The sequence below is a fragment of the Acetobacter oryzifermentans genome, assembly GCF_001628715.1.
Classification (GTDB): domain Bacteria; phylum Pseudomonadota; class Alphaproteobacteria; order Acetobacterales; family Acetobacteraceae; genus Acetobacter; species Acetobacter oryzifermentans.
Genome location: NZ_CP011120.1, coordinates 2,252,501 through 2,483,186 on the forward strand (window position 1 = coordinate 2,252,501; position 230,686 = coordinate 2,483,186).

Genomic DNA, 230,686 nt, shown 5'->3' on the forward strand with positions numbered 1-230,686 from the left:
GATGCGTAGTCGGCAATTTATAGATGCTGCGTTTCGTGATGCGGGCATAAGACCCCATATCATGCTAGAAACAAATGCTATGGAACTCCTGCATACAGAAGTACTTGCCAGCCGCCTTGCAACAATCTTGCCGGTGGCGGCTCTTCCTGAACGGAGCGGCATATTACAAACACGCTTGTTAGAAAATCTGCCCACCCCTGATGTCGGCATTGTGCGCTTGCAACAAACTATTATGCCCACCCTATCCATGCGCGCCTGGGAAATTTTACAGAAGTTGGATTTTCACCACTCTTACTCTATCTAAAATGTTCACTGAATTTGTTGTGTTTTCATCATAAATATTACTTATGATATAATTACAACAAACACTTGGACGGCTGTTTTTGTATCCGGCAGCGTGCGTTTTCCGACCTGCAGGAAACGTTATGCGCACACTTACCGCCGCAATAGGGCAACCTTTTAACAAATCAGCTTTAGCGTGGCTGCTGGCACCTAGCGTGCCAGATGTTCTGTTCGCACTCCGTACCGCGAGTGCGGCCTGCCTCTCGTTGCTAATTGCCATGTGGATGGAGCTAGACAGCCCCCAATGGGCACCACTGACTGTATGGGTGGTGGCTCTTTCCTCCCGCGGGGAAAGTCTTTCAAAAGCACGGTGGCGTATTGTTGGCACGCTTATTGGCTGCTGCGCCGCTTTTGTATTGATTGCAGCATTTCCCCAAGAACCCGGCCTATTTTTTTGCAGCCTTGCTCTGTGGATTGGCGTGTGCTGCGGATTGGCAACTTTTGGCACCGGTTACCGTGCCTATGGCTTGCTGGTTACCAGTTTCACTTCAGCCATTGTGGCATCTGGCGCCATTATGCAGCCAGACAATATCTTTGATATCGCTATGGCCCGTAGTTCCTACATTATCTTGGGAATTGTGTGTGAGGCCACTTTGGCCGTGGTGTTTATGCCGGGCTTGCAGGAACAAGCACAAAAACGCCTTTTAGAGCGCCTGAGCACAACCCTGCTCAGCACAAACCAAAGTATTGCTTCACTTATCCATCGCCCTCGCGCCATCACACTGGAGCCAGCATTATCTGCACTTCTCAATGCCAATGCGCGCGCAGAATATGATGCGCTGGAAATGGGCCCACATTCTCATGCCGCGGATCACGCACGCGCTGCTTTTGCAGGCATGATTACCATGCTGGCCCGCGGATATGGCCTTGCCCTCACGCATCAACTCACACCAACAAACCACACCATGCTGGCTGATGAAGCTATAATTCGCCAGCACATTCAGGCTTGTATGCACCCAAAATCCGGAGATCATTTCCGCTTCAGGTTGCAATCTCGCAGGCATGCCGTAGAGGCAATGGATAACGGTATCCGGGCCTGCTTGGGTATTCTGGGGGCCTGGCTTGTATGGGAAGTGACAGCATGGCCCGCAGGCCCAACGTTTTTTTCTTTTGTTTCTCTCGTATATGGCTTGCTGGCTACGCGTGAAAATCCGCTTTTAGCGGCAGCTCCTTTTTTTAAGGGTGCTTTATGGTGCGGGTTAATTGCTGCTTTGTACGCGTTACTTGTTATTCCCGCCATAACGGCACCAGAACTTCTGGTTCTGCTACTGTTTATTCCAATGATTATTGGTGGATTGGCCGCGCGCCACACACAAACAGCAGGATATGCTTTTTCATTCAACATGTTCCTGCCAGTGCTGCTAGGCCCTGCCAATCAGGGACGATGTGATGAACAATCTTTTTTCAATACTACCCTAGCGTTTCTGGGCGCTGTGTTGTTCACCCGGTGGACTTTTCTGATTATCTTTCCATTCCGGCTTGATTCCCACATGCGCCGCACACGCCGATGGATTGAAAAAAGTCTGAACCATCTGGCACGCACGGGTGATAAAACCCAACCCCATATCTGGCTTTCCAGAAATGCCGAAAGCCTTGTGAGAATTATCAATACCTCTAAAGCTCTCCCTCAGGAAAAGACGGAGCAGTATATTCAGGAACAAATCTTATACATGGTGAAAGGCCTGTATCTGATTTTTCTACGGGATACTGTGAAAGACAAAACGTTTCCCGATGCCTTAAAAACCGAACTCAAAAAAATCCTTCGCATCTGGGCATCTGGCAGCTCCATGCGCATGCAACAAACTCAGGATCTTCTAAATAGACTGAAACAGAAAGATGTCATCCCGTCTGCTCCAGACCAAGCGCTCATACAAAAAATATGTACATATCTGCATGTTCTGGCTGCCCCCATGAAATAATGGTTTTTCAGCCCTGTTCACGGTCTTACATATTTGGTGCTGAGACACTTACTGCCCGAGAGAATGCGCCGTATGCCCAAACCTAAAAACGACACACCAAACACAGATCGGGCAACCCAACGGGCATCTTCCTCTCAAACAGGAGCCAACTTGGGAAGTGGCGCGGGTATTACCGTATTTTTGGGTTTTATCGGGTTTATTGCTTCCCCACGCGCATGCCTGCGTAGCTTGTTAGAAGATGCAAAAGACCATTACCGACGCAAAAAATAAGACAAACTGTCTAACCGAAACCACAAAAGTGTCTAACCTTTGCAGAATACTGCAAAAAATAGCCAATCATTTCAAAGGATGGTGGACCCGGCGCGATTCGAACGCGCGACCTTTGCCTTCGGAGGGCAACGCTCTATCCAGCTGAGCTACGGGTCCGTGCGCCTTCCCTAACGCAATTCAGGGGTATTTGCCAAGCCTCTATCTGCATTATCCTGATAACTTCCCGTAGATAGATTTTTTTCTTATTCTGACTCTGTCATTCTGTCTGGATGAATTTAACGCGCCAAACCATCCAACCATGAGGCAGGAAACCACTTTCCCTCTGTCTTTGCCGGGTTTTGTGCCTGCCATGCACTGGCGGCTACATCTCCGCCTGATGGTAAAAAGCTGTCTGGCTGCGTTATCCAGGTCAGCATGTCCTGCATCACCTGTTTTCCGTTCTTGTCACGCAGCAACAAATGATGCCCGCCAGAAATCAGGTCCAACCGTGTGCCTTTGGGTAGAATTTCCCATACCTTAGCCATTGCCTTGGAAGGCACGAGTTGATCTTTATCGCCATACACACAAAGCAACTGCCCTTTCATTTGCGGTGCTGCTGTGGCTGCCTGTTTCATCAAGCTTACCAACCCACGTAAAGCCTCAAGCTGGGTGGCTCGCAGAGTAAGCGGGTCAAAATACAGGCGCAAAAGAGCTGCCGGATTATCACTTGCCACCACATGCACGGGCAGTTCTTGCCCCGTTACCCAATGGTGCGGAAAAAGCGTTGCCAGAACATCCAGTGGAATATCGGCCCCAAGGCCCAGATTCCACACAGCGGGTGCCAACAGTAATGTGCCTGCAACAGATGGTGCATCCGTACCAGACATCAAAAGCATGAGAATAGCACCACCCATGCTTTCGCCCGTAAGATAGAGCGGTATTTGCGGGTTTTCTTGCTGAAGAATGGCAATTTCCTCCCGCACATCCTGCACCATGCGGTCTGAACCTGCCCATTCTCCACGGTTTGGGGCTTCTCCAAACCCGCGTTGGTCTGGGGCCACCACAGTTATGCCCTGCCCGGCAAAAAATGGTGCAGGTTGCTCCCATGCATCACGGCTATCATTAAACCCATGCAGCGCAAGCAATATGCCACGAGGTTGTCCTTGTGCCTGCCATACGCGCGCAGGAAGAGCTGCACCATCCGACAGTGTAAACATACGGTCAGGCGGAACCAACCGGGCGGCTGCCGCAAAGCGTGGGGGAGGCTTGGGGGGATCAGGAAGTTTCATGCTGCATCCTGTCATACTCAAAAACACAACCAGTAATGCGCAGCAATAGCGACCATGCTTGCTCACGCGCATGGGAAGATAAGAAAGGTGCAAAACCACAGCCCACCCAGCTATCATGCACACAGCCTGCACATGTCTTTCATTTAGGCATCATAGCAAAAAGGGGATACCACACCTATGTTGATACAGCCTGCCAACCCTGTGCCACACCCCAAACTGGGGCATGTTGAAACCATTATGGTGGACAAACGCAAAATTGCCTGTGATGGCGGCTTAAGCGAACTTGGACACCCCCGCGTATGGCTGAAAATTGGCGGACATCAAACTGTATGCCCCTATTGTTCACGCCTGTTTGTGCTGCAACCAGATGCCGAAGGACAGGCAGAACACTAACTGCTTTTTCTGCATCCTTTGCTTTCACCAACAGCAGGTTACAATTACAGGCAAGTTTGGCCTATGCTGCGCGCTCCTTATCGCAGAATGCACCATGAGTTTGCCTGTTATGTCCTTCCTACGTCTTACTGCTTCTGGCCTATCTCATTCTCTTACCTGGATGCAGGCAAGGCGAAACAGGCATGGCTTTACAGGCTGGCGGTCTGGGTTTGTGGCCATTTTGATGATGGCATGTGTTTTTTCCAGTGCTTCAGCAATCGCAGCGGAAAGCCCACAGGTTAAAACCGGCCATAGCATCGCAAGCCTGATAACAGCATCTGATACCGCTGATGCCAGTGCTCCCTTACACATTGCCTTGCGGCTTCAGCTTCAAAACGGCTGGCATACTTACTGGCAAAATCCGGGAGATGCGGGAGATCCGCCAACTATCACCATAAATGCTGATGGCGCACTGCAAGGCAGCACGCAAATCATCCATTGGCCGGTACCTCAGCGCATTCCCGATTCTTCGTTAATGTCTTACGCCTATACAGGCGATGTTATTTTGCCTTTGGATCTTCCCCTTCAGACCGCAGACCAGAAATCAGACAAAATAAACATTAAGGCACATGCAAACTGGCTGGTGTGCGAGCACGTCTGCGTGCCAGAGGAAGCTGATCTTGCGCTTACGCTGAATAAAGGCTCTCCAACGCCCTCCGCTCAAGCGCCTTTATTTGAGCAAACCTCACAGCACATGGCTGTGCCCTCACCTTACACGGCAACCTTTTCCTCCAACGGTATTTTACAGCTGACTGGCAAGGATCTGAACCCCACATCCGTATCCGATGCGTGGTTCATGCCAGAACAACAGGGAAAAATTGCCGAAGCTGCCGAACAAAAATCCACTATCCACAATGGCTCTGTCACACTGCACCTTAAACCGACTGCGGATTTTTCTGCCCTACGGTTCTTAGCTGGCATTGTGGTTTTGAAGGACAAAGCGGGCACAGAACGCGCACTGCAAATAAATGCCACCCATAGCGCATTAACTGATACACCAGAAAATACGCTCGCTGCTTCCCCCAGCTTTATACAGCAAATGCTGTTTGCCTTTATAGGCGGCATTATCCTCAACCTGATGCCATGCGTCTTTCCCATTCTGGCCATGAAGGCTTTGGCGATCACCCGGCTTGGCCATGCCGCAAAGCGGGAACAGATCCTGAGTGCATCCTGTTACGCAGTTGGGGTTATTGGCAGTTTTACCCTTCTGGGCGCAATCATGATGGCAGCACGTCTTACAGGTGCTGCAACGGGCTGGGGCTTTCAGTTTCAATCCCCTCTTTTTGTGGGGATGGTCTGTTGGCTCCTTTTTGCCATGGCCCTGAATCTTCTGGGCGTATTTTCTTTTTCTGCCGTTTCTATCAGCAGCGCACCACATACGCGCCACAGCTTGTGGAATGATGTTTTAACAGGCGTACTTGCTGTTGTTGTGGCCTCACCTTGCACCGCCCCTTTTATGGGCGTGGCTATTGCAGGAGCACTTTCTGGCCCCCCAATTGCTGGGCTTACCGTATTTGCCGCACTCGGTCTGGGGTTGGCGCTGCCTTATCTGTTGATTGCAGCTTGCCCTTCCGGCGCCAGAATGTTGCCCCGCCCCGGCGCATGGATGGTTTATTTGCGCCAGTTTCTGGCATTCCCCCTGTTGGCATCCTGCGTGTGGTTGTTATGGGTTGCCACGCTGGAAGGTGGTGCTTCCATAGTTGTGCTGCTTGGGTCTGGTATGGTGCTTTTAGGTCTGGCTGCATGGGTTTATGGTTTGGCCCAAACGCACCAGAACACATTATCTGATCGCAAACGCTTTGCCCTACACGGCTTTGCCTTACACGGCTTGGCTTTATTGGCATTGCTTGGCGCATTATCCATGCTGCCCATATTACGGCAACAAACTGCGGCTCCTTCTTCCGCACAAGGCATGTCTTTGCCTGAAGGCGTAGAAGCTTTTTCCGCCACTAAACTGCAAACCCTACATGCCAGCAAAAAAAATGTGTTTGTAGATATGACGGCTGCCTGGTGCATTACCTGTTTGGTAAACGAGCGCGTGGCGTTAGATGTGCCGGAAGTGCGCGAAGCCTTCAAAACCCAGAATGTCACCCTGTTGCGCGGAGACTGGACGACACATGATGCCGCTATTACGGCTTTCCTACGCCAACATGGGCGCGATGGCGTGCCTTTTTATCTGTTCATTCCAGCTAACGGAACGCCCGTAACACTGCCACAGGTGCTCACACCGGGGTTAGTTATGAAAACCATCAGTTCCGCACATTAATGTTGTATGGAACCTGAAAACACATTGATCACCAACACCCCGGCCATAATCAGGCCAATGCCAATAAGGGCCGGTGTATCCAGCATCTGTTTGAAAAACAAAGCGCCAATAGCAGAAACAAGCACAATGCCAACCCCGCTCCAAATGGCATAAACAATGCCTGTTGGAATAGTTTTGAGCGGAATGGACAGAAAATAAAAGGCACACCCATACGCTGCCAAGCTGGCAATAGCGTATCCCCAGCGCGCAAACCCATGCGAGGCTGTGAGCAAGGATGTGCCGATCACTTCAGATACAATGGCGATTGCCAAGTATAAGGTGGGTTTGGAAACCATTGTATCTAAGCCTTGCCCTTAGCTGATTTTTTCAATGCCTCCCATATATGGGCGCAAAACATCCGGTACGGTCACAGAGCCATCTTCGTTCTGATAGTTTTCCATTACCGCAATAAGGGTGCGGCCTACAGCAAGGCCAGAACCATTCAGCGTATGCACAAAAGCAGGTGCGGCCCCTGCCTGTGGGCGATAACGGGCGTTCATGCGCCGGGCTTGAAAATCCCGCGTATTGGAGCATGAAGAAATTTCCCGCCAAGCATCTTGCCCCGGCAACCATGCTTCCAGATCAAAGGTTTTTGCTGCACCAAACCCGGTATCTCCAGCGCATAGCAGCATACGACGATATGGGATATTCAGCTTTTCCAGAACTTTTTCTGCACAGCGCGTCATACGCTCATGCTCAGCATCACTTTCTTCTGGCGTGGTGACGGAAACCATTTCCACTTTTTCAAACTGATGCTGACGGAGCATTCCGCGCACATCGCGCCCGGCGGCCCCTGCCTCGCTCCGAAAGCATTGGCTTAGCGCTGTCATACGCAGCGGCAGTGCTGCACCTTCCAAAATATCCCCAGAAACAGAAGCCGTAAGCGGCACCTCTGCTGTAGGAATAAGCCAGCGGCCATCTTCCGTGCGAAAGGATTGATCTGCAAATTTTGGCAGTTTGTCTGTTCCGTACATGGCATCATCATTCACCATGACGGGCACCTGCGTTTCCGTATATCCATGCTCTGTCACATGCAGATCCAGCATAAACTGGCCCAAAGCACGTGCCAGACGGGCAATACCGCCACGCAGCACAACAAAACGTGAGCCAGAAAGCTTGGCGGCTGTTGCAAAGTCCATCTGCTTCAACGTTTCGCCCAGCTCAAAATGTTGCTTGGGTGTAAACGTAAAGGCAGGCTTTGTGCCCCATTCATGCTGCACCACGTTTGCGCTTTCATCCGGGCCTTCTGGCACGGTGGCATCCAAACGGTTTGGCAGGTTGGCGAGAAGGGCTGTGCTTTCACGACCCAGTGTATTAACCTGTTCTTCCAGCGCTTCCATTTCTGCGCGCAAGGCCAAACCTTCGGCCTCCAGATCACTGCTATCGCCACCACTCCGCTTTAGTGTGCCAATTTCACGCGCTAGCGCTTTCCGGCGGCCCTGCTTTTCCTGCAACACAGTTTGTGCTTGGCGGCGTTCCTCATCCCATGCCAGCAGCCGAGCCGAAACTGGCTCAATCCCGCGGCGGGCAAGATCAGCATCAAAAGCAGCGGGATCAGCCCGCAGGGCGCGAATATCATGCATGGGTTAGGGAACCTCCTGCTGGGTGTTGGATGTATCTTCCGCTTGGCTCGCCTTAAACTTAGGTTCAACCAAGCACGCGCAGATAATGGAAATTTCGTAAAGTAAGACCAAAGGCACGGCCAGACCGATCTGGGTAATGACATCTGGCGGCATCAGAATAGCAGCAATAACAAAGGCGCCTACAATGGCATAGCGGCGGAAACGGCGCAGCATATCCGCCGTAACAATGCCCACACGCGCCAGAAGCGTAAGCACCACCGGCAATTCAAACGCCACACCAAAAGCCATGATCAGTTTCATAACCAGAGAAAGGTATTCGGAAACCTTGGCTTGCAGTTCAATCTGCACCCCATCATGCCCAGCGCCTGCTGTTTGGAACGACAGGAAGAAACGCCACGCGATGGGAAAAATAAAGTAATAGGCCAAAGAGGCCCCAACCAGAAACAGAATGGGCGTTGCAATTAAAAAAGGTGCAAAAGCGCGTTTTTCCGATCGGTAAAGGCCGGGAGCTATAAAAATCCATGCCTGCATGGCCACAACGGGAAAAGAGAGGAACGCCGCCCCAAAAAACGCCACACGGATATAGGTAAAAAATGCCTCATACAGTGCCGTATAAATAAGATGTGGCTGTTCACCCTGCTGGCGCATAATTTCGCCCAACGGGCGCGCCAGAAACAGATAAATATCACCCGCATAGTGGTAACACAGCGCAAAACACAGAATAAAAGCCGCTCCCGCCCACAATAAACGGCGGCGCAATTCCAGCAAATGTTCGATCAACGGCATTGGCTGATCGTGAATAGGATCTTCCCCCACGGTTTCATTCTCGTTCATGGTTGATAATCCACCACCTGCTGTTCTGGCTCAGCCCCTTTCGGCTGCTCTGGCTGCATATCCATATCCTGCTGCCATGCCGGTCTACTTGGGCCAGATACGCGCCCCAATCTTTCACCCGGCGCCACACTGCGCCCACCGTGCATGACGCGCACTGGTGGCAAAAATACTGGTGGATGCAAGCGTTCCTGCTCCTTTAAAATGCGGCGCACAATATTGGGCGGCAATTCTGGCGGGGCGCTGGCAATATCTTCATCTGTTATGGCTGGTTCATATGTACTGGGCACATAAGCAGAAACATTGGTTGTGCTTTGTGTGCTGGAAGTTGGCATATCCAATGCACGAGGGCCCGCAGGAATATGCTGTTCAGCAATTTGTGGCGGAGGTGCGAAAGAACTGCTTAACGTACCATCCGAATCAATGGCCTTCATGATCCGATTACGTACGTTGAGGTTTTTGAGGTCTCGGACTTGATCGCGCACTTCTGTCAGATCAGCTTCACGCACCATCTCATCAACGTGAGATTGAAACTCCCCAGCCAGTTTACGTGCCTTTTTTACAGCTCCAGCCAGCCCACGAATGGCCACGGGCAAATCCTTCGGGCCGATCACGACCAGAGCCACGGCGCCAATTAGCGCAATTTCAGACCAGGCAAAATCAAACATGGGCAGTTCCGTTGCTGCACGCACCGCACGGGAAAAACAAAAACGCCCGCACAACCAGATGCAGAGTATCTATCACGAGCCTTCTGGCGCGGGAACACGCGGTTTTACGCTTTCTTCCGCAACCTCTGGCGTTTTCTCTGCCTGCGCATCTGTATTTTCAGCACCTTCAACTGGATCAGCCTCAGCCTGTAGCTCACTATCCAGCACGGCATCAGCATCTGACGTATCGAGGGTATGCTCTGTTTGGTCTGCGGCCTCTTCCTCGCCCTTTGCAAACGTAATTTCGGTTTGAGGGCGCCCCATTGCTCCCGCATTTTCGGGCACTTCCACCAACAGTTCCTCCCTACGCGGCAGATCCGCCAAGGAGCGTAAGCTAAAGTGACGTAAAAAATCCTGCGTGGTGCCCCACAGCACCGGCCGCCCCGGCACTTCCTTGCGCCCTTTAGGCATAATAAGTGCAGATTCTATCAACGTATCCAGCACATTCTGCCCAAGGCTGACACCGCGTATTTCTTCTATCTGTACGCGTGTACAGGGCTGGTGGTAAGCAATAATGGCCAGTGTTTCCATAACTGCACGTGAAAAACGGCGAGGCCGCTCCAATACACGCGTAAGGGCTGGCGCCAAATCTGGCGCTGTCCGAAACTGCCATCCTCCGGCTATTTCAACAGGCATCACACCGCGGCCTTCATAACGTTGCACAAGGGATTGCAAAACAGCCGTTACAAACGTTGCCAGATTATCCACCCCATCTGGTACAAGCTGACGCAATTCCAGCAACTCCGCCAACCGACGCGCACTTACGGGTTCGGTAGAAGCAAAAATAAGCGCTTCAGCCAGACGCAAAGCCTCTTCTGAAACCATAGTGTTTTCAGACTGAACCACTTTAATGGCTCCTTCACTTTCAGAAGCAAGTTTATCCGCCATGTCAGTGATCATGAAGTTTGCGCTTCTTCTGCTGGAAGTATGTTTTCAGCACTATCATGCTCGGTTTCATGTATTTCTTCATGCGGGCGTAGCATGATCTGTCCAAAAACCTCTTCCTGCCGCAATTCTAGCCTTCCACTTTTTGCCAATTCCAGCCCCGCAATAAGTGTACCCGCCACAGCAGCACGCCGTTGGCGCACCGCATCTGCTCCTTCTGCCTGTTCAGGTAAAACATCTGGCAAAAAAGCATCCAGACTGCTCCAGCCCGGTGGTGTTTCACCTAGCAGACGTGTCAATCTGCTTAAGGCATCCTGCACAGTCCAGAACCGTAAAGTGCGTGGGGCATAAATACGCTTGCGTGCATTACGCCGCATAGCCGCCATATAGGCCCGCATAAGCTGCGGCATATCTAGCACCAGACCAGAACGGTCTATTTCCACCAGATCTTCTGCCACGCCACGGGCAAATACATCCCGCCCCAATCTGGGCCTGTCATCCAACCAACGGGCCAGCTCACCCATACAGGCAAGTTCTATCAGCCGCTCCTGCAACAGTTCTGCGGCTTCTTCACCCTCTACAGCAAGTTCATCATCCGGAGGCAGCAGCAGGCGGGATTTAAGCCACGCCAACCATGCCGCCATAACCAGCCAGTCTGCGGCCAATTCCAGCCGAACCCGGCGGGCATTTTCTACAACAGCAAGATATTGTTCTACCAATTGCAGAATGGAAATACGGGCCAGATCAACCTTTTGCGCCCGAGCCAGATCAAGCAGAAGATCCATAGGACCTTCAAACCCCTCTAACCGCAACAGCGGCACACGTGGCACCTGCTCTACCTGGGTATCAACATGAACAGGCAACCCGCCAGAAGCCTCTGCCGGGCTTAGCGCACTTTCAACATCTGCCTGCGTGTGTCCTGCTTCCATTCTGCCAGACCAGTTGCAGCTTACTGCCGCACTACCATGCAGGCCATGCCGCGTTCGCGCACCGCAGAACAGAATTCACGCGCAGTTGCCACAGAAGCAAAGCCTTTTACGCGCAAACGATAGAACGTAGCGTTATTCTGCTCCGTCCGCACAAAGGAGGGAGTGCTCTCTCCAAACAAGGTGGGGTAACGCGATTTCAGACGTGACCATTCCTTACGTGCTTCATCTTCATTCTGCACCGCAGCCAACTGCACCTGATACTTTCCACCCTCTACACCGCCATGTGGCACAGTTGATGTTTTTGTATCAGCCGGTGCTGCTTTACTTGCTACAGCAGTATCCTTATCCTTGGCCGGAACAGCCGCGTCTGGCTTGGGTTTCGGGTTATTGGCAACCGATTGCGCAGCCGCTGTATCCCCCTCCTCCCCGCTGGTAGAAGCTTCGGTTTCTTCCTGCGCAGAGGCGCTTGGTGCGCCTGCCGGAGGTGCCGCAGCCGCCTGCTGATCTGCTGCATGCCCAGCACCTGTCCCTTCTGCTCCTGTAGCCGGAACGAGCACCCCCTCCGGCTTCGCAGAATCACTTTCACCCTGTGCGCCATATTGGGCAGCCAAGGCTTCTGGATTAGGTTTTTCTGGGGCCGGAACAGGGTGTGCTTTTGGATCACCCTCCTCATCGGGCATGGCAACAGAATCAAGCTGCATCCCACCCGGATCAACCGGCTTTGTGCGCATAGAAACCGGTGGCGGCCCCATAATGGCGATACCATGCTGATGGTGCCCTATTAGCGCCCAGCCACCAATCCCCAACACCAGCAAACCACCCAGACCAGCCGCTCCGTAAACCAGCCGCCGCGTACCCGTATCACTGCTTAAAAAGCGGGTCAGCACGTTTTCGGTTGGGCGGCCACCTACAGCCGTTGGCCGTGTTGGTGCCGGGTCTTCATAATCCATACTCATACGCTCACGCGCACGACTGATCCTGTCATCCGCTGAAAATTTGGGCCGGTCTTCATCACTCATCAGCGCATTTCCTCCACGGGTTCCACACCCATGATTGCAAGACCAGAGCGGATAACCACCGCCGTAGCTGCAACAAGGGCAAGACGCGCACGGGTTGCCTCTACAGCATCTGGCTGAAGGAAGCGCAAAGAAGCATCATCCCGGCCACGATTCCATAAGGCATGAAAATCACCCGCCACATCTGCAAGGTAGAAGGCCACACGATGGGGTTCGCGCGCAAGCGCGGCGGCTTCCACCATACGCGGCCATTCTGCCAAACGGCGGATAAGCGCCATTTCAGCATCCGATGTCAGAGATTCGAGTGATGCTGAAGCAAGAGCTGCATCATCCGTATCACCATATGCAGCGGCTTCTGCGGCGGCGCGCAACACGGAGCGACAACGAGCGTGGGCATACTGCACATAAAACACCGGGTTATCACGCTGCTGCGCCACCACCAGATCAAGATCGAACTCCATCTGGGCATCACTCTTGCGGGTAAGCATGGTAAAGCGCACCGCATCACGCCCGACTTCATCAATCAGATCACGCAGAGTAACAAACGTGCCTGCCCGTTTGGACATTTTAACGGGCTGTCCATCACGCAGAATATGCACAATCTGGCACAGCACCACTTCAAGCGGTACCGTATCACCCGTAATCGCCTTAACGGCGGCCTTCATGCGTTTGACGTAACCACCGTGATCGGCCCCCCATACGTCAATCATCATCTGCGCACCACGGGCTACCTTATCTGCATGGTAGCCAATATCGTTCGCAAAATAGGTATTGGTGCCGTCAGATTTGCGCAGTGGACGATCTACATCATCCCCAAACTGAGTGGAACGGAACAAAAGCTGCTCACGCTCTTCCCAATCTTCCGGCAACTTGCCTTTGGGGGGCTCCAGCACACCTTCATATAGCAGGCCCTGCTGTTCCAGCTTGCTGATGGCTGCATCTGTTACGCCACGGTGCAGCACTTCGGCTTCTGATGTAAACACATCGTGGTGCACACCAAGGGCTGCCAGATCCTCCTTGATAGCCGTGAGCATATGCGCCACGGCAAAACCACGCACTGTTTCCAGCCATGTGGCTTCCGGCGCTGGCAGGGGCGCACCATCTGCATCGGTTTCTGTCAGCTTGTTCCCGTATTCTGCCGCCAGCTCCATACCTACTGGAATAAGATATTCACCTTGATATTGCAGGCCACCGGGAGCCAACGCAGAAAAATCATCCTGCGTCATTTTGGTGCCAAGAGCTTGCAGGTAGCGCCAGTAAGCCGCCCATGCCAGCGCTTTTACCTGTGCACCGGCATCATTAATGTAAAATTCCTTGGTAACGGCAAAGCCTGCCTTGGCCATAAGGTTGGCAAGGGCATCCCCCACCACAGCCCCACGGCAATGGCCTACATGCATAGGCCCTGTTGGGTTGGCGGAAACATACTCCACATTCACCCGTAAGCCTTTGCCAGCCTGAGATGCCCCATAGGCTTCACCCGCACGCAACACTGCGGGCAGAACACGACGCATGACATCGGGCTTAAGTGTAATGTTTACAAAACCCGGCCCGGCTGCGGCTACAGAGGCAACACCATCCACCTTTTGCAGGGCGGCGACCAGATCGGCCGCAATATCTGATGGTTTGCGGCGTGCCACCTTAGCCAGCAGGAGAGCAGCATTGGTTGCCATATCTCCGTGCGCGGGGTCTCGCGTTGGGGTCAGTTCCACGCGAGCCAGCGTTTCTTCCGGCACATTAGGCAGCAGTTCCTGCACAATGGCCAGAACATGTTGGCGATAACGCTGAAACACACAGTCAGACATAAAACACTTAACCCCGTAATAGTAAGAAAGCGCTGAAAGCGCGTTTATCAGCCTGCAACAGACAGGTCCGTCAACCGTCTATGTTCTTCCATAGCGTAGCGATCTGTCATGGAAGCCACATAATCCGCCACCACACGCCGTAACCCTGTGGCATCTTTTCCCTCTGCCTCACGCTGCCATTCAGCTGGCAGCAGGGATGGCGACTCCGTAAGCGTATCAAAAAGTTCTGCCGTAACGTGCCGGGCCTTGTGCGTCATCCTATTCACGCGCCAATGACGATACAGGTGGGCAAACAGAAACTTACGAATACCTTTATTGGCTTGGGCCATCTGCTCCTGAAAGGCCACAACAGGGCCGGATGCCGCGCGTATATCCTCCACATGCCGAGGGGCCAGATCCTGCAAGCGTTCGCGCGTGCAGATCAACACATCCGTCACCAGTTTATGAATAACACGACGCACCATTTCATGACGGATACGCTGCAAAGTGCGTGTATCGTGAGAAGGCAGATCAGCCGCAGCCTTCCGCACTTCAAACAGTTCTTCCCCCACTACGGGCACATCTACCAGATCATCCAGCGAGAGCAGGCCTGATTTTACGCCATCGTCCAGATCATGCCCATGATAGGCAATATCATCCGCCAGTGCCGCCACCTGCGCCTCGGCAGAGGCGTATGTAGAAAGTTCCAGCGGAAACAGCGCATCTAATTCCAGCAATCGTGCAGACGGGCGTTTAACTGGCCCATTATGCTTGGCCAACCCTTCCAGTGTTTCCCATGTCAGGTTCAACCCATCAAATGCCAGATACCGGCGTTCCTTCAGCATCACCTGCCGGAGGGCCTGTGTGTTATGATCGAACCCACCCCATTCCTGCATATGGGCAGCCAGCGCATCTTCTCCCGCATGCCCAAAAGGCGTGTGCCCCAGATCATGCGCCAGTGCGACGGCTTCTGTTAGATCTTCATCCAGCTTCAGAAACCGCGCCATGGAGCGGGCCACCTGCGCCACTTCCAAGGAATGTGTCAAACGCGTGCGAAAGAAGTCTCCCTCATGGTTCACAAACACCTGCGTTTTATATTGCAGGCGACGAAAGCCCGAAGAATGGATTACTCTATCCCGATCACGCTGCCACGGTGAACGTGTGAGAGATTCTGGCTCATCATAAAGGCGGCGCGCCCGGCCTACTCCTGGCTGAACGGCATAGGGCATCAGATCCCTGCATTCTGTCGTGTCTGGCACTCCTGCGGTTTCCTTTGCAGCACGGTCCACCAGCCTGTTGCCGGTATCCAATCCGGATGAAACTTATAGGAGTTTAGAATATTCCGCCAAAGTTGACTATTCTTGGCATCTTGCCCCTTCAAACCAGAGGGCGCGCAAGCTATTTAAGAAAGATGACCCAGCCAACACCCTTCTCCGTTTCGGAATCTGCGGCAAATCGCATTGCCAGTGTAATTGCCAAAAAGCAGGCAACTGCCACCCCAGAAACGCCAGCACCGGTTGCCATGCGTGTCTCTGTAGAAGCCGGAGGATGTAACGGCTTTCAATATCTTTTCACGCTTATTCCCGCGGCTGATATTGCGGCCGATGATACGCGCATAGAAAAAAACGGGGCGTTGGTTGTGGTTGACCCGGCCAGTATGGATTTGCTGTCTGGCGCAGAGCTTGATTTTGCAGACAAGCTGATGGGCGCGCATTTTGCGGTGAACAACCCTAATGCGGCGTCTTCCTGCGGCTGTGGCACAAGCTTTTCCGTGGCATGAAACTTGCAACTTGGAATGTAAACTCCGTCCGTCAACGCATGGATCTGGTATTGGATTGGCTGAAGCGTGAACAGCCAGACGTGTTGATGATGCAGGAAATCAAGTGCGAGACGGATCTATTCCCCAAAGCTGCCTTTGAGGATGCTGGGTATGGCTGCGCCGTAATAGGGCAGAAATCCTACAACGGGGTTGCTACTCTTGTGCGTGGAGATTTTAGCGTCACGACAGATCACCTCCCCGGCTTTTCAGACCCGGCAGCACGATATGTGGAAGTGCGCACCCAACATATTGTGCTGGGCAATTTGTATCTGCCCAATGGCAATTCAGGTGGAGAACAGGGCTATGCCACCAAGCTTGAGTTCCTAAATGCCTTAACAGCGCGTGCGCGCCTTTTGCTAGCTGAAGAAACAGATTTTGTGTTGGCGGGTGACTACAATATCTGTCCTGCCCCTATAGATTGCGCCCCCGGAGCCCTTGGCCCAGAAGATGCTCTTGTGCGCCCACAAAGCCGGGCTGCGTATCGTCGCTTACTCTGGCTGGGGCTGACAGATGCTTTGCGGGCAGTGCATCCAACAGGCGCAGCTTATACATTTTGGGATTATCAGGCCCGCGCATGGGAGCGGGATTGCGGGCTGCGGATTGACCACATGCTGCTTTCCCCTCGCCTTGCAGAACGTCTGCAAACGGCTGAACCTGATAAAAATGAACGCGAAATGCCGCGCCCATCTGACCATGTGCCCTTTATTGTCACGTTGAAAGACCCAGTAAAACCGGGCGCTTAAGACGCAAAAACCCCGGTGCCATTCTACTATTGCGCTGGGGTTAAACAGACGTGATTAAAGTATCAGGCTTTGCTTAGCCTTACAGAAAGAAAATTCTTTAAAACCGCGTTAAGCAGCTTAGCAAACATTTCCTTCAAACCGCCGGAGGGAGTGTTTGAAAATCTGCAGCCTTACCGGCTTTTATAGCCTGCGCAATCAGCTTCCACCTTCTACACACCAAGTGAGGATGCCGGAAATGATAGTAAATACTCTGCCTATTTTTAAAAATAATCTTTGATATAAAATACAAAATGATATTTACATCATAAATATACTTATTTTTTACAAAGTTTCTTTCAATATAAACACGGTTTCGAATAGAGAAATAAGTGCGGGAAAAGTTTTCTTCTTCACGCAGCCAGTGTTGCAATACGGAATCATTGACCTGCCATGATAATTCCAGATCTTTTAGAACACTGTTCTGGCACGCCCAAATTTGCCCTCCGTTTTCTGTAATCCGTAGGGTAAAATCGTAATCATCAAAATAAAGAAAAAGCCGTGCATCCGGCAGACCAACTTTTTGAATCCAGCTTTTATGAAACCAGAAACCACCATAAGCTGACATCTGCATTTGCAGGCATTTCAGCCCATCTTTCTGCCAAACCTTTGCTTTTTGTTTCCGCAACAAAGTCTGCATGGAAAAACCGAAAAATGAGTTTTTTGTAATTCCGTGCAGCTTACAGGTTTTAAAAAGTTTCTTATATGTTGTTTTATCTTCCCTAAAACTACTGAGACATACTTGCTTACTTGCCCCCATACTTATCCATGCTTTGGAAAGAGCTTTCAGGGAGTTTGGCTCAGGCCTGTTATCATCATCCAGCACCCATATATGCTGTGTGCTTTCACGCAAAGCCGCTGCCTGAATAGCCGCATGAAAACCACCGGCTGAACCCGTATTGGTTTGCAGGCGAATAATGGTAAGCCGATCCGCCCCGAATATTTCTGGCAATCTAGCAATTTCTGCCGCCACACTTTCTGCCGTGCCATTATCTACAACAACGGCATGCCCGGCACCGGCGCTAAAAACACCTTCCAAAACCTGCTTTAGAAAATGGACACGGTCACCATACGTCACAATGGCTGCGCATGTTCCTTGCAGAACTGCCTGCTCATTCCGTTCAAGATTATCGTGCATGCACATGTCTGCCCGTTGTGAAATGCCGTTATAAGTCGTCAGCCGAAACAGACTTCCCAATGGCAGAAACCATAAATGTGGCAAACATTGCCACGCTCCCCAGCATATCTAATGCCGTGGCTTATCTGGCAATAAACAAAGGCAGTTTCATGATACTCTCATAACATTTTTGCATATCATCATCCCGCCGCAATGCATCTGGCTGCCATATCAATGCCTGAGAAGAAACCTGTGGTGACACCAAATGGATATAATTCTGCTCGGCCAGAGTGGTATGCCACTTCTCAAAGCATGTCCCACTTCCCAACCAACCAGAACGCACGAGCCTGTTGCGGATAGTGTGTAACCCCAGCCAATCTACGCTGGCTTGCAACCATTCCATGAAGCTCTGCTTAGTCCGTAATGGAAACAGCCATACAGGCGCCCCCGTACGGCACGCATCTGCCAACATGGATGCACTATCTCCAGTTACAACAAACCTGTTGGCCTCCTGCAAAAACCTCTGGAAAGGGTTAACGCCTTTTCGGAACGTGTAAATCTGCATTGGAATGGTTTTACTTATATCCTCCAGCCAACCTTCAGCCTCTACAGGAGTTCTTGGGCTGGTAAGCACATGCAATGGTTCATGGTGTGCCTGTGCCAGTTTATGGCTGAAACTTAGGAGTTTATATGTATCCTGCTTATCCAGAAAAAACTGCTTTGAGGGCGCACCATACAAAACAACCGTGCCGCCATGCCGCGTAACTGGATTTGCTTGCGGTATAAATCTCTGGCCTTTATCCGCGCCATTTAAGGGAAATCTTAAACGCAATACGTTGGAAGCTGCTGGATAATCATCCTGCGGCAGAATAATTATCAGATCCAAATCTGCTGCGGGCACATGGCTTGGCCGCCCTAATTGCACAACGGCTGGCGTGTTTTTACAACGCGTTCGCAACGCCAAGGCCGCCTGCACTGCATTACCAAAAGACAGAATCAACCGGAGGTTTCGGGTATCCGGAATCTGCTCTGGCAAGCTAAAATCTGCCTGAAGTGGAATAATCTGGCACGGCAATCCAAGCATATCCGCCAAAGCCCTGCACTGCGCCATTTCACCGGCACGATGTGTATCCAGTATCCATACCTCACATGTATCAGAAACTGGCGCTGCCTTAGCCATTGCCTCTTCCAAAATCCTGCTTTCGGCTCATCAACAGATAAGGCACAAGCCGGGTTAGGAAGATTACCAACTCGCCTATTAATGTTGCCAGACCGGCTCCGGTCATTCCTAACCCAGAAGTTAGGAAATACAGCAAGGGCAGTGTTACGCACATTGTAAACAACCGTCCCAGCAAAATCTGATGGGCACGATTAAGAGAAACCAACAAAGGTTCTAGCGGCACATCCCACAAGTCCAGAATGGCAGTTAATGTCATCAGCAGCAGAAGTGTGCGGGTGCCAGACCACGGCACAGTCAGCAGCACATGCAACAACCAAGGCCCCAACACAAACACAATGGCCAGCACCGCTGCCGAGAACACACCAAGCACTTGCAAGATACGATGCGTTACCTGCCGGATAGATGCCCAGTCTCGCTTATCTTTCAAGGCCACCAGTTCTGGATACAAAGCTGGTGTCATCATCTGGGCCGGGCGCGCCAGACCATCAGAAATCTGCCACGTTACGTTATAAATGGCAGCACTCTGCGGGCCAAGAACGGCACCTACAATCATCACCGTTAAGCGCGAAGAAAGCCGTGCAAGCGCCTGATTGATGCTGACAGAAAAAATAAAGCGCCAGATACCCTTGATAGGGCTTACCCAAGGCACGCCGAATATACGGAAATTCTGCAACCCATCCGAGCGCAAAAGCAGATACGCGCCCATGCCGTAATTGATAAAAAATGATGCAACAGTTGAGAAATACCAGATCACCAAAAAACTGGTAAAAGACCAATGCCAGAACAGCCCCGCAAGGCTACCCACCAAACGGATCAACCCGCTTCCGCTATCTGCCAGTACAGAGAGTTCGTACCGATCCAGCAACCGCATCACGCCCATAGCGCCACCTGTGTTCATGAACAGAATAACTGTCATGTACCAAAACGGTGTAGCGGAAGACGCATCTCCCCAGCCTAAAAGATTTCCGAACCATTCACACAGCAGCAAGGCAACGCCCATACCTGCCACAGCGCCTACGCCATCCAGCAGCATGCAATGGCGTAAGAGCATCTGAAACGGGTGCCTGTCTCCCTTACGGTACAAGCTACTGCCGTATTGCAGCAAAGGTTGCCAAGATTGAAACCGCAACCCTGCTGAACAGGAGAGAACAAAAGAATTGATAAGCAGCAGAACACCATAATCCTGCAAGCCCAATGCACGTGCGCAAACTGCTGTGGTTATAAGTGATAGAGCCGCGCAAAACCCACGTCCCCCCAGAATATACCCGGTATTGCGAAAGACACGGACAAACAGAGCCTTAACCTGACTATTCATCATGCGTGCGTCTTACCCCAACCCGTATCTGGTCACTCATCTGTTTCCTCCCCGGCATAGTGACCCCGCTGGGCTGAGGCCTTGCCTGTTTGGGCTGCTTTAGAAGACTCCGCCAGCCAAGACAAATCTTGCACGCATTTTGTGCTGTTGTGCTGTACAGCCCTTCTTTTATTCACAGTTGCGTGAAAATAGCCCCTCTACGCGCCTCTTTTGGGGGTAGAACCCTTGCGTGATAGCCATTTTTCATCACACTGCAAGGCGCAAAAGCGGCTTTTTCCTGCGGATCTTTATCTGGAGAGCCTGTAGGAATCTGCTCTGTTTCAACTCAATCAAGGAGACAGGCTTATGGCTTGGACTGCACCAAAAGTTACCGAAATTCCGTTGGGCGCTGAAATCAACAGCTACGTTTGCGGCCAGAAGAAATAAGTCGGGGTTATGCCCAGCTTAGCCGCCAGCCATTACCGGTTTTAACGCCGGTTTTGCACTGGCGGCTTTTTTATTTAGATGTGTTGTTATGCTTGAAATTGTTGTTCTTGGTGCAGGTGCGGGTGGTGGCTTTCCGCAATGGAACTCTAACGCCCCGGCTTGCCGCCGCGCCCGTGCGGGAGACCCCGCAGCCCCTTCCCGCACGCAGGCATCTCTTGCCGTAAGCGGAGATGGCCAGCACTGGTATGTACTCAATGCCTCGCCCGATCTGCGCACCCAGATCAACCAGACACCGGATATGTTCCCGCGTGAAGGGCTACGCTCCACCCCCATTTCTGGCGTTGTGCTTACAAGTGGGGAAATAGACGCCATTACGGGCCTGCTCACCCTGCGCGAGCGGCAGCACTTTAATCTATATGCCACACAACCTGTGCTGGATCAGATCAACGCAAATCCTATTTTTAATGCACTAGATCGCACGCTTGTGCCACGCAGCGCCATGCAACCGGAGCACCCCATTTCCTTGGTTCCGGCTGAGTTTAGCATCATGCCCTTTATTGTACCGGGCAAAGTCCCCCTTTACGCAGAAAAGGCCGAAAACCCTGCTGAAATCATGAGCAATGGGGAAAACATTGGGCTGGAAATAACGGATGGCCGCGCCCGAGTCCTGTTTATTCCCGGCTGCGCGATGATGACAGATGCCCTACGCAACCGCATAAATGGCGCAGATGTTGTGTTTTTTGATGGCACGTTGTGGACAGATGATGAAATGATCCGCGCCGGACTGGGCAGCAAAACCGGGCACCGCATGGGCCACATGTCCATTGCAGATGAGCCCGGTGGCACCATTGCCGCCTTCCGCCCTTTACATGTGAAACGTAAAATTCTCATCCACATCAATAATTCCAACCCTATTCTCTTGGCCGATTCACCAGAGCGCCATGCCGTAGAGCAAGCAGGATGGGATGTTGCATTTGATGGAATGAAAGTCTCGCTATGACCACCCAACTGCTCACCCCGAATGAACTGGAACAAGCCCTGCGTGCCATAGGCGCAGAACGCTACCACAATCTGCACCCTTTCCATCGCGCATTGCACGATGGTAAACTGAACAAAGGACAGGTTCAGGCATGGGCGTTGAACAGATATTACTATCAGGCCAGCATTCCCGCTAAAGATGCCTCTCTTCTCGCACGCCTTCCCACTGCCGAATTGCGGCGTGAATGGCGGAGACGGTTAGAAGACCATGATGGCACAGAACCGGGCTCCGGCGGCGTAGCGCGCTGGCTGAAGCTTACGGATGGCCTGGGGCTGGATCGTGCCTATGTCGAATCACTCGAAGGTCTGCTGCCTGGCACAAAGTTTGCTGTAGAGGCGTATGTGCATTTTGTGCGCGAACGTTCTGTGCTGGAGGCTATTGCTTCCTCCCTGACAGAACTGTTCTCCCCCACCATTATCAGCGAGCGTGTTTCGGGCATGTTGCAGAACTATGCCTTTATTACCGAAGAAACACTGGCTTACTTTAAGCCGCGCCTGACACAGGCACCACAGGATTCTGCTTTTGCGCTTGCTTATGTAAAGGAGCACGCTCGCACAGTGGAGCAACAGCAGAGTGTGCTCAACGCACTTAAATTTAAATGCGGCGTGCTATGGTCCATGCTGGATGCGCTGGATTATGCTTACGTCACGCCCGCTCGTATTCCACCTGGTTCTTTCCGCCCAGAAACTGCAGCATGAGCCAAACACCTGATACTTCCATGATTTCTGAAAGCAGTATCCTCCGATTTGCGCGAGGCACACGCCTGCAATATGACCGCGTGCGGGAAGTATGGTTCATTCAAGCGCCTGAACGCGCCTTTCATGCAGACCCTATCGCGGTTGAAGTGCTGCGACTGATAAATGGTACTCGCAATGTGGGAGATATATTAGAGCTGCTCTGCCAAAAATTTTCCGCCCCGCGGGATATTATTGCACGGGATGTGCTAGCCCTTTTGCAGGATCTGACCACCAAGCAGGTGTTGCTGGCAGTATGAGCATGCCTCCCCCTCCCATGAGCCTGCTTGCAGAACTCACGCACCGTTGCCCTTTACAGTGCCCTTACTGTTCCAACCCTTTACAACTGGAACCACGCACACAGGAACTCAGCACACAAGACTGGAAACATGTGCTGAGCGAAGCATCTGAAATGGGCGTATTGCAAGTTCACTTTTCTGGTGGTGAGCCTATGGCAAGGCCAGATCTACCCGAACTTATCGCCCATGCCGCCAAAGCAGGATTATATAGCAACCTGATTACCTCTGGCGTGCTGCTCAATGCCAAAAACCTGCAAGAACTGGCTGATGCTGGGTTGGACCATATCCAGCTTTCCTTTCAGGATGCCGAAGCTGAAAGCGCAGACCATATTGCCCATATGAAAGGCGCCCACGCCAAAAAGCTGGAAGCGGCACAACTTATTAAGGCCGAAGGGCTGCCCCTTACACTGAATTTTGTAATCCATCGGCAAAACTGTGAACGTGTGCCAGCTATGCTGGCCTTAGCTGAACAGCTTGGGGCCAGACGCATAGAAATTGCGCATACGCAATATTATGGCTGGGGGCTACTCAACCGTAATGCGTTACTGCCCAGCCGTGCTCAGGTTGAAGAAACAGAAAAAATTGTTGCTGAAGCACGCACCCGTCTCGCTGGCCGCATGAGCATAGATTTTGTAACGCCAGATTATTATGCAGACCGGCCCAAACCCTGCATGGGTGGGTGGGGCCAACGCTTTCTAAACGTTTCTCCTGTAGGCAAAGTGCTGCCATGCCATGCTGCAGAGAGCATTCCGGGCATTCAGATGCCTTCTGTTACAGAAGGTTCTCTGGCCGATATCTGGGAAAATGCACCCCTGTTTCGCCTGTTCCGTGGCACAGATTGGATGCCCGAACCATGCCAGTCCTGCGCGTTCAAGGAAGATGATTGGGGCGGATGCCGCTGCCAAGCCTTGGCTCTAGCGGGAGATGCTACGGCGACTGACCCTGTGTGCCACCGTGCACCGGATCATGATCTTATTGCCCAAGCTATAACAGAGCGCCCAAAAACGCCCCCACCTTTCCATTATAGGCGCTATGGCAACGCCAAAACCTCAAGCAGATAAAAAATTACCCAACCAACCCAAATAAGATAATCGGGCTGGTTGGGATAAACCTTAAAACAGATTAAGCTGCTGTTTTACGATTTGCCTTGAAAACACCGCTAGCAAATTCCCAGCACCGCCCAACATCACGAATAACGCGTGCAATGGCAGGCGTGGTTGTTGGGCGCAGCAGGCGTGGATCATAGCCGGAAAAACGCCGGTCATCCTCATCCAGACAAAGCTGCATGAAATCAGGCAGATTGATCTGAATGTTGGTAACTTCCTTGGTGCCTGTTACCGTAAAATTGTTGTCCTGCGTATGTACCTGGCCGTTATCATCCACCGTGCGCACAAGAGACAAGCGCTCGTAGCCAAGGAATGCCCAAACAGCCAGAACCTTCAGCTCAAAGTAAGGCCGACGCCACCAGGGCATAACAGCCCGGTTCCATGCCAACCAGTTGGCAAACAGAAGAATATGGCGGCATTCCTCCTGCATGATAGGTTCAAACGTGTCTGTCAGTTCAGGCGGAAAATAGCCAGAACGCTTGGCCAGTTCGAACATGCCAAAGGCAAAAAAACTGTCCGCACATTCAGAAAAACCTGTCACCAGATACGCCCACTCAACATCCTTGGGCTCAACGTAAGGAGGTTCCGGCGCCATAGGGATATCATAGGCTGCCACCATTTTGGACAGCACTTCCTTATGCCGGTTTTCCTCCCACGCATTGCGGGAGATGGCATCCTTCATATCTGGGTCTGTAACCAGATTAGCATAAGCAGCCATGCGCAAGCGGGCTTTGCCTTCCGTCTGCACGGCGATATCCCAGATAGGCAGGGACGTTATGCGCTTGAGCGTTTCTGGGTCCAATTTAGGCCAATTGATAACGGATGGCCTGTAAGGATTAAACGTCTCGCGGAACATTTCCGCCAAGGCATGTTTATGCGCCTCAGACCCCGGCGTAAGCGGCCCTTTTACGGGGCTTACCCAATGGCGGGCACGATAATCAGCCTCTTCCACTGCAGCCTCATTGGGCGGCGGAGGCAAATCATCCATGCTTTCAGGCAGATGAGAATAGATATCGCTCAGAGAACCCATGTGAGGAACCTGTTTTCTAGGGATCTTGCCTCATACGACACCCAACCTTTTGGGCAGACATTCTGGCAGATCCAGTAACGCAAACGCGCCTGCCTCGCCCAATCCAAAGTTGGAAATGCGAAGCAGGCGCGATGTGTATTAGTGCAGATCAGATAGCTTTGAAATGATCTTGGTCACTAAGCCGTAATCAATCGCTTCCTTGGCAGACATCCAATAGTTGCGATCCGTATCTTTTGCGACTTTTTCATAGCTATGGCCGGTTTCTTGAGCGAAAATCCGGTTTAGCCGTTCACGCATCTTGATAATTTCACGCGCTTCAATGTCGATATCCGTTGCCGGACCACGCACGCCACCCATCGGCTGATGCAGCAAAAAGCGTGTATTGGGTAAGCAGAATCGGCGCTCTTTATGCCCGGCGGCAAAAATCAGCGCACCAGCAGATGCCACCCAGCCTGTGCCAATCATGTTGATCGGGGCAATCGAATCGACAAAGCGGATCATGTCATGGATTGTGTCACCACTTTCCACATGCCCACCGGGAGAATTGACATAGACATCAATCGGCTGGTCAGATTCACCAGCCAGCGCCAAAAGGCGGCCCGTTACATCTCGGGCGATTTTATCATCAATTCCGCCAAAAATCAGCACTTTCCGCTGCTTGAACAACTTGTGTTCCAGTTCGCCATGCGGGGCGCCGGCTGTTTTTTCTTCTGCCTTCTCCGGGGCTGCCGGAGTTTCCGGTTCGTCATCCATCTTGATGGCGTTACGGGGGAAAATGCCCGTCATTGCTTTCTCCGCATGTTCTGTATCTGTGTACATTCCCTTATCCTGCGCTGCCTAAGGCTGCCTGCCAAGGGGCAATCATGTGCTGTCTCGCCAGCCGGGACGGAAAAGGGTAAGGTGCGCTCTGTCTTACTGTCTGGTTTCCATTAGTCGGAGTATCCGCGCTGCCATGCCGCAACCCAGCTTAGAACACAAGCGGACACCCCGCAGCGCCATAGGTCTAAATGCTGTACGGCTTGGAGTGCTCATGGCTTCTGGTGCGCTTCTTCTTGGCGGATGCAGCCCCCATAAGGATGCCGTTGATGGCACGCTTTCTTGGGTGCAGCATATGCGCGGTGGGGTTATTGCTTCTCAACGCCCCCCGCCGCCCGGTATTTACGATCCCTACCCGCATGTTGGCCTTACCCCCACACAAGCGCCGGAAATGCCCTCCCCCCAAGATCGCGCGCTGGTAACTCAAGGGCTGATTCGTGAGCGCAATCTGGCTTACCGGACAGTCGCTGCCAATGGCAGCATTATCCCCAATATTCCGCCTCCGCCTTCTGCTACAGCACAGCCTCCGGCAAAAGCGGCCCCTTCTGCTGCGTCCTCTCCCCAGCAAAATGGCGCGGCACAAGATGGCTCTCAACAGGCCAGCCTGCCAGAAGGCGTAAGTGGTGCCATTATGGATGCTGCGAATTCCTCACCAAACCAAAATACGCAAAACGCTGCGTCCCCAACCGGCAAGGCATCTTCCAAGGATAGCCACGCTAACAAGGCGCAGGATAAAACAGCAGAAGCCGAACCAGAAGTTGGCATGCCAGCAGTGCGCCCAAAAGCCGCACAAACAGAAATACCGGCCTCTGATATTCCGCAGATTCCAGATGGCCCTCCCACAGCCCCATCTTTTCCGGGCTTTGATGTGCCTTCCGATGCGCATGTGCCAGATACCATCAAGCCAAACTATGATCTGGTTGATGTAAAAGGCACTTCTTTCCATTTTGTGCCACAGTCAGATGTGCTGTCCAGCGGGCAGGAAAATACGCTCAGCAAACTCAAAGCGGATCACCCTAATGGGCCATTCTTTATCCGTGGGTTTGGTAATGCTCTTTCATTAAGCGCGCAGGATCAGTCTGATGCTGTAAAACTTGGGATTTTGCGGGCTCAACGTTTGGCAACAGCACTGGTAAATCTTGGCGTGCCTTCCTCCAGCATTCATGTACGGGGGGATGCCTTTGGCACAGGTGCCAAAGTGGCGACCAGCCCCTGAAACTCACTTACAAAAGTGTCATTCCAGCATTTTGGGCAGAGTGAGGAGTTGCCTGTTCTGCTCTGACGATTACTATGCTTCTTCCCACAAACCTGCGGGGGGTTCCTTACCCCCTGTTTCTTTAGAGCATTAAAAACCCATGACTGAAGAATTCCATCGCATCCGCCGTCTGCCGCCTTATGTATTTGCCTCGGTAAACCAGGCCAAGGCAGCAGCCCGCGCGCGGGGCGAGGATATTATTGACCTCGGCATGGGCAATCCAGATACCCCCACCCCGCAGCACATTGTTAATAAACTGCTGGAAACGGTGCAGGATCCTCGTACCCACCGTTATTCTGTTAGTCGCGGTATTCCGGGGCTACGCAAGGCTGTTGCTGGGTATTATGAACGTCGCTTTCACGTTGGGCTGGACCCGGACAAGGAAGTGATTGTCACACTGGGCTCCAAGGAAGGGTTAGCCAATCTGGCTTCCGCTATTACCAGCCCGGGGGACACCATTTTGGTGCCTAACCCCTCCTACCCCATTCATCAGTTTGGCTTTATTATTGCCGGGGCTTCCATCCGCTCCATTCCGGCAACGCCGGATGAAAACATGCTGCGCGCGCTAGAGCGGGCTGTACGCCATTCCGTGCCCAAGCCCACCGCGTTGATTGTAAACTTTCCGTCCAACCCAACGGCCTATCTGGCTGATTTGGATTTTTATAAGGAATTAGTTGCTTTCTGCCGCAAGGAAGAAATATGGATTCTGTCTGATCTGGCATATGCTGAAATCTATTTTGGTGATCTTGTGCCTCCTTCCATTTTGGCCGTGCCGGGCGCGAAAGATATTGCTGTAGAATTCACATCTCTTTCCAAAACCTATTCCATGGCTGGGTGGCGCGTAGGCTTTGCTGCGGGTAATGAGCGCCTAATTGCAGCACTTACCCGCATTAAATCTTATCTGGATTATGGTGCCTTCACGCCTATTCAGGTAGCTGCTGTAACCGCCCTTAACGGCCCGCAGGACTGTGTGGCTGACTTGCGTGCTCTTTATAAAGACCGGCGCGATGTGCTGATTCGCGGCCTACACGGAGCTGGATGGGATGTTCCTTCTCCAGAAGGTTCCATGTTTGCTTGGGCCCCTATTCCTGAGCCGTTCCGTGAAATGGGCAGTGTTGCCTTTTCCAAACTCCTTCTGGAAGAAGCTGGCGTGGCTGTGGCTCCTGGCCTTGGCTTTGGTGAATATGGTGATGACCATGTTCGTATCGGGTTGGTTGAAAACACCCAGCGCCTGCGTCAGGCCCTGCGTTCCATTCGTGGGTTCCTGTCTGCGCATGGTATCTCGCCATCTTCTTCTTCCTCTACCAAAAAGCCGGAGCCTGTTGCACCGTGACATCCTGTTCCAATTCTTCTCCTCTTCGTCTTGGTATTGCCGGTCTGGGCACGGTTGGCGCTGGCGTTATTCGCCTGCTGCGTATGAATGCAGATCTGCTGAGCGCCCGCGCAGGCCGCAAACTGGAAGTGGTGGCCGTAAGCGCTCGAGACCGCACGCGCGACCGCGGCATAGATGTTTCCACGTTACATTGGCATGATAACCCGCTGGATCTGGTTTCAGCCCCAGATGTCGATGTTGTTGTAGAGTTGATTGGTGGAAGCGAAGGCCCGGCCCGTGCGCTGGTAGAAAAAGCGCTGGCTGCTGGCAAACCAGTTGTAACCGCCAATAAAGCTCTTCTTGCTGTTCACGGCTCCGCCCTTGCCAAGCTTAGTGCAGACAACAACGCTCCCCTGTTGTTTGAAGCCGCCGTAGCAGGCGGCATCCCTGCCATTAAAACAGTGCGAGAAGGCTTGGCCGCAGACAAATTCCTGCATGTTGGCGGCATCCTGAACGGCACGTGCAACTATATTCTTACCGTAATGCGTGAAACGGGTAAGGATTTCGATCTGGTGCTGAAAGATGCACAGGATCTGGGATATGCAGAAGCCGACCCTTCCACCGATATTGATGGCATAGATGCAGCCCACAAACTGACAATTCTGGCAGGCTTGGCTTTTGGTCGCCCAGTAGCATTTGATTCCGTGCAGGTAGAAGGCATCCGCCAAATTGGCGCCATTGACTTTGCTTTTGCTCGCACCCTTGGCTACCGCATCAAACTTCTGGGCCTTGCCCGGCTGACAGATGCAGGCCTGCAAGCGCGTGTTGCACCTTGCCTGCTGCCACACAACGCACCTATTGCGCAGGTGGATGGCGTGTTTAACGCCGTTGTGGCTGAAGGTGAATTTGTTGGCCGTATCATGCTGGAAGGCCGCGGTGCCGGTGCTGGCCCAACAGCCTGTGCCGTAACCGCGGATCTGATTGATATTGCCCGTGGCCACACCATTCCGGTATGGGGCGTGCAGGCCAGTGCAGAACCTGCATTGCGTGCTTGCCCTGCTGGCACCGGAGCAGGCGCTTTCTATCTCCGCCTCATGGTAGAAGACCGCTCCGGCGTTATTGCAGACATTACAGCTGTCTTGCGTGATTGCGGTGTTTCCTTGCGCAGCATGCTTCAGCATCCTGCGGAAAATGAGACAACACCGTATGTTCCGCTTGTTCTGGTTACGCATCAGACATCAGAAGCCGCCATGCAGGATGCCATCACCAAAATAGATGCATTGAGCGTGGTGACGGACAGCCCTGTGATGATTCGGATCGAAACAGCCTGATTCTAGCCACCTTTTCCGGTATCATAGACTTTTAAGCAAGGATCCTGTTTCTGATGTCTGATTCCATAGGCCCCTCTCCTTTTGTTGTTTCTGATCGCAATCTGGCGCTTGAGCTGGTGCGTGTCACGGAAGCCGCTGCTCTGGCTTCCGCCCGGTGGACAGGACGTGGCCGCAAAAACGATGCGGATGGCGCTGCCGTAGAAGCCATGCGCACAGCATTTGATACCGTAGCCATTGATGGCATGGTGGTGATTGGTGAGGGGGAAATGGATGAAGCCCCCATGCTTTATATTGGTGAAAAAGTAGGCTCTGGCGGCCCCGGCATGGATATTGCCGTGGACCCGCTAGAAGGCACCAATCTTTGCGCCAAAGATATGCCAAATGCCATTACCGTAGTGGCACTGGCAGAACGTGGTAACTTCCTGCATGCGCCAGATATTTATATGGACAAGATTGTGGTTGGCCCCAATCTGCCCGAAGGTGTTGTTGATCTGGATAATTCCATTGAAAACAACCTGAAAAATCTGGCCAAAGCCAAAGGCAAAAGTGTTCAGGATCTTCTGCTCTGCACACTTGACCGGGAACGGCATGAAGAAATGATTGCCCGCGCCCGTGCTGCCGGTGCGCGTGTGCGCCTGCTGACAGATGGCGATGTGGCTGGCGGAATTGCCGCCTGCCTTGATACCAGTCAGGTTGATATTTATGTAGGCTCTGGCGGTGCACCTGAAGGTGTGCTGACTGCGGCTGCCATTCGCTGCGTAGAAGGGCAAATGCAAGGACGGCTGCTGTTTGAAGATGAAGGACAGCGTGAACGCGCCCGCAAAATGAACCCTGGCAAAGACCCCGATCGCAAGCTGGGCCTGCATGATCTGGCTGCCGGCTCTGTGTTGTTTTCTGCCACGGGTGTAACCACTGGCACGTTGCTGCGTGGTGTTCGGCAGTTGCCGCATCAGGCCATTACGCATTCTCTGGTTATGCGTTCCAAATCTGGAACGGTGCGCTTTATTGAAGGCCACCATAATTTCAAAACTAAAACATGGGCTCCGCAATAAACAGCTCTGAATTGTGATGCAAAGCAGCACCTTGCAACTTACCGAACAACCTGAAGAAACTTCCACGCCTGCTGTATTAGGGGTGGAAGCCAGCTTTGTTGGGCGGCGTTGGATTTGGCGTGCCGGGGCAGAAGATCCTGCTCTGATGCGTCTGGGGGCTGCTTTGGCTCAACAACTGGGTATTCCAGAAATTATTGGCCGTTTGCTGGCCATACGCCAGATTACACCGGATCAAGCCCCTCATTTTCTGGAACCCAAGTTGCGGGCACTTATGCCCGATCCTTCCACTCTCACGGATATGGATAAGGCTGCTGCCCGCATGGCAAAAGCTGTCCAGAATCGTGAAGTAATTGGGATTTTTGGTGATTATGACGTGGATGGTGCCTGCGCCTCCGCCATTCTTGCCTCTTTTTTTGAAGAACTCGGCTGCACTGTTCATACCCATATTCCGGACAGAATGACCGAAGGATATGGCCCTAACGTAGCCGCACTGGATAATTTGGTGGCGCAGGGCGCTTCCATATTGATTTGTGTGGATTGCGGCACCGCTTCGGCAGATATTTTGTGTCAGATGACAGACAAAGCCGATGTGATTGTGCTGGATCATCACAAATCGGAAGATGCCCTTCCCCCTATTCTGGCAACGGTCAACCCTAACCGGCCAGACTGCCCCTCTGGCCTGCATCATATTTGCGCAGCAGCCCTTGCCTTTCTTGCCGCAGTTGCCACTACGAGAGATCTGAGGCGTGCAGACTGGTTTACAGCAAACCAGCCTCCGCCCGATCTTATGCGCCAGCTTGATCTGGTGGCTTTGGCAACGGTTTGTGATGTTATGCCACTGCATGGGCTTAACCGTGCGTTTGTAACGCAAGGGCTTAAAATTATGGCCCGCCGCCAACGTACTGGCCTGAATGCACTTATGGAAATTGCTGGCGTTACCAAAGCGCCAGATGCTTTTTCCTGCGGCTTTGCGTTAGGGCCTCGTATTAATGCGGGCGGCCGTATTGCAGAAGCAGCCTTAGGCCTCCGCCTGCTGCGTTGCCCAGATAACTTTGAAGCACGCCAGATGGCCGAACGTCTGGATGCCGTAAACCGCCGTCGGCAAGGTGTTGAGGCCGATATTCTGGATCTTGCCATGCAACAGGCAGAAGCTCAGAAAAAAGCCGGACACGCTGTTATTATGCTAGCGGGGAAAGATTGGCATCCCGGTGTTGTCGGTATTGTAGCGGGGCGTATTAAGGAACGGTTCAATCGCCCTGCTCTTGTAGGCGCAGAACAAGAAGATGGCACGATTAAAGGTTCTGGCCGCTCTGTTCCCGGCTTAGATCTTGGCACCGTGATTATTGCAGCCCGTCAGGCAGGTATGTTGAAAACCGGTGGGGGCCATGCCATGGCTGCTGGTTTTTCCCTTACAGCAGATAAGCTGGAAGAATTTCATACCTTTCTAGATACTCGGTTGGCACAGGCTGCCACGCTTCCAGAAAAAGTGCCGCTTACAGTAGATGCGGTGGTGGCTATTTCTGGCGCCACGGCTGAATTAGCGCAAGACATGGGTGCCCTTGCACCGTTTGGTGCTGGAAACCCAGAACCTCTGCTGGCCATACCACGCGTAACAGTTATACGTGCAGATCGCATTGGCCGCGATGGCAATACGCTGCGTCTGCTTTTAAAGGGTGAAAATAACGGCCGGTTGAAAGCGCTTCTGTTCCGCGCGCATGAAAACCCACTCGCGGCCAAACTGGAAGATACAACACGCCCGGCCCTGCATCTTGCAGGGTATTTGCGGGCAGAAAGCTGGAACGGCAGAACAGACGCCACATTTTTCATTCAAGACGCTGCGGCTGCCTGATCGTAAGCATTCCTTTATACGCTCAAACAAATATAAGCATCTTGGCGTTTCCTGCCTGCATGGCCTGCAATTAGGAAACGCCAAAGCTTATTACGTATTCTAGGAGGTTTCTTCGCGCCGGGCCTGAACTTCCTTCTTCATGGCCGCCTGCACTTTTTCAAACGCACGCACCTCAATCTGGCGCACCCGCTCGCGCGAGATACCATATTCGTGCGCCAGTTCTTCTAACGTTGAGGGATCATCCTTTAACCGGCGTTCCGTAAAAATCCGGCGTTCACGTTCGTTCAGATTTTCCATCGCGGAAGAAAGCAGCGCTTTACGGCCAGAAAGTTCCTCATTCTCAGCGTAAACGTCTTCCTGATTGGTGTGATCATCAACCAACCGGTCTTGCCATTCACTATCCTGATCGGCCCGCATGGGTGCATTCAGGCTATGGTCTGGGGCTGCCATGCGGCGGTTCATATCCACCACATCCTGTTCAGAAACACCCAGTGTTGTGGCAATCTTGTTCACCTGCTCTGGCTTCAGATCACCATCATCAATGGCCTGCATCTGTCCTTTCAGGCGGCGCAGATTGAAGAACAGCTTTTTCTGAGCCGCAGTGGTGCCCATTTTCACCAAAGACCAACTATGCAGGATGTATTCCTGAATGGCTGCACGAATCCACCACATGGCATATGTGGCCAAGCGGAACCCTTTTTCTGGATCAAACCGCTTTACGGCCTGCATCATGCCAATATTGCCTTCGCTAATCAGTTCATTGATTGGCAGGCCATAACCACGGTAACCCATGGCAATTTTTGCAACCAAACGCAGATGAGAAGTTACAAGCTGATGCGCGGCTTTAACGTCTCCTTTATCGCGCCACAGACGTGAAAGGCTGAGTTCCTCTTCTGGTGTGAGGAGAGGATATTTGCGGATTTCCTGAAGGTACCTTGAAAGATTGTTTTCAGGCCCAACATTGATAACGGAAGATACCATGTGCTGACTACTCCCCTGAACTGGAAACTCCCTTGAATGCTTTGGGTTCCCGTAATGCCCGCAATGCATTCATAAAAAGAGGCAAGATCCAGTCATGCGATGGACAGATGTCTTAACCCTCAATTCCTCTGCCCTCCGTATGAGCGGCAAACTGAAAAGAGGCTCTCCCACCAGTTCGGCTACGGTTTCCAAGGCCTAGTGGGTGCAATAGGGTGCGCTGGAAAAAGCACATGTGTCAAGAATTCTAAGATGCATGGCAGAAGACAGCCATATTTCTGGACCTGTGCAGTCCTGTTTCTCGTTTCCGAATCGAAAAACCTATTCCTGATCAGCCTTCAAGCTGCGTTCCAATGCCTGCATATCTTCCGGCATAGGGGTTTCAAACAACAATTTTTCACCCGTTCTGGGATGTATAAACCCCAACCGCGCTGCATGAAGAGCTTGGCGCGGAAAATCCAGAGCAGCAGCACGGGCTGCAGAAGGCAGTACACGAGAGGCTGCGGGAATCCGACGCAGATACAGCGGGTCACCTATCAAAGGGTGTCCGTTCGCAGAAAAATGCACACGGATCTGGTGTGTGCGCCCTGTGGCCAACTTGCAGGCCACAAGGGCAGCCCCCGTGCCAAAAGCCTGCAACGTGCGGTAATGTGTGAGCGCCCATTTTCCGCCTTTGGGGGTGAGCGCCATGCGCTTGCGGTCTCGCTTATCGCGCCCGATTGCCCCTTCAAAATCTCCCTCCGCCGGATTGGGTAGCCCCCAGCAAAAGGCCAAGTAGGTACGGTCTATCCGACGAGCGGCAAAATCTTCTGACAAGGCTTGATGCGCCATCTCTGTTTTAGCTGCCACCATAACGCCAGAGGTATCTTTATCCAGCCGATGCACAATACCCGGGCGGCGTTCTCCCCCAATACCTTTCAGGCTTTCACCACAATGGGCAATCAGGCCATTAACCAGCGTACCTGTCTCATTCCCCGGTGCGGGATGCACAACAAGGCCCGCAGGCTTATCCAGCACAATCAGATCATCATCTTCATACAAAACGATGAAAGAAATATCCTCTCCTTGCGGCACTGCGGGGGCTGCGGGTGGAATGGTCAATTCCACTTTCATGCCGGCACGAGCTATGGCTGCTGGTTCTCTTATGCACACGCCATCACACTTAAGGTGCCCTTCTTCAATCAGGCTTTTAATGCGTGAGCGTGAAAGCGTTTCCATTATAGCTACCAGAAAACGGTCAATCCGTTCTCCTGCCTGCTCTGGCGTTACTGTAAAGGAGAAGGATGTTTCCTTTACGGGCAAAGATGGATCATAACCATTTTGCATTATAACCATCTGTGCCAACACCTATCCGTTTTTCGAGTTTCATGCAGAAGGAAAAGATGAAAACGCACAAAGCCTTTTCCACTGCACACCGTCAAGCACAGGATACTATGCCGGGTCTCAAGAACACGCTGCCAGACCTTACTGCTGTGCAAGTTACATATCGTGCCAGCATCTATAAACGGCTGTTTATCCTTGGTTGTCTGGCTATAGGGGTTGTACTTTCACTTGGTGCCAATTTTCTGGTTGGGCCTGCTCATCTCTCTCCAACCCTCTTTTTGCATACACTGTTCAATTCAGCATCTGTACCGCAGCAAACTGCCATTATTGTATGGCAAATTCGGATGCCTTATGCCCTCATGGCTGCCTGCATAGGTGGCGCTCTGGGCTTGGCAGGTGCAGAAATGCAGACAGTTCTGGCCAATCCATTAGCCAGCCCATTTACATTAGGTGTTTCCGCTGCCGGAGCGTTTGGAGCTTCTTTAGCTATTGTTTTACAATGGCACATTACAGGCGTGCCCGATAACTGGCTGGTAGCAGGGTGTGCCTTTGTGTTCTCGGTCTTCTCCGTTTTTGCATTGGATATGCTAACACGCTTCCGACAAGCCGATACCAGCACGGTTATTCTTTGTGGGGTTGCGCTTGTTTTTTCGTTTCAGGCGCTTGTTGCTCTTATGCAATTTGTTGCCAGTGAAGATACGCTGCAAGATCTGGTTTTCTGGACACTCGGCAGCCTCAGCCGTGCTACATGGGCCTCTTTAGCTTTGTTGGCTGGCAGCCTGGTTCTTATTTTTCCACTCTCTTTGCGCTCTGCTGGAAGGCTAACTCTTTTAAGAATGGGAGAAGAGCGCGCCGCCAGTCTTGGGGTGGATGTCCCGCGGCTGCGCCGAGCAACGCTTTTACGTATCAGTTTTTTATGCGCTCTTTCCGTTGCTTTTGTGGGCGTGATCGGGTTTGTGGGATTAGTAGCCCCACATATTGCACGCAGACTGGTGGGAGAAGATCATTATTTCAGCCTATCCGGCAGCTTACTCACCGGCGCACTTATTTTGTCTGTTTCTTCTTTGGTTGCGCGTATTTTGGTGCCGGGCATTGTGGTGCCTCTTGGTATTATTACTTCACTGGTGGGCATTCCATTCTTTCTGGCCATTATCCTTAAACAGCGGCCAATGGTATGACAGCAGGCAAATATTCCTCTGGCCTGATAGCACAAAATCTCACCGTCCATTATGGACGCAATACGGTGCTGGATGATCTAACAACACCTCGCTTTCCACATGGGCGTATCTGTGCCCTGCTGGGGCCAAATGGCAGCGGCAAATCCACCTTGTTACGCGCCATGAGTGGCCTATTACCTGCTCAAGGCACTATTGCGCTGGATGGTCTTCAGCTTACCAGCATGCGTTTGCCTGAACGTTCCCAACACTGCCTGTATCTTCCGCAAGCCCTGCCCGCACCTGTTAATATCACTGCGCTAGAAGCTATGCTGGCTGCAAAACGTGTTATGCCCAACAAGCAAGGGCAACGTTTTGCTGATGCCCCAAATGAAGAAGATATTGAGGTTTCACTAAGCCTTTTGGAACAATTTAATATTGCTCATCTGGCATTGCGAAAATTGAATGAGCTTTCCGGCGGTCAACGTCAGCTCATTGGTCTGGCTCAGGCTCTTGGCCGCCAACCGCAGGCCTTGTTGCTGGATGAACCACTTAGTGCGCTGGATCTGCATTATCAGTATGCTGTTACAAAACTACTCACGCAGATCACGCGTGCAAACAACCTTGTTACAGTGATGGTGCTACATGATCTGAACATCGCGTTAAACTTGTGCGACCTGGTTTGTGTGCTGCACGAAGGCCGTATTATTGCCTCCGGCCCTCCGGCGGAGGTTTTAACTCCAGCATTGTTACGCACTGTGTACCGCGTAGCGGCACGCATTGAAACCACAGCCGATAACCACCGCTTTATCGTCATTACCGGTTGCGTATAAGCGGCGATTACGTGCCACAGAATGTATATCTTACGCGCTCTTCAGGCTGGGGTGGCTGCGCATACCGCGCCATATCTGCCTGCTCTGTATAAGGTGATGCGGTAAGGCGCAGCATTTCCTCAAACAGCGTATAATCATCATTATTCACAGCAGTGCCGATCATGGACTCTATCAGATGGTTGCGCGGAATATAACACGGGTTTACGCAGCGCATATTCTCTGCCCGTATCGCTGGCACCTCTTCCGCTTCCTGCGTTAAGCGCTGCCGCCATTGATGCAGCCAGGGCTGCATACCCTCTAACGTATCGGGCACATACTCACCCGCTATCACACGCTCATCACTCAAACTGCGGAAGGTATTGGTGAAATCAGCCTGATGCTCCTGCATCTGAGCAAACAAAGCATGGAAGAATGTTTCATCCTTGGCTTGCTGTGTTTTTAAACCAAGTTTTGCACGCAATCCCGCAAAATATGCGCCATGGAACAGTCCACCAAATTGCTCAAGCGCCTGCCCGGCCAAGGCCACGCCTTCATCTTCATCCTCAGAAAGAAGTGGCAACAAGGCTTCCGCCAAGCGCGTAAGATTCCACAAGGCGATTGTTGGCTGATTGGTAAAGGCGTAACGCCCGCGCTCATCAATAAAACTGAACACGGTATTGGGGTCATACTGATCCATAAAAGCGCAGGGACCATAATCTATGGTTTCCCCTGATACGGCCATATTATCCGTATTCATTACACCATGAATAAACCCAACCAGCATCCACTGCGCGATAAGCTTGGCTTGAGCCGCAATAACCTGCTGAAGAAACTCCAGATACGGCGCTGGGCCTTGTGCTACCTGCGGGTAATGCCGGGCAATGGCAAAATCCGCCAAAATCCGCAGCCCTGCCAAATCCTGCCGCGATGCAAAATACTGAAACGTGCCAACCCGGATATGGCTGGAAGCCACACGTGCCAGAACAGCCCCAGGCAACATGGTTTCACGTAAAACAGCCATGCCTGTTTTTACGGCAGCCAACGCACGAGTTGTGGGAATACCTAAGGCGTGCATGGCCTCACTGACCACATATTCACGCAACACAGGCCCCAGCACAGCGCGGCCATCCCCCCTACGTGAAAACGGTGTAGGGCCAGAACCTTTAAGCTGCACTTCCCACACATGGCCCTGAGCATCCTGCACATCCCCCAGCAACAAGGCGCGCCCATCGCCCAAATGCGGATTAAAGCTGCCAAACTGATGCCCCGCATACGCCGTGGAAAGTGGATCCACACCTTCTGGCATTGCACTGCCAGATAACATAGCCACGCCCTGCGGGCTGGCCAGCCATTGTGCATCCAGCCCAAGTTGTTCTGCCAAGGCGTAATTCAACCGGATCAGCTTGGGATCTGGCGCAGGAGAAAGAGGCGCGCTGGCATAAAACCGCTCTGGCAATGCTGCATAGCTTTGTTGGAAAGGAAGTGGTGCCATAACGCATTTCTCCGAAAAAAGACGGAAGTGCCCAGGTGGCCCGATAACAGCCTGCCTTGCCGAAAACAGCCACCTATTCCGCCAGATGCAAAACCGCCCTACGGGGCATGCCTGTCTGGCTCTCTGGCACATAAAGCATGAACATGATAGGAAAAGCCCCATCAAGCCTGCCAACTCAGACCTAAGATATAAGAACGTCTGATAGCAAAAAAAGAACCGAGGCAACGGAGCCGCCAGACTATCTGGCTCAGACCCCAGCGCCGTGGAGACAGCAGAACCCATGACCACCGAATCTGACACCGCCTTCAAGATTACCCGCAAAACAGACATTACCCCCGCAGCAGAGCGGGAAGCCATGCTGGCCAATCCGGGTTTTGGCCGCGTTTTTACCGACCACATGGCTGTTGTCACCTATACGGAAGGTAAGGGTTGGCATTCTGCTGAAATCCTGCCCCGCCAGCCATTGATGCTGGACCCTGCGGCATCCGTATTGCACTACGCGCAGGAAATTTTTGAAGGCATGAAGGCCTATCGCACTCCAGATGGCAGCGTGCAGCTTTTTCGCCCAGATGCAAATGCCCGCCGCTTCCGCCATTCTGCCGAACGTATGGCTATGGCGCAGGTGCCTGAAGAACTTTTTCTGGAAGCAGTCACCCAGCTTGTAAAACTGGATAAGGACTGGGTGCCCAAGCCAGAAGTCGGCACACTGTATATCCGCCCCTTCATGATTGCCACAGAAGCCGCGTTGGGCGTGAAACCGGCATCTGAATTCAAGTTTATTGTGATTGCCTGTGCCGCGGGTGAATATTTCTCCAAGGATGCCGGCCCGGTTTCTGTATGGGTGGAAGAACGCACTGTTCGTGCCTCCCGCGGGGGAACAGGTACGGCCAAGTGTGGTGGCAACTATGCCGCCAGCCTAACGGCCCAGATGGAAGGCAAGGAACATGGCTGCCATCAGGTTCTGTTCCTTGATGCGCAGGAACGCCGCTGGCTGGAAGAAATGGGTGGCATGAACGTAATGATGGTGTTTGAAGATGGCACCCTGCAAACACCTCCGCTGGATAGCGGCACCATTCTGCACGGCATTACGCGCGATTCCCTTCTCACCTTGGCGCGTGATCGTGGTCTTAAAGTAAAAGAAGAACGCTACGCTATTGATCAGCTTTATGGTGATGCCGATTCCGGCAAGCTGAAAGAAGTGTTTGCCTGTGGCACAGCCGCTGTTGTGACACCCATTGGCACCTTTAAAAGCACAGAAGGCGGCTGCACCATTGGTAACGGCCAGACAGGTGAGGTCACCAGCAGCCTACGTAAAGCTTTGTGCGATATCCAGTTTGGCCGCGCAGCAGACCCGCATGGCTGGGTTAAAAAAATTGGCTAACTTGCAGGTGCCTTTCCTGTAAACATACTCCCTATACCCCGGCCTTCGCCGGGGTATTTGTCTGTTACGGGCCTTAACACCCTCCAGAAAGCCAGGTGCCCAGTGCTGGACATCAAAACCCAAGGGGCATATCCAAACCCTATGGCTTTCTTTCTGCCTTCCCTTCCGCTTACACGGTTTGCATCAGTATGACAGAAACACCCCATCTGGTTCTGGTAGATGGCAGCGGCTTTATTTTCCGCGCCTTTCATGCCCTCCCGCCCATGACCAGCCCAGAAGGTGTGCCCGTAAATGCCGTTTACGGCTTTACCACCATGCTGGCTCGTTTGCTTAAAGACCATGTAGGCACCCATCTGGCTGTGTTATTTGATGCCAGCCGCCAGACATTCCGTTCAGAAATTTATCCGCAGTATAAAGCACACCGGCCCGAACCGCCTGAAGACCTGCGCCCCCAGTTCAGCCTGATCAGGGAGGCCACACAGGCCTTCAATGTGCCGGGCATCGAACTGCCCGGATGGGAAGCAGACGATCTTATTGCATCCTACGCAACAGCCATTCGGGCACAGGGCGGTACCTGCACCATTGTTTCTTCAGACAAAGATCTCATGCAGTTGGTGGGGGATGGCGTTTGCATGCTGGACCCAATCAAGCAAACACCTGTTGGTCCTGCAGAAGTGGAAACCAAATTTGGGGTGCCGCCTACAAAAGTAGTGGATGTGCAGGCCCTGATGGGAGACCCCACAGATAACGTTCCCGGTGTGCCCGGTATTGGCCCCAAAACAGCAGCCGCCCTTGTGCAGGAATATGGCACACTGGAAGCTGTTTTGAATGCCGCGCCGGAAATGAAAAAATCCAAGCGGCGTGACATGCTGATTGAACACGCCGAAGCCGCTCGCGTTTCTCTGCAATTGGTAACACTTGCTACAGATGTTCCCCTCCCCGTGCCGGTGGATGAGCTCAACACGCGTGAGCCAGACATGCTAATGCTGGCAGACTGGCTAGACCGCATGGGCTTTCGTTCCATCCTCAGCCGTATGGGGCTTGGGCATCCCTCTGGCGCCCACGCACATCGTGCAGCAAAAAAAGTGGCTGCAGCATCTATTGCCGGAGCCACCACGCCTGCTGCTGATGCCGCGCCAACCACCGATGCTTCTGTGCTTTCTGCGACATATCATGACTATGAAACCGTACGCACAGCAGAAGCTTTGCAAAAATGGATCAGCACAGCGCAGGAAGCCGGTATCTGTGCCGTTGATACAGAAACAGATGGGTTAGACCCGCTGGCGGCTAATATTGTTGGGTTTTCTATTGCAACGGCTCCGGGCAAAGCCTGCTATGTGCCATTAAAACATGAAGGCACTCTGGAAGCTCCCACGGGTGAACAACTTGCAGTTGATGCGGCCCTTAAACTTCTGGCACCACTTTTGCAGGATGATGCCGTTTTAAAGATCTTCCATAACGCCAAGTTTGATCTGCTCATTCTGGATCATGCGGGCATTCCGCTTTCCAGCATCACCGCTGTTGATGACACTATGCTAATCTCTTACAGCCAGTCTGCCGGGTTGCATGGGCAAGGGATGGATGAGCTTTCTAACCTGCATTTAAACCATACGCCCATTACGTATGACAGTGTGACCGGCACAGGCCGTAACCGCGTGCCTTTTGCGCAAGTTCCTGTTGAAACAGCTACCAAATATGCGGCTGAAGATGCCGATGTAACCTTGCGCCTCTGGTATGTGCTGCACCCCACGCTGCGCACCAACAAGGCACTGGCACTTTATGAACAGATTGAACGCCCGCTTTCAGTTATTCTGGCCGATATGGAAAAAGCTGGCATTGCTATAGATCGTACAGAGCTTGACCGGCTTTCCAAAGATTTTGAAGTCCGTATGCAGGGCATGGAAAACGATATTTACGAAGCCGCCGGGCGACAGTTCAATATCGGCTCCCCCAAACAATTGGGGGAAATCCTGTTTGACGAAATGGGCCTGAAGGGTGGCAAACGCGGCAAGGCCGGAGCGTGGAGCACAGATTCCTCTGTATTGCAGAATCTAGCCGACCAAGGGCATGATCTGCCTGCGCGTATTTTAGCATGGAGACAACTTGCCAAGCTGAAATCCACTTATACGGATGCGCTCTTGCGCCAAGCCGGGCGGGATGACCGCGTGCATACATCTTTCCAAATGGCTATCACCTCCACCGGGCGCTTATCTTCGACTGATCCCAACCTGCAAAATATTCCAGTGCGAACGGAAGAAGGCACACGCATCCGGCAGGCCTTTATTGCGCCATCTGGCAAGAAGCTAATTTCTGCTGACTATTCGCAAATCGAACTGCGGCTACTGGCCGATGTTGCCAATATTCCTGCATTGCGTGAAGCTTTTCAGCTCGGGCAGGATATTCACGCCCGCACGGCATCGGAAGTGTTCAATATCCCACTTGAGGGTATGGATGCCCTTACGCGACGGCGCGCGAAAGCCATTAATTTTGGCATTATTTACGGCATTTCAGCCTTTGGGCTAGGCAAACAGCTTGGCATTCCTGCTGGTGAAGCGCGCACTTATATAGATGCCTATTTTGCCCGTTACCCCGGCATTCGTGATTACATGGAACGTATGCGGGAAGAAGCACGTACCCATGGCTATGTTCTCACACCTTTTGGCCGCCGCTGCTATGTGCCGGGCATTCATGAAAAAAGTGCTGCCAGACGCCAATATGCCGAGCGACAAGCTATCAATGCTCCCTTACAAGGTGGTGCTGCAGATATTATAAAACGCGCCATGGTTCATTTGCCACTGGCTCTACAAAAAGCAGGCTTTGGCGCAACACGCATGCTCCTGCAGGTGCATGATGAACTGTTATTTGAAACAGATGAATCAGACGCTGAAGCTGTGGCAGAAATTATTAAAAACGTTATGGAAGCAGCAGCAGATCTTGCTGTTCCGCTGGTTGTAGAAACCGGAATAGGCCAAAATTGGGCGGAGGCACATTAAGACCATGACACCGGCTGGAAAACGTATAGCCCTCATGACCTTTGGCGTGCTGGCTCTGGCAGCCGCCGGAGGCTACACGGCCACTCACCTGGCCTTAAAACACGGCGTGCAACTAAACACTTATGGTAACGAGGTGGGAGGTTCCTTCCGCCTGATGGATTCCACAACTGGCACCATGACGGATCAGACCTTCCGTAACCGTTGGATGCTTGTTCTGTTTGGCGCCACACACTGCGCAGAAGACGCCTGCGCCCCAGCCCTGCGCAATATGTCTGCCGCATTGGATCAGGTAGAAGGTGGCAGGCACAATGCTGTTATCATTTTTGTAAGCCTTGACCCAGACAGAGATGATGCAGAGCGCCTGCGCCAATATGGTGAAAGTATTGGCCCGCGCATTGTAAGCGGCACAGCAGCGCCCTTTGCTTTGGCTGATCTGGCAAAGGAATATCATGCCCCTATCGAAAAGGTGCCTGATCCTGAATGGACATATACCATGCGGATGTCTCCACAGTTTGTGGTGATGGGGCCGGAGGTGCGTTATAAGGGAATGGTTGATGCCCGTGCAGATAGCGCCCATATGGCAGCGGATCTACGCCGTATTATGCAATCTCAGAACGGTGAATAATCTACTCTAAATATACATGACGCCATGCCCTCTATAGCGTGGCGTCATGTATATGTTCTGCATGTCTTTTCTTCTTGCCAGAGCTGTACTGTATTCTCATGTCATTGTTTTCAAAACTTGGTACCAGCTTACGGTTTTATGCATCACTTGCCGTTATTGGTATTATTTTTCTGGCGCTGGATGCAGGATCTTTCCTTCTTCGGCACGCTTTGCCAGAAGGGCCAAAACGCCGCAAAATAGGCCAAGCATGGCTATGTTTCATGGCACGGCTTGCCGTGCGTTATCTTGAAGCTGCCGATATTTTGAAATGTGATCTAACAGAACTCAATACACTTAAAAACGTTCCCAACATCATACTGGTTGCCAACCATCCTTCACGGTTGGATAGCCTTATTCTGGCCTCTGCCTTGCCGCATCTGGTTTGCGTTACCAAAGCCTCCATCTGGGAACGCCCAACTTTGGGCAGTACATTACGCACTGCGGGCTATATCCGGCATGATAGTCTTTTGCGGCTCATTGGCCCTGCCTCTGAACGTCTGCAAGAAGGCAATCAATTACTATTGTTTCCTGAGGGCACGCGCTCCCGCGCAGGAACAGAACCCAGCCCCATGCAGCCAGGCTTTGCTGCTATTGCCCAACGCACACGCCTGCCAGTGCAGACCATTTTGATCAAAACAGATTCACCCTATCTTTCGCAGGGTTGGTCTTTTCTAAAACAGCCGCCCCTCCCCATGCGTTACCAGATACAAACTGGCCCGTGCTTTCCCGCTCCTACCAGAGATGAAGCCAGTGGGCGCGCATTACTTGAGACTGTTGAAAACTGGCTGAAAGACCATCTAACTTAAATGCAAAACAGGCCCAGCATGAGAGTTTCATGCTGGGCCTGCATCCTACGAAGTGTTCCTACTTTACCTTATTCCTGAGGAATAGACGGTAACGTAGAATCCACTGTGATAGGGTGATCCCCCTGAAGGATCTTTTTAACTTCAGCCTCGCTTCCCACTGCGGGTGGTGATCCACGCAAAGGCATACAGGCGGTTTCCTTTACTGTCAGCATTGTCACAATACCAATACCCCCTGCAAACATGAGATAATATGCAGGCATTAGCAAATTACCCGTATGCCCAACCAGCCATGCTGTTACCAGCGGTGTTGTGCCGCCAAACATTGAAACAGATACGTTAAACGCCATAGAAAGCGCCGTATATCTGATCGGGGTATAAAAAAGTGCTGGCAGAGTAGAAGGCATACTGCTGGTAAAACAAACAAGTGCTAGGCCAAGAAGCATCAAACCCAAAAAGATCAACCAATCATTTCCGCTCTGCAACAGCAGAACAGAAGGAATAGAGAGAACCAAAAGGGCAACACAGGCCCCAATAATCATTGGTCGGCGGCCTAGTTTATCGCTTAAATACCCACCCATAACATTCAGTGGCATCATCATCAGCATGACAATGATAATCAGCAAAAGCCCTTTGCTTTCGGCGTATCCCAAAGCAACCGTCAAATAGCTGGGAATGTACGTCAGCAACATGTAATCGGTTACGTTAAATACCAGAACAAGACCCATACACTTTAGCAACTGCCGCCAATGCACACGCAGCAGTTCACCCCAACCGGGCTTTTCATCATCCCGCTGCGCGGCCTGTTCGGCGTATGCCTGAAAAGCTGGCGTTTCTTCTAGCCGGGAGCGCATATACACACCCAAAAGCCCTAGTGGGCCTGCAATTAAAAAAGGAATACGCCATCCCCATTGCAGCATGGCCGTATGGCTAAGGCCAATCTGCAAAGCTGTTACAATACCAGCACCTGCCACATAACCAGCCAGAGTACCAAACTCCAGCCAACTCCCCATAAGCCCCCGATTTTTATCGGTCGAATATTCCGCAATAAAGGTGGCTGCCCCGGCATATTCACCGCCAGTTGAGAACCCCTGCACCAAACGGGCCAGCAACAATAGCAAAGGCGCCCATAAACCAATTTGAGCATAAGACGGGATAAGGCCAATGGAGAAAGTGCCGATTGCCATTGCAATCATTGTAAAAGCCAGAACTTTCTGGCGGCCGTACTTATCTCCCAGCGGTCCAAAAACCATACCGCCAAGAGGCCGCACCAAAAATGCTACGGTAAACGTAGCAAAAGTTGCAATCAGACGGGAGGCAGCATCATCCGATGGAAAAAAGACCTGCCCCAGTGTGACAGCAATATAGCCATAGACACCAAAGTCGAACCACTCCATGGCATTACCCAAAGCAGCCGCGCCTACTGCCTTGTTTAACATCTGGGCATCAACAACAGTAATGTCCTGCGGCTTCATCTGTTTACGGCGCTTAAACCAACCAAAATGCGCGTGCGCCGTTCCAGAATCTTTCATAAAATATTTCCTCACCTCTTATTTCATACGTAATGTGCATCTAAAATATTATCATTATGCAGAAATTTATTCAATATTTTTCTAAGTTATACTATTTTATGATATTCCATACGATATATTCATTTATATATTTAAAATCAATACTTTAAATTACCCAAATAAATCCAGATTATATAAAACAAACCGATAGATCAGAGACGAAATACCAATACGAAGGTTGCATTTTTGAATGAAAAAATTTTGCGCTCCCAGAGGAACATCTCATAGTCATGAGTGGTTATAAGAAGGCTTCTGTTTTGATAGGCCCATCATCTCTCACCTGCCTATACTCAGCAAAGAGAAAGCCCTCATGTCACGCATAAACCAAATCATATATACTGGAATGGCTTTGGGATGCCTGATACTGCCAGCTTTGGCGCATAGCGCTCCTAAACTGCAGAAGCCTACCCCCATGCCGCAATCTTCCATTTATTCTGATGGAACGGGTAATAATATGGTCGACAAGCTTAATAACGCTCAGCTCGATCAAAATTACCGGGGGCCTTACTACTTTCCTGGGCAAAAAATCCCGCCTTTTAAAAGCACACCACGCAATCAATTAGAAAATGCTGAAGATTTTTCTAAAACAGACAAAAATAATCCTGTAAAACAACAAAGAGAAAATACTGCTATCTCAAAATAAAATACACTCGTTAAGATATTCCCCTATTTGTAATTTAAAATAGGGGAAATTAAAGCCTAATTTATTTCGGTATTATCAAGTGTAACAAAGAAGCCCCAGCAACAAATACTATGGTGCTCAGTGTCCAGATCGCTACAAACCATCCAATCCGTGCCCCAATATTTTTTGGGGCACCATCTCCATTTCCCTGAACAATTTTAGTGATAGCCATCTGTTTCCGTTACCTTTCCGCGAAACACACGATAGGAATAAATTGTGTAGGTTAGGATAATTGGCAGCAGAATAACTGTGCCAACAAGCTGGAACAATTGGCTACTTGGGGGAGCGGACACATCCCAAAGCGTCAGACCCGGCGGAACAATATAAGGCCAAACCGTAATCCCCAAACCAGAAAGGCATAAAAAGAACCAGCCCAGAGCACATAAAAATGGACCCTTGGAATGCTCATGCCGCAAACCACGTACAAACAGCCCCCCCAACACAGCTACAAGAATTGGCACAGGAAGAACGAGAACGACATTTGGCCAATCTGTCCAACGGCGTAAATAAGGTGCATGCAAAAGTGGTGTCCAAAGACTTACTGCAATAATCCCCAGAAACAGCCCTATGGCCAATTTACTGGCCCAACGGCGGCAAGAAGCTTCCAGCACTCCGGTAGTGCGCCAGATCAGCCAAGTTGCCCCCAACAGGGCATAACCACACATCACGGCTATACCGCATAGAATACTAAACGGCGTCAGCCAATCAAACGCGCTTCCGGCAAAAGCTCCATCAACAACTTTTACGCCCTGAACAACACCTCCAAGAATGGCACCCTGACAGAACGCCGCAATACCAGACCCAAGCATGAAACCAACATTCCACAATGTCTCACGGCCTGTGCCATGCGTCATGACCCGGAATTCAAATGCCACACCACGAAAAATCAGCGCCAACAACATAAGAATGATCGGGAGGTAAAATGCTGGCAGAAGCGTGCCATACGCCCCGGGAAATACGCCGTAAAGCACAGCCCCACCAAGTACCATCCATGTTTCATTACCATCCCATACCGGCGCAATGGTGCTGACCATTACATTCCGGCGGCCTGGGTCCCGCTCCAATGCAAACAGCATACCAATACCAAGATCAAAACCATCCAGAATGACGTAGATCGAAATAGCCGCCACCAAGATAACGGCCCATATAACCGGGAGCCAATATGTAAGATCCATTGTGCTCAAGCTCCTTTACCAGAAGAAGATTCAATAACTTCCGGATGCATGCGTTCTGCCAAAATATCGGATGCATTTGCGGAACTTGCTTCTGGCTCTCCCTCTTGCGGCTCATGCCCTAATTGGCGCACCAAAATGCCAATGCCAGACCCAAACACAATGACATACACCACAACAAAAGCTGTCATTGTTACAGCCATACTTGGCAGCATAATTGGTGAAACGCTCTGTGATGTTCTTAAAAGACCATAAACAGTCCAAGGCTGCCGCCCCACTTCCGTGGTAACCCAACCGCAGAGCAGGGCCAGAAAACCAGCCGGAGCCATACACACCGCAACACGATGAAACACAGCATTTGTAAACAAGGTGCGTGTGCGCCGCAGCCACAGAGACCAAAAGCCAACCAGCATCATGAGCACACCAAGCGCAACCATGATACGAAAGGAAAAGAAAATAACCTGTGAAGGTGGACGTTGATCGCGCGGGAAGTCTTTTAGCCCCGGCACTTTACCTTCCAGACTATGTGTTAAAATCAGGGAACCCAGCAGCGGAACTCTTACTGCATAATCCGTGTGCTCGGTTTTCATGTTGGGGATGCCAAACAAAAGCTCTGGCGCGCGGGACGTGGAATCCCAATCCCCTTCCATAGCTGCAATTTTTGCTGGCTGATATTTCAGGGTATTCAGGCCATGCGCGTCACCCGCCATAATCTGTAGCGGGGCCACAATAGCTGCCATCCACATGGCCATGGAAAACATGGTGCGCACTGGAGCCGTGGCCGCTTTTCCTTCACGCCGTGCCTTAAGCATGTGCCACGCACCTGTTGCGCCAACAATAAAGGCAACAGACAAAAAGGCTGCCAACCCCATATGTACCAGCCGGAAAGGGAAGGACGGATTAAAAATAATAGCCAGCCAATCTGCTGGCAAAAAACGCCCAGTTGCGGGGTCTATCATATAGCCACGTGGCGTTTGCATCCATGAGTTGGAAGAAAGAATCCACGTCATGGAAATTAAAGTGCCTATAGATACGCAGCATGTGGCGGCAAAGTGCAGTTTACGCCCCACCTTGTTCATGCCGAACAGCATGATGCCTAGAAATCCGGCTTCAAGAAAAAATGCTGTCATCACTTCATAAGACAAAAGGACCCCGGTAATGGGGCCTGCCTTTTGAGAAAAAACCGACCAGTTCGTGCCGAATTCATACGACATCACCAGACCGGACACGACACCCATACCAAAAACGATCGAAAATACCTTAATCCAGTATCGATACAGATCAAGAAAAACAGAACGTCCGGTTTTCAACCAGCATCCTTCCAATACAGCCAAGTAAGCTGCCAGCCCGATTGAAAAGGCCGGAAAGATGATATGAACACCTACAGTAAAGGCAAACTGGAAGCGCGCCAAAAGAAGCGCAATATCATGCGCAGGTTGCATAGGTTCTTTCCAAACTTATAATTAGTGGTATTTTGACCGAAAATTGACATTGGATAGCAACAAAAATTCTATCTATACGCCATAAATGCTATAATTACGCATTATGCACCGGAAACAACACCTCCATGATTTGGTATTTAAAATAAATCAACAGAAAATGTTCGTCCAAGACCTTTTGTTTATCTTATGATAAAAGATACTTATCATGAAAATTTATTATCCGATGGATGCGTTTATTTGATACCACCTTCCATCTTGCCTCAAATACTCATCTGCCTATGCTAGGGCCTGTTAGAGCTTGATCCAGTCTGCTGCGGCAGCGATGTGGATGACCGCGAGGAACGACGTTGCTGTTTTTTCATATCTGGTTGCGACAGCGCGCCACTCCTTGAGGCGAGCCCAGAGGTTCTCAACGAGATGCCGACACCGATAGGCCCATTTGGGGCAGGCGACCGGGCCATCGCGTCGTTTCGCAGGAATGGCTGGCCGTGCTCCCATGTCCCATATCCGTTCACGCATGGCGTTCGACGCGTAGCCCTTGTCCGCTACTACCCACAGGGGAGTGGCGGGAAGGCTGTCGAGCATGGCTGGTGCCAGAGGCAGTTCATGAGCCTGTCCAGGGGCCAGCGCAAAACCGAAGGCTTTTCCATGTCCATCAGCGATCACGCAGACTTTTGTGCCATAGCCACCGCGAGAGCGGCCAAGTGCTTCACGATGGTCTCGCTCTTCGAAAGAGGCCCCTTTTTTTGGGCTCCCGCCGCTTTGTGGTGAGCCCTGATGTTTGTGCCATCCAGAAAAGTCATTCCGAATGCCACTCCCTGTTGTTCCTGAACCAGTGCGAGCAGCCGCTCCCATACGCCGAGCTTCGCCCAGCGGATGAAAAGCTGCGCAGCCCGCCACCACGGACCCAGTTCAGCGGGGATACTCCGCCATTTCGCGCCATTCTCATGACGCCAGAAAATCGCTGCTATCGTCCGCCGCAGATCATGTGGCGGCGTCTTGCCCCTCGGGCGAACCTCCTCAATCAGAGGTTCCCAGATCGCCCATGTCTCGTCCGTAAAGGTGCCTGTTCTGTCTCCTTCTTCCATCCCTACAATATGGGAAGAAATTCAAGATCTAACAGGCCCTAGGCATCAGTCGTGATTATATAACGCGTTATGCATTCAGGAGTTCCCTCACAGTGGTTACACCGCAGCCAGTTGATACGAAATTAACACAATCAGCCCTTTTCCTTGTGATGACCCTGAATGATGCCCCTACAGTTCGCACTCAGGTTTTAGATCTCCTTGGCGATATTTCGTCACTTGTGCGAGGTGTCGGGTTTCGTATTCCAGATGGCAAATTAAGTTGTATTACCGGTATTGGATCAAACGCATGGGATCTGCTTTTTGGGGCTCCTCGCCCAAAGGAACTCCACCCCTTTCAGGAAATTAACGGCGTGCACCATGCCCCCTCAACACCGGGAGATCTTCTGTTCCATATCCGTGCCACGCGTATGGATTTATGCTTTGAGATGGCAACAGCCCTAACTTCCCGCTTGGAAGGTGCTGCAACAGTTGTAGATGAAGTGCACGGTTTTAAATATTTTGATGCACGAGATCTGCTCGGTTTTGTTGATGGCACCGAAAATCCAACAGGACAAGCGGCGTTTGCGGCAACAGTTATTGGAGATGAAGATCCATCTTTTACGGGTGGTAGTTACGTTATTGTGCAGAAATACCTGCATGATCTTAAAAAATGGAATGCCATCCCAACTGAAGTTCAGGAACACATCATTGGCCGCAAAAAAGTATCCGACATAGAGTTGCCCGAAGCAGCCAAGCCCAGCTACGCGCACAATGTTCTTACAAACATTGAAGAAAACGGACAGCAACTTCAGATTGTACGTGACAACATGCCTTTTGGAGAAGTGGGTAAAGGAGAGTTTGGCACATACTTTATTGGCTATGCACGTTCTCCTGCACGCACAGAGCAGATGTTACAAAATATGTTTATCGGCAAGCCTCCTGGCAATTACGATAGAATTCTGGATGTAAGCACAGCGGTAACCGGGTCACTTTTCTTCATTCCCACGAGTGACTTCCTTGACGATGCTCCCAACATGAGCACAGAAAATATTCAGGCATCTCCAGAACCTGCATCTGCTTCTCAAAACACAAAACCTCTTCACGGTTCCCTTGGAATTGGATCATTAAACAATAAGGACGCCTGAAATGAACAACCTGCATAAACATCTTGCACCCATTTCCCACGCTGCCTGGGCCGAAATTGAACAGGAAGCTTCTCGCACAATCTGCCGCAATCTGGCCGGACGGCGCGTGGTTGACACACCAGAACCAAAAGGCACAGCATTTTCCAGCGTTGGTACTGGCCGCAATAAACAAATCAGCTCCCTAAGCGATGGCATACAGGCCGTACAGCGCGAAGTGCTTCCCCTTGTGGAACTGCGGGTTCCCTTTACCTTATCGCGCGAAGAAATTGATGCTGTAGAACGTGGCTCTCTGGATTCTGATTGGCAGCCCGTTAAGGATGCTGCCCAGAAAATTGCTTTCGCAGAGGATCGTGCCATTTTTGATGGCTATGCTGCTGCCGGAATTACAGGCATTCGGCAGGGATCATCTAACCCACATACAAAGCTGCCAGCTTCTGCAAAAGATTATCCGCATGCCATTACTGCTGCATTGGATACCTTGCGTCTTGCTGGCGTGAATGGCCCCTATTCTCTTGTTCTCGGCACCAAAGCCTATCAGGCTGTAAGCGGTGGAGATGATGTTGGCTACCCTGTTCTCAAACATATTGAGAGCCTGATTGAAGGTGAACCCATCTGGGCTCCGGCTATTGAAGGTGCTTTTGTTATCTCCAAGCGCGGTGGAGATTTGCAGCTTGATATCGGGCAGGACTTTTCCATCGGTTATCTAAGCCATACGGCAGAAACCGTTGAGCTGTATCTTCAGGAAAGCTTTACTTTCCGCGTGCTTACAAGCGAAGCAACTGTCTGCATCGAGTAACTTTTTGATGAGGTGTCGTGCCATTTACAATAGAATGGTAACGACACCTCACTTAAACGCCTAATAAATATCAGTATTTATCGGCTTTTATAAATTAACTATTTATTCGTATTCAGAAAAAACAAATCTTGATTAAGATATTATAATATATTCTCAACTTTACTATATAATATATAAAAAAATTTTTACTTTGTGGTTTGCATTTTAATTTAAGTAAATTCGATAATACTCACCTATAAAGTCAATTTATATTTAAATAATACATATAAAGTTTATTTTTGTGAAACATTTTATACATTAACTCTATGGTATTTCGATTCTGCAATGACTTCCCTGATCCTGCGATTACTGTTATTGCATTATCGAAACAAGGTGCGTTCCATAAAATATATTGCAGATTTCGCACTGTCTGTTGTCATGGAGATAGAAATTTTGGACACAAAAACTTCTTCATCCCACCCTCTTCAACAGACTTCAGAAGGATACAAACAAGCTTTAGGCAAACGTCAGATCCAAATGATCTCTATCGGAGGCGCTATTGGAACTGGTCTTTTTCTGGGTGCGGGAAGCAGGCTTCAAGCTGTAGGGCCTTCTCTTGCAATAGTTTACCTAGTTTGCGGTATTTTTTCCTTCCTCATGCTCAGAGCACTAGGGGAATTGGTTATGTACCGGCCTACCAGCGGTAGTTTTGTTTCCTATGCGCTGGAATTTCTAGGGCCTCGTGCTTCTTATGTCGCAGGTGCGCTTTCATTCTTTAGTTGGGCCATGACAGGTATTGTCGATATTACTGCCATAGCCCTTTACATGCATTTCTGGGGTGTATTTGCTGCTGTTCCGCAATGGGTTATGGCGTTTATGGCCCTTATGGTTATTACATCAATGAATCTGATTGGTGTAAAATGGTTTGGCGAGATGGAATTCTGGTTCTCGCTTATTAAAGTTGCAGCACTTTTAATTTTTCTTGTTGTTGGAAGTGCTATTTTAGGCCTGCGCGTTCCGATTGATGGACATACGACTGGCCTACAGTTGATTACTGAGCATGGAGGCCTGTTCCCTCATGGGGCACTTCCTGCACTCGCCCTGATGCAAGGCGTTGTATTTGCCTATTTCGGCATTGAGATGATTGGCACTGCCGCTGGTGAATGCCAGAATGTACGCGAAATCCTGCCATCTGCCATTAACAATGTTATCTGGCGGATCATTATTTTTTACGTTGGCACTGTTACTCTCCTTGTGCTGCTTCTGCCATGGTCCTCTTATCAGGCAGGCATTAGCCCATTTGTTACATTTTTTTCCAAACTCGGTATTCCGGGGATGGATTCCGTTATGAACATTGTGGTGCTCACCGCAGCACTCTCCAGTCTAAACTCAGGCCTCTATTCCACAGGCAGAGTACTTCGGGCTCTGGCACTTAACGGTTCCGCACCACGTTACCTATCATATATGAACAAACAATCTGTTCCAGCAGCAGCCATTCTCACAACTGTTGCCATTTATCTGGTTGGTGTTGGATTAAATTACCTGTTGCCATCACAAATTTTCGAAATCGTAATCAACATGGCATCTCTGGGGATTATCAGCACATGGTGCTTTATTCTCTTATGCCAGATCAAATTACGTCAGGCCATTAAGGCAGGTCGTATTGCCCCTACGGGTTTTGCAATGCCCGGTGCCCCTTTTACATCTTGGTTAAGTATTGTGTTTTTCCTTTGCATTTTACTGCTGATGGCACTGGATTACCCAACCGGCACCATGTCTATCGCTGCCATTCCATTATTGGCTCTTGTGCTGATTATTGGGTGGAAGACCTCCGACCAGAAACCACAGAATATTGTTCCACAAACACTCTCCTCTGTGGAACTTACCGATGATGCAGGCTTTCCATGTGCGGAAAACAATCAAGTTTCCAAGGAGCACATTTGATGAGCACTATTTTCAGATATTTTTCTGATAAATCTCTGCGTTTTCTTCTGCCCCTTGCCCTATCTGCCATCACTGTAAGCACATATTCCCAAAGCGCATGCGCAGCCGATCAATGGTACACTGGCTCTCTGGTTTCTCCTTCAGGCCCCCTCTCTAAACAGGGCATGTTTCTTTTAGAACCCTATATGTACTACTCTGTACCTTCAGGTATGATCGGTCCGCACAATAACAATGTGCCCATGTCCTCCCCGCGTCAGCAATCGGTTACCAGCTTTACCATTTATCGGTACGCCTTAACGGATTACCTGAGCATTCAGACCACGCCAGCTATCAGCTACCGGTGGAAGCATGGAGATACAACCAGTAGCGGCCTGAAAATTGGAGATGTGCCAGTTGATCTCATGTGGCGCTATCTTACGGCAGATCCCAAACGGTTTATTCCCACACTCAACCTTATTACCGGCGTTTCCTTTCCTACAGGTGATTACTCTCACCTCGGACGCTCACAGGATGGCGTTGGCAGCGGCGTTTACACATATCGCGCAACATTAACTGAACAATCCACATACACCATGCCCAATAACCATGAGTTGCGGTTACGGCTATGGGCAACCTTCCGGCGCGCTCTTAATTCTGCTCATCTAAGAGATGTTACCAGTTATGGTACCACACGCGGTTTTCGCGGCCATGGACAGCCCGGCATGTATGGTGAAGCAGGATTTTCCTTGGAATATGGCATTACACAGCGATGGGTTTTTGCAATTGACGTGGCACGAGATTGGGCTAATGGCACCCGCCTAAAAGGCCATTATGCTTCTGGTTTGAAAGTAGATGAACTGAGTTCCGGTTCGGGAGATTGGCAGGTTGCCCCAGCACTAGAATACAACTGGACACCTAATTATGGCGTTATTGCTGGTGTTTCCGTGTATTATGCGGGACATAACACATCCCGCATTGTATCACCACAATTTGCCTTTAACGCATTATACTAATTAGATTTACAGAACTCAGGTCATTTCCCTTATTCATTATTTTCCTACCCCCCCACTCATGAGTGGGGGGTTTTTCTTCAGCGCCTCAGCCAGTAGCTGTTCCAGTATAAAAATCATCACTTGTAATTGTGCCCATAAAAGGCATTTCCATATGAGTATGCGGGTCTATACCTCCCAGCATTACCAATAACCCCGCAGCATCCACAACATCACAACCCGATGGTGTTTCTATCGTGTTTGCTACATGAGCAATTTTTCCATCTGGGCCACACAGAATGTCTGCTCGCATACTGCCTTCTGCTATAATAAGCGCTCCGCCTTTAACATGAAGCAGGAGAAGACTGCCTTTCTGTTTTCCAATCGTTAAAGGATAAATGATATTTTGTATCGAAATCGTATTTTTATTCTGACTAATTGGTCAATAATATATTTCGTATTCGAATCGTAATGTAGGAAAGCATTATGGATGGAACACATCATAATCGTTTAATAAATGAAGACTTAGCACCATCTGCTACACGCACATGGCAATGGAAAGATTATCTGTTTTTATGGATGTCGGACATTCACAGTGTAGCAGGATACATCATTTTTGGAAGTCTATTCACTTTAGGTCTTCCACTATACGATGTATTTGCAGCCCTACTTTTCGCTATCCTACTCGTACAATTAGCCTGCAACCTTATAGCCGTACCAAGCTTTAGGGCATCGGAAAATATTGTATGTATCTTGTGATACGGAACAACATCACAAAACGCTGTAGCTCTACAGCTCAATTGAACTGACTATTTTTAAGGGGAAATTACGTTATGGCGGAGAGAGAGGGATTCGAACCCTCGGTACGCTATTAACGTACACACGCTTTCCAAGCGTGCGCCTTAAGCCACTCGGCCATCTCTCCGACGCGAGAGAGGTAATAGCAAAATTTTCGGAACAAACAAGACCTAAAGCGGAAAAAATAAAGTTTTTATCTCAACCAACGGCTGAAGTGCGCGCATTATGGATAAAACGCGCAATTGCATCCGGATTCTTAATGCCAGGCGCAGTTTCAACGCCGGATGAAACATCCACCGCTGCTGCTCCGGTTGTTGCAACGGCTTGTCCTACATTTTCGGGATTTAGCCCCCCCGCCAACATCCACAAATAAGCAGGTTTCCAACCATGCAGCATATCCCAGTTCAAGCGCTGCGCATTACCACCCGGGCGTGTTGCATTAACTGGGGGCTTAGGCTCAATCACAAGCCGTTCCACTATGCTTTGTTGTGGCAAGTCAGCCTGTGAGGCAACTGGAATGGATAACCAAACAGGCAGCCCAAACTTGTCTTGTATCTGCACGGCGCGTTCAGGCGTTGTATAAAGCTGCAATATATCTAGATCGACCTGACCCAACACGCGTTCCAAATCAGCATCGTCAGGGCGTACAAAGAGCCCGACTTTCTTGATGCCGTCTGTAACCTGGGCAGCTAAAACCTTTGCCCGCAATGCATTTATATAGCGAGGAGAGCGTTCAAAAAAAACAAAGCCGACCCAATCTGCGCCATATTTCATGCAGGCTTCCAGCCCGGCTTCTTCTGTAATGCCGCAGATTTTTACGCCTGTCCGAACGCTGCTCATAACCTACTCCAGCTATATGCAGCAGATTTATGCTGCCAGTTCCGCAGCAATTGCTGCTGCTGCTGCTGCTGGATCTGCAGCCTGAGTTATGGGTCTTCCCACCACAATCCAGTCTGCTCCGGCAGCGCGTGCTTCCGCAGGCGTCATAACGCGTTTCTGATCACCCTTAGCTGCTCCTGCGGGCCGAATACCTGGCGTTACCAACACAGGCTTGTCACCCAGAGCTTCTCGCAGTGCCTTGAGTTCATGCGCGGAGCAGATCAATCCATCCATCCCGGACTTCATTGCCAGATGCGCCAAGCGCAAAACCTGCGTGCGCGTATCATCCGGCACACCTACTTCTGCCAAGGCCTGATCATCCATACTGGTCAACACAGTTACAGCCAGCAGTAATGGGCGCTCTCCTTCCGGGAAAGCCTCATCACATGCTTTGCGTGCAGCTTTCATCATTTCTGCACCACCAACAGCATGCAGTGTCAGCATACGAGGGCGCAAATGAGAAAGCGCTTTTACAGCGGCTCCCACAGTATTGGGAATGTCGTGCAGCTTAAGATCCAGAAATAAAGGCCTCTGCCCAGCTAGATCTGCCACAGCCTGAAAGCCTGCTGCATAAGCAAATTCCATACCAAGCTTGATAACACCCGCAACACCTTGCACCGCATGCGCCCATGCCTTGGCCTGCGCCGGGTCTTGCGTATCCAACGCCACAATCAAACCTGTTTGCCTTGCTGTATCAGACATGTGGTTCTGCTCCATTTGCAGGCGAAACAGGCGGAGTCGCTATGGCTACGGGCGCTGGGGCCACTGGCATGCTAGATACGGCCTGCACTTGGGCAAGCTGCGCTTCCAGTTCTTTTACATGTTGCTCTGCCTTGCGCGCACGCCGGCGTTGCCTGAATTCTGCCGTCCACAAACAGAAAGCTCCCAGCAAAAAGGCAACAGCAGCTACCAACAGCGCCAACACACCAGCTGAAGACTTCCAGCTATATGTCAGCAACCACATATCGAGCGGATCCTGATTACTGGCACTGAACACCACAAGCGCCAGCAGGAATGGGACAACAATTATCAGCCTGATCATGGCATCAAGTCGTAGCCGTATCACACGCAAAGAACAAGCGACTGGATACCATCAACTGCAAGCTTAATGATAAAATATTTCACACATTTTTAGACCGTTGCCAGAGCTACAACAGAAAAGAAGTTTATTGTGTTTCCTCTCGCCGCAACTGTCTGAATCTGGTAGGGCTGGTGCGGATTATATTGTTTTGCTCATTTTTCCTGAATAATGAGCTATTTTTGTTTGCGACATTACTCCTGAGGATCAGACATCCATCATGAATACCGAAACTGCAGATTCACTTGGCGGCGCATCTCACACATCTCCTGCGCCGTCTGTTATGATGGGAATCCAATATGTTAAATCTGTTGAATTTCAGGTTCTTGGGGCACCAGCTATTTACTCACGCGTAACAGAACGCCCTCACCTTGGTGTTTCTGTAGATGTACGTGCCCATCAAATGGGTGAAAACCAGCCCAACTTTGAAGTTGAACTGATCTTGCGCTGTCAGGGGCACCTTCCTGCACAACGAGAAGGGGAAGAAGTTGTCCCCTTATTTGATGTGAATCTGACTTATGCAGGTATCTTTACGCTGCAACATGCAACAGCAGAAACCTTTGAAACCTTGCTTCTTATAGAAGCACCTCGGCTTCTTTACCCTGCTGCCCGCAACATGCTGGCCACTCTATGCCGGGAAGCAGGCTTCCTACCCGTTATCATGCAGCAGATTGACTTTGCGGCATTGTGGCGCAACCGCCGTGCTGTAGGCTGAAAACAGCATTCAGGCCCTTTGATTTCCATACCTGAAAACGAAAGATGACAGACTATGCCAAGTAAAGCATCCGAAGCTTTATGGTACCCCTTTGACGCAAATTGGTACCGCGCAGAATACGGCGCAATTATGGATGCTCTGTTGTCTTTTTCTGACCATGAGCTTGAACAATGGTACAAGGTCGAAGGGGCATCCTCTGGCCATTCACCCAACAGATATTTCAACGAAGAATGGTACCGGGTAAATTGCTCCGAGGCAGCAGAAGCCATTACAAACGGCACCTGCGTTTCTGGCTTTGAGCATTACTGCAATGGGGGATACAAAAGCTTTTCTCCACATTACCTATTTTCCGAACGGTATTATCTTCAGCGCTACCCCGATATTTCGGAGCAAAATTTGCAAGCTGGCGGTTTTGTAAATGGGTATGACCACTTCCTCCGATCCGGCGATAAGGAAAAGCGTTCGGGCCATCTGTTTTTTGATCCAAACGTCTACATGCAAAACAGACCGACTGACCCAAACCTGAACAGCCTTACGCCATTTATGAACCTGCTGCATTCAGCACACACACTACCCAATTCCATTACGCTGTCTGATCACTTTAATCCTGCATGGTATCGTGCTCTCAGCCCGGATGCAGTTATGGCTGTGGAATATGGTTTTGCACCTAATGTGCTTTATCATTTCCTCAGCACCTTTACGCCTGATCGTTTCTAAGTTTTCCTTTGTGCTTTACAGACCCGTATTTTCCTGCGCTGAAGGAAGAAGCCCATGCTTGCTCTAACACAAGGTGACCCGGCAGGTATTGCGCCTGAAATTACTGTAAAAGCATGGCGCATATTGCGCGAAAGCAAGCTCCCCTTTGTTTTTGTGGGAGACCCTACCCTTCTGGAGCAACATGCCCCATTACAGGCCGTGCGCTATCTGGAACAGGGATCGGATATCTTCTCCCACGCTATTCCCGTGCTCCCCCTCCGACTGGCAACACCTGCCTCTCCCGGAGAGCCAGACCGTCAGAATGCATCCAGTGTTATTGAAAGCATCCGTCTGGCCGTAGAATTAGCCCAGAATGGTGAAGCCTCAGCTATTATCACCAACCCTATCAGCAAAGAGGTTATTCAAAGCGCGGGCTTCAAACATCCGGGGCACACCAGCTATCTGGCAGAACTATGCCATGTGCCTGGACAGGAAGTGATGATGCTGGCTGGGCCCTCTCTCAAGGTTGTGCCTGTTACCGTACATGTCTCCCTCCGGCACGCACTGGAGCAGTTAAATACAGAGTTGATTATTAAAACAGCCCGCACAGTTGCCACTGGGCTAAAACGCGATTTTGGCCTGAAAGCCCCGCGCATTGCCGTGGCCGGATTAAACCCTCATGCGGGAGAAAACGGCTTGATGGGGCATGAGGAACAACAGATTATCATCCCAGCCATTAAAGCCTTACAGAAGGAAGGGCTTAATATTACAGGCCCCATGCCACCAGATACCATGTTCACACCCGCAGCACGCAGCCATTATGATGTGGCTTTGTGCATGTATCATGATCAAGGGCTGATCCCTCTTAAAACACTGGATATGGCAGAAGGTGTGAACGTAACGCTAGGGCTGCCCATTATCCGCACATCGCCCGACCACGGAACAGCCTTTGACATTGCGGGCCAGAACAAGGCAGACCCAAGCAGCCTTGTTGCTGCCATTCGGTTGGCCGCACAGCTTGCGCAAAACAGAAGGAACGCAGCATGACTTCAGCTATCCGGCTTGGCGTCAACATTGATCATGTGGCCACCATTCGCAATGCACGTGGGGGCACATATCCAGACCCCGTTGCTGCGGCCCTGTTAGCTATTCAGGCTGGTGCAGATGGTATTACCGCCCATCTGCGTGAAGATAGGCGCCATATCCGTGATAAAGATTTAGAACGCCTGCGTGCAGAAATTGCGGCTCCCCTTAATATGGAAATGGCTGCAACAGAAGAAATGGTTGGCATAGCCCTTGGCTTGCGCCCCCATGCCTGCTGCCTTGTGCCCGAACGGCGTGAAGAACTAACTACAGAAGGCGGTCTGAACATAGCGGGGCAACTAGAAACACTTACACCAAAGGTGCAAAAACTCGCACAGGCAGGCATCCGTGTTTCACTGTTTATAGATCCCTCCCCCGCACAAATAGAAGCTGCCGCCAAAACAGGCGCACAAGTTGTCGAACTCCACACTGGCGCTTATGCAGAAGGGAAAGCGGGAGAACTGGAACGCCTGCGTGCCGCAGCCATGCAAGCAGCCTCTCTTGGGTTGGAAGTGCATGCTGGCCACGGGCTGACATTTGAAAATGTTGGCCCCATCGCCAGCCTGCCAGAACTGCGAGAACTCAATATTGGGCACTTTCTGATTGGACAGGCTATTTTTGATGGTCTGGCAGCCGTTGTGCAAAGCATGAAACGCCATATTGCAGAAGGCACGGCCCTTTAAGATGGAAGAACCACAGGAATACAAAACACCCAAAGCCTTACTTGTAGCCGTTATTGGCATGGGTGTGCTGATTGTGGTGGGTGTTGTGGTATTGGCAGGCGTACTTATTCATCGCATGAGTAGTAAACCCACTCCGCCCAACCTTCCGCCGGTTGCGCTATCGGATGCGGCTCCATCTGCCAATCTTTCCACGGCACATGCTACATTACCTGCGGGTGAACACCTGTTAAGCGTAACACGCGTGCGGGATAACGTATTGGCCCTGCATGTTACAGAACAGGGGCAAGACCGGATTCTGTTATGGGATGTGCCAACCGGCCAGTTGCGTACCGGGCTGGATATAAACGCGGCACATTAACACTATGTCTTTGCTTTCTCCCCTTACCGCCATTGGGCTTATGAGTGGCACATCACTTGATGGCGTAGATGCAGCTCTCATACAAACTGATGGCACACGTATATTCCGGCACGGCCCAGCGCTGACCGTGCCTTATACGGCGGAATTACGGGCACGCCTGCGCCGCATACTGGATGAAGCTCCTCAGCTTGCGTCTTCTGATCCTGCATTACTGTCTGCAGAACATGATCTGACAAAGGTGCATGCCATAGCTGTTGAAAAACTGCGCCAAATGGCACCTGATATGCCAGCCGATCTTATTGGCTTTCATGGTCAGACCATTCTGCACCAGCCTGGGCGCACATGGCAGATTGGCAATGCCATTGCGCTTTCTTCTGCTACAGATTTGCCTGTTATCCATGACTTTCGCAGCGCTGATGTACACGCAGGCGGAGAAGGTGCTCCGCTGGCCCCCTTATATCATGCAGCCCTTTTGCACGATCAGCCACGCCCTGTTGCAATCCTGAATATTGGAGGCGTTGCTAATCTTACTCTGCTGACCTCAACAGGTGAGATTCTGGCCTGTGATACAGGCCCCGGCAATGCTCTGCTGGATGACTGGACTTTCCGCCATACTGGCATCCCCTACGATAAAGATGGGCGCTTGGCACGCAGCGGTAAAGTGTCTGCATCTATTCTGAAGCAGCTCGTAGCACATCCATTTTTTAGCAAACCAGCCCCTAAATCTCTCGACAGGCTAAGCTTTCATACAGCCTTGCAAAATATTGCTGCGCTCTCCCCGGCAGATGGAGCTGCCACACTGGTTGCCTTTACTGCGGAAACCATTGCCCGCACGCCTTTACCAGAGCAGCCTCAAGCATGGTTTGTGTGTGGCGGCGGCCGACATAACTCTGCTATTATGGAAGCACTTACTCAACGGTTACCCGGCCAAGTCTCTCCGGCAGAAATTCTTGGATGGAATGGGGATGCGCTGGAAGCCGAGTGCTTTGGATTTTTGGCTGTAAGAAGCCTGTATGGGTTCCCTTTATCACTTCCATCCACCACAGGTGTACCTGCCCCTCAACAAGGTGGCCGGTTAAGTTGCGGCGGCATTACACCATGGAAGGCGAAAGCTGTTTTAAACACGAAATTGCAGTATAATATTGCCTAATACATTTCATTGAACAGGAAAGACTCAAAACCATGAAACGCTTTCTGGCATTTGGCCTGTTGCTTGCTGCCCTTGGCGCGCCGGTACTAGCCTGTTCTGCAAGTGCGCAAACCGTTATTGACGGCAGCGATAAAAAGGCATCCCCTTTTGTAAAAAATACACTCAAGACGCTTACAAAACGCTTTCCGGATACCCACCCTTTTTTCCGCGCAATAACTACGCACCCCAATGCAGAAAAGAAGCAGGTTGTGTGTGGGGAAATCAGCCTGAGTTCCAGTAAAACACCAGAACCCGATAGCTTTATGCTGTTTGGTGCTACGGAAGGTGAAAACGCACCTATTGTTTATGAACCTCGTGAAATCCCACCATCTATTGATTCACGTGAAGTAAATCTGTGGATCAATCACGGAGCGGATCTGGCAGATTTGGAAGAAATGGGTTGCGTGCCAGAGGGTAGCTATCGGCAATATGGCGATAAGCTAAACCAAGTTTTACAGAATAAAAAGCACAGCGCCACACGCTAAAACATCAAGCTGTTTTTTCTGCCCCACTACAAACAGCACCCCTGTTTGTAGTGGAAAAGACACAACTTGGTTGCTCGAACCAAAAAGACATACAGAATAATTGACAGGCGGTAACTTTCATCGCCATCCTTCTCCCGGTCGCGAACAAAAAAAACAAAATGACCGGGTTTTCTGTAATGAAATATCTGAACCTCCTACTCGCCCTGCCCTTTTTAGGGTTACTTTGGACGCCCCTGTATAATAGGCACGATCCTGTTTTGTGGGGTTTTCCATTTTTCTACTGGTACCAATTCGCATGGGTACCAGTAACGTCTGCTCTTATCTGGATTGTCTGGAAAAAGGGGCAAAACACATGAGCACCATAAACCCTTGGGCGCTTGGCGTTTTTGTTTTCTTTTTTGCCGCGACCATTGTTGTTGGCAGTTCCATACAATGGATACGCGGCCTGTTTCATGCCAAACGTGATACCGACAGCCATGAGGAATGGTCACTCGGTGGGCGAGAATTTGGGCCGTGGGTAACATGGTTTTTGGTGGGAGGAGACTTTTACACCGCTTATACGGTTATTGCAGTACCTGCGCTGGTATATGCGGCGGGAGCATATGGCTTTTTTGCGCTGCCTTATACCATTATTGTTTATCCCTTCATTTTTCTTGTTATGCCAAAGCTTTGGAAGATTGCGCGCGCAGGCGGGCACGCAACAGCGGCAGATATTGTAAAGGCACGCTTTAACAGCCGGGCACTGGAAGTGATTATTGCCTTAACCGGGCTGGTAGCGGTTATGCCTTATATTGCGCTCCAGCTTATTGGTATCCGTACTGTGGTGCAGGCTTTAGGATTACCGGGCGATCTACCACTCATTATCGCCTTTATTTCCCTAGCCGCTTACACATGGTTGGGAGGGCTACATGCTCCGGCACTTACGGCCTTTATCAAGGATATTATGATCTATATTGCCGTGCTGGTAGCGGTAACTGTTATACCCCTACACACCGGCGGTTACAGTGCCCTGTTTGCCTCTGCGGCACATACAGATACGGTGCTTAAAACCGGGCAAAGCTTACCTTATGCTACCCTTGCGCTTTCTTCCGCTTTAGCTGCATTTTTATATCCTCATACACTTACGGGTATTCTGGCGTCTCGTTCAGCAGATACCATCAAACAGAATGCTGTTTTCTTACCCGCATACACCATTGTATTGGGGCTTATAGCCATGCTGGGCTTTATGGCGCATGCGGCTGGCATTAACACCACCAATACCTCCATGGTTGTGCCAATGCTGTTCCAAAGTGTATTTCCTGCATGGTTTGCCGGTTTTTGCCTTGCTGCCATTGCCGTAGGGGCATTGGTGCCTGCGGCCGTTATGGCAATTGGCGCGGCCAATCTGGTCACCAACAATTTGCTTCCCCCACAGGCAAATCCAGTACGCACCAGCCGCATTGTAGCTTTTATAGTAAAAATTGGCGCACTGATTTGCGTATTGTTCCTGAACGCGCAGTTTGCCATTGATTTCCAGCTTTTGGGAGGCGTGTTTATTCTACAAACATTCCCTGCGCTTATTCTGGGCCTGTTTCGTGTGCGCTTTTCTGCCGTCGCTATGCTGACTGGGTGGGCTGTAGGCACAGTTTTTGGTGTTAGTATTTGCTGGATGGACGGCCTAAAACCTATTCACCCCGTTAATCTGGGGCTATTTTCTGGCAATATTTCTACTGGCCTTCTTTCTCTGGTTATCAATATTGCCATAGTTGCACTTGTATCCGTGATGGCCCCCGCCAAACAGAATATCCCAGCTAATACAACTGTCTGATGCACAACAGGTGTTAAAAAAGGAAGGCTTATCCCAAGCCTTCCTTTTTTCTTAGAAAATCTGCCGTTCCCATTAAAAATTCAGAAAAACGGTTGAAGCTTTTTTTCGATTTCCCGTTTTCTGAAATTCCAGTGTCTGGTCACGCACAAGCTGATAGAGATCTATCCCTTTCTGGCGTGCGGGCTCTTCCAGTTCTGCGTAGATATCTTCAAGCAGATAACCTTTTTGTCCTACTTGTCGTGCAAGTAAAGGAGAACGATTCTGCTGGCGACATGTTTCCAAAAACACACTTAAAGCCGCCTCACCTTGGGGCTGTAAGTCCATGGGAGAACGCGCCAGAAAATCCACCTCTGCGTTCAGGCCTATAAAAACCCCACGAAACATACGGCTACCGGCATTAAAGCTGATAACAGCCGGAATGCCGCCGATAAACATCATATCCCGACCAGAAACCGACATTGCTGGGGATCTGCTCCTTCTGTTTCAAACGTAGGTGCTGCTATACTCTTTCCATGCTGTGCCAGAGAGCGCACATCACCGCAAACACTTTCCACACAGAGCTTTCACCATGAAAGACAATCGTTCCGTGCAAATGGATTTTCTTTTGCCAGATATCCGGCCAAACTCCGTGCAGTTGAATGCCGGAGCCGTATTATTGCCCGGTTTCGCTTTGCATGATGCTGAAGCCTGTATGCTGGCTGTTCACCGCATTACGCAGCAAGCGCCATTTAGAAAAATGTACACCCCGGGCGGAGGCCAGATGTCTGTTGCCATGACGTGCTGCGGCCCATTTGGATGGGTTAGCACATCACAAGGCTACAGCTATACCAGAGTAAACCCTTTTACTGACCAACCTTGGCCAAATATGCCTACCATTTTTCAAACTTTGGCGCACAAGGCTGCCCAAAAAGCTGGTTTCGCACAATTCCAGCCCAATGCCTGCCTTATCAATTCTTACAGTCCTAGTGCACGCATGGGCCTTCATCAAGACCGCGATGAAGGATGTACGGAACAGCCTGTGGTTTCTCTCTCATTTGGCTTGGAAGCGGTTTTTCTGTGGGGAGGGCTCAAAAGATCAGATCCTACTCGACAAATTTTGCTCAGGGATGGAGATGTTCTGGTGTGGGGTGGGCCTGATCGCTTACGCTTTCATGGCATAAAACCCATTCGGGCTGGCACACATGCCAGAACAGGAGAAACCCGCCTGAATATTACCTTTAGATTTGTGGCGACTTGAACCAATTGAATTTTCTCATGGTGTTTTCTTATAAGGCAGAAATATATGCCCTCTTCTTTTAGCCGTCGTATTTTGCTTACGGGAGCAGTAAGCCTATTCTATTCCTCAACAAAGAAAAGCATGGCATCCGATACCCAAAACAACTTTACACAAGTGGAACGCATTTTTCAGGATGCCATCAAAAACGGTAAAACACCGGGAGCCGTTGCCGCCATTGCCCATAAAGGCCAAGTGGTTTGGAAAGGTGTGTTTGGGCAACGCGCACTTGTACCTCATCCAGAAGCCATGACATGGGATACGCTGTTTGATATGGCGTCTCTTACCAAAGTGCTCATTACTGCTCCGGCCATCATGCAGTTGTATGAACGTGGATTAGTCCAACTAGATATGCCGGTTTGCCATTATCTTCCTGAATTTTCCGGACAAGGCAAACAGGAAATTACTGTTCGCCAGTTGCTCACGCACTATTCCGGTTTACCGCCAGATCTGGATCTTTCAACACCGTGGATAGGCCGTAATACAGCTATACAGATGGCATTTTCCTGCACGCCCATTCATCCTGCGGGAGAGCAGTTTGTTTACAGTGATATCAACTTTATCCTGCTTGGGCTGATTGTAGAAAAGCTCTCTGACCTGACCCTACAAGACTACGCAACACAAAATATTTTCAAACCACTGGGCCTAAAAAGAACCTTTTTTACTCCAGCCCCCACACTTTCCAGCACAATTGCCCCTACTCAGTATGATGAAAAGGGAAACCTTCTCCGTGGTATCGTACATGATCCCACAACACGCCGGATGGGAGGTATCGCAGGTCATGCAGGATTATTTTCCTGCGCGGATGATATGACACGCTACGCCATTGCGCTGCTCAACAAACGCGCCGGGTGTTCTTCTCCTTTTCCACTTAAGGCAGAAACACTGGTCATGATGTCATCCCCGCAGCAACCTGCGGGCAAAACCGATCAACGAGGTTTAGGGTGGGATATTGCCACTCATTATTCTACCCCGCGAGGTGATTACTTTCCCATAGGATCGTTTGGCCATACCGGTTTTACGGGTACATCTCTGTGGTTAGTGCCGCAAACAGATAGCTTTGTTCTGATTTTAACAAACAGGGTTCACCCATACGGAAAGGGCAATGTTATTGTCTTACGGCATGATGTTGCTTCTGCGGCAGCTTTGGCTTTAGAGCACCTTTGAACAGCAACTTTATACAGGCAACTTCTTTTCAGTGTTCATAAAGGTGCTCACCTATGAACACCGAAAAGAAGTTGCCTAACATATAAAAATTTACCCGATAAATTTAGTCTTCCTGTCGGGCCATCCGGGCCTGCCGTTCTAACCATTTTTGAGCAGATACTTTGCGAGATGGATCAAGCATACGGTAAAGCCGGATCACATCATGCTCATCGGGTGTAATCACCAACTCAATATCTTCCTGCACGTAGCCGGTCAGAAAAATTTCTGGGTCAACATTAAAAAGTGCCGCCAGTTTGGGAATATGCTTTCTGGCGCTTCCTTCCCGTCCGGTTTCCCAAAAAGCGATAGCTGGCCTTGAAACCCCCAGCGCGTCTGCAACCTGCTGCTGCGTAAGTCCAGCGGATTTACGCAGGATCTTGATCCTTTGCCCAAGATCTATCCCGGGTGAAATAACGTCGTCCTGGTCAGCCATTGCTCTTTATATCCATTGCTCCAGAGTTACCGTGGTTCTTGTAGCATGCCCAATATTTTATGGTTGCCATATTTCATGCTCTGCAAAGTATGGCAGATCATTGCAAACTTAATAACCTGATAACATATTTTGTTATATGCAATAAGTAGTCTTAGATTTACAGAAATGCAAAATCAAAAATGTCTTTTTCCACAAATCGTTTAATATTAGCCATTATCTAACATAACATCCCAAATATAGTGCATCCATACACTTAAATATTGCATGCATCACAATGCAGCCATCTCCGCACAAAAGATGTGCATTATTGACATCTTTTTATGTGCCTATAAGATGTAACTGAAATACATTTTATACGGAATCCTCTCCATGCCTTCACCACTTGATGCAAAAACAATCTCAATCATAAAAGCCTGTGTCCCTGCGCTTGAAGCACACGGGCTGGATATTACGCAGGAAATGTATAAACGCCTGCTCTCCAACCCCGATATTCGGGATCTTTTCAATATGTCTCACCAAAAAGATGGTGAACAACCCAAAGCCCTTGCCTTGGCTGTGCTGGCTTATGCCCGCAATATAGAGAACCTAGGCGCACTAGGCGGCATGGTTGAACGTATTGCTGAAAAACATGTTGGACTGAACATTCTTCCAGAGCACTATCCCTACGTAGCTGATGCGCTTTTGGGAGCGATTGCTCAGGTATTAGGTGATGCCGCCACCCCCGAAATTCTGGAAGCATGGGGGAAAGCTTACTGGTTCCTGGCAGAAATTCTAATTGGCCGTGAAGAACAGATTTACGAAGCCCATGCCGCAGCACCAGGTGGATGGGTAGGCTGGCGGCCCTTTACGGTACGACGCAAAGTGCGGGAAAGTGATACCATTACATCCTTCGAGTTGGTGCCTGTTGATAACAAACCCATTATGAAGCACGAAGCCGGGCAATATCTCAGCTTTAAGCTGGATGTTCCTGAGCATGGCTCACAACGACGCAACTACAGTATTTCCTCCGAACCCGGCGCAGATCATTACCGCATTAGTGTTCGTCGGGCAGATGGGGGTGTGGTTTCTCAATGGCTGCATGATACTGTGCAAGAAGGACAGGTTCTGGACGTTTCTGCACCAGCAGGAGATTTTACCCCCGGAACAGAAAAAAACAGCAAAATCGTTCTGCTGTGTGCAGGTGTTGGGCAAACACCTTTTATTTCTACCCTTGGTGCATTTTTGAAAGATGGCACCAAGCGCAACATCCACTACATCCACGGTGTTCACACTGCACAGGATGAAGCATTTACGGATTATATCTCTGCCTTGGCTGAAAAAGATGCTCTTGAAGCTGATATTTTCTATAGCCACTCCCCTGTACCCACAAACCGTTCAAGCAAGAACGTGACGCTGCATGAAGGCAGAATCAGCGCAGAATGGATTAAACCTCGTGTAGATATAACCGCAGATTACAATATCTGTGGCCCCGATAGCTTTATGCGAGATATGATTAAAGTTCTCACAGAAGCTGGCGTACCGGAAAACCAGATCCATTATGAGCTCTTTGGGTCTGCGGCTGATGCAGAACTTGTAGGCGCTTAATTTTACAATGTTGGCCTCTCTATTTGATGAAGAATAGAGAGGCCATTTTTAAACTTTAGTCGGCTATTCTGATGCGCTCAGAATGGCGTAAGATGCGGGAAAGCCAGTTGCCCAAAGCCTGCATCCCCGTCACCAACACAATCAATACGGCGACCACTCCTAACATCACGGTAGTGTTAAAGCGCTGATAGCCATAACGAATAGCTAGATCCCCCAAACCGCCAGCCCCAATAGTGCCAGCCATAGCTGATGCACCCACCAAGGTCACCAGTGTAACCGTTATGCCAGATACAAGCGCTGGCATGCTTTCTGGTAGCAAAACATAACGGATAACCATCCACCGTGTTCCGCCCATGGCACGTACGGCATCCACCAATCCATGATCAACTTCCCGCAACGAAACCTCAGCAATGCGTGCAAAATACGGAATAGCAGCAATGGAAAGCGGGACAATGGCAGCCGTTGTGCCCAACGCACTTCCAACAACTATCCGCGTAAATGGAATAAGCAGCACCAGAAGAATAATAAATGGCACAGCCCGGATGGCATCAATCACCACACCAAGTAAACGTGGCAGCACAGGCAATGGGTAAAGGCCACCACGCCCTGCAACAACCATAAAAACAGCTAATGGCAGCCCAAAAATTACTGCAATAACCCCAGATACCAGCACCATTATCAGCGTTTCGACTGTAGCGTGCCATAGCAGATCAAGAATGAGCCGGGACATATCCTACCACTTCTGCTGCATGACAATTTTGCTGAAGAAAGTTCATGGTCGCAACGGAAACATCTCCAATCTGCAACAAAACATCCAACACCTGATATTCCGCATCCTCGGCAGGAATAACGCGCAACAAAGAGGCCTGTGTCTGGCACATCTGCTGCACATTTTGCAGTAACGGCGCCATAATTAGGTTCTGGTCCACCGTTAACCTGACCACTGCATGACTCCCTTCTTGTGGGCTGCGTTCCATATTCGGGGGTAAGGCAGCTTGCAGGCTGGTTTCTTCCAAAATATCCGCCGGAAGGCCTCGTGCCACAACCCGGCCATGATCCAACACAAGAACATGCCTGGCTAATGCACGCACAACGTCCATTTCATGTGTAATAAAAACAATAGTCAGCCCCAATTCACGATTGATGCTGTTTAACAAAGCCAATATCGACTCTGTCGTTTCAGGGTCCAACGCAGAAGTGGCCTCATCACACAACAGCAAGGCAGGTTGTGCTGCAAGGGCACGGGCGATACCAACACGTTGCTTTTGCCCGCCAGAGAGCATAGCCGGATATTTATGAGCATGATCGGCCAAACCCACCAGATCAAGCAGTTCCGCTACACGCTTCACGCGCTGATCCCGTGGTATGCCTGCAATTTCTAATGGCAAAGCCACATTGGCCGCCACAGTGCGGGATGTCAGCAAATTGAAATGCTGGAACACAAGCCCAATACGCCGGCGTAAAGGAATAATCTGAGATTCTGGAAGAACCGCCAGATCCTGCCCTTCTAACAAAATACGCCCCGATTGAGGACGATCCAGCCCGCACAGACACCGTAATAGGGTGGACTTGCCCGCCCCAGAGCGCCCGATGATGCCGAGACTATCGCCTTTTTCAACCGTAAACGAAATATCCTTAAGGGCAGGTTGGCCGCCAAATGAGCGGGTAAGATGTTCAACCTGTAAAAGACTCATGACCAACCCGGCACAACTGCACCATGAAAAGCCTGTGCCAACGCCTGTTTGACATTATCTTGCTGAAAAGCTGAAACCAGCTTGCTCACCCATGGTGCACCCTTATCTGCTTCGTTCACCGCAATAAAGCAGACATATGGGTTATTTTGTGGGGCTTCCTGCGCAATCCGTTCTTTCTGTAAATCAATACCTGCTTTGTTGGCCCAATCTGTATTTACCACAGCAGCATCCATATCTGGCAGTGCGCGCCCCACCATTCCGGCATCCATTTCTTTTACAGAAATCTGGCGTGGGTTTTCGGTAATATCCAATGCAGTCGGCACTAAACCAGCATCTTCTGCCACTTTAATCAGCCCCAGTTTTTGCAGCAGCAAAAGGGCACGCCCTTCATTTGTTGGGTCATTAGGCACACCAATAACTGCTTTGTTGGGCAGTTCTGCAACAGACTTCCAGCGTCGAGAATACAAACCTATAGGAGACAGATACGTGTTGCCGACAGACACAATATGGAAATTCTTGGCCTTGTTCTGTGCTTCCAGAAATGGCCCATGCTGGAACGCATTTGCATCCAGTTCGTGCTCAGCCAATGCCTCATTCGGCGCATTGTAATCTGAAAACGGAATAATCTTGAGTGTCAGCCCTTCCTTGGCGGCATTTTCTGCCACCACACGCCAAACATCTTCATCTTCACCGGCAATAATGCCGATCCGCAAAACCTGACCATCTGCACGCGCAACACCGTAGGGGGCCATCATGGCCACGCCCATTCCGGCAAGCATTACCCTACGGGATAAAAAGGACGAAGACATGATTTATAGTCCATTCCAGATAAATACGATTTTGTGTGTATAAACAGAAAATAACACGTAAATGTCAAGTTTATACGGGCGAGCCACCCGTACGCTCCTTACCCTTTGAACACAGGCCCTTCTGGCAACAGCTTGCCGGGATTTAGAATGTTCAACGGATCCAGCGTTGCTTTCAACGCACGCATGACAGACAGAGCCCCTGCCCCGTGCTCGGTTTCAAGAAATTCCAGCTTGCCCAAACCCACACCATGTTCACCACTGCATGAGCCCCCCATCGCCAAGGCTCGTGCAACAATCTTGCGATCAAGATCAAGCGCGCGGGCATGCCCGGTATCACTATCTTCTGTCATGATCAGGGTATGGAAATTGCCATCACCAACATGACCTAAAATAGCAGCCTGCAAGCCAGAGGCCGCAATATCCTGCCGAACGCCATCTATCAGATCTGCCAAGCGAGAAATGGGCACAATGCAATCCGTGCTGATAACACGCGCTGCAGGATCAATCGCTTTGGCAGCCCAAAACGCATTGTGCCGCGCCTTCCAAAGGCGTGCACGCTCATCCGCCGTATCGGCCCACATAAAGCGCAACCCATTGTTTTCGCGCGCAATGTCTTCCGTAACACTCACCTGTTCACGCACGGATTCTGGCGCACCAGCAAATTCAAAAAACAGGGTTGTAAGAGGCTGTAGATCTGTCAGGCCAGAATAACTGATACTGGCAGCCATCTGCACATCGTCCATCAGTTCCACCCGGGCGATAGGCACCCCCATCTGGATGATTTCAATAGCTGTGCTGACGGCATCATGCAGATTTTCAAACTGGCAAATGGCAGCCGAGAGCTGTTCGGGAATACCATGGAGGCGCAACTGCACTTCTGTAATAATCCCTAGCGTGCCCTCAGACCCTACGAACAAAGAAGTAAGATCATACCCGGTGGAAGACTTGCGCACCCGCCCACCAGTACGAATAACCTCTCCATTTGCCAGCACAACAGTTAACCCAAGCACATTTTCTTTCATGGTGCCGTAACGCACAGCGGCTGTGCCAGAAGCACGCGTGGCGCACATGCCGCCCAATGTTGCTTCCCCACCCGGATCAACCGGAAAAAACAAGCCCGTATCCCGCAACTGAACATTCAGCACTTGCCGGGTCAGACCCGCCTGCACACGGCAATCCAGATCAGCCGGATTAACTTCCAGCACTTCTGTCATACGGGAAAGATCAAGGCTAATGGCATGCTCTGGGGGCGTAACATGCCCTTCCACCGATGTGCCTGCCCCAAATGCAACCACTGGAACCTGATAATGATGGCAAAGCTTGAGCACTTCAGACACATCCGCCGTGCTTTCAGCAAACACCACGGCAGTGGGCATGCGGGCCACCTGCAAAGCCTCTCCATGACTATGGGCTTCACAAACAGACTCATTGCACGAAACACGTTCATTAAACTGTGCTTTTAGTTCCGCCAGCACAGCCTCAGCCCGCTTGGCAGCGTCTGCATGGGGTAATGAAGTGTTTATCATATTCTGTCCTGTCTTTCCGATAAGCGGCGACTTTTTTAAATCGGCTGGCAAAGGTGCCGCAAATATCAACGGCTTGATCTTGTATCTTAAATTAATAACGCGGTGAGATCACACGATGGCGTACAACCTCTCCAACAATCACCAGTGCCGGACTTTGTATCTGCTGTTCGGCCACCAGTGCTGGTAGGGTCGCTAATGTGCCCTCGCATACTCTCTGCTCTGGCAAAGTACCTTTTTCCACAACAGCGACAGGCCAGTTTTCAGGCAATCCGTGCTTAACAAGCTGGGCACAAAGCTGAGAAAGCATTGTCAGCCCCATATAAATCACCACTGTCTGATTTTTAAGAGCAATGGTTTCCCATTCCAGATTCAGCACGCCGTCTGCACGTGCATGTCCCGTAATAAACAGGCATGCCTGCGCGCAATCACGATGTGTAAGTGGAATACCAGCATATGCCGCACATCCATTGGCAGCAGAAATACCCGGAATAATCCGGAACGGTACACCGGCCTCTACCAATGTTTCCAGTTCTTCGCCGCCTCGGCCAAATATAAAAGGATCTCCGCCTTTCAGACGCAAAACCCGCTGGCCAGCCTGTGCACGCCGCACCAATTCATGATTAATGTCTTCCTGCGGCAATGTATGACGATTGCGCTTTTTTCCTACAAAAACACGTTCGGCATCTCGCCGCACATAATTCAAAATTTCTGGGCCAACCAGATTGTCATACAGAATAACGTCCGCATCCTGCATAAACCGTAAAGCTGCCAGAGTTAGCAAATCAGGATTACCCGGCCCTGCCCCAACCAACCAGACCTCACCGCGGGCAGCGTTCCCCTCTTCCAGTTCCTGCAGGCTGCGTGTGGCTTCAACCGTATTGCCTGCCAAAGCAACGCATGCACCTTCTCCATCCAGAAAACGTTCCCACAACTGCCGGCGTGCCGAAGTATCAGGGATACGCTGGCGCAATTCATCCCGCATAGTGGACATAAAATCTGCCAGACGGTGCAGACCTTCTGGCAGAACACGCTCCACCATTGTTCTTAACCTACGGGCAAGAACGGGAGCGGCTCCTCCAGTAGAAATAGCAACCTGCACTTTCCCTCGTGTGACCAATGCAGGCGTAATAAATGTGGAAATAGCCGGATCATCCACGGCGCAAACTGGCACATTCTCCGCTTTGCATAGAGTGGCAAGTGCTTGGTTCAGATCTCGATCATTGGTTGCCAGATAAACCAGACGACAGCCAGCAAGGCGCGGCTGCAAATCCTGTGCAGATGTATCCTGTGGAAAATGGTGTATGGTGCCTTTATCCACCATCCGTTCAAGTTCGGAACACAAGGAAGCCGAAAGCACCTCAACCCGCGCACCTGTGGATACAAGAAGCTGCACCTTGCTAGCGGCAACATTTCCGCCACCCACAACAAGAACCCGCTCGCCTTCCATGCGAAACACGACGGGAAACCAACCTGTATTTTCTGACAAACCTTGCATAGCGCCTCTGCAAGCAGGCTTCTGCTCTAGATGCAAGAGCCCAAACACCTCAAACGCGAAAAAGATTTCCAGACCCTACCTTTATGGGCAAAAAGCCGCCTGTTTAATGTATGAAAATTACTGACATAAATTGGAACGCACCTATTCAATATTTGGAAAAGTTATATTCTCTGAAGCTCGGTGTTGACCCAGCTTACCAACTTCACCCTTGCTACATGACCTTTATGAACCTTCCCTATTATTATCATATGCTTTTGGATGTTTGCGTTAGTTCTCACCTGTAATTGGCCGTATTCTGCCAAAAATCAAACGTTTGCCTGCGTTTTTCCACCAAATACGTATACACTCCAAAAGAATCTGCTTGTGCTGAAGATATTTTTCTCGTAGGAAGCCGCATCAGCCTCTTGTCCCGTTCGTCTAGAGGCCTAGGACACCGCCCTTTCACGGCGGCAACACGGGTTCGAATCCCGTACGGGACGCCATTGTTTTCATTGGCTTTTTTGGCGAAACTCTTCCAAAAAATATTAGTTTTTGCACCATTTTTGCACCATCGCGAGGAACGTCGTAGTATCTTCTCATGGTGGAAGATATCAACACGCCGGCAGGTGATGTCATGAGCGGGCGTACAGATCCCGCCACAGGCAAGGCTTTACCGCGCGGCGTAAGCTATCGTGGCCCCAGGCAATACATGACCCGTAAGGTGGTCGATGGCCGCCGGGTGCAGCAGACTTTCTCCACTGCGGCACAGGCCCGACGCTGGCTCAATGAAACAGCCGCCAAAGCAGAGCTTGGCCAGTTCACAGATACACGCCCTCTCGACAAGATGACGATTGGCACACTTGTTGAACGGTATCGCGATGAGTGCATGGCCGATCGGAAAGCCGACCGGATCGGGCATATCCCAGCCATCCTGCGCGACACCGCACTGTCTTCGGTACGGTTATCGAAATTCTCAGCCGCAGACGTCCGTGGCTTCCGTGAACGCATGACCGCAACCGGATATGCAGCTGCAACTGTGGTGAAACGCCTTAATCTTTTGGCCTCTATTCTTCAGCATGCCATCTCGGAATGGGATATCGCCATCGTCAATCATGCGTCTGGCCGCGTTGTAAAACGACCAGAGGGGGCTGACAAAAAACGTAACCGCCGTCTCAAGGAAAATCGGGACTCTTCCCTCCCTGGAGAATTTGAACGCCTGATTGAAGCCGTCAGCGCCTCCCCTCACCCGGATGATGTCTGGCTTGTGCGATGGTCGATCGAGCAGGGCACACGCCGGGGCGAAGCCCTCCAGCTTCGCTGGGGCGATATTGACCTTCAGCGTCGCACCCTGAAGCTGGGCGGCGAAAGCGGAAAGACCAAGACGCATCGCCATCAGGAAGAGCACGGGCCAGAGATACGCCCCCTCACGCCTGGCGCACGTCGCCTCCTGATCGAGAAGCTTGCAACGCTTCCGCATCAGCCCAAACCAACACAGCGCCTCTTTGATGTCGGGACTGAAGCAGCGTTCAGTGTTCGATATGGCCGTATGGTACGAGATGCCGGACTGAAAGATCTGACCTTTCACGACCTGAGACATGAAGCAACCAGCCGGTTAGCAAAATTGCTACCCAATCCGCTCGACCTCAAACGCGTGACCGGTCATCGCGATCTGAAATCACTGGATCGCTATTACCAGCCCGTTCCTGAAGACATCAGTCGTCAGATTGAGGAGGCTGAACGTGTGTTAGGTATGCTGTCAGAAGAGAAACCGCTGAAGGACTGAGGTCTCTTCATCTCCTGTCAGATCCCCATCACTTCATCAGAAAATGAAATGAAAGATCAGAGAAAGAATTTTCTTTCTCTGATCTCTCGTCCTGTGCTATCAGGTTTTCACGGATTAACGCCGTTCTTCTCCCCCAAAAAAACAATCTGAAATCTTGTATCTTTTGGGGAGTCCTGCATCCTTGGCCCAATCACCCGTCACGCCTAAAGTTTTGCGCTATCGCGATGCCGCAACCTATCTGGGCATTAGCCATGGTCGATTACGGAATCTGGTGAGCGAGGGACGTGGTCCAGCTTCCGTAACCTATGGCAAACGGGACAGGGCTTTTCCAATTGCCGCTCTGGATGCGTTTATCGACCAGCGGACAACTGGCTATCAACCCGCTACGCCAGAACCCGTCACGGTCAAACGTCGACCAGGCCGACCCCGCAAGACCGAACAACGCAGTCAGAAACAGATGGCGCATTGGACCGCAGTCATGATGGCACTGTTCATGACCTATCTTCTCTGGGCCTATGGTTTTCTTGGTCTTGCAACAGGTTTCATGACAAACTGAGAACCATTAAAGAAACAGCACTCCTCGCTTTTGCCCGCGAGAAAACAAGCCTGTCATATCCGGAAGGTTCTGTTCGCTCTCTGGGTACAATACAGATGCATCAGATATTCTGACGATCACCAAAATGTACACTGAAGATAACTTCCGCTTACGTCTCTACGGAATTCAGAAACACCGGCCTCTCTTTCTTCATTGAAGTGCCTATCTCCAATTTCGGGGTACGGGAGCCAATTTTGACCTGACCTTTTCCCAACATAAACGGCACCTGAACAAGCCAACGCAGGTCACCCTTCATTCCTTTCGCCATCTGGTTTCAACAACGCTCAGAAATCAGGAAAGTCACATTCGAGAGCTTTGGCTTCATGACCTGTTAGGCCGTGAAGCCACCCATAACAGCCAGGACACAACCCAAAGAAAGATTCACCTTCGCTCAACCGAACACCTCTTTCCAATCAATGTATGACAGGAAATCGGTCACTTAATTCAAGGCCCAACAGCGTGACGTCGGCACATTCTGATCTGTCTGGGGATTAGGTGCAGTTAACACACACAACACCGTCTGCTTACGCCCTTCTATTGTTAAAAGAACCCCTTGCCCCGAATAGTCCGTCGTGCTGATGACCTTGAAGCCCTTGTTCAATAACTCGGTCAAAGACATCGGGAGCGGTTTCAACATCGTGGGAACCGCTAAAGGACTATAGGGAGATTTCACACCTGATTGTGGCAACCAGTCCCCCGATGACTGGGCAAAACAACCAACAGGCCCTAAAAGACCAAGAGCTGTCGCGAGGATAAAACTGGCTTTTCGCATGAGACTTTTCCCTTCTAATGCTACCATAGCCTGTAACGGACTGTCTCCTGTCTATCATACCAGACTGTAAGGGAGAACTTCTGTGAAACACGCGCCTTTGGAAGCCCAAGCACGCACCTTGGAAGCCACGGGCGCTTACCGGGTCTTACGTCGTATCGCGCCCCTTCCGCTTGAGACGCAGGGGCCACGTGATCACACCCGTATAGGCCTTTTTCTGGATCTGGAAACGACCGGCCTCGACCCGGCCTGTCATGAAATCATCGAATTCGGGATGGTGCCGTTTGTCTATACGCTGGATGGCCGCATTCTCGGCACCTTACCAGCCTTCAATCGTCTGAGAGAGCCTTCCCACCCTATCCCTCCCGAAATAACCGCCCTCACCGGCATCACACAGGAGATGGTTGCAGGTAAAACCATAGCCCCTGAAGAGGTCGCCCAGTTCGCGACGCAGGCAGCCCTCATCGTTGCCCATAATGCCAGATTTGACAGGCTGTTTGCCGAACGCTTCTGGGAGGGGTTTTCCACAGTGCCCTGGGCCTGCTCCATGGAAGATGTGCCCTGGCAGGCAGAAGGCTTTGAAGGGCGCAGCCTTGGCTATCTCGTCATGCAGGCCGGATGGTTTTTTGATGGACACCGGGCCGCCGATGATTGTCTGGCTGGTGTTACCCTGCTCACCACACGTCTGCCTAAAACACAGACCCCAGCCCTCTCCGCCCTGCTTCAGGAAGCGCGGCAACCCCGCTGGCAGATCTGGGCAGAAAATGCGCCTTTTGATCTCAAAGAGAAACTCAAGGCCCGTGGCTACCGCTGGAATGACGGCACCGATGGTCGCCCCAAAGCGTGGTTTACGGAAGTGCCACAAGCCCAAAAAGAAGACGAACTGCATTTCCTGAAAACGGAAATCTATCTTCGTGAGGTCGCTCTACTCACCCGTGAAATTACCGCATGGGATCGTTTCTCACACCGCGCCTGAAACACACCTTTCCATTCTCATCCTCCCTTACTCTTCGGCATGACAACAGCAGACTGACGGCAATCGCCCTCAAAGCAGAAAAATTCAGCAGAGCTTGCCTGAATTTGTTTTTTTTGGTGACCGCTCAAAGTACAGTCACGTCGAAGGTTGTCGAGGTTCGCGGCTATTTTCTGGGTGGTTGATGAAGCGCGTCGTGAGCAGCAGAACGCCATGAAATAACGCGAGCACTCCAAATGCTTCCGCAAAAGCCTCTGATGGGATATGAGACGGACCGGTTGTCGCGAGCCGCCATCCAAGGAATGTGGCGCACACCGTGGTCAACGTCGGCCCCCCGATCCTTTGCATGATGTTCAGCGCGGTCGTTGCCATGGGAATATCGTCCCGAGCGATCGACGCATACCCCGCGCTCATCGCCGGAATGCCCACGGCTCCTCCGCCACCACCGCGCAGAAGCAGGGCGACGCTCAGCAGGGCAACGTTCAGACCGCTATAGGCAAGCACCACCAAAATCACTGTTCCGACCAACGAGATAAGAGCCCCGCAACCGGTCAGATCGCGCGCGTCAAACCGGTCACTCAGACGCCCAATGAGCGGATAGACGCACATCATCCCCAGACCCAGGGGTGCCATGAACAGGCCCGTCCGCTCGGGCGAGACACCGCAGGCGTGGATCAGCCATATGGGTAGAAGCATCTGACCAGCGAACGATACCCCGTTCGTCAGAAACATGATGATCGCCGACACCGAAAAGGCAGGCGCACGCAGCAGGCGCAGGTCGATCAGCGCGTCATCACCCTTGCGTCGCGCGGATCGGACATACAGGACGAACAGCACGAGGGACGCGCCTAAGGTCGCCTGTCCATAAGGCCGGGCGACATGATCCATGCCGTAAAGAAACGAGACGAGAGCGGGCGCGAGAAATCCTAGCCCTGTCAGGTCAAGTGGACGGAAACGCTCGTCATGTCGATCGTCAGGGAGAAACAGAACGGCAAGGGCAAAAGCCGCAAGCCCGACCGGCACATTGAGAAGAAAGATCCATCGCCAGGACGCGACGGAGAGAATGGCACCGGCGACGACGGGTCCAAGAAGCGGCGCGAGCAGAACAGGTGCCGTCATCGCGCTCGCGACCCTCGGCATCTGTCGGCCCGCCACACGAGCTACCGTCATCTGCGCCATAGGGGCGAGCAGTCCGCCCGCCATGCCTTGCAGCAGCCGGAATACGATCAGGGACGGCGCAGACCACGCTAGTGCGCACAGGCCTGATGTCAGCGTGAAGGCACCGAAGCACCATAAATAGACCGCTCGCCCCCCGAGGCGGCTTACGAGCCATCCATTCAGTGGCAACGTCAGGGCGAGCGCCAGCAGATAGCCGCTGACCACCCATTGAATGTGTGAAAACGGAGCGTGCAGGGTCGCGACGAGATCTGGTAGCGACACATTGACGATCGTGGCGTCCAGTTGCGCCATGAAAGATCCGACCGCCGCGACGCTCACGATTTTCCAGGTGCCCGGAGGCAGTTGATCCGGGTCTAAGGCTGGCAACGACGTTCTGGCGTTCATGAATGATCTCGCGGGAAACCGTGAGACGCGCAGACATGAGCCATGCGTTTACGCATCCAGCGCGATCGCGTCGCTCGTCGTCACCCGGCCAAGACGGGGAAAAATCTCTTCGCAGGCAAAGCGCTGCATCTCTTCGGTGAATGTGGACATGACATCCTCGACGAGCACGACGTTATATCCGTGCTCATGCGCCGCTCTGGCGGTAGATTCCACACCCAGATTGGTGGCGATTCCACCGACCACGATGGTCGTGATCCCGCGTCGCCGCAGTTGGAGGTCAAGATCCGTGCCGTAGAAGGCACCCCATTGCCGTTTCGTGATACGCAGATCATTCGGTCCGGCGAGCCCGTCAACCAGTTCGGTCCAGTCGGGAGCAAAGCCTCCGGGCGGCGAAAAGGAGCGATCGACGACCGCATGCACCGCGTCCGCGAAATCGGGCGCGAACGCGACATTCACCAGAATGACGGGAGCACCGGCGGCCCGGAAACGCGCCGCGAGTTCTTTCGATCGTTCGACGATCGTGGCCCCCGGTATCGGGGCCAAAGGCAGTCCCGTGATTCCCTTCTGGAGATCGATCAGGACGAGGGCCGTCCGGGTGGGCGGAAGTGAAATCATGGCGTGAGCTTCCCTGTTGACGTTCGCGCGACCGTCCCGAAGCGTTGTCCAGACCGCACGGAACCGTTAGAAGTTGAGCATATACTCAAACAGGAGCATTATTTGAGGATGGACTCAAATACGTCAAGAGCAAAACGGACACCTCTTCAGCCGCTACGCTCGGCCGGACGCCAGCGCGTCGAGGAACTGCTCGCGGCTGCGTCCGACCTGATGGCGGAACGCGGTTACGAGGCGACGACCATGGCGGAGATCGCCGCGCGCGCCGGGGCGAAGATCGGCTCGCTCTATCGCTTCTTTCCGAACAAGGAGGCTGTGGCGGACGCTCTGGTGCAGCGGCATATCGCCATTCTGGAAGACGAATACGCAGCACTTGCCAAACGTGCGGCCACGCTTTCGCCGGAAGCGTTGGCGGATATCCTGATCGAACTGCTTGTCACGCTTCATCCGCGTGTGAAATCGCTGTCCGCCCTGATGGAGGCGCGGACTGACAAGATGGAGATCCGCGACCGCGCGCGAGGTCATGCCGTGGCCGGAATTGCGGCGGCTCTGCGCGTGTGTGCGCCGGGACTGGATGAGGCGCTGGCGAAAGACATCGCGGCGGTCGTTCTGAACACCATGAAAGTCTTGCGCGGCATGCTCGCGAACGACGCGCCCACGACGTCGGGCGCGCCCGATGAGTTGCGGCGGATGAACCGACTTTATCTTTCCGACAGGCTGGCGCCGTTCCGGCGCGGTTCAGACAGCGCAACGGATGGAAAGACACGCTAAATGCGAACCGGAGACGAAGCCACACTCTCCCGGTGTGATGCGTCCTTCGACTGACGGCGCGAGAGATCGGCCGCACTTGCGAAGTGCGAGATGCGCAGCGGCGGCTTCCGCCTCATCCCGGACATACAAGCCCCCATTCGCCAAGCTCCTAAGCGGACAGTCCGCAATCACCATGAGCTGATGGAGTTTCCTCCCACCCGAGTGCATTCTCCGCTCGGCTGCATAAGAGCAGCCCCTTCTGAGAACGTATCATAGAACAAGACATGTCAGATGGGGTGGAAGGCCTCCTTGCGGCATTGATGTGCCATACCGGCGGTTGATAAACCTTCTGAAGGAGACCGCCCACCCCAACTGACAGCTAGCGGCGCGACCACGACTGGTGGTGGAACGACAATTGGTGGTCCAGCATAAATCCACGGCCAGGCCTCCGCCGGAGCGGCACTCAGCATGGTCGCGGCGAATGCCGCGGCTAGCAACTTCCATCCGATGCTATCAGGCATTGTTCTGGTCCACTCTGAACACGCGAACGATTGAGGACGCCCAAACCTGCCTTTCTGCATTTTTGATACCTCTTGACACCATGCACGGAGTGCCCAGATTGAATCTGCCGGCCGCCAAAGGGGTCGGCAGACAGAACTATCAGTTTTGATCTTGTGTCCATGTTGCTCAAAGGAGGATATGGCTATGAGAGCCACCGTTGATTTTGCTCCCCTGTTCCGTTCGAGCGTGGGTTTTGACAGAATGCTCAACGCCCTTGATCTCGCCAGCCGGATTCCAGCGGTCGATAACTGGCCGCCTTACGATATCGTCAAGACCGGTGAGGATGATTACCGGATCGACATGGCGGTTGCCGGACTTGCCGAGGCCGACCTTACGATCACACAGGAGCGCAATACTCTTGTCGTGACAGGACGAAAGGCGCCGGAGCCGCAAAGCGCCGCCGAATATCTCCATCGGGGTATTGCGGGCAGAGAATTCGAACGCCGCTTCGATCTGGCCGAGCATATGAAAGTCACCGATGCGCACTTCGAGAACGGACTTCTGTCCATTACTCTGAAACGTGAGATACCCGAAGCGATGAAGCCGCGTCGTATCGCGATTACGTCCTCTACAACCCGTGCGGAGGAAGCCGTACCCCAGATCGAGGCGCGGAAAGAGGCAGCCTGATGGCGTGACGAAAACTCTCCCCCGGCCATTCATCCGGCCGGGAAAGAATCTCGAAAGGTCATGAGCATGAAGAGGATGAAAATATTTCTGTCGTGCGCTGCTCTGGGCTTGTCTCTACTGAGCCAGTCGGGCGCACATGCTGGTGATATTGTCCGGACGGCTGCAACATCGTTCAATGCGAGGGCGACTGAGGGCACGTCCACAATCCCCAAAACCGGGGCTCGCACTCATTACGAAGACGGCACGGGTGATATGCTGGTCGACAGCTTGAACGCAAGCCAGTTGGATCAGAACTACAAGGGGCCGGTCTATTATCCCGGACAACCCATTCCGCCGTTCCGGCCCATCGACACAGATCATCTGGCACCGTCAGGGCCAGAGACGCCGGAGAAGACGTCCTCATCGCACGGGAGGTAGTGGGGATTGAGTAAAGGCGGCGTTATAGACCGCCTTTACCTCGATTCTTCAGGATGAAGACCGTTCAGGCTCACAGCGGGCCGCAGGATTATCTTCGAGATGCGCCTGTTCCCTGGCATCGCGCGCGACACGCGCATCCTGCTCGCGGACCAGCCAGTAGACGACGCCCAGCGCCAGAACAGCCGCCGAGAGAGCGAACAGTTCCATGGCAGTCACATCATGCATATCCAGCAGGATGAATTTGCGGGCAATCGCCAGGAGGGCGATCAGGACGATGGTCCGTACCCGGATGACGTTCTCATGCTGGGCAAGAACGACCAGCAGGGAGTGTTTGAACTCAAGCGCGATGATAACAGTAAAGATCGCGCCAAAAATCGCCTGGAAGATCGTCTGGTTGATCGGATCGATTCCGACATCGACGACCAGATGCCATACCGCGCTGATCAGATGAATCGTCGCGATAGCGGTGACCAGCATGATGAGCGCAATCAGGGTCAGAATGATCGCCTGTTCAAAACGCTCGTAGAATGTCAGGCCCCTGAACAGCTTGATGAAGCGGGACCAGTCCCTGCTCTGCCAGGAACGTTTCATGGAGAGGTCTTCCATAGCCGTTTTCCCATCTATGAATTGGGTTATAGTTCCTACGTCGTGGCCCTTCCGGCGTACATCCGGTTCAAAGCCGCTGCCAGCGTGGCAGGCGACAAGACAATGTTCGGGCAAGGTCTCGCACGCCTTTTGGCAAGGCCAATGTCAGCTGGTTTTCGAGGTCTCCCAACAACTAGCCAAGGCCTTAGCCATGTGCGTGCGGTCAGCGACAGGCAGGAGTTTTTGGACCACGGCGACGGCCGTCGCTTCCGGGTCTGGCGCGGTTCTCCAGCGAGATACCAAGTGGTAAATCAGATGGTCAGCCGCCCGACGCATGAGGCCGTTATATCCCTGGTTTTTTTCTTGGTCGCCGAGATAGTCGGCCAGCAGGACCGCCAGCTCTGTACCGATCTGAACGGTCGGAAGCGACATAATTCTGTTTGGCCTGTCCGTGTGAAGAGTCATGATGCAGTCCTCAGGCCGGGGCGTGTGTCGCCCGATGTCAGAGCCGTCGCATCCAGAGGGCTGACGCTCAAGCCCGAAACAGTGGCGGTGACGTCGACATGCACGGACCCGAACAGATGCAGGAGGGCGGCCTGAGGCGTATAGGCGCCCTTGACGGCTGCCGAGGTCCGGCCGTCCATAAGGATTGGGTCGACAAGGACCGGGCACCCGGTCTGCCGGCCCAATATCTCGATGGCGCGGGCCAGTGGCATGGATGGAATGTTCACCGGCTGCTTTTCTGTCTCGCACGACAGCACATCATGCGGCGCATGAGCCGATGCCTGCGAGGCCATTCCGACCAGCAGCATGAGGACGAGACCCACAGCGACGTGTGGTCTCTCCCTCTGCCGAAGGCGCCGAGGTTGTTTGGCCGTCTGTTCCGCTCGCTCCGTCTCTCCGGCGGAATGCGACCAAACTGGCCTCATTGTCCCCAGTGAACGGGGCACGGGGGGATGGTTATTCCAATAGTGCTGAAGCGCCTTCAGGTTGAGAAAATGGATAAAACTCGACATCTCCCTGTTCTTGCTGCTTTTGATTTCATCTTCAGAGACGCGGGGCCTCCGATGCAAGGCCCCGCTCCACCCTCTCATTCGTGCGGTCGTTCCAGAAAAGATGGTGCTTCCGCTCGGAGAAGGCGTTTCTGATCTACCCGGCGCGGTCAGTGCCTTACGCCGCGACCGGAACTGGCGGTACGGCTCTTGCCCGCATGGGGAGACGGAACGCGAGATCAGAAGCCAGGGGATCACACCCGGCAGGGGCGACCGCGCCCGCCTGGACCAGGCGTTCCAGCGTGGAGCGAAGTCTGATCCCCGGTATACCGGTATGGGCCACCAGAGACGTCAGCGTCACGCCACGTCCGTCATGACCGAGGCGGCGGAGCACGGAGAGGACACGCGGAGCGAGCGGATCGTCTCCGAAAAGGGGGCGCGTTACCATGATACGCCTCCCTCCAGTCGGTTGCGCCATCTCCGGGCGGCTGTACGCAAGGAGCGGCGATAGCGGGAATAAAGTCCTTTCAGTGTCGACATCCACATCCTCCGATTAAAGCAACATGGACTTCAGTTGTCTGGCTCACAGAGCCTATGCCGGACCCGATGGCTTCCAGCGAAAGCAAGATTGGAAGAGATGCTTGCCTCGTCAAGGGGCACGAAATGCAGATCCTTTTTCATGGATAATTTTATTATTTATATTTGTATTTATTTTTTGTGGCGGTGTTGCGGACGGAAATTACAGGGGTTTTGTTGATATTCGTTAAACATCATGGCGATGATCACAGAAAATCAATATATTTTCCTTCTATGATGGTGGCCCGGGGTTTTCCCGCCACCACCTGTTTTAGAGAGCGCTTCCAGCGCGTCCGTTTGTCGGGACTTCCATCCGCGTCTCGACGGCGGGCGTCAGAGCCGTGGAAACAGTCTTTTGACCTCCGGGATTGTCAACTGCCGTCGGCGCGGGGAGCGTCGCACAGGACTTGCTTCCGGTGCGTGACACATGAACGATTGGCGCCGCCTGACCGTTTGATGTGATCGTGATCGTCTGCGTACAGGCGGTGGGTCCACCGGTGCTGACCGCCTCGAAACGCTGCCAGGACATGCTCTGTTTCGGGAGGTCATGACCAACAGCCGGAACAGCGCGCAGGACGCCGTCCAGCCGCGAGCCCAATGTCCGATCGACCGCCTCCATGAGAGCCATATTGCGTGCCATCATGCGATCAACGGCCTCGAACATGATGTCGATATCAGGCATTGCCGCTGTCGTTGCGATGCCCTGGACCGGGACCAGGATACCGACCTGGTGTCCCCGTGCATCAACGACGCGCAACGTATCCTGAGCCTGCGCAGGCAGGGCAGCCGCGCCGCAGGCCAGTGTTGCAACAAAGGTGCCGGCCTGAATCATACGAGAAAAATGCATTTTGGAATCCTCCGTGTCTGTTAAGCAGTGTCGGACGACGGCAGGAATATGGGCTGGGTAAATAGCGCCAGCAAGAGGTGGAGGAAGACTACATTGATAGTCTGATCCGGATATGAGCGTGTATAGGCGTCCACACCAGAGGGATCCGGATCGGTCCACACCGTCTCGTCGCATTCGCAGTCCGGGCTACCGACCCTTCGGCTTGCGGCCGCCACAGACGACGTCATCACCGCGCGCTCCACACCACTCGGATCGCCGCACGCAGCACCCGTCGCCCTCTTCTCGATGGCCAGCCTATAAAGACGGGCAACGTCGAGCACATGCGCTGCAGGCCAGAAATTGCTCCCATCTCCCACATAGGCGCGGGTCCCATTTGCACGAAAAATCTCGATCAGCGGTGTGATGAGCCCCTGCTTTGCCCTCTCGTGAACCTGGGGAAGCCGCACCACCGAAGCGCGGATAGAGACGATATGCGCGATCGTGCAGTGGCAATGTCAGTAACGTTTTGGTCTGCCACGTCCTTGGCTGATTGAGTTTTCGCATGTGCAGCATGGACGGATCTCAGGTATTACGGCGACCAATTCTCCAATGTGGATGGTCGTTGTCAGGGAGTCCAGCCAGATCAGGATCGATCATCTCACGATCCGCAACCCGGCCTCGTGCAGCAGACTGTCTCGATGACCGATCCCGTTTCTCCAGTAACATCAACGACCCCGCATATTCATGATGTGACCATAACAGATCTGACTGCGATAAATGCCAAGACAGCCGGCGTTGGGTTAGGTTTGCCCGAGGCAGCGATTGAGGGGATGACCTTGAGACATGTTCGGTTATCGGCCCAGAAAGGCCTTCAGCTTAGTCATGTTAGCGGACGTTCCTTTGGAGGCACGCTCACAGTCCAGACGCCTCCACTTCTTCAGTGTGGATCTGCTGTGCACATGGAGGGATCAGGCCTGTGCTGTCCGGATGAGAGAAGCGTTCATGAATGGGTTTTTACTCGACATAATTGACCGTCTGTCGACTCAGAAAAAACAAAGCAGACAGGCGGCAGTCGCCTACATCCCCGACATTTCATGCATTCGGAAATAATCCGCTTTGCGGACATAGGTCGCCCAGACGTCTGATGCTCTGAACGCCAATCGAAAGATGATTTTTGAAAGAATGGAGGAGAGACAAGTTACCAGTCGGAGGCAGGTCTGCCACCATATCGTCCCATGCCGACGGAGGCGCTGCAGACTGAGCATAGGTATAAGGCAGCGGTTCCTGACCGGCGCGCCCCGCTCAGAGCGGTAGAGGTCGCCCATCCACGACCTCCTTCATGACGAAGAATGTTCGTGTCTGACGTACGCCAGGCAGGGCGATAAGGCGGCTGGCGTGAAACCGGTTGAAATCCGCCATGTCCTTTACCCTGATTTTGAGAAAATAATCGAAATCCCCGGCCACAAGATAACAGTCCAGGATCGTCCTGATGTTGTGTACGGCCTGTTCGAACAGGCCGAAGCTGTCCGGTGTCGAGCGATCAAGAACGACGCCGACGAGAGCCAGCGTACCAAAACTGAGTTCTGCCGGCTCAAGCTGTGCGCGGACATCGCGCACGTAACCCTCTGTCATGAGGCGCTGGACACGGCGATGGCATGTTGCAGCGCTTATATTCGCCTCCTGAGCCAGTTCTGCATTGGCCATCCGGCCGTTCTTCTGGAGCAGGCGCAGCAGGGATACGTCGATTCGATCTAGGTTTTCTGACATGGAAGAATCTTCCAGATTGGTTATGTACGGTGACGTGTAACATACAATGTTAATGAAAATAGAGAAAGGACACAGTATTTTCGACATCCAATAAGGAAGCACCTTTCATGAGGAATATGGGATAGTGCGGACGTCACCTCAGGGGCCGTCCAGTCAGCGGGACCGCCCTTTTCATTACGGAGCCCGCCCATGCTGAAGCTCGACCGTTACGAACGCTATCCCCTGACTTTTGGCCCGACACCGATCGAGCACCTGTCGCGCCTGTCGGATTTTCTTGGTGGTGATGTGAACATCTACGCCAAGCGCGAAGACTGTAATTCGGGTCTGGCGATGGGTGGCAACAAGCTGCGCAAGCTCGAATATATCGTGCCCGACGCGCTCGCCTCGGGTGCCGATACGCTAGTCTCCATTGGTGGCGTACAGTCTAACCATACCCGGCTGGTAGCGGCTGTGGCAGCAAAGATCGGCATGAAATGTCATGTGATCCAGGAAAGCTGGGTGCCGCACGATGACGCCGTCTATGACCGCGTCGGCAACATTCTCATGACACGGCTGATGGGTGCCAATTCCCAGCTTGTCGATGAAGGGTTCGACGTGGGCATCCGCGATAGCTGGCTGAACGCGATGGAAGAGGTCAAGGCGAAGGGCGGCAAGCCTTACGCGATCCCGGCTGGAGCATCCGTCCATAAATACGGCGGTCTTGGATATGTCGGGTTTGCCGAAGAAGTGCGCGCCCAGGAAGCGGAAATGGGCATGAAGTTCGACTTCATCGTCGTCTGCACGGTTACCGGTTCGACACATGCTGGCATGGTCGTCGGGTTTGCCGACGATGGCCGGGCGCGCCAAGTCATCGGCATCGACGGTTCATTCACCCCCAAACCGGTCAAGGCGCAGGTGCTCGATATTGCGCAAAAGACCTCGGCTCTGGTCGATGGCCCTGCCATTGCCGGCGACGACATCATCTTGATGGAAGATTATGCCTACCCCGCATACGGCGTGCCTTCAAAAGAAACCGTCGAGGCCATGCGCATTGCCGCGCGGACCGAAGCGATGATTACGGATCCCGTGTACGAGGGCAAATCCATTCAGGGTCTGATCGACCTCGTGAAGAAAGGCTTCTTTCCCAAGGGCTCGAATGTTCTTTACGCCCATCTTGGCGGTGCGCCAGCGATCAACGGGTACAGCTACACCTTCCGCAACGGCTGAACACAAACAAGACAAGACGCACCGTGCAGAGTCGCACGGCGCGTCTTGTACGAATTGCGTCGGAGACACGAAGGTCACCTGAAGACCTATCCCGATCACAATACGTCAAACGAACCGCGATCTTCCCCTGATAAGCCATTATCAGGGGGTTTTATCTGGCCTTTTCTTTTTATCGTTCCAGATGCTTCACAGGCAGCGCAGTCGTATATTTAACCTGATTCAACGCGAAATTTGATCTGATGCTTGATATACCGGGGATCTGCGTAAGAACCTCCAGCATGAATTCCTGATAGCGAGGAAGATCTTCAATGACGACGCGAAGAAGAAAATCGGCTTCTCCCGTCATGAGATAACATTCCATCACTTCCGGCCGCGCCTGAACCGCCGAAATAAAGACTTCCAGTGACTGTTTGTCCTGTTGTTGCAGAGAGACATGGACAAAAACATTCATGGCGAGACCGAGTTTGAGCGGATCGACCAGCAGCACGGTTCGCTTGAACACGCCCTGCGCTTTCATCTCCGCAACCCGACGCCAGCATGGCGACGGAGACAGGCCAACACTTTCAGCGAGGTCGGCATTACTGATCTCTGCATTGTCCTGAAGGGCCTCAAGAATCTTGAGGCTCGCGGCATCGAAACTCACGGACTGCATAGGAATAATTTTTCTCTAAAGCGGTGAAATAGGGTATTCTATACCTAATGAGAGCAAATATCAGGTAACTTGGAACGGATTTTCCCACCGAAATCAATACAATGCGCTTTACCATTTCTATCATGAGATAGCGCCATGAATTCAAAATCGGACCGGCCATCAAGAACTCATCAGCCTGCCGCTGTCGGCGTGGCAACATTTGTCTGGCTGGGCGTTATGGTTCTGCTCTGGGGCGCGAGCTGGCCCGTGACAAAACTGGCGCTTGCAACGGTGTCGCCCCTGTGGCTGGCCGCAATCCGCTTTGGAAGCGCCGCCATCTGTCTGTTCGGCTTCGTCTGGTGGAAAGGCCAGCTTTGCCGTCCACCTGTGGGCGACTGGTCGATCGTGGCCTCGATGGGCATGTTGCAGATGATGGCCTTTACGGGGCTGGGCATGATTGCAATGACCAGAACCGACACCAGTCACGCGGTCTTGCTGGCCTACACGACCCCATTATGGGGCGTTCTGGTATCGTGGCTTGCGCTTCGACAGACGCCGACCCGTGTGCAGCTTCTGGCATTATTTGTGGGTTTGTCGGGGACAGCGCTGATCTGCTCCCCCCTGGAAATGGACTGGCACGCACCGGGAACGCTCATGGGCAGCATCTTTCTGCTAATCGGCGCGGTTGCCTGGGCCGTTACGATCTTTCATATCCGCCATCATCGCTGGCACACGTCTCCCTTGGCTCTCGCACCGTGGCAGATGCTTCTGGCGACCATTTTTCTGACGGCTCTCGCCTGGACCGTGGAAGGTGCGCCTCGATGGGGTGCTACAGACTGGCACCTGCTGGGCATGCTCTTCTTTATCGGCCCGGTGGCAACATCAGTGTGCTTTGTCATTTCGGCTGAATATGGACGAAGAATATCAGTGTTCGCGATGTCCAATTTTACATTGGGCGTCCCTCTGATCGGTATCGTGACGTCCTTTCTTTTCCTTGGAAACCACCTCACGGGACTGTTCCTGACCGGTTTGACGCTTGTCTTCTTCGGAGCCGTCCTGGCAGCGGCGGCAGGCGGCCCGCTGCCTGCTTTCCGGTTTCTTCAGAGAGGGAAATGCGAGAAGGAAACAATCTCGCCAGTGTCAGGCTGATGCTCATCGGAGACCCGCAACCCTGTCGAAAAGCAAAGGAAGTATCTGCATTGCCCTGCACGTTTCAGAGAGAGGAGTCCGCAAGGGATTGCTTTTGAAGGCAGCTTCACAAAAGTATCCCTATGCGGGAAACAGGCGCAATGTTGCCTATAAATTCTGAAGAAAAGAGGAAACAATGAACAGACGCACGCTCATTATCGCGACCGCCATTTCACTGATCTCGACAGGATCGGCAAGCTTTGCACAGAGCCATAGTCATGGCGGGGCAAAGGTCATTTCCACCCCCGAGGATGTTCAGTGGCAGCCCGCACCGGCCATTTTTCCGCAGGGAATGAAAATTGCCTATCTTTATGGCGATCTGGCAAAACACGAACCGTTCACCATCCGGGTCATGATGCCGCCCCACAGCGTTATTGCACCGCACACGCATAATCTTGACGAAATGCTCACGATTATATCCGGTAATCTCGATCATTACACCGGCCCGAAAATGAATCCGTCAGAAGGACTTCATATGGAAGCGGGCGGTTTCGTGCACCTTCCGGTGAATATGGGTCACGCCCTGAAGGCTGGGGACAGCGGGGCTATCTTGCAGGTTTCCGGTGTTGGTCCTTTCGGCATGACCTATGTCGATCCAAAGGATGATCCGCGACACAGGTAATAGTCATAGAATCAGTGTTCCGACGTGCCTGAGACTTCCACCCAATGGGGATCATGATCTCAGGCACGTCGGTACACGCTTCATTTCAAGTGGGCGAAGGCCCGACGCATCAAGCCTGTATGCCGATCAGTGCCTCGCTGAGCCCCCACAGACGGGTGGCCGCTGCAGGATCGATGGCCCACGGCAGGACACCATCAAGAGCCTTGTGATCGGCCGGTATTCATGAGGACTTACACGATGCAAACCGCTGGACTACGGTAACAAAGATTGCAGACCCTTCATCTTCTCGCTGCTCGGCGTCGGCAATGTGAGTCCAAACCTCCATCGAGATTTGGACTCACATTGCTATCACGACGTAAAAGGTCTGAAGCAGCCTGTCTGCTTTTCACGCGCTAAACGGACAGATTGCTGTCGCCTTCATGTCGGACGCCAGAGCGTCGGCCTTTGCTTCTCTGAAGCCGACGTGTTCATGGCCTGCGAGAATAGGCTGTCGCCGATCACGACCAACACACGAGCATCCAGCCTAAAATGCGCGGTATGTGCCAGCAGCCAAGTGCGATCACCCCGTTTGTCTCTGTAGGGCATAGGGGGAACTCAAGACCAGTCTCCCTGGAAAAGGTTATCAATGGGTGACAGGCTCAATGATCGTCGGAATTGCAGCCCGGAGCACGCGGAGAGCTGACGGCTTGGCGCAGCCGGTCGACCCGATTACGCAAGTCCCGCAGTTCGGTGATCGACAGCCCGGTCGCCGTTAACACACAAGCCGGAATCGTCTCGGCCTGAACGCGCAGGGCCCGACCGGCCTCGGTCAGATGAACGCGCACCTGTCGTTCGTCCTTCTGGTCGCGGGTGCGCTCCACAAGGCCAGCGCCCTCCAGCCGCTTGAGCAACGGGGTCAGGGTGGAGCTAACCAGATCGAGTTGTGATCCGATTTCGCCGACAAGTCTGCCGTCACTGCTCCACAGGACGGTCATTACTAGATATTGCGGATAGGTGAGACCGAGCGGCTCGAGCAGCGGTTGGTACAGCCGATTGAAGGCGTGGCTCGCGGCATACAGCGAGAAGCACACGAAATTCGACAGATCAGGTGTGGATGGGTCTTCGTTCATATCGTCCTCCATAAGTAGGGCCATTATATCGCGTAATATCAAATCTTGGGCGATGTTAATGCATGGGAGCCATGCAATTTACCATGTTGAGCGATAATATCGTGCGCGATATGTAATGCCTCACAGGCCGATCGCAGCCTGATCGATACGGAGTTTTCCATCATGAAGCGCCTCTCCACAGTCATCGCCTTGGCTACCGCTATTGCCGCCGCGCCCGCGCTCGCCGCTCCCGTGCTGGAGCCCACGACCCAGCATTTCCTCAACGACCTCGCCACCGCCCATGTCCCGGCCATCCCCTCGCTGTCCCCGCACGATGCCCGTGCGCTGCTGGACGGCGCGCAGGCATCGGTGAAGGTCACCGCTCCCGCTGCCCGGATCACCGACCGCGTGCTCCCCGTTGGCCCGACCGGCAGCACACGCATCCGGATCTATCGCCCGTTCGACGCCCCGAACCATGCGCCGGCCATCGTCTATTATCATGGTGCCGGTTGGGTGATGGGCGGCCCGGCCAGCCATGACCGCCTCGTGCGCGATCTAGCGGCGGGCAGCGGTGCGGTGGTGATCTTCGTCGATTACGAACGCTCGCCCGAGGCGCGTTATCCAACTGCGATCGAGCAGGATTATGCGGTTCTGGAGTATGTCGCTCGTCATCCGGTCGAATTCGGGATCGATCCATCCCGCATTGCCATCGCCGGAGACAGCGTCGGCGGTAATATGGTTGCGGTCGTCTCCGCCCTCGTTGCGGAGCGGCATGGACCCAGGCCCGTAGCCCAGCTCCTGTTCTATCCGGTGACCGATGCCGCAATGAATGACGGATCCTATCGCGAGTTCGCCAGTGGCCCCTGGCTGACAGCGAAAGCCATGGATTATTTCTGGAACCAGTATCTGCCTGCCGGCACGGATCGCGCCCAGCCGCATGTCTCGCCGCTGAACACGCCGGACTCCATCCTGCACGGGCAGGCGCCAGCGCTGGTCATTACAGATGAAAACGATGTCCTGCGTGACGAGGGCGAGGCCTACGCCCGACGCCTGGTCGAAGCTGGCGTGCCGGTCATAACGACCCGCTATAACGCGACGATCCACGATTTCGTTATGCTCAATGCGCTTGCCAAGACGCCGGCGGCCACCGCCGCAGTCGCCCAAGCGGCTCATTTCCTACGCGATGCCTTTACGAAGGTAAAGTGAGAGAACAGAAGCGGTCTGAAGCAATTTCCTCCAAAAAGAGGGAGCCCGCTCAGCCGGGCAAGTCGCTCTTCAACATCAAAGAAACCGGGCTGTTTCATGTCGCCACTCCTCCAATGAAAACCGGAAAAATGGAATCACAGAGAGGGCCTCAAAACCAAGAGGTTTTTCGAACCGTCCACTTGATATCGGGATCGAGAAATCACGGCGGGACATAAAATGTCGTCACCACCTATTACCTAGACGTATTGTAAATGCCGTAAATAGAGAACTGCATCGTAAATTCGATCGTTAGGATAATGCAGTGGCTAGTAAACAAATTCTCATGCTCGCAGGCGACTTTGTCGAGGATTACGAGCTCATGGTTCCGTTCCAGATGCTGCTCATGGTGGGGCACAAGGTTGACGTGGTTTCACCCGGAAAGAGAGCGGGGGAACACGTGGTCACAGCCATCCATGATTTTGAAGGCCATCAGACCTACACCGAAAAACGTGGCCATAATTTCACGCTCAATTCCACCTACGCCGGAGCCAAGGCAGGAGATTACGATGCGCTTGTTATCCCGGGCGGTCGGGCTCCGGAGCAGCTCGGCACGGACGAAACCGTTCTGGAACTCATTCGCGCCTTCGTCGCTGCAGATAAACCGATCGCCGCAGTATGCCACGGCCCGCAGCTTCTTGCCGCGGCAAATGTTGTTGCAGGCCGCAAAATTTCCGCCTACCCCGCTTGTCGCGCCGAAATGATTCTTGCCGGTGCCGATTATCAAACAGTCGCAATGGACGACGCCGTAACAGACGGCAACCTCGTGACGGCGCCAGCCTGGCCGGCACATCCGGCATGGATCAGCCAATTCCTGTCGGTTTTGGGAACACGGATCGAAGTCTAGAAAATTGTCACGATGGGAGAACCGAAATGTGTGAACTCTATATCCGCGCCGATCCGATTCACTATGAGAACCGCACACGATCGCTTCGGATACACGGGGCCGTCACCACTATTCGGCTAGAAAATATGTTTTGGGAAATCCTGACGGAAATTGCAGCGGCTGATGACCTAACTGTTAATCAGCTCATCACGAAGCTTTCAGACGAAGTCACTGAACTTCGTGGCGAACTCCCGAACGTGGCATCTTTCTTGCGGGTCAGTTGCCTCCAATATTTAAAGCGGGAGCGCTCTATCGAAGCAGTATCCGGCCCCAAGGCCGGTCATCCCATCGCATTGCGTCGGGTCGGATAACCGAGCCAACCCCGAAAGCTTGCTCAGAGCTACCTGTTTAGTCCCGTGTTTTGATTGGTTGGATTGATGATGAATTTTTCTGGCTCTGAAGTCCAGATTTTGCAGACGTATTCGTAAGGGGTGAGGCCGTTCAGGGTCTTGAGCCTTCGCCCGAAATTATAGACTGCCATGAAGTCATTGAGGTGTGTCCTCAACTGCTCATGACTGTCGTAATGGAAGCGTTTGACGGTTGCTTCCTTGATTGTCCGGTTCATCCGCTCAACCTGACCGTTCGTCCAGGGATGATTGGGTTTCGTCAGACGATGTTCGATCCCGTGAGCTTCGCAGATCATGTCGAAGCGCATGGGGCGAGACCAGGCCGTATTGCGGTTACGGGGCTGATCAGCGAACTGGATGCCGTAGCACATCGGGAAGCTCTTTTGCAGAGTTCACCTATCTGGCCTTAAGGCCAGATAGGTGGCCACGACCGGGTGATATGTCTCCACTATGATGGTGTCCAGCCACACAGGGGAGATAACCGGCCGTGACCAGACCCAACCCTACACCGACAACAGCTGTTCTCGTCGCTATCGATGTTGCCAAATCACGCAATGAAGTCTTGATTGAGGTGCCCGGTAATCGACGGCGTCGACGCCTGACTGTGGCCAACACGCGCACAGAACATGACCGTTTCATTGCAGAACTGCAGGCCCTGGCACCGCGGCCGGTCATTGTTGGCTTCGAACCGACCGGACATTATCATCGTCCGCTGGCCTGGCGCCTCGTGCAGGCCGGGTTTGATGCACGCCTGATTTCTTCGGTCGCTCTGGCCCGCACGCGAGAGGCGCTGCACAACGGCTGGGACAAGAATGACCCCAAGGATGCGCAGGTCATCCTGCACATGCTCCAGATTGGCGCAGCCAAACCATATCATGATCCTCTTGGCAAGCGCATTGAGCATAACGAAATCGTGGATCGTCGCGTTATAGCGGGTCGTTATGACCGGCACGCCAGCTTCGACCAGGCGTCGGGCGTAGGCCTCGCCCTCGTCACGCAGGACATCGTTTTCATCTGTAATGACCAGCGCTGGCGCCTGCCCGTGCAGGATGGAGTCCGGCGTGTTCAGCGGCGAGACATGCGGCTGGGCGCGATCCGTGCCGGCAGGCAGATACTGGTTCCAGAAATAATCCATGGCTTTCGCTGTCAGCCAGGGGCCACTGGCGAACTCGCGATAGGATCCGTCATTCATTGCGGCATCGGTCACCGGATAGAACAGGAGCTGGGCTACGGGCCTGGGTCCATGCCGCTCTGCAACGAGGGCGGAGACGACCGCAAGACGCCGGCGGCCACCGCCGCAGTCGCCCAAGCGGCTCATTTCCTACGCGATGCCTTTACGAAGGTAAAGTGATAGAACAGAAGCGGTCTGAAGCAATTCCCTCCAAAAAGAGGTAACGCTTCAGCCTCGCGCTGGCCGCAGTTTCTGCTCCGTCCCTCAGGCACTGACCATGCACCTATCGCTGGCATGACGACTGCATATATGCGGGGTCTCATGAGACGGACAGCTCTCGCCCGACGAAGTCGGTTGATCAAGTTGACCTTCAGGAGACGCCCATTTGTGTCGTGACAGTCGATTGCACGAATGACCGCTTTTCCAGTCTACCGTCCAACTGCCGACATTCTGCTTACCCCCCATTGCAGCCATTCCCAAGAATATGGTGGCTCTATTCGACGCCAGCCGACACATAGTGCCTGGCAGACAGATGCTGGCAGCACAGTACGATCCAGAAGGAAGATAACGTAGTGCTTCTCCTTACCAAAGGAGTCAGAAATCTGTCAGGACTTTGAGTGGATGTCGAAATCACTCACACCATGAAGCTGAGGAGCAAAAGCCCCTCGCTCATCCAACACGCCTGAAAAAAACGGAATGCGCAGGCTGCGTTGTTTTGTGCCGTCGCAGAGGTATAAAGCCGTACTGCTTAAAGAGCATGGTCAGATTGGTTTCATTAAACCATTGCAGATGCTCCGGCGGACAGATATCGGGCCATGCCGCCAGATTCTGCGGTGTAGCCCGGTGGCCCGCATCCGGTGCAGAGAGATAGACAACCGCGTTTGGCCGTGTGATGGCCCGAAGGGTTTCCATGAACATCACAGGACTTCTCAGATGCTCCAGCAATTCTGACGAAAACACAAAATCAAAGCGCAGCTCCCGTTTTGCAAAGGCTTCAATATCCTCGGCAAAAAACCTCTGCTCTGGAAAACTGCGCCGTGCAAAGGCAATGCTGTTCTCGCTCAGATCAACCCCCGTGCCACTTCGCGCAAAACGACACAGAGCCGACAGCATGTGTCCACCGCCACACCCCAGATCCACTATGTCACGATGATACACATATGGAATAAACCACAGACTCCGCCAGAATGCGCGCCACCGGCGGGAGCGATCCTTGGGATAGAAATCCGCACACGCGCCCCGGTAGGTCGTCGCATAATAGGCGGCGATAACCGCCTCAGTCGGCATGGGATCAACAAACAGGAACGCGCAGTTTGAACAGCGCACAATCCTGTAACCATTCTTCTCAAGCTGTGGGTGACACACAGCGTGACACACTGGACACGTCACAGCAGGACGCACCGAGACATCAGGCATCGGGGAGAAATCCATTTTTTCAACTGGAGATTATTGTGAGGACATCGGTCGCAACGAGAGACTGGATGTCCTCACAGCACAGCTTTCCTACTGGAAAACCGTTTAGCCGTGGAATGTTCTCAGGAATTTATACTGATGTGTCGGACCATCCCATCTCCAGACAGGCTGTGTGCTGCCCGGTTGCCCAAAAGACAGATCATGCACGCCATCCTGTGTGGTCGACAGAACGGTTATATCGACAGCACCATTGTGCCAGACAACCCGATTGTCACGATCGAGAACAGTGAGTTCACCCCCTGTCTGCCCCCAACATGAATCTGGATCATAGGTCACGGTCGCACCCTGCAGAACACCACCAAGATCAAAATGTAGAACGCCGATCCTGTTCCGGTTCCCACAGACATTTTTATATCCGTGTGCGGTTTTTTCCAGATCAGGAACATGCCGCAATACGGCATCATCTTTTGCTGTTGCAACAGGCAGGTCACTGCCCGGATAGCTTTTTAACTCGTGAAACGCCGTTCCCGCATCCTGTGCCTGCGCTGTCGACACCAGACCACTGGCCGCACAGAGCATGAGAGACAGAGTTATCATTTTTCTTGTCATTTTCTATTTTCCTGTAATCGTATTTTAGAAATAGCGTCTCATTGGTCGGCTGGATGAGAGGTCCCTGCCCTCTCGTCACTCCACACCGTAGAGCTGACGCCTGTGAGCATCAGCGTCGCATTTCTTGCGCACTTCTTTAACGCTCCCCCACAGGCCGATCCCTGCAGCAAAGGCAATGAAGGGGTGCCACCAAAGTCCAATCGCAACACCACACAGAACCTGCCCCATCACACTGCCATGCTGTGCGATCCGGTATTCTTCTCTATGCTTGGCTTCAATTTCCCCGAATTCGGCTTCATACTCGGCCCGACGCTGCTCCAGCCGACTGGAAGACTGCGCGCCAGATGCATCGTGCTCACCCATGAAACACCTCATGCACAAGACCGGCGACAATCAGCATGATCCCCACTGGTATCATGATGTCCGTTGCCAGAAAGACCGCACCCAGCCCGATGACCGCAATCACAACGAGCCCGCCTAGCAGTGTCAGCATCTACGCCTCCCGTCCTGTTTATTCACTTAAAGCCGCCCGATATCACGACACAGGCCCAGCAGATGCGAGAGCCGCTGCTGCAGGACAGAGCCCAGAACGATCAGCCCTTCCAGCAGACGGGCTCCATCACTATCGCCACGCAGATCATCCAGCCGGCTTCTGAGCAATCCGTGCTCCAGTTCCACCAGCCTGAACACGTCGTGCAGGCCGGCATGTAACTCTTCGAGACGAGGATCCGAGGTATTTTCATAAGACGCAGACATCATAATCCCTTCGACAAGACGAGGGTTTCATGCGAAGTTCAGCTTGCAAACCACGACGCCTCGCACATTAACCTTTCTCAATTCATACGATGTTCCGACTATACATACAAGCGGTTTTCTGCATATTCCAAGCCTCCCTGTTCTTCTGGAGGTTTAATGTCCCGACGCAACCGAAAGCGCCCGCTCATGGATGATCAACTGACCCTCATGCGTGAACGGGGAGAGCGGCTCCGTCAGGCGGCTCAGGCCATCGGTATTACACGCGCAGCCAAAGCAGCCGGCGTGCCCTACACAACCCTGCGCGACTATATGAATGGCGGAGAAATGAAGTTCTCTTCCATCGCCTCTCTGGCACGGGTCTGCGGTGTGTCTCTCGACTGGCTGGCTTATGGCGTCGGAGAAGAACCACCCCCTCACCAGACACCGGAGGAAGCGCCCGCCAGGGGCGGTCATCAGGCCGTCATCCCCTGGCTGGACAACCGCGAAGACGGGCTGCGTATCAGCAAAAGCTGGCTTGCCAGAACCTTCCGACAGGATGGCACAGCCTTACGGCTCGTGAGCGTCATTGGGGATGCCATGCTCCCCACTCTGGTCGAGAACGATCTCGTGATCCTCGATACCGCCAATCAGCAAATTCATGGTAGCGGCCTGTTCGCTCTTGCTGTGGACGACAGTATCCTGATCCGGCGACTTGAACGCCGACTGGGAGGCGGCCTGCGCGTCATCGCTGACAATGACCGCTATCCCCCTCAGGATCTGACACAGGACGAAGCCTCCGACCTGAAGATTGTCGGGGAAGTGCTCTGGACTGGGGGCGTTCCCAAGCGTTAAGAAGCCCCGAGAAAGGCTCCGCAATGCGCTACAAATGATTTTTCGTAGATTATAGTCATTTTTTCGCTTGTTGCATGGGTTTCTTCGCAGTATTTGTTCCTGAGAAATGCCGCCTGTTTTCTGGCGGCGATCTCAGGAGTTCTCTGTGCTGTTCTCCCCTGCCCTTCCCCCGCTGACAGAAACCAGGCCGGGTCAGGCTGCACTTGCCCCGTTCGGCAGCTATCCCATGACACGCCGCCAGCACCTTGCCCGCATGCTGATGCATGAACGCCCGCTCGGACGAGGACGCTTACGGCGTGTCGCAGTCTCATGGTTCCAGCAGGGACCCCAGATCGTAGATGGCACCTTGTTTGGCTATCGGGTCAGATTTTATCCGCGCGATAACCAGACCGATGCCAAGGGTGCGGTCTGTGGTGCACTTTATAAGAGACGTGAACTTTGCTGGCTACGCCGCATTCTCTCCCCGGACGCCAGTTTCGTGGATATTGGCGCAAATATGGGGTTTTTCTCCCTGTACGCGGCCCGTTGCCACACACGTAAAATTTTAGCGGTTGAAGCCAATCCGGTTCTGATGGATCGGTTTCGGGAAACACTCGCCCTGAATGAGCCCCTTCCGATCTGGTGCGTTTCCTGCGCGGCGGGCGCGACATCGGGAAATGGACAACTGAGGCCCCGCCACCATGACCTCGGCAGCGGCCAGATCTCCGCCGTCACTTACAAAAAAACACAGACGGGACAACAGGCGGCAACCATCTCCGTTCGTCCTCTCAAAGATATTGTCCAGGAAGCTGGTCTAAAGACCATCACTCTGATGAAGCTTGATATCGAAGGAATGGAACATGCTGTGCTGGACACCTATTTTAGAGATGTCTCTCCGATGCTTTATCCGCAACACCTGATTCTGGAACGTCCCGTCCGCCGAGAGGCGCAACAGGCCCTGGAGCATCTGCTGATTGCCAGTTCACTTTACAGGATCAGCGGACGCACACGCGCCAATCTTCTTCTGTCACGAAACCCTTCATAAGAAACGATAGATTTCAAAAACAGGATCATTGTTTCAAAGATTTCCTCTATCTGGAAAAACTGCTGCCTGCGAACAGGCAGCAGCGTTAAGATCAGCTCTGGTTTGCAGAGGCTTCCAGCGCTTCACACGCGCGTTCAAGCTTCTCGGTCAGATCCGAGGACAGCAAGATGAGGCCATCCAGAGTATCTGTTGAGCCATCACGCACTTCTTTCAGGCCGGCAATAAGTGCTGCACGCATGATCAGCATGACTTCATAGACATCCTGAACGGGCGTCGAGGTCGCACAGAATTGATTTGACATGGATAATTTTCTTTCTGAAAAGTCGTTATCCTCAAATGAAGAAGAAAAACCTCACGCGCAGTCTCACGGGAACCCCGATGACACACGCACACGATGATCTCTTCCTTTTTGGGGAGAAGGGCGACAACCCTTCGAAAGCTTCTCAAATTCTCAAAAAGACTAAGGAAAATGACGAACTTCCACGAGTCAGGTGACTTACGGAAACCAATCAAACGGCAGCCGCAGATTACCCAGAGGAAAAAGGGACTGCACAAAGCAGCCCCTTCCCGTCCTTATCCTTTTGATCTGTTACTCAAAGTCACGGTAGACGCGGTCTTCCATCATTTGCCACCCCACGGCTTTCCCGAATGGTTCTGACATTGGGGGCGGTAGTGTGCGGGCAACAGAAAGCGCTGCCAGCATATTCAAACGGCTCTCGGCAAGAAGGTGACGTAGGACAACACGTGCCTGCATCATGCGGGTAAACGATTCACATTCAAACCAGGGAACTTCAAAACTGGGCTGAAGATACTCGACAATTTCGGCAAGAGAATAGTCGCTGCTTTTACCCAAATTATAAATCCGGGCGAGCTTATGGAGACAGAGATGATGCGGCCGCTCTCCCCAGGGGGCACCGAGAAGTCGATGCAGGAAGGAGACATTATAACCGGCAAGACAGAGGGGCAGTGCTTGATTATGTGGAAACACAGCGTTGAAGATACGATCTTCAACGACAAAGTCACTTCCTCCCCGCTCCCCCGGGACTTTCTGCAACACCCCCTGAAAGACGCCGCCGTTCACATCGGTAAATGTGTGATCAGGCCGCATCACCAGATCGCAATACGCAAGCGATATCGGCAACCCCTCTGCAAGCTGAGGCTGTCCGGGCCCTATCGGCGCAATATCGAGGAGCCGAATTGTGCCTTCGCTCCATCGCGGCAATGTAGTCGTATCTTCTTTTACTATTGTCATGATCAGGCTCCCCGCAGTGCAACATCATCGACTAGATCGATGCAGAGATCTTTCAGCTCCGCGGGACGGGCAAACATGTCGAGCCAAACGACGACTGGTGTTATGTCGAGAGCACGATAAAAGCTGAGACGCTGATCAAGACGTGCAAGCCATCTGCGTTCCTCTTCATTGCGGGTTATACGATCAGAGCCACAGCAGCCCACGACTTCTATGTAGCGGGAAACATTTCCTTTGCGCAGCGTCAGATCGGCACGAAAAAGCCCTTGATCAAGACAGATGGGTTCGTGCACATCAACATGCATGTTGCGCCTCTTCAGAGTGCACAGCATCTGGTAGACAATGCGTTCAGGCAGAGAGTCTAGGAGTGTGCCGTCAGTTGCAACTGGCCCAGAGACAGGCAAATGGGGCCAGAGACCGGCGGCTGTTTGCTGCACGCGTGCCCACTCCTGAGTGCCGCTCTCACCGATGAAAACAAGATGCTGTCCGGGCGCACCTAAAAATCTGAACATGTGGGAATTGGGCGGTGCGCCCAACGCAAGCGCCATATCTTTGTAAAGCAGAAGGTCTGCATCATTAGGATAAAAAATGGATGACAGCGCAGACGAACTGCCTGCTGTTGTTGAAAACGTAGCCATAAAAATTCCAGTAAATGAAGTAAACCCGTAAGGAAGCTGTGCCGTGAAGGCACCCTTCTTTTTCTGGGGAGGCTGGAAAGCCAACCTCAAACACTGCCCCTTCTTCCGGACCAGCTACCGCTCAAACAGAAACATCACCCCCTCTCTCCGGAAAGTAGGCACATCACTGCCAACGGCATGCTCAATCAGGCGCAGAAAAAGTTATGCAAGACTTCTTTCGTCTATTTTTCGAGAATTTTATCATTTTCACCACCATTAATGTTTGTGGAAAAATCGTTGTATTTTTTGCTTATGATAATTGCTGTATATCAGCACTTTCCAACGCACCTGGACGAGCCAAGAGGCGGAAAAATTTCACTCTCAATCAATTACTTAAATCTGTTCTTGGACTGACTACCTGGCTGCCGCAAGGCAGTCAGCACGAAGTGTTTTTCGGTGCCCTGCACCAAAAACACGGTATCGTGCCATCTTTCTCTCTTTTTGACTTATTTAACAGCTTTGTAATGTTATTTATGTCTCTTTCTTTCTCATTCTGGTTTCTGACAAAGCTGTCGTTCTCTTTCTTCAAAAATGATCCAATCACCACTTAAAACGTCTCTGTATCCGTTTATTTGAGGCTCTAATGTTTATCAGTGAGCTGTAGAAAATTCTTCACAGAGGCGTTTTAAGGTCTGTTTTTGCCGCTATGGTTGTGGAGTGGCATGGTCGATTTTGCCGCTTTTTCGGGGTCTTTTTTGTTAAGAATTTTTCCGGAAAAGCGCGGATTCCGTTTTGCCCTCCACTCCGGTTTTTGTCGTGTTTTCGGTGGTTTTTCCTTGGAATAAGGATTTACCCCTGAAAATCGTGCGTGAACCCATAAAATCGGGGGGGTTCTATAGGGGGGTTCCTTGGACCAAGGATTTACCCCTGAAAATCGTGCGTGAACCCATAAAATCGGGGGGGGTTCTATAGGGGGGTTCCTTGGACCAAGGATTTACCCCTGAAAATCGTGCGTGAACCCATAAAATCGGGGGGGGTTCTATAGGGGGATTCCTTGGAATAAGGATTTACCCCTGAAAATCGTGCGTGAACCCATAAAATCGGGGGGGTTCTATAGGGGGGTTCCTTGGACCAAGGATTTACCCCTGAAAACCGTGCGTTAACCCCTAAAATCGGGGGGGTTCTTTCTTGAACGGGCGGTTTCAACTAATTTTCGTGACGGGAACCCCTAAAATCGGGGGGGTTCTATAGGGGGGTTCCTTGGAATAAGGATTTACCCCTGAAAACCGTGCATAATCGTCAATATAAGGGGGTTCTGCTTTATTCCGTCCTGTTCAACTCATTTTCCTGACGGATTGCCCAAAATCGGGGAGGTTTGCTACGGCGTGTCGTCAGTTAAGCAGGATGATGATTGAGGCGAACTGCACTGCTGCGAGGAATGTTGACTTCAGTTTGTCGTAGCGCGTTGCGATGGCGCGGAACTGTTTGAGTTTATTGAAGAACTGCTCAATAAGATTACGTTCCCTGTAAAGAGCGAAGTCTGTTTTGCGTTGTGTCGTTCTGTTGCGTTTTGGTGGAATGACCGGGGTAATCCCACGCTCTGTCAGTCGGTCGATCAACCTGTCTGCGTCATAAGCCTTGTCGGCAAGAAAGGCATCCGGGTCGATCTTTTCCAGAAGCGGTTCGGCCTGAGTAATATCGGCATCCTGACCCGGTGTGATATCGAGTTCCACCGGGTTCCCGAGAGCATCACAGATGGCATGGATCTTTGTGGTTAGTCCGCCCCGCGACCGTCCGATGGCCTGATCCGCGCCCCCTTTTTCAGGGCTCCGGCGCTGTGCTGATGCGCCCGGACTATCGTGCTGTCGATCATCATGTATTCATTGTCGTGATCTGCCGCCAGATGGCGAAATATCCGCTCGATTACACCGCTTTCGCACCAGCGGCGCAGACGCCGGTGGACATTTTTCCAGTCCCCGAAACGCGGTGGAAGATCACGCCAGGGGATGCCTGCGCAATAGCGATACAACACGGCTTCCACGAAGAGACGATTGTCCGCAGCCGTGCCGCCAACATAACCTTCACGACCGGGAAGAAGGTCTTTTATGCAGAATGGTCTGAAGATTTTTGATATGGTGACAATCATTAACCCCTTCCAAAAACCATAGGTTAAGGTTAAATCGGTTTATTGAAGCTCCCAGACTGTTTAATCAATGTTGGGAGCTAAAACATAGACCAGAAGACAGCACGTCGCGTTCTTTTTGCTGTTTCAATGGGTTAGCAAAGCGTCACTGCGGGTTGATGCAGGTTCGAGTCCCGCAGTTCGCACCACAGACACCTGAAATAGCACGATTTTTCGGCTGAATGAGGAGCAAAGGCTGTCTTTGCTCCATCATCCTTCCCCACCGAGGGAAGATTCTATGCTCCGTGTCCGAGGCACTACCTACCACTTCCGCCGTATCGTTCCCCCTGCCCTGCGAGCAGCCTTAAACCGGCGGGAAATCTGGGTTTCTTTGAAAACTGGCTACCAGAATGAAGCTCGCAAACGCGCTTGTTTACTTCACGCCAGAACCACTGAAATGTTCATGCAAGCCCATTCTGCACTGGTAGAACCAGACGCTTTAAGCAGGCTTGAGGGACTGCGGGTTTCACTGCGGGATTTGCAGAGCGTGAACCTGCCTTCATCTGCTCAGGAAACGGGGTCCGTGCCGGTGTCAGCACCGATGCCAAAACCCCGAACAATCAAGAAACCGGCCAAAGCACCCAAAGCCCAACCTTTGATGCTCTCCGGTGCCCTGAAACGCTTTGTGCAGGATAATTCCCATGCCAGTGCTGACACCAAGAAAGCGACCCAGCGGGCAGTGGACCTCTTTCTTCAAGCGTTTGGAGATGCTCCTGTATCCATCATAGGGGGCGAGAAGGCCGGAGCCTTCCGTGACCTGCTGTTTTATCTTCCGGCATCGCTGGGCAAACGTAAGAGCCGCCTTACCCTTGAGGAAGAGGCACAGAGAGTCAGAGATGAAGGTCTGCCAACTTTGAGTGGCAAGAGCGTTAAAAACCATATGATGCGTCTCTCTGCCCTTTGGAGCCAGTTACACCAGCGGGAATTGGTCACACGTAACCCGTGGACGGGCTGGAATTTTGAAAATGGGCAAAAGACCATACGCAGAAGCTGGACTGCCAGAGAACTGGCTTTGCTGGCCTCCGCGTCATGGCATAGCACATCCGTGCCAGAACAGACCTTCCGGCTTGTGACCCTTATTGCTGCCTACTCTGGTATGAGGCTGGGTGAAATCTGCACCCTGAGAAAAGAAGACCTCCAGACCGTTGATGGTATCCCCTGTTTTATGGTCAGGCCACATTCTGACGATGGCTGGTCACCAAAGACGGAAGCTGGCACTCGTGTGGTGCCAATCCATTCAAAGCTGATTGAAGCCGGTATTCTAGCCCTTAAGGATACCACAGACGGCCCATACCTCATTCCCGGCTTGGAGACTTCAAAACAGGGCGTCAGGGGCGCAGCCCTTGGCAGGGCTTTCTCATTGCTCAAGACCCGCATTGGTACCAGCAGAAATCACCTTCCATTCATTCCGGCATACTGTTTCCACCCAACTCAGAAATGCAGATGCCAATATCAGAGAGGTCTGGATTGACCGCCTGCTGGGTCATGAAGCAACTCACAAAAGCCAAGGGACAACCACCTATCTGACCAGGATTTCGACTGCCAACCTCAGCCAAACAATAGAGGCAATCAGCTACCCGGAAAAAGCCTTCAAAAAGTTAGCGTTTTAAAAGGGAGCCAGCAGTGCTCAATGGCTACCCATTGAGCATCTGGCAAGGGGGAGAAACCTCCCCCGTTGACCCCCATAAAGGCAGTTTACTGCCCTTATTTCTCGCCCCAGCAAAGATGGAGAGTGTGGGAGGAGGGTAACCATCCGGCGAGAGACGCGGGCGTGATCAGGCAGCGATGCTATTCTGCCCTTGAGCAATGGGTTTCCAATGCCAGGGGAGGAGTTCATGGAGGCGTGGGTTGGGAGTGTCGTTGATGCGGGCGAGCACATCGGCGAGCCATGCCTGAGGATTGACCTCGTTCAGGCGGCAGGTGGCGACGAGGGAATACATGGCGGCGGCTCTTTCACCGCCACGATCGGAGCCTGCGAACAGCCAGGCTTTTCTCCCCAGTGCGATACCGCGGATTGCACGTTCCGCCGCATTATTCGTCAGACAGATCCGGCCGTCTTCAAGAAATACCGTGAATGTATCGACCCGTCTGAGAATATAGTTCATTGCCTGGGCAATGGGGTTTTTCGACGACATGCGCCGGCAGGTCTCGCGCATCCAGTCGAGCAGATCCTCGACCAGCGGGGCGATACTCTCCTTGCGGATGGCCAGCCGATGTGCGGCGGAGCTGCTGTTGATCGCGCGTTCGGCGTCGAATATGGCGTCGATCCGGCGCACGGCCTCTATGGCGAGTGGCGCCTTGTCTTTCTCGGCAATCTTGAACAGTCCCCGGCGTCCATGCGCCCAGCAGCCGACCGCGACCACAGGCGCGGGCTGACGTCCCGGCTTTGCCAGGTGAGTGTATCCGGCATAGGCGTCTGATTGCAGGATTCCGGTCCAGCCGGTGAGATGGTCGGCCGGATGTTCACCTTTACGGTCTCGGGAGTAGCGGAACCACACGGCTGGGGGCGCGAGGCCGCCAAATGGGGCATCGTCGCGCACATAATTCCACAATCGTCCGGTCACGGTGCGCCCCTTCGCCAGTACGGGCACTGTGGTGTCGTCCGCATGCAGACGCTGGGCTGCGAGCACATGTGCCCGGATCAGCGCGGTAAGGGGCGCCAGCGTCGCGGTGCAGGCACCCACCCAGTCGGCTAGCGTCGAGGTGTCGAGATCGATCCCCTCACGGGCAAATGCATCGCTCTGCCGGTTCAGCGGCAGATGCTGCAGGAACTTGTCGCACAGGATGCCCGCAAGCAGCTTTGGACCGGCCCGTCCGCGTGCGATCGGGTGGAAAGGTGCCGGTGGCTGGGTGATGCTCTCGCAGTCGCGGCAGGTGAATTTCTCGCGCACCGTCTGGATCACCTTGAACTGTCGCGGGATCACCTCCAGCGTCTCGGTGACACTCTCCCCCAGCTTACTCAGGCGCTCGCCGCCACAGCACGGGCAATGTGTCGGCACGGGGATGACGACCCGTTCGCGCGGGAGATCGGCGCGCAGCGGCTGGCGACCGTGATTGCGCCGGGGCGCTGTCGCCCGCACGGCAGGATCGGAAGCGTTTTCCGGCGCATCCTCGGCGTGCGCCGTCTCCAGATCCTCCAGTTCGAGTTCGAACTGGGCCAGCAGACGGCGCCCCCGCTCCGATGAGGCCCCGAAACGGTCCTGGCGCATCCGCGCAATGAGGTGCTTGAGATGAGCGATCTGCGCCTCGGCGCTGATCGCTCGGGTTTCAGCGGCAGTGGCCCGGGTTTCGGCAGAAGACGCCCGGAATTCGGCGACCTGAACGCGCGCCTCGACCGCGGCAAGTGCCGCGCGCAGGGCCATCATCTCGTCCGTGTCTCCCGTCATGAAGACAGTTGACCACATGGGCGCTCAAAAGAGTACCAGTATATGCTGATCTGGCGCAGTTTTTATTATCCCGCCAGTTCGGGTCTCCAGGTTTTCTGCGGGTTTCTCCAGTCGATCCCTTCCAGCAGGCAACTTAATTGTGACGGGGAAAGATGGATCACCCCGTCCCTGGCCGAGGGCCAGAGGAAATGCCCACGCTCGATCCGCTTCGCATATAATGACAGGCCTACGCCATCGTGCCAGATCAGTTTCACCAGGTCGCCGCGCTTTCCCCTGAAGGCATAAACGTCGCCGGCGAAAGGATCACGACCCAGCGTTTCCTGGACTTTCAGAGCCAGCCCGGGCATCCCGAGGCGCATATCGGTCACGCCGGCCGCCAGCCATATCCTCAGCGTGGAGGGAAGCGGAATCATGACCGCAGCGCGCCCACAATCTCACGCAGACGATCAGCGGACAGCCCCGTGTCGAATTCGAGCCGCACACCGTCCGGAAAGACCACGCTGACCGCTCGGCCAGGCGGCGTTCCCTGTTCGCTTCGACGCTCCAATGCCTGCGGCTGAGGTGCCGGAGCCACCATGACAGGCACGAACGATGTTCCGCCCTGCGCTTTGGCCCGGGCCTCTCGCCGCCAGCGAAACACCAGGCTTGGATGAACACCATACTGTGCAGCCACCTCCCTTACGGGGCGCCGGCTCTCGTAGGACGCGATGACCACGCGCGCGCGAAATTCAGGGGCGTGCCAGCGGCGGCGATCTGAAACGATCTCGATCCGCGAGGCTTCCGCCAGCCTGTCTCGCTCTCCTGCCTCCATACCGCTCCCTTGGAGCCTCTCTGCGGTACTACCTGCGACACTCGCAGGTAGTACCGCGTCTCTATCTCTTGAATCGCTCATGATTCATAGCTGAACCAGAATAGAAATATTCAGCAAGGCGGCAGTCGCCGGGTGCTTACGGAGGAGGGCTCGATTTCATCCTTCCACATTACAGAGTCATAAAGACACGACTTTACTGACAGACGTTGAGCGATAAGATGAAATATCTTACCCTTGAAGGCTTCTGTTTATGTCTGCTCTTTCTACCCTCCTTGATACCCTGCGCCATATGGCCGTTACCGAGAGCGAAAAAGGGACATATTTTGAGGAACTGGTCGTCTGCTACCTGCGGACAGAACCCAGCTATGTCGATCTTTATGACAAGGTCTGGCCCTACAAGGAATGGGCAAAGGAAGAAGGGCATCCCGTCAAGGATACAGGCATCGACCTTGTGGCTAGAGAACGGGGAACAGGCAATCTTCATGCCATCCAATGCAAGTTCTACGCACCGGACCACAAGATCACAAAGAAGGATATCGACACCTTCTTCTCTGCGTCCGGCAAAAGCTGGTTCTCCCATCGCGTCATTGTGGCGACCACGAACCACTGGAACAGCAACGCCGAAGACACACTGGCCAACCAGCACCCGCCAGTTAGCAAGATTGACCTGCTAGACCTTGAAACCAGCGTCATTGACTGGTCGCAGTATCAACCGAAACAGAAGCCTGTCCTACGGGAGAAAAAGAGACCCCGCGAGCATCAGAAAACGGCTATCGGGAACGTGCTGGCAGGTTTCGAGACTCATAACCGTGGCCGACTCATCATGGCTTGCGGCACAGGCAAGACCTTCACCAGCCTGAAACTGGCAGAAGAACTGGTTGGCGCTGGTGGCCGCGTCCTGTTTCTGGTTCCCAGCCTGTCCCTGCTCTCCCAATCCCTCACAGAATGGACACAGGAAAGTCAGGTTCCCTTGCATAGTTTCGCTGTCTGTTCAGACAGTGATGTGGGAAAGAAGAAAGCGTCCAACGACGACGAAATCAAGGTCAAGGTTCACGAGCTTCGCTACCCTGCGACCACAAATCCGGAGCGACTGGCAACCGAATACCAGAAACGTCATGACGCCACCCATATGACAGTGGTGTTCTCCACCTATCATTCCATTGATGTCATCAGTCAGGCGCAGAAAGAGCATGACTTCCCGGAATTCGATTTGATTGTTTGCGATGAAGCCCATCGCACCACCGGTGTGACGTTTGGTGGAGAAGAGAACGACAGCGCCTTTGTGAAGGTCCATAATCAGGATTATCTGCACGGCCAGCGTCGTCTCTACATGACCGCTACACCCCGTATCTATGGGGATGTGGCTCAGGAGAAGGCCGAAAAGGAAGGAGCCATCGTCTATGGCATGAACAATGCCGAGATTTTTGGCCCAGAGTTCCATGTCATCACCTTCTCCGAAGCAGTCAGACGCAAACTACTGGTCGATTACAAAGTCATCGTGCTGGCTGTTGATGAGGGTACAGTCAGCGCAAGGCTTCAGAAGCTTCTGGACGACCCCGAAAATGGCCTGAAAGTCGATGATGCCGCCAAAATTGTCGGATGCTGGAAAGCTCTAGCCAAGATCGGTTTGTCCCAAGACGGTGTTGAAGACCCCAGTCCCATGAAACGCGCTGTGGCGTTCTGTCAGGTTATCTCTCCTGACTACAAGGGACAAACACACAAAGTCAGTTCCATCCAGATTGCCGACATGTTCCAGAAGGTTGTTGAGGAATATCAGCAACAAGACGGTATCGAGCCAGAGGCACGTCTGACCTGCGAAGCGGAACACGTTGATGGCGGAATGAATGCCAGTGAAAAGGAAGGCAAGCTCTCATGGCTGAAAGAGGAAACGCCTGACAAAGTCTGCCGTGTGCTGTCCAACGTTCGATGCCTTTCTGAAGGCGTGGATGTTCCCGCCCTTGATGCTGTCCTTTTCCTGACACCCCGCAACTCTCAGGTTGATGTGGTGCAGTCAGTCGGTCGCGTGATGCGGAATGCTACCGGCAAGAAACGGGGTTACGTGGTTCTGCCTGTAGTTATCCCTGCGGGCACACCGCCCGAGCAGTCTTTGGACAATAATCAGGCTTACAAGGTGGTCTGGCAAGTTCTTCAGGCTTTACGGTCCCACGATGACCGCTTTGACAGCATGGTTAACAAGATGGACCTTCAGGCGAAACCTGACACGTCCCGCATGGAAGTGATCGCGGTCACAAAGACCATCACCCCGAGGACAAAGGCCCTGACCACAGGCACTGCCCAGAAGGCTCATTCTTCCTACGATATTGGAAAGAAAGCCTCTCGTCCCAGTGAAGAACAGTTCAAAATGGAGTTCGAAGTCGGCGAAATCGAACGCGCCATCTATGCGAAAATCGTCAAGAAGGTAGGCAACCGTCATCACTGGGAAGACTGGGCCGGTGATATTGCGAAAATTGCCCAGACACATATCACACGCATTGCCACCATTCTTGAAAACCCTGAAAATATTGAGGCCCGTAAAGCCTTTGACCAGTTTGCAGGAGACCTGCGGTCAGAACTGAATGACAGCATTACCGATGAGGAAATCATCGAGATGCTGGCCCAGCACCTGATTACCCGCCCTGTCTTTGAAGCCCTGTTTTCAGGCCACAGCTTTGTCTCCGACAATCCCATGTCGAAAGCCATGCAGTCCGTTCTGGATGCGCTGGACAAGCACAGCCTGCGCAAGGAAACCGACAGGCTTGAACAGTTCTACGAAAATGTGAAGGACAGAGCCTCTGGTATTGATACCGCTTATGGTCGTCAGAAGGTCATCAAGGAACTGTATGACGGGTTTTTCCAGACAGCCTTTCCACGCCTGAAGGAACGACTTGGCATCGTTTATACCCCGATTGAGGTGGTGGACTTCATTATCCGCTCCATCAACGACGTTCTGCAAAACGAGTTCGGGCAGACACTGGGAAGTAAAGGCGTCCACATCATGGACCCTTTCACCGGCACGGGAACCTTCATCACAAGGCTGTTGCAGAGCGGAGTGATTTCGAAGGAACAGCTTCTGCATAAATACCGGCAGGAGCTTCATGCAAACGAAATTGTCCTGCTGGCCTATTATATTGCCTCGATCAATATCGAAGCGACCTTCTCTGACCTCATGGACGGAACGTATGAACCTTTTGAGGGTATCTGCCTGACAGACACGTTCCGGCTCAGTGAACCGCATGACCTCATCGGGTCCACGCTGGAAGATAACAACAAGCGTATCAGAAAACAGAAAAAGCTCGATATCCGCGTTATCATGGGGAACCCGCCCTATTCCGTGGGACAAAAAAGCGGAAATGACAACAATCAGAATGTCGCCTACCCAGCGTTAGATGACCGTATTGCTGAAACATACGTGAAACGTTCAACTGCAATGCTAAAGACCTCATTGTATGATAGCTACATCCGGGCTATCCGCTGGGCTTCCGACCGTATCGGTGACTGTGGTGTCATCGGATTTGTGACCAATGCGGGCTTTCTGGACGCCAATACAGCCAACGGTCTGCGTCAGTGTCTGGCAGAAGAATTTTCCTCCATTCATGTGTTCCATCTGCGGGGTGGGGTCCGAGGGAAATCAGGGGATTTAGCCAAACGGGAAGGTGGGAATATTTTCAATATCATGGTGGCTCCTGCCATTTCCATCATGGTCAAGAACTCGGATGCCAAAGAACAGGGACGTATCCTGTTTCATGATATCGGGGATTATCTGAACCGTGAGCAGAAGCTGAAACGTATTCAGGAACTGGCCAGCGTCAATGGACTCACGGATGCCGGTCTGTGGCAGACTATCACACCCGACGAACATGGAGACTGGCTCAGGCAGAGGGATGATAGCTTCGGGAAGTTCATTGCTATCGGAAACAAGGAAAAGGATGCTGGAACGGTTCTGTTTTCGGCTTATTCATCAGGTGTAAAAACCCAGCGAGATGCGTGGTGCTACAATTCCGGGAAAAGTGCTCTTACTCGTAGTGTAAAGAACACAATTTCCACCTACAATTCTGAACTCCAGCGATTCAATGCATCTTTTCCTTCTTTAGAGCGGGCCGAGCGTGAAAATAAAATTGGTAATTTTATTAATACTGATCCAACAAAAATAAGCTGGTCTGATGGAGTAAAACGAGATATTGTCCGCAACGAAGCTTATGTATTTTCTATTGAAGATATAACCACATCAATTTATAGACCTTTTACATTCCAATGGCTTTATTTTAATCGAAAATTAAATGAGCGCGTTGGCTTAATGCCTCGGCTGTTTCCTGATGCGAAGGCAGAAAATCTGGTCATATGTGTTCCGGGTTTAGGTGGAGATAAAGGTTTTTCTGCCTTTATGACTAACCATATCATCGACCTAAACCTTGCCCCCGCGATGGGTGGATATCAAGCATTCCCGCTTTTCGTGTATCAGGAAAATAAAAAGACCTCAGACCATCCCGACCTACTGACAGGCTCACCGAAGACCGGACTAACCAGACAGGACGCCATCACCGATGGAGGACTGAAGCATTTTCAGGATGCCTATCCCGGTGAGAGCATAAGCAAGGAAGACCTGTTCTATTATGTCTATGGCCTTCTGCATTCCCCTGAGTATCGGGAACGCTATGCTGATACCTTACGGAAGGAACTGCCCCGCATCCCCCGTGTGAAGACATTCGAGGCTTTCAAGGCATTCTCTGATGCCGGTCGCAGACTGGGTGAGATGCATGTCAATTTCGACAGCCAGCCTATTTATAAAGACGTGGAAATTGAGACAGGGGGAAAAGCCCTGACATCTGCGGATTACCGTGTGGAAAAGATGAAATACGGGAAGGGCAAAGACAAAACCGTTCTGCATTACAATGACCGCATCACAGTCAAAGGCATTCCTCTGGAAGCTTACGACTATGTGGTGAACGGCAAGTCTGCTCTCGATTGGGTTGTCGAGCGTCAGTGCGTAAAGACAGACAAGGCCAGTGGTATCGTCAATGATGCCAATGACTGGGCCATTGAGACCATGGATAACCCACGTTACCCGCTGGAACTGTTCCTTCGGGTGCTGACTATCAGCCTAGAAACCATGAAGATTGTAAGCGGATTGCCGGCTCTTGATATTCTCGATAACTAAAAAAGCTTCTTTTGCACTTAGTAATTTCATACTAAATGCAAAAGAATAAAATTTAATTCTATGGTGTTCTCTTCCAAAGCTTAATGGCTAATTTTGACAATTCCATTTGCCTAATATTAATTTCCTCTATCCCCCATTTCGAAAAATTGCAAATATCTCTCGTTATTTCTATTCGTGATTGAACAAAATACCCTTTCTTTTGTGTAAAACTCTTGTTTCCAATTTCTGCGTTGATTTTTGTCTCTAATAAAGTCTGGTTTCCAATCCTATTAACATACTTTTTCATATCATCTTCAGAAATGTGCCATGATGAATCAGGATTTTGAGGCAATATATGTTCCAGATTAGCTTCATTAATATCTTTAGTAATAGGCTTGAGATTATTTCCTAACTTTTCAGCCTCTAATTTTGTCAAATACCATCTAGCCAAAGATGGTTTAGAAACATTAGCCTTTGAAAAGGCCATTTGGAATTCATCATCTGTAGGAAGAATTTTAAAAGCAGTATATAATTGACGAGCTGTTTTTATTTTTTTATCTGAAACATCTTTTGCTCGTGCTGAATAGTTATCCTCCAGTGTTCCACTACCCCCTACTCCACATATTAAAAACCGAACACTCCACGAGACAAGCATAGGAATAGTTTTATTGACCTCACTAGGGGAGAAATTTTCAAAAACTGATATCAATAATGGTCTCACTTGAGTAATATTAGCAATATCAAACAAATACAGAGCATCACGAACAGATTCAGAGTACTTAGACCACACTTCGTTTGATGGGTTTATAAACGCAGAATATATTTTTGACGCTTTATATAACTCATTTGTGTATTTCACAGACTTTTCAGAAGTGTTTATTTCTTTTTTAATGCTCTCGTATAAATCTTTTTCGCGTGTCAAACCATGCTTTGCAATCCAAGCGTGTCTAACAAAGTTTTTGATATCATTTTGCTCAAATGCATTTGATATAACTGTACTCATTTGAGTCCACATAGTTTGACACTGAGGTAAAGCATCTTGATCCGCTAAACTAAATATATAATTCTTCAATAAATCAGCAACTGTTAAATCTAACCCTCTATCATTCAATACCTCAAATATTACGAATGCATTAGATTCATTGCCAACATCTAAATAGACAAGAACCGCTTTATTTTCTATAAAATCCAAAAGATCGAATAGTTCATCATCTGGATTTTCACATTTTTGAACTATTTCTGAAACAGTTTTATGTGCTTCTTTAATGGCTGTATATAAGCGTTTTTGTGTTTGTGATAAACCATTAGGAGCACGAGCCCCCGGTTTGTGAAAATCAATCACATATTCTTTATAAAAAAGACCATCTTCGGGTAGCAATAAAACACGGGGGTTGGTTTTTACAGAACGCACATCAGATTTTGTTAGATACTCCTTAGTTATAATATCAGCCCTATCCGTGTCACCTTTTTCCTGAAAATAATTTCTTATTGCAGAAATTAGTATTGTAAATGTAACTATTCTCTGTTGTCCATCTATGATATTCTTAATTTCATTATCTTTTTTCGTTAAAACTACAGTACCAACAAAATATTGCTGGCTATTTTTTTCTTTTGCATTCGTTATGTCATCAAATAGTTGTTTGACATGAGGCCTTTCCCATGTGTAAGGCCTTTGATACAAAGGAACTGATAATCTTTGCTGTTTTAATAACAAACCGACGCCCATTAATTTTGAACTAATTTGTTCCAATGCCATCTTTTTAATCCCTATTAATATTTTTGCACCATATACTGTTGTGGTTTTTTCAAACAGACAACCATTGAGAGGACATAACTTCAGTGCCCTCAATATTTAATATATGTGAATCACGAAATTCTCCATATGGTTCTTTTTAAGCAGTCCCTAAAGGGACATAGACCCCTACCCCGGTATTATGTGCCTTTTGGGTCTATAATGGAGTTAAGGAGCGGTTAGTCCCGCCATCCCTATAACCCATAAGGAACGAAAGGTATGAAATACGGATACGCACGAGTAAGCACATCAGACCAAGACCTGACCATACAGGAAACAGCTCTCCAAAAAGCAGGATGTGAAATTATCAGGGGTGAAAAGGTCTCTGGAACCAGCCGGGAAGGAAGGCAAGAACTGGATACCTTGCTTCAATTTTTGAGGGCCGGTGATTCCTTGGTTGTCACTCGTATTGACAAGCTCGCCAGATCAATCAGTGATTTGCAGGATATTGTCAGATATCTGGAAGATAAAAAGGTATCGTTGATTTGCACTCAGCAACCCATAGATACATCAAACGCTGTAGGAAAAATGTTCCTGAATCTGCTTGGCGTCTTTGCTCAATTTGAGACTGAATTGAGAAGAGAGCGACAGCTTGAAGGCATCGCCAAAGCCAAGGAGGAAGGTGTCTACAAAGGCAGAAAGCAGTCTTATGACCATGAGCATGTCAAACAGCTCAAAACCAACGGCTTGGGTGTCGCGGAAATTATGAGACAAACAGGAATATCAAAAACTCATATCTACCGAATTCTAAACTGTTATGATTTGCCCATTAATGTTGATGCAGACATACCTACGAATGAGATTGTCATGTAGAAACTGTTTCCCCCGTTGTTTACAAACAGAAAAACAAATCTTCTGGCATCATCCACACCCAAAAGTCAGTTTTTGTGTCACAGTATTCGTCTCCCTTAAAAACCTTGACCGATTTCACACAAAGTCTTACACAAACTCTTACACAAGCGTTCAGAATATTGTTTAAAAACAATATATTATGAATTGTGCGATTTACTTCAGTGGGTTCGAGTCCCGCAGTTCGCAATCTCTAAGGCGCTGATTTTATTGAAAAATCATAAAAAATCTAAAATGTGAACTTCTATACGTCCGTCTTCCCAATTAGAGAACTTTTTAGACTTGCGACCGCCCTATAAATTCCAGACGTCTCGTGCGCTTGCGGTCGGACTACGTAACTTTCGCAAATATTACGTCAAGCGATCTCCCCAAAATTAGTCATGCATACGCCCTCTATAAGAAACACTGAATACGGCTGACAGGGATCCGTGCACCATTTTTGCACCACAACAAGAAAGATTTAGGGTGACAACGCATGATGTTGTGTGACACATATATGTATGTTTATCATATAGTTATGAAAGGAACTCGCAGATGACTGCGGTCTATTTTTGCCCTTTCACGGCGGCAACACGGGTTCGAATCCCGTACGGGACGCCAATATTTCCAATGACTTAGAGTTTTGGTCACGGAATAATTGACGGTTTTTGGGGCCATCTTAGGCCCACCACCAAAAAAGACGATAAGCACATGGTTCCATGCAAAGGCTATGCTGGGCCCAAGCGAGATTCATCATGAAAGATCGCATCACTTCCGCCAAAACCGCTGCTCTGGCCACAAGCCACCCACTTCCTGTCGAGATTGAATATCGCGGCAAGAGCCAGTATCAAGCCAGCAAGCGCATCGCGGACGGAAAAAATATCTACCAGACCTTCTACTTAGCCAAACTGATACGACGCTGACTAGACAAAACGTCTGCCAGCCAGAGCTTGACCAGTTCCAGATACGCGACCACTGGGACGACAGAGCATCCGTGAACTGGTCGACCACCATGTGCGCGAGAAGATGCAGACCCGGGAGAATGATCGCAAGGGTCACATCCCCGCCATTCTTCAAGACGAGATCGCACAGCAGGCACTGCCGATCTGAGCACGACGGCAGTCCGTGGCTTCTGGAACCGGCTGGCCTAGAAATACAGCGGCGCTACAATCGTCAAACGCCTTAACCTGCTCGCCGCGATCTGCCAGCATGGGCTCGCAGAGTGGGACTTACCCCTCTCAAAAAACCGACCGCCGCAACAACGGTCAAACATCCCGCTGGCGCAGGCAAAAAGCATAACTGTCGTCTTATAGGCGACGAACACAAGCGTTTTCTGAACCTACTAGCATCTCGTTAAGAACTTGGGCTCGCCTCAAGGAGTGGTGTGCTCTCGCAACCAGATACGAAAAAACAGAAACATCGTTCCTTGCCGTCATCCACATTGCTGCCGCAGCAGAATGAAACAAGCCCTAACAGACCCTAATAATTTAATTGTTTTTTATGCTTCTCTTGTAGTTCTGACTGTTTTTTCAAAAACCCCAAAAGAATAGACCATGCATCTTCAACTTCCTTATAATCTATATAAGGCACATCTGATAATGGGGGCCTACAATCATTACCCAAATATTCCTTTAATCTGGACGGCCTGACAATTCTATTTTCAATATAACTGTCACATCTTGTTTTTCCTGCAAGAACAACAAGAGAAAAAATATTCTTTTCTTCTAAACCCGTTGTTAATCTTACAGCATCAACATGCATCTGGTTTTGTCGGAGAGGACTATAAAATTTATATCTTTGATCTGATTCTGGATCATCTGGTTGCCGAACCCAGTTGTAGTCATCTTTTGGATCATGAGAAATATATCCACTATAATATTTTGTTTCTATAACAAATATTCCCCATGGAACTTTCACAATATGATCAATCTGCGTTACTTTTTTACCTGTTGGAGAGTTATATTCTATATATATATTTTTTAATATTCCCCTATTTTTTCTAATATCTTTTATGTATTTATTAACAATACATTCTCCTGCAAACCCTTTCCTTTCAGCATACGATTTCTCAGGAGCAGACGGTTCCTCCTGAAAAGATTGCTCATCATCAATATCTATTATCTCAGGCGTAGATGCCCTGCCATGAAATACAGTGCTCTGGGCTATAGACGATCTGAATTCATATTTGGAAGTAGGGCTTTGATGTGTTGATGATTTAAATGTGTAAGAATTATCTTCTTCAGATGGCTTTTCCTTTGAAGCATCCTGTTTCTGATTGGATACTTTTTCGGTATCTCTACTGGCGGCTTCAATTACAATAGCGGCTAAAATAGCTAATACTAGACAAATTATCCAGTGCGCCAAAATAAAATAGAAAATAATTATTGATATTTTAAACAATATATATATTGCCACTATTGCAAGAAGAAATCTTAACACCACTCTCTCCATAACTGAATAAAAAATAAAAAATGTTCCATAATTTTCAATACAATTTCCGCAAATTTTGTCACCATAAATTTCTAAGATATTTTCTAGAAAATATTCTAATTTCGAAACATTAATTGACAATTAGGTTGCAGAAAACTGGATTATACCCTAAAATATAAGTTCAATCTTCAAATAATTACAAAAAAATCTGTATTTTTTACGTTGAATAAGAAAATATGGAAGAATTCATATTATATAAAATATTTTCTTATATTTAAAAATACTTAATTTATCCCAATTTTTCTTTATGGCGCTTGAATGCATTATAACCAAAATCAAGATGAAATTGAATGTTTGATAACTCTTCAGATGTTTTATTCAGGATGCCACATAAAGCCAGAGGATTTGGAAATACATGGTCACATTTCTGTGTGATTTCCATCCAACTTGCCACATAACACGAGTGAGTGCACGTTAATGGATCGCGGACAATTTCTATTAGAACAGAAAAATTTCCTTATTCTATGAGAGATATATGCAAACGGTAATCCAGTAATCTTCCTATAAAATAAGTAGATTTTGAGAAAGAATTTTCTCAGCATATGGTATTTCTGAATGTGCATTACCCTTTATGACAGCGCATGGATGGCTGTGCTAATTTTAGCGATGACCTGCTGTGACGTAATCAGACGTGTACACTCAAACTGACGTGGTGTATTGGCATGACGAGGGCACCAGAGAAAATCATGATGATCAAAGCGTTCACGCTCATCATTCCAACAGGAATTACATGTATGCTAATTGATAATACGGTAAGGAGTATGAAACTCATTGATAGGATGAGTAAAGCCGGAGATCATGACTACAGGCGTACCCGCAGCCCACGCTAGCCACGCAAGGCCTGAACTGAGGCCGATGAAGAACTCAGCATGTCGTAACCAACGTGCACGTTCTGTTAAGGGGCGATTGCCTGTTTGATCCTCTGCCCCATAAGGAATATGATTCCAGACAATAGCTGTGCCATTTACAGGTTTTTGATCAATACAGATAACCCGGTAGCCCTGCTTTTTAAGATAGGCAACAATCTCCATCCACCCAGTGGGATTGTTCCAGTATTTACACTGAGTGCTGGCCTGCACAGCAATACAGACATATTTTTCGGCTATCGGGCGTGTTTCATCAGACAAAGCAAGTTTGGGTGCTTCTTCCGCAGGATCAACACCTAGAATATACGCGGCAGTGCGATGAAGACCCACCAACCGAAAATCGGTTGGTTGAAAAACATTTTCTTTATCATCAAAAAATAACCCCATGCAGTACATTGCATAACTGTCTGCCAGTATGTCTTGTTCCTGAGCTATTTCTGGGGACATAAGTGTTAATTCTGGATATGCATCTTTCAGCACAGGAATAATCAAAGCAGAGAGAATGCAGGTTACATTTGCCTGATGGATATGCGCAAAGCGTGCTGCGTAGGGAAACCATGCAAGCGTATCGCCCAAAGTGCCGACAGGAAATTGAATGACAACTTTTTTGTTTTTCAAATTCAATTCATGCTGGAAAACAATGCGAACTTCTTTTTGAGGTAAAATATCTTCAACAATAATACCAAAGCGAACGTAAAAGCGTTTGGCAGAGTATACGGTAGCGCCCGTATTTTCATTCTGGAACAGAATATTCCCTGTATCCAGGTCACGTCATGTAATCCGCCATTTTCCTTCTGTACGTGCAGGCAGAACAATACGGGCACCCTGATTGAAATCAAACAAAATTCCATCAGGCCCATATGGTGGCTTTGCCGCCGTTTTGCAGAACCTCCGTACCACTCAGCACAGCACTGCTCTGCACGTTCAACTGGCCACCACTGGCAACATTGACATCTGCCGCAGATCCACCCGAACTGACATCCACAGTCCCGCCAGACACATTGGCGCCATTCAGGCTACCCTGTGAGAAAACGTTGAGCGTGCCACCACGTCCTACGGTTTCATTGTGTGCTGTAGCACCTGCCTCAACATCTTCAAGGCCACCATTGTTAACCGTTGTGCCTGTAGTGACGCCACCGCTTTGAACAAATTCGATACCACCAGAATTCACAACGGCACTCACAGCCGAACCGTTAATGTAGCCAAAGCCATTGGCGTTATACGTTGTATGGTTTGCGACCCCACCAGCACTCACAACTTCATGCCCGTGGCTTACAACAATCATGTCACTGTCCTGGCCGCCGGACATCACACGTTCTTCACCCAAATTGGTAATGGTGCCCGATACGGCACTCCCGGCATTATTCTGCCGACCCGTCTCAATGGTGAAATTGCTGACAACACCGCCCTGAGCCACGTTTTCTACGCCAGAGCGCTCAATCAGAATATTGGAGCCAGTGCCGCCAGACTGGATATCCGCGCTGCCGCCACTTGCAATGGTGACACCGCTTTCATACCCGCCAGAGAGTACGGATACCGTTGCGCCCGCGCTGAGTATGCCGCCACTCAAGCTGCCACCACTCAGGATGGTTTGACCGCCTATGGTCCCGGACGCATCAACAACAACAGTGCCTTGGGAATGAACAGTCTGATTAAGCGCTGTGCCACCAGCCCCTACAGTTTCAAGGCCACCGGCGTTCACGGTTGTTGCAGATGCAATGCCACCAGCGACTGCCTGAAGCTGACCGCCATCCAGAATTGTTCCAGAGGTCACGCCTTTTGTTTCTACCAACTGAAGACCACCTGCAGAAATGGTTGCAGCTTCACTCAGCCCATTCAGAACAGCGTCTTCACCACCACTATTCACAGTGTTGTTGTATGCTGAACCGTTTGTATATTCTACAATGGCGCCAGCGCTATTCACGACCGCATCATGGGATACGCCACCATCAATATACGCGGCATAAATACCTTGGGCATTCACAGTCATGGCAGACACCACGCCGTTGCTCTGCACGGTAATGCCAGCATCATTCAAGGTTACGCCAGATGCCAGGCCACCACCATTCACCACCAGATGATCGTGATAGACCGTCACATCATCCGCAACGCCGCCTGAATTGACAATAACATCGTGAACTTCACCACCTGTTGCAGCCTGCGCGCTGTTATCCACCGCACCAGAAACATACCCTTTACTGCCAACAACAAGCGTACCTTCCTTATCCCCAGTAATCTTAATATCCGTCGCAAAAGCTTTAGCGGAACTATCACCTGTAACATTAAGATGAGCGCCAGCAGTAACCGTATTGGATATTGCAGAAACACCACCGCTAATATCTAAACTTCCTGCTTTTAGAACTGTGTTGCTGAGTATAGCACCACTTTCTGCACGCACAGATTCCTGGACGTCAGAGTTCAGAATCACTCCACTTGTCACAGTTGTATCAACCGCAATGGCACCGGAGTGCACGATCATTTCACCCTCACCACTTACTGTGGTACTGGTAACGGATGCACCATTCTCTACAAGTAAAGCCGTAGGACTACCCCCAGTTGATGTAGTGGAAACAAGGGTATCTATAACATTGGCACCCGCATTGATTGTGGCGGATGCTGTATCGGTAATGGTCGTGCCAGAAAGTGTTGCACCGCTAGCAGCATAAAGCTCCGCACCATCGGAAATGTTGGTATTATCAGCAGTGCCACCAATAACCCCAATTTGGCCCATACTGGCAGATGTATCAACTGCGCTGCCGCCAGCAGAAATGGTCAACATGGCACCAGCAAAGCTATCATCATTTTCTGGCAACGATGTAGATGTAACAAGGCCGCCACTTTCAACAGTAATGTTGCCACCGTTTGCGGTAGTAAATGTTGCTGTTCCGAAAACATCCAGTGTATCATCATCATTTAGAATGATACCATGTGAGGATATTCCAGCAGGAATAGTCGTGTCAGTCATATTTATGATCCCTTAAAGTTATTTCTACATTCTGAGATTTTTGCAGAAATTTTTTCCCATTTATTGTCAAATATTATTGTTAATAAAAATAAATCATGATTATTTTTCTATAGTTTCATCAAAAACGTATATAATTATTTATAGAATATTTAATTTTTAACATGCCAACAATGCGGTATGTGCTGCTGAGTGTAGAGAAATACTCAGCAGCACCAATAAAACTTATTAAAGATGTTTATTAAAATACTTCACGGATTTTACATGGCCTGAGCCACTGCCTTTTCCATCTCTTTACCAACCAGATAAGGGCCTGCTGCACGAATAGTTATAGAGAGAATAGCCATTGCATTGTGCGTGATATTTCCGTCCAACGGTAGAATGGCATCACCATTTGTCCATGCACAATCTTGCCAATCCGTATCATGCCAACCAGCAGGCTTGGATGCTTGAAGATGGGCCGTAATCATCTGTAACTTACGAGCTGTCTGTACGCACACATCGGTTACAGCAACACCCAGATAGCGGCGATCATCTACAAACGGACCAATGACATCAGCCGGGCGGCTGGCGCGAGAAACAATCCGCACACACTTCGTGCCCGGTGGCAGCATGAAGCTGTATTTGTCATCTTGCACACGCATCGGCCGAATGCTTGCACCCGTTTGGGTGACAAGGTGCAGATCAGGATCTGTCGTTTGTGCTACAATAACTTCCCTCACATGGGTACCACTCACGCTATTTTCCCGTAATTCCAACTGGCGGAACAAAGGTTCAACAAAAGCCCGATCAACACATAGCGGAGCTGCTGCATTGTCTACCCATGTGCGTGTCATGCCATTCAGGGTTGCAACCTTGCCGACCTGATGGAAGGAACGACGGTTTCCGGTATCCAGATAGCTTTCCGTCAACATGCCATCAGCGGTAATGACAGAATGCTGTGCCGTTTCTACGTGGTAGTAATCGTAAGATGTGATGGATTTATCAAAGAAAATCGAAACACCATTTACCAGCATACGAACCGGCACAAACTTGTCCTCAAAGAACAGGCAATGTTCTGGCGTGATCAACATATCCTTATACGGAACGCCATCGGCAATGGCATCCTTGAGGATACGCACGGGATAACCCGCTTCATCATCTGCTAGGCCAGCACGCACCGTGGCATGGGACTTGCCAACCCAAACAACTGGGCTGCTGATTTCACGGTTGTTTTGCCAGTCAAAGACAATAACTTCATCACCAATCTGAACGTCTTCTACGGCAACATCACCTTTTGCTGTGCGAATCATGCTGCCAGACAGAAAACAGACGGTCTCATCTTCAACCAACCAGCCGGTTGTTCCATCTTGCACAATAGATGCTGTCGCTGGGGGTTCGTAGCCATCGGCAGGCACAACATCTGCATACTGAACGACATTCCCATCTGCCAACTGAACATTGAGCGTATAAGAGCCATCGCCATTATTCGTGTAAATTGCGGAAGTTGGTTCTGCTGTTAAACCGGAAATACCAAAATGCGTGTTTTTGGAAATACCATTAACCAGAACGTTGCCCTTAACACCTTCATCACCACTATCATCAATATAAATGGTGTTTACCGTATTTGGATCAACGTTAATGGTAGTTTTGTCCGAGTAGCTAATGCCCGGTTCTGCAAACAATGTGCTATTCTGCTGCATGTTTACAGTGCCGCCCTGCACCCATACAGGTTGATCTGTCGTACCCAGAGAGGCATTGATCAGATTAAGCGTGCCAGCATTATCCAATTTACCATTATCAAGGGTTACATGCCCTTGATTATTCATGATGGTGATGGTGCCATCATCGCGATTCATGGCAACACCACCCAGTTCTACATTGGATGGAGTATCAATGATAATCGTTCCGTTATTTTCAAAACCAGCCGTTGCAAAAACATTCCCAACATATTGAGAATCACCTTGCGCCGTAATTTTAAGTGTGCCGTTTTGCCAAACACTCAGGCTACGGATCTGGTTGTAATCTGGAGCATTGTCCACCACAGTTTGCGGCGTAGTGGTATTACCCTCCCAACTGATATTCACATCCGCATTCTGTTGGCTCTGCGGAACAGGGTTGCTCGTCCAGACACTTGCATCGGATGTATCAACTTTATTGCCGGTAGAATCAAGCAACTCCCAATTGGAAGAATCATTCCAATCACTACTGGCAGTCCCCGTCCAATGCCAAGACATATCATGCTGGTGATAGCTGGCTGGCGTGCTGGAATACTGAGAGGTATCTCCCCCAGCGTTTGTTGAGCTTGTCGCAATGGCGCTTAGCTGTTGGTGCAAAGTGTTGTCTGTATAAGCACCTGTAGCAGAAGCAGATGATGTATCTTCAATATCCCAGCCAGAAGCTGCTGTATCCTGCACAATAGTGGCTGTAGCAGGCGGTGTATAACCATCTGCCATATGCAGGTTGCTGTATGTCAGATTGCTGCCATCTGCCATATCAACAGTCAACGTATAAGAACCATCCTTATTCTCTGCATACGTTGCAGATGTAGGCGCAGACGCCAGACCAGAAATACCGAAGCGTGTGTTTTCAGAAATGCCGTTGATAACAACATTCTGAGCATTGGTCGCATCTGCCCCGCCATGCAGAAAACCATTATCCTGCACGTAAAGCGTATTTACTGTTGCCGGATCAACATTGATGGTTGCAATAGATTCAGCTGAATTCATAAAGATGCTGCTATTCTGTTGCAGATTAACGGTTCCACCGCTCACCCACACAGGCTGTCCAGCAGACCCCAAGGACGCGTTGATAAGGTTAACCGTGCCGCCACTATTCAGATTGCTGTCATCAAAAATTACGTTGCCATGGTTATTCATGATGGTGATGGTGCCATCATCGCGATTCATGGTAACGCCACCGAAATCTACCTTCGATGGGGTATCGATAATAATTGTACCATCGTTTTCGAAACCAGCAGTAGCAAAAACATTGCCATCAATACTGGAACCAGCCTGAGCCGTCACTTTTAGTGTTGCATTCTGCCAAACGCTCAGGCTGCGAATCTGATTGTAATCGGGCGCATTCACAACAACTGTAACGGAATCTTCGCCACTTGCCGGAGACAGGCTAACATCTGCATTTTGTTCTGCCTGAGGTACGGAACCTTCTGTGGTAACTGGATTATTGGCGCCATCGTAAAGTGTCCAGTTAGAGGGATCGTTCCAATCACCTGTGGCGCCGCCAACCCAGCGCCAAGACATATCATGATGATGGAAACTGGTTGCGGTGCTGTCAGATGATGTACCGCTTCCAGTAGCGATTGCATCATCATTGATTGTTTTAAAATCTATGGGTGAATCTGCCATTACTTTAAACTTTCCTAAATCTTAATTTTAGCAATAAATTATGTTAGTATAATACTATCAATATAAAGTTTTATGTTGTGCCAACAATTTGTCTCGTGTAGTAATTGTTGCGTAGTACCCGTTAGGCAAGTCCACACATTTGAGCTTGCCAAAATTAAGATTAAAGCAAGGAACTCTTTTGTTTTTTCAGGAGTTTACGCTTTAATGAATATATCTAAATCGCACCGTAAAATCGGATATGCCCGCGTTAGCACGATAGGCCAGACTCTAGAACATCAAGTTAAAACCTTAAAGGAATACGGATGCCACCAAATTTATTGCGAAAAGGCAAGTGGAGCCGACACCAATCGGCTAGAACTACGCAAGCTCATTGAAAATCTGAGGGAAGGACAGTCCATTGTGGTCACACGCATTGATCGGCTGGCTCGCAGCACATTTGATCTATTCGCTATAGTTAAAAGTATTACCGATAAAAAAGCTCAGTTTTACTCTTTGGCTGAACCTTGGACCGACACAAGTACCAGCACCGGACGGCTTATGCTAGCTGTTCTCGGCGGTTTAGCTGATGTAGAAAGAGATCTCATCCGCACTCGCACCTCGGAAGGTCGTGCAAGAGCGATAGCTCAGGGAAAGAAAATGGGGCGCCCTCGGCGCATTACAGATATCCAACGCATAGAAATTATCCAAAAACGCAAAAATGGCGAAACGCTAGAAAAAATTGCAAAAACTTTTGGCATAAATTCAGGAACTGTTTCTCGTATCATATCTCACGCTAAAAAAAATAATCATCATCGAAATCTCCAGAACATGTCATCAGTTAATTTCAGTGATGGTTGAAACGAGTTGGTCGGCTGGCAAGAAATACTGATATGTTAGCCTGCCATAACGCGCTGCGATGCCTGTAGACTGTTTGAACCCAACGAACAATCATCTTGCCCAATTGCCGCCAAACCCGTTGGATCTCAAACGCACAACTGGTCACCGTGATCTGAAGTCACTGGATATTCTACTATCAGCCCATTTCTGAGGAAATTAATCGGCAGATCGAAAAAGCAGAACGTGTGCAAAACATGCTTTGCACCGATGATGCCAGCAGCCCATAATCGTTGCTTCCATGCTGCGATCCGTCAATGCCTCCAAAAAACGCAACACGCTCTTCCAGAAGCATTGATGCAATAAAAGAGAATCTGGCCCAGCATGAGTACATCTTACTGGAAAAAAACTCTCATAAGTCTTTACATTTAGGCCCTATTGCTTCTTCCCACACTCCAAGCGACACTCAGCAACAGAAGCGTACCAACACAACATAATACAAGTGATGGCAGTGCCTGCCCCAAGCCAAGAAAAATAAAGAACCCCAGTAATATTGGCATTGTCCATTGTGCCGCACGCGCTATGTAGAGCCCGGATGCCATACTTGTTTCACCTAACGCCACCATGACAAAAAGCTGACATCGTTCAACCAAGTGACTGCCTGAAATTGTCCAGCCTGACGTATATGACCGCCCCAGAATGCGTTTATAACTGAGGAGCAGGCATGATTTGCAGGTAATTTGGCAACCACAAAAACTGGTCGCCCCATCTGCATCACTGCATAGCAGATCGGACAGGCTGAGGCGGTTGCGCTGCATCTTCTGCCAACGCTTTGCTTTCTGTAACACCCAATCCCACAGATACACCCAAAGCAACAGCCACGCGCAGGCCCTTACCTTGTGAACTCGAGTGAGACAAATCTGATCGACTCATTTGCCGCACTCTTGGTGAACCCTAGCTTCTGCTCCACCTTAATGAGATAATAGGGACGAAACGTATAATTGATAATAATGCTTATATTCAGAAGCAAATGATTATCAAATCGTATGGGTGTGTGTTTGCTGCAACAGACTGTTACAGTGACCAAAAATATCTATGAACTAAAATTTGTAAAATAAATTTTAATTTTTCAATCTGTTAGCCAGATATCACTGTTTACATAAAGACATTTAACCATCTGAATCATACAGACACTTTGCAAAATATTAGGACATTCACGCTCAGATGATAGTGATTCTCACTTGCGTATTTGTGGGCGCTTTGTTATTTGCTGTTTGAGATATGCCGCGCGTGAGAAAGCATAGGGCACCTTTTTCTAATTACACCATTGGTTGTTCCCTATAGGTTCTTCCGCGCGTCGCTTCATTATCTGTATTTGCGAAAGCACTTGGTATCTTATGCCCTTATCAGAATCATCTAATCAGATTCCGCTTTCTTTCTCTCCATGGGAGATGTTCCTGAACGCAGGCTCTGTCGTGCAATGTGTCATGATACTTCTGGCTCTTGCCTCGCTTCTGACATGGACCATTTTTATCGCCAAATCTGTTGAGTTTTTAAGTGTTCGCAGAAAGCTAAAAACAGCAGAAAAAACGCTGGAAGAAGCTGGCACATTGGCTTTGGGAGAAAGAAGCACACGCCCAAACAGTATTGCCCACACACTGGTTATGGCTGCGGAAACTGAAAAAGCTGTTTCTTACGATATTCCCAATGATAACGAAGGACTTAAGGAACGTATTGTTTTACATTTAGAGCGTCTGGAAGCTGCTGAAGGGCGCCGCCTGATGCGCGGCACAGGCTTATTGGCCACCATTGGTGCAACATCACCCTTTATTGGACTATTTGGCACTGTGTGGGGCATTATGACATCTTTTACAGGCATTGCCGCCAGTAAAGCCACCAGCCTTGCTGTGGTCGCCCCGGGTATTGCAGAAGCCCTATTGGCCACTGCACTTGGGCTTGTGGCCGCCATTCCTGCCGTGGTGATCTACAACCATCTTGCACGCCAATCTGCATCCTGCAGGGCACAAGTGGCAGATCTGACATCCCTTGTAATGCGCTTGGTTTCTCGTGATCTTGGCCGCACGCACAAACTTGCAACAAGCGCCCAGATTACTCCCTTTGATATCAACCGTATGGTTGGGGAATAAACCATATGCGCCGTATCCAGCATGCTGATGAAAACCCGCATGAAGCAAGCGAGATCAATGTAACGCCTTTCATTGATGTCATGTTGGTGCTTTTGGTAATTTTCATGGTAACAGCCCCCCTTACCACAGTAAACGTGCCTGTAGATCTTCCTTCATCAACGGAAAAACCAGCTCCACGCCCAGAAAATCCAGTTTTTTTAACTGTAAATGCAGATCATGCACTGACACTTGGTGAAGAGAGTATCTCAACCGACAACTTGCCAAAAGCGTTAGAAATAGCAACCAGGAGCAACAAGGATGAACGCATTTTCCTGCGTGCAGACAAAACGATAGATTACGGCACACTGATGAGTGTGATGGATAAGCTTCGTTCTGCTGGTTATCTCAAGGTTGCTCTTGTTAATTTGCAAGGTCAGGCAGATGGCTCTGCTCCAGCCGCAAAGACCGAACAATGAGCGCAACAACATCTTTTTCCAATTGGAAAATTCACCAAACACGCAGAACCAGAAAAGAAGATACTTTCCGTTGGGGCATGTCTTTTTTGATTGTTATATCATCAGCAGGAATTGCCACTTTATCTTTCCTGCACATGCCTCATACAATTCCGCCTATACCGGAGGCCCCGCCAGCGGCTATTGCTATTGATATGGCGCCAGAACCTGTTGCAATCCCTTCTCCACCCACAGATACACCACCTACCCCTCACCAAACAATTTCGGAATCAGTTCCTTCTCCTGTTGATCCCGCCAAACTGGAGGTTCCTCCTGCGCCTGCTCCACAGCCACCCCTTCCAGTTCCCAAACCCGAAAAACTGCGTAAAATTATAAAGAAACACAAATCTACTGTAAGTCTCAAAAAACCAAATCCTGACAAAACACTACCGGCAGAAAAAACAACAGCTCCCCTATCCTCCAAAGTGCCACCAAACCAAACACAGGCAGCACCTATTGATGGGTCATCTTCTTCTCACGTTTCCCAAAGTCCAGCCACATGGCAAGGGGCTTTGCTGGCGCGGCTGGAGAAATATAAACGTTACCCTGCAGAAGCTATGTCTGCTCATCAGGAAGGTGCGCCCAGGCTACATTTTACCATGGACCGAAAAGGGCATGTACTTTCGGCGCATATTGAAAAAAGCTCTGGCCATTCATTGTTGGATAGCGAAGCCTTGGCATTAGTGCATCGTGCAGAGCCGTTACCTAGTCCACCCGAAAGCGTGGCAGGCGATTCCATTACCCTCACCGTGCCAATAGAATTTTATATGGAACACATACAGGATTAAAAATTACTTCTTTAATAATCATCTTTCAATACCTGTTCAGTGTGTTAAGAAAATACGCTCCTTATCCTATTTTCTGGCGCAAGAGCGCCCATTCTGCCTCTACACTGTCTGCAACGCGCCGTGCCACGGCAGATAAAGGGCGCGCACGATCATGCGCAAGCGCCAACCGCAAGGGAGAAACATGCGCCCCTGCCAGCGGGGTAAAGGCCATGTCTCCATTTTGAACCTCATCCATCACATCCAGATAACTGAGAATAGTAATCCCCAGTCCAGCCTTAACCAAAGACTTTATCATCTGCACATTATTTGCCCCGGAAATCACATTCGGGTTCACCAAAGTATCTGCCTCCAGTTTTCTAAAAACAGACGAAAGGGCCAATGGTTCTTCTGGCACAATCACTGGATATTCTGCACAAATTGAAAACCGAGTTGAAGAGTGCTGAGTGACTGGATGCTGCGGCAGGCTTACCACGCCAAGTGGAAAAGAAAGCATTGAACGCACCTGCAAGTCTCGCAAATCTGCGGGGTCTAACAAAAATGCTAGATCTCCTTCTCCTGCAAAAAGACGTTCCCCCAATTCTGCATTATCATGGATATGGATGTTCAGAACAATTCCGGGATATTGTTCTTTTAGGCGCGCAGCAATGCTGGGCAAAAATACGCGCGCCAAAGCCTCTGGGGCCAAAATATCTATACGTCCACGGCGCATACCCTTTAAATCATCAATCTGGCGGTTCAGGCTTTCAAAATCTTTCGTCCACCGGCTGGCATGTGCATAAAATAACTCTCCCACCGCAGTTAAACGCATACCGGAAGAAAGGCGCTCAAATAACGGTGTTTGAAGGGCCTGCTCTCCCAAAAGGATATGTCTATCAATTGCAGAGGCCGCAATATGCAGATCTTCCGATGCTTTACGTATGGAGCCATGCCGTGCCACAGCCAAAAAATAGATTAGAAAGCGCGAAAAGGGATTCATTGACCTGTTCTCAGTTTGAGAATGGATACTGCATGAAATAGATATATCCGATAATATACGCTTAATGAAACACTGTCTCCTAAAGGAACGGGAAACATTCCCTATTCAGGAGATTAAGCTGTGACATCCCCAGCCTGCGCCCGCCCCGCCGACACCAAACTCCCCCGCGACCTCAGTTTTGATGCTGATGACTGGCTTATTCTGACCTCATACTGGCATCCCATTGCCCTTGTGCGTGAACTGGAAGACAAGCCCTTAGGCGTAACGCTACTTGATGCACCTTTGGTTGTTTATCGGGCTGGAAAAGAAATTGTTGTGGCAGATGACCTGTGCCCGCATCGTGGCGTGCCACTCAGCATGGGTAAGGGTAACGGCCAAACAGTTGCTTGCGCCTATCATGGCTTCCAATTTGGCCATCAAGGCCGATGCTTACGTGTTCCCGCCCACCCGAATAACGCCATTCCTTCCCGCCTGAACCTGCGGACTTACCCTGTGGTAGAAAGATATGGCTTGATCTGGACGTGCCTACGTCCCCAGGAAAATGCAGAAATATCTCTTCCGGCCATGCCACATTGGGATGAAGCAGGTTTCCAACACATCAACTGCCCTTGGATAGACATTGCCGGTTTTGCAGGGCGGCAGGTTGAGGGCTTTATAGACGTTGCTCATTTTGCATTTGTGCATACAGAAACTTTTGCTGACCCAGACAACCCTATAGTACCAGCATACATGCCCAAAATGACGCCCTATGGATTTGAGGCAGAATACCGCAGCAATGTCGGCAACTACCCTATTGGGCAATCAGAACGTGGCCGACCAGATTTTGAATGGCTGCGCCATTTTCGGGTGCATGTTCCTTTTACGGCCACGCTGGAAATTCATTTTCCCGATAACGGCAGGCTGGTCATCATGAATGCAGCGTCCCCTGTTTCCGCCAAGAAAACGCGCATGTTTGCACCCATGTGTCGTAACTTTGATACCGACCTACCTTTGCAGGATGTTTATGATTTCAACCTGAAAGTTTTTGAGGAAGACCGCGCCTTGGTAGAAGCCCAGAAACCCGAAAACCTACCGCTTGACCCTTCTTTGGAAGTACATGTGGTGGCAGATCGCAGTTCCATTGCTTACCGGCGCGCCTTACGCACCATTGGCTTGAGCCAGTTCTTTACCGCATGAAAGGATAAGATCATGGCTCCTTCTTCCTCCGTGAAGATGAAGGTTATTCTGGTATTGACCTACCATTTTCATGTGAACACAGGAGCCAGATTGCCCAATGCAGCCTCAGCACGCGCAGCCCCTTACCCACACTGAATGTCTAACATTCACAATAAAAATATGGTCAACCCCCGCATCATTACATCCATGTAATTATACCTCTATAATCTAGGACTTTATGCCTGAATATTCACCTTCCACATTGTTTACGCCTAGAAAACTCAAGAAAAAGAGATATACCCTCTCTTCCCAAACGATATAAACACGCGTTACCCTACGTGAGTCTGCGCGTATATTCTTGATATAACACTATATATTCCATCAGGATGCACCACAGGCACAAAAACAAGAACAGAAAGATTTTTAGGCGTGCTTCCATCATCTGCTCCCCTTTCCAGTTCACACCAACGCTTCCTTTACCTTCAGGTTCTGGTGGCTGTGGGTGCAGGCATTGCCGTGGGTGCAATGTTCCCCTCTGTTGCCACCGCACTTAAACCGCTGGGAGATGGGTTTGTTAAACTTATCAAAATGGTCATTGCACCTGTTATTTTTCTAACAGTGTGCACAGGCATTGCTGGCATGGCGGACCTTAAGCAAACTGGCCGCGTAGCTGGCAAAGCCATGCTGTATTTTTTGTGTTTTTCTACTTTGGCACTCGCCATTGGCATGCTTGTGGCTAACGTTCTGCAACCCGGTGCTGGGCTGCACATTCGCCCCGAAAGCCTTGATACAAGTTCTGTTACACAGTTTGTAAGTGCTGCCGCGCAGCATCATTCCTTTGCAGATTTTTTGTTGCAGATCATTCCTTCCACAACCGCCGGAGCATTTACATCGGGTGAAATTCTGCAGGTTCTGCTGGTTGCCATCCTGTTTGGCATCAGTCTGGCCAAAATGGGTAAAGCGGGGGAAGCCGTCCTTAATCTGTTTTACAGCCTGACAGAACTTGTTTTTGGAGTTGTACGTTTGGTGATGTATCTGGCACCTGTTGGGGCTTTTGGTGCCATGGCTTTTACCGTAGGTAAGTTTGGCCTGCATTCCATTCTGCACCTACTTGCCTTGGTGCTAACATTCTATCTTACAGCCATTCTGTTTGTAGGCGTTGTTCTGGGTGTTGTGGCACGATTGGCTGGTTTTAGCATTCTGCGGCTCTTGGTCTTTCTAAAAGAAGAGCTGTTGATTGTGTTGGGCACCAGTTCTTCTGAATCCGCCCTACCCGGTTTGATTGCCAAATTGGAAAGGGCTGGCTGCTCCCAAGGGATTGTAGGGTTAGTTGTGCCCATGGGCTATTCTTTTAATCTGGATGGCACCAATATTTACATGACTCTTGCTGCGCTGTTTATTGCGCAGGCAACTGATGTGCACCTAAGCTTTCAGGAACAACTTGCCCTGCTGCTAGTTGCTATGGTGAGTTCCAAAGGTGCTGCTGGTGTAACAGGCGCTGGTTTTATTACTCTGGCTGCCACACTTTCTGTTGTACCCAGCGTGCCTGTGGGTGGCATGGCGCTTATTCTGGGTATTGATCGTTTTATGTCTGAATGTCGTTCCCTTACCAATCTGGTTGGTAATGCTGTTGCTGCTATTGTTGTCTCACGCTGGGAAAATGCGTTGGATGATACGCAACTTCATGAGGCCTTGCACACGCAACCACAAATTACAAAAACACCTTCAGTCTGATACCTCTTTTACGTAGGTAGCTCCTCTGGCTGCCTACGGATTTCTTGTATTTGTAATTGAGAATAAACCTTGTTGTAACAGTGTAATTTTGTAAACTTTTTCTTGAGTATTCGTTATAACAGAAAAAAATCCTTGAATCTTTTTGATTGTAATTTAATTTCCATAATCCGCGATAATAAAAACAAAAAGAAACGTGAGATCTGAAAAATGTTTGCTAAAATTACAAAATCTATTTTTTAAAGAGAAAGCACCCAGCCGCCTTTCCCTTTAATCTTTGTATTTCTTTCCCCTTGTTTCAGAGATGCTCCGTTGCTGCATGCCACTTGTACGCAATGGTCGTTCTTGCGCCATGAGGATCGGGCAATGCCCTCAACTTATATCATTTCAAATTCAGAACAAAAAACATCACGCTACCAGCAAGAATGTTTATCCGTTCTTCGCTTGCTTTATATCGGGACAGTTCTTTTCACATTTGATATTGCTTTTCACGCTACCTCCGCGCGCGCTCAACAGAATGAAACCACCAAGTCTTTTGAGAAACCTGAATTTTCTTCAAAATCTATCGTTAACGCCGAGATACCAAAAAAACACAAACGCCCGATAGCTGAAGAACGTCTGGACGCCCTGTTTGATACTGAAAGCCTTTCCTACCTGTTAAACCATAATAATACAGCGTTACGCAGGCAGGATATCAGTGCGGGGTATTTTGTTGCTGAACAGGCCTTTGGCAATCTGGCTCCGGGCCTTAAACCTTGGCGCGACAGACTAAGCGAACGCGGCTTTACCTTTGAGTTAACATATAAAGGTGAAGGTATAGCCAATCTTGCTGGCGGTCTTTCAAAAGGTATGGATTATACGCATGAAATTCGTGCCAGCATGTTGTTTGATCTCGGCAAGCTTACCGGTTGGAATCCGCTACAAGGGTGGTACCTGCATGGTATTGTTATGAACCGTGAAGGCCGACAAGTCGGCTGGGATCATGTTGGGGAAAGAAATGTACTTCTTACAGAAGTATGGAGTATTCACGGCCCCGCAGCGGCCCGCCTTGCCGATCTGTATCTCGAAAAATCTTTTCTTCACAACCGTATCAATATCAATGTCGGACGCATTTCACTTACACATACCTATTCTACTTCTATTTTACTGTGCACATTCATGACCATGTGCTCTGCACCCATGGCTATACGAGAACCGGCAGGTTGGAGCGTTTACCCCAAAACATCATGGGGAGGCACAGTGCGCTTTCGGCCAACGCATGATCTTATCCTGCGCACTGGTATTTATCGCATAGGCCCCAAAGCACGTGACAATACAGGTTGGGCATGGGGCGATGAGCCTTATACAGGTATTCAAACTCCCATTGAGTTAACGTGGGAACCGTTTTTTGGCACGCGCAAGCTTCCGGGCCATTACAAAATCGGTTTTGGGCATGACACGTCTCCTTACCCCGATATGGTTGGCACCATTCCCGCTGCTTTTGCGGGCTCTGTGCATCCGCACAAACTCAAACCGCGTGATACATTTTATATAGAGGCAGACCAGATGGTGTATCGCAGCCATGGCGAACATCAGATGGCTGGCGGATATGTGCTAGCTGGCTTCATTCATAACACGCCAAGTAACTCCACATTCTCAAACGAGTTCTACGCAGGGGCTTCCCTTTTGGGTATTATCCCCCACCGGCCTTTGGATCGTCTGGGCGTCATGTATTCCTATTACCAACTCAGCCCACGCTTGGCCTATGGGCAACGTATGCAGGAAGCTGCGGGCGTTCCCCTTGGCCCCTATATCAATGGGCCACAAACACATTCTGCAATTCTGGAAGCATATTACGGCATTCCTGTCACACCGGGCTTGGTTATTACATCCGAGTTTGAGTACATGATGCGCCCCGGAGAAACCTCGGTTATTCCCAATGCTATTCTGGCAGGGCTTAAGGTTATTGCTGCCCTGTAAGGCAAAGCGAGGCGCAAAAACATCTCACCTGCCCTGCTTTTCTCATACTGGCACCAAACCTGCTTATTGCTAGAATATATATTCGAACAGATGGATGGTGCTGCGCAAGCGGCTTGAAAGGGAATGCCGTGTACGGATTTCTGCCTTAAATTGAAGCAGAATCTTTATAGTCGGCAGCTGCTCCCGCAACTGTAAGGGGAGGTTTGACCTGCTGCCGGTCACGGCTAGCCACTGGCCGATAAACACGGCTGGGAAGGTAAAAGGTCTAACATACCATATCCCCAAGCCAGGAGACCTGCCTCCATCAGGCACATCATACCGGGCGGGATGAACCGGCAGCGGCAAAACAGGCAGTAACATGCATAAACATGCCTTTAGCTCATTTTTAACAGCACTGCTTCTTGCTTGGAGCAATATACCCTCCAACGCTCATGCAGAAAGCGCCTCTACACCAGCCATAACCGGACAATGGATTACGGAAGACGGTAAAGGCGTATTCAATATCCACACCTGTGGCGATAAAATGTGTGGGAACCTTGTAGGGTTAAACCTAACGCAAGATGAAGAAGCTTCTGGCCGTAGAAAAACAGAATGTAACCTTCAGATGCTCAAAGGCTTCCATCCCATGGAAGACCGGCATGACCACTGGAAAGGTCATATCTTTGATCCTCAGAGCAAAAATACTTACGATGCTATTATATGGATAGCGGATGATGGTGCCCTGAAACTGCATGGTTTTTTAGGTTTGGAGCTCTTTGGTAGAACAGATACCTGGCAGCCGTTTCATGGCCGTATAGGCAACAACTGCCACATTAACCCCTAAGCATACCTGCTTCAACGAAGCATGAAATAACCTATTATTCCATTACAACAGCTTGCAAGCTCAGGCCGTCCCTATAAAACTACCCGTAATTTTGAACTCGATATTTCTCCGCAATGTTTCATTCTGACAAGGCGGAGCCCGGTTTTGTAGGGAGAATCCGAAGAATGAGACAAACGCACGAGGGGCAGCCTGTGGCGGAGTGGTGTTCATCTCCTAACGCCATGCGCCTGAATAAACTGTTGCGCATGTCCCGTCGGGATGTGCTTTTAGGTGGTATTGGTCTTTCTGTTGCAGGCACAACAGGTGCGGCGCTTGCTAATACCGCGCCTACTACACCAAACACTGAAGACCTCTCTCGCTTTATGCAGATATCCCAGCGACTGACAGATAGAGATACGCTAAACCCCCAGATTGGTGCGGCCCTATATGCCAATATCGTGCATGCCAATGCCGATCGACAGGATAAACTTAACACCCTGCATACTCTACTAGAGCGAGAAAAATTTACGACGGCATCTGCCTTTGCTCATGCAGCAGAAAAATCTGATCCCAAACTTAAAGATGTTATCCACGAAATTCTGACCGGCTGGTACCGAGGTATTGCGGATGGCAAAGTGGTGATTTACCGCTCCGCCCTGATGTTCGACATCACCAAGGATGCCGTTTACCCCAAAACCTATGCAACAGGCGGCCCATTCTACTGGACAAGCAAGCCACCAGAAGTTGCACGCCCAAAAGGGCACCCTGCACTTTCTGCTTCCGCCCTTGTTATCGAACCGACCTGATCTTACGGGATACCCCGCTTTATGCCCTCCGAAGAAAATCTTTCAGCCGACGTTGTGATCGTAGGATCAGGCGTTGCAGGTAGTTCTATTGCCAACGAACTGGCGCGCGCCGGTATTTCCGTCATTGTGCTGGAAGCTGGCCCACGTGTTGACCGCCAGCATTTTGTAGAAAACTTCCGCAATCTGGAAAACAAACCCTCTTATCAGGGGCCATTTCCGGCTGTGCCTTGGGCACGGCATCCGCCTGATCAGCAAACCCCTAACGAGTATCTGCATACCTCCGGCCCAAATGCCGAAGCCTATCAGCAGGTTTACTTACGTATGATGGGAGGCACCACATGGCACTGGGCTGGGTGCGCATGGCGTTACCTACCATCAGACTTTGAACTCAAAACACGTTACGGTCAGGGCCGCGATTGGGCTTTAACTTACGATGATCTGGAGCCCTTTTACTATCAGGCAGAAGTCATGATGGGGGTTTGCGGGCCAGATCCTGCGGTGGAAGATCTTGGGTCTCCCCGCAGGCAGCCATATCCTATGGATGCACTGCCCATTTCTTACGCTGCACAACAATTCCGCAAACTGATTCAGGAAAAAACGCCGTGGCGCGTGGTGCACGAACCACAAGCACGTAACACCCGCCCGTATGATAGCCGCCCAACATGTGAAGGGCATAATAACTGCATGCCCATCTGCCCTATTGGGGCCATGTATAACGGTAGCTATTCCGTTTACCATGCAGAAGCTGCCGGGGCTAAGTTTATCCCCAACGCTGTGGTGTATAAGATTGAGCGAGACAGCGCGAACAAGCGCGTAACCGCCGTGCATTACTTTGACCCCGACAAAGGGTCACACCGCGTTACGGGCAAATATTTTGTTATTGCTGCGCACTGCATTGAAACAGCTAAACTGCTGCTGCTTTCTGCTGATGAACAAAGCCCGGATGGTGTTGCCAACAGTTCCGGCCATGTAGGCCGCAACATGATGGATCATACCGGTGTACAGGTTACCTTCATCAGTGGCGATCAAGCCTTGTGGCCGGGCCGTGGGCCGCTGGAAACCAACGTGATCGACAATTTCCGTGATGGAAACTGGCGCTCAGACCGTGGGGCCTACCTTGTGCACATGGTGGATGATAACCAAGTGGATCTGGCTACCCAGTTAGCTATTTCCAAAGGGTACGTTGGCCGGGAACTGGAAGAACAGATCCGTTACCTAGCTTCACACACTGTACGGCTGTTCAGCCATAACGAAGCTCTGCCAGATCCCAACAACCGTCTGACACTCAGCAAAGAGCATAAGGATATTCTGGGGATTCCGCACCCAGAAGTGTACTATAAGCTGCCCGAATACACTGTGCGCAGTTGTGAACACACACGCTATGTTTTCCGCGACCTAATCAAACTGATGCACGGCACGGATGAACAGTGGACTCCGGGCTACTTCCCGCAGGATCATCCCGCAGGCAGCACCATTATGGGCGCAGATCCCAAGGATTCCGTGGTAGATGGCCATTGCCGAACGCATGATCATGACAATCTGTTTATTGCCAGTTCCTCGGTTTTCTCAACCGTTGGCACCGGCAACATCACCCTGACTGTAGCTGCCTTAGCGCTACGTGTTGCCGATACGCTGAAAAAAGAACTTGCTCATGCCTGATTTTTCCAAAACCTTGCGCACCCTTCTTTCGGCAGGCACGGTGCTTGGTGTTTGCGCTCTTACCCAGCCACCTGTCCATGCAGAAGATGCAGCTCCGGATCAGGCTGTTCTGGACCGTGGTGCTTATATTGCCACTGCATCAGATTGTATTGCCTGTCACACCAAGCCCGGTTCGCAGCCATTTGCTGGTGGCCTAAAAATTGCAACACCTATGGGTGATGTAATTTCCACCAACATTACGCCAGATCCAGAGCGCGGCATTGGCAAATACACAGAGCAAGACTTTGAACAAGCCGTACGCCATGGCGTACGCAAAGATGGCGCTTACCTGTACCCTGTTATGCCTTATGTTTCTTATGCAGGCATGACAGATCAGGATGTGCATGCGCTTTATATGTGGTTCATGCACAGCGTAAAACCAGTTGCCAGCACCCCGGCAGAAACAACGCTGGTGTTTCCTGCCAATATGCGCAGCGCAATGGCGGCCTGGAACTTTGTAACCACCAAGGAAGAGCCAGAAAGCGGAGATTCCAGCACATATGATCCGCTACGCCGCGGCAAGTATCTTACCAATGCGCTGGAACATTGCGGCACCTGCCATACGCCGCGTAACTTCATGCTCAGTGAAAAGCAGGACAGATATCTGGCTGGCACGTCGCTTGATGGATGGTACGCCCCCAACATCACCACCAGCAAAACCGGTGGTATAGGCAACTGGAGCGAAGAGGATATTGTTGCCTACCTGAAAACAGGCCATGCCAATGGTCATGCTCAAGCCGCAGGCCCCATGGCAGAAGCTGTGGAACACAGCACCAGCCACCTGACAGATCAGGATCTGCACGCCATAGCTACTTATATTCACCAAGTTCCAGCTATGGACGATGATATGGAACATCAGGCACGAGATAGCTTTGGCCAAGCTATAGAAGCACTGGATATCCGCCAGAGTGCCCCAACCCGAATTGATGATCTGACCGAAATGGACGGACAGCACGCATACGATGCCAACTGCGCGGCCTGCCATGGCCAGACTGGTACGGGCACGAAGGATCAATACGCACCTTCATTGTTCCATAACTCAACCGTGGGCAGCGCACGGCCAGATAACCTGATCATGACCATTCTGCACGGGGTGCAACGCAAAACCGAAGCAGGAAATGTATCTATGCCGGACTTTAGCGGTCATTCAGACGTGCAGCGTCTGAACGATGCTGAAATTGCAAAGATCGTGAATTATGTGATGGCAACCTTTGGCAGCGGAGACCAGCACGTAACAGCAGATCAGGTTGCACAGTTCCATAAAGACAAATGACAGCCACACCATACATAGGCTGATAAGACCACACACCAAAAAGGGCGGAGAGGTTTAAACCCCTCCGCCCTTTTTTACATGATCTTCAGAAAAAAACTGAAGCGTTAGAAAGAAGGCTTTTCGTGAAGAGCGGATACCAGACGTGTAATGGTATGTGCCTTCAAAGCTTCTGGCCCACCTTCCGTGCCATAACCAGAATCTTTCATGCCACCAAACGGCACTTCTGGCACGCCAATACCATGGTGATTGACAGCAACCATCCCGGCTTCCAGCTTTTCGCCCAGCAGGCGCTCCGTGCGTTCACAACGCGTGTAAACATAAGCCGCTAAGCCATATGGTAGGCGGTTGGCTTCCTTTACAGCGTCCGCCAGATCAGAATACTCATCCATAATGGCAATCGGGCCAAAGGGCTCTTCCTGCATAACCCGCATTTCCAGCGTTGGCTTCAGCACCAATGTGGGTGGGAAGAAGCACCCATCATTCGGCATGGAAATATCAGGCTGCCAAAGTTCAGCGCCTTTCTGGCGGGCATCATCCACCAGTTCGGTCAATGCTTTTACGCGGCGCTCATTCACCAATGGCCCCATGGTAACGCCTTCATCCAGACCATTGCCAATCTTAAGCGCGCTCATCTGGGCTTTGAATTTTTCAATAAAGGGCGCTGCAATTTCCTTGTGTAAAAGGAAACGTGTGGGAGCAATGCACACTTGCCCGGCATTACGGAACTTGGCGGCTGCCAAACGTTCGGCTGCGGCATCCAGATCTGCATCCGGGCACACAATAACCGGGCCATGGCCACCCAGTTCCATAGTGACCGGCTTCATCTGCGCGCCAGCCAATGCGGCCAGATGCTTGCCGACAGGCGTAGACCCCGTAAAGGAAATCTTGCGCACAACTGGATGCGCAATCAGATACTCAGAAATTTCCGCTGGCACACCATACACCAGAGAAACCGCACCTGCCGGAATACCGGCATCACAAAAACACCGGATCAGTTCTGCCGGAGAAGCTGGCGTATCTTCCGGAGCCTTTACAATAACCCCACACCCGGCACCCAAGGCAGCACCCAACTTGCGTGCAATCTGGTTGATGGGAAAGTTCCACGGCGTAAAGGCAGCCACAACACCTACAGGGCGGTGCAGTACACGCTGTTCTACATAAGGGGCGCGCGGGGGCACCAATTCATCATTTAGGCGACGGCCTTCTTCACCAAAATATTCAATAACACCAGCCGCACCCTGAATTTCAATAATCGCTTGAGCAAGGGGCTTGCCCTGCTCTTCGCTCATAATACGGCCAATCTGCTCTGCCCGTTCACGCAGCAGATCTGCCGCCTTGCGCATAATCACAAAGCGATCCCACGCAGTAAGGTTACGCCATGCTTCGTAACCCGCCTGCGCACCCGCAACCACTTTTTCCAGATCAGTTTTGGAGGCATGAGCAACCTGCCCAATAATCTGGCCCGTAGCCGGATTGGTTACCGGAATGGTGCGACCATCTGCCGCATCTTGCCATTTCCCGGCCACCAACAGCTGCGTGCGTATTTCTTTTTCTGACATCTACATCTCTCAAGCAGAACGGGCAGACATCCACCATGGAGCCTTTGTCCGGATTTTTTTTGCTGACACCATTTTATGTACTGCCATGCAAGAAAAAAGAGGTCTATACACCCCAGCGCATAATGGCCTCCTACCCGGTTCAGTTCCATACCGGCAGAGCTATTATCCTTCAAACCCTCAGTTGTATCAGTAGAAAGCCCATGCTTTTCAAAACCCTGTCCGGTCAGACAATAATCGGGCTGTGCGCCTTATTTGCCGCCACTTTTACGGCCATTACCAGCGAAGTTGCCCCTGTAGGGTTGCTGATAGATATGGCGAATTCCTTCCATATTACGGAAGGTAAAGCTGGTCTGGCCGTAAGCGCATATGCGCTGGTTGTGGCACTGGCGGCGGTGCCGCTTACCATTCTTACAGCCAGAATCAACCGCAAGACACTCATGCTTTGGGCTCTGATTGGTTATATCGCCTCTAATCTGATTGCCGCTTTGGCTCCTACCTTTGCCATTTTATGCTTGGGCCGTGCCGTGGGCGGGGCTGCCCATGCGCTTATGATGTCCATTGTTTCTGCCTATGCTGCGCATCTGGTACCCCCTCGCATGACAGGACGCGCCATTTCGTTTGTGTTTGGTGGCACATCGTTGGGGTCTGTTCTGGGGGTTCCCGGCACTGCTGCTATTGGGCAATTGGCAGGCTGGCGGGTTTCCATGATGGTGGTTACGGGTTTAGCCACCATTCTAACCGTATGCATCGCATTTTTTCTGCCCAAGGTGAATGCTTCCTCCAGCTCCGTGCATCTCCCTTCATTTCGCACCCCCGGTGTTGCTCGGGTTTTTGCGGTAGTGATTACCGTAAATACATTGTTCTTTTTGGGGCATAACCTTCTGTACACCTATGTTTCACCTCTGCTCATGTCTCATGGGTTGCCTGAAAGCGCGCTCAGCATTGCCCTGCTGGTTACAGGTGGCGTGAGTATTCTTGGGCTATGGGCTGCCGGACAGATGGTGGATTCCAAACCGGCACTTGGGCTGCTGGTAGCTGGCCTGATTACCGCATGTGGCATGGGTGCACTCTGCGGTTCTCTCCTTAGCGGATGGAGCGCGGTTGCGGCTGTTGGCCTATGGTGTGCCGGTTATGCCGCCCTTATCCCGGTTATTATGTCTGGCGCTATCCGTAGCCGCGCCACAACGGCTGATATTGCCGGTGCGGCCGTAAACGCCAGCAGCAATGTGGGTATTTTGTTTGGTTCCGCCGCAGGCGGAATGATTCTGAACACAGCTGGACTTTCTGTTTTACCGCCCATGGCTGTTGGTATTGTTATAATGGCTACAGCATTAGGGCTATGCAGCCCCGTTGCCTTCCCCCGCGTGTTGCATGATCATTCAGAATCTGAAAGCTGACACATAGCTGACGGTTATAAATCTTTCCCTTTAAGCACCAGTGGCAGCCCGGCTGCCACAAAAACAACTTGCCCTGCCTGTGCCGCTATCCGCTGGTGCAGGCGCCCTGCCTCATCCCTAAAACGGCGGGCCAAAGCGTTTTCCGGCACAATCCCCAACCCAACTTCATTGCCTACAAGAATGGTGGGGGCCAAGCGCTCCGGCAACACCTCCAGCAGATAGTGTGTTGCCTCCTCAATATTTTGGTCATCCAGCAACATATTGGTCACCCATAAGGTCAGGCAATCTACCAACACAGGCAGATGTGCATAGGTTTTTAACACCCATGCAATATCCAGCGGTTCCTCAACCGTTTGCCAACCCTGCTCTGTTCGGCTGGCCTTGTGGTGTTCAATACGCTCCTGCATTTCTGCATCAAATGCCCGACCAGTCGCCAGATAGATCCAAGGAGAAGGCAAGGCTGTCAGCATTGCTTCGGCTAAACCACTTTTTCCTGAACGTGCGCCCCCCAAAATCAGAACAGTGCCCTGCGCCCCTGTTTCTGTTGGATTGAGAGATAGGACACTCATGGTATATGCGCCTCACTATTTTTGTTTGCTTACATCCTTATAACAGCACAAAATCAACGGCATGCCATCATCTCCTTCTTTTTCTAACGCGCCACTCTGCCTTGGTTCCATGCGGGAACTCAGAAGCCTGTGTAGCGACTTGCCGCAGACAGATAAGATGGCCCAAAACGCCATTGCCCAGCGCGAACAGCAACTTACCAAGCCAGAAGGTAGCCTCGGCCGCCTTGAAGAGCTTACAAGCTGGCTAGGGGGGTGGCAGAAACGTGCCACACCAAAGCTGGAAAATGTGCAGGTTTTGGTTTTTGCAGGAAACCACGGCGTAACGCAGCAAGGAATCTCCCTCTGGCCTTCTGATGTTACAGCTCAAATGGTCAGCAATTTCCGTAACGGAGGGGCTGCCATCAACCAGATAGCCAAAACAGTTGGCGCATCCTTACACGTTATTCCTGTGCATGATCTGCAGCCTACGGCCGATTTTACGCATGAAGCGGCCATGACAGAGCAGAATTTTTTGCAAGCTGTCACACTTGGTTACAACGCCGTTTCATCTCACTGCGATCTCTTGTGCTTGGGCGAAATGGGTATTGGAAACACCACTGCCGCAGCCACTTTGGCAGCAGCCTTGTTTAAGGAAAGCGGCATCATCTGGGCCGGACGCGGCACCGGTGCGGATGATGCCGGATTGAAACGTAAAGCCGCAGTTATTGACGCAGCACTTAGCCTGCATCGGCAAGCTTGTTCTGATCCATTAGAAGCTGCACGCTGTGTTGGCGGATACGAACTGGCGGCCACATTGGGCGCCACATTGGCTGCCAGGCATAAAAGCGTACCTATTCTGTTAGATGGCTTTGTTTGCACGGCTGCGGCCGCACCTCTTGCACGCTTGCACGCTGATGGGCTGGCCCATACCTGCCTTTCACATTGCGCGACCACAACAGGACAAACACATCGCCTTGCCTCTTATGTAAATCTAGAACCTCTTTTGGGATTGGGCCTCAGGTTAGGAGAAGGTTCTGGCGCAGCGCTTGCAGTTTCTATCATACGGGCAGCGCTTGCCTGCCACACAGGTATGGCTACTTTTGCAGAAGCCGCGGTAAGCCAGAAAACATGACCTCTTCTGGCCGCCTTTCTATACCAGATACATTACGTTTACATCTGGCCTGTGGTGTTGGGCTTCTTACGCGCATACCTGTTGGCTGGCTGTTGCCATCTGCTTACAAAAACAGTTCCGCTTCTTGGCCCTTGGCACAATCCATCTGGTGCTGGCCTCTTATTGGTGCAGGCATTGGAATATGTGCCGGTGGCCTGTCCACATTATTACAATGTCGCCATATTCCGCCTCTGGCAGCCGCAGGCATAGCTTTAGGGATGCAAATTCTTGTAACAGGCGGTCTTCATGAAGATGGCTTGGCCGATACCGCGGATAGTTCTGGCGGCATGACACCTGAACGCAAACTGGAAATTATGCGTGACAGCCGTATTGGAAGTTACGGTGTTCTGGCTTTATGTTTGGCAACCTTAATACGCGCGGGCGTGCTTTCATCTATACATTCCATCGCACTGGCTTGCCTAATATGTGGCATTGCTGGCTGTCTGGCACGTGGCGCATTTTTGGTTGTTACAAAAACAATTCCACCGGCCCGGCCTGATGGTCTGGCACGATCACTTTACCCTTTGGCACAGCGTAATCTAACAATTGCTTTGGCTGTAATAATCTGTCTTTGCATTTTACTGACAGTATTTTTAATGCCAGCACCACTTACAGTAGCATGTTTGCTAACATTTATAGTTTTTCCTATTCTACTGGCTTTGGCGGTAGCTTTGCTGATAGCCCGATATGCACAACATAAACTTGGTGGCTACACAGGTGATATTCTGGGTGCCTGCGCCGTTATAACCGAATGCACGATCATGACGGCATTATCTGCGCTTTTTTATTAAAGCGTATGCCAAGCCTGCAAAGCTGCTTCTAACCTGCGCCATTGCACCTCGGAAGCTGGTAGCCCCATACGCAGCCAGTGCGCATTATAAGGAAAAATCCGGGTTACGATGCCTTGCTGACAAAGATGCTGCCATAACTCTGCTGCACGTTCACATTCTACCAACTCAAACAAAACAGCTTGGCCTTTATGGCTTAAGCCCGCTTTAGTCAGCAATTTTTTTAGGCGTGAACTGGCAGCATACAGTTTGGTTGATGTCTGTTTTAACCATTCCTTATCCTGCAAGGCTTGGCACCCAACTGCCAGCGCAATGGTGCTAACGGGCCATGACCCTAATAAATCTCGCGCATATGCAGCCACACTGGGTTGAGCCAACAAAAACCCAAGCCGTACCCCGGGCAATCCATAAGTTTTTCCAAAAGAGCGTAAAACCAGTAAAGCTGGATGCGGCAGGGCAGATGCAACGCTCTGACCAGTAATATCTGCAAAAGCCTCGTCCACCACCAACCAGCTTCCCGCTGCCTGACAGATATTGGCCAGATCCAGCAAGTGCGAGGCTCCTATCAAACGCCCATCAGGATTATTGGGATTACAGATAATACATACCGTATTTTTTTGCTGTGCCGCCAACTGTAGCTGAGCGAAATCAAGCACCTCGGATACCGGAATACCGTTCTTTTTCCATGCTTGCATATGTCCAGAATAAGTGGAGCCTAATATGCACGCTCGTTCTGCCTTCAGCACCCGTGGCAACAAAGCAATCAAGCTCTGGCTTCCTCCACCTGCAACCACCATGCTGGGGTCAGAAACACCATATGCTGTCGCAGCCGCCATCTGTAACGCAGCTTCTTCTGCCTCCTCCGGTAATGTATGCAAAGCAGATAGATCAGGCAGTTTGGCCGGATAAGCAAAAGGGCTGATGCCTGTAGAAAGGTCTACAAATGGTTGCGGTGCGTTTGCAAACATCTGCATAACTTTTTGCACCTGCCCCCCATGTGCAGGAATATGGCTTGACGCTGATGAAGATTTTGAAGGCATCACAGAAACCGCAGGTGCCTGTTGCGGCGGATACCCCTTGCCTTCTTGCCGCTTTTCCCGCACGCCTGCATCTGCCATGCTGCTTTATCCTTTTTCTATAACCCTGCCCGTTGCCGCCATGGCTGCGGGGCTGGAAGCCTTGTGCGGATATCCTGCACCGCTGTTTGCTGCAATAAGCCACCCTGTTGTGTGGATTGGCTTCTTGATAAACAGGCTGGAGCGGACGTTCAACAGGCCAGAGTGGTCAGATACAGCACGCCGGATATCCGGTTTTTTCGCGCTGTTGCTGCTTGTCGGTATTCCCGTCGGGCTTACGATATTTATACTCCATATCGGTTATATGTTTTTGCCGCCGCTTTTCATGCTTGGTGTACAGGCTGTTACGGCCTGTACACTGGTAGCTCAGAAATCTTTGTGGGTGCATGTCAAAGCAGTTGCCTCAGCGCTTCAACAGGTCGGATTAGAAGGTGGCCGCACAGCTGTAAGCCAAATTGTAGGGCGAGATACATCCGTACTGGATGAAACTGGCGTTGTGCGTGCCGCGCTTGAAAGTCTGGCAGAAAACTTCTCCGACGGCATTGTTGCGCCCTTATTTTGGACTGCACTGCTCGGCTTACCCGGAACTGTATTTTACAAAGCCATCAACACGGCAGACAGCATGATCGGCCATCTTAACCCACGTTATGCTGCATTTGGCATGGCTGCTGCCAAAATGGATGATCTCATTAACCTGCCAGCTTCCCGCTTGGCCGCTTTGTGTATCCTGCTATCCACACGCCCCACACAGTGGCGCACGATTTGCTCCACCGTGTGGCGAGATGCCAGCCGCCATCGCTCCCCTAATGCTGGATGGCCTGAAACAGCTCTGGCCACTGCCCTTGGCGTAAAGTTTGGGGGCCCCCGCAATTATGCAGGAACTGTGGTTGATGATGGGTGGATTGGAGAAGGCACCACAACGGCCACCCTACATGATCTGGAGCGCGGCCTTATCCTTTACCGCAGGGCTTGTGGTATTCTGATAGGTGGCTTGCTGCTGGCCGCTATTGGCTGCATGATAAAGGCATGACAGCACCTTTTTTCTCACCTTCTTTTCAGAACCAATTAGAGCAACTGCTTATATGGCGGCGGGATGTGCGGCATTTTCGTACAGCACCTGTGCCAACACCTGTATTGGATGAACTGCTGGAAACAGCCTGCTTGGCACCCTCAGTTGGGCTAAGCGAGCCATGGCGCTTTGTGCTGGTAAATGATTCCAACCGCCGCGATGCCATCCGCAAGAACTTTATGCGCAGCAATACGCAAGAACTGGAAGGGCGAGAAGGAAAAGACGCCCAGCGTTATGCGCGGCTAAAACTTGCCGGGCTGGATGATGCCCCTCACCATATAGCCGTATTTTGTGAGACCAATCCTCAACAGGGACGTGGGCTTGGACGGGCTACTATGCCACAAACCACCACATGGTCTGCCGTTATGGCCATTCACACTTTTTGGTTGGCTGCTACGGCCCACGGCGTTGGGGTAGGATGGGTTTCCATCCTTAATCCACAGGAAGCACATGCAGCTTTAAGCGTAGAGCCCAACTGGCAGTTTCTGGCTTACCTATGTGTTGGCTTTCCGGAACAACATGCCAACACACCAGAGCTTGAACGCCGAGGGTGGGAAAAACGTAACCCTGCAAGAAGACAGTGGATTCAGCGTTAAAGTAGTTGTCGTTTTTTTTAAATACCAGCCGGTACAGTAGCCAACTGCAACAAGACATCTAGATCAATGTGCTGTTCCAAATGGTTTGCCAACGCATCCAGCGCTTGTTCTACACTTTGATCATGCTGCGCTGGTAAATCTGCCCCGGCAGCATACCATATGCCATCTGGTTGAAATGCAGCCCCACCTACACGCGCAAGCAAAGCCATACGCGCAGCCCGGTGGTTAAAAATGCCATGCAGATAAGTGCCCCATACACGCCCATTTGCAGAAACAGCACCTTCCGGATGGTTATCCATGTATATCAAGGGGCTTTGGCAATCAGCCCCTGTTGTTTGGCCCACATGCATTTCGTATCCAGAAACTTTACTGCCTTCTGCCGCCAGTTTTCCTTCCTTGTGTTCTAGACTTTTATCTCGGCTTAAAACTGTATCAATTTTTAACAGCCCCAACCCTGCCGTCTGTCCTACAGCGCCTTCTGTTCCATAAGGATCAGCCACCGTAGCACCCAACATCTGATAGCCACCACAAATACCCATCACATAACCACCATTGGCAGCATGTTCTGCAATCTGCTTGTCCCATTTCTGTTCTTTCAAACAAGCAAGGTCAGATAATGTCGCTTTCGATCCGGGCAATATAATCAGATCGCATTCTGGCAAAGGCTCGCCACGTTTAGACAAGATAAGGTGCACACCGGGTTCTGCATACAGTGGATCCAGATCATCAAAATTGGCGATCATCGGCAAATGAGGCACAACAACACGTAGCGGCGCATTCTGATCTAAGTTTGCTTTTGAGTGCCTTACTGCATGCGCAAGTTTTTCATCCAGATCTGCGGCATCTTCTGCTGGCAGGGTTCTCACCTCTGGCAAATCCGGCACAAGCCCTAAAGGCTGCCACCCTGTACGTTCGGCAATAAACTGCATGCCATCAGCAAACAGTGTTGGATCACCCCGCATGCGGTTTACAATAAAACCTTTGATCCGTTGGGCATCTTTCTGACTTATAACAACTTGTGTACCCACAAGGCTGGCAATCACTCCGCCTCTATCTATATCTCCCACAAGCACGACCGGAGCATTTACAGCTTCTGCAAACCCCATATTGGCAATATCATGCGCTCGTAAATTTACTTCAGAAGCAGACCCAGCACCTTCTATCAAAACCAAGTCTGCCTTTGCGGCAAGTTTTACAAAGCTTTGCAAAACGGCTGGCATCAGAAGTGCTTTTCGGCTCTGATAATCCCGCGCTTGCACTGTTTCCTCAATCCGCCCCCGCACAACAAGCTGTGCGCCTGTCTCACCCTGTGGTTTGAGCAAAACTGGGTTCATATCAACGCTTGCAGGTACCCCACAGGCACGCGCCTGCAAAGCTTGAGCACGCCCAATTTCACCACCATCCCATGTTACAGCGGCATTATTGGACATATTCTGCGGTTTAAACGGCAAAACCCGCAGCCCTCGCCGGGTAAAGGCACGCGCAAGGCCTGCAACGAGTGTTGATTTTCCGACACTAGACCCTGTGCCCTGCACCATCAGAACACGGGTGCTCAAAACTCTATGCCTTCCTGCGCTTTTACACCCGCTTTGAAATGATGTTTCACCACTGTCATTTCAGTTACCAAATCAGCCGCTTCCAGCATGGCTTCCTTGGCATTGCGGCCTGTTACGGCAACGTGCAAGCTTGCCGGGCGTGCTGCAATATCTGCAAGAACTTGCTCCATAGGTAGGTAATCATACCTTAATGCAATGTTCAGTTCATCCAAGATCACCAACCCAACATCTGGGTTTGCCAACGCTTGTTGAGCAACATGCCATGCACGTTGGCATGCAGCAATATCCCGCGCCTTATCCTGCGTTTCCCACGTAAAACCTTCACCCAACGCGTGCCATTCTACCAAATCCTCAAAGCGTTCTAGCGCCTTGCGTTCTCCCGTATGCCATGCCCCTTTGATAAACTGCACCACAACAACACGCCGGCCATACCCCAACATCCGCAAAGCCAGACCAAACGCCGCAGTAGATTTTCCTTTTCCGGAACCTGTATTTACAATCAACAGGCCTTTTTCCACTGTTTTGCTGGCAACTTCTTTATCCTGCACAGCTTTGCGTTTTTGCATTTTGGTACGATGATGCTCTGCATCCTGTAATAATGCTGGCTTTTGCGGATCTATCATACTTGGCACGGCTCTTCCTTTTTATGATGTGTCAAAAAATCTCTTTGAGTTGAGGCAAGTTCGTTCTTTTCTCCCACCATAAACAGGCGCGCAAAACCTTGCGGCATGGAAGGTGCGAGAAGGTGCGGTTTATACCCACCAGCAAAAGCGCTCAAAAGCCGCAATGGCCCTCCATGCGATAATACACACACATTTTCTTCACGTTGGCGCACTTCGCGCCAGAAACTTTGAATCCTCTGGTACAGGTCTTGCCCGCTTTCACCTTCTGGCGGTGCAAAACCTTCTGGATTTTGGGCCCATTCATCCAGCAATGTGCGATCTATGTCCTGCCAACGCACACCTTCCCACCGGCCAAAATTCAATTCCGCCAATCGGTGATCCACGCGTAGTTCCATGCCTGCACTTTGCGCCAAACGCTGCGCCATCTGCCAGCACCTTTGCGCAGGAGAGCTATATAACACCTGGCAAACAGCACCTTTAGCCAGAACAGAAAGCCCAGAAACAATACTCTCCCACCCTGGGCTAAGGGCAACATCCTGCCTGCCGTAACAAATGCCCTGCGCAACCTGAACAGGAGCATGCCTTACCAGCAACACGGGAAAAGATCGCATTTCAATATCTCCTTCTCACCGCCTGCCCCGGCTTTATCAGGACGGCAGAACACTTTGTGCATACCTTGTTATCACACAACTTTCCGCGTTCGTTTTTGCATATGCTCTTTTCATAAAGAGGAAGAGTTCAAAATATTCTGATTGGAACACCGTGCCAGAACATGAAAGAATGACCCAGAAACTAAGCCACGCTGGCCACCACATGCACCAAGGGGCGTACCATCCCCTGCTGCCAGATCTGCCAATGGCGCGTCCTCACCTTTATCCATAACCGTTGCATAATGGAATTCGTGCCCGCGTAAACGTGTGCCTGTGTGGCCCAAAACATTATCTGTCAGCAGCGTGGCCTCACGATAGCCTAAATGCAATTTTCGACGCGCGAAAGACGTTACATGTCCTAGCAAACCTGCCATAGCATGTGTCTGCCCCTGCGCATCTTCCAATGCACGGCCCAAAACCATGTAGCCTCCGCACTCCCCATGTACAGGGTTCTTAAGCGCAAAATCCTGCAAGCCTTTTTTAAAATGCTCTGCTTGCGCAATCTGGCCTGCATAAAGTTCTGGATACCCCCCAGGTAACCAACAAGCATCGCAAGAGGTATCTGGTGCCTGATCGGCCAGTGGAGAAAACGGAACCAACTCCGCCCCCACTTTTCTCCAAAACAAAGAAAGATGCCCATATAAAAACGAAAAAGCAGCATCATCCGCCACGGCAATCCGTTGGCCCGGAGGCGGAATACATGCTTCTGCCAGAGATACTGGATCAGCCTTCTGTTCCGCCAGAGGCGCTGCTGCTTCCAGAATAGCATCCAGATCCAGTTCACGTTCTGCCTTATCTGCAAGGTCTGATAACCACCCTGCCAGATTGCCATGCTCACGCGCTTGCACTAATCCTAAATGCCGCTCTGGCAGTACCTCACCCTTTTGGCGCATGAGCGCCCCACAAACAGGCAGGTCTGCCATGGCCACGGCAGAGCGCGCCAAACGTTCATGCCGTTCGGATGCAACACGGTTGATGACAACACCACGCACCTGCACAGCATCAGACCATCTCGCAAAGCCCTGAGCAATCGGCCCAACAGATTGCCCTTGCCCAGAAACATCCAGCACCAGCAAAACAGGAATCCCAAATAGAGCTGCAATATCAGAAGGTGCACCACGTGCATTTTTTTGGGCCATTAATCCATCAAACAACCCCATTGCAGATTCCACCACAACCACGTCAACATCTTTGGCAGCGGCATTCATGATACCAGCCAGCAAATTTGCAGGCATGCACCAGCTATCCAAATTAAGAGGTGGCCGATGTGTGATAGCTGCATGAAAAGCGGGATCTATATAATCTGGGCCAGTTTTAACGGCCCCTACCCGTAATCCTCGGCGTTGAAAAGCCGCCAGCAATGCGAGTGTAACCGTTGTTTTGCCACCGCCAGAACGAGGAGCGGCAACCATAATAATACGAGGGGCTGTCATGCCTCATTTTCCTCATCCAGAACACAGGCCACACTATTTCCCTGTGGGTGCCACAAACCTCGCCGCCATACATCGGCAAACCGTGCACGCATAGCTTCCCGCGCTGCTGGGTTTTCCTGTTTTAAAAATGCATCACACGCGGCATTTCCCAATGTTTGAGCAAAAACCAGATCGAATTGCCGATCAAACCGTTGGGGCAATGTGGCTGCAAATCCGTGTAATGCATCTAATCCGCGCGCCATTTCTGCCGCACCCGCGTATCCGTGCTGCTGCATACCTTCAATCCATTGCGGGTTAGCCAACCGTCCGCGCACAATACGCGCCACTTCCTGCGCTGCTGTTCGCAACCGTGGCATATCTGGCCGAGATGTATCACCATGTAATATGGTTGGTGTTGCGCCCAATGTAGCGGCCGCAGCAGAAAGGCCACCTTCATGCGCAGCTATATCCGGGCTTTCCAAAATATCGGTTTCAGCATTGTCTTGCACATGCAGCACAACTTCTGCTTGCCCCACCAAATTGGAAAGAGCCTGCATATCCTGCTGTCCATCTCGCCCACCACCATATGTCCATGATGAACCTTCCAGCCAAGCTGTTCCAAGTTCCTGCGTATGAGCCCAAGATCCCGCAGTCAGGCGTTCCTCAACGCCTGTGCCGTAATTACCAACCGCAGCACCAAAAATACGAGCCGTAGCCCGCTTTCGGGCCTCTCCTTTCAGCCCTTTGGCAGATGCCGCCAAAGGATTCCATTCGGCAGGTTCATTCCGTTCCGCAACAGCCGCTACAGCCTGATCAAACAGGGCAATCTGATCTGCAAAAGCATCACGAAATAGGCCAGAAACACGCAACGTTACATCTACTCTTGGCCGGTCCAACACTGGCAAAGGAATAATTTCAAACCCACAAACATGCCCTGTGCCAGCGGTGCGCTGTACCTCTATTCCCATAAGACGCAAGGCAAGGGCCATATCCTCTCCGCCGGTGCGCAAACTGGCAGAACCCCACATATCCATAATCATATGTGTTAGATGTTCACCCTGTTCCTGCAAATGCCTTGTCAGCAAAAGCTTTTCCATTTTCTCGGCCAACACCATGGCAGAAGGTGTGGGCAATGCGCGAGGGTCCACCGTAAACAGATTGCGCCCTGTAGGCAGCACATCCACCCGTCCACGGGTTGGCGCACCGGCTGGGCCGGGTGCTACAAAACGTCCATCTAATGCAGCAAGCAGGGCGTGTGCCTCTGCTTGCCCGCTTTGCATGATTTTATGCGCCACTTCAGACATGAAAACAGTATCCGCCTGCCGCCCGCATGCCTGTGCAATAATCTGCACCAGTTTTTTGGAGTGTACGGCTGGTTTGCCAAAAACATGCAAACCATCACGAATTTGCAGATCTTTTACATCGCACAAATAGGCATCAAGCCGCGCAAGCGCTTCTGCCTCATCCATTTCTCCGGGGCGCACACCGCTTTCAGCCAACACACCCGTGCGCACAGCTTTTTCTAAAATATCAGCACGTAGCAAAGCGCCTCGGCGGGGGTCCAGACCGTCTGCTTCAGCGTATTCATCAATCAGCCGTTCGAGTTCCTGCGCATCTACTGAAAGTTCCGCCTGCATGACAGGAGGCGTCATATGGCCGATAATAACAGCACCCAAACGCCGACGCGCAGCTGCGGCCTCACCCGGATTATTGACAATAAACGGATAAATAACCGGCACATCACCCGTCAGCACAACTGGCCCACAGGATGGAGACAACGCCACAGCCTTACCGGGCAACCATTCCAGCGTGCCGTGCGTGCCCAAATGCACCATGGCATCCAGTTTTTTTACATGTTGCAACCACAAGTAAAATGCAACGTATGCATGGCATGGAGGTGTGTCTGGATCATGATACAGCGCTTTACGGTCCGCTACTGCCCCTCTATCTGGCTGCACTGCCAGAGAAATATTGCCCAACTGGATGTAACGCTGACAAAACACGCCATCTTTTACATTGGCATCGTGTTCGGGATCACCCCATGCGGCAAAAACAGATTTTACAAAATCCGGATCCAAATCTGCCAAAAACTGACGATACAGCTTTGTATCAAGAACAGGCTTTGAACTGCCACCAACAAGCGCTGCGGCAAGGGCTTTTGCATCAGGAACATTTTTTGCTCCTGTATGATAACCTGCCTTATGCAAGAGCGTGAGAATGGAAGATGTAGATGCAAAACCATCTAACCCCACAGCATGCGCTATATGGGCCCCAGATTTTTCGAGCCCTGCACCTGGGTAGTCAGACAAAATAATAGATATTTTTTTGTCTGACTGCGCCATTTTCCGCAATTTAGCCCATGCAATTGCACGGCCTGCCACCAACTTTATCCCCGGTTTATAAGGTTCTCTAAATGCAGGCTGTCCGGGCTGTGCATCTTTTCTGAAAGAAATTGGAAATGTTGCAATTGTGCCGTCCAGTTCTGGCAATACCACTTGCATGGCCATATCCGCCCGCGCCAGACCTCGTGGGCTTTCTTGCCACAAAGCCTGTGTGCACCCCGGCTGCAGAAGCTGCAAAATAGGCGCATCGGCCACATCCAATGGTGAAAAACCATTCTGGCTTCGTGCAGAAAAACATGTTGCGTCCAGAACAACATCCGGTTTTACACGTTGTAGATAATAGCTTACATCATCAGAAACGTTAGGATCTTTCAAAGATGTAACATATACAATATCTACAGCACAGCCACGTTGCGCCAGTTCTTCTGCCAAACATTCCGGCCCTGCCACGTCTCCTACCAACAAATGCGCGCGATAAAGAAGTATCACTGCTTTTATCTGCACCTGAACTGGCATGACGGTAGTAGGATAAGAACGATATACGCCCCATGCAGGCAATGCTTTAGGATGTGTCCCTTTATCTTCCTGCATCCCTGCCAGTGCAGACATAACTTCCAATGCTGCGCAGATGTTATCCGGCCCTCCTTGTTGGAAAAAACCGTTTAACCGCGCGTAATATTCTGCGGAAATAGTGGAAAGTTCCGCCAGCCGTCCATCATCTCCGGTATGTACTGCCTGTTCCCGCACATCAGAAACAGAACTTTGTGATGTATCACCGGGTAACAAAGCCAGCGGCACGCCTGTTTCACGGCTCCATGCCGCCAGTTCTTCTGCCCCATAACGCCAGTAATCCAAACCACCCAACAGCCGCACCACAACACAGCGCGCTTTTTGCAATGTGGTTTCAATGTACAAATAGATCGACATAGGATGGCGTAATCTTGCCAGGCTTGTGACCTGCAAGGTGGGAAGCACTATGCCTTCTTCAGTTTGAGCACGTAGCAAGGCTTCTGCATGGCGCAGGGCCAGAAGATCACTTTCTGTAAAAGAAAGTACAACAAGATCAGCAGAGGGAAGATTGAGATCCTCTGCCATTTCCTGTTCATCGAGCGTCCGGTTTTCCCGCACCAAAAGATGCATAAGCCTACTCCGTCCTTAATCAGGCCGTTACCAAGGTGCCGCCAAGAGCCTTGGCTATGGATGCAGCATCCAGCCCCTTTTGCCCGATCACGACAATGCGGCCTTCTCGTTTTTCGTTAGCGGAAAGAGGACGATCAAATTCGTGCCGGAAACGCACCCCCACACCCTGCACAGCCAAACGCATAGCCTTGCCTGCTACCGCTGCAAAACCTTTCATGCGCAGTACATCATAACGGCGCGCCGTATCCTGCAAGAGCGTTAAAAACTGCTCGACGCTGTGCTGCTCAGGCACGCGCACGACAAAACTTTCAAAGTCATCATGTTCGTGTTCGCCATCCTCTGCATCATGATGAGAAGGACGCGCAGCCAAGTCTGCTTCTGCCGCTGCCCCAATCCCAAGCAATATGGCTGGATCCACCTTGCCTTCTGTGGCACGCACAATCTGAACTGGGCGTGGTGCCGTGTGGCGGATTTCATCTTCAACACGTGTCAGCGCATCTGCATCCAGCAGATCTGTCTTGTTCAACACCACAAGATCTGCGGCATTAATCTGATCTTCAAAAACTTCTGCTAATGGGTTGTCATGATCCAAAGAAGGATCTGCCGCACGCTGCTGGGCAATAGCTTCAGGATCATCTGCAAAACGGCCTGCTGCCACTGCTGGTGCATCTACTACCGTTATCACGCCATCAACTGTCATGCGGTTACGCACTGTTGGCCAACCAAAAGCCTTGAGCAATGGTTTAGGCAGTGCCAAACCAGATGTTTCAATAACCACATGTTCCGGTGGATCAGCCCGATCTAGCAGAGCTTCCATGATTGGCAGAAAATCATCTGCTACCGTGCAGCACAAGCAACCGTTGGTCAGCTCTACAATGTCATCTTCCTTGCAGCCTTCCACTCCGCATCCGCGCAGGATTTCCCCATCAATGCCAAGGGAACCAAATTCGTTCACCACCACGGCAATACGGTGCCCTGCAGCACGCTGAAGCAGATTACGCAAAAGGGTTGTTTTACCTGCCCCTAAAAAACCAGTGATAATGGTTACAGGCACGCGAGATGCGATTGTCATGAAGGCTCCTGTTCATCATAAAGTTGTGCGGGAACACGCCCCAACACCATATTGGAAAGAGATGCCGGACGGCGCGAAGGCATGACTGTTCCCCGCGCAGACTTTGCATAGAGTTGGGCATAAGCCAGCAGATCTTCTGCTTTTTCTGTACCCAGATGTCCTAATAACCATGTCCAACGCTCTGGCATAGCAATGGCTGCAGTGCATCCGCGATCGCAGGCTGCCAAACACTGAACCTGACGCAGCAGAACGGGAGCTTCCTGCCCAGTAGCTTCTGCTTCCTGCACCAAGGCCTGTAAACGTGCATATAGCTGGGCACCCGGCGGTTGATCCATAGCAGGCCCACCGCGCCGACACGTGACACACACATGCAAAACAGGACGATTCTGAAGTGATTTTTGAGAAAAATCGGGAGCTTCGGCCATGCTGTATCCCTGAAATAACCGCCATTCTCAAAGAACAGCCGCTTGACGGGGTGCAGACACCCGGCGCCTCTACCTCAGAGATAAGCAGAGGAAATATACCCTATGGTACATCTATGCCTGCCGGGCACCCCGCCAGCAGCAACGCCAGAACTTAATAATAACTAAGACCCACCAACATGCTTACGCATACTGGCACCAATGGCAGGTTTCCTGGCTTGTACCCACATAATACCCCAGCCATAGGCCAGAACATAAAACGGCGCTCCCTACCTTCCCAGCCTGCATGCAGACCAGTGGTTGAGGCCCGAAAGCCCTTACGGAACACCATGGGTAACTTACAGTTGCGGGGGCAGCGACGGCCTTGCACCGTTCTTCCCTTTTCATCCCGTAAAGGACACCATTAGCCGGTGCACAATGCGCATAAGCGGCCTTTGCTTTCAACCCGCAGTTTTATGACCTCACAACTTTAAGCTCTACCATCCGAAACAGGAGTGAGGCTTCACGCTAATGTTCCTGTGCTTTGTAGCTTTATTTCCATTATTGACGCGCAAAACAGCTATGTTATATTCGTATGAATATACTTTATATATCAAATATTCTTTAGCTAACTAATGAGGATTCCATGACTTCTCCACGCGTTCTGCCCACACTGGATGAAACGCGTTTTTCAGACATGGCGCTTACCTTCCGTATTATGCGGTTAGCCACAGTCTGGCGCACGCAACTGGACAGGGCCTTGCGCCCCCATGGCATGACATTAGCCAGTATGCGCCCGATGGCTTATTTGATGATGATGCCCGATGGAGCCACGCAAAGTGATCTTGCAGCCGCCATGAACGTGGATTGTTCTGCACTGGTGCGTATTCTGGATTTGTTGGAAAAACAAAAGCTGATCACACGCCAACAGGATATGCAGGACCGGCGCGCCAAAAAGCTTGTGCTCACACCTGCAGGGCAAGAAAGATGTGTGTTGTTTCACACTATTTCTGCACAGCTTGAACAGAATGTCCGCCAGAACCTCACGGAAGACCAAGTGCGTAGCTTAATTCATGATCTTTCCTGCATGCTGGAAACACATCATGAACGCTAGATCCGAGCAAAGCAGTAACACACTATCTTCCTTTAACGCTGTGTTCTCCCGCTGCTTACCTGCCCTTTTTTCTGATGAAGCCCAGTGGAATGCCTTTAAGGCTACCGCGGGCTATTCTGCCCGCGTCTTTTTATGCATTGGCATTGCCGTTTTTCTGGCGTTCACGTTCCAGCTTCACTCTCCCCTCAGTGCAGCCACAACTGTTCTTATTGTGGCAAATCCAACTGTAGGGGCTATGGTTTCCAAAAGCGTATGGCGTGTTATCGGCACAGTTATTGGTGCCGTTATCAGCATTGGCATTATGGCTGTATTTGTGCAGTCCCCTGTTCTGTATTTTGCGGCTCTTTCTGTTTTTGTCGGAATAGCCTGCATGGTCGCCACATTCCTGCGCTTTTTTCGCGCCTATGCTGCTGTATTAACCGGTTATACAATTGTTATTATTGCCGCACCTGCTTTTGCGGACCCAGACAATATTTTTCTTTCTGCAATGGGGCGACTTTCTGCCGTAGTAACCGGCGTGGTGGTAACGGCTTGTGTATTTATGGTAACAAGCCCCCGTAAACCCAGTGCTGTGATGGAAAAACTGGGCAACGCCTTTCGTGACACCATTCTCCACGCAAAAAACTTTCATGCACAGGAAGGTATTTCTTCTCACCCAGAAGAAAATACGGAAAAAGAAAACAATCCTTCCGAAATAACAGATACTACAACCACAGGCACAGCATTCCGTAGCCTGCCGCAACCTCTTTATGATAGCCGCAGCCGCCTTCTGGCGGGTATGGCAGGATTAACACCAGCCATAGAATTTGCCGCAGCAGATGACCCCGACATGCAGGCCCGTATTTCCAACCTGCGCTTGGCACTTAACCGTTTAACCGGGCTTATTGTCAGCTATCATCCTTATTGGCTCAATCTCTCTTTGGTAGATGCGCAATCACGCCCTGTGCATCAGTATGTTGCCGAAACATTAGAGCAGATTCTGCACCTTACAGAACAACCCGGCTGGCTGGAAAACCCCGCCCCGGTTTCTGCCTGCCTGCATGAATGCCTGAAAAATCTGGAACAACTTTCACGCAACAATCCGGCGCCCAGTTTGCTGGCCACATTGGATAATACGCGTGATATTTTGGTACAGATAGATCTTGCCCTATACGATCTTACAAGCCTGCGCCGCGATCGTGAATCTTCCCACACACGCCAATATCTGGAATGGCCTGTAGCCTTGCGCAATGGTGTGCGCGGCATGTTCATTGCACTTCTAGCTGGCATGCTGTGGTATGTGTTCCACTGGAGCGCTGGCCCTATGCTGATTTTGTATGTAGTTGCCGCATCAAGCCTGCTTTCAACAGCTCCCTCCGCCGGTAAAGCAAGCCCCATGATGGCAACAGGCACCATGTTGGCTGTGCCTATGGGTTTTTTATGCCATTCCCTGTTTCTGCCTCGTATAGATGGCTACCCGCTTTTATGGCTAACTCTCTGCCTGTTTCTACTACCTGGTGTATGGCTGCAATTTCACCCGCGCTACAGCATTGGTGCATTTGGATATGCAGTGTTTTTCACCATGCTGCTCTCTATTAACAACCCTATTATTTATAATGATCTCGCACTCACCAATAACTGGATAACCATGGTAGCAGCCTGCATACTTCTGGTGCTGGTTTTCCGGGTTATTCTGCCGCCAGACCATCGGTTGGATGCTGCGCGGCTGGTTTCTTCCCTTACGCGCAGCCTGCAACAACTCGCTCTTTCCCACAGTAACAAGCCCGTGCAATGGATTGCATGGGAAGGTCTCCAACTTCAAAAAATCACGCGGCTGATGATGCGTCTTTCCTTTATTCCTTCCGGAATAGACCGGCAGGGCTATACAGATGCGGCCTTTGCAACACTTTCTCTAGGTCGGCTAATTTTACGCCTGCGCTGGAATGCAGAACATACCAAGCTTGATGCGCAAGCTCACGCTGCTCTTGAAAATGCATTAAAAGCCTTTGCCCTATTGCGGCATACCCCACTGGCTACGGCAGATGCTCTGGAGCAGGCTGCTGCAATTCTCCATACCACCGCCACAGATCAGAATGGTGCCTCCCTTATGCGGGATAGAACCATCTCCTGCCTCATGCAAGCAGCGGGCATTATCCGCGCCATTCCCGGGTTTTATGGCAAATACGGCCCCATCCATCGCTCTGTGGATGAGGTTGGGGCAAATGCCTCTGTTTCTACACTTATGGAGTCTACTTCTGTGGGATGAAATAAAGGAAAAAGTTTCCTAAAATAAAAGTCATGATGATGAATTTAATTTTATCTAAATTTTCTTTTTATAGAGAACTTCTGCTCTGCCATTTACTTAATGCTTAAGTCATCACTCATAACAAGAAGTATCTGGCATGGCATATTCCGACACCTCGCCTCCGGTGACATACCGAAGAGCCAACCCAGCCCCATTAGGCTTAATGGGTTTTGGGTTAACAACCGTTCTTCTCAATTTACATAATGCAGATCTGGTACCTATGGGTTCTGCCATTCTGGCCATGGGGCTAACATTTGGGGGTGTTGCCCAAATTCTGGCGGGAATGCTGGAATATGGCAATGGCAATACCTTTGGCATGACAGCTTTTAGCGCCTACGGTGCTTTCTGGCTTTCGTTCGTGACACTTATTGGCCTACCTCATACTGGCATTGTGGATGCCAGTAGCCCTAACCTTGTAGGAAGCTACCTACTCGCGTGGGGATTGTTCACATTTATCATGTTTATTGCCACGCTCCGTGCCTCACGGGCGCATCAGATTATTTTTCTAAGCCTGACAGTTCTATTCGCTCTCCTTGCCGCGGGTGATATGCTGGCTATGCCAGTTGTTACACAGTTTGCTGGGTATGAAGGATTGTTCTGCGGTTTTTCCGCCATCTATCTCGCTGCTGCTGAAATTCTGGAGGACGCCTTTGGATATGCAGTACTGCCGATTGGCAAACCTGCACCGGCGTCCATCGCTTTCCGAACTGCAGCCGCCTAAACACCCCAAAAACATTATGCCCCGCAGCACAAAATGCTCCGGGGCGACATGTTTGCATTACTTCTCAAAACAATTTTGAGCTTCCTGCTTATTCACTTCCGCCAAAGTTGGCGGCATCCACACAGGCTGGTTATCTTTATCAATCAAACGTGCCCGAATCCCCTCTACAAAATCTGGCCGGGCCACCATATGCCGCACCATATTTTCCTCCAGCACAAAAGCGGCATGTAACGAGGAAGCAGCACGTGCCTGGTGCCATCCATACCATGCTACCTGCACAGAAAACGGACAAGCACGTGATAAAGCTTCAAGATCCTCTTGCGCCTCTTCTGATCCTTCCGCTTTCAATTTTTCAATAACCTGCAAGATATCTGGCGCATCATAACAGGAATCCAGATTTTGCACGTCCAGACTTTCAGGCTGGGAATGAAGGCGGCTGAATACATGCTCTGCACTTTCAACGCTCAACGTTTCTCTTAAATCTGTAAGAGAGTCCGATGAAACCAGAACATCTGCAAACCCCATGGCTATGGCCTCTGCTCCGTTCATACGCCCACCGGTAACAGCACGCCGTAAACCAGAAAAACCTGGCGCACGGGCTAACAACCAGCTTCCTCCCGCATCGGGGGCCAAACCAATAGCCGTTTCCGGCATAGCCAGCACAGATGCTTCCGTAACCACCCGATACCGCACATGGCCACCTAAGCCGATACCGCCCCCCATAGCTACGCCATCTAAAAAGGAAACAATGGGTTTTTTGTAATCTGCCAACAACAGCATCACATCATATACGCGCTTCATCAGTTCATATGCCGCCAATGCCCCTTGGGCTTTCAGACGATCATAAATGGCGCGTAGGTCTCCCCCTGCGCAAAAGGCACGTGGGCTGCTGCTTTCCAGAAGAATGGTATGGACGGAAGGATCATGCCGCCACATTTCCAAAGCGGCTTTTACGCCGTTGGCCATACTGATATCAACGGCATTCAACCGTTTGGGACGGTCTAAAATAATACGTCCCAGATGCCCTTCCTGCTGCATTGTTACGCCAGATACGGCGGAAAGAATTTGCTCTGTCATTGCTTTCCTCTTTATTTCGTGCACAAACACGTACGAACCATCTTTGATTGATTTAAGGAGAGCAGATGTTGGCTCCGGAGACCAGCGCCTACCGCGATGCCATGGCCCGACTTGGCGCAGCTGTGAACATTGTTACAACAGGAACGCTGGAAAACCCCGTTGGTTTTACAGCCTCCGCAGTGTGTTCCGTAACAGATACCCCACCTACGCTCTTGGTCTGCCTGAACCGTGGAAGCCGTGCCAGACAGGCTTTTCATGAAGGGAGCGCATTATGCGTAAACGTGCTGGCATCTACCCAGCAGCATCTCTCCAACCTTTTTGCCAGCCCCAACTCCATGCAGGAGCGATTTGCCACTGGGCATTGGAGCGCCTTGGCAACAGGCGCACCTGTACTGGAAGAAGCTGTAGCCTCGTTTGACTGCAAGATCAGCCAGATTGTAGAAGTTGGCACACACAGCGTAATGTTTGGTATTGTGCAAGCGTTACGCACCCATGCAACCGCACATGGGCTTGTTTATTTTAATAGAATGTATCACGCTCTGCCCCATACCCCAGCCCTAAAGCCCTAAGGGCTTTAGGCATACAATCAAGGTGTTGAAACATGTCACAGGATTATCATGATGATTATCCAGTAAAAGGGGATGATGATTATATCCCGTTTATTACTGTCAAAGCCCTGATTATCATGCATGTTGTGCTGCTAGCAGTCGTAGCTTTATGGTCTTGGCTGGATTGGTCCTTGCCGCAGTAACAAGGGCTAGCTAGATTTTTTAGCCGCCCCGCAAGCGGCAAAACAGACTGGCGGTTATAAATACACCGCCACCTAACGCTGCAATCCAAAATGCTGTAGGGCAATTGGTGTACCAAGCCAACACCAAACCCAACCAAGCTTCCAGCAACGCAAGTAACGTTGCAATGCCCATTCCCAATAAAGGTGAAAAACCCATACGCAAACTTGCTGCGGCAGGCGCAATCATAAGCGTAAATACCAGCAAAACACCTGTGATCTGGGCACATTGCGCTGTAGCTACAGCAACAATCATGAGAAAAAGAATATCAAGCAGGCGCATATTCACACCCCGCGCCTCTGCCTGCTCTGGCTGAAGCGATGCAAAAAGAAGCGGCCTTGCCACAAATGCCAGCGCTATCAAACAAGCTACGGAAAGAACACCCAGCCAGCCTAACATAGAAGACCCGATACCCAGAATATCACCAAAAAGCAGTGCTGTGGCTGAACTGGCAGAATGGGTTAGAAAATGCAGGCACAGCGCCCCAAAACCCATGGCGACAGAAAGCACTAGTCCGATTGTTACGTCTCGGCCTACCAGCCTATCTCCCGCCAACCCTATGGCAACACCGCCACCAACAGCACCAAGCCCAAGTCCAAGCAAAGCGGGCTGACCTAACAGAAGGGCTGCAGCGGCTCCGGCAAATCCTACGTGCGAAAGCGCATGGCTGGCAAAGCTTTGCCCACGCAAGACAAGAAACCACCCCACAGGCCCACACACCAGCGCCGCCAAAAACGCCGCCAGAAAAGCGGTGCGCATAAATTCATACTCAAGCATCAAGCACTATGCCCCACGCACATACAGGACTGAAGTGATGCCCCACCACCTTCTGCCACAACAAATAATCTGTTTCCCGCCTTAATCACCTCAACCGGTGCGCCGTAAAGTGCACTGAGTGTTTGGGTTGTCATCACATCTTCCACGCGCCCCAGCACTGCCTTGCCATGCGCCATGTAAAGAACATGATCCATCAACCCCATAAGAGGGTTGATATCATGGGTAGACATGAGCACCGTTATATTCCTGTCTCGTGCCAGTGTATGAATACGTTCTGCTGTTTCACGCATACGAGCAGGATCTAGGCTGGCCAAAGGCTCATCAAGCAACAAGATATGTGGATTATCCAGCAATGCCTGCGCCAACATGAGCCGCTGCCTTTCTCCCCCGGAAAGAGAGCCTACCGGTCGCTGCGCTAGATCCTGCGCATCTACTGCGGCCAAAGCTGCATCAATATCCGCTCTAGCCCGTTTGCCGTAAAATGGCAGGCCCCATTTCCAGCCCTGCTGCGCAGCGGCAACTGTGCTCCAGCCGCTAAGTTGTGCAGCCACCATAGCGCGCACCTGAGGCATATACCCTATAGGCATACGGCCCTTTTGCACCGGCTGACCTTCTATCCATATTTGGCCAGCTGAAAGTTTTTCCAACCCCAGAAGAGTTCTAAACAGGGTTGTCTTTCCAGCCCCATTTCCACCCAAAACAGCCACAAAACTGCCTGCAGGAATTGTAAAACTGATATTATCCAGCACTGTTTTTTTCTGGCGTAACAAAGTTACGCCAGCCACTTGCACAGCAGAAGATGACATTACGGCGCAACACCAAGCAAATGCGCAATTTGCGTAAGAGTTGAACTGATCCATATCTGCCAATGCGTATCCTGCGGCATAATTTCCGCTAGCGGCAGAATAGGCACATCTGCTTTATGGGCCAGATCTATCAAACGTTTGCTGGCTGGTTCTTCCACCTGCACATTATAGGCAAGTAGCCGTAGTTTTTTTTGAGCAAGATCTTGCTCAAATGCAGCAACAGCAACAGGTGGAGGTTCAACATCATTCATGATTGCAATCTGAAAGGCATTTTCCTTCATGTCCAAACCAAGGTAACTGGCCAGCGGGGTAAATAGAGGTTCTGTTGCGGCCACAGCCATACCTTGCACATGCGAGCGTAATGCTGCGGCCTGGGCCTGTACGCTGGCAATATCAGCCCCCAACTTCCGAGCCCGCTCAGCATATGCTTTTGCGTGTGCTGGATCTGCTTGCTCGCACGCTTTTCCAAATCTTTGAGCAAAATCTGCCACAGCGTTCAAATCGTACCATAAATGGGCATTCCCGCCCTCGTGCCACCCAGACCATGTATCTGCACGCACATACCGCGCCTGCGGTAAAGCAGAAGCCTGCACCAAATGATCCATCCATGCATCGTATCCCGCACCATTGGCTACAACCAACGTAGCATCCGCCACACGCCGCGCATCATCCGGTGTAGGAGCATATAAATGCGGATCAACAGCAGGTGATACAAGTATAGATGTCACGTGCATGTCTGGCTCAGCAATCTGCGCAGCCAAGTCCCCCCATGTATTTTCTGCCGCCACAACAGACAAAGGGCGCGCGACCGCACTACCTGTGCCCATGTTTGCAAAACCAAGCACAGCCACCATGCCCAACAACATCCGGCGTGAAGTGCCTTTTGTTTTCATCAATTCCATACGCGTTATCCTACCATGCTTGAATGCAATGTAATATTATTACATTTTATCAGCTGCACGTCACCTCCTCACCCGCGCAAATTTGGTCTTCACCTCTCGGATCAGTTACGCTAAGAAATACAGAGAACGGATGATGAACATGCCCCACCCTACGTCTTCTTCCACAGCAACCTCAGCTCATGCCTTTCCTGCGCATATTGAGCATCAACTCGATAAAGCTACTGCTCTATGCACCCAACAAGGTGCGCGAATGACGGCCCAGCGCCGTGATGTACTCGGGCTTATTCTTATGCATGCGCGTCCAGTTGGGGCATATGATCTGCTGGAAGAACTTAAAACAGCAGAACGGCGCCCCGCCCCTCCTACAGTATATCGGGCACTCGATTTTCTACTTGAACACGGCCTGATCCACCGTATTGAACGCTTGTCTGCTTTTATTCCCTGCACCAATCTGCGCCATTGTTCTCATACGCATGAGCACTCGGAAGCCTGCTTACATACGGCCCAGTTTCTCATCTGCCGCAACTGCAAAGCCGTAACAGAAATAGCAGATACAACTGTTCTGGAAACCCTGAAACACATTTGTAAAAACGAAGACTTTGTAATTCAGAGCACCTCGGTTGAAGTGGAAGGGCTATGTGCAGAGTGTGCATCAAAACGGCCCACAAAAGAGATCCCTCATCAAGGTGCATAATGGGTAATCATCACCTGTTTTCATTACAGAATACACTACCGGGGCTGCCTCTGCCTTTTGCGAAAGAAAGACAACGTACAACCAACTCAAAACCACATCATGTTCAACAGAAGCACCGAACCGACGCGAAAGAAACGCAAACGGACTTATTCTCACTTCCGCTTCTTCCACCCTTACGCACACATTTTTTGCCAGATGAGATCCGTCTGACACGCATACCTTCCTTGGCAGCCACGCACGCCAAGGAAGCAGGCAATTTTCTGTATCATATTACTGATGCCCCCGTAGCATCTCTGTTGTTACAAAACGGGCTTCCCCTAAATAAGCGGCACCCTCTTATGCTAACAGAGCAGAACGGCATTAGTGCGTGGTTGGCAAAGATATCGGAATATCTACACGGCAATGCTTCCGAAAAAGCCGTTATCCTACGGTTGCGCCGTGTTATGGTAGAAGATGCACTTGAACCTGATCTTGACCATACGGCAGAATTTGCAAGCAACTGCTATCTGCTAAGCGGCAACTTTAATCGTACGATTAGCTAAAAAGGGAACTCTATTTTCGCATGCCATCTGCATATATTCACAGATAGATCCAGAATATTTAATTAAAAAAAGCCCACCCCGTTTTTACCGGAATGGGCTCTTTTTAAAACAACATTATTTTACTGATAAATCTCTAAACCAGATAAAATACCGTTATATTTAGGATGCCCGGGTGCGACGGGTTGTTTTAGCCTTTGTCTTCCGTGTTGCGGGTGCCTTTGCCGAAGTTTTTTCAGCCTCTGCTGCTGCCAAACGTTCATACCGTTTACGGCGACGTTCTTCCTGCACAATACGCAGCTTTTCCACGGCAGAAAGCTTCTTTTTAGCTGCGGGTTCTACAACACGCACAGTCCGCTTACGGGTTGCTGGAACTGCTGGTTTTGCAACCTTGCTGGCTGCTGTTGCTTTTGGGGTACGTGTAGCACGCACAGGTTTGGCTGCCTCAACCTTAGTAGCTGACTTTGCAGTTTTACGCGTTGATGCAGTGACCGGAGCTTTAGCAGCACGTGTTGCTTTGGTTGCACGCACCGGCTTTTCCACAACGTCTTCCGCTTTGGCTTTAGTGCGCCGCGTTGGCTTGGGGGCAACCTTGCTTTCAGCCTTAGCTGCTACTGTTTTTTTACGTGCCGTTGTTTTAGGCGCTACTGTTTTTTCTTCAGCAGGCTTACGGGCAGCAGCTTTACGCACATAAGAACGGCGTGGCTTAGGAGCTTCTGGCTCTGCTTCAAAATCAAAAAGTTCTTCTACTTCGACAACTTTTGCGCGAGATGTGCGCTTTTTGGGGGTTGCGGCGGCAACTTTACGCTTAGAAACCGTTTTACCCGCAGCAGGTTTTCGGCGGGTTCTTGTCTCACTCATTTTAACTCCCTCTCAACCTCCTTTAAAAATAAGGAGATATATAAACAAAATTTTTAAACTTCAAAACTTCTTTAACTGAAGCACATACCTACAAGAACAGGTATAGCCTTAGATTTTCATTCTACATAACAAATGCTATAGAAAATGCAAAAAAATACTTTCAGATTTAAAGATATATTTCATTCTTCTGATCTATTTACCTTAAAGATGTTCTAAATACGTTCTCAAAAATTTCATGTGCTTGTACCCTGTTGCCCAAAACAGGTAATCATCCTTATATCCTAAACGCAGACCTCTCCTTCTCACGGAACATGCTTCATGAAAATCAATGGCACCTCTTTCCGCAGTGTATGGGTTGATGAAAAAGACCTGTGGTCTATTCATATTTTCGATCAGACACGCCTTCCCTTTTCACTGGATATCCTGCGGCTTACAACTGTTCAGGATGTAGCCCATGCCATTACCAGTATGCAGGTACGTGGTGCTCCGCTTATTGGTGCTGTTGCCGCATATGGCCTAGCATTGGCATTACGCACAGACAGCAGCGATACCAGTCTTGAACAAAACGCAACCATGCTTGCAGCAACACGCCCTACCGCCATAAATTTGCGTTGGGCGCTTGAAAGAATGCTAAATACTCTCCGGCCTATCCCACCAGAAAACCGGGTATCCGCTGCTTATGCAGAAGCCCTGCGTATTTGCAATGAAGATGCGGCCCAAAATGAAGCTATTGGCAAGCATGGCCTTAAACTTTTGCAGGATCTTGCCGCCAAAAAAGAAAAAGGTCAGCGCCTGAACATTTTAACCCACTGCAATGCTGGATGGATTGCCACAGTGGATTGGGGCACAGCCTTGGCCCCTCTTTACATGGCGCATGATCTGGGCCTGAACGTGCATGTGTGGGTAGATGAAACACGCCCACGCAACCAGGGCGCAGCCCTTACTGCATGGGAACTCGGCAGCCACGGTGTTCCGCATACTGTTATTACAGATAATGCAGGAGGCCATATGATGCAGCATGGCCAAGTTGATATTGTTATTGTTGGAACAGACCGCGTAACACGCAATGGAGATGTTGCGAACAAAATAGGCACTTATCTGAAAGCTCTAGCCGCGCAGGACAATAAAATACCATTCTGGGTTGCATTACCTTCTACAACCATAGATTGGCGTATTGCCGATGGTATCCGTGATATTCCTATTGAAGAACGTGCAGCATCCGAAGTTACGCACGTGCAGGGGCGTATGACAGACGGAAAAATAGGTTCCGTGCAAATCACTCCAGATCATAGCCCTGCAGCTAACCCCGCCTTTGATGTCACACCCTCCAGACTTGTAACTGGGCTGATTACAGAAAAAGGCTGCTGCCCTGCTACAGAAAGCGGTCTCCTCGGCCTGTTCCCCAACCATACATAAAGACCATTCTGCATACCGCTATGTTGCATGGCGGTATGCAGCCTCCATGACTTGACGCTAAGAGTAACTATTGAATAAGCGGAACCATGTGCATGCCTTGCAAAAGGCACAATGCTTCATGGATTTTCCAGAAAGGGCTACCATGTCAGAAACCATTGAAACACCAACAACGCAGTTTCTGACTGCTCATGGCGTTGCCTTTACCCTGCATGATTATGATTATGTATCAGACCCCGGAAAAATTGGCCTACATGCCGCTGCTGGTATTGGTATCGACCAAAACAAGGTTTTTAAAACCCTCATGGTTGAAATTGATAAAAAGCAGATTGTTTGCGTGGCCATTCCTGTTCATAAAAAAATGGATCTGAAAAAAGTAGCCACCCTGTTTGGGGGACGCAACGCGCGTATGCTGGGTGCAGAAAAAGCCGAAGCCCTAACTGGGTTTAAGGTAGGTGGCATCAGCCCCTTTGGCGCACGCACGCAAGTACCGGTTGTATTGGACGAAAGTGTTCTCAAACTGGATACACTTTATATTAATGGCGGCGGCAGAGGTTTGGTGGTGGCACTTAAACCGGCAGACGCCATCCAGTGCGTCAATGCCCGCATGGCAGATGTAACCGTGCCTGACGCCTGATAACACAGGCGCAAAAAAGAAACAGACGCCGCACAAAAACACAAACCCTCTTCCACCCAGAACAACAGGCGCTTATTGCTATATCATTCAGACTTCCGACCAATGGTTGTCTCGCGCTCCGGATCTGCCGGAGAGTTGTTCTGGTATGGAGACGAGATTGTCACGCAAGCTTACCGTTGCCCTGCTGGCCCCTTTGTGTCTGGCAGCATGTGCCACTCAGCAACCACAGCCAGGTGCACGCCCCACCCCAAGCGCTGCTTCCAGCACCAACGCTTGGAACACAGCCAGTGGTGGCTACGGCTATGGTGGCCATGTGCCGGATTTTGCCACCCGCAATTTTGAGCCCTTTAACCGGCAGGATGTTGTTGGAATTGCCATGCGTGAATGGCGCCTGTTTGGAAGCCCGGTGAATGATGATGACCCGGAACAGCGCCCAGAACCACAAGTGGCCTCTGTTAAGCCAGAACGCGCCCCCGGCCTATGGGAACGCGTAGGAGAATACTGGTGGATTGGTATGGACCCGGACATGACCGAAACATCATGGACCGGTAAACACGATGCCAACGGCCGACTAACCGACTTTGTGCATGATGGATCTTATGCGTGGTCCGCTGCTTTTATTTCCTACGTTATGCGCGTAGCCGGGGCCAACAGCCGTTTCCCCTATTCTCCCAATCATTCTACTTACATCAACGCAGCAGCTTCTGGGCAATCTCCCATTTTGCGGGCGCAAGACCCTGCAAATTACACCCCAAAACCCGGTGATCTGATCTGCGTTGCACGTGGCCGTAGCAAAGACACTATCCGATTTTCCAGCCTACCAACATCTTACGGGTTTCCTGCCCATTGCGGCTTTGTTGTAGCAGTTGGCCAGAATGGGCAGCCTTTTGGTCGGCAGATCAGCATTATCGGCGGCAATATTGATGATGCCGTGGCCCTGACACATGTACCAACAGACACCCAAGGGCGCCTCACCTCCCCCGATGGTCAGAGCTATGATTCGCGCTATCCGTGGGCGGCGGTGCTGGAAGTGCTGTACGATGCTGAACAGGAACCAACAGCTGGCCAATAAAAAACTGCACAAGCTACCATGTTCCATCTGTTTGCCCTTGGGGCAGAATTTTCAGGTGGGGCATGATAGTCTGATCAACGCATTATAACGTGACAGCATAAGGTGTAACCAAATGACTGAAAATGCCGTTTCCACCCCTCATCCCGGCTGGACCATACTTTCTGCCGACATGCCGGGTGCTGTGGGCGGAACCCCACTAGTACGCCTGCGCAAAGCGTCTGAAGCCACGGGGTGTGATATTTACGGCAAGGCCGAATTCATGAATCCGGGCGGTTCCGTCAAGGATCGTGCAGCGCTGGCTATTATTGAAGATGCAGAACGCCGTGGCGTGCTAAAGCCCGGAGGCACCATTGTTGAAGGTACGGCAGGCAACACAGGTATCGGCCTCACACTGGTTGCCAATGCGCGCGGGTATAAATGCGTTATTGTCATGCCCGAAACTCAGAGTCAGGAAAAAATCGGCTTCCTACGTATGATTGGGGCAGACCTTCGCCTTGTACCTGCCAAGCCTTACCGTGATCCGGGCAATTATGTACACGTTTCACGCCGTCTTTCCGAAGAAAACGGATGGGTGTGGGCCAACCAGTTTGACAACATTGCCAACCGTGAAGGCCACCGCGCCACTACCGCACCAGAAATCTGGCAGCAGATGGGCGGCAAGGTAGATGCCTTTACCTGCGCTTGCGGCACAGGCGGCACGCTGGCTGGCGTAGCCTTGGGCCTGCACGATGCAGCCAAACGCGATGGCGTAGCTGCCCCCCGTATTGTGCTGGCAGACCCAGAAGGTTCTGGCCTGTATGGCTGGGTGAAAAGCAATGACCTATCTGTTTCTGGTTCTTCCATTACAGAAGGCATTGGCCAGTCCCGTGTAACGGGCAATCTGGAAGGCGCACCTATTAATGATGCCGAGCGGATTCCAGACCCGGAAGCCCTGGACATTATTTATAGCCTGCTAGGTGAAGAAGGCCTTTCCGTTGGTGGATCTTCTGGCATTAACGTGGCTTCTGCAATCCGCACCGCACGCAAACTTGGCCCGGGGCATCGGATTGTCACCATTCTTTGCGATGGTGGTGCCCGTTATGAATCCAAACTGTTCAACCCTGAATTTTTGCGGGCAAAAAATTTGCCAATCGCACCTTGGTTGAACAAGTAAGATATTTGGCAAGAAACCAATAAAAAAGGCCGGGGGCTTTACAGCCACCCGGCCTTTTTTACGATGGGAAACTTATTCCCACTCAATCGTGCCCGGCGGCTTGGATGTGATATCATACGTAACGCGGTTGATCCCGCGCACTTCGTTCACAATGCGTCCAGCAACACGGGTGAGGAAGCCCATGTCAAACGGATAAACATCTGCTGTCATGCCATCTGTGCTGGTTACGGCACGCAGAGCGCAGGCTTGATCATACGTGCGACCATCGCCCATCACACCAACAGTGCGCACAGGCAACAACACAGCAAAAGCCTGCCAAATGGCATCATACAACCCGGCAGCACGAATTTCTTCCAGAAACACGGAATCGACCTTACGCAGCAGATCCAATTTTTCCCGCGTGATGTTGCCTGGAATACGAATAGCCAGACCCGGCCCCGGAAACGGATGACGCCCGACAATAATTTCAGGAATATCCAGTTCACGCCCCAGATCGCGCACTTCATCCTTGAACAGTTCACGCAGCGGTTCAACCAGCTTCATGTTCATACGGTCTGGCAAGCCACCCACGTTATGGTGCGACTTAATGGTAACAGAAGGACCACCCGTAAAGCTGACGCTTTCAATCACATCCGGATAAAGCGTGCCCTGAGCAAGGAACTGCGCACCACCCAGCTTGGTTGCTTCTTCTTCAAACACTTCCACAAACAGGCGGCCGATGGTTTTCCGCTTGATTTCTGGATCTGTGACACCCTCCAGCGCTTTCAGGAAGATGTCTGAGGCATCACGGTGCACAAGCTGAATGTTGAACTGGCCGCGGAATGTCTTGATAACATCATCCGCTTCCCCAGCACGCAGCATACCGTGATCAACAAAAATACAAGTCAACTGATCGCCAATGGCTTCATGGATCAGTACTGCAGCCACGGAAGAATCCACGCCGCCAGAAAGACCACAGATAACCTTGCCATCACCCACTTGCTCACGAATCCGGGCAATTTCCATTTCACGGAAACCTGCCATCGTCCACGTACCGGAACAGCCCGCTACGTTATGGGTAAAGTTCTTAAGCAATGCTGCGCCATGCGGTGTGTGCACCACTTCCGGGTGGAACTGCACACCATATAAGCGGCGTCCTTCATCTGCGATAACTGCAAACGGTGCACCTTCGCTTACAGCAACTGTGCGGAAACCGGGGGGGAGTTCCACAACACGGTCACCGTGGCTCATCCACACCTGCTCACGCCCACCGCGTGCCCATGCACCACGGAACAGCGCACAATCTTCTACAATATCAACAAAGGCACGACCGAATTCACGGTGGTCTCCGCTTTCAACCTGTCCGCCAAGCTGTTTGCACATAGCCTGCTGGCCATAGCAAATACCCAGTACAGGCACGGCCATTTCAAACACCACATCTGGCACGCGCGGAGCATCCGGATTGTTCACACTGGCAGGACCACCAGAAAGAATAATACCACGGGGTGAAAACTGACGAATCCGTTCGGCATCTGCCGTAAACGGCCAGATTTCACAATACACACCACTTTCGCGCACGCGGCGGGCAATAAGCTGCGTAACCTGACTTCCGAAATCCAGAATCAGAATACGGTCATGGTGCAAGGATTCATCCAGCTTGGAAGGCGAAACAGGCGGGGTGGCATCAACAGACATGAACTGCAGGTCTTTCTGATTTCAGTGCCAGAACTGGCTTTTCCTAAGGATGTGTAACCACATATAGGGCTACACGGGCTCTCTTACAGGCGGATATAAAGCCATGCTGTCATGGCGTCACCCTAAAAACCAGAAAGGTGCGCACCTATCCTGCCTGATACCTGCCTTGCCTGTGCCATACACAAGGTACAGATTGCCAACGAAATCAGGAGTTTTTGCATGAAGCACACACGTTTTTCCTGTTGGATGAAATATGGCGCACTGACTTTGGCTGGCATTGGCTTTTTTTGCACATCGGCACAAGCAGCCAAACAACCTGCCTCTGCCGCAGATGACCCGTATGGGGAATGGATTGGCACACTGGTGCAGGATCAAGGCGAAAACTGCCCCGTTAACGGCACATCACTTATGCAGATTGAACCTAAACGCATGATTTTTGTGCCGGAAATGGGCACGCTTATCCTGCGAGGCACGCCTGATAAGAACAAACAGCACTATCATGCCCAACTTATTCTAAAAGATGCCAAAAACCAGCCGCTCCCCATGGTGTTTGAAGCCCATCCGGCTGGCGAGACGTTTGAAGGCACATACGGAACACCAGAATGTCGGGCACATGTTACGCTCCACCGCCCGGCAGACCGAAGCTGGAAAAACTTTCTTGGGAATGACTGACAAAAAAATTTCACTTTTTTACATTTTAGGGGTTGCCGACCTCACCGCCCTCGGCTAAATACCCGCTCACGGCGCACCCGTAGCTCAACTGGATAGAGCACCAGACTACGAATCTGGGGGTTAGAGGTTCGAGTCCTTTCGGGTGCGCCAGAATTTTCCAAGAAAATCTAAATTTCTTTCTGTGCAAGATTTTGCATACGAATTTGCGCTCTTGCCCTTTTAGAATGGACGCATTTTGTCTGCGTCCATTCCTATGCTTTGGTTCAAGAAACCCCGATATTCCGCAGTTTTTTGCCAGACATCAGATTCTGCTCAATTTGTTCCAAGCTGATGCCTTTGGTTTCTGGCACAAACAAATATGTCAGCCCTAAAAAGCAGGCATTCAATATGGCAATCATTCCAAAGGTGGCAGAACCACCCAGCAATGCCAGCACACTTAGAAAAGAAGCACCAACAATCATGTTGGCAATCCAGTTTGTAAGCGTGGAAAGCATAATGCCCAGATCCCTACCCTGCATCGGCTGAATTTCCGAACACAGCACCCACACAATCGGCCCGGCGGACATGGCATGCGCTACAATAAAAACCATAATCATAAACACACATGCCATGCGGGATGCCTGATCCACCATACTGCCATGCAGCAGAAGAGATAAGCACGCCATGCTCAGCACCATAATGGCAAAGCCACAATACAGAACTGGCCTGCGCCCCCACTTATCAACCAAACTAATAGCCAGGAATGTTGCCATCACATTCACCAGCCCGATCATGGCGGTACACCACATCTGTGCAGTGCCGACAAAACCTGCAAGCTGAAAAATACGCGGGGCGTAATACATCACCACATTAATACCCGCGAACTGCTGCATAATTTGCAGCAACATACCCAAACCAACCGAACGGCGAAAATTGCTGTTTGCTCGCAATAAGCTCCAGCCATTTTGCTGTGCCTGTAACTGGTTATGAATGGCTTTTATTTCCGCTCGTGCTTCCTGCGGTGTTGCGCGCAGGCTGGTTAGCACTTCCAGCGCTTCGTCCCTACGGCCACGCATCATCAGCCAACGCGGGCTATAAGGCAGAAAAAAAACACCAATAACGTAAACAACACCGGGGATGGCAATAACGCCAAACATCCACCGCCATTGTCCGTGGTAACTGAAAAACGTATCGCTTAAAAACGCCAGAAAAATACCTATCGTAATCATAAGCTGATAGGTGGAAATCATGGCGCCACGGCTGGATTGGTCTGATACCTCTGAAAGATAAAGAGGCGCAGCAAAAGCAGCCACGCCGATGGCCAGCCCCATAAGCAAACGCCCGACTATAAGCACAGGCACAGACCACGCCAAAGCGCAGAGTAAGGAGCCGGCAATAAAAACACCGCCCCCAAAAACCAGAGACCATTTGCGCCCGGTATGTCGGGTAATCCACCCAGCACATACAGCCCCTACGGCAGCGCCTGCCATCATGGCGCTGACAATCCATTCCTGCGCCAGGGTAGAGGCATGAAAATCCTGCGCCAGAAAATCTAACGCTCCGGAAATAACACCAATATCCAAACCGGACATTAAACCAGCTGTTGCAGCCAGAACACCAACAACCACAACCTTTATGGGAAAAGTACTTTCTGTTCCCTTATCAGGCATTGCTGCGTTTTCCATTTATTGTTCCACTTTGTTTTTCTGGAAGACGCAGTGGCTTTACAGGTAATTGGATCAAAAGGGAAAAGACTTTCCTTCCCTACCCTCCACGCACCTCAATACACGGCAAAGCACGCGCCCGTAGCACCTGACAAACATCTGCCGGGCCAGTATTTTGGGCCGTAATAAACTGCGCCCGATAATAAGACCGCCCCGCCACAGAAGCCTGTGTAACAGTAGGGCGCACAGATAAAGCATGCGCTGTTAACAGACGGCGTACCGAGTCTAGCATGCGCTGGGCCTCGGCATAGGATGCAAAAGCCCCAACCTGTACCGCGCCGGATGATCTTCCATGCAAAGGTGATGAAGGCAGTGTGAGAACATGCGCAGAGGTGGAAGAAGCATAATGCCTTTGTGCTGAAGGTAAATTGTAAGCCGCAGTTTGCACTGGTGTACTACGAGGCGCTACCGTAAGCGGGGTAGCTATTACCGCCTGATCTGAAATGCTAACCGGTTGGGCCTGTGCAACTTCTACAGGAGCTGCCTCTTCAACCGGTTGCGGATCAGGATGCGGCGTATCTCTATCCATCAAACAAGGGGTTGAGGGATCATACGCTGCATTAGGATCACGCAAGCAGCCATCGGCTGTGCGCGAAAGATCCGCTCGTGCATACTCTGCCACAGGAGCAGCTGCCACAGATGAACCTACGCTGGCTACCATGACAGGAGCAGAGGACGGAGCAAAACTGCCTGTTGGTGCCGTTGTTGTGCCTAAATGTGGCGTAATGGATGCAACATAATTCACCGTTTCATCCGGCAAAGGCCGCCCGGATGTTAAGTAATCATCCACGCGCTGCGGGCCTGCATTGTAGGCTGCCAAAAATCCTGGTGCGCCATAATGATCATACATCTGGCGGATATAGCCTGCGCCCGCCATGATATTATCATGCGGGTTATACGGATCTCCCCCCAGATTGAACTGGCTTTGCATATCCGCATAAGTAGCGGGCATAAGCTGCATTAGCCCCATTGCGCCAGCAGATGACGTTGTAAGCTGACCATCCAGATACTGATGCCCGCCCGATTCCTGCTGCATCACAGCGCGTATCCAGCTTTCCGGTATGGAAAAACGCTGCGATGCTTCTTTTATGTATGGCCCCCAAGGATCTTCTGCCGAACCTACAGGCCTATAGGCAGCTGGGTTGGCTTCTGATCTTTCATATGCGGCCTGATAATACGCCTGAGAGGAGGCATATCCCCCGGGTCTGACGGCAGGTGTCGCGCACCCCGCCAACCCCAGCATGAGCGCAGCATATACTATTTGCCGTTGCTGAACCCGAAAAGACACCCGCTGTCCCCTTCCGTATGAACTTCTGCCATAAGGCTTGTCCCATAAACTTGCGACAAAAAGCACGGATTACGGAACACCCCCACATCTATTACCAATATGTCATTTTCATGGAAGATGGCTGTTAAGCGGCCTTATCTAAAAGTTCCCTCATCACAACATATTGTTATAACGACATTTTTTCTTGCATCGCGCCGCAACCGCCCGCTTAAGATTGCTTTATCCCCCACATAAGAAGGGGAATAACGCCTATTCAGGAACTGCCATGTTCATACAGCCACTTGTTCCGGCGGGGCACAGCCTTGTGCTGTCATTTCTGCTCGCGGCCTCACCTATTATCGTGACACTCTTTGTTATGGGTATTCTACGCCGTCCGGCATGGCAGGCCACTCTGGGCGGCTTAATTGTCGGGTTGCTTGTTGCCACCACCATCTGGGGGCTACCAGCCAAACTGGCAGTCGCCAGCATCAGCAACGGCGTTGTATTTTCTCTTCTGCCAGTTATGTGGATCGCACTTTCTGCACTCTTTCTGTTCAATGTGGCCGTGCAAAATGGGCGGTTTGATGCCTTCCGAGACTGGATTATCCAACACGTTCCCAATGATAGGCGCATCATGCTGGTGGTGCTGGGCTTCTGCTTTAGTGCTGCATTGGAAGGCGTGGCTGGATTTGGCACACCTGTAGCCATTACCAGCGCCTTACTGATCATGCTGGGTTTTCCGGCACTGGATGCCCTTACTTATGTGCTGATCTTTAACTCCGCACCGGTAGCCTTTGGTGGCTTGGGTATTCCTGTTACCGTTCTGGGCTCTATTACAGGCTTACCAGCAGATGTGCTGGGGGCCACCATTGGGCGGCAGCTTACCCCCTTTGCTCTGCTTATTCCCTTTTACGTTATGGCGCTTTACGGCGGGTGGCGTTCCGTCCGGCAGACATGGCCTGTGCTGCTGGTAGCCGGTGGCAGCTTTGCCCTGACCCTACTGATTATCTCTGGTGCCGGGCTTTACAGCCTCAGCAACGTGCTTTCTTCCAGTGTAGCGCTTGTTGCTACCATTGGTTTCCTGCGTTTTTGGAAACCAGCATCAGACCCACAATACGCTATTGATCTCAGCGGCTTGAACAGTCAGCAAGCTGGCGCGGCTCCTGCTGTTCCCCGCTGGCAAGGATGGATTCCTTGGATCACGGTTATTGCTGTGGTGATTGCGTGGGATGCCCTGCATATTGCTAAAATTGGCACGCTGCCCATTCATTGGCCTGGGCTGGATAATGCGGTGTTTATCTCTCTTTACAAAACGCCTTATGCCGCTGTGTGGAAGTTTGAACCATTGGGCACAGGCACGGCCATTTTGGTTGCTACCATTCTAACAGCCCTGTTCACCCGCACCACGTTGCAACAATTTGGCGCGGCTGCCCGCACCACACTCAAGCAGGGTTGGCTGGCTGTCGTAACTGTTGCACTCACAATTGGGCTGGCGTTTTTGATGAACTATTCCGGCATGACCTATACTTTAGGGTATGCGGTTTCCTCCGCTGGCATGGTCTTTCCGCTGGTTTCTGTTTTCCTAGGCTGGATTGCCGTGTTCCTGACAGGAAGTGATACCTCTGGCAATGCGCTTTTCGGCAACTTGCAGGTGGCCGCAGCGCATCAGCTTTCGCTGGACCCGGTGCTGTTTGCTTCTGCAAACTCGTCCGGCGGTGTCATGGGCAAAATGATCTCCCCCCAGAACATCACTACCGGCGTATCTGTAACATCCTTGAAAGGTCAGGAAGGCACTGTGCTGGCGCGTACCTTTAAGCACAGCCTGTTTTTAACCTTCTGTATCGGACTGGTGGTTGTTTTCCAGCAGTTTGTGCTGCGATAGCAGCCTTATTTTACTCGGTAACCCAAAACAAAAACGGCCCCATACAAGTGGGGCCGTTTTTTTATGCAGATTTCAGCGTATGCGTTCAGGCACCGGGCAAAGGCTGCAAAATATGAAGCTGAATTGGCTTTTCCAACAGCGGGCTAATTTCTGCTGCAAGTGTTTTAAAATGCGGTGTTTCCATATGATCCTGCAATGCCTTACGGCTTGCCCAACGTTCTACAAAAACAAATGTCTGCGGATCATCCAGATCACGGTTGGGCACGTACTGGCTGTTGGTGCTTTCTGCACGAGATGGCTTGATGCACGCCACCATAGCCCGCGCCACTTTTTCCTCTGTGCCCGGCTTTACCTTTAAAAAAGCAACAACTGTAATTTCTTCGCTCATGCTACGGGCCTCTTTCCTGATAAATTGCAATTACGCGTAAATAGTAGGCAATATATTGCGTTCTGACTACGGGATGAAACACCACCTCTGAACACATCAGGCATTTGACAGCTTGGAGTGTGCGAAGCCGCCCATTATACTCCCGCACCATGATAGTAATTACAGGGGGAGCCGGTTTTATCGGCTCATGCCTACAGGCAGCATTGGCCGCCAGAGGGCTGGAAACCATAATTGTTGATTGGCTTGGGCAGGAAGGCAAATGGCGCAATGTGTCCCAACATGCACCAACACGCCTGATTGCCCCAGAAAACCTGGAAAATTTTCTGGCGACCACCCCCAAAATAGACACCATCTTCCATATGGGCGCTATTAGTGAGACCACCGCAACAGATGGTGATCTGGTGTGGCGCACCAATGTCGAACTCTCGCAAACACTATGGGACTGGTGCACACGCAACCGCGCAAGATTTATTTATGCGTCTTCCGCCGCCACATATGGCGCGGCGGATAAACCCGAACTTTTTAATGATGATCCGGGGCATCTCTCACAACTGCGGCCACTCAATTTGTACGGCTGGTCCAAACACGTGTTTGATCAACACGTTACCACCACGCTGGATCAGCACACACCGCGCCCGCCACAATGGGCCGGGCTAAAGTTCTTTAACGTTTACGGGCCGAACGAATACCACAAAGGCAAAATGATCTCTGTGGTGAAAGTGAAGTATGATGAAGTTAAATCTGGCCAACCCGCCCGTTTGTTCCGGTCTGATAGGCCAGACATTGCAGATGGCATGCAGGCCCGTGACTTCATATGGGTGGGTGATGTCGTAAACGTTATGCTCTGGCTGTATGATAACCCGGAGGTATCAGACCTGTTTAACTGCGGCACCGGCACAGCACGCACGTATCTGGATCTGGCTCATGCCGTGTGCGATGCCATTGGCTGCGAGCGCCAGATAGAATTTATTGATATGCCCCAAAGCTTGCGTGGGCAGTATCAATCCTACACACAAGCAGATCTTTCCCGCCTGCGGGCCGCTGGTTACACTGGCCAGTTCACATCGCTGGAAGAGGGCGTTAAACGCTACGTGCAAGATTATCTTGCCACGGATAATCCCTATCTCTGACCCAGCCATACCGGATCACCCATCATGCTTCCTGTTCTGATGTTTCCTCAGTTTAACCCGGTGCTGGTGCATGTCGGGCCATTTGCCATACGGTGGTATGCGCTCTCCTATATCATCGGCATTGTGCTGGGTATTACGCTGCTGCGGCGCTTGGTTAATCTTCCTCCGCGTGCTGGCACGCCAGAACTGGCGGATGACTTTCTGGCTTGGGTAACCCTTGGTATTCTAATGGGTGGGCGGCTGGGATACGTGCTGTTTTACCAACCCGGCTATTACATCACGCACCCTCTGGCCATGCTGGAAGTATGGCATGGGGGTATGTCCTTCCATGGCGGCGCGCTTGGCGTCATTATCGCCATGATGCTGTTTACATGGCGCCATAAGTTGAACTTTCTGGCCTTTGCAGACCGCGTTACCATTGCCGTGCCTATTGGCTTAGGGCTGGGCCGCATAGCCAACTTTATCAATGGGGAATTATGGGGACGAGAAGCTCCAGCCTCTCTGCCGTGGGCCATGATCTTTCCCGATGGCGGGCCAATCCCGCGGCATCCCTCACAACTTTATGAGGCACTGACAGAAGGGCTGCTGCTTTTTCTGGTTATGTTTGCAGCATCTCGCAAGCTCTCTATCCGTGAACGCCCCGGTTTTCTTGCAGGTCTGTTTTTGGCTGGTTATGCCTGCGCACGCAGTTTTTGCGAGTTTTTCCGGGAACCGGATTCATTCCTTGGGTTTCTGCCCGGCGGCATTACCATGGGGCAACTGCTGTGCTGCCCCATGCTGGCAGCAGGCATTGCGCTTATGGTGTATGCCAACCGCCACCCGGTTTACGAAGGCATTCCCCCAGAAGCAGAAGCCAAGCCATAATTACGCGCATGCCTTCCTCTTTGCCTCCACAAGCTGAAAGGCTGGATGTATTTATGGCGCGTGCCAATGCCCGCTATTATGCTACCACGCCTTTGCTTTCAGACTTTATTACCGCACCCGAAATCTCTCAGGTTTTTGGCGAACTTCTAGGGGCTTGGGCCGCTACGGTCTGGCAGAGTATGGGTTGCCCTGCACACGTTATCCTTGCAGAAGCCGGGCCGGGGCGTGGCACACTTATGGCAGACGCGCTACGGCTAATTACACGCTGTGCACCAGATTTTGCGCGTGCGCTTGATGTGCATCTGATAGAAATCTCTCCCCTTATGCGGCAGGCGCAAAAGCAAGCCCTTGCACCTTACATGGTGCCCACATGGCATAACCGGATAGAAGACCTTCCCTCTGGCCCGCTTATCCTGCTGGGAAATGAATTTCTGGATGCCCTACCCATTCGCCAGTTTATGCAAACGCCTTCTGGCTGGCACGAACGCTACGTAATGGATCAGACATTTCATCTTGTTCCATGTGCCGCACCAACATTGCCAGACGACAGAAAACTGGAAGCAAACACCATTGTAGAACTTTGCGAACCCGCGCTGGAGGTTGCACGCCACCTAGGGCAACGTTTCGCAACTCAACCGGGTGTGGCGCTGTTTGTTGATTACGGCCATCATTCCACCCTAACGGGAGATTCTCTTCAGGCACTACGCCATGCACGCCCAACACATCCGTTGGAAGCTGCCGGAGAAGCTGATCTGACAGCGCATGTTGATTTCACGGCCTTTGGCGCTACGGCCCAACAGGCTGGGGCCTGTGTTTATGGTGCAGAAACGCAAGGTGCATTTTTGCGTGCATTAGGCCTTATGGAGCGCACCGAACAACTGGCCACGCGCGCAACAGCAGAAGATGCCGCCATCCTGCGCAGCGCCGCACATCGGCTGGCCGCCCCAGAGAAAATGGGGCATTTGTTCCGTGTTATGGCTCTTGCCTCTCCCAGCTTGCCCTCACCTCCCGGCTTCATGAAAGGAGCGGACGTATGACTACAACGCTCTCACCTCTCACCAGCCCTTTACTTGGGCATACGCGCCACGGATTTTTCACGCGGGAAGGCGGTGTTTCCACCGGCCCTTACGCCAGCCTCAACTGCTCTACAAAATCTGGCGACACCCCACAGAATCTGGCTGAAAATCGCAGACGGGTTGCAACGCATCTGGGTGTGCAGGCAAGCCATTTGCTAGGTGTCACACAAGTGCATGGCCGCGCTGTGATAACCGCCACAGCCCCTTGGCCACCCGGCACAGGCGCACCGGCTGATGCGCTTGTAACCAATCAGCCAGATATTGCCATTGGCGTTATTACCGCAGATTGCGCACCCGTTTTGTTTGCCAATGCAGAAGGCACCATTGTTGGCGCCGCCCATGCAGGCTGGCGCGGTGCTTTGGCTGGGATTTTGGAATCCACACTGGAAGCCATGAAGGCCCTTGGCGCTAACATGGAAAGTATTAGCGCTGTTGTTGGGCCCTGCATTGCTCAGGAAAGCTACGAAACAGCCGAAGATATGCATACGGCCATCACTACGGCAGATAAACAGGCGGCTCGCTTTTTTGCTCCGGGCACACGCGCTGGCCATTATCAGTTTGATCTGGCGGGATGGTGCGTTTTTCGGCTGCAACAAGCCGGAGTGCGTAATGCTGCCGCATTAGGCGTTGATACACTCTCTGACGAAAAACGCTTTTTTAGCCATCGCCGCCGCACTCTGGCTGGTGGTGGACAGATTGGACACCAGATTTCAGCGATTGCTACGGGACTTCAGAACGGATGAACCGCCTTTTACGCCATGCTGCCTTGCCGCTTTCCTCTCTACTGCTCTTGGCAGGGTGTTTGGATGTGCCGCATCCGTTTTCCAACCCCGGCAAAGCTGGATCAAAACTTGCAGCCAATGCACCGCCCTCCCGGTTAGATATTCCCACACCTACAGATTCTTTGCTGTCTGATGCCTCTGCCCAGATATGGGCCAAAGATGTTGCATCGGAACTTCTACAGCAAACCATTCCAGCCATTGCCCAACCCACAAGGCCTGGAGACTGGTGGCTGAAAATGCGAGCAGAACTGCGAGGCGATCAGGTTGTACCAATTTACACAATCATGACGCCTAAAAACCAAATTCGCGCTACGCAGGAAGGGCAAGCTGTACCCGCGGCCCAGTGGTCTGCCGGAGATGCACCTTTCTTTACACTGGTTGCGCAGGATGCCGCACCACGTATTTCATCTGTGCTAACGGGTATTCAGGCGGATGATATGGAAAAAGACCCACACAGTCTCAAGCATCGTGCTGCACGGGTTTATTTTACAGGTGTAACCGGCGCACCGGGCGACGGCGATGTGTCTTTGGCCCGTGCCTTCACAGCCTCTTTCCGAGACAGTGAAGATACAATCCAGAACTCAAAAGAAAATGCTGATTTCACGGTTCATTCCACCGTTAAACTGACGCCCGGCCCGGTAGGCACGCTGGGGCATCCGCAACAGCATATCGAAATTGTCTGGAGCGTTGTGGACAAGGAAGGCAAGGAAGCCGGTGCGGCAACACAGCTCCATGATATTGATGCACACTCCCTAGATAATTATTGGGGGGATGTTGCCGTTGCTGCTGCGCAAGAAGCTGCCGCAGCCGTTAAACAAATTATCGGTCGCTATTCTGGGCGAGATAATGCACCATTAGGTGCGCCCGGTGCACCCCAGCCAGCACAGGCACAGGCACAGGCACAGGCACAGGCACAGGCACAGGCACAGGCACAGGCACAGGCACAGGCAGCTCAAGCGGCTATTACCACAAACGGCAATACAAGTGGCCCGACACGGCAAAACCAACCTGTGGCCCCGGCTCTACCATAAGAAAAATGGATATATTTTTGTGCCTATATCACTTAATAGGCACAAAAATCAGGAACGCGAACCGGGGGAAATCACCACGCAGCCACTTAGCTTGCGGCAAGCATCCAATGCTTCTTCGTGCGAAAGATTGGTCAGCCTAGCTCGATACAATTTGCCCGTTTTGGCCTGAACACTCGCTATTTGCGCACGTGCGCCAGAAAGGGCTGCCCGGTTGCGCGCTTGCCCGGTTGCATTTTGCGCCATGGATTGCGTGCCAAACGCACCCACCTGAATAGCCCATGTTTTGGACTCATCGCCACGTGTACGATGTGTCAGTAATGGCGCAGGTTCTGCGTGTGCAGTAGAAAACATCTGTATGCGCCGTTGAGACGTGCTCCCCAACACAAGGCGGGAAGGTGCTGTAAGTTGTTCGGGCGGGTTAGGAATAGGATCAGACGCATCTGCCACCTGCACTGGCGCAGTTGAGGCCGCTGTTTCGGAAGATCCTAACCGCTGCGCCCAAGCTGCACGCACATCTGCCGGGCTTTCTGTCAGCCCACTAATGCGGCCTTTACGGGCAACAGGCTGCCATTCTGGTGTATAGGATGTGGTTGCGGCATCTCCATCATTCCCCACCACTTCAGCCAGTTGCACCGGTTGTGCACCACTATTGCCGCTCCGCTGCGCCCAAGCAGATTTAACGGAGTTCACTTCCCCTACAGATTGAATAGGCTGGTAGGACTGGGCCATGCTATCATGGCTGGCAACCAACAAATCTGCCTGAGAGCGATTGGTCGGAGAAATCCCGACAATCCTGCGCCCGATAGAGGCTACATAATTCCGGGTTTCACGCGGGAGCGTACGGTTGCGCGTCAGAAAATCTTCAAGCCTTCCGGGGCCTGCATTGTAAGCCGCCAAAAAACCCGGAGAACCATACACATCATATAACTGGCGAATATAGCCCGTGCCCGCCATAATATTATCATGCGGGTCAAACGCATCATCACCCAAACTATAGGCTTGGCGCATTTCATCATATGTGGGAGGCATGAGCTGCATCAGCCCCATAGCCCCCGGCCCGGATGTGACAAGCTGCCCATTATGAAAAAGCCTGCCGCCCGATTCTTGCTGAATAACCGCGCGTATCCATGCATCCGGCACATCAAACCGCTTTGATGCTTCCTGAATATACGGCCCCCAAGGATCTTGCGCTGTGCCAGGTGGTGCGTAATAGGAACGCGCATGCGCCCGATACCGTGCGGCTTCTTCCGCCACAGGCATGGTAATATCATCCCCACTGGGCTGATTTGCACAGGCAGAAAGTAACGCCAAAAGCCCCAGAATAACTGAACCTTTAGTAGCGCGGGCCAATCTTTTGCCTCGCCATGCCACAGAACACCGCTTATGCTGGCTGACCTGTTTGGATGTCATGCTGTCTGGTCATCCCATTCATGGAAGGCAAGGCACCGGCTTGTCGGGAAGCTTTCCTGACGATCTGGCATAAAACTCATGCTGGTATTTATACCTCGGAGGTTTCTCATGCAAGAAATCGCTGCTGTTGTTCTTTGCCCATTATACTGCCTGTTGCAGAGACCGAATTGATCGGATAGGCCATAAAGCATGACGGCCACATCTGGTTCTTCCGCGCAGTTTTCTGGATCTGGGTTACCCACACACCCTAGCCAACCTTCGCGCTCCCGCCTTGTTTCTGCCTGCAATGATATTGCGGGCGGGCTACGCCTGTGGCGACTGGCCCTTTCGTTGGGCTGGCTAGATATCCGGCTGCAATTCAACGGATCACGCATTGGCCCCTTCTGGCTTACACTTACTACCGGTGTCATGGTTGGCTCCATGGGGCTGATCTATTCTCAGCTCTTCCATCTGGTTCTGCACGATTACCTCCCATATCTGGCAATTTCGCTTATTCTATGGCAGGCAGGGCTTTCCTCTCTTATTCAAGAAAGCTGTTCTACCTTTACGCGGGCAGCAGAAACCCTGCGTTCGGTTAACATGCCGTATTCCGTGCAGGCGTTCCGCACCATGGTTCGGTGTGGGATTATGTTTGGTTACAACATCATTGTGCCTATTGTGGTATTTTTGGTGTTGGGCGTATGGCCGGGCCTTACCATGCTTTTGGCCATACCGGCCATTGCAGTGTGGTTAGCCAACAACGTAGCACTCTGCCTGTTATTGGGCAGTGCTTGCGCCCGTTTTAGAGATATTCCGCCTATTGTAGGCAGTATTCTCCAGATTATGTTTTACATTACCCCTGTTATTTGGGAGCCCAAACAGCTCGGAAACACAACATTCTGGCTGTATTTCAATCCATTTTATGCACTGCTAGAAATTGTCCGCCGCCCGTTTCTGGGGCAGGCTCCGGAACTCACATTATGGATGATTGCCGGAGGTTTCAGCCTCACTTTATGGATTCTGGCCTTATTCACCTTCTCCCGCTCCCGTAGCAGACTGGCGTTCTGGATATGACAGATTCTTCTACGCTTGCGAGAGCAAAAACCACCACTGAATCAGCCTCCATCAGCATTAAAGATCTTTCGCTTAGCTTTCCTATTTTCCATGGAGGGGCGCGTTCACTTAAAAAAATGCTCCTTAAGCGTGGTAAGTCTCTGCTGGCCAGTGCGCGCGGGCTTCAAACTGGGGGTGCTGTTACCCTTGGGCAAGGTGAAACAGGCACAGTTTATGTAGAAGCACTCAGAGATGTTTCTCTCAGTATCAAGGCTGGGGAACGCGTGGGGCTTATTGGGCATAACGGTGCAGGTAAATCCACTCTGCTGCGTGTTATGGCGGGCATCTACATGCCGGAAGCGCCAAACGTGCATATTCATGGCAAAGTGGCCCCGTTGCTGGATCTGCTTTCTGGCATGAACCCACAGTTAACGGGGCGGGAAAACATCAGCCTATTTGGCCACCAGAAAGGCTTTCATTCCGCACAGATCAGCCAACTTGAAAAAGACGTAGAAGCTTTTGCTCAGCTAGATGACTTTTTGGATTTACCCGTAAGACTTTATTCCACTGGTATGACCATTCGGCTGGGTTTTGGCCTTGCAACTTCCATTACCCCACAAATCCTGCTGATGGATGAATGGTTTATGGCTGGAGATTTCCACTTTCAGGAACGTGCAGAAAAGCGCTTGGCCTCTGTAGTGGATTCTACGGATATTCTGGTCATTACTTCACATGCGCTGGGTGTGCTGGAAAAATGGTGCACCCGGCTTATCTGGATGGAACATGGGCAGATACGGATGGATGGCTCGGTAAAATCTGTCATGGACGCATACCGTGCAGAGTCTGAACAAAGCACCCAGAAAGACCATTCCTGAATCATGAATGCACTTGTTTTTCTGCTGCGTTCTTTCGGTATCTATCTTCTTGCCGGTTTTGCCGAAATTGCAGGCTGCTTTGCCGTCTGGCTCTGGATAAAGGAAGGCCGCTCAGGTTGGCTGACTGTCCCCGGACTGATCAGCCTCTGCATATTTGCCTTTCTGCTCACGCGTATAGATGAAGAAAGCGCAAGCCGGGCCTATGCTGCTTATGGTGGTGTTTATATTACGGCATCACTTATATGGATGCGCTGTGTAGAAGGCCGGACACCGGATAAATGGGAAATGACCGGCGCGTTAATCTGCTTACTGGGTGCTGGCGTTATTCTGCTAGCCCCACGGCACGGATAAAAGCTTAAAGCAGTTTTGTCAGCTTCAGCACAAACCATGTGCCAAGCATGATACCAAAGCACAGAATACCGGCAATAACCGTATCCCACGCACCGCCGGACAAAAACATACCGCCAGTGTTCATGCCGAAAAACCCGGTTACAAACGTGGCTGGCAGCATCAATGTTGTACCAACAGAAACGATATACAGACGACGGTTGGTTTCTTCCGCCTGATTAGATGTAAGTTCATCCTGCAAAGAGCGCGCCCTGTCCTGCAAGGCCAAAAGGTCGTCCAGCGCTGCATGAACCTGGCGTTGGGAGCGATCTCGCAAATCATCCTCAGCCCATTCAGGCAGTTCCAGTTCCTCATCACGAAAAATACGATCTACCGGTGCCAGAACACGTCGCAATTCTGTAGAGCGACGCCGGGCAACACCCAGCAAGCCACTCATGCGGCCCAGATCTGTATCTCGATCCAGCATCAGCAGCACATCTTCTGCACGATCCAACTGATCATCCAACCGTGCGAAATCACGCCGCAATGTATCTGCAAATTCCAGCAACGCCCGATCTACCACCTTGGCAGGAGAACGGGGAACAAGCCCACGCTGTAACTCGTGATACACCACCCCTAATGCAGGAATAGGATGCCTGCGCGTGGTGAGCAGCAGGTCTGGTTCCAGAGCAAACCGCCACGTGCTAACATTTCTTTCATCATCAGTGGATGTGTCATCAAACGCTGGCAGGGCACCAAAAACAATATCGCCCTCACTTTCCAGCCGCGTGCTGCGCTCCAGATTGGTCAGAACCTGACGTACCTCTTCTGGTAACGAAGGTATGCTTTCAATCTGTGCGCGAGAAAGAGTATGGACAATATCAAAATGGAACCAAGCCCACCCATCCTCTTTCATGAGTTCTGGGGGGAAGCTTCCAGTTGTTAGGCGTTGCGTTACAACATCCCGCCCCAGTTCCACCGGCTCCTTACCCGGACGGCAGAAAATGGCCCACACCAAGCCATCACGCAGCAGGGTACCGCCTTCAGAAAGAAGATCAGGCAGGGCTCCGGCTGATGGTAGGTTGGGCATCACTGGTCTCCCTGCTTTCTTACGGGCATATCCCTAAGCGGGCTGCGTAATAAAACCTGTTTTTGGCGCCAGCGCCAGTCAGGTTGCATAGCATGGGCCAAACATTGGCAAAAGGCAGGCAAACCACCTTTTGCCAACACTTAAATTTATGATCGCACCCGCAAACCGCCGGAACGACGGCCAGAACTATCCCTTGCAGGGCGAGCAGAGCGCGCACCATCTTGCTGCTTGCGTGCAGCTTTAAGAACAGGTGCCGCTGTCAGCTCGGCTTCTAGCTGAGCAATACGCTTACGTATGCTTTCCTTAAGCGCCGGAGAGGTATGAGCCTTCATTGCCCCCAGCGTTTCCTTCAGATCGCGCAGCTGCTTCTGTTTTTCTGGCAGAGAACGACGAATAGGCTGGTTGTCAGACATCTGGCCACGATAAGCACGCATGAGCTGAACCTCATTACAACAAAAGAAGGCACGGCCAGCATTATGGCCGCGCTGCCTGCACAGTGCAGAAGTGACCTATTGAAACCTGCGCCAAACGCACATAGCCGGTCACCCACCACAAAAAACGGCAGGCAAGCCCCCTATACGCGCAAAGAAAGCAGACTTTTAAGGTCTGATTATAGCGAATTGCTGCACAGAATATCCCGCAGCGTTGAAAGCAAGCTTTCACACTGCTGATCTGTGCCGACCGTAATGCGCAACCACGCAGCGGTGCGCTCACCCCTTAAGTGCCTAACAATAATGGCACGCTCTCTGAGTTGGATGGCCAGTTCTGCTGCGTTCCGGTTCGGATGTCGAGTGTAAACAAAATTGGCTTTGGACGGCAAGACATCAAAGCCGAGTTTTTGCAGCCCATTTGCCAACGCCGTTCTGCTGGCAATCACCTTCTGCACGCTGGAAGCAAACCATGCCTCATCTTCCACCGCGGCCGTTGCACCCACCTGCGCCAGACGATCCAGCGGATAGGAATTAAAACTATCCTTAATCCGCACCAGCCCTTCAATAAGTTCAGGCTGCCCAAACGCAAAACCAACCCGCAAGCCAGCAAGTGCACGGGATTTAGAAAAAGTCTGTACCACCAAGAGGTTGGGGTATTCCTTAATTAAGGAAACAGCACTTTCAGCGCCAAAATCCACATAGGCTTCATCAATCAGCACAACACGGTCTGGCTGAAGCTCCAGAAGTTTACGCACCTCCGCCAGACTAAGGGCAATTCCCGTTGGTGCGTTGGGGTTGGCAACCACCACACCACTGCATGGGCCTGCATAATCTGCAATATTTACCTGCATATCATCCGTAAGTGGAACCGTACGGAAAGGTAGGGAATAAAGGCCGCAATACACATGGTAAAAACTGTAGGTTACATCTGGAAACAACAACGGTGCGCCATGCGCAAAGAATGCCTGAAAAGCATGTGCCAGAACCTCGTCCGAACCATTGCCAACAAACACATATTCCGGCCCCAACCCAACACGGGCACCTAAAGCTGTGCGCAAAGCCAAAGCTTCAGGATCTGGATACAGGCGCAACGTATCATTATCCGCTGCCTGAATGGCCTCCAACACGCGCGGAGACGGACCATAAGGCGATTCGTTGGTATTCAACTTGATCAGATCGGTCATTTTGGGCTGCTCACCGGGAACATACGGTGTCAGCTTATGAACAAGCGGGCTCCAGAAACGACTCATGCTACCTATATCCAAAAAAACAAAAGCAGCCTGATGTTCAGGCCGCCTTATCCCTTCTTATCTGAAGGTGTAAAACCAAAATAATCTGCCAATCCCTTTATTCAGGAAAGGCTGGCAGCCACTGCTTTCAGTGCTTCTTCAAGAGCGGGTTTGCCTTGCCTGTGGGCCAGATCAATAGCGTTTAAGCCTTCGCCATCACGCAATGTCGGGTTGGCCCCAGCTTTCAGCAACAGCAGAGCCATATCATCCCGCCCAAACATCACGGCAAAGATCAGTGGCGTGCGCCCAACAGCATTGGGAATATCCACCGCAGCCCCAGCTTTCAGCAACATGTTAGCAATAGGCATATCGCCTTTAAACGCCACACCTGCCAGCGCCGTGGCTCCTTTTTCATCCTGCAAATCAGGCTTTGCACCATGCGCTAAAAGTACGCTTACGGCATCCTTATGCCCATTGTAAGAAGCCAGAATAAGCGGCGTATATCCTTTTTCAGCCCGCAGATTCGGATCCATACCGGCCTGCAAAAAGCGGGCCAGCATATCTGCATCCCCTTCCCGCGCAGCGTTTAGAAAAAGTGCTTCAATCTGCTCACGCGTAAAGCCCTGTGCGCTACCACCGGTTGCCGGGGTGGCTGTTCCCTGCTCGGACGGAGTCCGGGAAGAAACTTCTGTCATGACTGACCTCCGGAAAAGAATGGTTTTGCAACAACGGTTATCTTACGCTGCCGCGTTATTTAGAAAAAGAACCATATCAGCCCCTTTGTCCATACCACAAACGCACAAGTGGCACGCCTGCTCCCTACCTTGGCAAAAAGAGCATTTCAGGCCCAAAATCACAGAGTTATGACAGCAGACCTGTTCAACATAAAAAGCTGCCTGCACGTCATCATCTCTTGCCGAAAAACGCCTAACCGTGGAATTGTGCGGAACTCTTATAAGGCACACCGCTTAGGGTGCTCATAACTTTCCGGCCATAATTCGTAATTACGGCCCAGTCTGGAGGATAGGTCTGCATGCGCGTTTCTCTTCCCACCCCTGTTCGCGCACCTGCACAAACGCAGGGCAGTGGCGCATCCAGCCTTGATACGCTGTGCATCAACACCATTCGCGCACTTGTCATGGACACTGTGCAGAAGGCCAATTCTGGCCATCCGGGAGCGGCCATGTCCATGGCGCCGCTGACCTATACTCTATGGCAAAACCTTTTAAACTATGATCCAACCAACCCGCTGTGGCCTAATCGGGATCGGTTTGTACTGTCCATCGGGCATGCCTCTGCTCTGCTGTACTCTATGATCCATCTATCTGGCATCCGGCAGGTTACAAACGGCAAGATCACCAATGCTCCTGCTCTTACAACGGCTGATTTAGAGCAGTTCCGCCAGCTTGGCTCCAAAACACCGGGCCACCCGGAACACGGACATACAACCGGCGTGGAAACCACAACCGGGCCGCTAGGCGCTGGCTGTGGGAACTCTGTTGGCATGGCCATAGCAGAAAAGTGGCTGGCCGCACGCTTCAATAAACCGGGCTTTGACCTGTTTAACCACCATATTTACACCCTGTGTGGTGATGGTGACATGATGGAAGGCGTAAGCAGTGAAGCGGCTTCCCTCGCTGGTCATCTCCAGCTTGGCAACCTTATCTGGATTTACGATTCCAACCGTATTTCTATTGAAGGCGGCACCAACATTGCGTTTACAGAAAATGTGGCAGAACGCTTTGCGGCCTATGGCTGGCAGGTTCTGGAACTGAAGGATGCGAACGATACCACAGCTTTCACCCAACTAATTGCCAAAGCCAAGGCTGAAACCAGCCGCCCAAGCATTATTATCGCACATTCGGTTATCGCATGGGGTGCGCCCAATAAAGCTGGTATGGCCTCCGCTCATGGGGAACCTTTGGGCGCAGAGGAAGTGCGTGAAACCAAAAAGTTTTTCGACTGGCCAGAAGATAGCAGCTTCTTTGTGCCAGAAGTAGCGCTACAACATATGCAGGATGGCTTGGGTGCCCGTGGGGCCGCTGCCAGCGCCGCATGGAACAAACTGTTTGCCAATTACCATTCCTCACACCCAACCCTGGCCGCAGAGCTAGATGCCATTTTCAATGGCACGCTACCAGAAGGCTGGGATGCAGATATTCCAGTGTACGAAGCCAGCGCCAAAGGTGAGGCCTCCCGCTCCAGCTCTGGCGCGGTGTTAAACGCTGTAGCAGGCCGGTTGCCTTGGCTGCTGGGTGGTTCTGCCGATCTGGCGCCTTCCACCAAAACGCTACTAAAAGGCGAAAAAAGCTTTCAGCCCGCACAATGGGGCGGAAGCTATGCTGGGCGCAATTTCCACTTTGGGGTGCGAGAACATGCCATGGGGGCCATTGCAAATGGTATGGCCCTGTATGGCCTGCGCCCTTATGCGGCTGGCTTTCTGATTTTCTCGGATTACATGAAGGCCCCTATCCGCCTTTCCTCCATTATGGGCGTGCCTGTTACCTATATCTTCACCCATGACTCCATTGGTGTGGGTGAAGATGGCCCAACACATCAGCCTATCGAACAGCTTGTGCAATTGCGCGCTACGCCGGGCCTGATAACGCTGCGCCCAGCTGATGCCAACGAAGTGGCAGAAGCATGGCGTTTTCTGATCCAGCACCGCACCGGCCCCAGCGCCCTTGCCCTGAGCCGCCAGAACCTACCCACGCTTGATCGCACCCGCTATGCACCGGCTTCTGGCCTCAGCAAAGGTGCGTACGTTCTTGCAAGCAGTGAGCAGACACCAAAGGTCATCCTAATTGCATCGGGCAGCGAAGTTTCTTTGGCTGTCGGCGCGTATGAAGCCCTGAGCGCAGAAGGTATTCCGGCCCGGGTTGTTTCCATGCCCAGTTGGGAACTTTTTGAAGCCCAGCCACAATCTTACCGTGAGAGCGTGCTACCCGCCGCTGTAACAGGACGTGTGGTTATAGAAGCAGGCTCACCCATCGGGTGGGATCGCTATGCTGGGCCAACGGGTGAAATCATTGCCATGCGCGGCTTTGGTGCCTCAGCTCCAGCGGGCAAACTGCTTGAAAAATTTGGTTTTACGCCAGAAGCCGTATTGGCAGCAGCCAAACGGCAGGCAGGCTGAACAAACCAGATATTTCACCGCGCGTTATATTACATCGGCCTGCCCGGTTTTTAATCGGGCAGGATGGAGAAAGGATAACCACCAATGACATCCTCCGCCACGCCAAGCGCCAATCCATTACGGGCACTCGCAAAAGCCCATCAGTCCCCCTGGCTGGACTTCATCCGTCGCTCCTTTGTGGAGGATGGTTCACTGGCGCGCCTTGTGCAGGATGATGACATTCGTGGTGTCACCTCCAATCCTGCCATCTTCCAAAAAGCGATGGGAGAAGGCACGGAATATGATGCCCAGATGCGTGACATTCTGGCGCATGAAATTGTTTCCCCCGGAGCGCTCTACGAAAAACTGGCCGTTACAGACATTAAGGCAGCCGCCCGTGTTCTGGCCCCGGTGTATGAGCAGGCTCGTGGCAAGGATGGCTTTGTAAGCCTAGAGGTTTCTCCGTATCTGGCACGAGATCTGGCAGGCACAACACATGAAGCCGCCCGCTTGTGGGCGGATGTGGCTGAGCCCAACCTGATGGTCAAAATTCCCGCAACGCCTGAAAGCATTCCGGCTATCCGAGCCAGCATTGCCGCAGGCATTAACGTTAACGTCACGCTTATTTTCTCTCTGAATGCTTACAAAGATGTTGTTGATGCGTGGTTGAGTGGTCTGGAAGACCGGAAAGCCAAGGGCGGAGATCTCTCCCACGTTGCCTCCGTTGCCTCCTTCTTTGTCAGCCGGATTGACAGCAAGATTGATGCAGAAATTGATCGGCGCGTTGCTGCTGGGGATAAAGATGCCGCAGCCCTGAAAGCTCTACGCGGCAAAGTTGCCATTGCGAATGCCAAGATGGCCTATGTTTACTGGCAGGAAATTATGCAAACGCCGCGCTGGAAAGCGCTGGAAGATGCAGGTGCGCAAACTCAGCGCCTTCTGTGGGCCTCTACCGGCACCAAAGATAAAGCCTATAGCGATGTGCTGTATGTTGATAGCCTGATCGGCCCGCAAACCGTTAACACTCTGCCGCCTGCGACTATGGATGCCTTCCGTGACCACGGCACTGTGGCTGAAACACTTGGTACAGATATCGCCGATGCCCGACAGGTGATGGAAGATACCCAGCGCCTTGGTCTGGATCTGGAAGGAATTACCAAAACCCTTGTAGATGAAGGCGTGCTATCCTTTGCAGATGCCTTTGATGGGCTACTGGGCTCTGTTGCTGCCAAACAGGCCACCCTTTTGGGCGATAAACTCACCACCCTGAAAACAAGCCTGCCAGCCGATTTTCAGGAAGCAGTTAACAAAGGCCTCACCGCCTGGCGCAAATCTGGCTCTATCCGCCACATCTGGGCCAAAGATGCCGCGGTATGGACCAATGGGCCAGAAGCCAAATGGCTAAACTGGCTGAATACGGTAGACGACCGCCTGCACCATATTGGGGATCTGGAAGCTTTTCAGGCTGAAGTGAAGGCCCGCGGTTTCCATCAGGTTCTGCTGATGGGCATGGGGGGGTCCAGCCTTGGGCCAGAAGTGCTGGCCATGACCTTTGGCAAGCACGAAGGCTTTGGCCACCTTTACGTGCTGGACAGCACGGACCCGCAGCAGGTTGCCGCTTTTGAAAAGAAGATAGATCCGCACCACACGCTGTTTATTGTGGCCTCCAAATCCGGCAGCACGCTGGAGCCCAATATCATGCTGGCCTATTTTCAGGATCTGGCCAAACGGGCACTGAAAGAAAAAGCGGGTTCACATTTTGTAGCCATTACAGACCCGGGCTCTAAGCTGGAAGCCTTTGCCAAGGCCGAGGGATTCTGGAAGATTTTTGCCGGTGACCCACAGATTGGTGGTCGTTACTCTGTTCTTTCTAATTTTGGCATGGTGCCTGCTGCGGCAGCCGGTGTACCTCTACGCTTGTTCCTTGAAGATGCACTGCGGGGTGTACGCATGTGCGATGGCAGCGTGCCACCCGTGTCCAACCCCGGCGTTTTGCTTGGCACCATTATGGGCGTTGCCGCCACACGGTTTGGCCGCGATAAGCTGACGATTATCGCCACGCCACAAATCATGGATTTTGGCGCGTGGATGGAACAGCTTATTGCTGAATCCACCGGCAAACATGGCAAGGGCATCATCCCCATTGACGATGAAACACTGGGGGGGCCCAAGCGCTACGGCACAGACAGGCTGTTTGTTTATCTGCGCCTCGCCACCGAACATCGGCATGAGCAGGACGAAGCCATTTCAACCCTGATTGATGCCGGGCAGCCTGTCATTACCATCAACTTCCATAACAGACGCCAGATCGCGCAGGAGTTCTTCCGTTGGGAGATTGCAACCGCTGTTGCAGGTGCATTCCTGAACATTGATCCGTTTGATCAGCCAGATGTTGAATCCACCAAGATTGAAACACGCAAGCTGATGGAAGCGTACGAAAAAACCGGCAAACTGCCCGCAGAAGAACCTTTTGCACAGCACGGCCCGCTGGTGTTTTTTGCAGATCAAGCAAATGCGAACGCCCTTAAGGGAGATACAGCAACAGCTATCCTGAAAGCACACTTTGACCGCGTAAAAACCGGAGATTACGTGGGACTTCTGGCTTACATTGAACGCAACCGTGAAACACTGGAATGGATCCAGCATGTGCGCTTGCATGTGCGAGATGCCAAAACCATTGCCACGGCAGCAGAATTTGGCCCGCGCTTTCTACACTCCACCGGTCAGGCTTACAAAGGTGGACCCAACACGGGTGTTTTCCTGCAAATTACTGCGGATGATGCGCGAGACCTCCCCGTGCCGGGCACAGGTTATTCCTTTGGTGTTGTCAAAGCCGCTCAGGCACGTGGAGATTTTGACGTGCTAGCCGAACGCAAACGCCGTGCCCTGCGCGTGCATATTAAAGGAAATCTAAAAGAAGGCCTTGCAGCGCTTGCTTCCGCCCTGCATGACGCCCTGTAAAATATCAGACAGGAGAACATTATGCAGATTGGCATTGTTGGACTGGGCAGAATGGGCGGCAACATTGCCGTCCGCCTGACACGGCACGGGCACGACGTTGTTGTTTATGACCGCGATACCGCAATGGTGGAAAAAACCGTTGCCCGCGCAGAAGCCGGTCGTGCTATTGCCGCCAGCAACCTTGCCGATGTGGTGGAAAAGCTGAACGGACCCAAAAGAATTGTGTGGTCCATGCTTCCGGCTGGCGCCATTACGGAAGAAACCGTAATGGCTTTGGCTGGCCTGATGCAAAAAGGCGATATCGTTATTGATGGTGGCAACACCTATTACAAAGATGATATCCGCCGCGCCAAAATGCTGGCTGAGAAGGGCATTGATTACATTGATGTCGGCACATCTGGCGGTGTGTGGGGCTTAGACCGTGGCTACTGCATGATGTATGGCGGCCCGCGTGAAGCCGCCGATCATATTGATCCTATTCTGGCCTCTCTGGCACCGGGCATTGGAGATATCCCTCGCACGCCAGGCCGTGATCACGCAGACCTCGACCCCCGTGCGGAACAAGGCTACCTTTACTGTGGCCCTGCCGGATCAGGCCATTTTGTTAAAATGGTTCATAACGGTATTGAATACGGCATGATGCAGGCCTTTGCCGAAGGCTTTGACGTGATGTACCGCAAGGACTCACCACTTTTAGCAGAAGATGAACGTTTCTCTCTCAACATGGCAGATATTGCCGAAGTCTGGCGCCGTGGCAGCGTGGTATCTTCTTGGTTGCTAGACCTTACGGCTCAGGCTCTGGCCAAAAATGGTGAACTTTCTGAATTCAGCGGTGAAGTGAGTGATTCGGGTGAAGGCCGCTGGACAATCGAAGCCGCTATTGAAGAATCTGTGCCCGTGCCGGTTATGACAGCCGCACTGTTCACGCGCTTCCGTTCACGCAGTGGCAATACATTTGCAGAAAAAGTGCTATCTGCCATGCGTTTTGGCTTTGGTGGCCACGTAGAAAACAAGAACTAACATAACATTTTAAACGCAGTGCAGGAGTCGGGAAGTATGACAGATAACGGACAGAACGGACTCAACCCGGGCCGTCCGCCTGCTTCCCGCATCCGCCTTGTTGTGTCTGACATGGATGGCACGCTGCTTACGCCGGAAAAACAGGTTACCCGGCATAGTATTGCCGCTATCCAGGCTCTTCAGCAGGCCGGTGTGCCTGTTTGTCTTGTTAGCAGCCGCCCTCCGGGTGGGATGGAAATGTATTTTGATGTGCTGGGCCTGCACACGCCTTATGGCGCGCTGAATGGTGGCACCATTTTTAATGCAGACCGCACAATCCGCTCTCGCCTCTCACTAGACCCCGAAGCTGTTCAGGAAACCTTGGATATGCTGAAGGTGCATGACATTGATGCCTGGCTCTTCCGTGGGCATGAGTGGTTGGTAACTAATGCAACCGGCGCATATGTAGAACCCGAAGCAAAAGCCGTGCGCATGACCCCTACAGCGGTGCCATCGTTTGATGATTACCAGCTGGATGTTGGCAAGGTGACTGGATCTTCTGCCGATTATGAAGCCTTGATGCGTCAGGAGCTGGAAATCGGGCAGTTGCTAGAAGGCCGCGCCAGTGTAGCCCGCTCCTGCCAATGCTTTTTAGATATCACCCCCAAAGATGCCAACAAGGGCTACGCCCTGCGCCAATTGGCCAATTTGTACAACGTACCCATAGAAGAAGTGGCCTGCATTGGGGATATGAACAACGATGTGCCCATGCTCTCCATCGGTGGGCTTTCTATTGCGATGGGGCAGTCAAAACCCGAAGTGGCGGAAACAGCCCATTTTGTAACGGCCCCGAATTCAGAAGATGGCTGGGCCAAGGCTATAGAACAGTTTGTATTGCCCCGCGTGGCTCCTCTTTCAGACACGGCAGGAAAGACAGTATCGTGACAGAACAGAATACCGCCACCGGTGCCCTGCACATTTCTGCAACACGAGACAGCCTGATGCATGATCTGGCTGACTGGCTTGTTAAGCAGACGCTCCAGCGCCCGGAAGCTCCCTTCCGCATTGCGCTAAGTGGAGGTAGCACGCCGCAACATCTCTACCGCCTGATGACAGAAGAACCCTATGTCAGCCGCTTTCCGTGGCAGCGCATGCAGTTTTTTCTGGGAGATGACAGGTTTGTGCCGCACGATCATGCAGATAGCAATTATGGCATGATCCGCCGCCTGCTGTTTTCCCGCGTGCCTGTGCCCGCAGAAAACATCTTTCCCATGCCGGATAAAGGTACTGCGGAGCAAGCTGCCAAGGACTATGAAGCCACCCTGAAACAGATCTATCACGGAGATGCCCTTCAGGCAGGCAAACCCCTTTTTGACGTAAACCTACTGGGCTTAGGCACGGATGGGCACACGGCCTCGCTTTTCCCTGGTCAGCCGGTGTTACAGGAACGCACCGCGTGGGTTGCCCCTTGCGTGCCGCCTGTTGCCCCCCACACGCGACTGACACTGACATACCCGGCTATTCATGCCAGCCGACACGTTATTTTTCTGGTAGAAGGGGCAGACAAGAAAGAAGCTGTTACCCGCGTAAGAGCGCAGGATCCTGCCTGCCCCGCCAGCGCCATTACCAGTGCAGGAAATCTGATCTGGTTTTTAGATCAGCCCGCCGCTCCCGCACCGCAGAACTAACAGGATACAAACAGGCATGACCGCAACACCGCCCGATCCCGCTGCAGCCTTCAAACAGCAGGCTGCCATTAAAGCTGCATCTCTTGTGCAAGATGGCATGGCCGTTGGCCTTGGCACGGGTTCTACCGCCAAATTTGTTGTTGCTGAACTTGGCCGCCGTGTGCGGGAAGAAGGGCTGCGTATCCGCGCCATTCCTACATCCAGTGTCACAGAAAAACAGGCCAGAGAAGAAGGTATCCCCCTCACCACTTTTGGGGAACAGCCAGAACTTGATATCGCCATAGACGGGGCGGATGAAATTGAACCACGCACCCTCAACCTCATCAAAGGTTTGGGTGGCGCTCTGTTATGGGAAAAAATAGTGGCCTCTGCCGCCAAGCAGTTTGTGGTGGTGGCCGATGCCACCAAATATGTAGACCATCTGGGTGCAAAATGCCCTCTGCCAGTAGAAGTTATTCCTTTTGGCTGGGAAAATGTTGCACGCCAACTGGGGGCACTGGGCGCACATGTTACACCACGCCGTAACCGTGATGCCTCTTTCTATCTGACAGATGAGAAGAACCTGATCATGGATTGCGTGTTTGGCCCCATGATGGAACCTGAAAAGCTGGGCCGCTCCATTCTGGAAATTGTTGGTGTGGTTGAACACGGGTTGTTCCTGCATATGGCGCGCCAAACCATTACTGCTGGGCCAGAAGGCATACGCATCCTCACCCCACAGCAGGATTAAAACATCACCCATGCCACAGAATGCTTCTGCCCACCCTACAGACAGCACACTCCCTGCCCAACCAGCAGCACGGGGTATTACCCGACACCTACTGGTTATTATGGGTGTATGCGGGTCTGGCAAAAGCACTGTGGCTGAAGGGTTGCATAATGAATTGGGGTGGCCCTGGCTGGATGCAGATAGCCTGCATTCTGCCTCCAGCATTGAAAAAATGGCCCACGGCGTTCCACTGACAGATGAAGACCGCCAAGGCTGGTTGGCCCGTTGCCATGCCTGGTTGGCAGAAAAACAAAAAGCCGGAACGGGCGGTATCCTTGCCTGTTCCGCCCTCCGCCGCGTTTATCGTGATCGACTTCAGCAAGATGGCGTACAGCCTATATTTATCTATTTAAGCGCAGATACATCTGTGCTGGCACAAAGGTTAAAAACCCGGGCCGACCACTTTATGCCTGCCTCTTTATTGCCTAGCCAGTTGGAAACGCTGGAACCGCCACAAGCGGATGAGAAAGCGCTTACTTTTTCCGTGCTCCCAGAACCAGCAGAAATTATCGCAGAAATTCTGACACGCTTGAGAACTCTTCCCTTAAACATGTAAACGCTACGGGAGAAGCTAGTGGGACACAATTACGCCAAACCCCTTACATCCGGGCAAAAAATGGAACGCCTGCTGGCACGTATTCCACCGGGTTGGCACATTGCGTTGGAGCGTCAGACTGGTGAGGCCACATGGCGTGCCCTTACACATGCCCCGGATAAAGAAGGAAGCTGGAGCGCACCTTATGCTGATCCAGCAGATGCATTGGAAGAAGCATGGCGCAACAATCGTTCAGTGCTTGTCTAATTTTTGCATGAAGCTAGGCCGCTACCGCCCTGCTTTTTCCGATGTCACCTTACGGTAGGGTTTGCCGGTTAGACTATTTATTCTAACCTTACGGGGGCGCTTGGGCGTTTCATCTGGCACAACGTGACACGGTACACCTTCAGCCTGCCGTGCTTTTGCAAAGCGTTGCGCATGTGAAAGTTGAGATGCCTGATAAAGCAGCTTGTCCCCCAGCATAACCTTGTGCTTACGCACGATAATTTTCCTCCAAGAGTTCACCATATCCACACTAACATGGTGCTTGTGGCGCATCTATCTGTATCCTATCGTATATAAAAACAGGATACGCTCCATGCCTTCATTGCTGACACGCCTTTGTTGTTCCTCCCTGCTGATTGCGGGATTAGGCTCTTTTGTTGCTTCCTCCGCCATAGCACGCAGCGTTACGGATATGAGTGGCCATACCGTTGAGATCAAGGACGACCACCCAGCCATTGCAGACCTCTGGTTTGCCCATAATGAAATTTCCGTCATGCTGGGGGCCGCAGACCGTATCCGGGTTTCTGCCGAAAATCCAGTGGATAGCCCGTGGCTGTTCAAAGTGGCGCCTATCATGAAAAACGCCCATACGGGCGTGCGGCCTGATACCGCCAGCGCAGAAAATTTGCTGGCCCTCAATATCGGTCTGGCTTTTGTGCCAACATCTGCAAAGGCAGAAGAACTACGCAGAATGGGCGTGCCCACTTTGTGCGCAGAATATACAACTCTGCCACAGATGCTAAAATCTATGGATATGACAGCCCAAGCGCTGGACACACCGAAAGCCACTCGGGTTGCTCAGTCTTACAAAGAGGACATGGAAGCAACGCTTAAGCAATTAAGCACCCGGTTGGCCAATCTGCCCGCCGCAGAACGCCCTCGCGTTTTGCATATTGCGCGCCTGAACCCATTGCAGATTGATGGTACAGACACACTGATAGATGCCTGGATACAAACTGCTGGCGGGCACAATGCTGCGACGGTCAGCGGCAACCATCGCCCTGTTTCCTTTGAACAAATTGCTGTGTGGAATCCGGATGTCATTATTATCGGGGCCTCCGCAGGCATGCCGGACGCGGCCTCCCCTCTAAGGTCTCTGGCTGCTTTCAAAAACGGGCGGGCATGGATAAACCCACGAGGCGTATTTGCATGGGACAGATACGGCGCGGAGGAGCTACTTCAACTTCAATGGGTTGCGCAAAAACTGCACCCAGATCTTTTTGCAGATACGAATATGCACAAGGCCACACAGGCCTTTTACCGTAAGTTCTTCCATTATCCTTTAACAGATCAGGAAGCTGACCTTATTCTGGCTGGAAAACCACCTGCTCCATAACCAGCATGCATCATATTTCATAAAAGTGCATGACACTTATGTGATGTGTTGGACGTTGGTCAGCCGTCCTGTTATGTCCAATTCATGACAGGACTGCTAGACCACCTGCGCACTCATAAAACACCTGCACGCCTTTTGCTAACCTTACGTGCCTTGGTGCGCACGGATTCTCTGTGGCTTGTTGCTCTGGCGGTTTTTATTGGTCTGCTGGCTGGCGGTGCGGTCAGCCTTATGACCAAAGCAACCTTTCTGGTTCACCAGATTCTGGCTCCCGGTCATTCTCGGCTTTCTGGCCTTCAACATATTACACCCCTGCATGCCCTGCTGGTTCCCACCTGCGGGGGATTGTTGCTGGGATTATGGAACCTTGCCCTTACCCGCCAGCGCCATCGGCCTGTAGACCCTATTGAAGCCAATGCCTTGCATGGTGGCCGCATGAACCTAAAAGACAGCCTGATTGTTGCAGGGCAAACTGTTCTTTCAAACGGTTGCGGTGCTTCTATTGGGCTGGAAGCCGGTTTCAGCCAGATTGGAGCCGCGTTTGGCTCTCGCATTGGGCGCAACCTCAGCATGCACCGTGCGGATATACGCCTGTTGGTAGGGTGTGGTGCGGCAGGCGCTATTGGTGCTGCGTTTGATGCCCCACTGGCAGGAGCTTTTTACGCATTTGAACTGGTTATTGGTTCCTATGCCTTTCCCCTACTGGCACCTGTGGCCTGTGCATCTCTCTGTGCTTTGGCTGTTGTTCATCTTGCAGGAGCCAATCTGCCAGAACTTTCTCTTACGCTGCCACAAACCATTCCTTCACTGGCATATCCGTTTCTCATACTGCTTGGCACTGCCACAGCCTTTATCGGCGTTGGGCTGATGAAAAGCGTAACGCTTACGGAATCCCTTTTCCGTCGTATTCTGCCTGCTCTTTGGCTGCGCCCAGCAGTAGGGGGGTTACTGGTTGGGTTACTGGCCCTCGTTTCCCCATCTGTGCTGTCTTCTGGGCATATGGCCATGCGGGAAGGGTTGATGATGCCTCCGGCATTGTGGCTGGCCATAGGGCTGCTCCTGCTTAAGGCCTTGGCCTCTACTATCTCTATTGGAAGTGGATTTCGTGGTGGGCTCTTTTTTGCATCTCTCTATTTGGGGGTTCTAACAGGTGCAGCCTTTACGGGGCTTACAGCACCTCTTCTGCCTCTGCCCATTACACTTTGCACCGTTGCCGGTATGTGCGCACTGGCAACAACCATTATTGGGGGGCCCTTCACCATGATTCTGTTGGCACTGGAAACAACGCACAGCGCCAACATGACGGCAGCAGTGGCACTGGCAGCCATTACATCCTCACTCACCACACGGCGTATTTTTGGCTATTCCTTCACCACCTGGCGCTTTCACCTCCGTGGGGAAAACATTCGTTCTGGTGTGGATGTAGGCTGGATGCGTACGCTGACTGTAGGGCAAATGATGCGCACGCAGGTTGATACCCTACCCGCTGAAACGTCTGTAGCCCAAGCACGCACGGCATTTACGGGCCGTGCGCCTCGTTACATCGTTGTGCTGGATAAGCAGCACCACTGCATGGGGTTGGTGGAATATACGCAAATCCAATCCATGATAACGCCTTCCGACCATCCCGTACAAAACCTTTTGCCACCGAACAGCATGGTTCTGGCTCCGGAAGACAATCTCTCCCGCGCTTTAGCTGCATTTGAACGCACAGGCTTGCCTGCCTTGGCTGTTACAGACACAGATCACAATATGCTTGGCATACTGAGTGAACGCTATGTTTTGCGCCGCTATGCAGAAGAACTGGAACGCACCCGCCGAGAGCTTGCCGGAGAAAAACACCGGCGCTAGCACATCACAAACCAGAGAAAATTGTTAATTATAGCGTGGACGTGAAGTTGCATACGTTATCCATACGGTATGCAGCCACGTTAAATGCTTTTGGTTAACCACTACAGACGGCGGAATTATCTATGCCTGCTCCTACCCTTCTGCCTTCCACCATGAAAGCCATCTGCTTTACGCAGGCAGGCGCACCCGATGTCCTGCACCTGGAAACCATTCAGGTTCCGCAACCTGGCCGAGGAGAAGTGCTGGTGCGCGTGATGGCTGCTGGCGTAAACCGGCCGGATATCATGCAGCGCAAAGGGCTTTATCCACCTCCGCCCGGAGCCTGTCCAAGATTAGGGTTGGAAATAGCCGGGGAAGTTGTCGCACACGGCCTGCCGCAAGATGGTGGCACAATGCCTGCCATAGGAAGCCGCGTATGCGCGTTGGCCAATGGGGGCGGATATGCAGAATATTGTCTTGTGCCTGCCGGGCAGTGTCTACCTTGGCCAGAAGGCTTTAATGCCATAGAAGCCGCCGCCCTACCGGAAACTTTTTTTACCGTGTGGTCCAACCTTTTTATGCCCACCATGCTGCCCAAAGATGCACGGGTATTGATTCATGGTGGTAGCAGCGGCATTGGCACAACGGCTATACAGCTTGTTAAGGCTTTTGGCGGCACGCCCTTTGCAACAGCCGGAACAGATGAAAAATGTGCTCTATGCGAACAACTGGGCGCACAGGCCATTAACTATAAAGCGGAAGATTTTGCCGAACGCATTGCTGAGCTCACCAAAGGCGAGGGCGTAAACGTTATTCTTGATATGGTGGGTGGCCCTTATTTTGAGCGAAATCTCAAAAGCCTCGCCTTTGATGGAAAGCTGATCATTATCGCACTGCAAGGGGGCGCAAAAGCCGAGCAAGCCAATCTGGTGCGGATTATGACACACCGGCTTATTGTAACAGGCAGCACATTGCGCCCACGCGATAGCGCCAGCAAAGCCCGCATTGCACAAGACCTGAAAGCAAAAGTCTGGCCTTTGCTGACAAACCGCACAATACGCCCTTTTATCCATCAAACTTTTCCATTGGCACAAGCTGCGGCGGCGCATCAGGCAATGGAAGATGGACACCATTTGGGTAAAATTATCCTAACAGTCGATTCTCTTGCAGTATAAATTTGGTTTTATACTAAGGTACCCCTCAGGCGCTTTAAGCCAAGACCTTCTAGGCGCCTGAAAAGGTTATCTTCCTCTCCCAACATAGGTATGCGGCGTTTGCGGCACTTGACCAAGTGCGCGTCTTCAAGAATTTTGACGCCTCATGGAAACACCATCCACCCTTCCCTCATCTGTTCTAGCGGACCGGCTTACTGCCGTTCGCCAGAATATTGACGCAGCAGCACACACAGCAGGCCGGAATCCCGCCTCTGTCACGCTGGTTGCCGTTTCCAAATTTCATCCGCTTTCCAGCGTGCAGGAAGCTCTTGCCGCAGGCCAGCGTGTGTTTGGAGAAAACCGTGTGCAGGAAGCTGCCAGCAAGTTTCCCACCCTGCGGGCAGCTTACCCTGACCTTCGGCTGCATTTGATTGGTGGCCTGCAAACAAACAAAGCGCGTGATGCAGTACGCATTGCCGATGTTATAGAAAGCTTGGACCGGCCGGAACTGGCAGAAGCTCTGGCTAAAGCAGCAGATAAAGAAGGTCGCCTGCCTGAGCTGCTCATTGAGGTCAACACAGGCGATGAGCCCCAGAAATTTGGTGTCCCGCGTGAAAAAGCAGATAGCTTTATCCGCACCTGTCGCCAGCAGTTTGGGGCAAAGTTGCAAGGGCTGATGTGCATTCCTCCCGCCATGCAAGACCCTGTGCCGCATTTTAGGCTTCTGCGCAGCATGGCGCAGGAACATGGGCTCCCTGTTATTTCCATGGGGATGTCTGCCGATTACCCACAAGCCATTGCCGAAGGGGCAACTCTTGTGCGTGTTGGCACCGCAATTTTCGGGCCGCGGCCACCTTCTCCCTGATTTTCATTTTCTGGGTGGAAGCCAGTATGCCTTGCTTCCACCTATCTGCGCCCTTTATGCAGGGCGAACGGGGCAACGTGCCCCTGTAAGACTGACGTGGAGCCAGAAACACCATGACTGACCCCGCCAACAAACCGGCTGGTTCTCCTCCTACAGGAGATCAGCCGCATGTGGCTTCAGCGCCGGAACCGCGGCGCATTACGGAATTTGACGCCGACCAACCGCAGCACGCTGCCGCCCCTGTTGGCTTTGCCGCTCTGCTGGGTGTGTTGGGCGTTGTGTATGGTGATATCGGCACCAGCCCACTTTACGCCTTCCGCTCTACTGTAGAAGTTATTTCGGGCCACCATCAGGTTGCTCCGTGGGAAATTCTGGGCGTTGCCAGCCTGATTTTCTGGACACTGATCCTGATTGTCACGGTCAAATACGTCATCCTGATCATGCGGGCTGACCATAATGGTGAGGGCGGTATCCTTGCTATTATGTCCCTTGCCCAACGTGTGGTGGTTAACCAGAAAACCCGATGGATATTAGGGTTAGTTGGTATTGTAGGCGCCTGTCTGTTTTTTGGTGATGGTATTATTACCCCCGCCATTTCCGTGCTTTCCGCCATTGAAGGCGTGGAAGTGAGCGTGCCCGCCGCGCATGACTTTGTGATACCCGTAGCCATATTGGTGATTATCAGCCTGTTTAGCGTACAGTGGATTGGCACAGGCAAAGTTGGCACCATATTTGGGCCAATCATGCTGCTGTGGTTTGGCACACTAGGTGCGCTAGGGCTGATCGAAATTCTACATCACCCAGCTATTCTCACGGCGCTTTCACCTACCTATGCGCTGGAGTTCATCTTCTACCACGGCAAGCTTTCCTTCCTTGCCCTCGGTTCTGTTGTGTTGTGCGTAACCGGGGCCGAGGCTCTGTATGCCGATATGGGCCATTTCGGCCGTGCACCCATCCGTTATGCATGGCTCTTTTTTGTGCTGCCCATGTTGGTACTCAACTATTTCGGTCAGGCTGCTCTGGTTATTGCTGACCCCAAAGCTCTGGCAAACCCCTTCTTCCTGCTATGCCCACATTGGATGCAGGGGCCAATGGTGGTGCTTTCTACTTTTGCAACCGTTATTGCCAGTCAGGCTGGCATTTCCGGCGGCTTTTCCATCTGCCGCCAGTTGATCCAGCTTGGCTATATGCCCCGGCTGCGCATTACCCACACCAATGCGGAAGAAGAAGGCCAGATTTATCTGCCAGACTTCAACCGCTTTCTGGCTGTGGGCGCTGTGCTGCTGGTGGTGGCCTTCCGCAGTTCTGATGCCTTGGCGTCCGCCTATGGTATTGCGGTTACGGGTACATTTATCTGCACCTCTGTTCTGGCCATTGTCGTTTTCCGGCGCCATTTTGACTGGCCAGCATGGAAAGTAGGCGCTGTGTTTGGTGGCTTCCTGCTGCTGGACAGCACCTTCTTTGCCGCCAACGCCCTTAAAATTCCTGATGGCGGTTGGGTGCCTGTGTTACTTGGCTGTGTGTTAACGCTGATGATGACCACATGGAAAAAGGGTCGCAGCCTTATTATTGCGCGCCAGCGGCAGGATAGCCTGCCCATGGGGTCCTTTATCGCGCGCCTTCCGCAGTCCCGCATTATTCGCGTGCCCGGCATGGCTGTGTTTATGACCAGTACACCAGACTTTGTGCCCCCATGTCTGCTGCATAATCTGCGGCATAACAAGATTTTGCATGACCACGTGCTCTTCGTAACCGTGCAGAACCTTGATCAGCCAGAGGCAGAACGCGGCCACCGCGTAGCTGTGGAGGAACTGGCCCCAGATATCTACCGCATTGTGCTGCGCTACGGGTTTATGGAAATGCCCAACATTCCCCGCGCACTGGAAGAACTGAAAGCGAACGGTGTGGACTTTGATGCCCTTCAGGCATCCTATTTCACATCCCGCGAGCTGATTACCCGGTCTTCTGTGCCACGTATGTCACGCTGGAGGATGTCTATCTTCCTGTTCATGCTCCGCAACTCTACCTCCAGCATGGAATTCTTCCGTATTCCGCCGGATCGTGTTGTAGAACTGGGCGTGAAAGTGGCTATCTAATACTGTGGAGCAGGACGCACTCGCCCTTTATATTCATTGGCCATTCTGTTTGGCCAAGTGCCCGTACTGTGACTTTAACTCACACGTGCGGGCAGAAATTCCACAGGCGCGCTTTGCCCAGGCGCTCCGTACAGAACTTGCACACGAGGCAAACCGTTTGGGCCGCCGCCGTCTGACATCCATCTTTTTTGGCGGCGGCACGCCTTCACTTATGGCCCCACAAACAGTCGCAAGTTTGATAGATGATGCCACATCCCTGTTTGATGCGGCCCCCAACCTTGAAATTACGCTGGAAGCCAACCCAACCAGCGTAGAAGCTGAAAGGCTGAAAGATTTTAGGCAGGCCGGGATAAACCGTGTCTCCCTCGGCATTCAGGCCCTTAATGATGAGGCATTGCATTTTCTGGGCCGTCAGCATTCCGCCACGCAAGCACTGGCTGCACTGGAACTTGCCCGCTCATTGTTCCCCCGCATTACGTTTGACCTGATTTACGCCCGCCCCAACCAGAGTGTGGCCGCATGGAAAACTGAGCTGGAGACAGCGCTGCAACTGGTAGCAGACCATGTCTCGCTCTATCAGTTGACCATTGAACCCGGCACCAAATTTGAAGCTCTTTATCGGCAGGGCAGCTTCAGCCTGCCTGATGAAGAAACAGCCGCTGAACTTTATGAGACAACAACAGCCATCACCCATGCGCATGGGCTGAATGCTTACGAAGTTTCCAACTACGCCAAACCGGGTAGTGAAAGCCGCCATAATCTGACCTACTGGCATTACGGTGATTATCTGGGCCTTGGCCCCGGCGCGCATGGGCGCATTACACTGGATGGCCAACTGTATGCTACGCGCAGGCACCGTGCGCCTGAACCATGGGCCGAACTGGTGGAACGCACAGGTTCTGGCCAGACATCTCAGGAACCACTTGTACCGCAGGAACGTGCACGAGAAATGCTCTTAATGGGCCTGCGTTTACAGGAAGGCGTTGCGCTCAAACATTTTGAGGCACGCACAGGCCTACACCTGTCTGAAACCCTAGACCCGGTTATTCTGGCGGCTGCGGTGGAAGAAGGTTACCTTGTGCAAACCCCCACCCATTTACACGCCACAGAAGAAGGCCGATTACGGCTGGAAGCCCTGCTGCATGCGCTGGTGCTTTAAAAATAGAGCCTTGTCTGATGTAAGTGACGCACTACATTGGAAAAATGCTTAATCTGATCAAGCTGGCTGTGGGTGTTGAATCACTCGAAGATCTGACTGAACGGCTGAAACAGCCCTTCAATACCTATGCTCATCCAGATTATGATGTTCCTTTACCGGTAGTGCACACACGCTCTTTTCCCAAACAAAAAGATGCCCTTCTGGATGGTGGTTCACTGTACCGCGTCATCAACGGGCTTATTCTGTGCCGACAGCCCATTATGGATATTCAAACCACAACACGGGCGGACGGCACACAAGGCACACTTATCTTGCTTTCTCCCACGATTATTCCCGTACAACCCCGAGCCATACGGCCATTTCAGGGATGGCGCTATCTGCAAAGCCAAGATGCACCCACTGATTTGCAGGGCACTCCAACGCACGCTATAGGCCTGCCTCTTTCTCTGCAGAAAAAACTGTTAGAGCTTGGCCTCTAAAATATCCCCTACCAACCACGAATAACAGCACGGCCAGTGTAGGGAAGACTACAAAATTTCACCTCCCCCAATTCAATCAGGCAAGATGCATACTGGCCATTGAGCTGTTGAACTACGGCATTACCTGTATAGGGCGCCTTACAGAATGTGGCATTTCCTACTGTAACTGAACATCTATAATATCTGCCGTTTTCCGACGTTAAAGGCAGCACAGCGTCCCCTGTAAAGGGCAGGCCACAAAATACAGGATGACCATCAGAAAGCTGACAGGCCGCAATATTATGCGCGATGCTTTGCGCCAATACGGCTGTTGGGAACCCAAGACAGAAAACCATAAGACCTTTTATAAAATGCTTGGCTTGCATGTGCTTGCTATCCTCAATTGGTACTTATGCATGCCAATTGAACTGGAATGACCCTTTGGCAATATGCTGGCATATGATGGAATGATGATTTTTTCAAAAACCTCCGTAAAAGTCTATTTCCTGCCTTGACGCCCCTCAGCAATATCTCTACAAAGCGCCTCAACACAGCCTCTTGTCCCGTTCGTCTAGAGGCCTAGGACACCGCCCTTTCACGGCGGCAACACGGGTTCGAATCCCGTACGGGACGCCAAGTTTTTCAAGGACTTGCAGCAGGTTAATCTGAAAATCGTTGATTTTTGAGCCAATCCCCAGCCAAACTGGGAGAGGAAAGCTGTTACCCAAGGGCGTCTGGTATCGTGGCCCCAACCAATATCAGGCCCGCAGGATGGTGAACTCCTGCGAAGCTGCTTCTCGACCAGACGAGGTTTTCAAGCATTACCCAGATATGGTGTGGCTCATCAGGTGGTCGATTGAACAAGGCTGCCGCTTAGGGGAATCCCTCAGTTTGCGCTGGCAGGATATAGACTTCCACAGGCAGACCTTCCCTCGCTCACGTGAAGAGTGACAGACACAAAGAAGAACTTGATCCCGAAATCCGCCCTATGACCAATGGCGCACAACGCGTTCTCACGAAAAAGCGGGCCACCATGGAAAAATTACCTGACCGAAAAGACATTGTCTTTTCGGTGGGAGAGAGAAAAATCTTTTCTGTCCTGTTCGGTCGCATGACCCGGCAAGCCGGAATTCAGGATTTGACCTTTCATGATTCACGTCATGAAGCCACATCGCGGTTGGCCCGCTATCTGAACCCGATTGTACTGCCCCAGCTCACGGGCCATCGCGATCTGAAGTCACTCAATCGCTACTACCAACCCGTGCCCGGAGATATCGCAAACAAAACACGCTAGCTACCTGTCAGGATAATCAAAGGTAACCAGAGCGCGTTTAAAAAAAGCCTAAACTATGATTCCAAAAGCATTTATCGTTAAGATCATCATTGATGATTAAGTGATAAAACAGAGTTCAGGTCAGCAAGTGTCACGAGAAAATTTTAGCGAACTACTTTCTTTTCTGGCAGTTGCCCAAGAACGGAGCTTTACAAAGGCCGCCGCCCGCAGAGGTGTCACGCCCTCTGCAATAAGCCACACCATGCGTCTTCTGGAGGAACGACTAGGCGTCACTCTTCTGACGAGAACAACACGTCGTGTCGTTCCCACGCCTGCGGGAGACTATCTGCTGCAAAATATTCAGCCGCTTTTCGACGAAATCGAGAACCGAATGAGCAGCCTTGACGAATTCCGCAAATGTCCCAGAGGCAATCTTCGGATCACCGTGACAGATGAATCTCTGGGCTTCTTTCTTCGACCTCGTATTGCAGATTTTCTAAAGAATTACCCGGAAATCTCCCTTGAGATCTCAACGGATTTGCGCCTGATTGATATTGTGGATGAAGGTTTCGACGCGGGCGTGCGCCTTGGAGAACTGGTGACACAGGGGATGATTTCAGTGCCTGTATCCCCTGACATCCCATTTGCGGTTGTTGGGTCCCCGACCTATTTCAAAAACCATGCCATCCCCAAAACCCCGGCCCGTCTGCAAGAGCACAACTGTATCGGTGTTCGTCTACCCACCCATGGAAAGATTTATCCGTGGCGTTTCAGACAGAAAGGAAAAGACCTGAAGTTTCAGCCTGTCGGTCAATTGATCTGCAACAACGTGTTCGGTGCGCGCGATGCCTGTCTGGACGGTATTGGACTCTCCTACATTCCTAAAATTGTTGCAGAAGAACACATCCAGAATGGCAAACTGATATCAGTTCTGGAACCCTTCTGTCCGACGCATCTGGGGTTTCATCTCTTCTACCCCCGACACCATCGCCATTCGATGCCTCTGTCGCTGTTCGTCGAGGAAATGAAATTAAAATGAGAAAGCCTGCTCTTAAGAATACAGGCTTTCTGGCGCGAAGGTTTAACTGCCGATAAGAGGAAGCTGCTTAAGCATTTCCTGCAGGTTTAGGGCATCCCATGGCATGTGCTCGGCAATTGTCATACCGACCACTTCTTTTTCAGTCGTCACTTCCTGAATCAGTTTCAGAACATCAGGAATGTTGAGTTTTCCCTCGGCAACATCTCCAAAATCATGCTTGCCACGACCCGGTTTTGCAAAAAGCAGAGAACGGAAGTTATGCGGATCCAGCACATCAAGATCCAGATGAATAGCAAGCACTTCAATCTGACTGTCTTTTAGCCATTCCATAACCGGCTGTGCACCATTACGCACCTGCTGAGGTGAACATGTCCGCAATCCATGATCCGCAATGAACTGGGCTTCGAACGGAAGTGGATCATGAATGCCCGCAATCATCACATTCTTTGCAGGAACCGGCTTTGTCACTGCCTTTGTCAGGTCGGGATCGCCATGGCCTAACAGAGCCCCCAGAACGTGTGCATGTGCGTTCATATACTGCTTTGGGGTCTGAACGTCTGGATGGGTATCAATCCAGAGCACCCCCAGCTTATCGCCATAGCGTTCTGAAAGCCACGAAAAAGGCACGAGTGAGACAAGACAGTCCCCGCCCAGAACCGCCAGTGACTTCGGTTGATGACGTTCAATGATTGTCCGGGCTTCTCCAATTTGTTTCAGCAAAACACTGCGTCCACGCATTTCATTCTCGACTGGCAGAGGGACGTCTGTCGGAACGTCAACTGGAACTTCCTCAACCGGTCCAGCAGAAGGAGGAGCCAGCCAGGCCAGAAGTTTTGATCCCAGATAATAGGGAGGATTATCTCCGCCCTGCCACTGAGGGAAAATAAGTCTCAAAGTTTGGGAATTCTGATCCGCCATGGAAGACCTCCTGTCAGGTAAGTGCATGCGGTATGCCTCGGCACCGATCAGACAACTCGCCATCGCGCCAGATGTGAGGGCGATTATCTTTCTTCTTTCGTAAAAAATCCGAGATTTTCCAAACCGCTTCATACAATAGAGTATTTCATGAGAAATATAGAATTAATAGATGTTTATTACTGAAATTTACTCACAAACATTTTGATAAAAAACTCTATAGTCATGCAGCATTTGATTTCTCGGGAACTTTCTCCTGGTCGCCAGAAACTGGCCATCCTGTCTCTGGCGTTGGGATAATTTGTGTCAGTCACCACTGAATTTCTTCCTATAGGTATCCTGCCTGATATTTCGACAACATTTCCTGTAAGTTCCGGAACGGCGGGGCTTACCATGACAGTTCCTGGAATGATGGCAGCACGTTCCGCTCCTGAGGTCATGCTTTTTCCAGGGCTCATAGATCGTCGCAGGATTGTTTTATGGCTCTCCCTTATTCTGCTCGCAGGTTGCCTGATTGCCATCATGGCACCGACATTTGCAGTGATACTGCTTAGCGGGACACTGGTCGGTATCAGTCTTGGTGCATTCTGGGCGATGGGCCTTTCTGTCGCAGTAGAACTCGGTGCCAAGGAAAAGACGCATAAGGCAGCCGCGGCTGTTTTTGCAAGGGTCAGGGCAGCCATGATCCTTGAGATTCCAATGGGATCTCTTGTAGCCGAATAATCATCCTGGTGTGGTGCATTTGTGGCCGCCGCAATCATCGCCATTGCCGCTTTAGTCATGCAGTGGAGAATGCTTCCAACTGTTCCAGCGAAAAGCCATGTCCGGCTCACTGACTTCAAAGCATTCGTCTGGATACCCGAAGCACGGAAAAGTATCGTTATGATCGCTACCGTTTTTGCAGCACATTGTGCAGCCCAATCTTTCGGGGTTTTCCAAGAGAAACCTCAAAAAATTATTCTCCGTTTTAAACTCTAAGCTGCTTATGATGCTTCCCGTTTTCTTTTTCACCACAATCAAACAACCACGTTGCACTCTGATGGAAGTGTCATCATTCAATTTGTAGCAAGCGGATCACTTGAGATAGCAAATCACTTTTTCACTTGGACAACACAGTCGAAATTGTTGAACCCCACTCTCTTCGGGAAAAACTCTGCGAAATACTAGAAGCAGCATTCCAACATCACAAAGCTACGGCCATTTCTGGCGCATTGAACCATTAAACACTTTTTTATGAGCTCATTTATGAGAGTAAAAAAAACAAAGAGGAAAAAAATAACATTCTGCTACCATATGTTCACCAAAAACGATAGAACACCATAAAATGTAAACATGCATTACTTATTGCATTTACACAAAATGAATATCTTTATGAGGATTAATACCCTATGTTTGATAATACTAATTTATTCCGCTGGGCAACATCAGAGTTATCACAAGATGCTTTTATTTGCTGGCTGTTAAGTTGGGCTGATAGCTCATGTGCAAGCAAAGACCTTAAAATGCATAATGCAGGAAAAATATTTGTTAATTACTTGCTTGAATTAAGCAAAGAGAACCCCATTTCAAGTGAAAATATCGTTGTTAAAAAACAACTTGATTCAGCGGATATTGTTGCTGAAATTGGCAAAAATCTCATTCTTCTTATCGAAGATAAAACTGATACTGCCGAACATGGTAACCAATTAGATCGTTATAAAACTGCAATCCAAGCCCGTTACCCCAGCCGGAAAATCTTACCGATTTTTTGCAAAACAGGAAATCAATCGAATTATAAAAAAGCAAAAAAGTCTGGATACAACCTTCTTTTGAGAAGGGATTTTTTGAATGTTTTAATAAAAATTAAAGAAAATGGGTTAGAAAACAATATATTCAATGATTTTTTATCGTTGCTTGATTTTCGTGAAAAAGAAACGCAAAGTTTTCTCCACCTTCATCCTAACGACTGGTCCCGTTATTCTTGGCAAGGTTTTTTTCTCTCTCTTCAAGAAGTTTTTCCGGATCTTAATTGGGGATATGTTGCCAATGCACAAGGCGGATTTATGGGAGCTTGGTGGCATTTCGGGGCTTGGTCTGGCTGGCAAACCTACTTGCAAATAGAAGAAAAATCTCTTGTCATGAAATTAGGTTGCTGGACAGAAAAACATCTACCAGCCGCCCGATCGTCTGTTAGAAACAGATGGTTAAAAACGCTTAAAGCCGCAAACAAAGAGAGCGATATAACAATAACTCCTCCAGTAAGGCGCGGAAATGGACGTTCTATGACAGCAGCCCTTGTCAGTTCGGAAAGCAACTGGATACAACTCGATAAAAATAAGCTCATTGATTTTGATGCCACCGTGACTTTCCTACGTAAAGCAATGGCAGTAATTGATAAGGCCCGTAGTGATTTAACTTTTGCTGATGATAAGTAAGAAAAGTATTCCATTTATCTTTTGTAAAAAATCAGAAATTTACAGGGGGCTATTTTCTGCCTCCTGTAAAATCTCATAATAATTTAATGAATTATCTTGATTACTCCACGGGTTTACCCACGAAGTGAACCCTTTACTACTTAAGGCAAACGGGTTTGAAGCCCGTGCAGAACACCACGTTTTTCGTAATGCTTGCAGAGGATTTTCTTAAAGTTCCACTCCCTCAAATCGCAATGTTGGCGCGCACTTCTTCTGCATCCATTTCTGCAACTTGCCCAGAAAGTATAATTTTACCTCTATCCATAACCTCTACGGTATCAGCAAGATTAAATGCAAAATCAAAGTATTGTTCCACCAACACAATGGCCATGTCTCCACGATCTCTCAACATAGAGATAATAGTGCCAATGTCCTTGATAATATTGGGTTGAATGCCTTCTGTTGGTTCATCCAACACCAAAAGCCGAGGGCGGATAATAAGGGCACGTGCAATAGCCAACTGCTGTTGCTGCCCGCCCGAGAGGTCACCTCCACGTCGATTAAGCATTTTTTCCAAAACAGGGAACAGTTCAAAAACTTCGTCTGGTATTTTTCTGTCTCGCCGTTTTAGAAGGCCATACCCGGTTTCAAGATTTTCACGCACACTCAGCAAAGGAAAAATATCGCGCCCCTGCGGCACTGTCGCAATGCCCCGCCTTGCACGTTCATAAGCGGAAAGGCTTGTGATATCCTCTCCCTCCCATACAATCTTACCTGAACTGACAGCATGCATACCTGTAATGGCACGCATAAGGCTGGTTTTACCAACCCCGTTACGCCCCAGCACACATGTAACCTTGCCTGCGCATGCTTCTAAAGAAATACCTCGCAAAGCAATGGCAGCCCCATAATGCAGATGCACATCCTCAACCCTAAGCATAAGGACATTCTCCTTTTCTGCATTTACGGTTCAGCATTTTAGCGTCCAAGATAAACCTCAATAACTCTTGGATCATGACTGACATTTTCCAAATTACCTTCCGCCAGAACAGATCCTTCATGCAACACCGTTACTGTCACCCCTAATGCACGCACAAAATCCATGTCGTGTTCTACAACGACCACACTACGTGTTTGGTTGATCTCTCGGAGCAACTCTGCGGTTGCCATGGTTTCTGCATCTGTCATGCCCGCTACGGGTTCATCCACCAAAAGCAAGTCTGGCTCCTGCCCTAACAGCATGCCTATTTCCAGCCACTGCTTCTGCCCGTGGCTCATCCCACCAGCCTGCCGGGCAGCATGATCTTTCAAACGGGTCGTTTCCAGAATCTGGTCTATGCGCTCCTGTTCTTTACCTGAAAAACGCGCAAGCAAAACAGAAAACGGTGCACGAATACCACTTAAAGAAAGCAATAGGTTTTCTTGCACAGTTAACGCTTCGAACACTGTTGGTTTTTGAAATTTGCGGCCAATTCCTAAACGAGCGATTGCTGGTTCATCCAGTTTGGTCAAGTCACCTCCACAAAACCGAACTGTGCCTGTATCTGGGCGCGTCTTTCCCGTGATGATATCCATCATCGTCGTTTTGCCTGCACCATTTGGGCCAATAATTGCCCGCATTTCCCCTGGATGCAGCGTAAGGTTCAATCCATTAATAGCCCGGAAACCATCAAAAGCTACGCTAACATCACGCATTTCCAGAAAATGTGTTTCACTCACGCACCTTCTCCTTCCGGGTTAGAGACTTCAGGCGTAACTTCCTCTGGCTGCTTTTTGACAAGATGATGCCGCAACCCCATAAGACCCTGAGGGAGAAAAAGGGTGGTAACAAGAAAGAGCAAACCAAGCCCATAAAGCCAAAACTCTGGCAACCATGCGGTAAAAAGTGTTTTACCGCAATTTACCAATACAGCTCCAAGCACAGACCCTGACAATGTACCACGCCCACCCACGGCAACCCAGATAACAGACTCAATAGAATTGGCAGGAGCAAACTCACTAGGGTTAATAATACCCACCTGTGTTACATAAAGAGCGCCGCCAATGCCCGCTACCATGGCCGAAAAAACCCATATCAGCAGCTTGGCCTGTTCTGGACGGTATCCTAAAAAACGCGTGCGGTTTTCTGCATCTCTTACAGCCACCAGCAGATAACCAAATCTGCCCGATACAAGCCACCGAGAGAGCAGCAAACACCCTGCCAACACAGCCCCAGTAACCACTAAAAGTACTGCGCGTGTAAGAGGTGAATGCAAATCCGCTCCTAAAATATCCTTAAAATCTGTTAGGCCATTATTGCCGCCAAAACCTAAACCATTCTGAAAAAATGCCAACATCAAAGCATATGTTAGAGCCTGCGTGATAATGGAAAGATAAACACCCGAAACACGAGAGCGAAATGCTAACCAGCCAAATACACCAGCCAGAATACCCGGCACTATCAGTACCAGTAACATCGCCCATGCAAAATGATCACTCCCCCACCAGTACCATGGAAGTGACTTCCACGATAAAAAGATCATAAAATCTGGCAAATTGGGATTACCATAAACGCCACGGGTGCCAATTTCCCGCATGAGGTACATGCCCATGGCATAACCACCCAATGCAAAAAATGCTGCATGCCCCAATGTAAGAATACCTGCAAAACCCCATACAAGATCAACAGATAAAGCAAGAATAGCATACGCCAAATACTTGCCTGCCAATGAAACAACAAAGGCTGAAACATGGAGTGGATTTGCTTCTGGAAGTAAACTTGCACCCGCCAACACAATCGTAACCGCAAATGCCACTGCAGCCATACGTATGGTGCCGGAGAAAGACTTTGTGGTTGAAGGTGACAGCGCGTTCATGACTCTACACCCCGACCACGCACAGGGAACATACCTCTCGGATGCCGCTGAATATAGAGAATAACCAGAACAAGAATGGCAATTTTAGCTGATACAGCCCCAATAGTGGGTTCCAGTATTTTTCCGCCCATACCAAGTGTCATGGCCGCAGCTAATGTGCCCCACAGGTTACCAACACCACCAAATACCACCACCATAAAGCTATCAATAATGTAAGACTGCCCCAAATTAGGGCTTACATTATCAATCTGGCTTACAGCCACCCCGGCCAACCCAGCAAGCCCAGCCCCCAGCCCAAAAGCCAACGCATCTACACGCGGTGTACGTATCCCCATCAACGCTGCCATACGGCGGTTTTGTGTAACGGCACGCATTTCCAAGCCAAGTGATGTTTTGCGCATAACCAGCATAAGCGCGCCCAGAACCAAAAAGGCAAAAACAAAAATTGCCAATCTGTTTAAAGTAATATCCACACTCCCAAGCATCCATGATCCAGAAAGCCACGCAGGTGTTATAACCGCGATATTGGTAGGCCCGAAAATAGACCGAATAGCCTGCTGAAGAATGAGAGAAAGCCCCCATGTTGCCAACAGAGTTTCCAGCGGTCTGCCATACAAAAAGCGGATCAAACCGCGTTCGATAAGAATACCCAGCAAACCACACACACAGAACGCAACAGGAATTGCCACTAAAAGGGAAACAGGCTCTAGCCACGGAACGGTTGCCCGAATACCCTGCTGCACCAGCCATGTTGTATAGGCGCCAATCATCATCAGCTCACCATGAGCCATGTTGATCACACCCATAACGCCAAATGTAATGGCAAGCCCAGTTGCAGCCAAAAGCAATACAGACCCATAGCTCAGCCCGTAAAAGGCATTTTGCAATACGCTCCATACACGCTGTTTCAAATCTATGCTGGAAACAGTTTTTGCCGCTGCCTTTCGCACTTCCGGTGTTTCATGATCAGATGCAGCCACAACAGCAAGTAAGCCGCGTGCTTCCAGATCTCCTGCTGAACCAAGCGTTTTTACAGCAGCCAAACGTGTGGCCTCCTGCCCCGGTTGCACAGGTTGTGCCAACATTGTTGCCGCATTTGCCTGTTCAAGTTTCAACCGAACATGACTGTTCTTTTCACGCTCCAGAGCATGATGAATAACCGGCAACATGGCAGGATTATGCTGCGCATACATTTGAGTTGCGGCTTTTAAACGCACTGCATCTTCTGGAGAAAGCAATTCCAGTTCTGCAGTTGCGCTCGCCAAAACCTGGCGAACATGATTATTCATCCGCACAGGTTTAAGATCGGCTGGTATATTTTGTACAGACTGACCGGTTCGGGCATCAACATAGGTTGTGCCAGCCCGAATAAAAACCCCACCTGCAGGAGAATAAACTAGATGCCGTTTTTCCAAGGCATCTATAACCGCTCCAGCTTGCGGATTACCAGAAGCCACCATAGCCGAAACCGTATCAGCTATGGTATTAAACTGGCCACTTTCCAAACCTGAAAATTCGTCTGCTGCTGCCCCTCGCACTCCTGAAAATGCAAGCAGTAAACAGACAACACCAGCCCACAGAAACTGGCTGAACCTACACATGCTTTTTACCAATGCACGTTTTAGTGGCTGTATTATAATTCCCACACGAAATTGGCTTGCTCCAGTCTCCGATCAGATTTTTAGTTTCTGGCACCCACGGAGACCAAGCCTGCCCAGCTATTGTGCTGGGTGTTTTCCAAACAACACTAAACTGACCATCTTCCTGAATTTCACCAATATATACAGGCTTTGTGAGATGATGATTAGGTAGCATTTGCGCTACACCACCCGTAAGATTAGGTTGGCGAATACCTATCATGGTATCTATAACTTTATCATGATCTGTAGTGCCTGCTTTGGTTACGGCCTGCACCCACATATTAAAGCCAATATAATGGGCTTCCATTGGGTCATTTGTTGTGCGTTTTGGATTTTTTGTAAATTCATGCCATTGCTTGATGAATAACTTATTTTCTGGCGTATCAATGCTTTCAAAATAGTTCCATGCGGCAAGTTGCCCAACCAATGAGGTTGTGTCCATACCTGCCAGCTCTTCCTCACCTACGCTAAATGCCATTACCGGAATATCTGTTGCAGACACACCTTGGTTACCCAGCTCCTTATAAAAAGGAACGTTGGCATCACCATTAATAGTGGACACAACAGCAGTTTTTTTGCCAGCCGCTCCAAACGCCTTAATTTGCGAAACAATGGTCTGCCAATCAGATTGCCCGAATGGTGTATAATTCACCATAATATCTTCGTCCTTAATGCCTTTGGACTTCAGGTAATTGGCAAGAATCTGGTTTGTGGTCCGAGGATAAACATAATCTGTACCAACTAAAGCAAAACGTTTGGCGTTACCGCCCTCTTCGCTCAACAGATAATCTACCGCCGGTATAGCCTGCTGATTAGGCGCAGCACCTGTGTAGAAAATATTACGGCTACATTCCTGCCCTTCATACTGCACCGGATAGAACAGAATACCGTTGAGTTCTTCAAACACCGGCAACACAGATTTACGGGAAACACTGGTCCAGCACCCAAACACAGCATCTACTTTATCAACAGAAAGAAGCTGACGGGCCTTTTCAGCAAATAGCGGCCAGTTTGATGCCGGATCTACTATCACTGGCTCCAAAGGACGCCCCAGCAAACCACCTTTGCGGTTTTGCTCCGCAATCAGCATGAGCATGACATCTTTTAGTGTTGTTTCACTAATAGCCATTGTCCCTGAAAGGGAATGCAAAATACCCACTTTAATGGGTTGCCCGGTGGGAGCTGCTGCCAAAGCCTGGCCTGGCCGATATGCTGCGCCTATGGCTGCAACTGATGATGCCAGGGCTAGGCGCCCAAACGCACGACGGGAAAATTTTGGCAAGATGTCGGACATAAGAAAGCACTCCAGTTGCTGCTAGACCCTACGTCAGCGCATCATGGTGTATTTTCCTATACGCATGATTGCGTATAGCCCCATACGGCTCTATGTTACGATACTATAACAAGATATCCAGAAGATCAGGAATCCGCTTTTGCCTCATGATACCAGCCACCTGCGTATCGTGCGTACTCGCAGGGCATATAATCGCTGGGCAGCAGACCAGACTTTTGAAGATTATGCACTGCGCTTTACAGCCCGAAGCGCCCGAACTGCCACCCCCATGCGCGCAGCTTTTACTGCCTTGGGGTCTATCTCGTTTCTAGCACTAGAAGCTATCGGGGGTACACTTACACTTGCTTTTGGCTTCACCAATACAGCTATTGCCATTACATTTGTAACAATTCTTATTTTTTGTATCACTCTACCGTTATGTGCAACGGCTGCAAAAGCTGGCCTAGATGTAGATCTTTTAACGCGCGGAACAGGCTTTGGTTATATTGGATCAACTGTTACATCGTTAATTTATGCCAGTTTTACATTTATATTTTTCGGCTTAGAAGCTGCCATTCTGGCGGGCACCTTACACATTCTTCTCAATATTCCATTATGGCTTGCCTATCTTGCATGTGCGGTAGTTATCATCCCACTGGTTGCACGAGGTATAACATTTATTGCAAAATTTCAGATTATTACATTTCCTATCTGGTTTATTCTTAATCTTCTACCGTTATCCATACTTATTATACAACACCCAGTTTGGTTAGCTGAGTGGACACATTTTTCTGGGCTGGTGCAACACACATCAGGAATTGATACTCTCGCCATTGGCAGTGCAGCTTCTGTTATGATCGTTCTGATTTGCCAAAGTGCAGAACAGATTGATTTCCTGCGCTTTCTTCCCCCACTTACGGCACAGAACAAACGGCAATGGTGGAGTGCTCTGATTTTAGGTGGCCCAGCTTGGATTGTTCTGGATGCAGCCAAGCTTCTTGCCGGATCTTTTCTTGGATGGGTTGCTTTACGTGCAGGTTTTTCACCTTTGCAGGCCACACAACCTGGTTTGATGTATCATTTAGCATGGAGCAGTTTTACGCCCCCAGCGCTTGCTACAGCCCTTACGATCGCTTTGGTGGCTGTGTCTCAAATCAAAATCAATATTACAAATGCGTATGCAGGATCTCTCGCTTGGTCGAACTTTTTCTCCCGACTTACACATTCTCATCCTGGGCGGGTCTTTTACGTTCTTTTTAATATTACCATTGCCCTGATTCTTATGGAAGCTGGATTGGTAAACACAATCCAAACAGGTATCATCTTTTATGCCGTTCTGGCATGCGCATGGATTGGTGTTATCCTTGGGGATGTGACCATTTGCAAACCTTTAAAGCTTTGCCCATCAGAAATAGAATTTAAGCGCTCATTGCTGCCGGATCTCAACATTGTTGGCATTGGCGCTTGGGCTTTAGGAGTAGGCATTGGCACCCTTGCCATGTCTGATTTACTAGGGGTGCATGCCGCTGCTTTTGCACCATTTCTAACACTCTTTGTTGCCTGTGGCACAACGCCTCTTCTGGCTTATCTTACCCATGGACGCACTTACACGGCACGCAAACAGCCCGCAGAATGGAATACCCAGCCGGTTATGCGCTGCGTGATCTGTGAGCATGAGTTTGAAGCCGAAGACATGACATCCTGCCCAGCATATGGGGGTACCATTTGTTCCCTATGTTGCTCGCTTGACGGGCGATGTCATGATCGTTGCAAACCTATTGCAACTCACCTTTCATACCAACTCACTGCCCCATTGCGTACCTTACCTTCTAAACTTAGGCGCATTCTTGTTTCTCCCGGTGGGCGATTTGTATGCCTTCTTATCTGTATTATTTTTGTGCTTGGGTTTCTTGCACACAAAACCGGGCTGCCGTTTGATGGCACATTGCTCATTGTGTTTCTGGCCTGCGTTATAGGCGCATGGCTTTTAGTTATGACGCAGGAAGGCCGTAAAACGGCAACACGGGAAACACTGCATCAAACACGCCTGTTGATGAACGAAATACGTGCACGTATGCGTATGGATCAGGCATTACAAAATGCACGTGAAAAAGCAGAAGCTGCCAGCTTGGCAAAAACGCGCTACATTAGCGGTATCAGCCACGAAATCCGCTCTCCTTTAAATGCAATCATGGGGTATATTCAGCTTTTACAGCATGACGCACGTATGCCTCCAGAACGGCAGAAAACACTCAGTATCATGCGGGAAAGCGGAGATCATATCACAAGTATTCTTTCCGGCCTGCTGGATATTTCGCGGATTGAAGCAGGGCGCATTGAATTACATTCTGACACAATCCCACTTGCAGCTTTTTTAGAATCTGTCGCTCAGATGATGCGCCCACAAGCACAGGCAAAAGGGCTAAAATTCTACTGGAAGCCCCAGTTTTTACCATCTGTTGTAACATGCGATGAGCATCGCCTCAGGCAAGTTCTGCTCAACCTGCTTTCAAATGCAATTAAATATACACAACAGGGTTCTGTTACTTTTTCTGCCCGCTGGCATGCACAAATTGCTGAATTTACTGTAGAAGATACAGGTTCCGGAATTGCCATAGAAGATCAAGAACGTATTTTTGATCCTTTTGAACGGGCAACCGCAACAGCCAATATTCCCGGCACTGGGCTTGGGCTTACTATCACTAAACTTTTAACAGAAGTGATGGGGGGAGAATTGACCTTTACCAGCACAATGGGCAAAGGGTCTTGCTTTAAATTACGCCTTATGTTGCCAGATAAAGATATTCAACTTTCACCGATCCTGCCGGCTTTTCCCATCGGATATGAAGGGCCAAAACGTACAATCGGTATTGTCGATGATAGCTCCAGCCACCGCCAGATTATGCGGGAACTCCTTGAGCGCTGCGGCTTCAATGTACGAGATTTTGAAAATGGACGGGAATGTCTGGACTGTCTTGATCTTGCATGCCCAGATTTATTGTTACTTGACCTGACTATGCCTGAAATGGATGGGCGCGAACTTGCGTTGCGTATTCGACAAACTGCTGCAACCCATATTCCCATCATGTTTCTAACTGGCAACCTTGTAGAAAGTGCCAACCGGCATGTGAATTCCTTGGAGGATTGTCCTGTTATTGGAAAACCGGTTAATCTTTCAATCCTCATTCAGGAAGTCGGAAAGGTTCTTTTTTTATCATGGATCTTTCCAGATTCTGAGATAAGAACTCAAACAAAACAAACTGAATTTCAGAAACCTGCTGACCATTTACCAGAAAAAGAACGTCTTTATTTGCTAGCTGCTTTGAATAGAGGCAACCTGAAACAGGTACGCGAAAGATTAGCCTCTCTGCAATCAGAAAAACCTATGTTACGGGATATTATTGCCCCACTGGCAAAAATGGCTGCCACCTATCAACTGGAAGCACTTCGCATCCAACTGGAGCAGGACGAGGCATGAAAAGCTCATCCCCCCAACGTCGTACCATTCTAATCGTTGATGATGACCCATCTGTTCTGGGCATAATGGATGAAACACTCTCTGATAATGGGTATTCTGTACTTTTGGCACAGTCTGGAACTTCCGCCCTAGAAGTTGTGGCACGCACAGTGCCTGATCTTATCCTTGTGGATGCTCTTATGCCCGGCATGACAGGGTGGGAAGTATGCGAAACACTGCATCAGGACTATCACCTTTCATCTATCCCACTAATATTCATGACGGGTTTAACAGAAACAGAACACGTGCTTCGGGCTTTTGAAGCTGGAGCGGTTGATTACGTTACAAAACCTTTAAGACTAGAAGAAACTCTCGCGCGTATCAGCGTGCATATAGAAGCGGCAGCTCGTATTCGAACCGCTCAAACTGCACTGGATAGTGCTGGTCGCTTTCTGTTCGCAGCAACTTCAGCAGGTAATCTATTATGGCGCACACCCCAAGCGGCAGATCTTTTAGATAAAGATGAACTTGATTTACCTACCATCCTAAGGCGCTTTTCCACGCTTCCACCACCTGGGCAGGTGATTGACCAGAAGCAGGTCGGTGAAAATGAAGTTCTTATCACCTTTGTGGGTGTTTCATCTACAGATGAACTTTTGTTCCGAATTTCTTCTCATACGCTCTTGCCGGAAAAAACCTTACAGGAAGCACTGAATATAAGCGCTCGGGAAGCAGAAGTACTACTATGGATTTCTCGCGGCAAAACAAGCCGTGATATTGCAGATATTTTGCTGGTAAGCCCCAGAACCATAGATAAACATATTGAACAGATTTATAATAAAACAGGTTTGAGCACACGTTCTGCTGCGGCCGCAACTGCATCCAGGATCCTGCAGCAACAATAAGCAGGACCCTTAGATTTTTTAATGTAGAAGCCTATCGTGCCTGTTCATCCAACAAACGTTCATCATCTGCATCTGGCAGCGTCATCGCCGGGCACACTTTGTGTTCCTGTGCCTTTCTGATATCTGCAAGCTGTGATTCCAGCTTATTTATACGTTCATCAGAAATATCTTCCCTTAAAGGCTTACCTTCTGGCGTAAGTGTCATGCCGTTCATCACACCAATACCCGGAATAGGATCTAGTTTTACGTAAAATCCGCTATTATCCGTATCATTACCTTTCTTTTCGGCAGCAACCTTTTTCTTCTTTAGAGCAGATACCTGGTCTGAAACCCTAACCTCTTCCGCAAAAAGATGTCGGCAATCAAGGTTTCGAATATCTGACTCTGCATATGCTGCCCCGGCAAAAAGACCACAGAACACTACGAATGCTCCCTTCAGCCCACGGCACATCATGATCTGCATTTTGTTATCTCCCGGCATCCCTTAAACACCCAATTTTTCAGAAAATGATAAGTTCTAAAAATATGATTTTAGTATTGAAGTTGCATACCTAACAGAAAGGCATTTGAGGCTTTTGTTTTGGCTTCGTGATACCTAACATAATCCAACGTAAACCGTAGATTATGACCATCTAATACATAGTTTGCACCGGCATCAAACTGTGTCGTTTTAGGATGCCCTGATCCATACAAATCTTTTTTGAAGCGGAATTCCTGATACCTTACGAGCGGCTGCAAACGCCCCCAGCCCAATGTGTACGGAATAAGGTAGGCTGTACTGGCAAGAAAAGCCGTGCCATCACTAATTCCACCAACATTCCCGTACTCTGCCGCTCTTTGGCGATAACCAGAAGCAATATCCTGCACACCACCAGTATAATACTGATAATAAGCACCTTCTAGCGTATACACACCATGCTTTGCATTTTTCCCGATCTTTTTTTCAAAAAGACCGTCAATATTCCATGCCTTGTAATCACCTTTATCCTGCGCTGTGCCAACGCCATCAGTTTCGTACTGACCCGCCAAACCAATAGCGAGAATATCAGCTTTGCCATAATAAGTGCTGGCGGTATAATAGGCTGGTGATGGCTCTGGATCTAGAAAGTTATATTCCAACCGTGCAGCAAACAAAGGATGCTCACCATAATTTGAGCCTCCTTGTACCCAGTTATGGCCTCGGTACACACCTGCCATATACCGGAAATGGTCTTTCACCAGCTTGCCCCACACTGTAATACCATCATCACGACCAGACCATGCCCCTGGATATTGTGACACAAAGGGAAAAGCATAAGTGCTCAGGAAATATGGGCCATCCAGGTTGGATCGATCACTTGGGGTCAACATCCGCCCCATCCAAACATTAAAGAACTTCCATGGTTCAACCTGAAGAATACCGTCCAAAACATTCCAGTTGCCATCACGCAAACGCTCAAGATTAAGCGTGCTTTTCACATATTTATGAAACTGCGCACCCATATAAATACGTAAGTCATTAGCACTGGCGGCTCCAGAATGTGCTGGGGTAGCGTTGGGATCATTAGATAAGTACTGTCCACGCACACCAACACCCAAGGTAAAAAACTGATCCTTACCAAAGTTAAAGGTTGCCGCCGCATGGGATAACTGCGGCAATGCTGCGCTGACCACGGCACAAAGAGACAGAGTTGTTGTTCCACACTGAAACAATTTTGTTTTACGACTTAATGAAAACCGCGATAGCAACGCGACCATGACCTTCTCCCCTGTAGCCATAATTGCCAAATGGCCATGTCGTTACATTACGATATCGAATCTTTTTGGGGATATGGGTGAAATTACCTAGATTGAATTAGAAACAGAAAACCCAAATATGAACCTACGAAATGATATATATATTGGTTACATGAGATACATTTTTATTTAATATTTTATGTAATGAAATTACAATACCTATGAGCTATAATGTAAAATTTACATAAAATGATAAATCATAGGTATTTTAAATAAGAATGTTATTTTCTTTTCTAGAGTGCTCCACGTTCAATAATAAATTGAGCAATATCTTCCACACCTTCGCCTGCTCGAATATTTGTAAAGACAAAGGGCCGTTGCCCACGCATCTTGCGACTATCCCGATCCATAATGCCTAAATCCGCTCCTACATATGGTGCAAGATCAATTTTATTAATGACCAATAGGTCGCTACGCGTAATACCTGGCCCACCTTTGCGGGGGATTTTATCTCCAGCAGAAACATCAATGACATAAATAGTTAAGTCAGCCAATTCTGGGCTAAAAGTTGCCGCCAGATTGTCTCCACCACTTTCCACCAAAATGAGATCAAGCTTTTCAAAGCGTTCTGATAATTCAGCAATACCAGCAAGATTAATACTTGCATCTTCTCGTATTGCTGTGTGCGGGCACCCTCCTGTTTCTATCCCCATAATACGTTCTGGTGGCAAAGAACCTGCTCTAGTCAGAAACTCAGCATCTTCACGCGTGTAAATATCGTTTGTTATGGCCGCAATATTATATACATCCCTAAACCGGCGGCATAATGCATCCATTAACGCTGTTTTACCCGTTCCTACTGGGCCACCAATACCGACACGTAGCGGGCCATATTTTATGTCTGTCATGTTCTAAATAGCCTTGTAACCTGAGTTTCATGGTGCATGGCAGCAAGATCTGCGCAAAAGCATGCTCCACCAATATCTTCGAGTGTGAGGTTCTGGCTTTTCTGAGTAGCTTTCTGCAGCGTTGTTTCCAAACCAGCCAATGCCCGCAGTCCATCTGTTTGCCCTAAAGGCACCAAACGCACTGCGGCAGAAACTAACGCAGCAATAGCAGCATACCCACCCGCCAAAGCTGCTTGCTGGCGTGATACGTTACCATATCGAAACACGACACCTTGCGCGACTGGCAAAGGCCAACGGATATGAGACGGAATAATATCCTGTGGAACAACATTCCAGACTGCAGCGGCTTTTTGAAACGCCTCTCCTTGATACACAGTTTCTTCAT

The 230,686-nt window shown here is 50.9% G+C and carries 213 protein-coding genes, 6 tRNA genes, 7 pseudogenes and 2 riboswitches (2 of these 228 cut by a window edge); of the genes and pseudogenes, 124 read left to right on the forward strand and 102 right to left on the reverse strand.

The window, feature by feature from the left end:
• From WG31_RS10630 to WG31_RS10640, 3 genes are all read left to right on the forward strand, one after another.
• Nucleotides 1-304: the 3' portion of a LysR substrate-binding domain-containing protein gene (locus tag WG31_RS10630; RefSeq protein ID WP_006115962.1), read on the forward strand. The gene continues 593 nt to the left of window position 1, outside the view; the window shows 304 of its 897 coding nt (coding positions 594-897); the start codon falls outside the window, past its left edge; the stop codon is at nucleotides 302-304.
• A 121-nt stretch (nucleotides 305-425) separates the two neighbouring features.
• Complete coding sequence (locus WG31_RS10635; protein WP_063354499.1) at nucleotides 426-2,261, forward strand: FUSC family protein; 1,836 nt, start codon at nucleotides 426-428, stop codon at nucleotides 2,259-2,261.
• Between the two features lie 63 nt (nucleotides 2,262-2,324).
• Nucleotides 2,325-2,531 carry a hypothetical protein gene (locus WG31_RS10640; protein ID WP_063354500.1) on the forward strand — a complete coding sequence of 69 codons (207 nt, stop codon included), beginning with the start codon at nucleotides 2,325-2,327 and terminating at the stop codon, nucleotides 2,529-2,531.
• Between the two features lie 79 nt (nucleotides 2,532-2,610).
• On the opposite strand, the gene WG31_RS10645 is transcribed toward WG31_RS10640, so the two are convergent.
• Together WG31_RS10645 and WG31_RS10650 are read right to left on the reverse strand one after the other, a co-directional pair.
• A tRNA-Arg gene (locus tag WG31_RS10645) sits at nucleotides 2,611-2,687 on the reverse strand.
• Between the two features lie 119 nt (nucleotides 2,688-2,806).
• Complete coding sequence (locus WG31_RS10650) at nucleotides 2,807-3,916, reverse strand: alpha/beta fold hydrolase (RefSeq protein WP_063354501.1); 1,110 nt, start codon at nucleotides 3,914-3,916, stop codon at nucleotides 2,807-2,809.
• Nucleotides 3,917-3,976: 60 nt separating this feature from the next.
• Here WG31_RS10650 and WG31_RS10655 point away from each other — a divergent pair, with 60 nt between their 5' ends.
• A complete protein-coding gene (locus WG31_RS10655) occupies nucleotides 3,977-4,192 on the forward strand; it encodes a zinc-finger domain-containing protein (RefSeq protein WP_035353371.1) in 216 nt (71 codons plus the stop codon).
• Between the two features lie 94 nt (nucleotides 4,193-4,286).
• Nucleotides 4,287-6,497 carry a protein-disulfide reductase DsbD family protein gene (locus WG31_RS10660; RefSeq protein ID WP_063354502.1) on the forward strand — a complete coding sequence of 737 codons (2,211 nt, stop codon included), beginning with the start codon at nucleotides 4,287-4,289 and terminating at the stop codon, nucleotides 6,495-6,497.
• On the opposite strand, the gene WG31_RS10665 is transcribed toward WG31_RS10660, so the two are convergent.
• The 9 genes from WG31_RS10665 to WG31_RS10705 form a co-directional block, all read right to left on the reverse strand.
• Entirely contained in the window at nucleotides 6,494-6,832 is a 339-nt protein-coding gene (locus WG31_RS10665) for a DMT family transporter (RefSeq protein ID WP_063354503.1), read from the reverse strand. The two genes, WG31_RS10660 and WG31_RS10665, sit on opposite strands and share 4 nt — an antisense overlap.
• A gap of 18 nt (nucleotides 6,833-6,850) precedes the next feature.
• Nucleotides 6,851-8,119 carry a serine--tRNA ligase gene (gene serS, locus WG31_RS10670; RefSeq protein ID WP_006115956.1) on the reverse strand — a complete coding sequence of 423 codons (1,269 nt, stop codon included), beginning with the start codon at nucleotides 8,117-8,119 and terminating at the stop codon, nucleotides 6,851-6,853.
• Between the two features lie 3 nt (nucleotides 8,120-8,122).
• Complete coding sequence (gene tatC, locus WG31_RS10675) at nucleotides 8,123-8,953, reverse strand: twin-arginine translocase subunit TatC (RefSeq protein WP_006115955.1); 831 nt, start codon at nucleotides 8,951-8,953, stop codon at nucleotides 8,123-8,125.
• Nucleotides 8,950-9,618: a Sec-independent protein translocase protein TatB gene (gene tatB / locus WG31_RS10680; protein WP_157884531.1), complete on the reverse strand. Its 669-nt coding sequence runs from the start codon at nucleotides 9,616-9,618 to the stop codon at nucleotides 8,950-8,952. The genes tatC and tatB overlap by 4 nt, the downstream gene beginning before the upstream one ends.
• Before the next feature lie 72 nt (nucleotides 9,619-9,690).
• Entirely contained in the window at nucleotides 9,691-10,557 is an 867-nt protein-coding gene (scpB, locus tag WG31_RS10685; protein ID WP_063354505.1) for an SMC-Scp complex subunit ScpB, read from the reverse strand.
• Nucleotides 10,554-11,471, reverse strand: coding sequence for a segregation and condensation protein A (locus WG31_RS10690; RefSeq protein ID WP_063354506.1), 918 nt, complete (start codon nucleotides 11,469-11,471; stop codon nucleotides 10,554-10,556). Before WG31_RS10690 ends, scpB begins: the two co-directional genes overlap by 4 nt.
• Nucleotides 11,472-11,491: 20 nt before the next feature.
• The gene (locus tag WG31_RS10695; protein ID WP_063354507.1) at nucleotides 11,492-12,490 is read right to left on the reverse strand and encodes an SPOR domain-containing protein; all 999 of its coding nucleotides are present in this window, start codon (nucleotides 12,488-12,490) and stop codon (nucleotides 11,492-11,494) included.
• On the reverse strand, nucleotides 12,490-14,289 hold the full coding sequence (gene argS, locus WG31_RS10700) for an arginine--tRNA ligase (RefSeq protein ID WP_063354508.1): 1,800 nt from the start codon (nucleotides 14,287-14,289) through the stop codon (nucleotides 12,490-12,492). The genes WG31_RS10695 and argS overlap by 1 nt, the downstream gene beginning before the upstream one ends.
• A gap of 47 nt (nucleotides 14,290-14,336) precedes the next feature.
• Nucleotides 14,337-15,557, reverse strand: coding sequence for a deoxyguanosinetriphosphate triphosphohydrolase (locus tag WG31_RS10705; protein ID WP_082823240.1), 1,221 nt, complete (start codon nucleotides 15,555-15,557; stop codon nucleotides 14,337-14,339).
• 122 nt (nucleotides 15,558-15,679) lie between these two features.
• Here WG31_RS10705 and WG31_RS10710 point away from each other — a divergent pair, with 122 nt between their 5' ends.
• Together WG31_RS10710 and WG31_RS10715 are read left to right on the forward strand one after the other, a co-directional pair.
• Nucleotides 15,680-16,048, forward strand: coding sequence for a HesB/IscA family protein (locus WG31_RS10710; protein ID WP_063354509.1), 369 nt, complete (start codon nucleotides 15,680-15,682; stop codon nucleotides 16,046-16,048).
• On the forward strand, nucleotides 16,045-16,830 hold the full coding sequence (locus tag WG31_RS10715) for an exodeoxyribonuclease III (protein ID WP_063354510.1): 786 nt from the start codon (nucleotides 16,045-16,047) through the stop codon (nucleotides 16,828-16,830). The genes WG31_RS10710 and WG31_RS10715 overlap by 4 nt, the downstream gene beginning before the upstream one ends.
• Nucleotides 16,831-16,963: 133 nt before the next feature.
• Here the strand turns inward: WG31_RS10715 and WG31_RS10720 are convergent, their stop codons facing one another.
• The 3 genes from WG31_RS10720 to WG31_RS10730 all read right to left on the reverse strand — a co-directional run bounded on the left by WG31_RS10720 (nucleotide 16,964) and on the right by WG31_RS10730 (nucleotide 20,481).
• Nucleotides 16,964-18,064, reverse strand: coding sequence for a glycosyltransferase (locus WG31_RS10720; protein ID WP_209439399.1), 1,101 nt, complete (start codon nucleotides 18,062-18,064; stop codon nucleotides 16,964-16,966).
• A 61-nt stretch (nucleotides 18,065-18,125) separates the two neighbouring features.
• A complete protein-coding gene (locus tag WG31_RS10725; RefSeq protein WP_063354512.1) occupies nucleotides 18,126-19,163 on the reverse strand; it encodes an ELM1/GtrOC1 family putative glycosyltransferase in 1,038 nt (345 codons plus the stop codon).
• Entirely contained in the window at nucleotides 19,156-20,481 is a 1,326-nt protein-coding gene (locus WG31_RS10730) for a lipopolysaccharide biosynthesis protein (protein WP_006115945.1), read from the reverse strand. The genes WG31_RS10725 and WG31_RS10730 overlap by 8 nt, the downstream gene beginning before the upstream one ends.
• Before the next feature lie 342 nt (nucleotides 20,482-20,823).
• On the opposite strand from WG31_RS10730, the gene pqqA reads away from it, so the two are divergent.
• The 5 genes from pqqA (at nucleotide 20,824) to pqqE (ending at nucleotide 24,037) form a co-directional block, all read left to right on the forward strand.
• Nucleotides 20,824-20,904 (forward strand): pyrroloquinoline quinone precursor peptide PqqA, encoded by an 81-nt coding sequence (pqqA, locus tag WG31_RS15075; RefSeq protein WP_014457297.1) that lies wholly within the window; start codon nucleotides 20,824-20,826, stop codon nucleotides 20,902-20,904.
• An 88-nt stretch (nucleotides 20,905-20,992) separates the two neighbouring features.
• Nucleotides 20,993-21,904 carry a pyrroloquinoline quinone biosynthesis protein PqqB gene (gene pqqB / locus WG31_RS10735; RefSeq protein ID WP_063354513.1) on the forward strand — a complete coding sequence of 304 codons (912 nt, stop codon included), beginning with the start codon at nucleotides 20,993-20,995 and terminating at the stop codon, nucleotides 21,902-21,904.
• Entirely contained in the window at nucleotides 21,901-22,641 is a 741-nt protein-coding gene (gene pqqC, locus WG31_RS10740; protein ID WP_006115943.1) for a pyrroloquinoline-quinone synthase PqqC, read from the forward strand. Before pqqB ends, pqqC begins: the two co-directional genes overlap by 4 nt.
• Nucleotides 22,642-22,661: 20 nt before the next feature.
• Nucleotides 22,662-22,937 carry a pyrroloquinoline quinone biosynthesis peptide chaperone PqqD gene (gene pqqD / locus WG31_RS10745; protein ID WP_082823200.1) on the forward strand — a complete coding sequence of 92 codons (276 nt, stop codon included), beginning with the start codon at nucleotides 22,662-22,664 and terminating at the stop codon, nucleotides 22,935-22,937.
• Complete coding sequence (gene pqqE, locus WG31_RS10750) at nucleotides 22,934-24,037, forward strand: pyrroloquinoline quinone biosynthesis protein PqqE (RefSeq protein WP_063354515.1); 1,104 nt, start codon at nucleotides 22,934-22,936, stop codon at nucleotides 24,035-24,037. The genes pqqD and pqqE overlap by 4 nt, the downstream gene beginning before the upstream one ends.
• A gap of 61 nt (nucleotides 24,038-24,098) precedes the next feature.
• On the opposite strand, the gene WG31_RS10755 is transcribed toward pqqE, so the two are convergent.
• Entirely contained in the window at nucleotides 24,099-25,112 is a 1,014-nt protein-coding gene (locus WG31_RS10755) for a hypothetical protein (protein ID WP_006115940.1), read from the reverse strand.
• 138 nt (nucleotides 25,113-25,250) lie between these two features.
• Nucleotides 25,251-25,931 (reverse strand): ATP-dependent Clp protease proteolytic subunit, encoded by a 681-nt coding sequence (locus WG31_RS10760; RefSeq protein ID WP_209439343.1) that lies wholly within the window; start codon nucleotides 25,929-25,931, stop codon nucleotides 25,251-25,253.
• A gap of 46 nt (nucleotides 25,932-25,977) precedes the next feature.
• Here WG31_RS10760 and WG31_RS10765 point away from each other — a divergent pair, with 46 nt between their 5' ends.
• The 5 genes from WG31_RS10765 to recJ all read left to right on the forward strand — a co-directional run bounded on the left by WG31_RS10765 (nucleotide 25,978) and on the right by recJ (nucleotide 32,727).
• Nucleotides 25,978-27,144, forward strand: coding sequence for a hypothetical protein (locus WG31_RS10765; RefSeq protein WP_082823201.1), 1,167 nt, complete (start codon nucleotides 25,978-25,980; stop codon nucleotides 27,142-27,144).
• 139 nt (nucleotides 27,145-27,283) lie between these two features.
• Nucleotides 27,284-28,516 carry an LL-diaminopimelate aminotransferase gene (locus tag WG31_RS10770; RefSeq protein ID WP_035353357.1) on the forward strand — a complete coding sequence of 411 codons (1,233 nt, stop codon included), beginning with the start codon at nucleotides 27,284-27,286 and terminating at the stop codon, nucleotides 28,514-28,516.
• Nucleotides 28,513-29,826: a homoserine dehydrogenase gene (locus tag WG31_RS10775; RefSeq protein ID WP_063354517.1), complete on the forward strand. Its 1,314-nt coding sequence runs from the start codon at nucleotides 28,513-28,515 to the stop codon at nucleotides 29,824-29,826. The genes WG31_RS10770 and WG31_RS10775 overlap by 4 nt, the downstream gene beginning before the upstream one ends.
• A 53-nt stretch (nucleotides 29,827-29,879) precedes the next feature.
• Entirely contained in the window at nucleotides 29,880-30,878 is a 999-nt protein-coding gene (glpX, locus tag WG31_RS10780; protein WP_006115935.1) for a class II fructose-bisphosphatase, read from the forward strand.
• A 16-nt stretch (nucleotides 30,879-30,894) separates the two neighbouring features.
• Nucleotides 30,895-32,727: a single-stranded-DNA-specific exonuclease RecJ gene (gene recJ / locus WG31_RS10785; protein WP_063354518.1), complete on the forward strand. Its 1,833-nt coding sequence runs from the start codon at nucleotides 30,895-30,897 to the stop codon at nucleotides 32,725-32,727.
• A gap of 99 nt (nucleotides 32,728-32,826) precedes the next feature.
• Here recJ and rpoH read toward each other — a convergent pair whose 3' ends face one another.
• Complete coding sequence (gene rpoH, locus WG31_RS10790; protein WP_209439344.1) at nucleotides 32,827-33,777, reverse strand: RNA polymerase sigma factor RpoH; 951 nt, start codon at nucleotides 33,775-33,777, stop codon at nucleotides 32,827-32,829.
• A gap of 249 nt (nucleotides 33,778-34,026) precedes the next feature.
• Nucleotides 34,027-35,040 carry an RluA family pseudouridine synthase gene (locus WG31_RS10795; protein WP_209439345.1) on the reverse strand — a complete coding sequence of 338 codons (1,014 nt, stop codon included), beginning with the start codon at nucleotides 35,038-35,040 and terminating at the stop codon, nucleotides 34,027-34,029.
• Between the two features lie 47 nt (nucleotides 35,041-35,087).
• On the opposite strand from WG31_RS10795, the gene WG31_RS10800 reads away from it, so the two are divergent.
• Nucleotides 35,088-36,206, forward strand: a complete 1,119-nt coding sequence (locus tag WG31_RS10800; protein ID WP_162269449.1) for a FecCD family ABC transporter permease — start codon at nucleotides 35,088-35,090, stop codon at nucleotides 36,204-36,206.
• Nucleotides 36,203-37,015: an ABC transporter ATP-binding protein gene (locus WG31_RS10805; protein ID WP_063354521.1), complete on the forward strand. Its 813-nt coding sequence runs from the start codon at nucleotides 36,203-36,205 to the stop codon at nucleotides 37,013-37,015. The genes WG31_RS10800 and WG31_RS10805 overlap by 4 nt, the downstream gene beginning before the upstream one ends.
• A gap of 7 nt (nucleotides 37,016-37,022) precedes the next feature.
• Here the strand turns inward: WG31_RS10805 and WG31_RS10810 are convergent, their stop codons facing one another.
• On the reverse strand, nucleotides 37,023-38,486 hold the full coding sequence (locus tag WG31_RS10810; RefSeq protein WP_063354522.1) for a protein adenylyltransferase SelO: 1,464 nt from the start codon (nucleotides 38,484-38,486) through the stop codon (nucleotides 37,023-37,025).
• Between the two features lie 280 nt (nucleotides 38,487-38,766).
• On the opposite strand from WG31_RS10810, the gene WG31_RS10815 reads away from it, so the two are divergent.
• The 4 genes from WG31_RS10815 (at nucleotide 38,767) to WG31_RS10830 (ending at nucleotide 44,330) form a co-directional block, all read left to right on the forward strand.
• Complete coding sequence (locus WG31_RS10815; RefSeq protein WP_035353342.1) at nucleotides 38,767-39,867, forward strand: branched-chain amino acid aminotransferase; 1,101 nt, start codon at nucleotides 38,767-38,769, stop codon at nucleotides 39,865-39,867.
• A 188-nt stretch (nucleotides 39,868-40,055) separates the two neighbouring features.
• Nucleotides 40,056-42,860, forward strand: a complete 2,805-nt coding sequence (gene polA / locus WG31_RS10820; protein WP_063354523.1) for a DNA polymerase I — start codon at nucleotides 40,056-40,058, stop codon at nucleotides 42,858-42,860.
• 4 nt (nucleotides 42,861-42,864) lie between these two features.
• Nucleotides 42,865-43,485 carry an SCO family protein gene (locus WG31_RS10825; protein WP_006115926.1) on the forward strand — a complete coding sequence of 207 codons (621 nt, stop codon included), beginning with the start codon at nucleotides 42,865-42,867 and terminating at the stop codon, nucleotides 43,483-43,485.
• Nucleotides 43,486-43,583: 98 nt separating this feature from the next.
• Nucleotides 43,584-44,330: a lysophospholipid acyltransferase family protein gene (locus tag WG31_RS10830; RefSeq protein WP_063354524.1), complete on the forward strand. Its 747-nt coding sequence runs from the start codon at nucleotides 43,584-43,586 to the stop codon at nucleotides 44,328-44,330.
• 68 nt (nucleotides 44,331-44,398) lie between these two features.
• On the opposite strand, the gene proP is transcribed toward WG31_RS10830, so the two are convergent.
• Nucleotides 44,399-45,859 carry a glycine betaine/L-proline transporter ProP gene (proP, locus tag WG31_RS10835; RefSeq protein ID WP_035353333.1) on the reverse strand — a complete coding sequence of 487 codons (1,461 nt, stop codon included), beginning with the start codon at nucleotides 45,857-45,859 and terminating at the stop codon, nucleotides 44,399-44,401.
• Between the two features lie 349 nt (nucleotides 45,860-46,208).
• Between proP and WG31_RS10840 the strand changes: the two genes are divergently transcribed.
• Complete coding sequence (locus tag WG31_RS10840; protein ID WP_063354525.1) at nucleotides 46,209-46,541, forward strand: hypothetical protein; 333 nt, start codon at nucleotides 46,209-46,211, stop codon at nucleotides 46,539-46,541.
• A 197-nt stretch (nucleotides 46,542-46,738) separates the two neighbouring features.
• Here WG31_RS10840 and cydB read toward each other — a convergent pair whose 3' ends face one another.
• The 3 genes from cydB to WG31_RS10855 form a co-directional block, all read right to left on the reverse strand.
• The gene (cydB, locus tag WG31_RS10845) at nucleotides 46,739-47,755 is read right to left on the reverse strand and encodes a cytochrome d ubiquinol oxidase subunit II (protein WP_063354526.1); all 1,017 of its coding nucleotides are present in this window, start codon (nucleotides 47,753-47,755) and stop codon (nucleotides 46,739-46,741) included.
• Nucleotides 47,756-47,760: 5 nt separating this feature from the next.
• Nucleotides 47,761-49,194, reverse strand: coding sequence for a cytochrome ubiquinol oxidase subunit I (locus tag WG31_RS10850; protein ID WP_063354527.1), 1,434 nt, complete (start codon nucleotides 49,192-49,194; stop codon nucleotides 47,761-47,763).
• Between the two features lie 291 nt (nucleotides 49,195-49,485).
• Nucleotides 49,486-50,282 (reverse strand): IS5 family transposase gene (locus WG31_RS10855; RefSeq protein WP_197051022.1). Its coding sequence is split into 2 segments (ribosomal slippage): nucleotides 49,486-49,943 and nucleotides 49,943-50,282, totalling 798 coding nucleotides; the frame shifts between segments, so codons are not numbered across the junction.
• A 92-nt stretch (nucleotides 50,283-50,374) separates the two neighbouring features.
• Here WG31_RS10855 and WG31_RS10860 point away from each other — a divergent pair.
• The 4 genes from WG31_RS10860 (at nucleotide 50,375) to WG31_RS10875 (ending at nucleotide 55,117) form a co-directional block, all read left to right on the forward strand.
• Entirely contained in the window at nucleotides 50,375-51,406 is a 1,032-nt protein-coding gene (locus WG31_RS10860; protein WP_035353389.1) for a Dyp-type peroxidase, read from the forward strand.
• 1 nt (nucleotide 51,407) lies between these two features.
• Nucleotides 51,408-52,202, forward strand: a complete 795-nt coding sequence (locus WG31_RS10865; RefSeq protein ID WP_063354528.1) for a family 1 encapsulin nanocompartment shell protein — start codon at nucleotides 51,408-51,410, stop codon at nucleotides 52,200-52,202.
• A gap of 432 nt (nucleotides 52,203-52,634) precedes the next feature.
• Nucleotides 52,635-54,125 carry an amino acid permease gene (locus tag WG31_RS10870; protein WP_408736577.1) on the forward strand — a complete coding sequence of 497 codons (1,491 nt, stop codon included), beginning with the start codon at nucleotides 52,635-52,637 and terminating at the stop codon, nucleotides 54,123-54,125.
• Nucleotides 54,125-55,117 (forward strand): hypothetical protein, encoded by a 993-nt coding sequence (locus WG31_RS10875; RefSeq protein ID WP_209439346.1) that lies wholly within the window; start codon nucleotides 54,125-54,127, stop codon nucleotides 55,115-55,117. Before WG31_RS10870 ends, WG31_RS10875 begins: the two co-directional genes overlap by 1 nt.
• Nucleotides 55,118-55,205: 88 nt before the next feature.
• On the opposite strand, the pseudogene WG31_RS10880 reads toward WG31_RS10875, so the two are convergent.
• A pseudogene (locus WG31_RS10880) lies at nucleotides 55,206-55,451 on the reverse strand (dihydropyrimidinase); the annotation flags it as partial.
• A gap of 128 nt (nucleotides 55,452-55,579) precedes the next feature.
• Between WG31_RS10880 and WG31_RS15080 the strand changes: the two are divergent.
• Nucleotides 55,580-55,822: pseudogene (locus tag WG31_RS15080) on the forward strand (cytosine permease); the annotation flags it as partial.
• Nucleotides 55,823-55,927: 105 nt separating this feature from the next.
• On the opposite strand, the gene WG31_RS10885 reads toward WG31_RS15080, so the two are convergent.
• From WG31_RS10885 to WG31_RS10900, 4 genes are all read right to left on the reverse strand, one after another.
• A tRNA-Ser gene (locus WG31_RS10885) sits at nucleotides 55,928-56,018 on the reverse strand.
• A 71-nt stretch (nucleotides 56,019-56,089) separates the two neighbouring features.
• Nucleotides 56,090-56,731: a phosphoribosylanthranilate isomerase gene (locus WG31_RS10890; protein WP_063354530.1), complete on the reverse strand. Its 642-nt coding sequence runs from the start codon at nucleotides 56,729-56,731 to the stop codon at nucleotides 56,090-56,092.
• Nucleotides 56,732-56,758: 27 nt separating this feature from the next.
• Complete coding sequence (gene pyrF, locus WG31_RS10895) at nucleotides 56,759-57,472, reverse strand: orotidine-5'-phosphate decarboxylase (protein ID WP_063354531.1); 714 nt, start codon at nucleotides 57,470-57,472, stop codon at nucleotides 56,759-56,761.
• Nucleotides 57,465-57,812, reverse strand: a complete 348-nt coding sequence (locus WG31_RS10900) for a lipopolysaccharide assembly protein LapA domain-containing protein (RefSeq protein ID WP_035353319.1) — start codon at nucleotides 57,810-57,812, stop codon at nucleotides 57,465-57,467. The genes pyrF and WG31_RS10900 overlap by 8 nt, the downstream gene beginning before the upstream one ends.
• Nucleotides 57,813-58,068: 256 nt before the next feature.
• On the opposite strand from WG31_RS10900, the gene WG31_RS10905 reads away from it, so the two are divergent.
• The 9 genes from WG31_RS10905 (at nucleotide 58,069) to WG31_RS10945 (ending at nucleotide 64,864) form a co-directional block, all read left to right on the forward strand.
• Nucleotides 58,069-58,563 (forward strand): protein-export chaperone SecB, encoded by a 495-nt coding sequence (locus WG31_RS10905; RefSeq protein ID WP_006115915.1) that lies wholly within the window; start codon nucleotides 58,069-58,071, stop codon nucleotides 58,561-58,563.
• Nucleotides 58,564-58,617: 54 nt separating this feature from the next.
• Nucleotides 58,618-59,280, forward strand: coding sequence for a hypothetical protein (locus tag WG31_RS10910; RefSeq protein ID WP_063354532.1), 663 nt, complete (start codon nucleotides 58,618-58,620; stop codon nucleotides 59,278-59,280).
• 54 nt (nucleotides 59,281-59,334) lie between these two features.
• Nucleotides 59,335-60,306 (forward strand): 4-hydroxythreonine-4-phosphate dehydrogenase PdxA, encoded by a 972-nt coding sequence (gene pdxA / locus WG31_RS10915; protein WP_063354533.1) that lies wholly within the window; start codon nucleotides 59,335-59,337, stop codon nucleotides 60,304-60,306.
• Nucleotides 60,303-61,025 carry a pyridoxine 5'-phosphate synthase gene (locus WG31_RS10920; RefSeq protein ID WP_006115912.1) on the forward strand — a complete coding sequence of 241 codons (723 nt, stop codon included), beginning with the start codon at nucleotides 60,303-60,305 and terminating at the stop codon, nucleotides 61,023-61,025. The genes pdxA and WG31_RS10920 overlap by 4 nt, the downstream gene beginning before the upstream one ends.
• A gap of 1 nt (nucleotide 61,026) precedes the next feature.
• Nucleotides 61,027-61,383, forward strand: coding sequence for a DUF6476 family protein (locus WG31_RS10925; RefSeq protein WP_063354534.1), 357 nt, complete (start codon nucleotides 61,027-61,029; stop codon nucleotides 61,381-61,383).
• Nucleotides 61,384-61,387: 4 nt separating this feature from the next.
• Complete coding sequence (locus tag WG31_RS10930; protein ID WP_063354535.1) at nucleotides 61,388-62,533, forward strand: anhydro-N-acetylmuramic acid kinase; 1,146 nt, start codon at nucleotides 61,388-61,390, stop codon at nucleotides 62,531-62,533.
• A gap of 32 nt (nucleotides 62,534-62,565) precedes the next feature.
• Nucleotides 62,566-63,057, forward strand: coding sequence for a hypothetical protein (locus tag WG31_RS10935; protein WP_006115910.1), 492 nt, complete (start codon nucleotides 62,566-62,568; stop codon nucleotides 63,055-63,057).
• Nucleotides 63,058-63,215: 158 nt separating this feature from the next.
• On the forward strand, nucleotides 63,216-63,413 hold the full coding sequence (locus WG31_RS10940; RefSeq protein WP_081461426.1) for a DUF3311 domain-containing protein: 198 nt from the start codon (nucleotides 63,216-63,218) through the stop codon (nucleotides 63,411-63,413).
• A complete protein-coding gene (locus WG31_RS10945) occupies nucleotides 63,410-64,864 on the forward strand; it encodes a sodium:solute symporter family protein (protein WP_063354536.1) in 1,455 nt (484 codons plus the stop codon). The genes WG31_RS10940 and WG31_RS10945 overlap by 4 nt, the downstream gene beginning before the upstream one ends.
• A 72-nt stretch (nucleotides 64,865-64,936) precedes the next feature.
• Here the strand turns inward: WG31_RS10945 and WG31_RS10950 are convergent, their stop codons facing one another.
• The gene (locus WG31_RS10950; protein ID WP_063354537.1) at nucleotides 64,937-65,323 is read right to left on the reverse strand and encodes a hypothetical protein; all 387 of its coding nucleotides are present in this window, start codon (nucleotides 65,321-65,323) and stop codon (nucleotides 64,937-64,939) included.
• A gap of 109 nt (nucleotides 65,324-65,432) precedes the next feature.
• Here WG31_RS10950 and alkB point away from each other — a divergent pair, with 109 nt between their 5' ends.
• A complete protein-coding gene (gene alkB, locus WG31_RS10955; protein ID WP_063354538.1) occupies nucleotides 65,433-66,101 on the forward strand; it encodes a DNA oxidative demethylase AlkB in 669 nt (222 codons plus the stop codon).
• 45 nt (nucleotides 66,102-66,146) lie between these two features.
• Complete coding sequence (locus WG31_RS10960) at nucleotides 66,147-67,304, forward strand: serine hydrolase domain-containing protein (RefSeq protein WP_063354539.1); 1,158 nt, start codon at nucleotides 66,147-66,149, stop codon at nucleotides 67,302-67,304.
• Nucleotides 67,305-67,407: 103 nt separating this feature from the next.
• Here WG31_RS10960 and WG31_RS10965 read toward each other — a convergent pair whose 3' ends face one another.
• The gene (locus tag WG31_RS10965) at nucleotides 67,408-67,776 is read right to left on the reverse strand and encodes a helix-turn-helix domain-containing protein (RefSeq protein WP_003626381.1); all 369 of its coding nucleotides are present in this window, start codon (nucleotides 67,774-67,776) and stop codon (nucleotides 67,408-67,410) included.
• Between the two features lie 369 nt (nucleotides 67,777-68,145).
• Here WG31_RS10965 and hmpA point away from each other — a divergent pair, with 369 nt between their 5' ends.
• Nucleotides 68,146-69,360 carry an NO-inducible flavohemoprotein gene (gene hmpA, locus WG31_RS10970; RefSeq protein ID WP_063354540.1) on the forward strand — a complete coding sequence of 405 codons (1,215 nt, stop codon included), beginning with the start codon at nucleotides 68,146-68,148 and terminating at the stop codon, nucleotides 69,358-69,360.
• Nucleotides 69,361-69,415: 55 nt separating this feature from the next.
• On the opposite strand, the gene WG31_RS10975 is transcribed toward hmpA, so the two are convergent.
• The 5 genes from WG31_RS10975 to cysG all read right to left on the reverse strand — a co-directional run bounded on the left by WG31_RS10975 (nucleotide 69,416) and on the right by cysG (nucleotide 74,884).
• On the reverse strand, nucleotides 69,416-70,090 hold the full coding sequence (locus WG31_RS10975) for a methionine ABC transporter permease (RefSeq protein WP_063354541.1): 675 nt from the start codon (nucleotides 70,088-70,090) through the stop codon (nucleotides 69,416-69,418).
• Nucleotides 70,071-71,054, reverse strand: a complete 984-nt coding sequence (locus WG31_RS10980; RefSeq protein ID WP_063354542.1) for a methionine ABC transporter ATP-binding protein — start codon at nucleotides 71,052-71,054, stop codon at nucleotides 70,071-70,073. The genes WG31_RS10975 and WG31_RS10980 overlap by 20 nt, the downstream gene beginning before the upstream one ends.
• Nucleotides 71,051-71,863: a MetQ/NlpA family ABC transporter substrate-binding protein gene (locus WG31_RS10985; protein WP_006115902.1), complete on the reverse strand. Its 813-nt coding sequence runs from the start codon at nucleotides 71,861-71,863 to the stop codon at nucleotides 71,051-71,053. Before WG31_RS10985 ends, WG31_RS10980 begins: the two co-directional genes overlap by 4 nt.
• Nucleotides 71,864-71,961: 98 nt before the next feature.
• On the reverse strand, nucleotides 71,962-73,389 hold the full coding sequence (locus WG31_RS10990) for an FAD-binding oxidoreductase (RefSeq protein WP_063354543.1): 1,428 nt from the start codon (nucleotides 73,387-73,389) through the stop codon (nucleotides 71,962-71,964).
• A 91-nt stretch (nucleotides 73,390-73,480) separates the two neighbouring features.
• Nucleotides 73,481-74,884, reverse strand: a complete 1,404-nt coding sequence (gene cysG, locus WG31_RS10995) for a siroheme synthase CysG (RefSeq protein ID WP_063354544.1) — start codon at nucleotides 74,882-74,884, stop codon at nucleotides 73,481-73,483.
• Nucleotides 74,885-75,290: 406 nt separating this feature from the next.
• Here cysG and WG31_RS11000 point away from each other — a divergent pair.
• The 4 genes from WG31_RS11000 (at nucleotide 75,291) to WG31_RS11015 (ending at nucleotide 78,986) form a co-directional block, all read left to right on the forward strand.
• Nucleotides 75,291-75,366, forward strand: a tRNA-Glu gene (locus tag WG31_RS11000).
• Between the two features lie 95 nt (nucleotides 75,367-75,461).
• Nucleotides 75,462-76,646, forward strand: coding sequence for a tyrosine-type recombinase/integrase (locus tag WG31_RS11005; RefSeq protein WP_082786083.1), 1,185 nt, complete (start codon nucleotides 75,462-75,464; stop codon nucleotides 76,644-76,646).
• 181 nt (nucleotides 76,647-76,827) lie between these two features.
• The gene (locus WG31_RS15575) at nucleotides 76,828-77,202 is read left to right on the forward strand and encodes a helix-turn-helix transcriptional regulator (protein WP_052944628.1); all 375 of its coding nucleotides are present in this window, start codon (nucleotides 76,828-76,830) and stop codon (nucleotides 77,200-77,202) included.
• 893 nt (nucleotides 77,203-78,095) lie between these two features.
• Complete coding sequence (locus WG31_RS11015; protein WP_006560305.1) at nucleotides 78,096-78,986, forward strand: 3'-5' exonuclease; 891 nt, start codon at nucleotides 78,096-78,098, stop codon at nucleotides 78,984-78,986.
• Nucleotides 78,987-79,121: 135 nt separating this feature from the next.
• Here WG31_RS11015 and WG31_RS11020 read toward each other — a convergent pair whose 3' ends face one another.
• On the reverse strand, nucleotides 79,122-80,546 hold the full coding sequence (locus WG31_RS11020; protein WP_048837087.1) for a DHA2 family efflux MFS transporter permease subunit: 1,425 nt from the start codon (nucleotides 80,544-80,546) through the stop codon (nucleotides 79,122-79,124).
• Nucleotides 80,547-80,594: 48 nt separating this feature from the next.
• Entirely contained in the window at nucleotides 80,595-81,161 is a 567-nt protein-coding gene (locus tag WG31_RS11025; RefSeq protein ID WP_063354546.1) for a hydrolase, read from the reverse strand.
• Nucleotides 81,162-81,269: 108 nt separating this feature from the next.
• Here WG31_RS11025 and WG31_RS11030 point away from each other — a divergent pair, with 108 nt between their 5' ends.
• Both WG31_RS11030 and WG31_RS11040 read left to right on the forward strand, forming a co-directional pair.
• Nucleotides 81,270-81,929 (forward strand): TetR/AcrR family transcriptional regulator, encoded by a 660-nt coding sequence (locus tag WG31_RS11030; RefSeq protein WP_063354547.1) that lies wholly within the window; start codon nucleotides 81,270-81,272, stop codon nucleotides 81,927-81,929.
• A 684-nt stretch (nucleotides 81,930-82,613) separates the two neighbouring features.
• A complete protein-coding gene (locus WG31_RS11040) occupies nucleotides 82,614-83,096 on the forward strand; it encodes an Hsp20 family protein (protein ID WP_063354962.1) in 483 nt (160 codons plus the stop codon).
• A 465-nt stretch (nucleotides 83,097-83,561) separates the two neighbouring features.
• Here WG31_RS11040 and WG31_RS11050 read toward each other — a convergent pair whose 3' ends face one another.
• The 5 genes from WG31_RS11050 to WG31_RS11085 all read right to left on the reverse strand — a co-directional run bounded on the left by WG31_RS11050 (nucleotide 83,562) and on the right by WG31_RS11085 (nucleotide 88,259).
• Nucleotides 83,562-84,119 (reverse strand): phosphate-starvation-inducible PsiE family protein, encoded by a 558-nt coding sequence (locus tag WG31_RS11050; protein ID WP_063354549.1) that lies wholly within the window; start codon nucleotides 84,117-84,119, stop codon nucleotides 83,562-83,564.
• Between the two features lie 144 nt (nucleotides 84,120-84,263).
• Nucleotides 84,264-84,530, reverse strand: a complete 267-nt coding sequence (locus tag WG31_RS11055) for a hypothetical protein (protein WP_244896452.1) — start codon at nucleotides 84,528-84,530, stop codon at nucleotides 84,264-84,266.
• Between the two features lie 29 nt (nucleotides 84,531-84,559).
• Complete coding sequence (locus WG31_RS16095; RefSeq protein WP_231888574.1) at nucleotides 84,560-84,910, reverse strand: hypothetical protein; 351 nt, start codon at nucleotides 84,908-84,910, stop codon at nucleotides 84,560-84,562.
• A 1,027-nt stretch (nucleotides 84,911-85,937) separates the two neighbouring features.
• Nucleotides 85,938-86,513, reverse strand: a complete 576-nt coding sequence (locus tag WG31_RS11070; protein ID WP_061487160.1) for a hypothetical protein — start codon at nucleotides 86,511-86,513, stop codon at nucleotides 85,938-85,940.
• A gap of 1,281 nt (nucleotides 86,514-87,794) precedes the next feature.
• On the reverse strand, nucleotides 87,795-88,259 hold the full coding sequence (locus tag WG31_RS11085) for an Lrp/AsnC family transcriptional regulator (RefSeq protein ID WP_063354553.1): 465 nt from the start codon (nucleotides 88,257-88,259) through the stop codon (nucleotides 87,795-87,797).
• Nucleotides 88,260-88,451: 192 nt separating this feature from the next.
• Here WG31_RS11085 and WG31_RS11090 point away from each other — a divergent pair, with 192 nt between their 5' ends.
• A complete protein-coding gene (locus WG31_RS11090; protein WP_410367591.1) occupies nucleotides 88,452-89,465 on the forward strand; it encodes a 1-aminocyclopropane-1-carboxylate deaminase in 1,014 nt (337 codons plus the stop codon).
• Between the two features lie 169 nt (nucleotides 89,466-89,634).
• Here the strand turns inward: WG31_RS11090 and WG31_RS11095 are convergent, their stop codons facing one another.
• A complete protein-coding gene (locus tag WG31_RS11095; protein ID WP_456303827.1) occupies nucleotides 89,635-90,108 on the reverse strand; it encodes an Lrp/AsnC family transcriptional regulator in 474 nt (157 codons plus the stop codon).
• A gap of 144 nt (nucleotides 90,109-90,252) precedes the next feature.
• On the opposite strand from WG31_RS11095, the gene WG31_RS11100 reads away from it, so the two are divergent.
• Entirely contained in the window at nucleotides 90,253-91,245 is a 993-nt protein-coding gene (locus WG31_RS11100; protein ID WP_082823204.1) for a DMT family transporter, read from the forward strand.
• Nucleotides 91,246-91,420: 175 nt separating this feature from the next.
• Nucleotides 91,421-91,906, forward strand: coding sequence for a cupin domain-containing protein (locus tag WG31_RS11105; RefSeq protein WP_061487256.1), 486 nt, complete (start codon nucleotides 91,421-91,423; stop codon nucleotides 91,904-91,906).
• A gap of 638 nt (nucleotides 91,907-92,544) precedes the next feature.
• Here WG31_RS11105 and WG31_RS11110 read toward each other — a convergent pair.
• The gene (locus WG31_RS11110) at nucleotides 92,545-93,015 is read right to left on the reverse strand and encodes a MarR family winged helix-turn-helix transcriptional regulator (RefSeq protein ID WP_029495916.1); all 471 of its coding nucleotides are present in this window, start codon (nucleotides 93,013-93,015) and stop codon (nucleotides 92,545-92,547) included.
• Between the two features lie 162 nt (nucleotides 93,016-93,177).
• On the opposite strand from WG31_RS11110, the gene WG31_RS11115 reads away from it, so the two are divergent.
• The 3 genes from WG31_RS11115 to WG31_RS11125 all read left to right on the forward strand — a co-directional run bounded on the left by WG31_RS11115 (nucleotide 93,178) and on the right by WG31_RS11125 (nucleotide 95,433).
• Nucleotides 93,178-94,200 (forward strand): alpha/beta hydrolase, encoded by a 1,023-nt coding sequence (locus tag WG31_RS11115; protein WP_063354556.1) that lies wholly within the window; start codon nucleotides 93,178-93,180, stop codon nucleotides 94,198-94,200.
• A 301-nt stretch (nucleotides 94,201-94,501) separates the two neighbouring features.
• On the forward strand, nucleotides 94,502-95,083 hold the full coding sequence (locus WG31_RS11120; protein ID WP_063354557.1) for a DJ-1/PfpI family protein: 582 nt from the start codon (nucleotides 94,502-94,504) through the stop codon (nucleotides 95,081-95,083).
• A gap of 26 nt (nucleotides 95,084-95,109) precedes the next feature.
• The gene (locus tag WG31_RS11125; protein WP_063354558.1) at nucleotides 95,110-95,433 is read left to right on the forward strand and encodes a ribbon-helix-helix domain-containing protein; all 324 of its coding nucleotides are present in this window, start codon (nucleotides 95,110-95,112) and stop codon (nucleotides 95,431-95,433) included.
• A 29-nt stretch (nucleotides 95,434-95,462) separates the two neighbouring features.
• On the opposite strand, the pseudogene WG31_RS11130 reads toward WG31_RS11125, so the two are convergent.
• A pseudogene (locus WG31_RS11130) lies at nucleotides 95,463-95,831 on the reverse strand (integrase core domain-containing protein); the annotation flags it as partial.
• 125 nt (nucleotides 95,832-95,956) lie between these two features.
• Between WG31_RS11130 and WG31_RS15105 the strand changes: the two are divergent.
• Nucleotides 95,957-96,355 (forward strand): annotated as a pseudogene (locus WG31_RS15105) (IS110 family transposase); the annotation flags it as partial.
• Nucleotides 96,356-96,433: 78 nt separating this feature from the next.
• Here WG31_RS15105 and WG31_RS11135 read toward each other — a convergent pair.
• From WG31_RS11135 to WG31_RS11155, 6 genes and pseudogenes are all read right to left on the reverse strand, one after another.
• A pseudogene (locus tag WG31_RS11135) lies at nucleotides 96,434-96,787 on the reverse strand (alpha/beta hydrolase fold domain-containing protein); the annotation flags it as partial.
• Between the two features lie 522 nt (nucleotides 96,788-97,309).
• Nucleotides 97,310-97,927 (reverse strand): class I SAM-dependent methyltransferase, encoded by a 618-nt coding sequence (locus tag WG31_RS11140; protein ID WP_157884532.1) that lies wholly within the window; start codon nucleotides 97,925-97,927, stop codon nucleotides 97,310-97,312.
• A 231-nt stretch (nucleotides 97,928-98,158) separates the two neighbouring features.
• Nucleotides 98,159-98,662: a hypothetical protein gene (locus tag WG31_RS11145; RefSeq protein ID WP_082823205.1), complete on the reverse strand. Its 504-nt coding sequence runs from the start codon at nucleotides 98,660-98,662 to the stop codon at nucleotides 98,159-98,161.
• A gap of 75 nt (nucleotides 98,663-98,737) precedes the next feature.
• Nucleotides 98,738-99,025, reverse strand: coding sequence for a hypothetical protein (locus WG31_RS11150; RefSeq protein ID WP_020943931.1), 288 nt, complete (start codon nucleotides 99,023-99,025; stop codon nucleotides 98,738-98,740).
• Nucleotides 99,018-99,155: a hypothetical protein gene (locus tag WG31_RS15580; RefSeq protein WP_156102453.1), complete on the reverse strand. Its 138-nt coding sequence runs from the start codon at nucleotides 99,153-99,155 to the stop codon at nucleotides 99,018-99,020. Before WG31_RS15580 ends, WG31_RS11150 begins: the two co-directional genes overlap by 8 nt.
• A gap of 26 nt (nucleotides 99,156-99,181) precedes the next feature.
• Nucleotides 99,182-99,421, reverse strand: a complete 240-nt coding sequence (locus WG31_RS11155) for a hypothetical protein (protein ID WP_063354560.1) — start codon at nucleotides 99,419-99,421, stop codon at nucleotides 99,182-99,184.
• A 183-nt stretch (nucleotides 99,422-99,604) separates the two neighbouring features.
• Between WG31_RS11155 and WG31_RS11160 the strand changes: the two genes are divergently transcribed.
• Complete coding sequence (locus WG31_RS11160) at nucleotides 99,605-100,249, forward strand: XRE family transcriptional regulator (protein WP_048837090.1); 645 nt, start codon at nucleotides 99,605-99,607, stop codon at nucleotides 100,247-100,249.
• A gap of 226 nt (nucleotides 100,250-100,475) precedes the next feature.
• On the forward strand, nucleotides 100,476-101,273 hold the full coding sequence (locus tag WG31_RS11165) for an FkbM family methyltransferase (protein ID WP_063354964.1): 798 nt from the start codon (nucleotides 100,476-100,478) through the stop codon (nucleotides 101,271-101,273).
• 91 nt (nucleotides 101,274-101,364) lie between these two features.
• On the opposite strand, the gene WG31_RS15585 is transcribed toward WG31_RS11165, so the two are convergent.
• From WG31_RS15585 to WG31_RS11175, 3 genes are all read right to left on the reverse strand, one after another.
• The gene (locus WG31_RS15585) at nucleotides 101,365-101,574 is read right to left on the reverse strand and encodes a hypothetical protein (protein WP_157884533.1); all 210 of its coding nucleotides are present in this window, start codon (nucleotides 101,572-101,574) and stop codon (nucleotides 101,365-101,367) included.
• A gap of 288 nt (nucleotides 101,575-101,862) precedes the next feature.
• The gene (locus tag WG31_RS11170) at nucleotides 101,863-102,525 is read right to left on the reverse strand and encodes a hypothetical protein (RefSeq protein ID WP_063354561.1); all 663 of its coding nucleotides are present in this window, start codon (nucleotides 102,523-102,525) and stop codon (nucleotides 101,863-101,865) included.
• A gap of 2 nt (nucleotides 102,526-102,527) precedes the next feature.
• Nucleotides 102,528-103,244 (reverse strand): hypothetical protein, encoded by a 717-nt coding sequence (locus WG31_RS11175; protein ID WP_245191509.1) that lies wholly within the window; start codon nucleotides 103,242-103,244, stop codon nucleotides 102,528-102,530.
• Nucleotides 103,245-103,363: 119 nt separating this feature from the next.
• Between WG31_RS11175 and WG31_RS11180 the strand changes: the two genes are divergently transcribed.
• The gene (locus WG31_RS11180; protein ID WP_063354562.1) at nucleotides 103,364-103,750 is read left to right on the forward strand and encodes a hypothetical protein; all 387 of its coding nucleotides are present in this window, start codon (nucleotides 103,364-103,366) and stop codon (nucleotides 103,748-103,750) included.
• A 780-nt stretch (nucleotides 103,751-104,530) separates the two neighbouring features.
• On the opposite strand, the gene WG31_RS15110 is transcribed toward WG31_RS11180, so the two are convergent.
• A protein-coding gene (locus WG31_RS15110; protein WP_373853786.1) for an IS5 family transposase occupies nucleotides 104,531-105,285 on the reverse strand; the annotation gives its coding sequence in 2 pieces (ribosomal slippage) (nucleotides 104,531-104,944 and nucleotides 104,947-105,285; 753 coding nt in all).
• 274 nt (nucleotides 105,286-105,559) lie between these two features.
• Here WG31_RS15110 and WG31_RS11195 point away from each other — a divergent pair.
• A pseudogene (locus WG31_RS11195) lies at nucleotides 105,560-106,931 on the forward strand (DUF6538 domain-containing protein).
• Between the two features lie 165 nt (nucleotides 106,932-107,096).
• Here WG31_RS11195 and tnpC read toward each other — a convergent pair.
• The 3 genes from tnpC to tnpA all read right to left on the reverse strand — a co-directional run bounded on the left by tnpC (nucleotide 107,097) and on the right by tnpA (nucleotide 109,518).
• The gene (gene tnpC, locus WG31_RS11200; RefSeq protein WP_048846599.1) at nucleotides 107,097-108,707 is read right to left on the reverse strand and encodes an IS66 family transposase; all 1,611 of its coding nucleotides are present in this window, start codon (nucleotides 108,705-108,707) and stop codon (nucleotides 107,097-107,099) included.
• 65 nt (nucleotides 108,708-108,772) lie between these two features.
• Nucleotides 108,773-109,120 carry an IS66 family insertion sequence element accessory protein TnpB gene (tnpB, locus tag WG31_RS11205; protein WP_007396145.1) on the reverse strand — a complete coding sequence of 116 codons (348 nt, stop codon included), beginning with the start codon at nucleotides 109,118-109,120 and terminating at the stop codon, nucleotides 108,773-108,775.
• Nucleotides 109,117-109,518, reverse strand: a complete 402-nt coding sequence (gene tnpA / locus WG31_RS11210; RefSeq protein WP_039732708.1) for an IS66-like element accessory protein TnpA — start codon at nucleotides 109,516-109,518, stop codon at nucleotides 109,117-109,119. The genes tnpB and tnpA overlap by 4 nt, the downstream gene beginning before the upstream one ends.
• Before the next feature lie 250 nt (nucleotides 109,519-109,768).
• Here tnpA and WG31_RS11215 point away from each other — a divergent pair, with 250 nt between their 5' ends.
• The gene (locus WG31_RS11215; RefSeq protein WP_082823207.1) at nucleotides 109,769-114,673 is read left to right on the forward strand and encodes a DEAD/DEAH box helicase; all 4,905 of its coding nucleotides are present in this window, start codon (nucleotides 109,769-109,771) and stop codon (nucleotides 114,671-114,673) included.
• A 58-nt stretch (nucleotides 114,674-114,731) separates the two neighbouring features.
• Here the strand turns inward: WG31_RS11215 and WG31_RS11220 are convergent, their stop codons facing one another.
• On the reverse strand, nucleotides 114,732-116,408 hold the full coding sequence (locus tag WG31_RS11220) for a DUF262 domain-containing protein (protein WP_245191511.1): 1,677 nt from the start codon (nucleotides 116,406-116,408) through the stop codon (nucleotides 114,732-114,734).
• A gap of 255 nt (nucleotides 116,409-116,663) precedes the next feature.
• On the opposite strand from WG31_RS11220, the gene WG31_RS11225 reads away from it, so the two are divergent.
• From WG31_RS11225 to WG31_RS11230, 3 genes are all read left to right on the forward strand, one after another.
• Nucleotides 116,664-117,257 carry a recombinase family protein gene (locus tag WG31_RS11225; protein WP_063354563.1) on the forward strand — a complete coding sequence of 198 codons (594 nt, stop codon included), beginning with the start codon at nucleotides 116,664-116,666 and terminating at the stop codon, nucleotides 117,255-117,257.
• A gap of 568 nt (nucleotides 117,258-117,825) precedes the next feature.
• A tRNA-Glu gene (locus WG31_RS15590) sits at nucleotides 117,826-117,893 on the forward strand.
• Nucleotides 117,894-118,027: 134 nt separating this feature from the next.
• Entirely contained in the window at nucleotides 118,028-118,195 is a 168-nt protein-coding gene (locus WG31_RS11230; RefSeq protein WP_157884534.1) for a hypothetical protein, read from the forward strand.
• Nucleotides 118,196-118,751: 556 nt separating this feature from the next.
• Here the strand turns inward: WG31_RS11230 and WG31_RS11235 are convergent.
• The 4 genes and pseudogenes from WG31_RS11235 to WG31_RS11255 all read right to left on the reverse strand — a co-directional run bounded on the left by WG31_RS11235 (nucleotide 118,752) and on the right by WG31_RS11255 (nucleotide 126,937).
• Nucleotides 118,752-119,843 (reverse strand): nuclease-related domain-containing protein, encoded by a 1,092-nt coding sequence (locus tag WG31_RS11235; RefSeq protein WP_063354565.1) that lies wholly within the window; start codon nucleotides 119,841-119,843, stop codon nucleotides 118,752-118,754.
• Nucleotides 119,844-120,331: 488 nt separating this feature from the next.
• Nucleotides 120,332-121,528, reverse strand: a pseudogene (locus WG31_RS15115) (autotransporter strand-loop-strand O-heptosyltransferase).
• Nucleotides 121,479-123,593, reverse strand: a complete 2,115-nt coding sequence (locus tag WG31_RS11250; RefSeq protein WP_063354568.1) for a hypothetical protein — start codon at nucleotides 123,591-123,593, stop codon at nucleotides 121,479-121,481. The pseudogene WG31_RS15115 and the gene WG31_RS11250 overlap by 50 nt, the downstream one beginning before the upstream one ends.
• 257 nt (nucleotides 123,594-123,850) lie before the next feature.
• Nucleotides 123,851-126,937 carry a Hint domain-containing protein gene (locus WG31_RS11255; protein WP_063354569.1) on the reverse strand — a complete coding sequence of 1,029 codons (3,087 nt, stop codon included), beginning with the start codon at nucleotides 126,935-126,937 and terminating at the stop codon, nucleotides 123,851-123,853.
• A 204-nt stretch (nucleotides 126,938-127,141) separates the two neighbouring features.
• On the opposite strand from WG31_RS11255, the gene WG31_RS11260 reads away from it, so the two are divergent.
• Nucleotides 127,142-127,774 (forward strand): recombinase family protein, encoded by a 633-nt coding sequence (locus WG31_RS11260; protein ID WP_063354570.1) that lies wholly within the window; start codon nucleotides 127,142-127,144, stop codon nucleotides 127,772-127,774.
• Between the two features lie 404 nt (nucleotides 127,775-128,178).
• Here WG31_RS11260 and WG31_RS15120 read toward each other — a convergent pair whose 3' ends face one another.
• Both WG31_RS15120 and WG31_RS15595 read right to left on the reverse strand, forming a co-directional pair.
• The gene (locus WG31_RS15120) at nucleotides 128,179-128,568 is read right to left on the reverse strand and encodes a low temperature requirement protein A (RefSeq protein ID WP_245191512.1); all 390 of its coding nucleotides are present in this window, start codon (nucleotides 128,566-128,568) and stop codon (nucleotides 128,179-128,181) included.
• Nucleotides 128,525-128,683 (reverse strand): hypothetical protein, encoded by a 159-nt coding sequence (locus WG31_RS15595; RefSeq protein WP_157884535.1) that lies wholly within the window; start codon nucleotides 128,681-128,683, stop codon nucleotides 128,525-128,527. The genes WG31_RS15120 and WG31_RS15595 overlap by 44 nt, the downstream gene beginning before the upstream one ends.
• A gap of 464 nt (nucleotides 128,684-129,147) precedes the next feature.
• Here WG31_RS15595 and exbB point away from each other — a divergent pair, with 464 nt between their 5' ends.
• Genes exbB through WG31_RS11280 form a run of 3 tightly spaced genes read left to right on the forward strand, consistent with a single transcriptional unit; the run spans nucleotide 129,148 to nucleotide 131,176 of the window.
• Entirely contained in the window at nucleotides 129,148-129,897 is a 750-nt protein-coding gene (gene exbB, locus WG31_RS11270; protein WP_035352329.1) for a tonB-system energizer ExbB, read from the forward strand.
• Between the two features lie 5 nt (nucleotides 129,898-129,902).
• Nucleotides 129,903-130,352 (forward strand): TonB system transport protein ExbD, encoded by a 450-nt coding sequence (gene exbD / locus WG31_RS11275; protein ID WP_063354572.1) that lies wholly within the window; start codon nucleotides 129,903-129,905, stop codon nucleotides 130,350-130,352.
• On the forward strand, nucleotides 130,349-131,176 hold the full coding sequence (locus WG31_RS11280; RefSeq protein ID WP_063354573.1) for an energy transducer TonB family protein: 828 nt from the start codon (nucleotides 130,349-130,351) through the stop codon (nucleotides 131,174-131,176). Before exbD ends, WG31_RS11280 begins: the two co-directional genes overlap by 4 nt.
• A 61-nt stretch (nucleotides 131,177-131,237) precedes the next feature.
• Here the strand turns inward: WG31_RS11280 and WG31_RS11285 are convergent, their stop codons facing one another.
• The gene (locus WG31_RS11285; RefSeq protein ID WP_167348735.1) at nucleotides 131,238-132,152 is read right to left on the reverse strand and encodes a LysR family transcriptional regulator; all 915 of its coding nucleotides are present in this window, start codon (nucleotides 132,150-132,152) and stop codon (nucleotides 131,238-131,240) included.
• 120 nt (nucleotides 132,153-132,272) lie between these two features.
• On the opposite strand from WG31_RS11285, the gene WG31_RS11290 reads away from it, so the two are divergent.
• The 8 genes from WG31_RS11290 (at nucleotide 132,273) to WG31_RS11320 (ending at nucleotide 141,576) form a co-directional block, all read left to right on the forward strand.
• Nucleotides 132,273-133,328: an aromatic ring-hydroxylating dioxygenase subunit alpha gene (locus tag WG31_RS11290; RefSeq protein WP_063354575.1), complete on the forward strand. Its 1,056-nt coding sequence runs from the start codon at nucleotides 132,273-132,275 to the stop codon at nucleotides 133,326-133,328.
• A gap of 12 nt (nucleotides 133,329-133,340) precedes the next feature.
• A complete protein-coding gene (locus WG31_RS16200; RefSeq protein ID WP_255411708.1) occupies nucleotides 133,341-133,463 on the forward strand; it encodes a hypothetical protein in 123 nt (40 codons plus the stop codon).
• Nucleotides 133,464-133,736: 273 nt separating this feature from the next.
• On the forward strand, nucleotides 133,737-135,041 hold the full coding sequence (gene dctA, locus WG31_RS11295) for a C4-dicarboxylate transporter DctA (RefSeq protein ID WP_006117331.1): 1,305 nt from the start codon (nucleotides 133,737-133,739) through the stop codon (nucleotides 135,039-135,041).
• Nucleotides 135,042-135,404: 363 nt separating this feature from the next.
• Nucleotides 135,405-136,997: a carbohydrate porin gene (locus WG31_RS11300; RefSeq protein ID WP_063354576.1), complete on the forward strand. Its 1,593-nt coding sequence runs from the start codon at nucleotides 135,405-135,407 to the stop codon at nucleotides 136,995-136,997.
• A 77-nt stretch (nucleotides 136,998-137,074) separates the two neighbouring features.
• A riboswitch (cobalamin riboswitch) is annotated at nucleotides 137,075-137,314 on the forward strand.
• A 41-nt stretch (nucleotides 137,315-137,355) separates the two neighbouring features.
• On the forward strand, nucleotides 137,356-137,820 hold the full coding sequence (locus tag WG31_RS11305) for a DUF2147 domain-containing protein (protein ID WP_063354577.1): 465 nt from the start codon (nucleotides 137,356-137,358) through the stop codon (nucleotides 137,818-137,820).
• A 113-nt stretch (nucleotides 137,821-137,933) separates the two neighbouring features.
• Nucleotides 137,934-138,605 (forward strand): sorbitol dehydrogenase family protein, encoded by a 672-nt coding sequence (locus tag WG31_RS11310; RefSeq protein ID WP_063354578.1) that lies wholly within the window; start codon nucleotides 137,934-137,936, stop codon nucleotides 138,603-138,605.
• 21 nt (nucleotides 138,606-138,626) lie between these two features.
• Entirely contained in the window at nucleotides 138,627-140,264 is a 1,638-nt protein-coding gene (locus tag WG31_RS11315; protein ID WP_063354579.1) for a GMC family oxidoreductase, read from the forward strand.
• Nucleotides 140,257-141,576 (forward strand): c-type cytochrome, encoded by a 1,320-nt coding sequence (locus tag WG31_RS11320; RefSeq protein ID WP_063354580.1) that lies wholly within the window; start codon nucleotides 140,257-140,259, stop codon nucleotides 141,574-141,576. Before WG31_RS11315 ends, WG31_RS11320 begins: the two co-directional genes overlap by 8 nt.
• 104 nt (nucleotides 141,577-141,680) lie before the next feature.
• Here the strand turns inward: WG31_RS11320 and WG31_RS11325 are convergent, their stop codons facing one another.
• Nucleotides 141,681-143,135: an NAD-dependent succinate-semialdehyde dehydrogenase gene (locus WG31_RS11325; protein ID WP_006117325.1), complete on the reverse strand. Its 1,455-nt coding sequence runs from the start codon at nucleotides 143,133-143,135 to the stop codon at nucleotides 141,681-141,683.
• A 200-nt stretch (nucleotides 143,136-143,335) separates the two neighbouring features.
• On the opposite strand from WG31_RS11325, the gene WG31_RS11330 reads away from it, so the two are divergent.
• The gene (locus WG31_RS11330) at nucleotides 143,336-144,532 is read left to right on the forward strand and encodes an MFS transporter (protein WP_063354967.1); all 1,197 of its coding nucleotides are present in this window, start codon (nucleotides 143,336-143,338) and stop codon (nucleotides 144,530-144,532) included.
• Nucleotides 144,533-144,546: 14 nt separating this feature from the next.
• On the opposite strand, the gene cobU is transcribed toward WG31_RS11330, so the two are convergent.
• Complete coding sequence (gene cobU / locus WG31_RS11335; RefSeq protein ID WP_063354581.1) at nucleotides 144,547-145,101, reverse strand: bifunctional adenosylcobinamide kinase/adenosylcobinamide-phosphate guanylyltransferase; 555 nt, start codon at nucleotides 145,099-145,101, stop codon at nucleotides 144,547-144,549.
• 61 nt (nucleotides 145,102-145,162) lie between these two features.
• Between cobU and cobT the strand changes: the two genes are divergently transcribed.
• Entirely contained in the window at nucleotides 145,163-146,212 is a 1,050-nt protein-coding gene (cobT, locus tag WG31_RS11340; RefSeq protein ID WP_063354582.1) for a nicotinate-nucleotide--dimethylbenzimidazole phosphoribosyltransferase, read from the forward strand.
• Nucleotides 146,209-147,042, forward strand: a complete 834-nt coding sequence (locus tag WG31_RS11345; protein WP_063354583.1) for an adenosylcobinamide-GDP ribazoletransferase — start codon at nucleotides 146,209-146,211, stop codon at nucleotides 147,040-147,042. The genes cobT and WG31_RS11345 overlap by 4 nt, the downstream gene beginning before the upstream one ends.
• Here WG31_RS11345 and cobD read toward each other — a convergent pair.
• Nucleotides 147,039-148,157 carry a threonine-phosphate decarboxylase CobD gene (cobD, locus tag WG31_RS11350; protein ID WP_063354584.1) on the reverse strand — a complete coding sequence of 373 codons (1,119 nt, stop codon included), beginning with the start codon at nucleotides 148,155-148,157 and terminating at the stop codon, nucleotides 147,039-147,041. The genes WG31_RS11345 and cobD overlap by 4 nt on opposite strands.
• On the opposite strand from cobD, the gene cbiB reads away from it, so the two are divergent.
• Together cbiB and bluB are read left to right on the forward strand one after the other, a co-directional pair.
• Nucleotides 148,156-149,145, forward strand: coding sequence for an adenosylcobinamide-phosphate synthase CbiB (gene cbiB / locus WG31_RS11355; RefSeq protein ID WP_063354585.1), 990 nt, complete (start codon nucleotides 148,156-148,158; stop codon nucleotides 149,143-149,145). The genes cobD and cbiB overlap by 2 nt on opposite strands.
• A complete protein-coding gene (gene bluB, locus WG31_RS11360) occupies nucleotides 149,142-149,780 on the forward strand; it encodes a 5,6-dimethylbenzimidazole synthase (RefSeq protein ID WP_063354586.1) in 639 nt (212 codons plus the stop codon). The genes cbiB and bluB overlap by 4 nt, the downstream gene beginning before the upstream one ends.
• A 17-nt stretch (nucleotides 149,781-149,797) precedes the next feature.
• On the opposite strand, the gene WG31_RS11365 is transcribed toward bluB, so the two are convergent.
• The 7 genes from WG31_RS11365 to WG31_RS11395 all read right to left on the reverse strand — a co-directional run bounded on the left by WG31_RS11365 (nucleotide 149,798) and on the right by WG31_RS11395 (nucleotide 159,000).
• Nucleotides 149,798-151,318: a cobyric acid synthase gene (locus WG31_RS11365; protein WP_063354968.1), complete on the reverse strand. Its 1,521-nt coding sequence runs from the start codon at nucleotides 151,316-151,318 to the stop codon at nucleotides 149,798-149,800.
• A gap of 14 nt (nucleotides 151,319-151,332) precedes the next feature.
• Nucleotides 151,333-151,959, reverse strand: a complete 627-nt coding sequence (cobO, locus tag WG31_RS11370) for a cob(I)yrinic acid a,c-diamide adenosyltransferase (protein WP_063354587.1) — start codon at nucleotides 151,957-151,959, stop codon at nucleotides 151,333-151,335.
• Nucleotides 151,956-152,570, reverse strand: coding sequence for a histidine phosphatase family protein (locus WG31_RS11375; protein ID WP_006117315.1), 615 nt, complete (start codon nucleotides 152,568-152,570; stop codon nucleotides 151,956-151,958). The genes cobO and WG31_RS11375 overlap by 4 nt, the downstream gene beginning before the upstream one ends.
• Nucleotides 152,571-152,680: 110 nt before the next feature.
• A complete protein-coding gene (locus WG31_RS11380) occupies nucleotides 152,681-154,042 on the reverse strand; it encodes a cobyrinate a,c-diamide synthase (RefSeq protein WP_063354588.1) in 1,362 nt (453 codons plus the stop codon).
• Nucleotides 154,039-157,503: a cobaltochelatase subunit CobN gene (gene cobN / locus WG31_RS11385; RefSeq protein WP_063354589.1), complete on the reverse strand. Its 3,465-nt coding sequence runs from the start codon at nucleotides 157,501-157,503 to the stop codon at nucleotides 154,039-154,041. Before cobN ends, WG31_RS11380 begins: the two co-directional genes overlap by 4 nt.
• A 19-nt stretch (nucleotides 157,504-157,522) precedes the next feature.
• A complete protein-coding gene (gene cobW / locus WG31_RS11390) occupies nucleotides 157,523-158,575 on the reverse strand; it encodes a cobalamin biosynthesis protein CobW (protein WP_063354590.1) in 1,053 nt (350 codons plus the stop codon).
• A complete protein-coding gene (locus WG31_RS11395) occupies nucleotides 158,572-159,000 on the reverse strand; it encodes a DUF1636 family protein (protein ID WP_063354591.1) in 429 nt (142 codons plus the stop codon). Before WG31_RS11395 ends, cobW begins: the two co-directional genes overlap by 4 nt.
• A gap of 183 nt (nucleotides 159,001-159,183) precedes the next feature.
• A riboswitch (cobalamin riboswitch) is annotated at nucleotides 159,184-159,417 on the reverse strand.
• 205 nt (nucleotides 159,418-159,622) lie between these two features.
• Between WG31_RS11395 and WG31_RS11400 the strand changes: the two genes are divergently transcribed.
• From WG31_RS11400 to WG31_RS11410, 3 genes are all read left to right on the forward strand, one after another.
• Entirely contained in the window at nucleotides 159,623-160,090 is a 468-nt protein-coding gene (locus WG31_RS11400) for a MarR family winged helix-turn-helix transcriptional regulator (RefSeq protein ID WP_063354592.1), read from the forward strand.
• On the forward strand, nucleotides 160,080-162,335 hold the full coding sequence (locus WG31_RS11405) for an FUSC family protein (protein WP_063354593.1): 2,256 nt from the start codon (nucleotides 160,080-160,082) through the stop codon (nucleotides 162,333-162,335). Before WG31_RS11400 ends, WG31_RS11405 begins: the two co-directional genes overlap by 11 nt.
• A gap of 136 nt (nucleotides 162,336-162,471) precedes the next feature.
• Entirely contained in the window at nucleotides 162,472-163,095 is a 624-nt protein-coding gene (locus tag WG31_RS11410; RefSeq protein ID WP_063354594.1) for an acetate uptake transporter, read from the forward strand.
• Between the two features lie 57 nt (nucleotides 163,096-163,152).
• Here WG31_RS11410 and WG31_RS11415 read toward each other — a convergent pair whose 3' ends face one another.
• The gene (locus tag WG31_RS11415) at nucleotides 163,153-164,172 is read right to left on the reverse strand and encodes an enoyl-CoA hydratase/isomerase family protein (RefSeq protein ID WP_063354595.1); all 1,020 of its coding nucleotides are present in this window, start codon (nucleotides 164,170-164,172) and stop codon (nucleotides 163,153-163,155) included.
• Between the two features lie 65 nt (nucleotides 164,173-164,237).
• Between WG31_RS11415 and WG31_RS11420 the strand changes: the two genes are divergently transcribed.
• A complete protein-coding gene (locus WG31_RS11420; protein WP_006117307.1) occupies nucleotides 164,238-164,741 on the forward strand; it encodes a flavin reductase in 504 nt (167 codons plus the stop codon).
• A 32-nt stretch (nucleotides 164,742-164,773) separates the two neighbouring features.
• Nucleotides 164,774-164,923 (forward strand): hypothetical protein, encoded by a 150-nt coding sequence (locus WG31_RS15850; protein ID WP_162853393.1) that lies wholly within the window; start codon nucleotides 164,774-164,776, stop codon nucleotides 164,921-164,923.
• A 19-nt stretch (nucleotides 164,924-164,942) separates the two neighbouring features.
• Here the strand turns inward: WG31_RS15850 and WG31_RS11425 are convergent, their stop codons facing one another.
• The 3 genes from WG31_RS11425 to WG31_RS11435 are packed head-to-tail and all read right to left on the reverse strand — an operon-like array spanning nucleotide 164,943 to nucleotide 167,445.
• Nucleotides 164,943-165,737, reverse strand: coding sequence for a metal ABC transporter permease (locus WG31_RS11425; protein WP_035352349.1), 795 nt, complete (start codon nucleotides 165,735-165,737; stop codon nucleotides 164,943-164,945).
• Entirely contained in the window at nucleotides 165,737-166,543 is an 807-nt protein-coding gene (locus tag WG31_RS11430) for a metal ABC transporter ATP-binding protein (protein ID WP_063354596.1), read from the reverse strand. Before WG31_RS11430 ends, WG31_RS11425 begins: the two co-directional genes overlap by 1 nt.
• Entirely contained in the window at nucleotides 166,543-167,445 is a 903-nt protein-coding gene (locus WG31_RS11435) for a metal ABC transporter solute-binding protein, Zn/Mn family (protein ID WP_063354597.1), read from the reverse strand. The genes WG31_RS11430 and WG31_RS11435 overlap by 1 nt, the downstream gene beginning before the upstream one ends.
• 130 nt (nucleotides 167,446-167,575) lie before the next feature.
• Between WG31_RS11435 and WG31_RS11440 the strand changes: the two genes are divergently transcribed.
• A complete protein-coding gene (locus WG31_RS11440) occupies nucleotides 167,576-168,139 on the forward strand; it encodes a Fur family transcriptional regulator (protein ID WP_035352352.1) in 564 nt (187 codons plus the stop codon).
• Nucleotides 168,140-168,327: 188 nt separating this feature from the next.
• Nucleotides 168,328-168,681, forward strand: a complete 354-nt coding sequence (locus WG31_RS16100) for a hypothetical protein (protein WP_035352372.1) — start codon at nucleotides 168,328-168,330, stop codon at nucleotides 168,679-168,681.
• A 159-nt stretch (nucleotides 168,682-168,840) separates the two neighbouring features.
• Here WG31_RS16100 and WG31_RS11450 read toward each other — a convergent pair whose 3' ends face one another.
• Entirely contained in the window at nucleotides 168,841-169,539 is a 699-nt protein-coding gene (locus WG31_RS11450; RefSeq protein ID WP_006117303.1) for a hypothetical protein, read from the reverse strand.
• A 318-nt stretch (nucleotides 169,540-169,857) separates the two neighbouring features.
• On the opposite strand from WG31_RS11450, the gene mtnA reads away from it, so the two are divergent.
• From mtnA to WG31_RS11470, 4 genes are all read left to right on the forward strand, one after another.
• Nucleotides 169,858-170,955, forward strand: a complete 1,098-nt coding sequence (gene mtnA / locus WG31_RS11455; protein ID WP_063354598.1) for an S-methyl-5-thioribose-1-phosphate isomerase — start codon at nucleotides 169,858-169,860, stop codon at nucleotides 170,953-170,955.
• Between the two features lie 118 nt (nucleotides 170,956-171,073).
• Nucleotides 171,074-171,589: a Cys-tRNA(Pro) deacylase gene (gene ybaK, locus WG31_RS11460; protein ID WP_035352354.1), complete on the forward strand. Its 516-nt coding sequence runs from the start codon at nucleotides 171,074-171,076 to the stop codon at nucleotides 171,587-171,589.
• A 145-nt stretch (nucleotides 171,590-171,734) separates the two neighbouring features.
• Nucleotides 171,735-172,661, forward strand: coding sequence for a DUF2272 domain-containing protein (locus WG31_RS11465; RefSeq protein ID WP_035352356.1), 927 nt, complete (start codon nucleotides 171,735-171,737; stop codon nucleotides 172,659-172,661).
• Between the two features lie 112 nt (nucleotides 172,662-172,773).
• Nucleotides 172,774-173,814 carry a cysteine synthase A gene (locus WG31_RS11470; RefSeq protein WP_063354599.1) on the forward strand — a complete coding sequence of 347 codons (1,041 nt, stop codon included), beginning with the start codon at nucleotides 172,774-172,776 and terminating at the stop codon, nucleotides 173,812-173,814.
• Between the two features lie 72 nt (nucleotides 173,815-173,886).
• On the opposite strand, the gene guaA is transcribed toward WG31_RS11470, so the two are convergent.
• A complete protein-coding gene (gene guaA, locus WG31_RS11475) occupies nucleotides 173,887-175,488 on the reverse strand; it encodes a glutamine-hydrolyzing GMP synthase (RefSeq protein WP_019087904.1) in 1,602 nt (533 codons plus the stop codon).
• Nucleotides 175,489-175,707: 219 nt separating this feature from the next.
• Here guaA and WG31_RS11480 point away from each other — a divergent pair, with 219 nt between their 5' ends.
• Both WG31_RS11480 and WG31_RS11485 read left to right on the forward strand, forming a co-directional pair.
• Entirely contained in the window at nucleotides 175,708-176,160 is a 453-nt protein-coding gene (locus tag WG31_RS11480) for a hypothetical protein (RefSeq protein ID WP_063354600.1), read from the forward strand.
• 73 nt (nucleotides 176,161-176,233) lie between these two features.
• Nucleotides 176,234-176,310 (forward strand) — tRNA-Arg (locus WG31_RS11485).
• Nucleotides 176,311-176,423: 113 nt separating this feature from the next.
• Here the strand turns inward: WG31_RS11485 and WG31_RS11490 are convergent.
• Both WG31_RS11490 and WG31_RS11495 read right to left on the reverse strand, forming a co-directional pair.
• Entirely contained in the window at nucleotides 176,424-177,824 is a 1,401-nt protein-coding gene (locus WG31_RS11490; RefSeq protein WP_063354601.1) for a sugar porter family MFS transporter, read from the reverse strand.
• 79 nt (nucleotides 177,825-177,903) lie between these two features.
• Nucleotides 177,904-179,151 (reverse strand): lytic transglycosylase domain-containing protein, encoded by a 1,248-nt coding sequence (locus WG31_RS11495; protein ID WP_063354602.1) that lies wholly within the window; start codon nucleotides 179,149-179,151, stop codon nucleotides 177,904-177,906.
• A 265-nt stretch (nucleotides 179,152-179,416) separates the two neighbouring features.
• On the opposite strand from WG31_RS11495, the gene WG31_RS11500 reads away from it, so the two are divergent.
• Nucleotides 179,417-181,012 (forward strand): L-lactate permease, encoded by a 1,596-nt coding sequence (locus WG31_RS11500; RefSeq protein ID WP_063354603.1) that lies wholly within the window; start codon nucleotides 179,417-179,419, stop codon nucleotides 181,010-181,012.
• Nucleotides 181,013-181,097: 85 nt separating this feature from the next.
• Here the strand turns inward: WG31_RS11500 and WG31_RS11505 are convergent, their stop codons facing one another.
• A complete protein-coding gene (locus WG31_RS11505; RefSeq protein WP_035353687.1) occupies nucleotides 181,098-181,400 on the reverse strand; it encodes a putative quinol monooxygenase in 303 nt (100 codons plus the stop codon).
• A 149-nt stretch (nucleotides 181,401-181,549) separates the two neighbouring features.
• On the opposite strand from WG31_RS11505, the gene rfaD reads away from it, so the two are divergent.
• From rfaD to WG31_RS11530, 5 genes are read left to right on the forward strand one after another with little or no spacing between them, the layout of a single operon-like run.
• On the forward strand, nucleotides 181,550-182,530 hold the full coding sequence (gene rfaD / locus WG31_RS11510; protein WP_063354604.1) for an ADP-glyceromanno-heptose 6-epimerase: 981 nt from the start codon (nucleotides 181,550-181,552) through the stop codon (nucleotides 182,528-182,530).
• A 24-nt stretch (nucleotides 182,531-182,554) separates the two neighbouring features.
• Nucleotides 182,555-183,394, forward strand: coding sequence for a prolipoprotein diacylglyceryl transferase (gene lgt, locus WG31_RS11515; RefSeq protein ID WP_063354605.1), 840 nt, complete (start codon nucleotides 182,555-182,557; stop codon nucleotides 183,392-183,394).
• 8 nt (nucleotides 183,395-183,402) lie between these two features.
• Complete coding sequence (locus tag WG31_RS11520) at nucleotides 183,403-184,431, forward strand: class I SAM-dependent methyltransferase (RefSeq protein WP_063354606.1); 1,029 nt, start codon at nucleotides 183,403-183,405, stop codon at nucleotides 184,429-184,431.
• Entirely contained in the window at nucleotides 184,428-185,213 is a 786-nt protein-coding gene (gene pgeF / locus WG31_RS11525; protein WP_063354607.1) for a peptidoglycan editing factor PgeF, read from the forward strand. The genes WG31_RS11520 and pgeF overlap by 4 nt, the downstream gene beginning before the upstream one ends.
• A complete protein-coding gene (locus WG31_RS11530; RefSeq protein WP_063354608.1) occupies nucleotides 185,210-186,283 on the forward strand; it encodes a hypothetical protein in 1,074 nt (357 codons plus the stop codon). Before pgeF ends, WG31_RS11530 begins: the two co-directional genes overlap by 4 nt.
• 48 nt (nucleotides 186,284-186,331) lie before the next feature.
• On the opposite strand, the gene WG31_RS11535 is transcribed toward WG31_RS11530, so the two are convergent.
• Nucleotides 186,332-187,693, reverse strand: coding sequence for a transglycosylase SLT domain-containing protein (locus WG31_RS11535; protein WP_063354609.1), 1,362 nt, complete (start codon nucleotides 187,691-187,693; stop codon nucleotides 186,332-186,334).
• Nucleotides 187,694-187,882: 189 nt separating this feature from the next.
• Between WG31_RS11535 and WG31_RS11540 the strand changes: the two genes are divergently transcribed.
• From WG31_RS11540 to WG31_RS11550, 3 genes are read left to right on the forward strand one after another with little or no spacing between them, the layout of a single operon-like run.
• Complete coding sequence (locus WG31_RS11540) at nucleotides 187,883-188,746, forward strand: ABC transporter permease (protein ID WP_006115842.1); 864 nt, start codon at nucleotides 187,883-187,885, stop codon at nucleotides 188,744-188,746.
• Complete coding sequence (locus WG31_RS11545; protein ID WP_063354610.1) at nucleotides 188,743-189,600, forward strand: ABC transporter ATP-binding protein; 858 nt, start codon at nucleotides 188,743-188,745, stop codon at nucleotides 189,598-189,600. The genes WG31_RS11540 and WG31_RS11545 overlap by 4 nt, the downstream gene beginning before the upstream one ends.
• Nucleotides 189,601-189,951 carry a YnfA family protein gene (locus WG31_RS11550; protein ID WP_081461423.1) on the forward strand — a complete coding sequence of 117 codons (351 nt, stop codon included), beginning with the start codon at nucleotides 189,601-189,603 and terminating at the stop codon, nucleotides 189,949-189,951.
• Nucleotides 189,952-189,955: 4 nt separating this feature from the next.
• On the opposite strand, the gene WG31_RS11555 is transcribed toward WG31_RS11550, so the two are convergent.
• The 4 genes from WG31_RS11555 to WG31_RS11570 all read right to left on the reverse strand — a co-directional run bounded on the left by WG31_RS11555 (nucleotide 189,956) and on the right by WG31_RS11570 (nucleotide 193,372).
• Nucleotides 189,956-191,017, reverse strand: coding sequence for a transporter (locus tag WG31_RS11555; protein WP_035353675.1), 1,062 nt, complete (start codon nucleotides 191,015-191,017; stop codon nucleotides 189,956-189,958).
• Between the two features lie 146 nt (nucleotides 191,018-191,163).
• Nucleotides 191,164-191,451 (reverse strand): hypothetical protein, encoded by a 288-nt coding sequence (locus tag WG31_RS11560; RefSeq protein ID WP_063354611.1) that lies wholly within the window; start codon nucleotides 191,449-191,451, stop codon nucleotides 191,164-191,166.
• A 176-nt stretch (nucleotides 191,452-191,627) separates the two neighbouring features.
• Nucleotides 191,628-192,698, reverse strand: a complete 1,071-nt coding sequence (gene hisC, locus WG31_RS11565; protein WP_063354612.1) for a histidinol-phosphate transaminase — start codon at nucleotides 192,696-192,698, stop codon at nucleotides 191,628-191,630.
• Nucleotides 192,699-192,799: 101 nt separating this feature from the next.
• Nucleotides 192,800-193,372, reverse strand: coding sequence for an ankyrin repeat domain-containing protein (locus WG31_RS11570; RefSeq protein ID WP_063354613.1), 573 nt, complete (start codon nucleotides 193,370-193,372; stop codon nucleotides 192,800-192,802).
• 338 nt (nucleotides 193,373-193,710) lie between these two features.
• Between WG31_RS11570 and tkt the strand changes: the two genes are divergently transcribed.
• The 8 genes from tkt to WG31_RS11610 all read left to right on the forward strand — a co-directional run bounded on the left by tkt (nucleotide 193,711) and on the right by WG31_RS11610 (nucleotide 203,011).
• The gene (gene tkt / locus WG31_RS11575) at nucleotides 193,711-195,813 is read left to right on the forward strand and encodes a transketolase (protein ID WP_063354614.1); all 2,103 of its coding nucleotides are present in this window, start codon (nucleotides 193,711-193,713) and stop codon (nucleotides 195,811-195,813) included.
• 84 nt (nucleotides 195,814-195,897) lie between these two features.
• On the forward strand, nucleotides 195,898-198,753 hold the full coding sequence (locus WG31_RS11580) for a bifunctional transaldolase/phosoglucose isomerase (protein ID WP_063354615.1): 2,856 nt from the start codon (nucleotides 195,898-195,900) through the stop codon (nucleotides 198,751-198,753).
• Nucleotides 198,754-198,774: 21 nt separating this feature from the next.
• Nucleotides 198,775-199,773: a phosphogluconate dehydrogenase (NAD(+)-dependent, decarboxylating) gene (gnd, locus tag WG31_RS11585; RefSeq protein ID WP_063354616.1), complete on the forward strand. Its 999-nt coding sequence runs from the start codon at nucleotides 198,775-198,777 to the stop codon at nucleotides 199,771-199,773.
• A 36-nt stretch (nucleotides 199,774-199,809) separates the two neighbouring features.
• Nucleotides 199,810-200,697: a Cof-type HAD-IIB family hydrolase gene (locus WG31_RS11590; RefSeq protein ID WP_063354617.1), complete on the forward strand. Its 888-nt coding sequence runs from the start codon at nucleotides 199,810-199,812 to the stop codon at nucleotides 200,695-200,697.
• Nucleotides 200,694-201,440 carry a 6-phosphogluconolactonase gene (gene pgl, locus WG31_RS11595; RefSeq protein ID WP_063354618.1) on the forward strand — a complete coding sequence of 249 codons (747 nt, stop codon included), beginning with the start codon at nucleotides 200,694-200,696 and terminating at the stop codon, nucleotides 201,438-201,440. The genes WG31_RS11590 and pgl overlap by 4 nt, the downstream gene beginning before the upstream one ends.
• A 16-nt stretch (nucleotides 201,441-201,456) precedes the next feature.
• Nucleotides 201,457-202,170, forward strand: coding sequence for a ribose-5-phosphate isomerase RpiA (rpiA, locus tag WG31_RS11600; protein WP_006115829.1), 714 nt, complete (start codon nucleotides 201,457-201,459; stop codon nucleotides 202,168-202,170).
• 10 nt (nucleotides 202,171-202,180) lie between these two features.
• On the forward strand, nucleotides 202,181-202,765 hold the full coding sequence (locus WG31_RS11605; protein ID WP_006115828.1) for a gluconokinase: 585 nt from the start codon (nucleotides 202,181-202,183) through the stop codon (nucleotides 202,763-202,765).
• An 18-nt stretch (nucleotides 202,766-202,783) separates the two neighbouring features.
• A complete protein-coding gene (locus WG31_RS11610) occupies nucleotides 202,784-203,011 on the forward strand; it encodes a hypothetical protein (RefSeq protein WP_006115827.1) in 228 nt (75 codons plus the stop codon).
• 21 nt (nucleotides 203,012-203,032) lie between these two features.
• On the opposite strand, the gene WG31_RS11615 is transcribed toward WG31_RS11610, so the two are convergent.
• On the reverse strand, nucleotides 203,033-203,245 hold the full coding sequence (locus tag WG31_RS11615; protein ID WP_170315295.1) for a hypothetical protein: 213 nt from the start codon (nucleotides 203,243-203,245) through the stop codon (nucleotides 203,033-203,035).
• 97 nt (nucleotides 203,246-203,342) lie between these two features.
• Here WG31_RS11615 and WG31_RS11620 point away from each other — a divergent pair, with 97 nt between their 5' ends.
• The 7 genes from WG31_RS11620 to WG31_RS11650 all read left to right on the forward strand — a co-directional run bounded on the left by WG31_RS11620 (nucleotide 203,343) and on the right by WG31_RS11650 (nucleotide 211,948).
• Nucleotides 203,343-204,365, forward strand: coding sequence for an ABC transporter substrate-binding protein (locus tag WG31_RS11620; RefSeq protein ID WP_063354619.1), 1,023 nt, complete (start codon nucleotides 203,343-203,345; stop codon nucleotides 204,363-204,365).
• Between the two features lie 84 nt (nucleotides 204,366-204,449).
• Nucleotides 204,450-206,216 (forward strand): chloride channel protein, encoded by a 1,767-nt coding sequence (locus tag WG31_RS11625; RefSeq protein ID WP_063354620.1) that lies wholly within the window; start codon nucleotides 204,450-204,452, stop codon nucleotides 206,214-206,216.
• Nucleotides 206,217-206,338: 122 nt separating this feature from the next.
• On the forward strand, nucleotides 206,339-207,370 hold the full coding sequence (locus tag WG31_RS11630) for an NAD(P)H-quinone oxidoreductase (RefSeq protein ID WP_082823208.1): 1,032 nt from the start codon (nucleotides 206,339-206,341) through the stop codon (nucleotides 207,368-207,370).
• A gap of 145 nt (nucleotides 207,371-207,515) precedes the next feature.
• Nucleotides 207,516-208,214 carry a YggS family pyridoxal phosphate-dependent enzyme gene (locus tag WG31_RS11635; RefSeq protein WP_063354621.1) on the forward strand — a complete coding sequence of 233 codons (699 nt, stop codon included), beginning with the start codon at nucleotides 207,516-207,518 and terminating at the stop codon, nucleotides 208,212-208,214.
• Between the two features lie 113 nt (nucleotides 208,215-208,327).
• On the forward strand, nucleotides 208,328-210,310 hold the full coding sequence (locus tag WG31_RS11640; RefSeq protein WP_006115820.1) for a potassium transporter Kup: 1,983 nt from the start codon (nucleotides 208,328-208,330) through the stop codon (nucleotides 210,308-210,310).
• Between the two features lie 4 nt (nucleotides 210,311-210,314).
• Nucleotides 210,315-211,469, forward strand: a complete 1,155-nt coding sequence (hemW, locus tag WG31_RS11645) for a radical SAM family heme chaperone HemW (RefSeq protein WP_063354622.1) — start codon at nucleotides 210,315-210,317, stop codon at nucleotides 211,467-211,469.
• Between the two features lie 44 nt (nucleotides 211,470-211,513).
• Nucleotides 211,514-211,948: a DUF1489 family protein gene (locus WG31_RS11650; protein WP_063354623.1), complete on the forward strand. Its 435-nt coding sequence runs from the start codon at nucleotides 211,514-211,516 to the stop codon at nucleotides 211,946-211,948.
• An 8-nt stretch (nucleotides 211,949-211,956) separates the two neighbouring features.
• Here the strand turns inward: WG31_RS11650 and WG31_RS15125 are convergent, their stop codons facing one another.
• Nucleotides 211,957-212,313, reverse strand: coding sequence for a hypothetical protein (locus WG31_RS15125; protein WP_081461422.1), 357 nt, complete (start codon nucleotides 212,311-212,313; stop codon nucleotides 211,957-211,959).
• Nucleotides 212,314-212,487: 174 nt separating this feature from the next.
• On the opposite strand from WG31_RS15125, the gene WG31_RS11655 reads away from it, so the two are divergent.
• The 3 genes from WG31_RS11655 to WG31_RS11665 all read left to right on the forward strand — a co-directional run bounded on the left by WG31_RS11655 (nucleotide 212,488) and on the right by WG31_RS11665 (nucleotide 214,239).
• Nucleotides 212,488-212,563, forward strand: a tRNA-Glu gene (locus WG31_RS11655).
• A 352-nt stretch (nucleotides 212,564-212,915) separates the two neighbouring features.
• Nucleotides 212,916-213,221 (forward strand): tyrosine-type recombinase/integrase, encoded by a 306-nt coding sequence (locus WG31_RS16105; protein WP_245191515.1) that lies wholly within the window; start codon nucleotides 212,916-212,918, stop codon nucleotides 213,219-213,221.
• Nucleotides 213,222-213,321: 100 nt separating this feature from the next.
• Complete coding sequence (locus WG31_RS11665; RefSeq protein WP_082823209.1) at nucleotides 213,322-214,239, forward strand: LysR family transcriptional regulator; 918 nt, start codon at nucleotides 213,322-213,324, stop codon at nucleotides 214,237-214,239.
• A 42-nt stretch (nucleotides 214,240-214,281) separates the two neighbouring features.
• On the opposite strand, the gene WG31_RS11670 is transcribed toward WG31_RS11665, so the two are convergent.
• Nucleotides 214,282-215,157 carry an arginase family protein gene (locus WG31_RS11670; protein ID WP_063354625.1) on the reverse strand — a complete coding sequence of 292 codons (876 nt, stop codon included), beginning with the start codon at nucleotides 215,155-215,157 and terminating at the stop codon, nucleotides 214,282-214,284.
• Between the two features lie 300 nt (nucleotides 215,158-215,457).
• On the opposite strand from WG31_RS11670, the gene WG31_RS11680 reads away from it, so the two are divergent.
• The 3 genes from WG31_RS11680 to WG31_RS11690 all read left to right on the forward strand — a co-directional run bounded on the left by WG31_RS11680 (nucleotide 215,458) and on the right by WG31_RS11690 (nucleotide 217,568).
• Complete coding sequence (locus WG31_RS11680; protein ID WP_157884536.1) at nucleotides 215,458-215,877, forward strand: MFS transporter; 420 nt, start codon at nucleotides 215,458-215,460, stop codon at nucleotides 215,875-215,877.
• 21 nt (nucleotides 215,878-215,898) lie between these two features.
• A complete protein-coding gene (locus WG31_RS16110) occupies nucleotides 215,899-216,132 on the forward strand; it encodes a hypothetical protein (protein ID WP_063354628.1) in 234 nt (77 codons plus the stop codon).
• A 410-nt stretch (nucleotides 216,133-216,542) separates the two neighbouring features.
• The gene (locus WG31_RS11690; protein ID WP_063354629.1) at nucleotides 216,543-217,568 is read left to right on the forward strand and encodes a PDDEXK-like family protein; all 1,026 of its coding nucleotides are present in this window, start codon (nucleotides 216,543-216,545) and stop codon (nucleotides 217,566-217,568) included.
• Between the two features lie 223 nt (nucleotides 217,569-217,791).
• Here the strand turns inward: WG31_RS11690 and urtE are convergent, their stop codons facing one another.
• From urtE to urtA, 5 genes are read right to left on the reverse strand one after another with little or no spacing between them, the layout of a single operon-like run.
• Nucleotides 217,792-218,487, reverse strand: a complete 696-nt coding sequence (urtE, locus tag WG31_RS11695; RefSeq protein ID WP_063354630.1) for an urea ABC transporter ATP-binding subunit UrtE — start codon at nucleotides 218,485-218,487, stop codon at nucleotides 217,792-217,794.
• Nucleotides 218,488-218,525: 38 nt separating this feature from the next.
• A complete protein-coding gene (gene urtD / locus WG31_RS11700; RefSeq protein ID WP_082823210.1) occupies nucleotides 218,526-219,266 on the reverse strand; it encodes an urea ABC transporter ATP-binding protein UrtD in 741 nt (246 codons plus the stop codon).
• On the reverse strand, nucleotides 219,263-220,402 hold the full coding sequence (urtC, locus tag WG31_RS11705; protein ID WP_063354631.1) for an urea ABC transporter permease subunit UrtC: 1,140 nt from the start codon (nucleotides 220,400-220,402) through the stop codon (nucleotides 219,263-219,265). Before urtC ends, urtD begins: the two co-directional genes overlap by 4 nt.
• Entirely contained in the window at nucleotides 220,399-222,003 is a 1,605-nt protein-coding gene (gene urtB / locus WG31_RS11710; RefSeq protein ID WP_063354632.1) for an urea ABC transporter permease subunit UrtB, read from the reverse strand. The genes urtC and urtB overlap by 4 nt, the downstream gene beginning before the upstream one ends.
• On the reverse strand, nucleotides 221,996-223,336 hold the full coding sequence (gene urtA, locus WG31_RS11715) for an urea ABC transporter substrate-binding protein (RefSeq protein WP_063354633.1): 1,341 nt from the start codon (nucleotides 223,334-223,336) through the stop codon (nucleotides 221,996-221,998). Before urtA ends, urtB begins: the two co-directional genes overlap by 8 nt.
• 139 nt (nucleotides 223,337-223,475) lie before the next feature.
• Here urtA and WG31_RS11720 point away from each other — a divergent pair, with 139 nt between their 5' ends.
• Nucleotides 223,476-226,793, forward strand: coding sequence for a hybrid sensor histidine kinase/response regulator (locus tag WG31_RS11720; protein ID WP_063354634.1), 3,318 nt, complete (start codon nucleotides 223,476-223,478; stop codon nucleotides 226,791-226,793).
• A complete protein-coding gene (locus tag WG31_RS11725; protein ID WP_063354635.1) occupies nucleotides 226,790-227,677 on the forward strand; it encodes a response regulator transcription factor in 888 nt (295 codons plus the stop codon). The genes WG31_RS11720 and WG31_RS11725 overlap by 4 nt, the downstream gene beginning before the upstream one ends.
• Before the next feature lie 31 nt (nucleotides 227,678-227,708).
• On the opposite strand, the gene WG31_RS11730 is transcribed toward WG31_RS11725, so the two are convergent.
• From WG31_RS11730 to WG31_RS11745, 4 genes are all read right to left on the reverse strand, one after another.
• A complete protein-coding gene (locus tag WG31_RS11730; protein WP_063354636.1) occupies nucleotides 227,709-228,158 on the reverse strand; it encodes a hypothetical protein in 450 nt (149 codons plus the stop codon).
• Between the two features lie 50 nt (nucleotides 228,159-228,208).
• On the reverse strand, nucleotides 228,209-229,330 hold the full coding sequence (locus tag WG31_RS11735) for a hypothetical protein (protein WP_063354637.1): 1,122 nt from the start codon (nucleotides 229,328-229,330) through the stop codon (nucleotides 228,209-228,211).
• A gap of 356 nt (nucleotides 229,331-229,686) precedes the next feature.
• Nucleotides 229,687-230,301: an urease accessory protein UreG gene (gene ureG, locus WG31_RS11740; protein WP_063354638.1), complete on the reverse strand. Its 615-nt coding sequence runs from the start codon at nucleotides 230,299-230,301 to the stop codon at nucleotides 229,687-229,689.
• Nucleotides 230,298-230,686, reverse strand: partial view of an urease accessory protein UreF gene (locus WG31_RS11745; RefSeq protein ID WP_063354971.1) — the 3' portion only. 277 nt of this gene lie beyond the right edge of the window; the window shows 389 of its 666 coding nt (coding positions 278-666); its start codon lies off the right edge, out of view; the stop codon is at nucleotides 230,298-230,300. The genes ureG and WG31_RS11745 overlap by 4 nt, the downstream gene beginning before the upstream one ends.

Excerpts from the sequence above, each read along its gene's own strand:
- WG31_RS10635 (WP_063354499.1), top strand. The coding sequence starts at position 426 with ATGCGCACACTTACCGCCGCAATAGGGCAACCTTTTAACAAATCAGCT.
- WG31_RS10640 (WP_063354500.1), top strand. The coding sequence starts at position 2,325 with ATGCGCCGTATGCCCAAACCTAAAAACGACACACCAAACACAGATCGG.
- WG31_RS10650 (WP_063354501.1), bottom strand. The coding sequence starts at position 3,916 with ATGATAGCTGGGTGGGCTGTGGTTTTGCACCTTTCTTATCTTCCCATG.
- WG31_RS10655 (WP_035353371.1), top strand. The coding sequence starts at position 3,977 with ATGTTGATACAGCCTGCCAACCCTGTGCCACACCCCAAACTGGGGCAT.
- WG31_RS10660 (WP_063354502.1), top strand. The coding sequence starts at position 4,287 with ATGAGTTTGCCTGTTATGTCCTTCCTACGTCTTACTGCTTCTGGCCTA.
- WG31_RS10665 (WP_063354503.1), bottom strand. The coding sequence starts at position 6,832 with ATGGTTTCCAAACCCACCTTATACTTGGCAATCGCCATTGTATCTGAA.
- serS (WP_006115956.1), bottom strand. The coding sequence starts at position 8,119 with ATGCATGATATTCGCGCCCTGCGGGCTGATCCCGCTGCTTTTGATGCT.
- tatC (WP_006115955.1), bottom strand. The coding sequence starts at position 8,953 with ATGAACGAGAATGAAACCGTGGGGGAAGATCCTATTCACGATCAGCCA.
- tatB (WP_157884531.1), bottom strand. The coding sequence starts at position 9,618 with ATGTTTGATTTTGCCTGGTCTGAAATTGCGCTAATTGGCGCCGTGGCT.
- scpB (WP_063354505.1), bottom strand. The coding sequence starts at position 10,557 with ATGATCACTGACATGGCGGATAAACTTGCTTCTGAAAGTGAAGGAGCC.
- WG31_RS10690 (WP_063354506.1), bottom strand. The coding sequence starts at position 11,471 with ATGGAAGCAGGACACACGCAGGCAGATGTTGAAAGTGCGCTAAGCCCG.
- WG31_RS10695 (WP_063354507.1), bottom strand. The coding sequence starts at position 12,490 with ATGAGTGATGAAGACCGGCCCAAATTTTCAGCGGATGACAGGATCAGT.
- argS (WP_063354508.1), bottom strand. The coding sequence starts at position 14,289 with ATGTCTGACTGTGTGTTTCAGCGTTATCGCCAACATGTTCTGGCCATT.
- WG31_RS10710 (WP_063354509.1), top strand. The coding sequence starts at position 15,680 with ATGACCCAGCCAACACCCTTCTCCGTTTCGGAATCTGCGGCAAATCGC.
- WG31_RS10715 (WP_063354510.1), top strand. The coding sequence starts at position 16,045 with ATGAAACTTGCAACTTGGAATGTAAACTCCGTCCGTCAACGCATGGAT.
- WG31_RS10725 (WP_063354512.1), bottom strand. The coding sequence starts at position 19,163 with ATGGCTAAGGCAGCGCCAGTTTCTGATACATGTGAGGTATGGATACTG.
- WG31_RS10730 (WP_006115945.1), bottom strand. The coding sequence starts at position 20,481 with ATGATGAATAGTCAGGTTAAGGCTCTGTTTGTCCGTGTCTTTCGCAAT.
- pqqA (WP_014457297.1), top strand. The coding sequence starts at position 20,824 with ATGGCTTGGACTGCACCAAAAGTTACCGAAATTCCGTTGGGCGCTGAA.
- pqqB (WP_063354513.1), top strand. The coding sequence starts at position 20,993 with ATGCTTGAAATTGTTGTTCTTGGTGCAGGTGCGGGTGGTGGCTTTCCG.
- pqqC (WP_006115943.1), top strand. The coding sequence starts at position 21,901 with ATGACCACCCAACTGCTCACCCCGAATGAACTGGAACAAGCCCTGCGT.
- pqqD (WP_082823200.1), top strand. The coding sequence starts at position 22,662 with ATGATTTCTGAAAGCAGTATCCTCCGATTTGCGCGAGGCACACGCCTG.
- pqqE (WP_063354515.1), top strand. The coding sequence starts at position 22,934 with ATGAGCATGCCTCCCCCTCCCATGAGCCTGCTTGCAGAACTCACGCAC.
- WG31_RS10755 (WP_006115940.1), bottom strand. The coding sequence starts at position 25,112 with ATGGGTTCTCTGAGCGATATCTATTCTCATCTGCCTGAAAGCATGGAT.
- WG31_RS10760 (WP_209439343.1), bottom strand. The coding sequence starts at position 25,931 with ATGTACACAGATACAGAACATGCGGAGAAAGCAATGACGGGCATTTTC.
- WG31_RS10770 (WP_035353357.1), top strand. The coding sequence starts at position 27,284 with ATGACTGAAGAATTCCATCGCATCCGCCGTCTGCCGCCTTATGTATTT.
- glpX (WP_006115935.1), top strand. The coding sequence starts at position 29,880 with ATGTCTGATTCCATAGGCCCCTCTCCTTTTGTTGTTTCTGATCGCAAT.
- recJ (WP_063354518.1), top strand. The coding sequence starts at position 30,895 with ATGCAAAGCAGCACCTTGCAACTTACCGAACAACCTGAAGAAACTTCC.
- rpoH (WP_209439344.1), bottom strand. The coding sequence starts at position 33,777 with ATGCATTGCGGGCATTACGGGAACCCAAAGCATTCAAGGGAGTTTCCA.
- WG31_RS10795 (WP_209439345.1), bottom strand. The coding sequence starts at position 35,040 with ATGGTTATAATGCAAAATGGTTATGATCCATCTTTGCCCGTAAAGGAA.
- WG31_RS10800 (WP_162269449.1), top strand. The coding sequence starts at position 35,088 with ATGAAAACGCACAAAGCCTTTTCCACTGCACACCGTCAAGCACAGGAT.
- WG31_RS10805 (WP_063354521.1), top strand. The coding sequence starts at position 36,203 with ATGACAGCAGGCAAATATTCCTCTGGCCTGATAGCACAAAATCTCACC.
- WG31_RS10810 (WP_063354522.1), bottom strand. The coding sequence starts at position 38,486 with ATGGCACCACTTCCTTTCCAACAAAGCTATGCAGCATTGCCAGAGCGG.
- WG31_RS10815 (WP_035353342.1), top strand. The coding sequence starts at position 38,767 with ATGACCACCGAATCTGACACCGCCTTCAAGATTACCCGCAAAACAGAC.
- polA (WP_063354523.1), top strand. The coding sequence starts at position 40,056 with ATGACAGAAACACCCCATCTGGTTCTGGTAGATGGCAGCGGCTTTATT.
- WG31_RS10825 (WP_006115926.1), top strand. The coding sequence starts at position 42,865 with ATGACACCGGCTGGAAAACGTATAGCCCTCATGACCTTTGGCGTGCTG.
- WG31_RS10830 (WP_063354524.1), top strand. The coding sequence starts at position 43,584 with ATGTCATTGTTTTCAAAACTTGGTACCAGCTTACGGTTTTATGCATCA.
- proP (WP_035353333.1), bottom strand. The coding sequence starts at position 45,859 with ATGAAAGATTCTGGAACGGCGCACGCGCATTTTGGTTGGTTTAAGCGC.
- WG31_RS10840 (WP_063354525.1), top strand. The coding sequence starts at position 46,209 with ATGTCACGCATAAACCAAATCATATATACTGGAATGGCTTTGGGATGC.
- cydB (WP_063354526.1), bottom strand. The coding sequence starts at position 47,755 with ATGGATCTTACATATTGGCTCCCGGTTATATGGGCCGTTATCTTGGTG.
- WG31_RS10850 (WP_063354527.1), bottom strand. The coding sequence starts at position 49,194 with ATGCAACCTGCGCATGATATTGCGCTTCTTTTGGCGCGCTTCCAGTTT.
- WG31_RS10865 (WP_063354528.1), top strand. The coding sequence starts at position 51,408 with ATGAACAACCTGCATAAACATCTTGCACCCATTTCCCACGCTGCCTGG.
- WG31_RS10875 (WP_209439346.1), top strand. The coding sequence starts at position 54,125 with ATGAGCACTATTTTCAGATATTTTTCTGATAAATCTCTGCGTTTTCTT.
- WG31_RS10890 (WP_063354530.1), bottom strand. The coding sequence starts at position 56,731 with ATGAGCAGCGTTCGGACAGGCGTAAAAATCTGCGGCATTACAGAAGAA.
- pyrF (WP_063354531.1), bottom strand. The coding sequence starts at position 57,472 with ATGTCTGATACAGCAAGGCAAACAGGTTTGATTGTGGCGTTGGATACG.
- WG31_RS10900 (WP_035353319.1), bottom strand. The coding sequence starts at position 57,812 with ATGATCAGGCTGATAATTGTTGTCCCATTCCTGCTGGCGCTTGTGGTG.
- WG31_RS10905 (WP_006115915.1), top strand. The coding sequence starts at position 58,069 with ATGAATACCGAAACTGCAGATTCACTTGGCGGCGCATCTCACACATCT.
- WG31_RS10910 (WP_063354532.1), top strand. The coding sequence starts at position 58,618 with ATGCCAAGTAAAGCATCCGAAGCTTTATGGTACCCCTTTGACGCAAAT.
- pdxA (WP_063354533.1), top strand. The coding sequence starts at position 59,335 with ATGCTTGCTCTAACACAAGGTGACCCGGCAGGTATTGCGCCTGAAATT.
- WG31_RS10920 (WP_006115912.1), top strand. The coding sequence starts at position 60,303 with ATGACTTCAGCTATCCGGCTTGGCGTCAACATTGATCATGTGGCCACC.
- WG31_RS10925 (WP_063354534.1), top strand. The coding sequence starts at position 61,027 with ATGGAAGAACCACAGGAATACAAAACACCCAAAGCCTTACTTGTAGCC.
- WG31_RS10930 (WP_063354535.1), top strand. The coding sequence starts at position 61,388 with ATGTCTTTGCTTTCTCCCCTTACCGCCATTGGGCTTATGAGTGGCACA.
- WG31_RS10935 (WP_006115910.1), top strand. The coding sequence starts at position 62,566 with ATGAAACGCTTTCTGGCATTTGGCCTGTTGCTTGCTGCCCTTGGCGCG.
- WG31_RS10940 (WP_081461426.1), top strand. The coding sequence starts at position 63,216 with ATGACCGGGTTTTCTGTAATGAAATATCTGAACCTCCTACTCGCCCTG.
- WG31_RS10945 (WP_063354536.1), top strand. The coding sequence starts at position 63,410 with ATGAGCACCATAAACCCTTGGGCGCTTGGCGTTTTTGTTTTCTTTTTT.
- WG31_RS10950 (WP_063354537.1), bottom strand. The coding sequence starts at position 65,323 with ATGTCGGTTTCTGGTCGGGATATGATGTTTATCGGCGGCATTCCGGCT.
- alkB (WP_063354538.1), top strand. The coding sequence starts at position 65,433 with ATGAAAGACAATCGTTCCGTGCAAATGGATTTTCTTTTGCCAGATATC.
- WG31_RS10960 (WP_063354539.1), top strand. The coding sequence starts at position 66,147 with ATGCCCTCTTCTTTTAGCCGTCGTATTTTGCTTACGGGAGCAGTAAGC.
- WG31_RS10965 (WP_003626381.1), bottom strand. The coding sequence starts at position 67,776 with ATGGCTGACCAGGACGACGTTATTTCACCCGGGATAGATCTTGGGCAA.
- hmpA (WP_063354540.1), top strand. The coding sequence starts at position 68,146 with ATGCCTTCACCACTTGATGCAAAAACAATCTCAATCATAAAAGCCTGT.
- WG31_RS10975 (WP_063354541.1), bottom strand. The coding sequence starts at position 70,090 with ATGTCCCGGCTCATTCTTGATCTGCTATGGCACGCTACAGTCGAAACG.
- WG31_RS10980 (WP_063354542.1), bottom strand. The coding sequence starts at position 71,054 with ATGAGTCTTTTACAGGTTGAACATCTTACCCGCTCATTTGGCGGCCAA.
- WG31_RS10985 (WP_006115902.1), bottom strand. The coding sequence starts at position 71,863 with ATGTCTTCGTCCTTTTTATCCCGTAGGGTAATGCTTGCCGGAATGGGC.
- WG31_RS10990 (WP_063354543.1), bottom strand. The coding sequence starts at position 73,389 with ATGATAAACACTTCATTACCCCATGCAGACGCTGCCAAGCGGGCTGAG.
- cysG (WP_063354544.1), bottom strand. The coding sequence starts at position 74,884 with ATGCAAGGTTTGTCAGAAAATACAGGTTGGTTTCCCGTCGTGTTTCGC.
- WG31_RS11005 (WP_082786083.1), top strand. The coding sequence starts at position 75,462 with ATGGTGGAAGATATCAACACGCCGGCAGGTGATGTCATGAGCGGGCGT.
- WG31_RS11020 (WP_048837087.1), bottom strand. The coding sequence starts at position 80,546 with ATGAACGCCAGAACGTCGTTGCCAGCCTTAGACCCGGATCAACTGCCT.
- WG31_RS11025 (WP_063354546.1), bottom strand. The coding sequence starts at position 81,161 with ATGATTTCACTTCCGCCCACCCGGACGGCCCTCGTCCTGATCGATCTC.
- WG31_RS11030 (WP_063354547.1), top strand. The coding sequence starts at position 81,270 with ATGGACTCAAATACGTCAAGAGCAAAACGGACACCTCTTCAGCCGCTA.
- WG31_RS11040 (WP_063354962.1), top strand. The coding sequence starts at position 82,614 with ATGAGAGCCACCGTTGATTTTGCTCCCCTGTTCCGTTCGAGCGTGGGT.
- WG31_RS11050 (WP_063354549.1), bottom strand. The coding sequence starts at position 84,119 with ATGGAAGACCTCTCCATGAAACGTTCCTGGCAGAGCAGGGACTGGTCC.
- WG31_RS11055 (WP_244896452.1), bottom strand. The coding sequence starts at position 84,530 with ATGTCGCTTCCGACCGTTCAGATCGGTACAGAGCTGGCGGTCCTGCTG.
- WG31_RS16095 (WP_231888574.1), bottom strand. The coding sequence starts at position 84,910 with ATGCTGCTGGTCGGAATGGCCTCGCAGGCATCGGCTCATGCGCCGCAT.
- WG31_RS11070 (WP_061487160.1), bottom strand. The coding sequence starts at position 86,513 with ATGCATTTTTCTCGTATGATTCAGGCCGGCACCTTTGTTGCAACACTG.
- WG31_RS11085 (WP_063354553.1), bottom strand. The coding sequence starts at position 88,259 with ATGTCAGAAAACCTAGATCGAATCGACGTATCCCTGCTGCGCCTGCTC.
- WG31_RS11100 (WP_082823204.1), top strand. The coding sequence starts at position 90,253 with ATGAATTCAAAATCGGACCGGCCATCAAGAACTCATCAGCCTGCCGCT.
- WG31_RS11105 (WP_061487256.1), top strand. The coding sequence starts at position 91,421 with ATGAACAGACGCACGCTCATTATCGCGACCGCCATTTCACTGATCTCG.
- WG31_RS11110 (WP_029495916.1), bottom strand. The coding sequence starts at position 93,015 with ATGAACGAAGACCCATCCACACCTGATCTGTCGAATTTCGTGTGCTTC.
- WG31_RS11115 (WP_063354556.1), top strand. The coding sequence starts at position 93,178 with ATGAAGCGCCTCTCCACAGTCATCGCCTTGGCTACCGCTATTGCCGCC.
- WG31_RS11125 (WP_063354558.1), top strand. The coding sequence starts at position 95,110 with ATGTGTGAACTCTATATCCGCGCCGATCCGATTCACTATGAGAACCGC.
- WG31_RS11140 (WP_157884532.1), bottom strand. The coding sequence starts at position 97,927 with ATGCCGACTGAGGCGGTTATCGCCGCCTATTATGCGACGACCTACCGG.
- WG31_RS11145 (WP_082823205.1), bottom strand. The coding sequence starts at position 98,662 with ATGACAAGAAAAATGATAACTCTGTCTCTCATGCTCTGTGCGGCCAGT.
- WG31_RS11150 (WP_020943931.1), bottom strand. The coding sequence starts at position 99,025 with ATGGGTGAGCACGATGCATCTGGCGCGCAGTCTTCCAGTCGGCTGGAG.
- WG31_RS15580 (WP_156102453.1), bottom strand. The coding sequence starts at position 99,155 with ATGCTGACACTGCTAGGCGGGCTCGTTGTGATTGCGGTCATCGGGCTG.
- WG31_RS11155 (WP_063354560.1), bottom strand. The coding sequence starts at position 99,421 with ATGATGTCTGCGTCTTATGAAAATACCTCGGATCCTCGTCTCGAAGAG.
- WG31_RS11160 (WP_048837090.1), top strand. The coding sequence starts at position 99,605 with ATGGATGATCAACTGACCCTCATGCGTGAACGGGGAGAGCGGCTCCGT.
- WG31_RS11165 (WP_063354964.1), top strand. The coding sequence starts at position 100,476 with ATGACACGCCGCCAGCACCTTGCCCGCATGCTGATGCATGAACGCCCG.
- WG31_RS15585 (WP_157884533.1), bottom strand. The coding sequence starts at position 101,574 with ATGTCAAATCAATTCTGTGCGACCTCGACGCCCGTTCAGGATGTCTAT.
- WG31_RS11170 (WP_063354561.1), bottom strand. The coding sequence starts at position 102,525 with ATGACAATAGTAAAAGAAGATACGACTACATTGCCGCGATGGAGCGAA.
- WG31_RS11180 (WP_063354562.1), top strand. The coding sequence starts at position 103,364 with ATGCAAGACTTCTTTCGTCTATTTTTCGAGAATTTTATCATTTTCACC.
- tnpC (WP_048846599.1), bottom strand. The coding sequence starts at position 108,707 with ATGACGGGAGACACGGACGAGATGATGGCCCTGCGCGCGGCACTTGCC.
- tnpB (WP_007396145.1), bottom strand. The coding sequence starts at position 109,120 with ATGATTCCGCTTCCCTCCACGCTGAGGATATGGCTGGCGGCCGGCGTG.
- tnpA (WP_039732708.1), bottom strand. The coding sequence starts at position 109,518 with ATGGAGGCAGGAGAGCGAGACAGGCTGGCGGAAGCCTCGCGGATCGAG.
- WG31_RS11215 (WP_082823207.1), top strand. The coding sequence starts at position 109,769 with ATGTCTGCTCTTTCTACCCTCCTTGATACCCTGCGCCATATGGCCGTT.
- WG31_RS11220 (WP_245191511.1), bottom strand. The coding sequence starts at position 116,408 with ATGGCATTGGAACAAATTAGTTCAAAATTAATGGGCGTCGGTTTGTTA.
- WG31_RS11225 (WP_063354563.1), top strand. The coding sequence starts at position 116,664 with ATGAAATACGGATACGCACGAGTAAGCACATCAGACCAAGACCTGACC.
- WG31_RS11230 (WP_157884534.1), top strand. The coding sequence starts at position 118,028 with ATGAAAGATCGCATCACTTCCGCCAAAACCGCTGCTCTGGCCACAAGC.
- WG31_RS11250 (WP_063354568.1), bottom strand. The coding sequence starts at position 123,593 with ATGACTGACACGACTATTCCTGCTGGAATATCCTCACATGGTATCATT.
- WG31_RS11255 (WP_063354569.1), bottom strand. The coding sequence starts at position 126,937 with ATGGCAGATTCACCCATAGATTTTAAAACAATCAATGATGATGCAATC.
- WG31_RS11260 (WP_063354570.1), top strand. The coding sequence starts at position 127,142 with ATGAATATATCTAAATCGCACCGTAAAATCGGATATGCCCGCGTTAGC.
- WG31_RS15120 (WP_245191512.1), bottom strand. The coding sequence starts at position 128,568 with ATGCAGCGCAACCGCCTCAGCCTGTCCGATCTGCTATGCAGTGATGCA.
- WG31_RS15595 (WP_157884535.1), bottom strand. The coding sequence starts at position 128,683 with ATGAGTCGATCAGATTTGTCTCACTCGAGTTCACAAGGTAAGGGCCTG.
- exbB (WP_035352329.1), top strand. The coding sequence starts at position 129,148 with ATGCCCTTATCAGAATCATCTAATCAGATTCCGCTTTCTTTCTCTCCA.
- exbD (WP_063354572.1), top strand. The coding sequence starts at position 129,903 with ATGCGCCGTATCCAGCATGCTGATGAAAACCCGCATGAAGCAAGCGAG.
- WG31_RS11280 (WP_063354573.1), top strand. The coding sequence starts at position 130,349 with ATGAGCGCAACAACATCTTTTTCCAATTGGAAAATTCACCAAACACGC.
- WG31_RS11285 (WP_167348735.1), bottom strand. The coding sequence starts at position 132,152 with ATGAATCCCTTTTCGCGCTTTCTAATCTATTTTTTGGCTGTGGCACGG.
- WG31_RS16200 (WP_255411708.1), top strand. The coding sequence starts at position 133,341 with ATGGCTCCTTCTTCCTCCGTGAAGATGAAGGTTATTCTGGTATTGACC.
- WG31_RS11300 (WP_063354576.1), top strand. The coding sequence starts at position 135,405 with ATGCCCTCAACTTATATCATTTCAAATTCAGAACAAAAAACATCACGC.
- WG31_RS11305 (WP_063354577.1), top strand. The coding sequence starts at position 137,356 with ATGCATAAACATGCCTTTAGCTCATTTTTAACAGCACTGCTTCTTGCT.
- WG31_RS11310 (WP_063354578.1), top strand. The coding sequence starts at position 137,934 with ATGTTTCATTCTGACAAGGCGGAGCCCGGTTTTGTAGGGAGAATCCGA.
- WG31_RS11315 (WP_063354579.1), top strand. The coding sequence starts at position 138,627 with ATGCCCTCCGAAGAAAATCTTTCAGCCGACGTTGTGATCGTAGGATCA.
- WG31_RS11320 (WP_063354580.1), top strand. The coding sequence starts at position 140,257 with ATGCCTGATTTTTCCAAAACCTTGCGCACCCTTCTTTCGGCAGGCACG.
- WG31_RS11325 (WP_006117325.1), bottom strand. The coding sequence starts at position 143,135 with ATGTCAGAAAAAGAAATACGCACGCAGCTGTTGGTGGCCGGGAAATGG.
- WG31_RS11330 (WP_063354967.1), top strand. The coding sequence starts at position 143,336 with ATGCTTTTCAAAACCCTGTCCGGTCAGACAATAATCGGGCTGTGCGCC.
- cobU (WP_063354581.1), bottom strand. The coding sequence starts at position 145,101 with ATGAGTGTCCTATCTCTCAATCCAACAGAAACAGGGGCGCAGGGCACT.
- cobT (WP_063354582.1), top strand. The coding sequence starts at position 145,163 with ATGCCATCATCTCCTTCTTTTTCTAACGCGCCACTCTGCCTTGGTTCC.
- WG31_RS11345 (WP_063354583.1), top strand. The coding sequence starts at position 146,209 with ATGACCTCTTCTGGCCGCCTTTCTATACCAGATACATTACGTTTACAT.
- cbiB (WP_063354585.1), top strand. The coding sequence starts at position 148,156 with ATGCTGCTTTATCCTTTTTCTATAACCCTGCCCGTTGCCGCCATGGCT.
- cobD (WP_063354584.1), bottom strand. The coding sequence starts at position 148,157 with ATGGCAGATGCAGGCGTGCGGGAAAAGCGGCAAGAAGGCAAGGGGTAT.
- bluB (WP_063354586.1), top strand. The coding sequence starts at position 149,142 with ATGACAGCACCTTTTTTCTCACCTTCTTTTCAGAACCAATTAGAGCAA.
- WG31_RS11365 (WP_063354968.1), bottom strand. The coding sequence starts at position 151,318 with ATGGTGCAGGGCACAGGGTCTAGTGTCGGAAAATCAACACTCGTTGCA.
- cobO (WP_063354587.1), bottom strand. The coding sequence starts at position 151,959 with ATGATAGATCCGCAAAAGCCAGCATTATTACAGGATGCAGAGCATCAT.
- WG31_RS11375 (WP_006117315.1), bottom strand. The coding sequence starts at position 152,570 with ATGCGATCTTTTCCCGTGTTGCTGGTAAGGCATGCTCCTGTTCAGGTT.
- WG31_RS11380 (WP_063354588.1), bottom strand. The coding sequence starts at position 154,042 with ATGACAGCCCCTCGTATTATTATGGTTGCCGCTCCTCGTTCTGGCGGT.
- cobN (WP_063354589.1), bottom strand. The coding sequence starts at position 157,503 with ATGCATCTTTTGGTGCGGGAAAACCGGACGCTCGATGAACAGGAAATG.
- cobW (WP_063354590.1), bottom strand. The coding sequence starts at position 158,575 with ATGACAATCGCATCTCGCGTGCCTGTAACCATTATCACTGGTTTTTTA.
- WG31_RS11395 (WP_063354591.1), bottom strand. The coding sequence starts at position 159,000 with ATGGCCGAAGCTCCCGATTTTTCTCAAAAATCACTTCAGAATCGTCCT.
- WG31_RS11400 (WP_063354592.1), top strand. The coding sequence starts at position 159,623 with ATGACTTCTCCACGCGTTCTGCCCACACTGGATGAAACGCGTTTTTCA.
- WG31_RS11405 (WP_063354593.1), top strand. The coding sequence starts at position 160,080 with ATGAACGCTAGATCCGAGCAAAGCAGTAACACACTATCTTCCTTTAAC.
- WG31_RS11410 (WP_063354594.1), top strand. The coding sequence starts at position 162,472 with ATGGCATATTCCGACACCTCGCCTCCGGTGACATACCGAAGAGCCAAC.
- WG31_RS11415 (WP_063354595.1), bottom strand. The coding sequence starts at position 164,172 with ATGACAGAGCAAATTCTTTCCGCCGTATCTGGCGTAACAATGCAGCAG.
- WG31_RS11420 (WP_006117307.1), top strand. The coding sequence starts at position 164,238 with ATGTTGGCTCCGGAGACCAGCGCCTACCGCGATGCCATGGCCCGACTT.
- WG31_RS15850 (WP_162853393.1), top strand. The coding sequence starts at position 164,774 with ATGTCACAGGATTATCATGATGATTATCCAGTAAAAGGGGATGATGAT.
- WG31_RS11425 (WP_035352349.1), bottom strand. The coding sequence starts at position 165,737 with ATGCTTGAGTATGAATTTATGCGCACCGCTTTTCTGGCGGCGTTTTTG.
- WG31_RS11430 (WP_063354596.1), bottom strand. The coding sequence starts at position 166,543 with ATGTCATCTTCTGCTGTGCAAGTGGCTGGCGTAACTTTGTTACGCCAG.
- WG31_RS11435 (WP_063354597.1), bottom strand. The coding sequence starts at position 167,445 with ATGGAATTGATGAAAACAAAAGGCACTTCACGCCGGATGTTGTTGGGC.
- WG31_RS11440 (WP_035352352.1), top strand. The coding sequence starts at position 167,576 with ATGATGAACATGCCCCACCCTACGTCTTCTTCCACAGCAACCTCAGCT.
- WG31_RS11450 (WP_006117303.1), bottom strand. The coding sequence starts at position 169,539 with ATGAGTGAGACAAGAACCCGCCGAAAACCTGCTGCGGGTAAAACGGTT.
- mtnA (WP_063354598.1), top strand. The coding sequence starts at position 169,858 with ATGAAAATCAATGGCACCTCTTTCCGCAGTGTATGGGTTGATGAAAAA.
- ybaK (WP_035352354.1), top strand. The coding sequence starts at position 171,074 with ATGGATTTTCCAGAAAGGGCTACCATGTCAGAAACCATTGAAACACCA.
- WG31_RS11465 (WP_035352356.1), top strand. The coding sequence starts at position 171,735 with ATGGAGACGAGATTGTCACGCAAGCTTACCGTTGCCCTGCTGGCCCCT.
- WG31_RS11470 (WP_063354599.1), top strand. The coding sequence starts at position 172,774 with ATGACTGAAAATGCCGTTTCCACCCCTCATCCCGGCTGGACCATACTT.
- guaA (WP_019087904.1), bottom strand. The coding sequence starts at position 175,488 with ATGTCTGTTGATGCCACCCCGCCTGTTTCGCCTTCCAAGCTGGATGAA.
- WG31_RS11480 (WP_063354600.1), top strand. The coding sequence starts at position 175,708 with ATGAAGCACACACGTTTTTCCTGTTGGATGAAATATGGCGCACTGACT.
- WG31_RS11490 (WP_063354601.1), bottom strand. The coding sequence starts at position 177,824 with ATGGAAAACGCAGCAATGCCTGATAAGGGAACAGAAAGTACTTTTCCC.
- WG31_RS11500 (WP_063354603.1), top strand. The coding sequence starts at position 179,417 with ATGTTCATACAGCCACTTGTTCCGGCGGGGCACAGCCTTGTGCTGTCA.
- WG31_RS11505 (WP_035353687.1), bottom strand. The coding sequence starts at position 181,400 with ATGAGCGAAGAAATTACAGTTGTTGCTTTTTTAAAGGTAAAGCCGGGC.
- rfaD (WP_063354604.1), top strand. The coding sequence starts at position 181,550 with ATGATAGTAATTACAGGGGGAGCCGGTTTTATCGGCTCATGCCTACAG.
- lgt (WP_063354605.1), top strand. The coding sequence starts at position 182,555 with ATGCTTCCTGTTCTGATGTTTCCTCAGTTTAACCCGGTGCTGGTGCAT.
- WG31_RS11520 (WP_063354606.1), top strand. The coding sequence starts at position 183,403 with ATGCCTTCCTCTTTGCCTCCACAAGCTGAAAGGCTGGATGTATTTATG.
- pgeF (WP_063354607.1), top strand. The coding sequence starts at position 184,428 with ATGACTACAACGCTCTCACCTCTCACCAGCCCTTTACTTGGGCATACG.
- WG31_RS11530 (WP_063354608.1), top strand. The coding sequence starts at position 185,210 with ATGAACCGCCTTTTACGCCATGCTGCCTTGCCGCTTTCCTCTCTACTG.
- WG31_RS11535 (WP_063354609.1), bottom strand. The coding sequence starts at position 187,693 with ATGACATCCAAACAGGTCAGCCAGCATAAGCGGTGTTCTGTGGCATGG.
- WG31_RS11540 (WP_006115842.1), top strand. The coding sequence starts at position 187,883 with ATGACGGCCACATCTGGTTCTTCCGCGCAGTTTTCTGGATCTGGGTTA.
- WG31_RS11545 (WP_063354610.1), top strand. The coding sequence starts at position 188,743 with ATGACAGATTCTTCTACGCTTGCGAGAGCAAAAACCACCACTGAATCA.
- WG31_RS11555 (WP_035353675.1), bottom strand. The coding sequence starts at position 191,017 with ATGCCCAACCTACCATCAGCCGGAGCCCTGCCTGATCTTCTTTCTGAA.
- WG31_RS11560 (WP_063354611.1), bottom strand. The coding sequence starts at position 191,451 with ATGCGTGCTTATCGTGGCCAGATGTCTGACAACCAGCCTATTCGTCGT.
- hisC (WP_063354612.1), bottom strand. The coding sequence starts at position 192,698 with ATGAGTCGTTTCTGGAGCCCGCTTGTTCATAAGCTGACACCGTATGTT.
- WG31_RS11570 (WP_063354613.1), bottom strand. The coding sequence starts at position 193,372 with ATGACAGAAGTTTCTTCCCGGACTCCGTCCGAGCAGGGAACAGCCACC.
- tkt (WP_063354614.1), top strand. The coding sequence starts at position 193,711 with ATGCGCGTTTCTCTTCCCACCCCTGTTCGCGCACCTGCACAAACGCAG.
- WG31_RS11580 (WP_063354615.1), top strand. The coding sequence starts at position 195,898 with ATGACATCCTCCGCCACGCCAAGCGCCAATCCATTACGGGCACTCGCA.
- gnd (WP_063354616.1), top strand. The coding sequence starts at position 198,775 with ATGCAGATTGGCATTGTTGGACTGGGCAGAATGGGCGGCAACATTGCC.
- WG31_RS11590 (WP_063354617.1), top strand. The coding sequence starts at position 199,810 with ATGACAGATAACGGACAGAACGGACTCAACCCGGGCCGTCCGCCTGCT.
- rpiA (WP_006115829.1), top strand. The coding sequence starts at position 201,457 with ATGACCGCAACACCGCCCGATCCCGCTGCAGCCTTCAAACAGCAGGCT.
- WG31_RS11605 (WP_006115828.1), top strand. The coding sequence starts at position 202,181 with ATGCCACAGAATGCTTCTGCCCACCCTACAGACAGCACACTCCCTGCC.
- WG31_RS11620 (WP_063354619.1), top strand. The coding sequence starts at position 203,343 with ATGCCTTCATTGCTGACACGCCTTTGTTGTTCCTCCCTGCTGATTGCG.
- WG31_RS11625 (WP_063354620.1), top strand. The coding sequence starts at position 204,450 with ATGACAGGACTGCTAGACCACCTGCGCACTCATAAAACACCTGCACGC.
- WG31_RS11630 (WP_082823208.1), top strand. The coding sequence starts at position 206,339 with ATGCCTGCTCCTACCCTTCTGCCTTCCACCATGAAAGCCATCTGCTTT.
- WG31_RS11635 (WP_063354621.1), top strand. The coding sequence starts at position 207,516 with ATGGAAACACCATCCACCCTTCCCTCATCTGTTCTAGCGGACCGGCTT.
- WG31_RS11640 (WP_006115820.1), top strand. The coding sequence starts at position 208,328 with ATGACTGACCCCGCCAACAAACCGGCTGGTTCTCCTCCTACAGGAGAT.
- WG31_RS11650 (WP_063354623.1), top strand. The coding sequence starts at position 211,514 with ATGCTTAATCTGATCAAGCTGGCTGTGGGTGTTGAATCACTCGAAGAT.
- WG31_RS15125 (WP_081461422.1), bottom strand. The coding sequence starts at position 212,313 with ATGCAAGCCAAGCATTTTATAAAAGGTCTTATGGTTTTCTGTCTTGGG.
- WG31_RS16105 (WP_245191515.1), top strand. The coding sequence starts at position 212,916 with ATGACCAATGGCGCACAACGCGTTCTCACGAAAAAGCGGGCCACCATG.
- WG31_RS11670 (WP_063354625.1), bottom strand. The coding sequence starts at position 215,157 with ATGGCGGATCAGAATTCCCAAACTTTGAGACTTATTTTCCCTCAGTGG.
- WG31_RS11690 (WP_063354629.1), top strand. The coding sequence starts at position 216,543 with ATGTTTGATAATACTAATTTATTCCGCTGGGCAACATCAGAGTTATCA.
- urtE (WP_063354630.1), bottom strand. The coding sequence starts at position 218,487 with ATGCTTAGGGTTGAGGATGTGCATCTGCATTATGGGGCTGCCATTGCT.
- urtC (WP_063354631.1), bottom strand. The coding sequence starts at position 220,402 with ATGAACGCGCTGTCACCTTCAACCACAAAGTCTTTCTCCGGCACCATA.
- urtB (WP_063354632.1), bottom strand. The coding sequence starts at position 222,003 with ATGTGTAGGTTCAGCCAGTTTCTGTGGGCTGGTGTTGTCTGTTTACTG.
- urtA (WP_063354633.1), bottom strand. The coding sequence starts at position 223,336 with ATGTCCGACATCTTGCCAAAATTTTCCCGTCGTGCGTTTGGGCGCCTA.
- WG31_RS11725 (WP_063354635.1), top strand. The coding sequence starts at position 226,790 with ATGAAAAGCTCATCCCCCCAACGTCGTACCATTCTAATCGTTGATGAT.
- WG31_RS11730 (WP_063354636.1), bottom strand. The coding sequence starts at position 228,158 with ATGCCGGGAGATAACAAAATGCAGATCATGATGTGCCGTGGGCTGAAG.
- ureG (WP_063354638.1), bottom strand. The coding sequence starts at position 230,301 with ATGACAGACATAAAATATGGCCCGCTACGTGTCGGTATTGGTGGCCCA.